At 59.3% G+C, this 230,686-nt stretch carries 181 protein-coding genes, 1 tRNA gene and 11 pseudogenes (2 of these 193 cut by a window edge); 89 read left to right on the top strand and 104 right to left on the bottom strand.

The window, feature by feature from the left end:
- The 13 genes and pseudogenes from ACGJAX_RS23015 to ACGJAX_RS22955 all read right to left on the bottom strand — a co-directional run.
- A protein-coding gene (locus tag ACGJAX_RS23015; protein ID WP_390956286.1) for a sulfatase-like hydrolase/transferase crosses the window boundary here: on the bottom strand, nucleotides 1–589 show its 5' end (the start). The gene continues 992 nt to the left of window position 1, outside the view; the window shows 589 of its 1,581 coding nt (coding positions 1–589); it begins with the start codon at nucleotides 587–589; its stop codon lies beyond the left edge, outside the window.
- 71 nt (nucleotides 590–660) lie between these two features.
- Nucleotides 661–1,689, bottom strand: a pseudogene (locus ACGJAX_RS23010) (HAD family hydrolase).
- On the bottom strand, nucleotides 1,686–3,128 hold the full coding sequence (locus ACGJAX_RS23005; RefSeq protein WP_390956285.1) for a hypothetical protein: 1,443 nt from the start codon (nucleotides 3,126–3,128) through the stop codon (nucleotides 1,686–1,688). Before ACGJAX_RS23005 ends, ACGJAX_RS23010 begins: the two are co-directional and overlap by 4 nt.
- On the bottom strand, nucleotides 3,125–4,705 hold the full coding sequence (locus tag ACGJAX_RS23000) for a VWA domain-containing protein (protein WP_390956284.1): 1,581 nt from the start codon (nucleotides 4,703–4,705) through the stop codon (nucleotides 3,125–3,127). The genes ACGJAX_RS23005 and ACGJAX_RS23000 overlap by 4 nt, the downstream gene beginning before the upstream one ends.
- A 1-nt stretch (nucleotide 4,706) precedes the next feature.
- Nucleotides 4,707–5,699 carry a VWA domain-containing protein gene (locus tag ACGJAX_RS22995; RefSeq protein ID WP_390956283.1) on the bottom strand — a complete coding sequence of 331 codons (993 nt, stop codon included), beginning with the start codon at nucleotides 5,697–5,699 and terminating at the stop codon, nucleotides 4,707–4,709.
- A complete protein-coding gene (locus ACGJAX_RS22990) occupies nucleotides 5,686–6,267 on the bottom strand; it encodes a DUF4381 family protein (protein WP_390956282.1) in 582 nt (193 codons plus the stop codon). The genes ACGJAX_RS22995 and ACGJAX_RS22990 overlap by 14 nt, the downstream gene beginning before the upstream one ends.
- Complete coding sequence (locus ACGJAX_RS22985; protein WP_390956281.1) at nucleotides 6,264–7,199, bottom strand: DUF58 domain-containing protein; 936 nt, start codon at nucleotides 7,197–7,199, stop codon at nucleotides 6,264–6,266. Before ACGJAX_RS22985 ends, ACGJAX_RS22990 begins: the two co-directional genes overlap by 4 nt.
- Nucleotides 7,196–8,176 carry an AAA family ATPase gene (locus tag ACGJAX_RS22980; RefSeq protein ID WP_390956280.1) on the bottom strand — a complete coding sequence of 327 codons (981 nt, stop codon included), beginning with the start codon at nucleotides 8,174–8,176 and terminating at the stop codon, nucleotides 7,196–7,198. The genes ACGJAX_RS22985 and ACGJAX_RS22980 overlap by 4 nt, the downstream gene beginning before the upstream one ends.
- Before the next feature lie 96 nt (nucleotides 8,177–8,272).
- Entirely contained in the window at nucleotides 8,273–9,220 is a 948-nt protein-coding gene (locus ACGJAX_RS22975; protein WP_090321018.1) for a transporter, read from the bottom strand.
- Between the two features lie 12 nt (nucleotides 9,221–9,232).
- Complete coding sequence (locus ACGJAX_RS22970) at nucleotides 9,233–10,636, bottom strand: DUF1254 domain-containing protein (RefSeq protein WP_390956279.1); 1,404 nt, start codon at nucleotides 10,634–10,636, stop codon at nucleotides 9,233–9,235.
- A gap of 27 nt (nucleotides 10,637–10,663) precedes the next feature.
- Nucleotides 10,664–12,115, bottom strand: coding sequence for a DUF1214 domain-containing protein (locus tag ACGJAX_RS22965; RefSeq protein WP_390956278.1), 1,452 nt, complete (start codon nucleotides 12,113–12,115; stop codon nucleotides 10,664–10,666).
- A gap of 19 nt (nucleotides 12,116–12,134) precedes the next feature.
- A complete protein-coding gene (locus ACGJAX_RS22960; RefSeq protein WP_390956277.1) occupies nucleotides 12,135–12,482 on the bottom strand; it encodes a hypothetical protein in 348 nt (115 codons plus the stop codon).
- Nucleotides 12,483–12,972: 490 nt separating this feature from the next.
- Nucleotides 12,973–13,395, bottom strand: a pseudogene (locus tag ACGJAX_RS22955) (YciI family protein).
- A gap of 326 nt (nucleotides 13,396–13,721) precedes the next feature.
- On the opposite strand from ACGJAX_RS22955, the gene tpx reads away from it, so the two are divergent.
- The 7 genes from tpx (at nucleotide 13,722) to ACGJAX_RS22920 (ending at nucleotide 26,585) form a co-directional block, all read left to right on the top strand.
- Entirely contained in the window at nucleotides 13,722–14,222 is a 501-nt protein-coding gene (gene tpx / locus ACGJAX_RS22950) for a thiol peroxidase (RefSeq protein ID WP_090321038.1), read from the top strand.
- A 179-nt stretch (nucleotides 14,223–14,401) separates the two neighbouring features.
- On the top strand, nucleotides 14,402–15,715 hold the full coding sequence (locus ACGJAX_RS22945) for an MdtA/MuxA family multidrug efflux RND transporter periplasmic adaptor subunit (RefSeq protein ID WP_090321041.1): 1,314 nt from the start codon (nucleotides 14,402–14,404) through the stop codon (nucleotides 15,713–15,715).
- On the top strand, nucleotides 15,712–18,816 hold the full coding sequence (locus tag ACGJAX_RS22940) for an MdtB/MuxB family multidrug efflux RND transporter permease subunit (protein ID WP_390956276.1): 3,105 nt from the start codon (nucleotides 15,712–15,714) through the stop codon (nucleotides 18,814–18,816). Before ACGJAX_RS22945 ends, ACGJAX_RS22940 begins: the two co-directional genes overlap by 4 nt.
- Entirely contained in the window at nucleotides 18,813–21,920 is a 3,108-nt protein-coding gene (locus ACGJAX_RS22935) for an efflux RND transporter permease subunit (RefSeq protein ID WP_247255796.1), read from the top strand. Before ACGJAX_RS22940 ends, ACGJAX_RS22935 begins: the two co-directional genes overlap by 4 nt.
- Nucleotides 21,917–23,398 (top strand): efflux transporter outer membrane subunit, encoded by a 1,482-nt coding sequence (locus tag ACGJAX_RS22930; RefSeq protein WP_390956275.1) that lies wholly within the window; start codon nucleotides 21,917–21,919, stop codon nucleotides 23,396–23,398. Before ACGJAX_RS22935 ends, ACGJAX_RS22930 begins: the two co-directional genes overlap by 4 nt.
- A 254-nt stretch (nucleotides 23,399–23,652) precedes the next feature.
- On the top strand, nucleotides 23,653–25,734 hold the full coding sequence (locus ACGJAX_RS22925) for an EAL domain-containing protein (protein ID WP_390956274.1): 2,082 nt from the start codon (nucleotides 23,653–23,655) through the stop codon (nucleotides 25,732–25,734).
- Between the two features lie 104 nt (nucleotides 25,735–25,838).
- Entirely contained in the window at nucleotides 25,839–26,585 is a 747-nt protein-coding gene (locus ACGJAX_RS22920) for an SDR family oxidoreductase (protein WP_390956273.1), read from the top strand.
- A 123-nt stretch (nucleotides 26,586–26,708) separates the two neighbouring features.
- Here ACGJAX_RS22920 and mapR read toward each other — a convergent pair whose 3' ends face one another.
- The 3 genes from mapR to ACGJAX_RS22905 all read right to left on the bottom strand — a co-directional run bounded on the left by mapR (nucleotide 26,709) and on the right by ACGJAX_RS22905 (nucleotide 30,055).
- On the bottom strand, nucleotides 26,709–28,118 hold the full coding sequence (mapR, locus tag ACGJAX_RS22915) for a GntR family transcriptional regulator MpaR (protein WP_247255799.1): 1,410 nt from the start codon (nucleotides 28,116–28,118) through the stop codon (nucleotides 26,709–26,711).
- Between the two features lie 77 nt (nucleotides 28,119–28,195).
- Nucleotides 28,196–29,626, bottom strand: a complete 1,431-nt coding sequence (gene ccoG / locus ACGJAX_RS22910; protein ID WP_390956272.1) for a cytochrome c oxidase accessory protein CcoG — start codon at nucleotides 29,624–29,626, stop codon at nucleotides 28,196–28,198.
- 195 nt (nucleotides 29,627–29,821) lie between these two features.
- The gene (locus ACGJAX_RS22905) at nucleotides 29,822–30,055 is read right to left on the bottom strand and encodes a DUF3203 family protein (RefSeq protein WP_247255801.1); all 234 of its coding nucleotides are present in this window, start codon (nucleotides 30,053–30,055) and stop codon (nucleotides 29,822–29,824) included.
- A 121-nt stretch (nucleotides 30,056–30,176) separates the two neighbouring features.
- Here ACGJAX_RS22905 and ACGJAX_RS22900 point away from each other — a divergent pair.
- A pseudogene (locus ACGJAX_RS22900) lies at nucleotides 30,177–30,302 on the top strand (MgtC/SapB family protein); the annotation flags it as partial.
- 52 nt (nucleotides 30,303–30,354) lie between these two features.
- On the opposite strand, the pseudogene ACGJAX_RS22895 reads toward ACGJAX_RS22900, so the two are convergent.
- Nucleotides 30,355–31,160, bottom strand: a pseudogene (locus ACGJAX_RS22895) (helix-turn-helix domain-containing protein).
- A 118-nt stretch (nucleotides 31,161–31,278) separates the two neighbouring features.
- Here ACGJAX_RS22895 and ACGJAX_RS22890 point away from each other — a divergent pair.
- Nucleotides 31,279–31,638: a DUF2834 domain-containing protein gene (locus ACGJAX_RS22890; protein WP_390956271.1), complete on the top strand. Its 360-nt coding sequence runs from the start codon at nucleotides 31,279–31,281 to the stop codon at nucleotides 31,636–31,638.
- 46 nt (nucleotides 31,639–31,684) lie between these two features.
- Here the strand turns inward: ACGJAX_RS22890 and tnpC are convergent.
- From tnpC to tnpA, 3 genes and pseudogenes are all read right to left on the bottom strand, one after another.
- A pseudogene (gene tnpC, locus ACGJAX_RS22885) lies at nucleotides 31,685–32,431 on the bottom strand (IS66 family transposase); the annotation flags it as partial.
- Nucleotides 32,432–32,487: 56 nt separating this feature from the next.
- Nucleotides 32,488–32,640, bottom strand: a complete 153-nt coding sequence (gene tnpB / locus ACGJAX_RS22880) for an IS66 family insertion sequence element accessory protein TnpB (protein ID WP_390956270.1) — start codon at nucleotides 32,638–32,640, stop codon at nucleotides 32,488–32,490.
- Between the two features lie 142 nt (nucleotides 32,641–32,782).
- A complete protein-coding gene (gene tnpA / locus ACGJAX_RS22875; protein WP_390956269.1) occupies nucleotides 32,783–33,100 on the bottom strand; it encodes an IS66-like element accessory protein TnpA in 318 nt (105 codons plus the stop codon).
- 102 nt (nucleotides 33,101–33,202) lie between these two features.
- Here tnpA and ACGJAX_RS22870 point away from each other — a divergent pair.
- A pseudogene (locus tag ACGJAX_RS22870) lies at nucleotides 33,203–33,580 on the top strand (MgtC/SapB family protein); the annotation flags it as partial.
- A gap of 510 nt (nucleotides 33,581–34,090) precedes the next feature.
- Here ACGJAX_RS22870 and ACGJAX_RS22865 read toward each other — a convergent pair.
- Nucleotides 34,091–34,258 carry a hypothetical protein gene (locus ACGJAX_RS22865; protein ID WP_390956268.1) on the bottom strand — a complete coding sequence of 56 codons (168 nt, stop codon included), beginning with the start codon at nucleotides 34,256–34,258 and terminating at the stop codon, nucleotides 34,091–34,093.
- A gap of 185 nt (nucleotides 34,259–34,443) precedes the next feature.
- On the opposite strand from ACGJAX_RS22865, the gene ACGJAX_RS22860 reads away from it, so the two are divergent.
- The 3 genes from ACGJAX_RS22860 (at nucleotide 34,444) to glgB (ending at nucleotide 42,092) form a co-directional block, all read left to right on the top strand.
- Nucleotides 34,444–36,441, top strand: coding sequence for a maltotransferase domain-containing protein (locus ACGJAX_RS22860; protein WP_390956267.1), 1,998 nt, complete (start codon nucleotides 34,444–34,446; stop codon nucleotides 36,439–36,441).
- 75 nt (nucleotides 36,442–36,516) lie between these two features.
- Nucleotides 36,517–39,858: a maltose alpha-D-glucosyltransferase gene (gene treS / locus ACGJAX_RS22855; protein WP_390956265.1), complete on the top strand. Its 3,342-nt coding sequence runs from the start codon at nucleotides 36,517–36,519 to the stop codon at nucleotides 39,856–39,858.
- A gap of 2 nt (nucleotides 39,859–39,860) precedes the next feature.
- Nucleotides 39,861–42,092: a 1,4-alpha-glucan branching protein GlgB gene (glgB, locus tag ACGJAX_RS22850; RefSeq protein WP_390956264.1), complete on the top strand. Its 2,232-nt coding sequence runs from the start codon at nucleotides 39,861–39,863 to the stop codon at nucleotides 42,090–42,092.
- Nucleotides 42,093–42,211: 119 nt separating this feature from the next.
- Here the strand turns inward: glgB and ACGJAX_RS22845 are convergent, their stop codons facing one another.
- The 14 genes from ACGJAX_RS22845 to ACGJAX_RS22780 all read right to left on the bottom strand — a co-directional run bounded on the left by ACGJAX_RS22845 (nucleotide 42,212) and on the right by ACGJAX_RS22780 (nucleotide 62,810).
- The gene (locus ACGJAX_RS22845; RefSeq protein WP_390956263.1) at nucleotides 42,212–43,279 is read right to left on the bottom strand and encodes an autotransporter domain-containing protein; all 1,068 of its coding nucleotides are present in this window, start codon (nucleotides 43,277–43,279) and stop codon (nucleotides 42,212–42,214) included.
- A 313-nt stretch (nucleotides 43,280–43,592) separates the two neighbouring features.
- Complete coding sequence (locus ACGJAX_RS22840; protein ID WP_390956262.1) at nucleotides 43,593–46,142, bottom strand: autotransporter outer membrane beta-barrel domain-containing protein; 2,550 nt, start codon at nucleotides 46,140–46,142, stop codon at nucleotides 43,593–43,595.
- 282 nt (nucleotides 46,143–46,424) lie between these two features.
- Nucleotides 46,425–47,225, bottom strand: a complete 801-nt coding sequence (locus tag ACGJAX_RS22835) for an endonuclease/exonuclease/phosphatase family protein (protein ID WP_390956261.1) — start codon at nucleotides 47,223–47,225, stop codon at nucleotides 46,425–46,427.
- A gap of 111 nt (nucleotides 47,226–47,336) precedes the next feature.
- Nucleotides 47,337–48,095 carry a PIG-L family deacetylase gene (locus ACGJAX_RS22830; protein ID WP_390956260.1) on the bottom strand — a complete coding sequence of 253 codons (759 nt, stop codon included), beginning with the start codon at nucleotides 48,093–48,095 and terminating at the stop codon, nucleotides 47,337–47,339.
- A gap of 197 nt (nucleotides 48,096–48,292) precedes the next feature.
- Complete coding sequence (glgX, locus tag ACGJAX_RS22825) at nucleotides 48,293–50,452, bottom strand: glycogen debranching protein GlgX (RefSeq protein WP_390956259.1); 2,160 nt, start codon at nucleotides 50,450–50,452, stop codon at nucleotides 48,293–48,295.
- A gap of 204 nt (nucleotides 50,453–50,656) precedes the next feature.
- Nucleotides 50,657–50,962 (bottom strand): DUF2934 domain-containing protein, encoded by a 306-nt coding sequence (locus ACGJAX_RS22820; protein WP_247255812.1) that lies wholly within the window; start codon nucleotides 50,960–50,962, stop codon nucleotides 50,657–50,659.
- 21 nt (nucleotides 50,963–50,983) lie between these two features.
- Nucleotides 50,984–53,758 carry a malto-oligosyltrehalose synthase gene (locus tag ACGJAX_RS22815; RefSeq protein WP_390956258.1) on the bottom strand — a complete coding sequence of 925 codons (2,775 nt, stop codon included), beginning with the start codon at nucleotides 53,756–53,758 and terminating at the stop codon, nucleotides 50,984–50,986.
- On the bottom strand, nucleotides 53,755–55,833 hold the full coding sequence (gene malQ, locus ACGJAX_RS22810) for a 4-alpha-glucanotransferase (RefSeq protein WP_390956257.1): 2,079 nt from the start codon (nucleotides 55,831–55,833) through the stop codon (nucleotides 53,755–53,757). Before malQ ends, ACGJAX_RS22815 begins: the two co-directional genes overlap by 4 nt.
- A complete protein-coding gene (gene treZ, locus ACGJAX_RS22805; RefSeq protein ID WP_390956256.1) occupies nucleotides 55,826–57,625 on the bottom strand; it encodes a malto-oligosyltrehalose trehalohydrolase in 1,800 nt (599 codons plus the stop codon). Before treZ ends, malQ begins: the two co-directional genes overlap by 8 nt.
- A 12-nt stretch (nucleotides 57,626–57,637) precedes the next feature.
- On the bottom strand, nucleotides 57,638–59,224 hold the full coding sequence (glgA, locus tag ACGJAX_RS22800; RefSeq protein ID WP_247255816.1) for a glycogen synthase GlgA: 1,587 nt from the start codon (nucleotides 59,222–59,224) through the stop codon (nucleotides 57,638–57,640).
- Nucleotides 59,225–59,854: 630 nt separating this feature from the next.
- A complete protein-coding gene (locus ACGJAX_RS22795) occupies nucleotides 59,855–60,808 on the bottom strand; it encodes an NAD(P)-dependent oxidoreductase (protein WP_390956254.1) in 954 nt (317 codons plus the stop codon).
- A 13-nt stretch (nucleotides 60,809–60,821) separates the two neighbouring features.
- A complete protein-coding gene (locus tag ACGJAX_RS22790; protein WP_390956253.1) occupies nucleotides 60,822–61,847 on the bottom strand; it encodes an alpha/beta fold hydrolase in 1,026 nt (341 codons plus the stop codon).
- Between the two features lie 82 nt (nucleotides 61,848–61,929).
- The gene (locus ACGJAX_RS22785; protein WP_247255819.1) at nucleotides 61,930–62,364 is read right to left on the bottom strand and encodes a YqaA family protein; all 435 of its coding nucleotides are present in this window, start codon (nucleotides 62,362–62,364) and stop codon (nucleotides 61,930–61,932) included.
- On the bottom strand, nucleotides 62,364–62,810 hold the full coding sequence (locus tag ACGJAX_RS22780; protein WP_390956252.1) for a DUF411 domain-containing protein: 447 nt from the start codon (nucleotides 62,808–62,810) through the stop codon (nucleotides 62,364–62,366). Before ACGJAX_RS22780 ends, ACGJAX_RS22785 begins: the two co-directional genes overlap by 1 nt.
- A 423-nt stretch (nucleotides 62,811–63,233) precedes the next feature.
- Between ACGJAX_RS22780 and ACGJAX_RS22775 the strand changes: the two genes are divergently transcribed.
- Both ACGJAX_RS22775 and ACGJAX_RS22770 read left to right on the top strand, forming a co-directional pair.
- Nucleotides 63,234–63,767, top strand: a complete 534-nt coding sequence (locus ACGJAX_RS22775) for a hypothetical protein (RefSeq protein WP_390956251.1) — start codon at nucleotides 63,234–63,236, stop codon at nucleotides 63,765–63,767.
- An 84-nt stretch (nucleotides 63,768–63,851) separates the two neighbouring features.
- The gene (locus ACGJAX_RS22770) at nucleotides 63,852–64,943 is read left to right on the top strand and encodes an IS630 family transposase (RefSeq protein WP_390956250.1); all 1,092 of its coding nucleotides are present in this window, start codon (nucleotides 63,852–63,854) and stop codon (nucleotides 64,941–64,943) included.
- A gap of 137 nt (nucleotides 64,944–65,080) precedes the next feature.
- Here ACGJAX_RS22770 and ACGJAX_RS22765 read toward each other — a convergent pair whose 3' ends face one another.
- Nucleotides 65,081–65,221 (bottom strand): hypothetical protein, encoded by a 141-nt coding sequence (locus tag ACGJAX_RS22765; protein WP_162842372.1) that lies wholly within the window; start codon nucleotides 65,219–65,221, stop codon nucleotides 65,081–65,083.
- Between the two features lie 169 nt (nucleotides 65,222–65,390).
- On the opposite strand from ACGJAX_RS22765, the gene ACGJAX_RS22760 reads away from it, so the two are divergent.
- Nucleotides 65,391–65,579 carry a hypothetical protein gene (locus tag ACGJAX_RS22760; protein ID WP_090321117.1) on the top strand — a complete coding sequence of 63 codons (189 nt, stop codon included), beginning with the start codon at nucleotides 65,391–65,393 and terminating at the stop codon, nucleotides 65,577–65,579.
- A gap of 20 nt (nucleotides 65,580–65,599) precedes the next feature.
- Here the strand turns inward: ACGJAX_RS22760 and ACGJAX_RS22755 are convergent, their stop codons facing one another.
- Together ACGJAX_RS22755 and ACGJAX_RS22750 are read right to left on the bottom strand one after the other, a co-directional pair.
- On the bottom strand, nucleotides 65,600–65,971 hold the full coding sequence (locus tag ACGJAX_RS22755; protein ID WP_390956249.1) for a fe2+ zn2+ uptake regulation protein: 372 nt from the start codon (nucleotides 65,969–65,971) through the stop codon (nucleotides 65,600–65,602).
- Between the two features lie 307 nt (nucleotides 65,972–66,278).
- Nucleotides 66,279–71,096 carry a dermonecrotic toxin domain-containing protein gene (locus ACGJAX_RS22750; protein WP_390956248.1) on the bottom strand — a complete coding sequence of 1,606 codons (4,818 nt, stop codon included), beginning with the start codon at nucleotides 71,094–71,096 and terminating at the stop codon, nucleotides 66,279–66,281.
- Between the two features lie 242 nt (nucleotides 71,097–71,338).
- Here ACGJAX_RS22750 and ACGJAX_RS22745 point away from each other — a divergent pair, with 242 nt between their 5' ends.
- Nucleotides 71,339–72,379 (top strand): Ldh family oxidoreductase, encoded by a 1,041-nt coding sequence (locus ACGJAX_RS22745; RefSeq protein ID WP_090321123.1) that lies wholly within the window; start codon nucleotides 71,339–71,341, stop codon nucleotides 72,377–72,379.
- Nucleotides 72,380–72,444: 65 nt separating this feature from the next.
- Here the strand turns inward: ACGJAX_RS22745 and ACGJAX_RS22740 are convergent, their stop codons facing one another.
- Nucleotides 72,445–72,762 (bottom strand): YqjD family protein, encoded by a 318-nt coding sequence (locus ACGJAX_RS22740; protein ID WP_090321126.1) that lies wholly within the window; start codon nucleotides 72,760–72,762, stop codon nucleotides 72,445–72,447.
- A 164-nt stretch (nucleotides 72,763–72,926) separates the two neighbouring features.
- Between ACGJAX_RS22740 and ACGJAX_RS22735 the strand changes: the two genes are divergently transcribed.
- Entirely contained in the window at nucleotides 72,927–73,181 is a 255-nt protein-coding gene (locus tag ACGJAX_RS22735) for a hypothetical protein (protein ID WP_047528516.1), read from the top strand.
- A gap of 3 nt (nucleotides 73,182–73,184) precedes the next feature.
- On the opposite strand, the gene ACGJAX_RS22730 is transcribed toward ACGJAX_RS22735, so the two are convergent.
- Nucleotides 73,185–74,093: a LysR substrate-binding domain-containing protein gene (locus ACGJAX_RS22730; RefSeq protein WP_390956247.1), complete on the bottom strand. Its 909-nt coding sequence runs from the start codon at nucleotides 74,091–74,093 to the stop codon at nucleotides 73,185–73,187.
- Between the two features lie 84 nt (nucleotides 74,094–74,177).
- Between ACGJAX_RS22730 and ACGJAX_RS22725 the strand changes: the two genes are divergently transcribed.
- Nucleotides 74,178–75,101 (top strand): nitrilase-related carbon-nitrogen hydrolase, encoded by a 924-nt coding sequence (locus ACGJAX_RS22725; RefSeq protein WP_390956246.1) that lies wholly within the window; start codon nucleotides 74,178–74,180, stop codon nucleotides 75,099–75,101.
- Between the two features lie 145 nt (nucleotides 75,102–75,246).
- Here the strand turns inward: ACGJAX_RS22725 and ACGJAX_RS22720 are convergent, their stop codons facing one another.
- The 4 genes from ACGJAX_RS22720 to ACGJAX_RS22705 all read right to left on the bottom strand — a co-directional run bounded on the left by ACGJAX_RS22720 (nucleotide 75,247) and on the right by ACGJAX_RS22705 (nucleotide 78,938).
- On the bottom strand, nucleotides 75,247–75,792 hold the full coding sequence (locus ACGJAX_RS22720) for a GNAT family N-acetyltransferase (RefSeq protein ID WP_390956245.1): 546 nt from the start codon (nucleotides 75,790–75,792) through the stop codon (nucleotides 75,247–75,249).
- 27 nt (nucleotides 75,793–75,819) lie between these two features.
- Nucleotides 75,820–76,293 carry an LEA type 2 family protein gene (locus ACGJAX_RS22715; RefSeq protein ID WP_247255829.1) on the bottom strand — a complete coding sequence of 158 codons (474 nt, stop codon included), beginning with the start codon at nucleotides 76,291–76,293 and terminating at the stop codon, nucleotides 75,820–75,822.
- Between the two features lie 59 nt (nucleotides 76,294–76,352).
- Entirely contained in the window at nucleotides 76,353–77,825 is a 1,473-nt protein-coding gene (locus ACGJAX_RS22710; RefSeq protein ID WP_390956244.1) for a solute carrier family 23 protein, read from the bottom strand.
- A 219-nt stretch (nucleotides 77,826–78,044) separates the two neighbouring features.
- Nucleotides 78,045–78,938, bottom strand: coding sequence for a LysR substrate-binding domain-containing protein (locus tag ACGJAX_RS22705; protein WP_390956243.1), 894 nt, complete (start codon nucleotides 78,936–78,938; stop codon nucleotides 78,045–78,047).
- A gap of 101 nt (nucleotides 78,939–79,039) precedes the next feature.
- Between ACGJAX_RS22705 and ACGJAX_RS22700 the strand changes: the two genes are divergently transcribed.
- The 5 genes from ACGJAX_RS22700 to ACGJAX_RS22680 all read left to right on the top strand — a co-directional run bounded on the left by ACGJAX_RS22700 (nucleotide 79,040) and on the right by ACGJAX_RS22680 (nucleotide 83,613).
- Nucleotides 79,040–80,131 (top strand): extracellular solute-binding protein, encoded by a 1,092-nt coding sequence (locus tag ACGJAX_RS22700; protein ID WP_390956242.1) that lies wholly within the window; start codon nucleotides 79,040–79,042, stop codon nucleotides 80,129–80,131.
- Nucleotides 80,132–80,144: 13 nt separating this feature from the next.
- Nucleotides 80,145–81,104, top strand: coding sequence for an agmatinase (speB, locus tag ACGJAX_RS22695; protein ID WP_390956241.1), 960 nt, complete (start codon nucleotides 80,145–80,147; stop codon nucleotides 81,102–81,104).
- A 198-nt stretch (nucleotides 81,105–81,302) separates the two neighbouring features.
- On the top strand, nucleotides 81,303–82,421 hold the full coding sequence (zapE, locus tag ACGJAX_RS22690) for a cell division protein ZapE (protein WP_390956240.1): 1,119 nt from the start codon (nucleotides 81,303–81,305) through the stop codon (nucleotides 82,419–82,421).
- An 18-nt stretch (nucleotides 82,422–82,439) separates the two neighbouring features.
- Nucleotides 82,440–83,021 (top strand): DinB family protein, encoded by a 582-nt coding sequence (locus ACGJAX_RS22685; RefSeq protein ID WP_090321154.1) that lies wholly within the window; start codon nucleotides 82,440–82,442, stop codon nucleotides 83,019–83,021.
- Nucleotides 83,022–83,121: 100 nt separating this feature from the next.
- Entirely contained in the window at nucleotides 83,122–83,613 is a 492-nt protein-coding gene (locus ACGJAX_RS22680; RefSeq protein WP_390956239.1) for a GNAT family N-acetyltransferase, read from the top strand.
- A gap of 122 nt (nucleotides 83,614–83,735) precedes the next feature.
- Here ACGJAX_RS22680 and ACGJAX_RS22675 read toward each other — a convergent pair whose 3' ends face one another.
- Nucleotides 83,736–83,951: a hypothetical protein gene (locus ACGJAX_RS22675; RefSeq protein ID WP_090321160.1), complete on the bottom strand. Its 216-nt coding sequence runs from the start codon at nucleotides 83,949–83,951 to the stop codon at nucleotides 83,736–83,738.
- Nucleotides 83,952–84,255: 304 nt separating this feature from the next.
- The gene (locus ACGJAX_RS22670) at nucleotides 84,256–84,432 is read right to left on the bottom strand and encodes a DUF6026 family protein (RefSeq protein WP_247255836.1); all 177 of its coding nucleotides are present in this window, start codon (nucleotides 84,430–84,432) and stop codon (nucleotides 84,256–84,258) included.
- Between the two features lie 270 nt (nucleotides 84,433–84,702).
- On the opposite strand from ACGJAX_RS22670, the gene gnd reads away from it, so the two are divergent.
- Genes gnd through ACGJAX_RS22655 form a run of 3 tightly spaced genes read left to right on the top strand, consistent with a single transcriptional unit; the run spans nucleotide 84,703 to nucleotide 88,021 of the window.
- A complete protein-coding gene (gene gnd / locus ACGJAX_RS22665) occupies nucleotides 84,703–85,683 on the top strand; it encodes a phosphogluconate dehydrogenase (NAD(+)-dependent, decarboxylating) (RefSeq protein ID WP_390956238.1) in 981 nt (326 codons plus the stop codon).
- Nucleotides 85,680–87,203, top strand: a complete 1,524-nt coding sequence (gene zwf / locus ACGJAX_RS22660) for a glucose-6-phosphate dehydrogenase (protein ID WP_247255838.1) — start codon at nucleotides 85,680–85,682, stop codon at nucleotides 87,201–87,203. Before gnd ends, zwf begins: the two co-directional genes overlap by 4 nt.
- The gene (locus ACGJAX_RS22655) at nucleotides 87,200–88,021 is read left to right on the top strand and encodes a Cof-type HAD-IIB family hydrolase (protein ID WP_390956237.1); all 822 of its coding nucleotides are present in this window, start codon (nucleotides 87,200–87,202) and stop codon (nucleotides 88,019–88,021) included. The genes zwf and ACGJAX_RS22655 overlap by 4 nt, the downstream gene beginning before the upstream one ends.
- Nucleotides 88,022–88,079: 58 nt before the next feature.
- Here the strand turns inward: ACGJAX_RS22655 and nhaB are convergent, their stop codons facing one another.
- The 3 genes from nhaB to ACGJAX_RS22640 all read right to left on the bottom strand — a co-directional run bounded on the left by nhaB (nucleotide 88,080) and on the right by ACGJAX_RS22640 (nucleotide 91,476).
- Nucleotides 88,080–89,582 carry a sodium/proton antiporter NhaB gene (gene nhaB, locus ACGJAX_RS22650; protein ID WP_390956236.1) on the bottom strand — a complete coding sequence of 501 codons (1,503 nt, stop codon included), beginning with the start codon at nucleotides 89,580–89,582 and terminating at the stop codon, nucleotides 88,080–88,082.
- A 78-nt stretch (nucleotides 89,583–89,660) separates the two neighbouring features.
- The gene (locus ACGJAX_RS22645; protein ID WP_390956235.1) at nucleotides 89,661–90,950 is read right to left on the bottom strand and encodes a hypothetical protein; all 1,290 of its coding nucleotides are present in this window, start codon (nucleotides 90,948–90,950) and stop codon (nucleotides 89,661–89,663) included.
- A 262-nt stretch (nucleotides 90,951–91,212) separates the two neighbouring features.
- The gene (locus tag ACGJAX_RS22640; protein WP_090321178.1) at nucleotides 91,213–91,476 is read right to left on the bottom strand and encodes a hypothetical protein; all 264 of its coding nucleotides are present in this window, start codon (nucleotides 91,474–91,476) and stop codon (nucleotides 91,213–91,215) included.
- Between the two features lie 342 nt (nucleotides 91,477–91,818).
- Here ACGJAX_RS22640 and ACGJAX_RS22635 point away from each other — a divergent pair, with 342 nt between their 5' ends.
- Nucleotides 91,819–93,144, top strand: a complete 1,326-nt coding sequence (locus ACGJAX_RS22635) for a sigma-54 dependent transcriptional regulator (RefSeq protein WP_090321181.1) — start codon at nucleotides 91,819–91,821, stop codon at nucleotides 93,142–93,144.
- 95 nt (nucleotides 93,145–93,239) lie between these two features.
- Here the strand turns inward: ACGJAX_RS22635 and ACGJAX_RS22630 are convergent, their stop codons facing one another.
- From ACGJAX_RS22630 to pnuC, 8 genes are all read right to left on the bottom strand, one after another.
- A complete protein-coding gene (locus ACGJAX_RS22630) occupies nucleotides 93,240–94,520 on the bottom strand; it encodes a hypothetical protein (RefSeq protein ID WP_390956234.1) in 1,281 nt (426 codons plus the stop codon).
- 45 nt (nucleotides 94,521–94,565) lie between these two features.
- Nucleotides 94,566–95,309: a hypothetical protein gene (locus tag ACGJAX_RS22625; protein ID WP_390956233.1), complete on the bottom strand. Its 744-nt coding sequence runs from the start codon at nucleotides 95,307–95,309 to the stop codon at nucleotides 94,566–94,568.
- Between the two features lie 33 nt (nucleotides 95,310–95,342).
- Nucleotides 95,343–96,023 (bottom strand): cysteine peptidase family C39 domain-containing protein, encoded by a 681-nt coding sequence (locus ACGJAX_RS22620; protein WP_390956232.1) that lies wholly within the window; start codon nucleotides 96,021–96,023, stop codon nucleotides 95,343–95,345.
- 62 nt (nucleotides 96,024–96,085) lie between these two features.
- Nucleotides 96,086–97,396 (bottom strand): heme utilization protein, encoded by a 1,311-nt coding sequence (locus tag ACGJAX_RS22615; RefSeq protein ID WP_390956230.1) that lies wholly within the window; start codon nucleotides 97,394–97,396, stop codon nucleotides 96,086–96,088.
- Between the two features lie 51 nt (nucleotides 97,397–97,447).
- Complete coding sequence (locus ACGJAX_RS22610) at nucleotides 97,448–98,020, bottom strand: adhesin (protein WP_090321195.1); 573 nt, start codon at nucleotides 98,018–98,020, stop codon at nucleotides 97,448–97,450.
- Between the two features lies 1 nt (nucleotide 98,021).
- The gene (locus ACGJAX_RS22605; RefSeq protein WP_390956229.1) at nucleotides 98,022–98,462 is read right to left on the bottom strand and encodes a hypothetical protein; all 441 of its coding nucleotides are present in this window, start codon (nucleotides 98,460–98,462) and stop codon (nucleotides 98,022–98,024) included.
- A gap of 333 nt (nucleotides 98,463–98,795) precedes the next feature.
- A complete protein-coding gene (locus ACGJAX_RS22600) occupies nucleotides 98,796–99,320 on the bottom strand; it encodes an AAA family ATPase (protein WP_390959973.1) in 525 nt (174 codons plus the stop codon).
- On the bottom strand, nucleotides 99,317–99,880 hold the full coding sequence (gene pnuC / locus ACGJAX_RS22595; protein ID WP_390956228.1) for a nicotinamide riboside transporter PnuC: 564 nt from the start codon (nucleotides 99,878–99,880) through the stop codon (nucleotides 99,317–99,319). Before pnuC ends, ACGJAX_RS22600 begins: the two co-directional genes overlap by 4 nt.
- Before the next feature lie 331 nt (nucleotides 99,881–100,211).
- Between pnuC and ACGJAX_RS22590 the strand changes: the two genes are divergently transcribed.
- Nucleotides 100,212–101,042, top strand: a complete 831-nt coding sequence (locus tag ACGJAX_RS22590; protein ID WP_090321205.1) for an undecaprenyl-diphosphate phosphatase — start codon at nucleotides 100,212–100,214, stop codon at nucleotides 101,040–101,042.
- Nucleotides 101,039–101,467, top strand: coding sequence for a DUF1294 domain-containing protein (locus ACGJAX_RS22585; RefSeq protein ID WP_247255848.1), 429 nt, complete (start codon nucleotides 101,039–101,041; stop codon nucleotides 101,465–101,467). The genes ACGJAX_RS22590 and ACGJAX_RS22585 overlap by 4 nt, the downstream gene beginning before the upstream one ends.
- On the opposite strand, the gene ACGJAX_RS22580 is transcribed toward ACGJAX_RS22585, so the two are convergent.
- Together ACGJAX_RS22580 and ACGJAX_RS22575 are read right to left on the bottom strand one after the other, a co-directional pair.
- The gene (locus ACGJAX_RS22580; RefSeq protein WP_247255849.1) at nucleotides 101,464–101,823 is read right to left on the bottom strand and encodes an MmcQ/YjbR family DNA-binding protein; all 360 of its coding nucleotides are present in this window, start codon (nucleotides 101,821–101,823) and stop codon (nucleotides 101,464–101,466) included. The genes ACGJAX_RS22585 and ACGJAX_RS22580 overlap by 4 nt on opposite strands.
- Nucleotides 101,820–101,966 (bottom strand): annotated as a pseudogene (locus ACGJAX_RS22575) (LysR family transcriptional regulator); the annotation flags it as partial. The pseudogene ACGJAX_RS22575 and the gene ACGJAX_RS22580, both read right to left, overlap by 4 nt.
- 2 nt (nucleotides 101,967–101,968) lie before the next feature.
- On the opposite strand from ACGJAX_RS22575, the pseudogene istA reads away from it, so the two are divergent.
- The 4 genes and pseudogenes from istA to ACGJAX_RS22555 form a co-directional block, all read left to right on the top strand.
- A pseudogene (istA, locus tag ACGJAX_RS22570) lies at nucleotides 101,969–102,655 on the top strand (IS21-like element ISPpu27 family transposase); the annotation flags it as partial.
- On the top strand, nucleotides 102,648–103,451 hold the full coding sequence (istB, locus tag ACGJAX_RS22565; RefSeq protein ID WP_010466203.1) for an IS21-like element helper ATPase IstB: 804 nt from the start codon (nucleotides 102,648–102,650) through the stop codon (nucleotides 103,449–103,451). The pseudogene istA and the gene istB, both read left to right, overlap by 8 nt.
- Before the next feature lie 96 nt (nucleotides 103,452–103,547).
- On the top strand, nucleotides 103,548–105,983 hold the full coding sequence (locus ACGJAX_RS22560; protein WP_390956227.1) for a hypothetical protein: 2,436 nt from the start codon (nucleotides 103,548–103,550) through the stop codon (nucleotides 105,981–105,983).
- Between the two features lie 183 nt (nucleotides 105,984–106,166).
- Nucleotides 106,167–107,120, top strand: a complete 954-nt coding sequence (locus ACGJAX_RS22555) for a LysR substrate-binding domain-containing protein (protein ID WP_390956226.1) — start codon at nucleotides 106,167–106,169, stop codon at nucleotides 107,118–107,120.
- Nucleotides 107,121–107,240: 120 nt separating this feature from the next.
- On the opposite strand, the gene ACGJAX_RS22550 is transcribed toward ACGJAX_RS22555, so the two are convergent.
- From ACGJAX_RS22550 to ACGJAX_RS22535, 4 genes are read right to left on the bottom strand one after another with little or no spacing between them, the layout of a single operon-like run.
- Nucleotides 107,241–108,638 carry a tyrosine-type recombinase/integrase gene (locus ACGJAX_RS22550; RefSeq protein ID WP_390956225.1) on the bottom strand — a complete coding sequence of 466 codons (1,398 nt, stop codon included), beginning with the start codon at nucleotides 108,636–108,638 and terminating at the stop codon, nucleotides 107,241–107,243.
- Complete coding sequence (locus ACGJAX_RS22545) at nucleotides 108,635–109,150, bottom strand: hypothetical protein (RefSeq protein ID WP_390956224.1); 516 nt, start codon at nucleotides 109,148–109,150, stop codon at nucleotides 108,635–108,637. Before ACGJAX_RS22545 ends, ACGJAX_RS22550 begins: the two co-directional genes overlap by 4 nt.
- A complete protein-coding gene (locus ACGJAX_RS22540; RefSeq protein ID WP_390956223.1) occupies nucleotides 109,147–111,456 on the bottom strand; it encodes a hypothetical protein in 2,310 nt (769 codons plus the stop codon). The genes ACGJAX_RS22545 and ACGJAX_RS22540 overlap by 4 nt, the downstream gene beginning before the upstream one ends.
- Before the next feature lie 21 nt (nucleotides 111,457–111,477).
- Nucleotides 111,478–113,721, bottom strand: a complete 2,244-nt coding sequence (locus ACGJAX_RS22535) for a hypothetical protein (protein WP_390956222.1) — start codon at nucleotides 113,719–113,721, stop codon at nucleotides 111,478–111,480.
- Between the two features lie 1,199 nt (nucleotides 113,722–114,920).
- Here ACGJAX_RS22535 and ACGJAX_RS22530 point away from each other — a divergent pair.
- The gene (locus ACGJAX_RS22530) at nucleotides 114,921–115,532 is read left to right on the top strand and encodes an FMN-dependent NADH-azoreductase (protein ID WP_090321219.1); all 612 of its coding nucleotides are present in this window, start codon (nucleotides 114,921–114,923) and stop codon (nucleotides 115,530–115,532) included.
- Between the two features lie 168 nt (nucleotides 115,533–115,700).
- The gene (locus tag ACGJAX_RS22525) at nucleotides 115,701–116,738 is read left to right on the top strand and encodes a dienelactone hydrolase (RefSeq protein ID WP_247255850.1); all 1,038 of its coding nucleotides are present in this window, start codon (nucleotides 115,701–115,703) and stop codon (nucleotides 116,736–116,738) included.
- 167 nt (nucleotides 116,739–116,905) lie between these two features.
- Here the strand turns inward: ACGJAX_RS22525 and ACGJAX_RS22520 are convergent, their stop codons facing one another.
- The 3 genes from ACGJAX_RS22520 to ACGJAX_RS22510 form a co-directional block, all read right to left on the bottom strand.
- Nucleotides 116,906–117,166: a tail fiber domain-containing protein gene (locus ACGJAX_RS22520; protein WP_390956221.1), complete on the bottom strand. Its 261-nt coding sequence runs from the start codon at nucleotides 117,164–117,166 to the stop codon at nucleotides 116,906–116,908.
- Between the two features lie 162 nt (nucleotides 117,167–117,328).
- Nucleotides 117,329–118,525 carry an MFS transporter gene (locus ACGJAX_RS22515; protein WP_390956219.1) on the bottom strand — a complete coding sequence of 399 codons (1,197 nt, stop codon included), beginning with the start codon at nucleotides 118,523–118,525 and terminating at the stop codon, nucleotides 117,329–117,331.
- A gap of 284 nt (nucleotides 118,526–118,809) precedes the next feature.
- The gene (locus tag ACGJAX_RS22510; protein ID WP_090321229.1) at nucleotides 118,810–120,396 is read right to left on the bottom strand and encodes an ABC-F family ATPase; all 1,587 of its coding nucleotides are present in this window, start codon (nucleotides 120,394–120,396) and stop codon (nucleotides 118,810–118,812) included.
- Between the two features lie 386 nt (nucleotides 120,397–120,782).
- Between ACGJAX_RS22510 and lpxO the strand changes: the two genes are divergently transcribed.
- Nucleotides 120,783–121,682 (top strand): lipid A hydroxylase LpxO, encoded by a 900-nt coding sequence (gene lpxO, locus ACGJAX_RS22505; protein WP_390956218.1) that lies wholly within the window; start codon nucleotides 120,783–120,785, stop codon nucleotides 121,680–121,682.
- A 66-nt stretch (nucleotides 121,683–121,748) separates the two neighbouring features.
- Here the strand turns inward: lpxO and ACGJAX_RS22500 are convergent, their stop codons facing one another.
- A complete protein-coding gene (locus ACGJAX_RS22500; RefSeq protein ID WP_090321383.1) occupies nucleotides 121,749–122,609 on the bottom strand; it encodes a Ku protein in 861 nt (286 codons plus the stop codon).
- Nucleotides 122,610–122,799: 190 nt separating this feature from the next.
- On the opposite strand from ACGJAX_RS22500, the gene ACGJAX_RS22495 reads away from it, so the two are divergent.
- Nucleotides 122,800–123,156 (top strand): hypothetical protein, encoded by a 357-nt coding sequence (locus ACGJAX_RS22495; protein WP_390956217.1) that lies wholly within the window; start codon nucleotides 122,800–122,802, stop codon nucleotides 123,154–123,156.
- 51 nt (nucleotides 123,157–123,207) lie between these two features.
- Nucleotides 123,208–124,359, top strand: a complete 1,152-nt coding sequence (locus tag ACGJAX_RS22490; protein ID WP_390956216.1) for a PQQ-dependent sugar dehydrogenase — start codon at nucleotides 123,208–123,210, stop codon at nucleotides 124,357–124,359.
- Nucleotides 124,360–124,411: 52 nt separating this feature from the next.
- On the opposite strand, the gene ACGJAX_RS22485 is transcribed toward ACGJAX_RS22490, so the two are convergent.
- Nucleotides 124,412–125,509, bottom strand: a complete 1,098-nt coding sequence (locus tag ACGJAX_RS22485) for a peptidase C39 family protein (RefSeq protein WP_390956215.1) — start codon at nucleotides 125,507–125,509, stop codon at nucleotides 124,412–124,414.
- Nucleotides 125,510–125,601: 92 nt separating this feature from the next.
- Between ACGJAX_RS22485 and ACGJAX_RS22480 the strand changes: the two genes are divergently transcribed.
- The 3 genes and pseudogenes from ACGJAX_RS22480 to ilvA form a co-directional block, all read left to right on the top strand.
- Complete coding sequence (locus tag ACGJAX_RS22480) at nucleotides 125,602–127,188, top strand: RimK-like ATPgrasp N-terminal domain-containing protein (RefSeq protein WP_390956214.1); 1,587 nt, start codon at nucleotides 125,602–125,604, stop codon at nucleotides 127,186–127,188.
- 7 nt (nucleotides 127,189–127,195) lie between these two features.
- Nucleotides 127,196–128,119, top strand: a complete 924-nt coding sequence (locus ACGJAX_RS22475) for a magnesium transporter CorA family protein (RefSeq protein ID WP_248914875.1) — start codon at nucleotides 127,196–127,198, stop codon at nucleotides 128,117–128,119.
- A 304-nt stretch (nucleotides 128,120–128,423) separates the two neighbouring features.
- Nucleotides 128,424–129,419 (top strand): annotated as a pseudogene (gene ilvA, locus ACGJAX_RS22470) (threonine ammonia-lyase, biosynthetic); the annotation flags it as partial.
- A gap of 62 nt (nucleotides 129,420–129,481) precedes the next feature.
- Here ilvA and eco read toward each other — a convergent pair.
- A complete protein-coding gene (gene eco, locus ACGJAX_RS22465; protein WP_390956213.1) occupies nucleotides 129,482–129,964 on the bottom strand; it encodes a serine protease inhibitor ecotin in 483 nt (160 codons plus the stop codon).
- Between the two features lie 303 nt (nucleotides 129,965–130,267).
- Here eco and ACGJAX_RS22460 point away from each other — a divergent pair, with 303 nt between their 5' ends.
- On the top strand, nucleotides 130,268–130,540 hold the full coding sequence (locus ACGJAX_RS22460; protein ID WP_090321402.1) for a DUF1652 domain-containing protein: 273 nt from the start codon (nucleotides 130,268–130,270) through the stop codon (nucleotides 130,538–130,540).
- On the opposite strand, the gene ACGJAX_RS22455 is transcribed toward ACGJAX_RS22460, so the two are convergent.
- The 13 genes and pseudogenes from ACGJAX_RS22455 to ACGJAX_RS22395 all read right to left on the bottom strand — a co-directional run bounded on the left by ACGJAX_RS22455 (nucleotide 130,537) and on the right by ACGJAX_RS22395 (nucleotide 143,435).
- Entirely contained in the window at nucleotides 130,537–130,932 is a 396-nt protein-coding gene (locus ACGJAX_RS22455) for a hypothetical protein (protein WP_390956211.1), read from the bottom strand. The two genes, ACGJAX_RS22460 and ACGJAX_RS22455, sit on opposite strands and share 4 nt — an antisense overlap.
- Before the next feature lie 91 nt (nucleotides 130,933–131,023).
- On the bottom strand, nucleotides 131,024–131,299 hold the full coding sequence (locus ACGJAX_RS22450) for a DUF2790 domain-containing protein (RefSeq protein ID WP_390956210.1): 276 nt from the start codon (nucleotides 131,297–131,299) through the stop codon (nucleotides 131,024–131,026).
- Between the two features lie 281 nt (nucleotides 131,300–131,580).
- Complete coding sequence (locus ACGJAX_RS22445) at nucleotides 131,581–132,525, bottom strand: PfkB family carbohydrate kinase (protein WP_390956209.1); 945 nt, start codon at nucleotides 132,523–132,525, stop codon at nucleotides 131,581–131,583.
- Between the two features lie 13 nt (nucleotides 132,526–132,538).
- Complete coding sequence (gene xylB / locus ACGJAX_RS22440; protein WP_390956208.1) at nucleotides 132,539–134,035, bottom strand: xylulokinase; 1,497 nt, start codon at nucleotides 134,033–134,035, stop codon at nucleotides 132,539–132,541.
- A 108-nt stretch (nucleotides 134,036–134,143) separates the two neighbouring features.
- Complete coding sequence (locus ACGJAX_RS22435) at nucleotides 134,144–135,616, bottom strand: mannitol dehydrogenase family protein (RefSeq protein ID WP_390956207.1); 1,473 nt, start codon at nucleotides 135,614–135,616, stop codon at nucleotides 134,144–134,146.
- Between the two features lie 16 nt (nucleotides 135,617–135,632).
- Entirely contained in the window at nucleotides 135,633–136,736 is a 1,104-nt protein-coding gene (locus ACGJAX_RS22430) for a sn-glycerol-3-phosphate ABC transporter ATP-binding protein UgpC (RefSeq protein ID WP_390956206.1), read from the bottom strand.
- A 145-nt stretch (nucleotides 136,737–136,881) separates the two neighbouring features.
- The gene (locus ACGJAX_RS22425) at nucleotides 136,882–137,712 is read right to left on the bottom strand and encodes a carbohydrate ABC transporter permease (protein WP_007936731.1); all 831 of its coding nucleotides are present in this window, start codon (nucleotides 137,710–137,712) and stop codon (nucleotides 136,882–136,884) included.
- Nucleotides 137,713–137,722: 10 nt separating this feature from the next.
- Nucleotides 137,723–138,622 (bottom strand): carbohydrate ABC transporter permease, encoded by a 900-nt coding sequence (locus ACGJAX_RS22420; protein ID WP_236693137.1) that lies wholly within the window; start codon nucleotides 138,620–138,622, stop codon nucleotides 137,723–137,725.
- A gap of 201 nt (nucleotides 138,623–138,823) precedes the next feature.
- A complete protein-coding gene (locus ACGJAX_RS22415; protein ID WP_390956205.1) occupies nucleotides 138,824–140,134 on the bottom strand; it encodes an extracellular solute-binding protein in 1,311 nt (436 codons plus the stop codon).
- Nucleotides 140,135–140,480: 346 nt separating this feature from the next.
- Nucleotides 140,481–141,386: an AraC family transcriptional regulator gene (locus ACGJAX_RS22410; RefSeq protein WP_090321422.1), complete on the bottom strand. Its 906-nt coding sequence runs from the start codon at nucleotides 141,384–141,386 to the stop codon at nucleotides 140,481–140,483.
- Between the two features lie 80 nt (nucleotides 141,387–141,466).
- A pseudogene (locus tag ACGJAX_RS22405) lies at nucleotides 141,467–141,628 on the bottom strand (phospholipase); the annotation flags it as partial.
- 64 nt (nucleotides 141,629–141,692) lie between these two features.
- Nucleotides 141,693–142,997, bottom strand: a complete 1,305-nt coding sequence (locus ACGJAX_RS22400) for a glycosyltransferase (RefSeq protein WP_390956204.1) — start codon at nucleotides 142,995–142,997, stop codon at nucleotides 141,693–141,695.
- Between the two features lie 78 nt (nucleotides 142,998–143,075).
- Nucleotides 143,076–143,435, bottom strand: coding sequence for a response regulator (locus tag ACGJAX_RS22395; protein WP_390956202.1), 360 nt, complete (start codon nucleotides 143,433–143,435; stop codon nucleotides 143,076–143,078).
- 259 nt (nucleotides 143,436–143,694) lie between these two features.
- Between ACGJAX_RS22395 and ACGJAX_RS22390 the strand changes: the two genes are divergently transcribed.
- The 5 genes from ACGJAX_RS22390 to ACGJAX_RS22370 all read left to right on the top strand — a co-directional run bounded on the left by ACGJAX_RS22390 (nucleotide 143,695) and on the right by ACGJAX_RS22370 (nucleotide 150,236).
- Complete coding sequence (locus ACGJAX_RS22390) at nucleotides 143,695–147,183, top strand: response regulator (RefSeq protein WP_390959971.1); 3,489 nt, start codon at nucleotides 143,695–143,697, stop codon at nucleotides 147,181–147,183.
- Nucleotides 147,183–148,016 (top strand): protein-glutamate O-methyltransferase CheR, encoded by an 834-nt coding sequence (locus ACGJAX_RS22385; protein ID WP_090321434.1) that lies wholly within the window; start codon nucleotides 147,183–147,185, stop codon nucleotides 148,014–148,016. Before ACGJAX_RS22390 ends, ACGJAX_RS22385 begins: the two co-directional genes overlap by 1 nt.
- Nucleotides 148,013–148,606: a chemotaxis protein CheB gene (locus tag ACGJAX_RS22380; RefSeq protein ID WP_090321437.1), complete on the top strand. Its 594-nt coding sequence runs from the start codon at nucleotides 148,013–148,015 to the stop codon at nucleotides 148,604–148,606. The genes ACGJAX_RS22385 and ACGJAX_RS22380 overlap by 4 nt, the downstream gene beginning before the upstream one ends.
- Nucleotides 148,600–149,781, top strand: coding sequence for an ATP-binding protein (locus tag ACGJAX_RS22375; RefSeq protein WP_390956200.1), 1,182 nt, complete (start codon nucleotides 148,600–148,602; stop codon nucleotides 149,779–149,781). Before ACGJAX_RS22380 ends, ACGJAX_RS22375 begins: the two co-directional genes overlap by 7 nt.
- Nucleotides 149,782–149,858: 77 nt before the next feature.
- Nucleotides 149,859–150,236 carry a response regulator gene (locus ACGJAX_RS22370; protein WP_090321444.1) on the top strand — a complete coding sequence of 126 codons (378 nt, stop codon included), beginning with the start codon at nucleotides 149,859–149,861 and terminating at the stop codon, nucleotides 150,234–150,236.
- Nucleotides 150,237–150,281: 45 nt separating this feature from the next.
- Here the strand turns inward: ACGJAX_RS22370 and ACGJAX_RS22365 are convergent, their stop codons facing one another.
- From ACGJAX_RS22365 to ACGJAX_RS22355, 3 genes are all read right to left on the bottom strand, one after another.
- Entirely contained in the window at nucleotides 150,282–151,952 is a 1,671-nt protein-coding gene (locus tag ACGJAX_RS22365) for a response regulator (protein WP_390956199.1), read from the bottom strand.
- On the bottom strand, nucleotides 151,949–153,451 hold the full coding sequence (locus tag ACGJAX_RS22360; RefSeq protein WP_090321451.1) for an ATPase domain-containing protein: 1,503 nt from the start codon (nucleotides 153,449–153,451) through the stop codon (nucleotides 151,949–151,951). The genes ACGJAX_RS22365 and ACGJAX_RS22360 overlap by 4 nt, the downstream gene beginning before the upstream one ends.
- A 116-nt stretch (nucleotides 153,452–153,567) precedes the next feature.
- Nucleotides 153,568–154,623 carry a tetratricopeptide repeat protein gene (locus tag ACGJAX_RS22355; protein ID WP_390956198.1) on the bottom strand — a complete coding sequence of 352 codons (1,056 nt, stop codon included), beginning with the start codon at nucleotides 154,621–154,623 and terminating at the stop codon, nucleotides 153,568–153,570.
- A 170-nt stretch (nucleotides 154,624–154,793) separates the two neighbouring features.
- Between ACGJAX_RS22355 and ACGJAX_RS22350 the strand changes: the two genes are divergently transcribed.
- The 3 genes from ACGJAX_RS22350 to ACGJAX_RS22340 are packed head-to-tail and all read left to right on the top strand — an operon-like array spanning nucleotide 154,794 to nucleotide 158,089.
- Entirely contained in the window at nucleotides 154,794–156,929 is a 2,136-nt protein-coding gene (locus ACGJAX_RS22350) for an FUSC family protein (RefSeq protein ID WP_390956196.1), read from the top strand.
- A complete protein-coding gene (locus tag ACGJAX_RS22345) occupies nucleotides 156,919–157,119 on the top strand; it encodes a DUF1656 domain-containing protein (protein ID WP_047528674.1) in 201 nt (66 codons plus the stop codon). Before ACGJAX_RS22350 ends, ACGJAX_RS22345 begins: the two co-directional genes overlap by 11 nt.
- 4 nt (nucleotides 157,120–157,123) lie before the next feature.
- Nucleotides 157,124–158,089 carry a biotin/lipoyl-binding protein gene (locus ACGJAX_RS22340; RefSeq protein WP_390956195.1) on the top strand — a complete coding sequence of 322 codons (966 nt, stop codon included), beginning with the start codon at nucleotides 157,124–157,126 and terminating at the stop codon, nucleotides 158,087–158,089.
- Between the two features lie 289 nt (nucleotides 158,090–158,378).
- On the opposite strand, the gene ACGJAX_RS22335 is transcribed toward ACGJAX_RS22340, so the two are convergent.
- The 7 genes from ACGJAX_RS22335 to ACGJAX_RS22305 form a co-directional block, all read right to left on the bottom strand.
- Nucleotides 158,379–159,800 carry an efflux transporter outer membrane subunit gene (locus ACGJAX_RS22335; protein WP_390956194.1) on the bottom strand — a complete coding sequence of 474 codons (1,422 nt, stop codon included), beginning with the start codon at nucleotides 159,798–159,800 and terminating at the stop codon, nucleotides 158,379–158,381.
- The gene (locus ACGJAX_RS22330) at nucleotides 159,800–162,988 is read right to left on the bottom strand and encodes an efflux RND transporter permease subunit (RefSeq protein ID WP_090321465.1); all 3,189 of its coding nucleotides are present in this window, start codon (nucleotides 162,986–162,988) and stop codon (nucleotides 159,800–159,802) included. Before ACGJAX_RS22330 ends, ACGJAX_RS22335 begins: the two co-directional genes overlap by 1 nt.
- 15 nt (nucleotides 162,989–163,003) lie before the next feature.
- Complete coding sequence (gene mexE, locus ACGJAX_RS22325) at nucleotides 163,004–164,257, bottom strand: multidrug efflux RND transporter periplasmic adaptor subunit MexE (protein ID WP_090321468.1); 1,254 nt, start codon at nucleotides 164,255–164,257, stop codon at nucleotides 163,004–163,006.
- A 590-nt stretch (nucleotides 164,258–164,847) separates the two neighbouring features.
- Nucleotides 164,848–165,804, bottom strand: a complete 957-nt coding sequence (locus ACGJAX_RS22320) for an NAD(P)-dependent oxidoreductase (protein WP_390956193.1) — start codon at nucleotides 165,802–165,804, stop codon at nucleotides 164,848–164,850.
- 33 nt (nucleotides 165,805–165,837) lie between these two features.
- Nucleotides 165,838–166,596 carry an SDR family NAD(P)-dependent oxidoreductase gene (locus ACGJAX_RS22315; protein WP_390956192.1) on the bottom strand — a complete coding sequence of 253 codons (759 nt, stop codon included), beginning with the start codon at nucleotides 166,594–166,596 and terminating at the stop codon, nucleotides 165,838–165,840.
- Between the two features lie 42 nt (nucleotides 166,597–166,638).
- Nucleotides 166,639–167,331: a fumarylacetoacetate hydrolase family protein gene (locus ACGJAX_RS22310; protein WP_090321477.1), complete on the bottom strand. Its 693-nt coding sequence runs from the start codon at nucleotides 167,329–167,331 to the stop codon at nucleotides 166,639–166,641.
- A 98-nt stretch (nucleotides 167,332–167,429) separates the two neighbouring features.
- The gene (locus tag ACGJAX_RS22305) at nucleotides 167,430–168,779 is read right to left on the bottom strand and encodes an MFS transporter (protein ID WP_390956191.1); all 1,350 of its coding nucleotides are present in this window, start codon (nucleotides 168,777–168,779) and stop codon (nucleotides 167,430–167,432) included.
- 586 nt (nucleotides 168,780–169,365) lie between these two features.
- Here ACGJAX_RS22305 and ACGJAX_RS22300 point away from each other — a divergent pair.
- The gene (locus tag ACGJAX_RS22300) at nucleotides 169,366–170,298 is read left to right on the top strand and encodes an AraC family transcriptional regulator (RefSeq protein ID WP_090321482.1); all 933 of its coding nucleotides are present in this window, start codon (nucleotides 169,366–169,368) and stop codon (nucleotides 170,296–170,298) included.
- A 74-nt stretch (nucleotides 170,299–170,372) separates the two neighbouring features.
- Here ACGJAX_RS22300 and ACGJAX_RS22295 read toward each other — a convergent pair.
- A pseudogene (locus ACGJAX_RS22295) lies at nucleotides 170,373–170,592 on the bottom strand (methylmalonyl-CoA epimerase); the annotation flags it as partial.
- 56 nt (nucleotides 170,593–170,648) lie between these two features.
- Complete coding sequence (locus ACGJAX_RS22290; RefSeq protein ID WP_090321484.1) at nucleotides 170,649–171,563, bottom strand: LysR family transcriptional regulator; 915 nt, start codon at nucleotides 171,561–171,563, stop codon at nucleotides 170,649–170,651.
- 269 nt (nucleotides 171,564–171,832) lie between these two features.
- Here ACGJAX_RS22290 and ACGJAX_RS22285 point away from each other — a divergent pair, with 269 nt between their 5' ends.
- From ACGJAX_RS22285 to pgm, 5 genes are all read left to right on the top strand, one after another.
- A complete protein-coding gene (locus ACGJAX_RS22285; RefSeq protein WP_090321486.1) occupies nucleotides 171,833–172,855 on the top strand; it encodes a zinc-dependent alcohol dehydrogenase family protein in 1,023 nt (340 codons plus the stop codon).
- Nucleotides 172,856–173,041: 186 nt separating this feature from the next.
- Entirely contained in the window at nucleotides 173,042–173,299 is a 258-nt protein-coding gene (locus ACGJAX_RS22280) for a hypothetical protein (RefSeq protein ID WP_139204780.1), read from the top strand.
- Between the two features lie 121 nt (nucleotides 173,300–173,420).
- Nucleotides 173,421–174,902, top strand: a complete 1,482-nt coding sequence (locus ACGJAX_RS22275) for a hypothetical protein (protein ID WP_390956190.1) — start codon at nucleotides 173,421–173,423, stop codon at nucleotides 174,900–174,902.
- 37 nt (nucleotides 174,903–174,939) lie between these two features.
- Nucleotides 174,940–176,340: a PLP-dependent aminotransferase family protein gene (locus tag ACGJAX_RS22270; protein ID WP_248914887.1), complete on the top strand. Its 1,401-nt coding sequence runs from the start codon at nucleotides 174,940–174,942 to the stop codon at nucleotides 176,338–176,340.
- A gap of 111 nt (nucleotides 176,341–176,451) precedes the next feature.
- Nucleotides 176,452–178,098 carry a phosphoglucomutase (alpha-D-glucose-1,6-bisphosphate-dependent) gene (gene pgm, locus ACGJAX_RS22265; RefSeq protein ID WP_390956189.1) on the top strand — a complete coding sequence of 549 codons (1,647 nt, stop codon included), beginning with the start codon at nucleotides 176,452–176,454 and terminating at the stop codon, nucleotides 178,096–178,098.
- Nucleotides 178,099–178,202: 104 nt separating this feature from the next.
- Here pgm and ACGJAX_RS22260 read toward each other — a convergent pair whose 3' ends face one another.
- Nucleotides 178,203–178,898 (bottom strand): pirin family protein, encoded by a 696-nt coding sequence (locus tag ACGJAX_RS22260; protein ID WP_390956188.1) that lies wholly within the window; start codon nucleotides 178,896–178,898, stop codon nucleotides 178,203–178,205.
- Between the two features lie 278 nt (nucleotides 178,899–179,176).
- On the opposite strand from ACGJAX_RS22260, the gene ACGJAX_RS22255 reads away from it, so the two are divergent.
- On the top strand, nucleotides 179,177–181,651 hold the full coding sequence (locus tag ACGJAX_RS22255) for a UvrD-helicase domain-containing protein (protein ID WP_390956187.1): 2,475 nt from the start codon (nucleotides 179,177–179,179) through the stop codon (nucleotides 181,649–181,651).
- Nucleotides 181,652–181,713: 62 nt separating this feature from the next.
- Here ACGJAX_RS22255 and ACGJAX_RS22250 read toward each other — a convergent pair whose 3' ends face one another.
- A complete protein-coding gene (locus tag ACGJAX_RS22250) occupies nucleotides 181,714–181,986 on the bottom strand; it encodes a DUF1652 domain-containing protein (RefSeq protein WP_034148820.1) in 273 nt (90 codons plus the stop codon).
- Nucleotides 181,987–182,248: 262 nt separating this feature from the next.
- On the opposite strand from ACGJAX_RS22250, the gene ACGJAX_RS22245 reads away from it, so the two are divergent.
- The 4 genes from ACGJAX_RS22245 (at nucleotide 182,249) to ACGJAX_RS22230 (ending at nucleotide 186,064) form a co-directional block, all read left to right on the top strand.
- Entirely contained in the window at nucleotides 182,249–183,064 is an 816-nt protein-coding gene (locus ACGJAX_RS22245; RefSeq protein ID WP_090321503.1) for an AraC family transcriptional regulator, read from the top strand.
- Between the two features lie 50 nt (nucleotides 183,065–183,114).
- Nucleotides 183,115–184,521, top strand: a complete 1,407-nt coding sequence (locus ACGJAX_RS22240; RefSeq protein ID WP_390956186.1) for an FAD-dependent oxidoreductase — start codon at nucleotides 183,115–183,117, stop codon at nucleotides 184,519–184,521.
- A gap of 43 nt (nucleotides 184,522–184,564) precedes the next feature.
- Nucleotides 184,565–184,909, top strand: a complete 345-nt coding sequence (locus ACGJAX_RS22235) for a cupin domain-containing protein (RefSeq protein ID WP_090321510.1) — start codon at nucleotides 184,565–184,567, stop codon at nucleotides 184,907–184,909.
- Nucleotides 184,910–184,978: 69 nt separating this feature from the next.
- Complete coding sequence (locus ACGJAX_RS22230) at nucleotides 184,979–186,064, top strand: extracellular solute-binding protein (protein ID WP_390956185.1); 1,086 nt, start codon at nucleotides 184,979–184,981, stop codon at nucleotides 186,062–186,064.
- A 39-nt stretch (nucleotides 186,065–186,103) separates the two neighbouring features.
- Here the strand turns inward: ACGJAX_RS22230 and ACGJAX_RS22225 are convergent, their stop codons facing one another.
- Together ACGJAX_RS22225 and ACGJAX_RS22220 are read right to left on the bottom strand one after the other, a co-directional pair.
- Nucleotides 186,104–186,763 carry an MliC family protein gene (locus ACGJAX_RS22225; protein WP_390956184.1) on the bottom strand — a complete coding sequence of 220 codons (660 nt, stop codon included), beginning with the start codon at nucleotides 186,761–186,763 and terminating at the stop codon, nucleotides 186,104–186,106.
- A gap of 138 nt (nucleotides 186,764–186,901) precedes the next feature.
- The gene (locus ACGJAX_RS22220; RefSeq protein ID WP_090321521.1) at nucleotides 186,902–187,126 is read right to left on the bottom strand and encodes a YgdI/YgdR family lipoprotein; all 225 of its coding nucleotides are present in this window, start codon (nucleotides 187,124–187,126) and stop codon (nucleotides 186,902–186,904) included.
- A gap of 195 nt (nucleotides 187,127–187,321) precedes the next feature.
- Between ACGJAX_RS22220 and ACGJAX_RS22215 the strand changes: the two genes are divergently transcribed.
- The 4 genes from ACGJAX_RS22215 (at nucleotide 187,322) to ACGJAX_RS22200 (ending at nucleotide 194,318) form a co-directional block, all read left to right on the top strand.
- Nucleotides 187,322–188,989 (top strand): VRR-NUC domain-containing protein, encoded by a 1,668-nt coding sequence (locus ACGJAX_RS22215; RefSeq protein ID WP_390956182.1) that lies wholly within the window; start codon nucleotides 187,322–187,324, stop codon nucleotides 188,987–188,989.
- On the top strand, nucleotides 188,986–191,265 hold the full coding sequence (locus ACGJAX_RS22210; protein ID WP_390956181.1) for a helicase C-terminal domain-containing protein: 2,280 nt from the start codon (nucleotides 188,986–188,988) through the stop codon (nucleotides 191,263–191,265). The genes ACGJAX_RS22215 and ACGJAX_RS22210 overlap by 4 nt, the downstream gene beginning before the upstream one ends.
- A gap of 125 nt (nucleotides 191,266–191,390) precedes the next feature.
- A complete protein-coding gene (locus ACGJAX_RS22205; protein ID WP_247257098.1) occupies nucleotides 191,391–192,293 on the top strand; it encodes a zeta toxin family protein in 903 nt (300 codons plus the stop codon).
- Nucleotides 192,294–192,395: 102 nt separating this feature from the next.
- Nucleotides 192,396–194,318 (top strand): PAS domain S-box protein, encoded by a 1,923-nt coding sequence (locus tag ACGJAX_RS22200; RefSeq protein WP_390956180.1) that lies wholly within the window; start codon nucleotides 192,396–192,398, stop codon nucleotides 194,316–194,318.
- Nucleotides 194,319–194,543: 225 nt separating this feature from the next.
- On the opposite strand, the gene ACGJAX_RS22195 is transcribed toward ACGJAX_RS22200, so the two are convergent.
- Nucleotides 194,544–195,698, bottom strand: a complete 1,155-nt coding sequence (locus ACGJAX_RS22195; RefSeq protein ID WP_390956179.1) for a PatB family C-S lyase — start codon at nucleotides 195,696–195,698, stop codon at nucleotides 194,544–194,546.
- A 345-nt stretch (nucleotides 195,699–196,043) separates the two neighbouring features.
- Here ACGJAX_RS22195 and fdnG point away from each other — a divergent pair, with 345 nt between their 5' ends.
- From fdnG to ACGJAX_RS22160, 7 genes are all read left to right on the top strand, one after another.
- Nucleotides 196,044–199,109: a formate dehydrogenase-N subunit alpha gene (fdnG, locus tag ACGJAX_RS22190; RefSeq protein ID WP_390956177.1), complete on the top strand. Its 3,066-nt coding sequence runs from the start codon at nucleotides 196,044–196,046 to the stop codon at nucleotides 199,107–199,109.
- Nucleotides 199,110–200,045 carry a formate dehydrogenase subunit beta gene (gene fdxH / locus ACGJAX_RS22185; protein ID WP_090321541.1) on the top strand — a complete coding sequence of 312 codons (936 nt, stop codon included), beginning with the start codon at nucleotides 199,110–199,112 and terminating at the stop codon, nucleotides 200,043–200,045.
- A complete protein-coding gene (locus ACGJAX_RS22180) occupies nucleotides 200,042–200,695 on the top strand; it encodes a formate dehydrogenase subunit gamma (protein WP_090321544.1) in 654 nt (217 codons plus the stop codon). The genes fdxH and ACGJAX_RS22180 overlap by 4 nt, the downstream gene beginning before the upstream one ends.
- A 4-nt stretch (nucleotides 200,696–200,699) precedes the next feature.
- Nucleotides 200,700–201,626 (top strand): formate dehydrogenase accessory protein FdhE, encoded by a 927-nt coding sequence (fdhE, locus tag ACGJAX_RS22175; protein WP_390956175.1) that lies wholly within the window; start codon nucleotides 200,700–200,702, stop codon nucleotides 201,624–201,626.
- Between the two features lie 45 nt (nucleotides 201,627–201,671).
- A complete protein-coding gene (selA, locus tag ACGJAX_RS22170; protein ID WP_390956174.1) occupies nucleotides 201,672–203,102 on the top strand; it encodes an L-seryl-tRNA(Sec) selenium transferase in 1,431 nt (476 codons plus the stop codon).
- Entirely contained in the window at nucleotides 203,099–205,000 is a 1,902-nt protein-coding gene (gene selB, locus ACGJAX_RS22165) for a selenocysteine-specific translation elongation factor (RefSeq protein WP_390956172.1), read from the top strand. Before selA ends, selB begins: the two co-directional genes overlap by 4 nt.
- A 12-nt stretch (nucleotides 205,001–205,012) precedes the next feature.
- Nucleotides 205,013–205,108: transfer RNA gene (locus tag ACGJAX_RS22160), tRNA-Sec, on the top strand.
- A gap of 8 nt (nucleotides 205,109–205,116) precedes the next feature.
- Here the strand turns inward: ACGJAX_RS22160 and ACGJAX_RS22155 are convergent.
- The 4 genes from ACGJAX_RS22155 to ACGJAX_RS22140 all read right to left on the bottom strand — a co-directional run bounded on the left by ACGJAX_RS22155 (nucleotide 205,117) and on the right by ACGJAX_RS22140 (nucleotide 210,928).
- Nucleotides 205,117–206,439: an OprD family outer membrane porin gene (locus ACGJAX_RS22155; RefSeq protein ID WP_390956171.1), complete on the bottom strand. Its 1,323-nt coding sequence runs from the start codon at nucleotides 206,437–206,439 to the stop codon at nucleotides 205,117–205,119.
- A gap of 62 nt (nucleotides 206,440–206,501) precedes the next feature.
- On the bottom strand, nucleotides 206,502–207,155 hold the full coding sequence (locus ACGJAX_RS22150; RefSeq protein ID WP_090321558.1) for a hydrolase: 654 nt from the start codon (nucleotides 207,153–207,155) through the stop codon (nucleotides 206,502–206,504).
- A gap of 212 nt (nucleotides 207,156–207,367) precedes the next feature.
- Complete coding sequence (locus ACGJAX_RS22145; RefSeq protein WP_247257088.1) at nucleotides 207,368–209,140, bottom strand: acyl-CoA dehydrogenase C-terminal domain-containing protein; 1,773 nt, start codon at nucleotides 209,138–209,140, stop codon at nucleotides 207,368–207,370.
- Between the two features lie 165 nt (nucleotides 209,141–209,305).
- On the bottom strand, nucleotides 209,306–210,928 hold the full coding sequence (locus tag ACGJAX_RS22140; RefSeq protein WP_247257087.1) for an acyl-CoA synthetase: 1,623 nt from the start codon (nucleotides 210,926–210,928) through the stop codon (nucleotides 209,306–209,308).
- Between the two features lie 230 nt (nucleotides 210,929–211,158).
- Between ACGJAX_RS22140 and ACGJAX_RS22135 the strand changes: the two genes are divergently transcribed.
- From ACGJAX_RS22135 to ACGJAX_RS22085, 11 genes are all read left to right on the top strand, one after another.
- Complete coding sequence (locus ACGJAX_RS22135; protein ID WP_390956170.1) at nucleotides 211,159–213,435, top strand: PAS domain S-box protein; 2,277 nt, start codon at nucleotides 211,159–211,161, stop codon at nucleotides 213,433–213,435.
- Between the two features lie 4 nt (nucleotides 213,436–213,439).
- On the top strand, nucleotides 213,440–214,066 hold the full coding sequence (locus ACGJAX_RS22130) for a response regulator transcription factor (protein WP_247257085.1): 627 nt from the start codon (nucleotides 213,440–213,442) through the stop codon (nucleotides 214,064–214,066).
- A 78-nt stretch (nucleotides 214,067–214,144) separates the two neighbouring features.
- Nucleotides 214,145–215,239 (top strand): AI-2E family transporter, encoded by a 1,095-nt coding sequence (locus ACGJAX_RS22125; RefSeq protein ID WP_390956169.1) that lies wholly within the window; start codon nucleotides 214,145–214,147, stop codon nucleotides 215,237–215,239.
- Nucleotides 215,240–215,263: 24 nt separating this feature from the next.
- Nucleotides 215,264–216,877, top strand: a complete 1,614-nt coding sequence (locus ACGJAX_RS22120; RefSeq protein ID WP_390956168.1) for a mechanosensitive ion channel family protein — start codon at nucleotides 215,264–215,266, stop codon at nucleotides 216,875–216,877.
- Nucleotides 216,878–217,077: 200 nt separating this feature from the next.
- Complete coding sequence (locus tag ACGJAX_RS22115) at nucleotides 217,078–218,058, top strand: quinone oxidoreductase (protein WP_247257082.1); 981 nt, start codon at nucleotides 217,078–217,080, stop codon at nucleotides 218,056–218,058.
- A gap of 14 nt (nucleotides 218,059–218,072) precedes the next feature.
- Nucleotides 218,073–218,921: a TauD/TfdA family dioxygenase gene (locus ACGJAX_RS22110; RefSeq protein WP_390956167.1), complete on the top strand. Its 849-nt coding sequence runs from the start codon at nucleotides 218,073–218,075 to the stop codon at nucleotides 218,919–218,921.
- 100 nt (nucleotides 218,922–219,021) lie between these two features.
- Entirely contained in the window at nucleotides 219,022–220,074 is a 1,053-nt protein-coding gene (locus tag ACGJAX_RS22105; RefSeq protein ID WP_390956166.1) for a 3-keto-5-aminohexanoate cleavage protein, read from the top strand.
- Nucleotides 220,075–220,165: 91 nt separating this feature from the next.
- The gene (locus ACGJAX_RS22100) at nucleotides 220,166–221,488 is read left to right on the top strand and encodes an MFS transporter (RefSeq protein WP_390956165.1); all 1,323 of its coding nucleotides are present in this window, start codon (nucleotides 220,166–220,168) and stop codon (nucleotides 221,486–221,488) included.
- Nucleotides 221,485–222,147 carry a DsbA family protein gene (locus tag ACGJAX_RS22095; protein ID WP_390956164.1) on the top strand — a complete coding sequence of 221 codons (663 nt, stop codon included), beginning with the start codon at nucleotides 221,485–221,487 and terminating at the stop codon, nucleotides 222,145–222,147. Before ACGJAX_RS22100 ends, ACGJAX_RS22095 begins: the two co-directional genes overlap by 4 nt.
- On the top strand, nucleotides 222,144–222,467 hold the full coding sequence (locus tag ACGJAX_RS22090) for a Rieske 2Fe-2S domain-containing protein (RefSeq protein ID WP_247257079.1): 324 nt from the start codon (nucleotides 222,144–222,146) through the stop codon (nucleotides 222,465–222,467). Before ACGJAX_RS22095 ends, ACGJAX_RS22090 begins: the two co-directional genes overlap by 4 nt.
- Nucleotides 222,464–223,474, top strand: coding sequence for a YeiH family protein (locus tag ACGJAX_RS22085; protein WP_247257078.1), 1,011 nt, complete (start codon nucleotides 222,464–222,466; stop codon nucleotides 223,472–223,474). The genes ACGJAX_RS22090 and ACGJAX_RS22085 overlap by 4 nt, the downstream gene beginning before the upstream one ends.
- 251 nt (nucleotides 223,475–223,725) lie before the next feature.
- Here ACGJAX_RS22085 and ACGJAX_RS22080 read toward each other — a convergent pair whose 3' ends face one another.
- On the bottom strand, nucleotides 223,726–224,781 hold the full coding sequence (locus tag ACGJAX_RS22080; RefSeq protein WP_390956163.1) for an AraC family transcriptional regulator ligand-binding domain-containing protein: 1,056 nt from the start codon (nucleotides 224,779–224,781) through the stop codon (nucleotides 223,726–223,728).
- A gap of 258 nt (nucleotides 224,782–225,039) precedes the next feature.
- Here ACGJAX_RS22080 and ACGJAX_RS22075 point away from each other — a divergent pair, with 258 nt between their 5' ends.
- The 5 genes from ACGJAX_RS22075 to ACGJAX_RS22055 form a co-directional block, all read left to right on the top strand.
- Nucleotides 225,040–225,606 carry an alpha/beta hydrolase gene (locus ACGJAX_RS22075; protein WP_247257076.1) on the top strand — a complete coding sequence of 189 codons (567 nt, stop codon included), beginning with the start codon at nucleotides 225,040–225,042 and terminating at the stop codon, nucleotides 225,604–225,606.
- A gap of 130 nt (nucleotides 225,607–225,736) precedes the next feature.
- Nucleotides 225,737–227,761: a DUF1302 family protein gene (locus tag ACGJAX_RS22070; RefSeq protein WP_390956162.1), complete on the top strand. Its 2,025-nt coding sequence runs from the start codon at nucleotides 225,737–225,739 to the stop codon at nucleotides 227,759–227,761.
- 40 nt (nucleotides 227,762–227,801) lie between these two features.
- A complete protein-coding gene (locus ACGJAX_RS22065; RefSeq protein WP_090321606.1) occupies nucleotides 227,802–229,160 on the top strand; it encodes a DUF1329 domain-containing protein in 1,359 nt (452 codons plus the stop codon).
- 152 nt (nucleotides 229,161–229,312) lie between these two features.
- Nucleotides 229,313–230,386 carry a YCF48-related protein gene (locus ACGJAX_RS22060; protein ID WP_390956161.1) on the top strand — a complete coding sequence of 358 codons (1,074 nt, stop codon included), beginning with the start codon at nucleotides 229,313–229,315 and terminating at the stop codon, nucleotides 230,384–230,386.
- Between the two features lie 31 nt (nucleotides 230,387–230,417).
- Nucleotides 230,418–230,686 carry the 5' end (the start) of an MMPL family transporter gene (locus ACGJAX_RS22055; protein WP_390956160.1) on the top strand. It continues 2,221 nt past the right edge of the window, so the window shows 269 of its 2,490 coding nt (coding positions 1–269); it begins with the start codon at nucleotides 230,418–230,420; the stop codon falls past the right edge of the window.

The following is a 230,686-nucleotide window of genomic DNA, read 5'->3' as shown; positions in this document are numbered from 1 at the left end:
CCTCGATCTTGCCGTCGGCGAAGCTGTGGATCACGCCGCGTGGAGAGTTGGCCTTGACGAACTCGGCGTCGTCCTTGGGCCAGTACGGGCGTTCAGGCTCTTCTTCGGCATTGAGGTGATAGAGGTTGCCGAAGAACTCGTCGAAACCGTGGTTGGTCGGCAGATACTCGTCCTTGTCGCCCAGGTGGTTCTTGCCGAACTGGCCAGTGGCGTAGCCAAGGCCCTTGAGCGCCTGGGCGATGGTGATGTCACGCTTTTGCAGGCCGACAGGGGCGCCCGGAATGCCGACTTTCGACAGACCCGTACGCAAAGGTGTCTGACCGGTAATGAACGACGAGCGCCCGGCGGTGCAGCTGTTCTCCGCGTAATAGTCGGTGAACATCATGCCTTCCTTGGCGATGCGGTCGATGTTGGGCGTCTTGTAACCGACCACACCCATGGAATAGGCGCTGATGTTGGTCTGGCCAATGTCGTCGCCAAAAATCACCAGAATGTTGGGTTTTTCCGCGGCCACGGCAGTGGCCGAAATCGCCATGACCGAAGTCGCCACCAGGGCAAGCTTGGGTAACCATTTGCGTATGCGAGTCATCTGACTTGCTCCTTTTGCTTACGTCGCTCGGTGCGACAAACGTTCATTGCGGTCCTGCGTTACGCTTTTTTTTATTGCACTTGCTCAGGTGTGGCGGCATCGAACGGGTAGATCCGACGCCATTCGGTCGCCATGTCGACGACGGTCCAGCCACGTTTGTTGGCTTCGTCCAGGGCTTTGTCCAGTCGGCCGATCTGCGACTCGCGGTCTTAGGCCCACTCGCGTTTGGCGTCGGTGTGATGCACCAGGCCCATGAAGCGCTTTCCCGGCCCGGCGGCGGTCCACTGCAGCATTTGCAGGTCGCCGTCGGAGTTGCCGAAAGCCAGGATCGGCCGCTTGCCGATGACGGCGTCGATGCTTTCCGGTTTGCCCGGGCCGTCGTCGTTGTGCGCCAGTTTTCGCGTGCGCAAGATCGACGCCTGGCCATCCTTGTACTGAAACGCCGTGACGAAAGTGGTGCCGATCACCCGCTCGGGCGGGATGCCGTAGACCTTCTCGGCGAAGGCGCGCATGAAACCGGTGTCGCCACCGGAGACGATGTAGGTCTTGAAGTCTTCACTGCGCAGGTAGTCGAGCATTTCCAGCATCGGCTGGAAGATCATCTCGGTGTAGGGCTTGCCGGTTTTCGGATGGCGCGCCTGGCTGAGCCAGGTCTTGGCGTAGTCGTCGAAAGCCTCGGTGGTCATGCCGGTGTGGGTCGCACCGAAGATCTTCATCATGCCGTCCAGGCCGGTGGCCGCCAGCGCCTTGTGATCGTTTTCCAGCACCGCCTGGAACGGCTGGGTGGTTTTCCACTCCGGGTGTTGGGGCGCGGTGCGCTTGACCTCTTGCAGGGCAAACAGCAGCTCGAAGTACATCGGTTGCTCGCTCCACAAGGTGCCGTCGTTATCGAACACGGCAATGCGATCCTCGGGTTTGACGAAATCCTTGCTGCCTTGATCGGTCACCGCCTGCACGAACTCGATGATGTGTTTTTTCGCCGGACCGTCGTTCCAGGAGGGCAGGGGTTCGGCGGCCTGAGCCATTAGGGGCAGGCTCAAAGCCAGGGCTAGCAGCAGCTTCAACCGGTGAAAGTGGCGGTGGCTGATCGGGTTCGTCATGGGCGTTCCTTCGAGTGAACCGGATTGAGTGGTCGCAATGCAGGAGCGACTGATTCTTTGTTGTACTCGGCCTGACTATGCAGCGTAGTCAAGGATTCCTTGAGTTGGTGCAGCGCCTGATCTTTGGTGGGCTCGCGGCCGTAGCAGGCGCGCAGAAAGGCTTGCAGGCGCGGGCCGAAACCCGTCAGCTTCAAGCCCGTTTGGCTGCGGCGTGTCCACAGGTACAGGGCGCTCAATTGTGGCGGTTTGCTATCAAGCTGCGCCGGGATTTGCCGCCAGGCATAGTCGGCAGAGCCCAGCCAGGCGCTGTGCCGGGCCTGACGCCGGGATCTGGCCCCGAGGTACGCGCGATGGACGAAGGGGCGGGCAAACCAGGCGAGTAGCGCCACGCTCGCCAGCAACGCCAACAGGCTGAAAGCAAAGCCTGAAAGGTGCAGGCGATGGGGCTGGCCGAGTTGCTTCAGGTCTTCGCTGATCGAAAACACCGGCCGATAGGCACTGTTGGCGGCGGCGTCGAAGTTCACGGCGGGCACTTGTGCGGTGCGGGTCTGTTGGCTGCTGGCGTCCCACCATTTCAGCTCGATGGCCGGCAAGGTGTGAGGGCCTTCGGTGTCGATGCGATAGGTCACGCTGTCGATGCGCTGGCCGCCGGTGAAGTGGCCGCGACCGTCGTCCAGGGTAGTGACCTGCGGGTTCTTTGCGTATCGACTGAGGCCGCTGACATCCCCCAGCGACGGCGTCGGCAATGACATGGCCAGGGCGCCGTCGGCTTGCAGTGTCAGTTGCCGGGTGAGGCTGTCGCCGACCTTCAGCGGAGTCGAGGAATTGACGACCTTCTGGGTGAAACGCAGTCCCTGCGCGACCAGCACCGGTTCGCCGGGCGCGAAACCCGCTGGTTGCGCCGCCGTGAAGTGCAGCGGTTGACTCTGGGCGCTCTGTTCGGCGCTGGCCTGACCCGGGGTGGCGCGCACGCTCAGGGCGGGAATGTCGAAGCCCTGCGCCACATTCGGTGTGATCAGGTAGCTGTAGCGCATGCCGTTGAATGACTTGCCGTCGAGCGTCTGGTTCAGGTGCTCGGCGTGGCCGTCCGGCGGTATCACCAGCGCACCGGGCAACGTGAACTCGGGCAGGGTAGGGGCGTTGGTGAACCAGGTGTCGGTGAGGACATCGAGGTGCAATTCGACCAGGCTGCCGACCATGGCGGTGTTGGCCGGTTGCAGGCTGGTCTGGACGCGCAGTTCGGGTTCGGCGGCGAGAGCGGTGGTGCTGATCAGGCACAGGAGCAAGGTGCCGAGTATTGTGTTGCCTGGGCAGGAGCCTTCGCGGGCAAGCCCGCTCCCAGAGGTTGCGCGCCGTTCATGACGTTTGGGGACGACAACGATCCCTGTGGGAGCAGGCTTGCCGGCGATGGGAGTGACTGGGTCTCGCAGACTGATCATGGCTTCACTCCCGCCTGATCCTGCAAACTGAATTTTTGCTTCAAGAATTTCGCTGGCGATGTCGTGAGGTTCTGCAACCACTGTTCATCCGAGGCTGCCCGATCGGTTTGCACTGTTCTGCTCTGGCCCTTGCCGGGAGCCTTGTCCATCTTGATGGCGTCCGGTTTGACTTTGGGGGCGTTTTTTTCGGCGCTTTCGGTGTCTTTCTGCAAGGCCATGGCCAAGGCCAGGTTGGCCGTGGCTTCAGGGAACTGCGGCTGCAATTTCAGCGCCTGGGTGTAGGCCTCGATGGCCTCGTCGAATTTGAAGCGGCGCACGTAAATGTTGCCCAGGTAGAAATACGCCTGGGGCGTTTCCAGGCGGGCGAAACTGGCCAGGGCCAGGTCGAAATCGGCGGCGTTGTAGGCCGCGATGCCTTTCCAGTACGGGTCAACGAAATGTGCTGCGGCTTGTGGGAAGTGCCCGTGCTCGAATGCCCATCGGCCTTGCTGGTCCGGGGTAAGAAACGCGTCGGTCAGGGCGTTGGCCTGTGCGGGTGACGGTTGCAAGCCAATACCCATGGCCAGTAAAAAACCGGCCATCCAGTTCAGGCTCCAACCCTTGCGCACGCTGAAGAACGCGATCAACAGCAACGGCCAGCACAGCCAGTATCCGGCGTCTTTCCAGTGCAGTTCGCGCTGTTCGTCGCTGGCACTCTGGAAATGTTGCTGGGCGTGCAGTTCGATCCAGTCCAGATCGTCGTTATTGAGGGTCAGGCTGCCCAGTGGCGCATCCAGCGTTGAGGCGAGCTGCTTGAGGGCGGCCTGATCGAAGCTACCCAGCGCCGGGCGACCGTTGCTGTCGGTGCGCGTCTGGCCATCGGCAGTGTGGATGATGCCGCCGTCCTCGCTGCCAACGGCCAGGATCAGCACTTGCAGCGCGCTGTCGTCCAGCTGTTTGTCCAGACCCGCCAGCGCCGAAGTGTCGGCTCCGTCGGTGATCAACAAGAGCGTCCCCGGCGCTTTTTCGGCACTCAGCAAACGCTTGGCCTGATCGATGACTGCTGCGACATTTTTCCCCGGTTTGCCGATCAGATCGGTGCCCAGTGCCTGGATAAAGGTATCGAGCAGGGCCGGGTCATCCGTGGGCGGCAACACCAGATGCGCACTGCCGGCATAGGCGATCAGCGCGTGGCGGGCGCCGGCGCGACGCTGGATCAGGTCATGCAACTTGTGTTTGGCCGCTTCCAGGCGTGTCGGTTGCACATCGTTGGCGTCCATGGACGGCGACAGGTCGAGGGCGATGATCAACGGCGCCCGGTTCTGCAGAAAGTCAGGGCGATCCTGCTCCCAGGTCGGTCCGGCGGCGGCCAGCGCGCCGAGCGCCAACAGCGCGCAAACCAGATGCACCGGGCGCAGCCACTGTTGATCCTGCGGGGTAATCAGGAGGTGTGGCAGCAAATGCTCGGCAATGTTGCTGCGCAAACGCCGCTGCAAGTCGCGGCTGCGGTGCCAGAGCCACGGCAGAACGGCGGCGAAGGGCAGCAGTAACAACCACAGTGGACGCAGGAAATGGAAGTCGCTGAGGTTGATGTCCATCTCAAACCTCCTGCCGCTGACGGGCAATGGACACGCGTGGCCACAGCAGGGCGCCCAGGTGATAGAGCGCGAGCAAGGCGATCGCCGCCCCGAGCGGCCACCAGAACAGATCACGTTTGGGTTGATGACTGAGGGTCTTCACTTGATGCGGCGTGAGGGTATCGAGGGTGCTGTAGACCTGATCCAGCGCATTGCGGTCTTCGGCGCGGAAGAACTTGCCACCGGTGGCGGCGGCGATCTGCTGCAAGCCCTGCAGGTTGACCTTGGCTTCACCGGAGGCGTCAGGATCGCCGATGCCTATGGTGTGAATCACCACACCCTTGGCCGCCGCCATGGCCGCCGCGTGATCCGGAGTGATGGCGCTGCTGGTGTCGTTGCCGTCGGTGAGCAGGATCAGCACTTTCTCTTGTTCGCGGGCCTGGTCGAGCAGTTTCAGGCTCAGGCCGATGGCGTCGCCAATCGCTGTATTGGGGCCGGCCATGCCGATGCCGGTGTCGTCCAGCAACAGCGACAGGCTGGCGTGATCGAGGGTCAAGGGGGCCTGCGGGTAAGCGCCGCTGCCGAACACGATCAGGCCGAGACGATCCTCTTTGCGCTTGTCGATGAAGCCATGCACTACCGCTTTGACGGCGTCCAGGCGATTGATTTTCTGGCCATTGGCGTCGGTGAAATCGGTGGTTTCCATGGACTGGGAAAGGTCGATGGCCAGCATCAGGTCGCGCACCGGTTGCTGACGCTCGATGGGTTTTTCCACGTACACCGGCCGGGCCGCCGCCAGCAGCAACAGTGCCCACACCAGCAGGTTCAACAGCAATTGCCAGCGGTTGCTGCGGGTGCCGGCCTGACTGGGAGCCTGGCCGACGGCACGGCTCATGGCGGTGAAAAACGGCACGCGCACGGCGCTGCGCGCCTCGCGGTAGTCAGGCAGGTAGCGATAACCGAACCATGGCAATGGCAGCAACAGCAACAGCCAGGGGTAATCAAGCTGCCACATGATGATGCTCCACCCAGGTTTTGCAGGTGTCGAACAGCTGCTGGCGTTGCTCATTGGGCAGTGCACGCAAAGCCGCATCGGGGGCATATGCAAGTAGCGACAGTTGTTGGCTGAAGTTGGCGGGCAACGGCTGCTTGCAGTGGCGCTGCAAAAACGCCTGCCAATCATCTTTTCCAAGTGCTGCCGGCGACTGTGGGAGCGAGCCTGCTCGTGATAGCGGACTGTCAACCACCTTCGTCGTTGAATGTTGAGCCGCCATCGCGAGCAGGCTCGCTCCCACAGGTTGTGCGGCTGGCATGGAGAGGGCGGTACGTTTTAGAAGTTCTGGAAGCTCACGCAACGCATTCAGGTCATCACTGCGCTTTTGCAACTGCGCCAGGCGCAGCAGCGCCTCACGCCGATAATGATCGCGCCGCCATTGCCAGTAACGCCGTGCGCTGACCAGCAACACCGTCACTATCAATAGCGCCAACAATGCCCCCCAACCCCACGTTTGCGGTGCGTAGCTGACCGCCGCTGGCAGGGCAATTTCCTGGAGTTGGTCAATGCTCGGAACGTTCGGATTCATCGCCGCGCTCCCGCCAGTTTGCCCAGCTCGGCGCGCAATTGTTGCTGTGCCTCGGTGGCGGTGCTGAACATCATCAAAGGCACCCGACTGCGCCGCAACAGCGTTGCAACGTCCTTCAGCCGGCCACTGAGAAAGTCTCCCAAAGGCTGGTTCACCTGACGGCGCTCCACCGCCAGCTCTACCTGCAACTCACCTTGGGTGATCAGCAAGCGGCCGTTTTTCGGCAGGTTCAGGGCCAGCGGATCGTAGACCTGCATGGCGATCACATCGTTGTGCGTGGCCAATTGGCGCATCAGCTGCAAGGTTCGTTCACCGGCCCCGGCAAAGTCACTGACGATGCAGATCAGGTGATCGTGCCCCGCCAGGGCCAGGCACTGCTGCAACACCTTGTCGAGCTGTTCTTCGCCTTCGGCATCCGGTTTGGCCGCATTCAGTGCCTGGTTTTGCTGGGCGATATGGCTGCACAACGCTTCGATCCGCTTGCGGCTGCGCAACGGCGCGATGCGGTCGATGCGTTGGTCGTTGAACACCAGCCCGCCAACCCGGTCCCCGGCGTTGAACACCATCCACGCCGCCAGGGCGCCGAGTTCAGCGGCGACGGCGGATTTGAAGCTGCGTTGCGAGCCGAAAAACATCGACATGCGCTGGTCCACGACAATCAACGCCGGACGGTCCCGCTCTTCGGTGAAGGTGCGAACCACCGGTTTGCCGGTGCGCAACGACGCACGCCAGTCGAGCTGACGCAAATCGTCCCCGGGCTGGTAACGGCGCAATTCATCGAAGTTCAGGCCACGCCCCCGCAGGCGCGACGCATGGTTGCCGGCCAGGATGCTGCCCCGGGGCTGACGCGCAAGAAAACTCAAGTCACGGGCCTTGAATTCCAGCGCCATCAACTGTGCCAGAGAGACATAGACCAGGCCGTCGGCGTTCATGCGGGAATTGCCACTTTATCGAGCAACCGATCGAGCACCTGATCAGCCGTTACGCCATCGGCCACCGCGTCGTAGCTCAGTTGCAGGCGATGGCGCAGTACCGGGTGCACCACGGCGCGCACGTTATCCGGTGAGACGAAGTCCTGGCCCTGCAACCAGGCGTCGGCGCGGGCGCAGCGGTCCAGGCCGATACCGCCGCGAGGACTGGCACCGATATTGATCCAGCGCCCGAGGTCGGCGTCGTAATCGGCCGGATGGCGGGTGGCATTGATGATGTCGATCAAGTAGCGGTCGATGGCCGGGGAGACGTGCACCGCGCCGACTTCCCGGCGCGCGGCGAAGATCACGTCCTGGGCCAGGGCGAAGCCCTGCACTGGAGCAGTCTTGGCGCCGAGTGCCTGTTCTTCCTCGCGCAACAGGCGCAGCACCTGGCTCTCGTTTGCCGCGCTGGGGTAATCCAGCAGGACTTTCATCAGAAAGCGGTCCATCTGCGCTTCGGGCAGCGGGTAGGTGCCTTCCTGTTCGATGGGGTTCTGTGTCGCGACAACGATGAACAGTTCCGGTAGCGCATGACTGTTGCCGGCCACGGTGATTTGCCGCTCTTCCATGGCTTCGAGCAACGCCGCCTGGACCTTGGCCGGGGCGCGGTTGATTTCGTCGGCCAGGATCAGGTTTCCGAACAGCGGGCCCGGCTGGAAGCGGATCTCGTTTTTGCCCTCGACCTGGTGCAGCACCTCGGCGCCGGTGATGTCCGACGGCAGCAAGTCCGGGGTGAACTGGATGCGGCTCATCTTCGCGTCCAGGTGTTTGGCCAGTGCCTTCACCGTGCGGGTCTTGGCCAGCCCCGGCAGGCTTTCCAGGAGCAAGTGTCCATTGGCCAGCAGGCCCAGGAGGATCTGCCGAATCACCTGGTCCTGGCCCAGTACGGCTTCGGCGATGCTGGCTTGCAGGGCGTTGAGGTCATTGAGTGCGGTCATGGGTTACTCCTCGCTCAAAACATAAAGGTCGGAATGACCGGGGTGGAAGACGGGCGGAATTTCCAGCGGGCGCTGATGATCATCCCTGGCGATCTCCTAGAAAAACGCGAGGGTCAGGTTGATGTTGAAACCATTGCCTTCCGGCCGGTTCTTGGTGTCGAACTCGGGCACCCAGCGGGCGCTGACGCTGGCCTGGGCATCGGCGAACTTGCCGCTCCAGCCCACGGAAGGGCCGGCCCCCACCGAACGTCCGCGAAAGCCAGTGGTAGAGCCACTGCCGGAGTCATCGGTGATCTGCTGGATGTAACCGGCGACCAGACCGGCGTTCCAGCCGTTGCCGAAACCATGGGTCCACAGGGCGTCGAGGGTGAAGATGTCGCCGTTTTTATAATCGGTGGCGTTGTTTTCGGTATAGAACTCCAGCCCGCCCGACAACGTGAACTCGCCGCCCTTGCCGTCCGCGTGGGTAAACGCCACGGTGGGCATGAAGGTGTAGGTGTTCTGTCCGGGGTTGGCCAGGCGATTGTCGTTGTAGGCACCGGTCGGGACGTAGATCGGCAGGGACAAGGAGAGGTGGTTGACCTCGTCGAAGTGGTAGCCGGCGGCAATCGGTGTCACCAGCATGTCGGCGAACTGGGTGCCGGTGTCTTCATTGCCCAGTGTGCGGCCACGGGGGCCGCTGATGCTCGCGGTGACGTCGGTGTATTGCACCGGCACGCCAATGGCCGAGGCATAGTTCCAGCTTCCCTTGCCGGTGTCCCAGATACGGGTGAAGTTGGCCATGGTGTAGGACACCTTCATGTCCACCCCGGTACTCAAGGCACCGACAATCGGCACTTGGGTGTTGCCCTTGAGATCGCCGTCGTACCAGATGCTGGTCAGGGACATCACCCAGCCCGGTGCCGGCGGAATAACCCCCGCATTGGAAAACACCTGCTGACCGGTGATCGGCCGGCCAACGCCGCCCTCGGCTGCCAGCACCAGCGGGCTACCCCCAACCATGCACAGCGCCAACAAAGGGCGCACTACTGAAGGCCTGATCATCACTGACTCCGCTTATTTTTTTTGGTCTACAGGGGTCAGCAACGGCATATTCCATTGGCCATTGGTGACTTCCGGTTTGGGCAGGTAGAGGCGCAGCACGCCGTAGAACGGACCGTTCGGTGCCGGCAGCCAGTTGCTTTGCAGGTCTTTGGCCGGCGCCTGGTGCTGTACATAGAGGGTCAGGCCACCGTCGGTATCGCGTTTGAGGTCAGGCAGCATGCGCGAGTTGATCAGGTAGCGATTGAGCGGGTTGGCCACCAGGAGTTTGTTCTGGCCGTCGTACATCGTCAGCGACCAGAACGCGTCAGCCGGGGGCAGGGCGTCTTTGTCGAAGTGCAGGGTGTAATCGTGTTTCGAGGCATCGACCGGTTGCCCGTCCTTGTCGACGAAATAGCCGATGTAATCCGCTTCTTCGGCGGAGTTGCCGAAAATCCCCATGTTGGCGCCGGCGTAGCGGTACAGGTAATTGCCCTTGAGGTGGTCGCGGGTGCCGAACACGTCACCGCTGGAGACTTCGTGGGTGTCGACTTTGGTTTTCTTGAATTCGGCGAACTCGGCCTTGGCGTCGCTGATGCCGTCCTCCAGGGCCTTGCGCTGGTCCGGGCTGAGGGTGTTGACGTTGAACGGCTTGCCGGCTTCGATGCCGATTTTCGCGAATCGCCCCAGCAGGTCCTTTTCCACGTCCTGGGAGGGTGCGAAGGACAGCATGAAGTTCAGGTAACGGAAGATGTCCGGGGTGTCGCTCATGGTCGGTGTGGGTTTCGGCCAGTCGATCTTCGGCGCAGCCGGTGGCGCCTTTTGCTTGTCGTAGTGGCTCAGGGTTTCGACCTTGTAACCCTTCTGGATCTGCTTGACCTTGGCCAGGTCCTTGTCATCGAACAACTGGGTGCGATACAGCGCGTAGGCGATGTTGCTTTCGCTACGCAGCAGGCGGTCGATGTTCAGCGGTTGCTGACCCTGCCAGTTGGGCCCGGCGATCATGTAGTGGCCGCCATTGTTGCCGGTGCTGCGGGTCCCCAGGTAGGCGAAGTTCTGCGTGTAGGCGTCGATCAATTGCACCGAGTAGTAACGGTGCTCTTCGATGGGCGGCAAGGTCAGCACCAGGGGCTCGGCGCGCAGATCCATCCAGACGAAGGAGTAGGGGGTGTCGGCATTTGGCGTGACGAACGCAGTGTCCCTGGCGGTAAACGCCTTGGCGGTGTTGCCGATCTGGTTGAACGGTGCCTTGAAGTTCGGGCTCTTCTTGTCCACGGCCTGGGTGTACAGCGTCTTGTACATCTCCACTACGGGGAAACCATATAGATAGGCTTCCTTGGCAATGCTCCGGGCTTCTTCCGGGGTGGCGGTGAAGTTGGCCGAGGCGCTGGTGCTCAGGGCCAGGGCCAGACCGCTCAACAGTAAATTGCGCTTATTCATGGTGGGTCCTTGTTGAAATCCTGCCCGTCATTTCACGGCTGTGATGTCGTCGAGTTTCCAGGTCTTGTTGAAATAGGCTTCAGTCGGGGCATACAGGCGGAAGTAGCTGAACCAGTGTTTGCCCGGCAGGGTTTGCACCCAGTTGTTCTCGAAGCCTTTTGGCGCGGTCGGGCCGAAGTACAGGTCCACCGAGCCATCGGTGTTCTTTTTCAGGTCCTGGCGTGACGACAGGTCGGCTTTGCGTTGTGGGTTATCAATCAGGCAACGGCTGTCGGTGTCGTACACGGTCAACGACCAGAACTGCTTGGCTGGCGGGTTGGCGCCGACGTGGAGACGATAGTGCTTGCCGCCGTCGAGCCAGTTGCCCTTGGCGTCGGTGTAAGCGCCGAGGTAGGTCTGGCCCAGGCCCGGGGTTTTGGAAACCATGCCTTTGGTGTTGGTGACCGCTTCGTAAAACCAGGCACTGCGTTCCCACAACTGGTCGTAATAGGCCACGCGCTGCGACGGCTCGGCGATGTTCAGCACGGTGTCCCATCGCCGGTCCGGCCAGTACTGTGCGCCGGGGAAACGTTTGGCGAACGTGTTGGCCTTGGCGATCAGTTCACCCACCAGGGCTCCTTGCTCCAGGGCCTTGTGTTGGGCTTCGGTCGGGTTGAACGGTTTGTCTTTCTCGATGCCAAGGCTGGCGAGCATGGCCATGTAGAAGCGGTCACGTTCGTTGACCGGTTCTTTCTGGATGATCTGGTGCAGGCGCTGCCAATACGCCAGGCCGCGTGGCTGGGTGCCGGACCAGGCTTTGCCACCGGGAGAGAGCAGTTTGGTCTTTGCCGGATCGGCGCGTTTGGCGTAGGGATACATCTTGAACTGTTCGACCAGTGCCGTGCCTTTGGCCGGGTCCGGATCGAGCACGCGAAAACCTACCAGCACGTTCATGGTTTCCGATTTGGCCAGGTAATACTTGCCGGCATCGGCCGGCGGTTCGACGCCTGGTGGCAGCACCAGGTATTTGCCGCCCTGGCCCTTGTCGGGGCCGGTCTGGCCCATGTCGATGATTGCGCGCTGCCAGAAATCACCGACGCCCCCTGCGGTCGGGCCGGGCGGCAATTCGATGACCAGCGGGCCGGTTTCATTGAGATCGACGAAACCGAGGATGTACGGTGTGGTGGCGTTGGCGGTGATCACACCGAGCTTGTCTTCGTAGCTGTTGAGCACCATCAGGTCGCCGCTGCGGGCACCCAGTTTGTCGCGGAACTCTGCCTGCCATTGGGCGTAAGACACCAACGGCAAGGCCCAGAGGTAACTTTGGGTGGCTTGCTGGAAATCCAGTTCGGCATACAGTTTGGCAATGGATTCGTGGGCTGGCAGCTCGCCCTCCATGGCAATTTTGCCGATTCGGGTGTCGAGGTCCTGAGCGCCGACACCACAACTGACGAACATCGTCATCAGGCTGAAACCGGCTACGCGAATGGCACCGTGCATAAAAGCTCCTTGCTGACCGTTATTCACGGTCCATGCGGTTCGAAGAAGGCATTAATGGTATTAGGCCGGGGTTTGCAGGTTTTGCCGCCCCCCAAACCGAGGGGGCGTGAGGGTGATTTTGAATGTCGAACACCCAGTTGGCGTTTGAGCGAAAGTCACTGCGATGTAGATCGAATCGGGCGTTGGCCGGGAAGTGGGCGGCTGTATGCAGCTTCAGGGCGCATTGGTCCAGCAGGTGGGGAGAGGGCGCAAGGTACTGCAGGTTGTTGATGGTGTCGGCAGTCTCGGTGTTGTCCACCTGGGCGTAAAAGCCAGGCACAGGCAAAGTCGCCAAAAGACAGACGTGCATCCCCTTTTTATTCGCCATGATTCCCCGATTCCTTGGTGGCTCATATAGACAACTCGGCACTTGGCGGCCGTTACGACGTAGTCTCTTTGCTATCCAGCCTGTAGGACACGTCTTGTTGACGCTAGCAGCTCACCACCGTTTAGCCAGTCGAAGGGATTAATTCTTTGGTTTTGTGTGCAAAATCTCACCTTTTTCGTGTACTAGAAAGTTAATGCGATTCAGTGGGTTGGCTGTGAGCACGGGTGTTTAACGACGAAACCCGCACTTTGTGAGAAGACAAAACGCGGGTTTATATGATCTGTGGTGAGGGGCTTGCCCCGTTGGGCTGCCAAGCGGCGCGCTACACGGTTCCTCGGCACCTGTGCTCCCAACAGGGCAATCCCCACGTCACGAAGGGCAGAAGTAGGGAGCGCGGGTCAAGATTAGCCCGTACCTGGTTGACTGCCAGCTTGCCCGGCATGATTGACTGCTGAGTATCCGCCAGTCCGCCACAGTATGGATTCGATGCTCAGCACTTCTTCTGCCCAAATGCCCGCTGTTCCTGCTCGCGCAGTTCCGGCGTGAACTCCTCGCCGAAGTCCTCCATCTCGAACACCTGGCGGATTTCGATCTCGGCCTCGGTACCCGGCATCGGGTTGGGGCAGCGCTTGACCCACTCGATGGCTTCCTCCCTGGACTTCACCTGCCACAGCCAGTAGCCGGCAATCAGTTCCTTGGTTTCGGCGAACGGGCCGTCGATCACCGTGCGCTTGTCGCCCGAGAAGCGCACGCGGGCGCCTTTGCTGCTGGGGTGCAGGCCTTCGCCCGCGACGAGGATGCCGGCCTTGGCCAGTTCTTCGTTGTAGTTGCCCATGGCGGTCAGCAGTTAGTTGCTGGGCATGACACCGGCTTCGGAGTCCTGGCTGGCTTTGATGATGATCATGAATCGCATGGTTTTGATCTCCGCTGGATTAGAGTGCTTCAATTTATAGTCGTACGGCGGAAGGCCAAATCGACACTATTGCAAAAAAATTCACCAACGAGGTCGATGCGGGGCTTTCGTGATGAGCGCCGGGAGGTGGCTGGGGACGGCGATTGCCTAATGGGTCGGACAAGCCCGGCTTCCACAGGGTCTTGTGGTGATTGTGCAAACACCGGGTTTCAGATTGCTCGACGACTGGTCACAATTTGTATCCAGAGTAGGTCGTCGGACAATTTCGTGGTTAACTTCGACCTCTTCAAAATTCTCTACCACAAACGTTCAGAAGGACTCCGTTCATGGCTCAAGTCACTCTTAAAGGCAACCCGGTTCAAGTCAACGGCCAACTGCCTCAAGCCGGTTCCAAGGCGCCAGCCTTTTCCCTGGTTGCCGGCAATCTGTCCGACGTCACCCTGAAAGACTTCGCCGGCAAGCGCAAAGTGCTGAACATCTTCCCAAGCGTCGACACCCCGACCTGCGCCACCTCCGTGCGCAAGTTCAACGCCCAGGCCAACGACGTGGCCAACACCGTGGTGCTGTGCATCTCCGCTGACCTGCCGTTCGCCCAGGCTCGTTTCTGCGGCGCGGAAGGTCTGGAAAACGTCCAGAACCTGTCGACCCTGCGCGGTGCCGAATTCATCCAGAACTACGGCGTGGCCATCGCTGACGGCCCGCTCAAAGGCCTGACCGCCCGCGCCGTGGTGGTACTGGACGAGAACGACAACGTGCTGCACAGCGAGCTGGTCAAGGAAATCGCTGAAGAACCGAACTACGAAGCGGCACTTGCTGTACTGAAATAAGCATACCTTTACAAAGTTTAACGGCCTGGCACTGTCCAGGCCGTTTTCATTTGTGCTTCAGTGCCTTAGATAAATCTCCTGATACGTAAGCCGAAAGTAAATTGCCGGTAAAGGCGCTTTGCTTAAGACCCGCCAGTGCTTATCGTTCAGCCTTATGTAAAAAGAAGCCCACGCGCCTAATGGTTGATCACTCAATGCAATCCTCCACCCCCCGTAGTCCCCGTCGCTGGCTGTTTGGCCTGCTCGTCCTGTTGGTCATCGCTGGTCTGTGCTGGAAGTTCTGGCCTGGCAGCGCGGTGCCGAAAGACGCTGCGGGGCAAAAAGCCGTTGCCGGACACACGGGCAGGTCGGGCGCGATGCGTCCCGGGTTCGGCGGTGCGACAGGGCCGGTTCCGGTGCGAGTGGCGCCGGCGGTCAAGGGTGACTTCCCGCTGTACTACAAGGCTTTGGGCACCGTCACGGCGCTGAATACCATCAACGTGCGCAGCCGCGTCGGCGGTGAGCTGGTCAAGATCTACTTCGAAGAAGGGCAGATGGTCAAAGCTGGCGATCTGCTGGCCGAGATTGATCCACGTCCGTACCAGAACGCCTTGCTTCAGGCCGAAGGCACCTTGCTGCAGAACCAGGCACAGCTGAAAAACGCCCAGGTGGACGTCGAGCGTTATCGCGGCCTGTACCGTGAAGACAGCATCGCCAAGCAAACCCTGGACACCGCCGAAGCACTGGTGGGACAGTTCCAGGGCACGGTCAAGACCAATCAGGCGGCGGTCAACGACGCCAAGCTCAATCTCGAATTCACCCGGATCCGTGCACCGATCGCCGGACGCATCGGTTTGCGGCAACTGGACATCGGCAACCTGGTCGCGGCCAACGATACGACGGCACTGGCAGTCATCACCCAGATCCAACCGATCAGCGTAGCCTTCACCCTGCCGGAAAGCAGCCTTGACGTCGTGCTGGCCCGCTATCGCAGTGGCGCGAGGCTGCCGGCCGAAGCCTGGGATCGTGGTGATACCAAGCTGCAGGCCACCGGCGTGTTGCAGAGTCTGGACAACCAGATCAACGTCACCACCGGGACCCTGAAATTCAAGGCGCGCTACGAAAACCGCGACCAGTCGCTGTTCCCCAACCAGTTCGTCAATGTGCGCCTGTTGGCCGACACCCTCAAAGACGTGGTGCTCGCGCCTTCTGCGGCCATCCAGTTCGGTACAAACGGCACGTTCGTCTATGCCCTGGACGGCGACAAGAAGGTCAAGATTCGTCAGTTGAAAATCGGCGCCAGCGACGGTGAAAACACCGTGGTCACCGAAGGCCTTTCCGCGGGTGATCGCGTGGTGCTGGAGGGCACCGACCGTCTCAAGGACGGCAGCGACGTGGAAGTGGTCAACACCCCCGAGGACGTGCCGGCCAGTCCGGCTGGCCACCTGCAAGGCAAATCGGCGGCCAGTACGACTGAACAGACCACCGACAAGGCGAAAAAGGGCGGCGCATGAATCTCTCGCGGCTGTTCATCCTTCGCCCGGTAGCGACCACCCTGAGCATGCTGGCCATCGTTCTGGCCGGGGTGATCGCTTATCGGCTGTTACCGGTCTCGGCGTTGCCTCAGGTCGATTACCCGACCATCCGCGTCATGACCCTTTACCCCGGCGCCAGCCCGGACGTCATGACCAGCGCCGTCACCGCTCCGCTCGAACGGCAGTTCGGGCAGATGCCCGGCCTGACACAAATGGCGTCCACCAGCTCCGGCGGCGCCTCGGTGCTGACCCTGCGTTTCAGCCTCGACATCAACATGGACGTCGCCGAGCAGCAGGTGCAAGCTGCGATCAACGCCGCGACCAACCTGTTGCCCAAGGACTTGCCGGCACCGCCGGTGTACAACAAGGTCAACCCGGCCGATACGCCGGTGCTGACCCTGGCCATCACGTCCAAGACCATGCTGCTGCCCAAGCTCAACGACCTGGTCGATACCCGCATGGCACAGAAAATCGCCCAGATCAGCGGCGTTGGCATGGTCAGCATCGCCGGTGGTCAGCGTCAGGCGGTGCGGATCAAGGTCAATCCCGAGGCCCTGGCGGCCAACGGCCTGAACCTGTCGGACGTGCGCACGCTGATCGGCGCCTCCAACGTCAACCAGCCCAAGGGCAACTTCGATGGCCCGACGCGGGTTTCGATGCTCGATGCAAACGATCAACTGACGTCGCCCAAGGACTACGCCAACCTGATCCTGGCGTACGCCAACGGCGCACCGTTGCGTCTCAAGGACGTGGCCGAAATCGTCGACGGCGCCGAGAACGAGCGTCTGGCGGCGTGGGCCAACGAAAACCAGGCGGTGTTGCTGAATATCCAGCGCCAGCCAGGGGCCAACGTCATCGAGGTGGTCGACCGGATCAAGGCCTTGTTGCCGAGCATCACCGACAACCTGCCGGCCGGCCTCGACGTGACGGTGCTGACTGACCGCACCCAGACCATCCGCGCCTCGGTCAAGGACGTGCAGCACGAGTTGCTGATCGCCATCGCGCTGGTGGTGATGGTGACGTTCCTGTTTCTGCGTCGGGCAAGCGCCACGATCATTCCGTCGGTGGCCGTGCCGCTGTCGCTGATCGGCACCTTTGGCGTGATGTACCTCGCGGGCTTCTCGGTCAACAACCTCACCTTGATGGCCCTGACCATCGCCACCGGTTTCGTGGTGGACGACGCGATCGTCATGCTGGAAAACATTGCCCGATTCATCGAAGAGGGCGACAGCCCTTTGAATGCGGCGCTCAAGGGTGCCAAGCAGATCGGCTTCACCCTGATTTCCCTGACCCTGTCGCTGATCGCGGTGTTGATCCCGCTGCTGTTCATGGCGGACGTGGTGGGGCGGTTGTTCCGCGAATTCGCCATCACCCTGTCGGTGGCGATCCTGATCTCCCTGGTGGTGTCCCTGACCCTGACGCCGATGATGTGTGCGCGGCTGCTCAAACGTGAACCCAAGGAAGAAGAACAGGGCCGTTTCTATCGGGCCAGTGGCGCGTTCATCGACTGGATGATCGCGGCGTACGGGCGCAAATTGCAGTGGGTGCTCAAGCACCAGCCGCTGACCCTGTTGGTGGCCATCGCCACCCTGGCGCTGACGGTATTGCTGTACATCGCCGTGCCCAAGGGCTTCTTCCCGGTACAGGACACCGGGGTGATCCAGGGCATTTCCGAGGCGCCGCAGTCGATTTCCTTCGCCGCGATGAGCGAACGTCAGCAGGAACTGGCCAAGGTGATCCTGGCCGATCCCGCGGTTGAAAGCCTGTCGTCCTACATCGGTGTCGATGGCGACAACTCCACGCTCAACAGCGGTCGGTTACTGATCAATCTCAAATCCCACAGCGAGCGCGACCTGAGTGCTACGGCGGTGATTGCCCGGTTGCAACCGGAGCTGGACAAACTGGTCGGCATTCGCCTGTTCATGCAGCCGGTGCAGGATTTGACCATTGAGGACCGTGTCAGCCGTACGCAATATCAGTTCAGCATGTCGTCGCCGGACTCCGAATTGCTCAGCCTGTGGAGCGGGCGGCTGGTCGAGGCCCTGGCGCAACGGCCGGAACTGACCGACGTCGCCAGCGACCTGCAGGACAAGGGGTTGCAGGTCTATCTGGTGATCGACCGGGATGCCGCGTCGCGGGTCGGGGTTTCGGTGTCGAACATCACCGATGCGCTGTACGATGCCTTCGGTCAGCGGCAGATTTCCACCATTTACACCCAGGCCAGCCAATACCGCGTGGTGCTGCAATCACAGTCCGGGGAGAAGATCGGCCCGCAGGCGCTGGAGCAGATCCACGTCAAGACCACCGAGGGCGGTCAGGTGCGTCTGTCCAGCCTGGCGCACATCGAAGAGCGCCAGGCGCAACTGGCGATCACCCATATCGGCCAGTTCCCGGCGGTGATGATGTCGTTCAACCTCGCGCCCGGCGTGGCGCTGGGGCATGCGGTGCAGATCATCGAACAGGTGCAAAAGGACATCGGCATGCCGATTGGCGTGCAAACCCAGTTCCAGGGCGCGGCCGAGGCTTTCCAGGCGTCGCTGTCGAGTACCCTGCTGCTGATCCTGGCGGCGGTGGTGACCATGTACATCGTGTTGGGCGTGCTGTACGAAAGCTACATTCACCCGATCACCATTCTCTCGACCCTGCCCTCGGCGGCGGTGGGCGCGTTGCTGGCGTTGATCCTCAGCGGCAATGACCTGGGCATGATCGCGATTATCGGCATCATCCTGTTGATCGGGATCGTGAAGAAGAACGCCATCATGATGATCGACTTCGCCCTCGACGCCGAGCGCAATCAGGGCATGGCCCCTGAAACGGCCATCTACCAGGCGGCCTTGCTGCGTTTCCGGCCTATCCTGATGACCACCCTGGCGGCCCTGTTTGGCGCGGTGCCCCTGATGTTGGCCACCGGTTCCGGGGCGGAATTGCGTCAACCGCTGGGTCTGGTGATGGTGGGCGGTTTGTTGGTCAGTCAGGTGCTGACGCTGTTCACTACGCCGGTTATCTATCTGTACTTCGATCGCCTCGGTCGGCGCTGGGGTCGCAAGCCTGAGCCGGTGGAAGCGGTAGAGCAGCCATGAACCTCTCCGGTCCTTTCATCAAGCGCCCTGTCGCGACCATGTTGCTGAGCCTGGCGATCATGCTGCTGGGCGGTGTCAGTTTCGGCCTGTTGCCGGTGTCGCCGCTGCCCCAAATGGACTTTCCGGTGATCGTGGTGCAGGCCAGCCTGCCTGGCGCAAGCCCGGAGGTCATGGCGTCCACCGTGGCCACGCCGCTGGAGCGTTCCTTCGGCGCCATCGCCGGGGTCAATACCATGAGCAGCCGCTCCAGCCAGGGCTCGACCCGGGTGATCCTGCAATTCGACCTCGACCGCGACATCAACGGCGCGGCGCGGGAAGTGCAGGCGGCGATCAACGCGTCGCGTAACCTGTTGCCCAGCGGCATGCGCAGCATGCCAACGTACAAGAAGGTCAACCCGTCCCAGGCACCGATCATGGTGCTGTCGTTGACTTCGGACGTGCTGGAAAAAGGCCAGCTCTACGACCTGGCATCGACCATCCTGTCCCAGAGCCTGTCCCAGGTGCAGGGTGTCGGTGAGGTCCAGATCGGTGGCAGTTCGCTGCCGGCGGTGCGCATCGAGCTCGAACCCCAGGCGCTCAATCAGTACGGCGTGGCGCTGGACGATGTGCGCAACACCATCGCCAATGCCAACGTGCGCCGGCCCAAGGGGTCGGTGGAGGACAGCCAGCGTTTGTGGCAAGTCCAGGCCAACGACCAACTGGAAAAAGCCAAGGACTATGAGTCGCTGATCATTCACTACGCCGACGGTGCGGCCCTGCGCCTTAAGGATGTGGCCAAGGTCAGCGACGGCGTCGAGGACCGTTACAACAGCGGATTCTTCAACAACGATTCGGCGGTATTGCTGGTCATCAACCGGCAGGCCGGCGCCAACATCATCGAGACGGTCAACGAGATCAAGGCGCAGTTGCCGGCGTTGCAGGCGGTGCTGCCGGCCAGCGTCAAACTGAACCTGGCCATGGACCGCTCGCCGGTGATCAAGGCCACGCTGCACGAAGCGGAGATGACCCTGCTGATCGCCGTGGCCCTGGTGATTCTGGTGGTGTTCCTGTTTCTCGGTAACTTCCGTGCGTCGCTGATTCCGACCCTGGCGGTGCCGGTGTCGCTGGTCGGCACCTTTGCGGTGATGTACCTCTATGGCTTCTCGCTGAACAACCTGTCGCTGATGGCGCTGATTCTGGCCACCGGGCTGGTGGTGGACGATGCCATCGTCGTGCTGGAGAACATTTCCCGGCACATCGACGAAGGTGTACGGCCGATGAAGGCGGCCTACCTCGGCGCCCGGGAAGTCGGCTTCACGCTGCTGTCAATGAACGTGTCGCTGGTGGCGGTGTTCCTGTCGATCCTGTTCATGGGCGGGATCATTGAAAGTCTGTTTCGTGAGTTCTCGATCACCCTGGCGGCGTCGATCGTGGTGTCGCTGGTGGTCTCGCTCACACTCACGCCGATGCTTTGCGCACGTTGGCTCAAGCCTCATGTGCCGGGCCAGGAAAACCGCTTGCAGCGCTGGAGCCGCCAGGCCAACGAATGGCTGGTCGGCAAATACGCGACGAGCCTCGACTGGGTGTTGCGCCATCGCCGGTTGACCTTGTTGAGCCTGCTGGTGACCGTTGGCGTCAACGTTGCCCTGTACGTGGTCGTGCCGAAAACCTTTATGCCGCAACAGGACACCGGCCAGTTGATCGGTTTTGTGCGCGGCGATGACGGCCTGTCGTTCAGTGTGATGCAACCTAAAATGGAGACCTTCCGCCGCGCGGTGCTCAAGGACGAAGCCGTGGAAAGCGTCGCCGGTTTCATCGGCGGCACCAACGGCACCAATAACGCCTTCATGCTGGTGCGTCTGAAACCGATCAAGGAACGCAATATCTCGGCGCAGAAGGTCATCGAACGTCTACGCAAGGAAATGCCCAAGGTCGCCGGGGCGCAATTGATGCTGATGGCCGACCAGGACCTGCAATTCGGCGGTGGCCGTGAACAGACCACGTCGCAGTATTCCTACATTTTGCAAAGCGCCGATCTTGGCGAGTTGCGCGAGTGGTACCCGAAAGTCGTCACCGCGCTGAGGGCTTTGCCGGAGCTGACCGCGATTGACGCCCGTGAAGGCCGTGGTGCCCAACAGGTGACCTTGATTGTCGACCGCGACCAGGCTAAACGCCTCGGGGTCGACATGGACATGGTCACGGCGGTGCTGAACAACGCCTACAGTCAGCGGCAGATTTCCACCATCTACGACAGCCTCAACCAGTACCAGGTGGTGATGGAGGTCAACCCGAAATACGCCCAGGACCCGATCACCCTCAAGCAGGTTCAGGTGATTACCGCTGCGGGTGCGCGGATTCCGCTGTCGACCATCGCTCACTATGAAAACAGCCTGGAAGACGACCGGGTCAGCCACGAAGGCCAGTTCGCTTCCGAAAGCATTTCCTTCGACATGGCCGAAGGGGTCACGGTGGAGCAGGGCACGGCGGCTATCGAGCGGGCGATTGCCAGGCTGGGCATGCCGGAAGACGTGATCGTGAAAATGGCCGGCACCGCCGATGCCTTTGCCGCCACCCAGAAGAGTCAGCCGTTCATGATCCTTGGTGCGCTGGTGGCGGTGTACCTGGTATTGGGTGTGCTGTATGAAAGCTACATCCACCCGCTGACCATTCTGTCGACCTTGCCCTCGGCCGGTGTCGGCGCCTTGCTGTCCATCTATGCCCTGGGCGGGGAGTTCAGCCTGATCTCGTTGCTGGGCCTGTTCCTGCTGATCGGCGTGGTCAAGAAAAACGCCATCCTGATGATCGACCTGGCCCTGCAACTCGAACGCCAGCAAGGCATGGCGCCGCTGGAGTCGATCCGCAACGCCTGTTTGCAACGTTTGCGGCCGATTCTGATGACCACCCTGGCGGCGATTCTCGGCGCCTTGCCATTGTTGCTCAGCCGCGCAGAAGGGGCGGAAATGCGCCAGCCACTGGGCCTGACCATTATCGGCGGGCTGATCTTCAGCCAAGTGTTGACCCTTTACACGACCCCGGTGGTTTACCTCTATCTCGACAAGCTGCGCCATCGTTTCAACCATTGGCGTGGGGTGCGTACCGATGCTGCTCTGGAAACTCCGCTATGACTGACCGTTCGCTTTACAACCTGGCTGCACCGATGATCGCGGCTCGAGGCTCGCGTTTGCTGAGCCTGTCGCTGTGCGTGGCGATGCTCAGTGCCTGTGCCGTCGGCCCCGATTACCAGCGCCCGCAAACCGCCACGCCGGCGCAGTACAAGGAAGCGGCCGGCTGGCGTCAGGCCAATCCGAGCGATTCCCTGGCCCGCGGCGCGTGGTGGGAGTTGTATGGTGATCAGCAACTCAATGGCCTGGTCGAGAAACTCAATGCGTCCAACCAGACCGTGGCGCAGTCCGAAGCCCAGTATCGCCAGGCCCAGGCCCTTGTGCGCAGCGCCCGAGGCGCGTTTTTCCCGACGGTGGACCTGACCGTCGGCAAGAACCGCTCCAGCCAGGGCACCGGCAGCAGCAATTCCAGCCTGACCAGTTCTTCCAGCGGCATTCGTGACACCTATACGGCCCAGGCCGGCGTGAGTTGGGAGGCCGATGTCTGGGGCAAACTGCGTCGCGGCCTGGAAGCCGACACCGCCAATGCCGAGGCCAGTTTTGCCGACCTGGCGGCGATGCGCCTGAGCCAGCAGTCGGAACTGGTGCAGAACTACCTGCAATTGCGCGTGATCGATGAGCAGAAACGCCTGCTTGAGGCGACCGTCGAGGCCTATCAGCGTTCGTTGAAAATGACCGAAAACCAATACCGCGCCGGGGTCTCCGGCAAGGACGCGGTGGCCCAGGCGCAGACCCAACTCAAGAGCACCGAGGCGGACATGGTCGATTTGATCTGGCAGCGCGCCCAGTTTGAAAACGCCATCGCCGTACTCATCGGTCTTCCGCCCGCCGAATTCAGCCTGGCGGAAATCAACAGCATCCCGGCATTGCCGCAAGTGCCACTGAGCCTGCCTTCGCAACTGTTGGAACGGCGCCCGGACATTGCCTCCGCCGAGCGTTCGGTCATGGCCGCCAACGCCAACATCGGTGTAGCCAAGGCTGCCTATTACCCGGACCTGACGCTGAGCCTGAATGGCGGTTACAGCAGCAGCACGTATGCCAACTGGATCAGCTTGCCTAACCGCTTCTGGTCGGTCGGGCCGCAACTGGCCATGACCTTGTTCGACGGTGGTCAACGTTCGGCGGAAGTGGACCGCAGCGAAGCGGCCTACGATCAAACCGTGGCCAAATACCGCCAGACCGTGCTCGATGGTTTCCGTGAAGTGGAAAATTACCTGGTTCAGCTCAAGGTGCTGCAAGACGAAGCGGTCGTACGCCAGCAGGCACTGGATGCGGCCCGTGAGTCTTTGCGCTTGACCCAGAACCAGTACAAGGCCGGTCTGATCGCCTACATCGATGTGGTAGTGACCCAGGCCGCTGCCCTGAACAATGAACGCAGCAACCTGAGCCTGCTGCAAAGTCGCTTGATTGCCAGCGTGCAGTTGATTGCGGCATTGGGTGGCGGGTGGGATGGCCAACTGCAGGTCAGCGGCAATTTGTAGGCGCTGGCTTTCCAGCGCCTGCAAAATTGGCGAACTTACGCTTGTTACGATGCCAGACGGCAGTTATTTCCGCCCCCACATTGATCGTTAAAAACCACGCGTCCAGTTAATGTGAAACCTTAAAACAAGCGTTTCATCGGACTGCTGGCCTTTTGCTAATTTTGTGAGTGCGTTCTCATTTGGAATCAGTACAATCGCCGGATTTGCCCCGCCAGGCATGACCGTCATCAAGGGGGGCACTCGCGAGAAGTCTCATGCTCATCGGTAGCTATTCCCCCACCCTGGTTATCATTTCGCTCTGTGTGGCGATTCTCGCTTCATACACGGCTCTCGACCTGACTGGACGCATTGCCACGGCCAAGGGGCGGGCCGTGCATTTATGGACGGCGGGTGGCGCTTTTGCCATGGGCATCGGCGTATGGTCGATGCATTTCATCGGCATGCTCGCCTTCAAATTGCCCATCGATCTGGGCTATGACATCGCCTTGACACTGCTGTCGCTGTTGATCGGCGTCCTGTCTTGCGGCTTTGCCCTGTGGCTGGTCAGCCAGCCGCAACTGCCGGCGTGGCAATTGGCTGTCGGCGCGCTGGCCATGGGCGCCGGGATCAGCGCCATGCATTACACCGGCATGGCGGCGATGCGCATGCAGCCGGGTATCGATTACGACCCGACGCTGTTCAGCGCGTCGCTGCTGATCGCGGTAGGCGCCTCCGGGGCGGCGCTATGGATTGCCTTCCGTTTGCGTCAGCACACGCCTTATGTGCGCCTGATCCGCGGCGGTGCGGCAGTCATCATGGGGATTGCCATTGTCGGCATGCATTACACCGGCATGGCGGCTGCGCGTTTTCCCGATGGCAGCTTTTGCGGCGCGGCGGTCAATGGCCTGAATGGCAAAGGCCTGGACAATCTCGTGCTGATCACCACCCTGGCGGTGTTGAGCATTGCCTTGTTGACGTCGATCCTCGATGCGCGCCTGGAGGCCCGCACCGCCAGCCTTGCCCAGTCGCTGACCGAAGCCAACCGCGAACTCACTCAACTGGCCCTGCACGACACCCTGACCGGTTTGCCGAATCGGGTGCTGCTGGCCGACCGCATCGACCAGGCGATGTCCAGGGTTGACGCCGAAGGTGGGTGTTTTGCGTTGATGTTCATCGATCTGGACGGCTTCAAGCCGGTCAATGACGCCTTCGGTCACCACATGGGTGACTTGCTGTTGCGCGAGGTCAGCCTGCGTTTGCGTGAAGACCTGCGCAGCCAGGACACCTTGGCGCGCATTGGCGGCGATGAGTTCGTGTTGCTGGTGCAGTTGAGTGAGCAGAACGATGCCATGGGCCTGGCGGCGCGCCAGGTCGGGTTGATCGCCCGTTCGTTTCGGGTCGCCGAACATGACTTGCAGATCTCTGCCAGCGTCGGTATTGCGCTGTATCCGGGCAATGGCCAGACCGCCCACGAATTGCTGATGAATGCCGATGCGGCGATGTATCACGCCAAGGGCGCCGGCAAAAACGGTTACAGCTTCTTCGATGCCTCGATGAACAGCAACGCGCGAAAACAGCTGCAACTGCTGCAGGACCTGCGCAACGCCCTGGACCACAACGAGTTCAGCCTTCACTACCAGCCCAAGTTCGACGCCGGTAACGGTCGGCCGGTCGGTGCCGAGGCGTTGTTGCGCTGGGAGCACCCGACGCAGGGCATGTTGCTGCCGGACAAGTTCATCGATCTCGCGGAAAAGACCGGGCTGATCATTCCGATTGGTGACTGGGTGCTCAACGAAGCCTGCCGCCAGATGCGCGAGTGGTACGTGCTCGGCTACACCGACTGGCGCATCGCGGTGAATCTTTCCGCCTTGCAGTTCTGCCATGTCGGCCTGGTGCAGAGTGTCGCCAAGGCGCTGGCCACGCATCATCTGCCGGCCAACAGCCTGACCCTGGAAATCACTGAAACCACCGCCATGAGTGATGCCGATGCGAGCATGACGGTACTTCAGGCGCTGTCGGACATGGGCGTTGACCTGTCCATCGATGATTTCGGTACCGGCTATTCCAGTTTGATGTATCTCAAGCGTCTGCCGGCCAACGAACTGAAAATCGACCGCGGGTTTGTGCGTGACCTGGAGCGCGACAGCGACGATGCCGCGATTGTTTCCGCCATCGTCGCCCTGGGCCAGGCACTGGGTTTGCGGATCGTCGCCGAAGGCGTGGAAACCGGGTCGCAACAGGACTTCCTGACCCAACTCGGGTGCGACTCGTTGCAGGGTTACCTGCTCGGGCATCCATTGCCCGCCGAGCGTTTCATGGTGGAGATTCATCGTTCGGAGCAATTGGCGGTGGTTTGACCGGCGTTTGTGAACCGGGAGCTGGCGACAGGTTCATGCAAAAACCGACGAGGACGGTTATTCTTGCCCCCGGAACGCTTACGCTTGAAACGGGGAAAGCCTGCATGGACAAAGTCATTATCATCACCGGCGGCAGTCGCGGCATCGGTGCCGCCACAGCCCTGTTGGCCGCCGAACAAGGTTACCGGATCTGCATCAACTATCAGGCCGACGAACAAGCGGCGCAGGGCGTGCTGGAGAAAGTCCGCGCGCTGGGTGCCCAGGCCATCGCCGTACGGGCCGATGTCAGCATCGAAGACGAAGTGATCGCGCTGTTTCACCGGGTTGATACCGAACTTGGCCGGGTCACCGCGCTGGTGAACAACGCCGGTACCGTGGGACACAAGTCCCGTGTCGACGAAATGTCCGAATTTCGTATCCTCAGAACCCTCAAGACCAATGTGCTGGCGCCCGTCCTGTGCGCCAAGCACGCGATTCTGCGCATGTCGCCCAAGCACGGCGGGCAGGGCGGCAGCATCGTCAATGTGTCCTCGGTCGCCACCCGTCTGGGTGCACCCAACGAATACGTCGACTACGCCGCCTCCAAGGGCGCACTCGATACTTTCACCATTGGCCTGTCCAAGGAAGTGGCCGGCGAAGGCATCCGCGTCAACGCCGTACGCCCCGGCTATATCTATACCGATTTCCACGCACTGAGCGGCGACCCTGATCGGGTCAGCAAACTGGAGTCGGCGATACCCATGGCCCGTGGCGGGCGTCCGGATGAAGTGGCCGAGGCGATAGTCTGGTTACTGTCGGACAAGGCTTCGTACGCGACCGGGACCTTCGTTGATTTGGGGGGTGGACGTTAGACCTCTGGATGGTCGCTGTCAGGTCTGGCCTCTTCGCGAGCAGGCTCGCTCCCACAATTGACCGTGTCGTCCTGTGGGAGCGAGCCTGCTCGCGATTGCGTTCTTTCAAGCGACATCTGAACGTCAGAACGATCGAATAATCCGCCCCAACGTCTCCATCGCCTTTTCCGCCGCCTCATCCCACGGGCTCCCGTAATTCAAGCGAATGCAATTCCTGAATCTTTGGGTCGGCGAGAATATCGGCCCCGGCGCAATACTGATGCCCTGGGCCAGGGCCATTTGAAACAACTTCAACGAATCCATCTGCTCCGGCAATTCCAGCCATAAAAAGTACCCGCCTGCTGGCTGACTGACGCGAGTCTGAGCCGGAAAGTAGCGAGCGATGGCCGCGAGCATCGCGCTTTGTTGTTCTTCCAGGGCATAGCGCAGTTTGCGCAGATGCCGATCGTAACCGCCGTGCTGCAGGTAATCGGCAATGGCGGCCTGAGCCGGCATCGAGGCGCACAGAGACGTCATGAGTTTGAGGCGTTCGATTTTTTGCGCGTAACGGCCTGCGGCCACCCAGCCAATGCGATAACCGGGCGCAAGACTTTTGGCGAAGGAGCCGCAATGCATGACCAGGCCTTCGGTATCAAACGCCTTGGCCGGTTTCGGTGCCTGTTGTCCGTAATACAACTCGGCGTAGACATCGTCTTCGATCAGCGGTACCTGGTGACGGCGCAGCAGCTCCACCAGTTCCTGTTTCTTCGCCTCGGGCATGGTGGCGCCCATGGGATTCTGGAAGCTGGTCATGCACCAGCAGGCCTTGATCGGGTGGCGTTCCAGGGTTTGCGCGAGGACGCCGAGGTCGATGCCGTCGCGCGGGTGCACCGGAATTTCCACGGCTTTGAGTTTCAGCCGCTCGAGGATTTGCAGGCAGGCATAGAACGCCGGGGCTTCGATGGCCACCAGATCGCCGGGTTGGGTCACGGCTTGCAGGCACAGATTCAGCGCTTCCAGTGCGCCGTTGGTGATCAGCAGTTCTTCCATGGGCAGCATCAGCCCGCCGACCATGTAGCGCAGGGCGATTTGCCGACGCAATTGCGGGTTGCCCGGCGACATATCGGTCACGACCATGCGCGGGTCCATCTCGCGGCTGGCACTGGCCAGTGATCGCGACAGCCGTTGCAGCGGAAACAGGGTCGGGCTGGGGAACGCCGAGCCGAAGGGCACAGTGTTCGGGTCCTTGATCGAGTCGAGGACCGAGAACACCAGTTCGCTGACGTCGACCTCAGTCGATTCGTTGACCTGGCTGCTGATTTCCGGCTCGGAAAACGGTCGCGGTGCATGGGCATTGACGAAATAGCCGGATCGCGGCCGGGCGCGGATCAAGCCGCGTCGCTCCAGCAGGTAATACGCCTGGAACACGGTGGAGGGGCTGACGCCGTAGGTCTGGCTGGCGTAGCGCACCGATGGCACGCGCTGTCCGGGGCCCAGGACACCGGAGCGGATCAGTTCTGCGATGTCGTCGGCGAATTTTTCGTAGCGTTTCATCGGTATCCCGCAATGGAATCGAATAACGGTGGCGAGGGTGCAATTTCCCTCGCCACAAAGCTGTGCATCTTAAAGGCTCAGCGGTTCATTGGCGCTACAAAGCGGCTCTTGGCCACGCTATAGATGCCGGGTTCGTCGCTGTCGACGATTTTGAAGGCGATGCTTTGCGAACTGCTGGCCGGACGGTCCGTGGTCATTGCCACCGACACCGGCACATCGACAATTTCGCCGGGTGCCAGGCTCAGTTCAGTCTTGCCCTGCAACTGGAAACCTTCGCCGTCGACCAATGCCAGGCGGTAGTCCTGACGCTGCTGGGTCTTGTTGATGATCTTCAGGCTGTAGATGTTTTCGATCTGCCCCTGGCTGTTTTCGCGGAACAGGCCGCGGTCCTTGCTGACGTCCAGCGACACCATTGGCCGTTCGACCAAGGCCAGTACCAAGGCGCCGATCATCACCAGCAGCACGGCGGTGTAGCCGATCAGTCGTGGACGCAACAGATGAGTCTTGCCGCCTTGCAGTTGGTGCTCCGAGGTGTAGCTGATCAGCCCGCGAGCGTAGCCCATTTTGTCCATGATCGAATCACAGGCGTCGATGCACGCGGCGCAGCCGATGCATTCCATCTGCAAGCCATCGCGGATGTCGATGCCGGTCGGGCAAACCTGCACGCACAGTTGGCAATCAATGCAATCACCCAACCCGACTTCGGCCGGTTTGACCTCGCGTTTGCGCGGGCCACGGCTTTCGCCCCGGGCGACGTCGTAGGAAATGGTCAGGGTGTCCTTGTCGAACATCACGCTCTGGAACCGCGCATAGGGGCACATGTGCATGCACACCGCTTCACGCAGCCAACCGGCATTGATGTAGGTGGCGCCGGTGAAGAACAGCACCCAGAACAGGCTGACACCACTCAACTGCAAGGTCAGCAGTTCTTCGGCCAGCGGCCGGATCGGCGTGAAGTAACCGACGAAGGTCAGGCCGGTCAGCAGGCTGATGGCCAGCCACAGCGTGTGCTTGGCCGAGCGGCGCATCAGCTTGTTCAAGCCCCAGGGCGCGGCTTGCAGTTTGATGCGCTGGTGACGTTCGCCCTCGGTGATTTTCTCGCACCACATGAAGATCCAGGTCCAGGAACTTTGCGGGCAGGTATAGCCACACCAGACCCGCCCGGCGAACACGGTGATCGCAAACAGGCCGAACGCGGCAATGATCAGCAGGGCCGAGAGCAGGATGAAATCCTGTGGCCAGAACGTCGCGCCGAAGATGTGGAACTTGCTTTCGGACAGGTCCCAGAGCACCGCTTGGCGCCCACCCCAGTTCAACCATACGGTGCCGAAGAACAGCAGAAACAGAAATCCCGCACCGCTCATGCGCAGGGTGCGGAATACACCGGTGAAGCTGCGGGTATGGATCAGGTTGTCGCTGGTCTTGACCTTCATCTTGGGGCGTGAAGGTTCATGGGTTCTTACGATTGGGGCACTTTCTACGGTTCGGACGGGGATTCTCTCGCTCATGGTCTTTCGCTCATCAGCCTCCATCAGGCATGAGCACTATGAGCGGCCATCTGTTTGCATAACAGACTCAGGTATCGCAATAAAAACCGGATCAGATGGCGGTCGCGTGCGATCCTGCGACAAGTTGAAGCACCTGCCTCGGCGGCACGCAGTTAGCTATATCAGGTGTTTTCAGCCAATGTTGATTCGGGTCAGTCAAATCACCGAATCACTGTCAGTCGCCTTCAGATGCCGGCGACCGTCCACCGCGCCTGCGACGGTCAATGCGTCGGCTTCTGCTTCGGTGATGTAAATGTGCTGGCCGTTGATGTCTACCGCAGACATGGCTTTTTCCCCGTCGGTGACAATGGTGACGTCGGGACACAGTCGAATTTCTTCGCCGTTTTCGGTGGTAAAGAAGCAGGTCTGGTTTTCAATGCGCACGGTCATGGGAGTGTCCTTCTTTTCAGCGGGATCTACAGTCTTAGGGCACACCCGGCGGTCATCGTTCTGTGAAACCGATTAATGGTCGTCGCTGTCCACCTTCCATGACCTTCTCAAGGACAGCGCCATGAACGCCTGGTGGCATGAAGTCTGGGTGACCCTGCAGGCCGAATTCGCTGACATCGGCGACGCTTTCCAACTGACGCGCATCACCGTGCGCCTGCTGATCGCCGCGACCCTGGGCGGCATTCTCGTAAGCGTCTGGCGAACACACCTATGAATGTGTTGAACCGAAGATAACGGCATCAGCATTTCAATTGTCCATAGGCTCGGGCCATGACTTCCCAGGTTCTCGCGTCGGCAGGAACCAGATGCTCAATACGCAGCGACTCCATCGTAATGTCGAGAGGCATGCCAAATGTTGTAAAAGTTGACATGAATTTCAGTTCCCCGTGCCTTGAGTCGAGCCGCGTCAGTACCAACGGAGGCAGTTCGTTTGTCAACGTGGAAGCCTCTTGAGGCGTGGGGAGGCTTTTCAGAAGCGTAGCGAGCCCCGGGTTGCTCAGGGCCTCTCTAGCTGCCCTTTGCCAAGCAATCAATCTGATTTCCTCGACGTTGTTCAGATGATCGCCCAACCCTCCAGGCTCCAGCAGCGTTACCAACAGATTTAGGCCTTCTGCCGCATCGGCACTCAGGCCGACCAGATCGAACAGCACTCCAGTGCTGGCGTTGGCTGCCAATATCTCCACTGACTCCCCAAGACAATCGCTGGTGCGGGGTTGTTGGCATGAAGCAGGTGAGTTATAGCGTCACGAACAGCCTCCATGCTTGGCGAGGTAAGAGGTGTTGCTTCGTAGCGCGGTGCATAACCACTGGCGAGAAAGACACTGTTGCAGTGCTCTAGAGGCGCATCGAGTGCCATGAGTAGGTTATGCAGAGTTCCTGGGCTTGGCTTGGCGCGCCCTGTCTCGATGCAGCTGAGGTGGCGCTGAGAAATACCTGACATCAAGGCTAGGTCGAGTTGGCTCAATTTTGCCTGACGTCGCAGTTGACGCAACTGCTCACTTGCAGTGATGGCGGGTGTCGTTCGAGGAAAAGGTCGGGTGCTCATTGTTCGACTCTGACGGCGCGAATTGGCTGAGTCCATGACCTGTGAGGTCATTGATCTCGTCGTGACAATATCACTACCTTGTCAGCGTTGATCATCGCTTCTTGCTCAAGGAGGACTAATGAAAAGACCCTACCTCTCACTTGCCACATTGGTGATTTTTTCCTTGTATACGGTGGGTACCATGTTCGTTGCCGATCAATCGCTCATCGACTTCGGCCTGGAGTTAATATCCAGCCCGGACACTGCCCAAGTAGTTATTGACCTTTACCTGCTCGGCGTCCTCGCTTGCATCTGGATGTATCGGGACGCTCGCTCCAAAGGCCGATCTGCGGTCTCTCTTGTGCCTTACTTTCTGATAACGGCAGTCTTCGTATCGATTGGCCCATTGCTTTACCTCGTTATCAACGGATTCGCCAAGAAGAAGCTGCCTACGGATACCACCGGTTACAGCATCAATAATTCGCGCAATCTCGATTAAAAGGAATGAAGAGGATGTCCGTTGGCGTTTGGCAATTCCTTTGTTTCTAGATGTCCGGCCAACACGCCTTGCGTGATTGAATGGGCGCCCATCGATGCGGCAGCAACTCCTTAATCTCACTCGCCCGCTGCGTCGGCAGGCGAGTCAGAACATCCTTCAAGTAAGCATACGGATCATGCCCGTTCATGCGCGCAGACTGGATCAAACTCATGATTGCTGCCGCCCGTTTGCCGCTGCGCAGTGACCCGGCGAACAACCAGTTGGAGCGCCCAAGTGCCCACGGTCTTATCTGATTTTCGACCGCGTTATTGTCTATGGGCACAGCGCCGTCCTCTAGATATCGAGTCAGTGCCATCCAGCGCTTGAGGCTGTAATCCAGAGCTTTGGCGATAGCCGACCCTTCGGGCACAAGGTCGCGCTGGGCCATCATCCAGGTATGGAGTGCGTCGATAAGGGGCCCCGCTTTTTCCTGACGTACTCGCCAGCGTTCTTCGTCGGTCATCTCTCGCGCCAGCCGTTCAATTTCGTACAACCCACCAATTGAGTGCAGCGCCTGCTCGGCCAGTTGGCTTTTGTTCGTCGCGTGCAGATCAAAAAACTTGCGGCGGGCGTGGGCCATGCCGCCGATTTCAGTGATGCCTTGCTGGAAGCTTGCTTTGTAACCACCAAAATCATCGCAAACCAGCTTGCCATTCCACGCGCCAAGGAAGTTGCGTGCATGCTCTCCCGCACGGCTTGGACTGAAGTCATAAACGACCGCCTTGAGCCCCGAATATGGCGTAGTGCAGTAGGCCGAGGCGCTAATTACAGCTTCTAGAGCAATGTGATTGCACCGCCAGCTCCAACGCGTTACCAAGGCAGTCCGAGCACCAAAGCCTGAAGTTGCTCGGCATCCAGCTCCATCTCGCAGCCTAGTCGAATGCCTGGCCAGTGAAACTTTCCTTGGTTCAATCGACGAGCAGCCAGCCAGACGCCAATCCCGCCATGCACCAGCACTTTCATACGAGTGGCGCGGCGGTTGGCAAACAGATAAGCACAGTGCGGCTTCGCGCACCGAACACTGCGATCACTCTGGCTAACGCGGTCTCGGTGCCGGCACGCATGTCCATGGGCTCGGTGGCAAGCCAGATGGCGTCGATGCGAATCATTGCGTGAGTCCACGGACAAAGCGGGCGCAGCCTTCAGGATCAGACATCGGCCATTTCACCGTGATCGATTGCTCGCCAAGCGGCAGCTCAATAATCGCCAAAGCTTCCGTCTGGCTCTTGGGTGCAGCTCTCAACGGAACGAAAGCCGGAAACGCTGCTGGCGGCTGGTCTCGGTAAAGCGGCAGCCACTTGCGGATCACGTTGGGGTTGATGCCGTGGCTGATGGCGACGCTGGATAGGGTTGCGCCCGGTTGCAGGCATTCCTGAACAACCTGGGCCTTGAAGGGTTTCGGATAAGAGCTTCGATGGCGCATGGAAATCCTGACGTTAAGGCCGATGGCGTCCGCTTAAAAATACGCGGACACCATCGCCCTTAATGCTGGAGTTCGGAAGGTGACTTCCCCAGACGCTTACGCATTCTCGGCTTCGAACGCGAGAGCAAGGGCAAGGCCGCAGGCGTACGTACCCATATGCTGGTGGCACTCGGCGCGGCGCTATTCGTATTGGTGCCACAGATGTCCTGTTCCCAGGCCGATGCCATGAGCCGGGTTGTGCAGGGCGTCATCGCCGGCATCGGCTTCCTCGGCGCCGGCACCATCCTGAAAAACCAGGAAGGCGACGAAGGCCACGTCAAAGGCCTGACCACCGCCGCCGGCTTATGGATGACCGCCGCCATCGGCGTCTCCGCCGGGTTGGGCAGGGAAGCGACGGCGGTGTTCAGTACAGTGTTGGCGCTGGTGATTTTCAGTGTGGTGCCGAGGATTGTTCGGCTGATTGAAAAACCTGATCCTTAAGCGCTGCCTACATCCTCACTCTGGGTGATATGCACATAGGGCGTCGGGCTTGAATCGTACTCGTCACTCTTGCTACCCAACAGCTCGTGTTGGCCAAAGTCGATACTTTGGTGAAGTGAGCACATCTCCAGCTCACTAATGATTGAGCTTCTATGGGTTTTTTCTCGAAGGTCGCACTTACTTTGAGGATAAAGAAGATCGTATTTGCATAATTTCAACATGTGGCCAGCCATCATTCATTCGTCCATGGTTGAACGCCTTTGCTCGGGCGCTCGCTCTGTTAATGAAGCGGTTGACGCTGAAAAATACGATGCTCATGGCTGATGACGCTCACGGCAGTAGGGGGATGGCTATCTAAACGGATGTATCGACTATTGGTAAGGGATAAGGCTGGCGCAAAGGTCGCTTTAGGAGCGGGACTACAGGCTTTTAGGAATAGTCATTCCTTTTTCCAGTTCAATCGACCCCACGCGAGGCTTGGGGTCGATTGATTCAAACGAACGGCTGTCATCACTCAGGATTCACAATCACCGGCGGCATGGTCGTCGGTGGCTCCTCCCGTGGAGGCGGGTTAGTGCCCGGCGGCTCCTGCTCGGGAACAGGTTGCGGATCGGTCGGTGGGATTACCGGATTGTCGATGTTCGGATCGGGTGTTTCTCCAGGGAATGGATTGGTCATGGTCTAGCCTCCAGTGGCACATGGCGTGAGTCGTGCTTAAGTTGATTGACCGCCACGCTACGGATTTGATTCCGGCCAATTATCGATGAACTTTTCCGGGCGCCCGGCGCTCGGAACCTAAGTGAGTTAATCGGGATGACAACCAGACACAAGAGCGTCCATGGGGCGTAATGGAGAGATGCTCGATGACGACTGAAAAACCGACAGAATTGAGCTACAACCCGCACATGCCGCTGTCGCAGGCTCTATTGCTGCCACGGATCGTGATTGAAAACACCATGCCGACCCTCGACGGCGGGCAATTCGCTGTCAAGGCGGTGGTGGGTCAGGACGTGGTGGTCACCAGTAAAGTGTATGCCGACGGCCATGACCGGCTCGCGGTACGGGTACGTTGGCGCACCGAGGGCGATGAGGTCTGGCACAGCGAAGTCATGACCGCCCTGGGCAACAATGGCTGGCAAGGCCGCTTCCGCGTCGAAGACCAGGGGCGTTATGTGTTCTGTATCGAGGCCTGGATCGATCAATTCGCCAGTTTCCTTCATGAGCTGGAAAAAAAGCACATGGCCTCCGTCCCCGTCAGCCTGGAGTTGCAGGAAGGTCGCCTTCACGTTCAGCAAGCGGCCGAGCGCACCGAGGGGCAACTGAGCGAGCAACTGGCGGCGCTGCACCATGAATTGTGCGGATTGCTCGAAACCGAGCAGGTCGCGTTGTTTCTGCACCACCGTAGCGCCGGGTTGATGGCCCAGGCCGATCACCGTGCTTACCTGAGTCTGAGCCCCGAGTTTCCGGTTGATGTCGAACGCGAACTGGCGCAGTTCGCCAGTTGGTATGAATTGTTCCCACGTTCGATCACCGATGATCCGGCTCGCCACGGCACCTTCAACGACGTGCATTCGCGTTTGCCGATGATTCAGGACATGGGCTTCGACGTGCTCTATTTCCCGCCGATTCACCCGATCGGTCGCAGCTATCGCAAAGGCCCGAACAATTCCCTGACCGCCGGGCCTAACGACCCGGGCAGCCCCTACGCCATCGGTAGCGAAGAGGGCGGCCATGAGGCGATTCATTCGCAACTGGGCACCCGTGAAGACTTCCGCCGACTGGTGGTGGCCGCGTCTGAATACGGTCTGGAAATCGCCCTCGACTTCGCCATTCAGTGCTCCCAGGACCATCCATGGCTACAGCAGCATCCCGGTTGGTTCAACTGGCGCCCTGACGGTACGATCAAATACGCCGAGAACCCGCCGAAAAAATACCAGGACATCGTCAACGTCGATTTCTACGCCGCCGAGGCGATTCCCAGCTTGTGGGTTGAATTGCGCGATATCGTGGTGGGCTGGGTCGAGGAGGGCGTGAAGCTCTTTCGCGTCGACAACCCGCACACCAAACCGTTGCCGTTCTGGCAGTGGCTGATCGCCGATGTGCGTGCGTTGTATCCCGAGGTGATTTTCCTCGCCGAGGCCTTTACCACGCCGGCCATGATGGCGCGTCTGGGCAAGGTCGGTTACTCCCAGAGCTACACCTATTTCACCTGGCGTAATACCAAACAGGAACTGGCGACCTATTTCACCGAGCTGAACGAGTCGCCATGGCGTGAATGCTTCCGGCCAAACTTCTTCGTCAACACGCCGGACATCAATCCGGCGTTCCTGCACGATTCCGGGCGACCCGGGTTTCTGATTCGCGCGGCACTGGCGACCATGGGCTCGGGGTTGTGGGGCATGTATTCCGGGTTTGAGTTGTGTGAGTCGACAGCGATTCCGGGCAAGGAGGAATACCTGGACTCCGAGAAGTACGAGATCCGCCCGCGGGACTTCACCGCGCCGGGCAACATCATTGCGGAGATTGCCCAGCTCAATCGCATCCGCCGGCAAAACCCTGCGCTGCACACGCATTTGGGCCTGAAGGTCTACAACGCCTGGAACGACAACATTCTGTATTTCGGCAAACGCAGCGTCGATGGCAGCAATTTCATCCTGGTGGCCGTCAACCTCGACCCGCATCACCCGCAGGAGGCGAATTTCGAATTGCCGCTGTGGGAAATGGGCTTGCCCGACGATGCCACTACCCACGGCGAAGACTTGATGAACGGTCATCGCTGGACCTGGTACGGCAAGTACCAGTTCATGCGGATCGACCCGGCGCATCAGCCGTTCGGGATCTGGCGGATCACCGCGTCCTGAGTCCACCACAGGTAATAACCAAAATTGAATGGGTGATCGGCTCAGAGGTTAGTTCGAATGCGAAAGGAGTTTCCAATGGCGAAGAAACCCAAGGCAGCCACCTTCATCAAGGACCCGCTCTGGTACAAGGATGCGGTGATCTATCAGGTTCACGTCAAATCGTTTTTCGACTCCAACAATGACGGGATTGGCGATTTTCCCGGCCTGATCGCCAAGCTCGATTACATTGCCGACCTCGGCGTCAACACCATCTGGCTCTTGCCGTTCTACCCCTCGCCACGGCGCGACGATGGCTATGACATCGCCGAATATCGCGGCGTCCACAGCGACTACGGCACCCTGGCCGACGCCAGGCGCTTTATCGCCGAGGCGCACAAACGCGGCTTGCGGGTGATCACCGAACTGGTCATCAACCATACCTCCGACCAGCACGCCTGGTTCCAGCGCGCACGCAAGGCCAAGAAAGGTTCAGCGGCGCGGGATTTCTACGTGTGGTCCGATGACGATCAAAAGTACGACGGTACGCGCATCATTTTTCTCGACACCGAAAAGTCCAACTGGACCTGGGACCCGGTCGCCGGCCAGTACTTCTGGCACCGCTTTTATTCGCACCAGCCGGACCTGAACTTCGATAACCCGCAAGTCATGAAAGCGGTCCTGTCAGTGATGCGTTACTGGCTCGACATGGGCATTGACGGTCTGCGCCTCGACGCGATCCCGTACTTGATCGAACGCGACGGCACCAACAACGAAAACCTGCCCGAGACACACGACGTCCTCAAGCAGATCCGCGCTGAAATCGACGCCAATTACCCGGACCGCATGTTGCTGGCCGAGGCCAATCAATGGCCCGAAGACACGCAATTGTATTTCGGCGACACCGACAAACAGGGCCTCAACGGCGATGAATGCCACATGGCCTTTCACTTTCCGCTGATGCCGCGCATGTACATGGCGCTGGCTCAGGAAGACCGCTTCCCGATCACCGACATCCTGCGCCAGACCCCGGAAATCCCGGCCAATTGCCAGTGGGCGATTTTCCTGCGCAATCACGATGAACTGACCCTGGAGATGGTCACCGACAAGGAGCGCGATTACCTGTGGAACTACTACGCGGCTGATCGTCGTGCGCGTATCAACCTGGGGATTCGCCGGCGCCTGGCACCCTTGATGGAGCGTGATCGACGGCGGGTGGAGTTGCTCAACAGCCTGCTGCTGTCGATGCCCGGCACACCGACGCTGTACTACGGCGATGAAATCGGCATGGGCGACAACATCTACCTCGGCGACCGCGATGGCGTACGCACGCCGATGCAATGGTCGATCGACCGTAACGGCGGCTTCTCCCGCGCCGATCCGGCGAGCCTGGTGCTGCCGCCGATCATGGACCCGCAATACGGCTATCTCTCGGTCAACGTCGAAACCCAGGCCGGCGACCCGCATTCGCTGTTGAACTGGACCCGGCGGATGCTCGCGGTGCGCAAGCAATCCAAGGCGTTCGGGCGCGGTACCTTGAAAATGCTCTCGCCGAGCAACCGCAGGATCCTGGCCTACACCCGCGAATTCACCGGGGCGGACGGCAAGCACGAAATCATTCTGTGTGTGGCCAACGTGTCGCGTAGTGCGCAGGCGGCGGAGCTGGATCTGTCGGCCTACGTCGGCATGGTGCCGGTGGAGATGCTTGGCGGTAACGCGTTTCCGCCGATCGGACAGCTGAATTTTCTCCTGACCCTGGCGCCTTATGGCTTCTATTGGTTCGTATTGGCCACGGAAAACCAGATGCCGAGCTGGCACGTGGAACCGGCCCAAAGCTTGCCGGACTTCACCACGCTGGTCCTGAAAAAACGCATGGAAGAGCTGCTCGAAGCCCCGGCACGCGACACGCTTGAACAGGACATTTTGCCCAACTGGTTGCAAAACCGCCGCTGGTTCGCCGGCAAGGACGCGGCCATCGACCAGGTCCACCTGGCCTATGGTGTGCGTTTTGGTGATGCCACGCACCCGGTGCTGTTGAGTGAAATCGAAGTCTCCAGCGGTGGGCAGACCAGCCGTTACCAACTGCCGTTCGGCTTCATTGCTGAAGACCAGGTCGGGACGGCACTGCCGCAGCAGCTGGCACTGTCACGGGTTCGTCGAGGGCCGCAGGTCGGCTTGATCACCGATGCCTTCAGTCTCGAGAATTTCATCCACACCGTGCTGCAGGGTATGCAGGACCATCTGGTGCTGCCGTCGGACGGTGGCGAGATCCGCTTCGAGCCAACCGCCGAACTGGCCAAGCTGGGGCTGACGGCTGAATCGGAAGTGCGTTACCTGTCTGCCGAGCAATCGAACAGTTCAGTGGTGATCGGCAACAGCCTGGTGTTGAAGCTGATCCGCAAAGTCGCCGCCGGTGTGCACCCGGAACTGGAGATGAGTGCCTATCTGACACGCGCCGGTTTCCGCAACATTTCGCCGTTGCTGGGCGCGGTGGTACGCCGGGATGCCAGGGGCGAGGACAACTTGCTGATGATTGCCCAAGGCTATTTGAGCAATCAGGGCGACGCCTGGGAGTGGACGCAGAACAACCTGGAGCGAGCGCTGCGCGATGAGTTGGCGGACGCCATGTCCGAGCAGGAACAACACTACAACGCGCTCGGTGAATTGAAAGATTTCGCTGCCATGCTGGGGCAGCGCCTGGGGGAAATGCACCAGGTGCTGGCGGCGCCGAGCGACAATCCGGATTTCGCTCCGCACGTCACTACGCAAAAAGAGGCACAGGCTTCGGCCAAGGATGTCGTGGCACAAATCGAGCATGCGTTGAAGTTGCTTAAAGACCATCAAACCGAACTGAACCCGGCGGACAAAGGCCTGGTCAGCCGTTTACTGGACAACAAAAAAGCCATCCTCAGTCATGTGCAGGCACTGGGCAAAAAATCCGTGGGAGGACTGAAGATTCGCGTGCACGGCGACTTGCATCTGGGGCAGGTACTGGTGATCAAGGGTGATGCGTATCTGATCGACTTCGAAGGCGAACCGGCGCGACCGTTGCATGAACGTCGTGGCAAACACAGTCCATTTAAAGATGTGAGCGGCGTTTTGCGATCTTTCGACTACGCTGCGGCCATGGCCATCAACGTGCATAACGTTGATAACACTGCCGAAGCCCGCGCGGCTCGCCAACGGGTTTCCGATCGCTACTTGAGCGAAGCGCGGCAAGCATTTGTCGACGCTTATCGGCTGGCGGCAGCTAGTCTTGGCCATGCATGGCAAGATCCTGAAGGCGAGGACGCCGCGCTGGCGTTGTTCGGTCTGGAGAAGGCAGCGTACGAAGTGGCCTACGAGGCAGAGAATCGCCCCACATGGCTGTCCGTGCCGTTGCACGGTTTGTACGGGTTATTGAATGGGCTTAAACCCTTTTCCGATCTTGGTGGAGAGTAGTCATGAGTTTCTCGAACAAGGAACAGGGTCAGTATGAAGAAGCACTGCTACCCAGGGCGCGGGACATTGATGCGCTGGTGCGCGCCGAGCATCACGACCCCTTTGCAATACTCGGTCCCCATGGCGATGGCGCCGGAGGACAGTTCATTCGGGCTTATCTGCCGGACGCCTTGAGCGTGCAGGTGGTGGCCAGGGAGTCGGGAGAAGAACTCGGTCACCTGGAGTTGACTCAGACACCGGGACTGTTTGTCGGGCATTTCGACCGGGCGCAACCTTATCTGCTGCGCACTCGCTGGGCTGGCGGCGAACAGATCGCCGAAGACCCGTACAGTTTCGGTCCGCTGCTCGGTGAAATGGATCTCTACCTGTTCGCCGAGGGCAATCACCGCGACCTGAGCAGTTGCCTGGGTGCGCAGCTGATGACGGTCGACGGTGTCGATGGCGCGCGTTTTGCCGTATGGGCGCCGAATGCCCGGCGGGTGTCGGTGGTCGGTGATTTCAACGTCTGGGATGGTCGCCGCCATCCGATGCGTCTGCGTCATCCCACGGGTGTCTGGGAGCTGTTCATTCCGCGCCTGCAAGCGGGGGAGGCGTACAAGTACGAGATTCTTGGCAAGGACGGGATTCTGCCGCTGAAGGCCGACCCCATGGCCCTCGCCACGTCGCTGCCGCCGGACACCGCCTCGAAAGTGGCGTCACCGCTGAAGATCGACTGGCAGGACCAGGAATGGATGCAGTCCCGTGGCGAGCGTCAGCGTCCGACAGCCCCCTTGTCCATATACGAACTGCACGCCGGCTCGTGGCAATGCGAGCTGGATGATCTGGGCGAAGTGGCTCGCCAGTACACCTGGCCGGAGCTGGCCGAGCGGCTGATTCCGTATGTGAAGGAGCTGGGTTTCACCCACATCGAGCTGATGCCGATCATGGAGCACCCGTTTGGCGGATCGTGGGGCTATCAACTGCTCTCGCAATTCGCCACCAGCGCCCGCTACGGCACCGGGGATGAGTTCGCGGCGTTCGTCAATGCCTGCCACCAGGCCGACATCGGGGTGATCCTCGACTGGGTGCCGGCGCATTTCCCCACTGACACCCATGGCCTGGCGCAATTCGACGGCACTGCATTGTACGAGTACGGCAATCCCCAGGAAGGCTTTCATCAGGATTGGGACACGCTGATTTATAACCTCGGCCGCACCGAAGTGCATGGCTACATGCTGGCGTCGGCGTTGCACTGGCTCAAGCATTTTCATGTCGACGGCCTGCGGGTCGACGCCGTGGCGTCGATGCTCTATCGCGATTACTCGCGCAAGGCTGGCGAATGGGTGCCGAATCGCCATGGTGGTCGAGAAAACCTCGAAGCCATCGACTTCCTGCGTCACCTCAACGACGTCGTGGCCCTGGAAGCGCCGGGTGCCCTGGTGATCGCCGAGGAGTCCACCGCATGGCCAGGCGTCAGCCAGAGTACGCAACAGGGTGGCCTGGGCTTCGCTTACAAATGGAACATGGGCTGGATGCACGATTCATTGCATTACATCCAGCAGGACCCGGTGTACCGCGCCCATCATCACAACGAGCTGAGTTTCGGCCTGGTCTACGCCTGGTCCGAGCGCTTTATCCTGCCGATCTCCCATGACGAAGTGGTGCACGGCAAGCATTCGCTCATCGACAAGATGCCCGGTGACCGCTGGCAGAAATTTGCCAACCTGCGGGCTTACCTGAGCTTCATGTGGGCGCATCCCGGCAAGAAACTGTTGTTCATGGGCTGTGAGTTCGGCCAATGGCGCGAGTGGAACCACGACCAGCAACTGGATTGGTACTTGCTGCAGTACTCCGAGCACAAAGGTGTTCAGAAACTGGTGAGCGACCTCAATCGGCTGTACCGCGAAGAGCCGGCGCTGTATGAGCAGGATGATGTTCCCCAAGGCTTCCAGTGGTTGATCGGCGACGATGCGATCAACAGCGTGTATGCGTGGTTGCGCTGGAGCAAGGACGGCAGGCCGGTGCTGGTGGTGGCGAACTTCACCCCTGTACCGCGTGAGGCTTATCGCATCGGTGTTCCGTTTGCCGGGCGCTGGACCGAGTTGATGAACAGTGATTCGGCGACCTATGCCGGCTCCAATTACGGCAACAGTGGCGGGGCATACACCGAGGAGGCGCCCAGTCATGGACAGGCGTTGTCATTGGTGCTGAATCTGCCGCCCCTGGCCGTGTTGATGTTGCGCCCCGAAGGCTGAACCGAAAACGCTTGCCTGCATCGCGAGTGAACTCGCTTCGACAGGGTCCATGTGACCCTTTTGGAGCGCGTTGCTCGCGATGGCGTCGCCCGCTCAGCAGTCTTTTCGAGGTCTGATCCTCACCACCGCATCCGCACACCCAGGCTGGCGATCAACCCGTTCAAATCATTCTGGTCGACGTCACTGCTGTAATCGGCGCTGACGTACAGGCTTACGGTCGGGGTCATTCTGGCCACCAGACCCAATCCCAGCTCTACCGTCGAAGAATTCCGGCTGCTGCTGATCTTGTCGACCTGATCCAGGGTCACGGTATTGCCGGTGTTCACTGTGTGCCACAAGTTGGTCCGCACATAGGGTTCCACAGGCAGGCCATTGAAGTCGTAACTCCCTTTCAGTTTGGCGCCGACCCGGCCGCTCCACGACGACAAGTCAGTGGAAGAGGCATTGCCCGAGCCTGCGTAAGGGGTGTCCAGGGTGATCCGTTGATTGATCAATTGCGCCTGGGGTTCAACCACCCAGTGTTCGCCAAGACCGATGGGGAAACCACCTTCCATCGACAGCGTCATCGCGCTGCCCTCGGCGGCTTGCCGCACACCCTGTTCGTTGCGGGTATAGCCATTGACCCGGCCGCCACTGGCCGTCAAGTCCACGTGCCAGCCTTGTGGCCCGATCAGGCTCCAGTAGGCGCCGAGGCTTTGGCCTTGCAGGCTGAAGGTGTCGCTGTTGGAGTCTGATTGGACGCGATTGGTGAACAAGCCAGTGCTGTTGCCCTGGATCATGCTGGTGCCGCCGATCAGGCCAACCCGCTGAGTACGGCCACTGCCGCTTTCCAGGGTCATGAGCGCCGGGCCTTTCACTTCACCGGCAGCGGAAGTGGAGATGCCTTCGGCTAGAACGTCGTTTTGTGCCTGGCGCGAGGCCTGTCCATACACCTGATCCCAGGCGGCAGGCGAGGCATCTTCGGTCGTCAGGTGCGAACTTCGCAGATCGGGCATGGCGCTGAAACGGCCGGGATACGTGGAGACTTGTGCGGGCATGGAGAGCATCGGGACGTCCTGGCGATACCAGGGCGAAATATCTTCCTCGACAGGCGAGGCCTGTACTTCCATGGAAGAGCACAGCAGGAGTGAGCTCGAGACTGTGCAAAAAGTGATTTTGATCTCTTGTTGGGTGAGTGAAGTTTTCATGGGGGTCTACCTTGCAATCGCATGCCATTCTCGCTTTGCCGTCTCTCCTACCCCGAGTGAGGGGCGACCGATGGATGGGGGCAAGCCGGGGCCCGCCCGTGTTCGCGGGTGACTTGGGGGCTTGCCCCTGATTGTGGTTCCGGGGGTAGTAACGTGAATTCAAGGAGACCCCTGGCACTGCGTCAAGAAAATGGCCGATAAGTGGTATGGGTATTTTAGGGCTTATAAGTGACTGATTTTTGTCGTCTCTCTAAGTTCTTGTTAAATGGAAAAAACAAGGAAAAAGCCCTGAAATAGAGCCATTGCTCGGTATTTACCAGCTCACCCGGATACCGGCATTACCGATCATTCCCCGCAGTTGCTGACTGTCGAGGTTGCTGGAGTAATCGGCACTGGCGTACACACTGACGTCGGGGGCGAGCGTCAGGATGGCGCCGACGCCGAGGTCGGCCCATGAGGATTTCTGTTGCGTGTCGATATCGGTGACTCCGGCAAATCTGACTGTATCGGTGCCCGAAAGGGTGTGCCACAGGTTAGCGCGCAGGTAAGGTTCGAGCGGCAGGCCACTGACCTGATAACGGCCCTTGAGTCGGGCGCCGAGCCGACCGGTCCAGGCCGGATCGGAATCGAACGTCACCCGGGAGATGCCGTCGTCCTGAGTGTCGAGGGCAAGGTTCTGATGGATTACCTGCGCCTGGGGTTCGATCACCCAACGGCTTGCCAGCGGGAACGGGTAACCGGCTTCTGCCGACAGCGACAGCACATGTCCTTTGCTATCGAGCTTGAGGCCGCGATCGGAATGACTGTCGCCGTCGAGCCAGGTGTACATCGCCACCGTGTCGACGTACCAGCCCCCGGCGTCGGTCAGGGTCCAGTAAGCGCCAAGACTGTCCCCTCGCAATTCAACCTTGCCCGCACGCTTGCCTTCGAACCCTTCGTTGAAACCGTCGACGTCGCCCTTCAAGCGGCTATGGCCGACGAAGAATCCGCTGCGTTGGGCATGCCCCCCGGACGTCAGCGAGCTGTACAGGTCGTTGCCCACCTGGAAGCCGTCCAGCGAGCCATCGAGCCGTGGCGTGACGGTGCCGGCCCAGGTCTGGTCTACATCCTTGCCATAGACCCGACCCCAGCCAGCGCCGAAGGCCCCGGTTTCGCTCAGCAGACGCTGATCACCCTGGCGATCGTGGAATGTACCAAGGGCGGTCAGGGCCAGTTGCGCAGCGGCCGGTGGCAATACGGACCAGACCGGGACTTCCGCGCGGTACAGGGGAATCGCGGCGGCACCGGGCTGGGCAACGGGCAGCGGCGGACTACCGGCAGCGGCGACCGGCGTGGCCACCAGAGGCACAAGAATCGGCGGCAGGGCCGGGTCGGGATTAGGCTCCGCGACCAGCGGCGCCGCGACGACAGAAGAGCGCAGGTACCAACTGTTTTCGCTGCCGGCTGTGATGCCGCCCTTGTACAGGACGTAATTGAAGGCGCCCGCCGACACTGGGGTTTTCAGGGTAAAGGCGCCGTTGTCGCTGATCGCCGTCCCCTGGGCCTGAACAACCTGAATGCCATTCTGCTGGGTCAACGCGCCAGCGCCACCGAGGTTACTGATGCTGATCGAGGTGCTGCCGGTCAAGGTGCCATCGATGACCACCAGTTTGTCACTGGGCGAATTGTCGTCGCCCAGAGCGCTTTGCAAAAACAGTTGCCCGTTGTTGCCCGAATAATTGCCCTGCACGGCAAGCACATCGTTGGTGCGCGTATTGCCGTTGCTCAGGTCAATTACCCCGGCGTTATTCAGGGTCGCGCGCTGCCCCGGGGTGAAGGGCACGATGCCGCCCTGGCTGGACGTCAGTACGCTGCTTCCATCGATGTTGAATGCACCCGTGCGGCTGCCGCTGTCGCCGAGCACGAAGTTGCCGGTGAGGTCGAACCGCGAACCGTTGTTCAGGTTAACGGTTTCCCAGTTGATGTAACGGGCGGCGCCGGCGGATGTGGTGTGATCAAAGGTCAACTGATCGGTGCCCGGGCCACCGTCGAGGGTTGGGGTCAGGGCGAGGGTGGTTTCAGTCAGGTTGCGCACAATGGCCTTGTCATTGTCATCGCCCATCAGGATTGCCGAACGGATAATGCCGCCGCCGTCCCATAGAAAGGTGTCATTACCCGTGCTGGCGCGGATTTCGCCGACGACCTCGCCGCCTGTCACGGTGATGCTGTCGTTGCCACCGCTGACGCTGATATTGCCGCCAATCCTGCCGCCGGAAACGATGATGGTGTCGGTGCCGAAACCGGTGACCAGGTTGCCCAGGATCTGTCCGCCCGAGAGATCGAACAGATTGTTATCGAGTTTCATGTCGACCCGGCCAATGGTGCCGCCGGTCATTTTGGCGGTGTCGCCATCCTCGAAGGCGCCGACGATGGTGCCGCCGGTCATGAGGAAAAAATCGCGACTGTCGCCTTGGGCAAGGGACTGGATGGTCCCGCCACTCATCGTGAAGTGATCGATGCCATTGCCCTGGTTGACTGCGCCTGTGATTTGGCCGGCAGTGATGTTCAGGGTATTGGCGCCGTCCCCCTGATTGAGCGAACCGAGAATGCGCCCCGAGTTGAGGTTGACGGTATCGTTGCCGGCGCCAAGCGTCACATTGCCATTGATGGTACCGGTGCCATTGGCGGGAAACGTCAGGGTGTTGTTGCCGGCCAGATCGGTCAGCGGTCCATTGCTGGCGCTGTCACACACGAAGTTATCGTTGCCGGCGGTGGGGATGAGAGTGCAGGCGGCGTGGGTGGGAGCCGACCCGCCTGCACACAGCCAGAGGAAAAATACACAGGCGCTGAAACGGTACTTGGGTAGATCTGACCATGGATTCATGCTCGTCTCCGCATAGGGATCGGCGACTGACCCGCCACGGCGTCAACATTGGCCAGGCGTCAGTCACCTTCGGCAGCGCGAGTTGCGAGACAGCATCGGAAGGCAATCTCCCGTCATCCAGAACCTTCGGCAACGACGGCTACGGTGGTTGCATGTCCGTAGGGCCAGCCCCAGGGACATGGGCAACGTAGCAGCAGCGCTTAGCGGTTTCTACTGTCAGAAATACCAGAAATGACGGGGAGTTTACTTTGACTCAACGGTTTTTCCGGGGGGAAGGAAGCTTCAGAGATGCACTTCCACGGCCAACGGCAGGTGATCCGACAGGTGCGTCCAGGGTTTGTTTCCGAGGATTTTCGGATCATGGCTACTGGCGTTGCGCAGGTAGATGCGGTCCAGGCGCAGCAGGGGATACCGCGCGGGATAGGTTTTTGCGGGGCGCCCGTGATGGCGTTCGAAGGCTTCATGCAGGTCCTCACGACGGGCGAGGGCGACATTGCCCTGCAACTGCCAATCGTTGAAGTCGCCGGCAATGATCACTGGCGCGTCGTCAGGCAGGGACTCAAGCAACTGACAGAGCAGCTGCAGCTGCAGTTGGCGATGGCTTTCCAGCAAGCTCAGATGAACGCAGATCGCATGCACTTCGGCGTGGCCCGGTACATCAAGGACGCAATGCAGCAGCCCGCGACGTTCCGGCCCGGTGATGGAAACGTCGAGGTTGCGGTGTTCGCGAATCGGGTATTTCGACAGCAGGGCGTTGCCGTGATGGCCATCGGGGTACACTGCATTGCGCCCGTAGGCAAAATCGCTCCACATGCTGTCGGCGAGGAACTCGTATTGCGAGGTTTGCGGCCATTGGTGGTAGCGCGAGGAGTGACGCTCGTGTTCGCCGACCACTTCTTGCAGAAACACCAGATCGGCCGATGTACTGCGTACCGCTTCACGCAGTTCCGGGAGGATGAAACGTCGGTTGAGGGCGGTAAACCCCTTGTGGGTATTGACCGTCAGCACGCGCAATCGATTGATGGCCGGAGGGTTGTTCAATGGCTTTGATTCAATCGTGTCGCGTTTGGAATTACGGGTCACTTTCACTCCTCTGAATCCGGGTGACTTATGTATGCGACTGATACGCAAGCGGGCAGTTCAGTTTGAGTGAAGTAAGGATAGCCTCCACGCACGCATTGGCTGTTTGTCGCGTCAGACAAACACGATTTCATAAGGCAGACGTATCCGCTCCAGCAGCACCCGAGGCAGCATCGGTGCAATGCCGATCGCCGGTTCGCCTTTGAGTTGGCTGGCATAGGCGTGGGTGGCGTGGCTTTTGCGTGCGACCGTCCAGCTGTCCAGGCGTATCTTGCGCGCGCGGTGCCAGGGGATCGCGGCGTAATCACGGGCTGGCCAATGCCAGGCCCAGACCGGTATTTCATGGAAGGTTGCACCGGCAAGGGTCGCGGCATTGGCGCTGGCGCGGCCGACGGCGTCATGGTCGCTGACCCCATCCGCGCGCCAGGTGCTGAACACCACATCGCCTGGGCGCAAGTAGCGTGCAATGAATTGCGTCAGTTCCAGTTCATGCTCGGCCAGGGCGTTGTCGGTAAAGCCGCCACGAATCCATTTCAGGCTATGCATGGGCAAGCCGAGGCGACGCAAGGCTTCGACACTCTCCTGGGAGCGAAACACGCTGAGGCGTTTTTCCGACCATTGCTGCGAACCCGGATGGCTGGCGCTGCCGTCAGTGACGGAGATCAGTTGCAGGGGATGGCCGTTGGCGCTGAGCAATTGCAGCAGGCCACCGCAGGTCACCACTTCATCGCCGGGATGCGGGGCGATCACCACGGCGCGTGCGCCGGCCGGGACCAACGACTGGGTGCCGATCACTGGGATATTGTCCAGTTGCGCGGCGCTGTTCCAGATTTGTCCCGCCAGGGTGCTTTCACTGATGGAGGCAGACTTCATGGGGTTACGTCCTTGTTCCGTTTCGCCTTCAGTCATGCGCAATGCTTGCGGGCGGCAAGCCAGGCTGACCCGTGAGGGCTGGTTGATGGCAATGCGCGGCGCTCCGAACCCTTGGGCGCCGCGCATCCAGTATTGCTCATCGAAGCGTGTTCGTCGGCATTTGAAACAATTTTTATCCGACGAGTCTTTGGTTCATTTCAATCCTCTTCCTCGTGCTGCAATTCGAACAGCAGCAATGAACGGCCGGTCACCGAATACTCGTGGCCGAACTCGAAGCGTTCCTGGCCGCGAATCGACGGTTGGTTGGTATCGACCATGCACGTCCAGAAGCCGCCATCGGGGACTTCCGGCAACGTGAAGTTGACGATGTCGTGATGGGCATTGACCACCAGCAGCAGGGTGGCGTCGGCCCCTTTGCGGCGAATGCCGGTTTCCTGCGCGCGTCCGTCAAGCAACATGCCCATGCAACGATTGTGCGCATCATGCCAGTGCTTGGTGGTCATCTCGCTGCCATCCGCGGCCAGCCAGGTGACATCCTTGACGCCGATATCCTCGTTGTAATTGCCGACCAGGAAGCGCCCGCGGCGCAGGATCGGATAGGCCAGGCGCAGCTTGATCAGGCGTTTGACGAATTTGAGCAGGGCTTTGCCGTCTTCACTCAAGTCCCAGTTGACCCAACCGATTTCGCTGTCCTGGCAATAGGCGTTGTTGTTGCCGTCCTGGGTGCGGGCGAATTCGTCACCGGCCACCAGCATGGGCGTGCCTTGGGACAGCAACAGGGTGGCGAAGAAATTACGCATCTGCCGCTGACGCAGACCGTTGATTTCCGGGTCGTCGGTGGGACCCTCGACGCCATGGTTCCAGGACAGGTTGTTGTTGCTGCCGTCCTGATTGTCTTCGTCGTTGGCTTCGTTGTGCTTGTCGTTGTAGGACACCAGGTCGTTGAGGGTAAAGCCGTCGTGGGCGGTGACGAAATTCACCGAAGCATAGGGCCGGCGACCGCGCTGGTTGAACATCTCGCCGGACGCGGTCATGCGACTGGCGAAGTCCGCCAGTTGCCCATCGTCGCCTTTCCAGAACGCACGCACGGTGTCGCGAAACTTGTCGTTCCACTCCACCCAGCCCGGCGGGAAGTTGCCGACCTGATAGCCGCCGGGGCCGCAATCCCAAGGCTCGGCAATCATCTTCACCTGACGCAGCACCGGGTCCTGGCGACAGGCCACGAGGAAGCTGTGACGTTCGTCAAAGCCGTCGTGGTAGCGCCCCAGAATGGTCGCCAGGTCGAAGCGGAAGCCGTCGACGTGCATCTCCGTCGCCCAGTAGCGCAGGGAGTCGGTGACCATTTGCAGGACGCACGGATGGCTCAGGTCCAGGGTGTTGCCGGTGCCGGAGTCATTGATGTAGAAGCGCTTGTCGTCCGGCATCAAGCGGTAATAGGACGCGTTGTCGATGCCACGCATCGACAGGGTCGGGCCTTGTTCGTTGCCCTCGGCGGTGTGGTTGTAGACCACGTCCAGGATCACTTCGAGGTTGGCTTCGTGCAGGTGCGCGACCATTTCCTTGAATTCGGCGATCTTGCCGCTGGCCAGGTAACGCGGGTCGGGGGCGAAAAACGCGATGCTGTTGTAGCCCCAGTAGTTGGTCATACCCTTGTGCAACAGATGCTGGTCGTTGACGAAGGCATGAATCGGCAGCAGCTCCACGGTCGATACGCCGAGCTTGCGGATGTGTTCCAGGACATCGTCGACCATCAACCCGGCGAAGGTGCCGCGCACGTTCTCGGGGACGGAAGGGTGACGCATGCTGATGCCGCGCACGTGGGTCTCGTAAATGATCGTTTTGTCCCACGGCACGCTGACCCGGTGGTCGTGGCCCCAGGTGTGCGCGGGGTCGATGACTTTGCATTTGGGGACGAAGGGCGCGCTGTCCCGTTCATCGAAACTGAGGTCGGCGTCGGGATGGCCGATGGTGTAGCCAAACAATGCCTCGGACCATTTCAATTTGCCGACCAATTGCTTGGCGTAGGGGTCGATCAACAGCTTGTTGTGGTTGAAACGGTGGCCGTTGGCGGGGTCATAGGGACCGTAGACCCGATAGCCATAGATCAACCCTGGATGGGCGTCGGGCAAGTAGCCGTGGTAGATCTCGTCGGTGTATTCCGGCAGTTCGATGCGTTCGAGCTCGACCTCGCCGGCATCATCGAAAATGCACAGTTCGACTTTGGTGGCGTGAGCGGAGAACAAGGCGAAATTGACCCCAAGACCGTCCCAGGTCGCACCCAGTGGAAAGGGCAGGCCTTCACGAATTCGCGAGGCCTCGACATGAGGGGCTGGCGCGGTTTTCTTCGGACTGGGCATAGTTGCTCCTGCAAAGTGAGGTACATAGACGCCGCAATCTGTGGGAGCGAGCCTGCTCGCGATTGCGGTGTGTCAGGTTATGCATGTGTCGAGGTAAACCGTCCTCGCGAGCAGGCTCGCTCACACAGGGGGTTGTTGAGGGTGAGCGTCCCTCGGTGGCGAGCGGACTCGCCACGCGTTCAATCAGGAAAAAGTGCGAGCCAATCAGTTCGCCGGCGGTTTACGCGCTGCGCGAGGCTTTTTCTCGGTGGCTTTTTCCCCGGGCGGGATCAAGGCGGAGGCCGACGCCGGTTTGGCTTTGGCTTTTGGCGCGGCCACCTTGCCTTCACCCGCCTTGCCATTGGCGGTTTTGCTCACAGGCGCTTTTGCCGGTTTTTTCGGCGCCAGAGCTTCAGCTTCGGCGAGTTTGCGTGCCATCTCCCAGTGGCGGCTCTCCTGGCCTTCGGGTTTCCCTTCGGACTCCCAGATCTGATAGGCAAATTCACGGATGCGTTTATCGTCGGTACTCATCGCATTGCTCCTGAACTGAACTCAAGTGTCGGTAGTTTGAATAAAGAGATTGACCGGGAAGTCCCCCAGTGCGGCGCTGATCATCAGCTCCCTGTTTTTTGTGACTGTGATGCTTGAAAAAAGTCCCTTTAGATTTTCGTCAGCGATCGCGAACGGTAAATCGATTCGCGTATCGCCCCACTGCAGCGCGTTCACCTGCGGCTCGGCACTGTTTTCCAGCAGCGCCGAGCAACGGATCGGCACGATGACGATGGCGCGTTTACCCTCCCATTCACGAACAAATCCCAGCACTCGATGGGCCTGGCTGCCGACGACTTCGAGGGCCTGGTAAGTCCCTCGCCGGAACAGCTCGGCGTGCTCGGTGCGCAAGTCCAAGGTCCGCGCAATCAAGGTTTGCTTGATGCGCCCGTCGCGCCAGTTCGCCAGCTGATCCGGCAGATTCACTGCTTGCTGCAAGGCCTGTTGGCGGCTGGCGTAGTCCACTGGCCGGCGATTGTCCGGATCGACCAGGCTGAAGTCCCAGAACTCGTTGCCCTGATAAAGATCCGGCACACCCGGCACGGTCATGCGCAGCAAGGTTTGCGCCAATCCGTTGAGTGCGCCAGGCACGGCAATCGCGTGCACAGCCTTGCCGAGCGCCGTGCGCAGAAAGTCGCCCTGCGGGCTCAACAGCAGGCGCCGGATGAAGCGTTCAACCGCTTGTTCGTAGGCATCGTTGGGCGCGCTCCAGCTGCTTTGCAACTTGGCTTCGCGCAGCGCTTTGCGTTGCCACTGCCAGAGGCGTTCGGCATAGGCCGCCAGCGCCGGTTGATCGTCAACCTGCAGGTGCAGTGGCCAGCTGCCGAGGATTGCTTGATACAGAATCAGCTCATCACCCGCCGATGGCTGCTGATCATCGTCGCGCAACGGGCGGGCGAGGGCGCGCCAGAGGCCGATCTGCTCGACGTACCACTGACTGCGTTCGCTCAACACCGCCAGGCGCGCACGGGTGTCTTCGCCGCGCTTGTGGTCGTGGGTCGCGGTGGCCAGCAGGTTGTCCGGAAAATCGGCGAGGCGTTGCGCGCACGCGGCATGAAAATCCTCGACCGGCGCACTGAGCTGCTCGGTACTGAAACCGACGTCATTGCGCGACAGCAGCACTGCCGAACGATAGAACGCGGTGTCTTCCACGGCCTTCGCCGCAGCCGGAGAGGTCAGTTGCTGAAACCGCACGCAGGCATGCCTGATCCGTTTGCGCACGCGTCCGGCCGGGGCCTTGCGCCACGGCTCGCCGCCCAGCCAGCGGGCCAGGCAATCGAGCACCGGCCAGTCGGCTTCGCCGAGGGTCTGCCGGGCGCCGTCCATGGCCTGCTGGAAAAAAACGTTGTCCTGGGACGACCGCCCGAGGGGGCTGATGTAGGTGCGGTACACCGGAAAATGGATGATCAGTTCCTGCAATGCCCGGCGGATCGCCCCCAGGGTCAGGTCGCGGGTCATCAGGTCTTCCCGGGCCACTTGCAGCAGCGCCTGAGCGACACTTTCGAAATCCCCGGCCAGGGAGCCGTTGAGGATCTGTTGCCGGGCCAGTTGCGCTTCCTGACGGAAATCGGCGGGACGTTCGCTGTGCCGCTGCCAGAGTCTGCCCAAGGCCTGTTCGCGTTGAGGATCGTGTTGCAACAACGACACCTGGTTCATGAATTCATAGCCGGTGGTGCCGTCCACCAACCAGTCGCGGTGCAGGGTTTCGCCTGCGCCGAGGATCTTTTCCACGTAGATCGGCAGATGCCGGCCAGGAACCAGGCTGTCGACCCGCCGCCGAAGTTTGCGGCAGTAACCCCGAGGGTCGGCGAGGCCGTCGATGTGGTCGACGCGCAGACCATCGACCAGTCCTTGCGCCACCAGCTGGAAAATCTTTGCATGGGTCGCTTCGAACACCGCCGGGCGTTCGACCCGCAGGCCGCCCAGTTCATTGACATCGAAGAAACGCCGCCAGTTGATGTCATCCGCGGCCGTACGCCAACTGGCGAGGCGATAGCTCTGGCGCTCCAACAGGTTATGCAGGCGCTCGAAACCTTCACGGGTGAGCGAATCGTAGGCTTTCAGGTTTTGCTCGATGGCCTGCAGCATGGCGGGATCTGTGGCCAGTTCGCGCAATTCGTCCTGCAAGGGAATGGCCAGGCGGTGAGCGTCGGTCTGGTAGCTCAAGGTGCTGAATCGGTCGGCCAGGGATTTCAGCTGATCGATGTCGGACGTGAGCAACTCGCCGCAGGTCATCGGGCAAATCGGAAAGTGGTGTTCGTAATGCTCGACAAAAAACGCGCCATGCTGCGCATCGAAACGCAAGGGCAGGGTGCCGTCCTGCAGGGCAACCCCATAGTCGCTGCCAAGGAACGGCAGCAGCAGTTTCCCCTCCATCAACGGGTCGGCGGAGTGCCACTGGATATCATAGAACTCGCTATAGGGGCTCAGGCGCCCCCACTCAAGCAAGTCCAGCCACCAGGGGTTGTCGCTCCCGCCGACCGCCATGTGATTGGAGACGATATCGAGGATCAGCCCCATGCTGTGCTCGCGCAACGCGCTGACCAGGCGGCGCAACGCCGCTTCGCCGCCCAGCTCCGGGTTGATGGTGGTCGGGTCCACCACGTCATAGCCATGCATCGACCCGGCGCGGGCGCTGAGCAGCGGCGAGGCGTAGACATGGCTGATGCCGAGCTCGGCGAAGTACGGCACCAGCGGTACCGCATCGTCCAGGGTAAAGCCCTTGTGAAACTGCAGCCGCAGGGTGGCCCGCAGCGGCTGTATTGGCAGAGCGCTCATTGGTCACGCTCGGCCGCCTGAAGTCGCGCGCAGGCGAGCAATTCCAGGCGTCGCGAGGCGTCCGGGTCATCGAGCAGGGTTTCGCTGTTACCGCGCAGGCGTCGGGACCAGTTGGGATGAGCATCGATGGTGCCAGGCAAGTTGGCCTGCTGTTCGACGCCCAGCGCATCTTCCAGTGGCAGCAACACCAGCGGCGCACGGGTATGGCCAAGGAAGCGCACACTGGCGTCGAGCACCTGATCGGTCTCGTGGGACTCTTCGCGAAAGTTCTGCGGGTCCTGGCTCAAGGCCCGGCGCAAGCCTTCGCGCTCGCGTTCGCGGTGTTGGCGCCACTCGATTTCACCGTTGGCGTCGATGAGGTTGAGCCGGGCGTTCCAGTCGATGTCGCGGCCGTGCCACCAGCCATTGAGGGTTGGCAAATCATGGGTGCTGGTGGTCGCCAGCGCGTTGTCCGGCCAGTCGAGGATCGGTTTGAAATGAGTGTTGTCCTGTTCGAACAGCAGCACCCGCATGCCCAGCATCGAACGGGCGATGAGCTTTTCCCGCAGACCTTCGGGCACGGTGCCGAGGTCTTCGCCAAGGACGATCGCCTGGTGGCGATGGGATTCCAGGGTCAGCAGTCGTAGCAGGTCGTCCACCGGGTAATACAGGTACGCACCGTCAGCGGGCGGCGCGCCGTTGGGGATGACCCACAAACGTTGCAGGCCCATGACGTGGTCGATCCGCAGGCCGCCGGCGTGGGCAAAATTGGCCCTGAGCATTTCGATGAACGCGCGAAAGCCATTGCGCACGAGGCCTTCGGGAGAAAATGCGGAGATCCCCCAGCCTTGGCCGGTTCGGTTGAGAATGTCCGGCGGCGCGCCGACGGTGAGTGAGGCGAGCAATTCGTCCTGGCGACTCCAGGCCTGACTGCCACCGCCATCGGCGCCCACTGCCAGATCGCTAATCAGGCCAATGCGCATGCCGGCGCTGCGGGCTGTCGCTTGGGCGCGTTCCAGGCAGCGGGTGATCAGCCACTGGCAGAAGGCGAAGAAACCGATGCGCCCGGCGTTTTCTTCGGCGAATTCGGCGAGGGCAGCACTGCGCGGGTTACGCCATTGTTCGGGCCACTCGCGCCAGTCAAGGCTTTCACCCTTGGCGGCGCGGATCTCTTGAATGGCTTCGAAGCGGCAGTGATTTTCCAGGGCTTCGCCACCGGCATGACGAAAACTGCTGAAATCGGCATGCAACGGGTGTTCGCCCTGAACGAAACCTTCGTACAGCGCCTGCAACAGTCGGTGTTTGGCTTCGGCCGCGGCGGGCCAGTCGATCAAGGCACGCTCCTGGAGATCCTTCAGCTCGGCGCCCAGCCCGGTGGTATCGATGGCGGCACGCATGGCTCGCTCGCCAAGGATCGCCCCTGGCGCGCAGTAAAGGCTGTTAAGGAATAACCGGCTGGAGGGCGAATAAGGGCTATAGCGCCGGGTGTCGTTGGCGAACATGGCATGCAGCGGGCTGATCGCCAGCGCGTCGGCGCCACGTTCGCCGGCGACCCGGGCCAGGTCTTCCAATGCCTGGGTATCACCGAATCCGCCATCGCCCTCACGCCGCAAGGCATAGAGCTGCACGCTCAAGCCCCAGGTGCGCGGTATCGGACTGTCCACGGCATCGCCCACGCTGAAGCAACGTTCGGGCGCCACGGCCAGGGTAAAGGACTGGCCATCGATGCTGACGTGCTGGTAACCCACCGGAATCAACCCAGGCAAAATGGCCTCGGCGTCCAGTTTGAGGGTGAGTCGCGAACCATCTTCGAGGTGGATCTCGCAGGGTGTGTGCGGTTCGAAGTGGTGGGCCAGATTGAGCCCGACGCCGAAGTCGGCGGTAATCAGCGGCGGTAGCTGTCGGGTTTGCTGCACCTGCTGCAATTGCTGCAGGCTGGCGTCGATTTCCTGAGCACTGCCGGCCGGGTGGCCGAGTCCGGTCAGAACGCTGCGCAAGACCGAGGGTGCAACTTTTTGCGGGCGACCATTGGCATCGATCCAGTCGACCGCGAGGCCGGCCCGGCTGGCCAGGATTTCCAGTTGCGCATCACTCATTGGCGCTCTCCATCGGGGGTTGCAAAGGGGCTGCGGCCGTGAGGCTGACAAGCGCGCAATACGGAGCCAGAGTGCCTCTTTCCAGGCGCTCGGCCGAATGTGGCGGATGTTCGAACAACAACGAACTGCCGACTGACGCAGTGTGGAGTACCGGTGCTGCGCTAAGGTTCAGGTCAATGCGCAACAGATTGCCATCGCCCAGTCGCCATGACGCACTCACCGCACCGACCGCCAGCACTTCGGCTCCCAACGCCTGGGTACCGGGCAGGCGCGGAATGATCTGTTGCTGGCGGAGCTGCAACAGGCGGTGATACAGCGCGTGCATCTGTGACGATCCATTGGCTGTCAGCACCGGGCGGGATGATTCGAAGGTCTGTGGCGCGTTCGGGTCGGGAATTTGCGCGCGTTTGTACGGATCAGTAAACGCGGCGAACGCTGCAAACTCGTTACGCCGTCCTTCACGGACCCGTTGCGCCAGTTCGCCGTGGTGGCTGGTGAAAAACAGAAAGGGCTGTTCGGCGGCAAACTCATCCCCCATGAACATCAGCGGGATCATCGGCGACAACAACAGCAGCACGGTGGCAGCCTGCAGCGCTTGCACAGGGGCGAGTTGATGCAATCGCTCGCCAAAGGCGCGATTGCCGATCTGGTCGTGATTTTGCAGGAACAGTACGAACGCGCTGGGTGGAAGGTGGCCGCTGGGCTCGCCCCGAGGCTTGCCGCGGCGGTCGACGTGCCCCTGGAAGACGAAACCCTGACTCAGGCAGCGCGCCAGTTTTTCAGTAGGGTTTTGCGCATAGTCGGCGTAGTAGGCGTCGGTTTCGCCGGTCAGCAGTACGTGCAGGGCGTTATGGCCGTCATCGTTCCACTGTGCGTCGTAGCCTTGCTCCAGCAGGCTGGCCCGGTTGTGCTCGTTTTCCACGATCAGCCAGACATGGCGAGCGTCATCGGTCTGCTCGCGTACACGTTGCGCCAGCTCCTGAAGAAAGTGCGGGTCTTCGATGGCGTGGACGGCGTCCAGGCGCAAGCCGTCGAAACGGTACTCGAGCAACCACATCAAGGCGTTTTCGATGAAAAAGTCCCGCACTTCGCGCCGGCGAAAATCGATGGCCGCGCCCCAGGGCGTGTGCACGTCTTCGCGGAAAAAGCCCTTGGCATAGCGATGCAGGTAATTGCCGTCCGGGCCGAAGTGGTTGTAGACCACGTCGAGAATCACTGCCAGACCGTGGCCATGGGCGGTGTCGATCAGGTGCTTGAGTTGATCGGGCGAACCATAAGAGGCCTGGGGTGCATAGGGCAGCACCCCGTCGTAACCCCAATTGCGCTCACCGGGGAACTGCGCCAGGGGCATCAGTTCGATGGCGGTCACGCCCAGTTCGACCAGCCGCTTCAGTTGTTGCTCGACTGCCGCAAACCCGCCGAGCACACCCACGTGCAGCTCGTAAATCACTGCCTCGTGCCAGGGTCGGCCACGCCAGGCGCTGTGATGCCACTGGTAGGCATGCGGATCGACCACCACGCTGTGCTGGTCGATGTCACCGGCCTGGGCGCGGGAGGCCGGGTCGGGCACCTCCAGCTCGCCATCGATGCAGTAGCGATATCGCGTGCCCGCCGGGCAGTGGATGTTGTTTACGAACCAGCCGTCGTCTTGCGGCAACAACGGCAAGGATTGTCCATTTTCCAGTTCGACACTGACGTAAAACGCATCTGGCGCCCACAACGCAAATCGCGTGTGTTCCGCGTCCAGCATCATTGCGCCGTGGGGCCAGGTCTCAGGGGTCCGTAACGGCATTTCAAAGCCTCTTTATTGTCTGTGTGATTTCCCCAGAGCCTTGGCCACCAGTTGTTCGTAGAGTTCGGCGTAGGGTTCGACGGCCTTGCACCAGTTGAACGGGGCCGCCATGGCCCGGCAACGCATGGCATGCAGCAGGTCGGGAAAAGCAAACACCTTGAAGGCGCGGCTCAGGGCTTCCTGATAGCTCTCCACGGTCGACTCATCGAACAGGAAGCCGGTCACGCCGTTTTCAATGGTGTCGGCCAGACCGCCGGTATTGCGCGCCACCGGCAACGAACCGAAACGCTGGGCGTACATCTGGCTCAAGCCGCAAGGCTCGTAACGCGAAGGCATCAGCAGGAAGTCGCTGCCGGCAAACATGCGCCGGGCGTCGGTTTCGTTGAAGCCGATGCGCACGCCGATTTGCCCGGGAAAGCGCAGGGCCAGTTCGCGCATGGCTTGCTCTTCTTCCGGTTCGCCACGGCCGATGATCGCAATCTGGCCACCGGACTTGACGATGTATTCGGAGACCGCTTCGGTCAGGTCCAGGCCTTTCTGGTAGACCAGTCGCGAGACCACGGCGAACAGCGGGCCTTCAGAGTCTTCCAGGCCAAACAGTTGGCGCACGTGGGCGGCGTTGACCGCCTTGCCTTCCCAGTCGCCAATGCTGAACGGGCGGAACAGGTGAGTGTCGGTCGCCGCGTCCCAGCTCTCATCGATGCCGTTGGGAATGCCGCTGAGCAGGCCTTGCTGGGTCTTGGCGGCAAGGAAACCGTCGAGACCGCAGCCGAAGGCCGGGGTGGTGATTTCCTGGGCGTAGGTCGCGCTGACAGTGGTGATGTGGCTCGAATAGGCCATGCCGGCCTTGAGGAACGACATCTTGCCGTAGAACTCCATGCCTTCCTGTTGCAGCGCATGGAGGGGAATACCCAGTTCCGGGCAGGAGCCGAGGCTGGTCACGCCCTGATACGCCAGGTTGTGGATGGTGAACAGGGTCGGTGTGCGTTGTCCGCGCCAGTGCATATAAGCGGGCGCCAGGCCGGCCGGCCAGTCGTGGGCGTGCACCAGGTCCGGGCACCAGTGGATTTGTGCCAGGTTGGCAGCGATATCGGCAGCCGCCAGGCCCAGGCGGGCGAAGCGAATGTGGTTGTCCGGCCAGTCGCGACCGTTGTTGGCGCCATAGGGCGAACCTTCACGCTCGTACAACTCAGGGCAGATCAACACGTAAATGACCAGGCCGTCGGGCATGTCCATGCGCCCGATCTTGCAAGGTGGCAGGGCGGCATGGCCCCCGAGCTCACCGATGATATGAATCGGATTCTCACTGTGCAGCACCTGCGGGTAACCGGGAATCAGCACCCGCACATCGTGCAGATGCGACATCGCCCGTGGCAGTGCCGCCGACACGTCGCCCAGGCCCCCGGTTTTCACCAGATCGGCGATCTCGGAGGTCACAAACAATACTTTTTTCTTGTTCGGGTTCTGACTGGCAACCGGTGTCAGCGTCTTGGTGACGGGAACACTGATCGATTGGGCACTGTGGGCGCTCACGGCGCTCGATTCGCCGACCTGTTGACGAGCACGCTCTCCCTGAATATCCAAAGCCGCACTGATCATATGCATCTCCCGTGTTGTTGATCTAATTCTTAGGTCTGGCAAACGGTATTTCGTGGCCAATTCCTGTGGCCGGGCGCAAACGCGCTCCACATCGTTGAGCAAGTGCTGCCCAAATGCGCAGAAGCAGAATGGGTGAATGGGCTGTTGCAAAGATTGCACCAGTCGTAACGCACCTACCTTTCAGTCGACCGATCACGGCAGGCAAAAGTTTCGACTTTTTTTCCACTTTGTGACCGACCGGTTTTCCCCCGCGAACGTGAGTCTAGGCCAGAACTTAGAGCGGTAAAGCTCAGATGGCAAAATTGTTCGACAATCGGTTTAACGAGGTACGGACGTGCCGGATTGGAGGGCAAACGCACCGACGAAGTGCAGTTTTTTTGATGAAAATGGCTGAAAACGAAGCACAAATGTCACATCAGTGTGCGTGGGCGAACAGTTGGCTTGCACCATTGCGGTGCAGAGTCGGACAGTGTGGAGTTTGATCTGGCTTCTTTGCGAGCAAGCTCGCTCCCGCAGAGATTTGCGATGTTCACAAAACCTCTGGAAGCGGGCTTGCCTTCAATAAGGACGCAGCACTCAGGATTGACGTGGCTATTGGAGCGCTATCGCAGGTAAGCCACGCTCACACATTCAGTTCATCAAGCGAATGGACGCACCAGCGGTCCAGGCCTGAATGTCTTCGATCATCTGCGAAAAGAACAGCTGGTAATTCTGTTGGCTGACATACCCGACATGGGGCGTGGCCAGTACATTGTCCAGAGTCCTGAAGGGATGAAGCGGTGGCAGCGGCTCGACGTCGAACACATCCAGTGCCGCGCCTGCCAGCTGACGTTTCTGCAGCGCCTTGATCAAGGCCGCCTCGTCGACGATGGGCCCGCGCGCGGTGTTGACGAGCAGCGCCGAGGGTTTCATCCAGCCCAGCGCCTCGGCGTTCACCAGGCCCCGGGAGCGATCGCTGAGTACCAGATGCACCGACAACACATCGGCCTGCTCGAACAGTTCCTGCTTGCTGACATAACTCACGCCAACTTGTGCTGCCCGTTCAGCGGTGAGGTTCTCGCTCCAGGCGATGACGCGCATGCCGAATACCTGGCCAAATTGCGCAACCCGTTGGCCGATGCTGCCCAAACCGAGGATCCCCAGGGTCTTGCCGTGCAGGTCGCCGCCCAGCCCTTGCTGCCATTGGCCGGCGCGCAAGGCATTGGCTTCGGCCACGAGATTGCGGGTGGCAGCCATGATCAGCGCCCAGGTCAGTTCCGGAGCGGCGTGTTTGTAGCTATCGGTGCCACACACCTGAATACCCAGCGCGGCGGCTGCTTTCAAATCGAGCGCGGCGTTGCGCATACCACCGGTGACCAGCAACTTGAGTTTCGGCAACTGGCGCAGCAGGGCCTCATCGAAGCGCGTGCGCTCACGCATCACGCAGATCACGTCAAACTCGGTCAGGCGGTCCGCCAGGGTGGCACTGTCGGCGGGGTATTCATGAATAAAGCTGACCTGGCCGATGCTTTCGAGCACCGACCAATCGACCACGTTGCGGGCCACGTCCTGCCAATCGTCAATTACCGCAATCTGCACCGCCATCAGCCTTACCTCATCAATGCACGGGGTTGGTTTTGCTCAGCCAGGCGAGCAATGCCTGGTGGAATTTTTCCGGTTCTTCCATCTGCGGCGCGTGGCCCAGGCCAGGGAACTCGATCAATGTCGAATGGGCAATCCGCTGTGCCACTTGTTTGCCGAGCACATCGTAATGGCCGATTTTCGCCTTGACCTCGGCTGGCGCGATGTCGCTGCCGATGGCGGTCGTGTCGGACGTGCCGATCAGCAGCAGGGTAGGCATCTTCAGGTTCTGGAATTCGTAATACACCGGTTGGCTGAAGATCATGTCGTAGATCAAGGCCGAATTCCACGCGACCTGCGTATGCCCCGGGCCTTTGTTCAGGCCGGCCAGCATGTCCACCCAGCGGTCGAACTCGGGCTTCCAGCGCCCGGCGTAATAGGTGTTGCGTTCATAGGTGCGGATACCGTCGGCGCTGAGCTTGAGCTCGCGCTCGTACCACTGGTCAACGGAGCGCCATGGAACGCCCAGGGCTTTCCAGTCTTCCAGGCCAATAGGGTTGACCAATGCCAGTTGCTCGACCTGTTCGGGGTATTGCAGCGCGTAGCGGGTAGCGAGCATGCCGCCGGTCGAGTGGCCGAGGAGGCTGGCCTTCTGGATGCCAAGGGCCTTGAGCAATTGCTGGGTGTTACTGGCCAGTTGCTGGAAACTGTACTGATAGTGCTCGGGCTTGCTGGAGGTACAGAAACCGATCTGGTCGGGGGCAATGACCCGATAACCAGCGTCGCTCAGGGCTTTGATCGAGGTGTCCCAGGTCGCACCGCAGAAATTCTTGCCGTGCATCAGCACGACGCTGCGGCCATTGGCCTTGCCATGGGCAGCGACGTCCATGTAGCCCATTTGCAGGGTTTGGCCCTGGGACTCGAAGGCGAAGTGTTTGACTGTGTAGGGGTACTCGAAACCTTGCAGCTCAGGGCCATAGGCCGGGCTCTCGGCATGAGCGATGACCGGCAGCGCAGCGGTCAGCAGCAAACCGGGCAACCAGCGGGAGAGGGTGGGGGACATGGGAAGCTCCACGGGAAATCCGTCGATGCTGGATCGGCTTGATTAGGGCGACATTAAACAGGCAATCGCCGCAGCGGTTGGTTCAACCCATCCAGCCCAGGGTGATCAGCGCCAGCACCCCATAACGGGCGCCCTTGGCCAGCGTCACGATCAGCAGGAAACGCCCCAGTGGCTCACGCATGACACCGGCCACCAGGGTCAGCGGGTCGCCGATCACCGGCAGCCAGCTCAGCAACAGTGACCAATGACCGTAACGTTGGTAACGATGACGGGCGCGTTCCAGGTGCCGGGGGCTGACCGGAAACCAGCGCCGGTCACGGAAGCGCTCGATGGCCCGTCCCAGCCACCAGTTCAGCAGGGAGCCGAGGACATTGCCCAGGGTCGCCACCGCCAGTAGCAACCACAGCCAATACCGATCGCTGAGCATCAGCCCCACCAGGACCGCTTCGGATTGCAGGGGTAACAGCGTTGCGGCACCGAAAGCTGCCAGGAACAGCCCGAGGTAAGCGCCGTACATCAATGGGCCGGGTAGTCCGCCACCACCACATCGGTGCCGTCCTTTTTCAGGCCGATCACTTGATACGCATCGCTCATGCCATCCATCTCCATGCCCGGCGAGCCCATGGGCATGCCGGGTGCGGCAACGCCCAGCAGATCGTCACGCTTGCTCAGGGCCAATACCTGGTCGGCCGGCACGTGGCCTTCGACGAATTTGCCGTTGATCAAGCCGGTATGGCATGACGCCAGACGCGGTGGCACGCCGTGCTGTTGCTTGAACTCGCTCATGTTGGCTTCGACATGGTCCTCGACCTTGAAGCCGTTGGCTTGCAGATGGCTGATCCATTTTTTGCAGCAACCGCAGTTGGCGTCGCGATGAACCTCGATCGGAATCAGCTCGGTGGCCTGGGCCAGGGAGGAAATCAACAGGGCGCTCAGAGCGGCCAGACGCAGATGGGTTTGCATGTGGGGAAGGTCTCGTGGTGCGGGCAAAGGAAGGCATTCTGACCAGAATTTCCTGCCCGACATTCAAGGATTGTTTCTAATTAATACAAAGTCGCTTGACCCCATCTTCGCAGATCCAGGCTGACAGCCCGATGAGACGCTCATTACAAAGCTGTCAGGTACGCCCCGGATTGCGGGTACGCCAATTCATAAAAAACAAACTAACCAAGACGTACAAAAATTTGAATGACTTATTTTGTTCATATGTAGGAAGTTTCTGTAAGGCAACAAAACAAGCTGTGTGGGGATTTGTATCTGAATTGTACTGGAATTGTAAAAAGCTCGAATCAGATGTTGATTGTGCCTGTGCCGCAGCCGATATTCGCGCCCACTTAACTGGTTTGAACAAGGAGTTTTTATGGTTGCCTCACGAGGACTTCCAACATGACCATCGGATATACAGGCGCCTGGACCCCCAAGGCGGGATTGTTGGTGCGAGATACCAACAGCCGATCAAAACCCGTCGCGCAAAGCGACAAGGTCCGTCAGATGTTGAATCTGGTGGGCACCAATCCGGTGGCGCTGGACACCGTGAAGATGGATCAAATGAAACTGCGTAAGCAACTAACGGGGTTCGACCCGGCGAATGTCTCCGTCAAGTCCCTCGGCAACCTCAGTTCTTTCTTGCGCGAGCGTGGCTTGATCAGCGACGTGACGGCACTGACACTGACGAATGCGGGGGACAAGATCGACCGGTTCGGTATTGCGACGGATCCGGAAGCCAAATTCAATGCACTTGAGTATTTTGCTCTTCAACTGGATAACATTCAGACCAATAACGTGAAGGGCAACAAGTACGCCAATTTCTTGATTCCCGAGTTTAAAAAAGCCATCTACGTGTTGCAGAACCTGAAAACTTACGGCGAGAGCGGTGGGCCGGCGATCCGTCCCGGCAAGAACGTCCAAGCGAAAGCCTGATACAACTAGTGTCGTGAGCGGTTAGTTCGCTTGTTAACGCATAAAGATATACTGTGTGCCCCTCGCTTCCAGACGGTTCCACGCATGCCTCGACCAGTTGCTCCTTTCGCACTGCAACCCGCCGACGTCATCACTCTTCAAGGTTGGTTGCGCATGGGTACTTTGGAGCAAAGCCTCGGTCAGCGGGCGCGGATACTCCTTTTGCTCGCTGAGGGTGTAACACCCCTGACCATCTGTGCTCAGTTACAGATCACCTCTCCGACGGTATTCAAATGGCGAAAACGCTATCTGGAGTCGGGGATTGAGGGCTTGAGCGACCTGCCGCGTAGCGGTCAGCCTTTGAAGCTGGGTGCTGAAAAGGTCAAAGAAATCCTGACGCTGACAACGCAGCGGGTTCCCAAGGAAGCAACGCATTGGAGCGTTCGGTTGATGGCCAAATACGCGCGCGTTACCACTTGGCAGGTTCGACAAATCTGGGCTGCCTCCGATCTCAAGCCGCACCGCCTGAAGACCTTCAAGATCAGCAATGACCCGCACTTCGCCGAAAAAGTCATTGATGTGGTCGGGCTCTATCTGAGCCCTCCAGATAACGCCATGGTGCTTTCGGTTGACGAGAAAACCCAGATCCAGGCACTGGATCGTACTCAGCCAATGCTGCAACTTCGGCCTGGGCAGATTGAGCGGAGAACCCATGATTATAAGCGCCATGGCACGGCGAGTTTGTACGCGGCGTTCGACATCCTGACGGGTGAAGTGATGGGCCGGATCACTCAGCGGCACCGGGCCAAGGAATTCCTGGATTTTCTCCGCCAGATTGATAGCAACACGCCTGCTGACCTGGATCTCCATGTGATTCTGGACAACAGTTCGACCCACAAAACCGCTGCGATCAAGGCCTGGCTGGAAAAGCATCCCCGCTTCAAGCTGCATTTCACACCGACCAGCGCGTCTTGGCTGAACGCCGTAGAAGGCTGGTTTTCGCAGTTAGAGAGACGGGCGCTGTATCGAGGCGTCTTCACCAGCGTCACTGATCTGAAAGCTGCGATCCGCCAATTCATCACTGCCCACAACGAGCATTCGGCAAAGCCGTTCAAATGGAACAAAACGGCAGAGGCCATCATCAGTTCAGTACATATGGCAAAGCTGAGCGCGATGAAAAATAAGCTAATGAATTAAGCCCTCGGGACACTAGTGCTGGCCCGTTCAGGCGATCGAACGGGCCAGGCCATTGTTTGTCCTGATCAAGACTCCACTAAGAATACGGTTTGTCAGTTCGCTGATTGAATGTTCGGCTGCCTGATGAATAACGGACGTTATCGATGCTGGTAGTAACCCGGTCCGCCATGGTCGTTGTAGTAATGGTCATGGTGCCAGCCACCGCGGGGGAACACGATGCAGCCACTCAGGGACAAGAGAGCCAGCAGGGGAATCAACAGGGTGATTCGACGCAACATTTGTAAATCCTCATGGTTATCGCCGCGATGAAGCTAAAACTCTTCATCGGCTGTAACATGAGACCCCGTTCGCCGCCTCTCATCCCCGAAAATCGGTAGGGACTTGGCATGCGATCGGATACAAAGCGGATACATTCTTCAGGTTCAGGCTTACATTCAGGAAATGGCAATGACCCAGTCGCAACGTTTGAAATACTCGATTCTGATCTCCCTGGTGGTACTGGGAATCATGTTTGGCCTTTCGTATCTGCAGAACGTTGGGGTCATCAGCGAAAAGCTGTTCCAGTACATCGCCATTGGCGTGGCGGTGATCGTGGTAGTCATCAATGGGGTGATGCGTCGCAAGGTCAAGCCCTGAGCGAACGGTTCAGGGTTTGTTCAAGCCTGGTGCAGGACAGCGGCGGCCTTCGGGTGCAGGCTGTAGCTTTTGTCCGGATTGAGGACTAGCACGCCTTCACTGCACAGGCGTTTGAGCACTTCGCGCACACTCAGGAAGGACAGTGGTATATCCAGCTCCAGCAATTGAGTGTGCACGCCACGCACGCCCAGGCTGCGGTCGTGTTTGGCGGCCGTCAGCAAGGCGTCGATGACTTTCAGGCGGATCAGACTGGTGCGCAGGCCGAAACTCTTGAGCAGCACCCGAATCCGCTCATTGCCATGGCGCTCGGCTGGCGGGTCGAAGGCATCGCTTCCGAGGGCGTTGCCGATTGGCGCATCGCTACCGTCCGATGGCAATTGCGAGTTGTACATGGCAAAACTCCTGTTGCGAGCCTCATCAGGAAAAAAGTTGTGCGCTCGTACCTGACTGGACGTATGAGCCACGCAAATCATGAGGCCTCTAATGTAGAAATTTCGTCGTCATTGCGTCAGCAACCTGTGAGCCCCACAGCATCTCCTGCCAGCGCACGCAATTTTGTCGTTTGCTTCGTCCCTGAATGGGTGCGCCGTGCGTGACCGGATTCAGACTATCCAACAGGGATTAAACGGCATTGAATCGGGCCATCATTACTGGGGAAAACCGATGCGCAGCCCCCGAAGCTGCGCATGTTCGTGTCGGTCAGGCTTGTGAGGCCGATGTGTCGGGCAACGGGTCCAGCTGTCGGCCCATCTCGCAAATCAGGAATGCGATCGAATCGGCATTGCGCAAGATGATGTCAATCCTCTTGTCCGGGTTGTGTGGGTCGAGAAAGGCTTCGCGCGCCGCTTCCATTGTCCGGGTGCCGGCGATTTTGAGGATGGCCTTGCCCACGTGATTCAAGCCGGGAATTTCATCCAGGTCGTCCCATGCCTGATCGTCGTTATTCCAGCGGGCGAACAGTTCTTCCCGGGGCGTCCCGAGCGATAGCGCTTCTCGCTGAAAAACCTCCTGAATCTGCTTGAGCGCACTCCCATATTGGGTGATGGGCGACACCAGGTCGCTGAACGGCCGTCTCGCCTCCAGCGTCGCAATATCCAGGGCGTTTGAAAACAAATGCGCGAACTCATGGATCAGCGTGGCGGCCTGACTGTGTTCGTCGACATTGAAGGGCTCGGTCAAACAGGACTTGTACCAGTCCAGTTGCTGATCGAAGAATCTTTCAGTGAAATGCACGTTTTTCCGCGCATCCTGCTCCACGACGAAAGCGATCAGGTTGGCGTGTTGGTACTTGTTCGAGCCTACGATAAAACGTTCGCTGTTCAGCAAATCTTCTTCGGGATCCACCAGCGCCGTGCAAATGGGGACGATGCTCTGTTTGATTTTGTCGAGCAGACCGTGATCGACGCTGCGAACATCAAAGAAATGTTTGAGGAACGTATCCAGTCGAGTGCCGGGGATCAAGCGCCTGAGGTGCGCCAGATTATGCAGGCTGTTGAAGGCGTAATAGCGTGCCATATCGATGGCCTGCACGATCATCCGGGCCTTTTCGGGATGGTGGGTACGTATGTCTTCCATGCCCCGCGCTTCGATGTTCAATACCCGCCTGACCTCATGGTTGGTCGCGTATCGATTGTGCATTTTCGACAGGGCTTTGCCGTAGTGCACGGTATGCAGGTCCGGGTCGACCACCAGTTGCCGTGTCGGCGATTGCCGCAGCGACGGGCCGCTCTGTTGATCGTTCAGTATCTGCCAGACTGCGGCCGGTTTGGCAACGCGGTACACCTTGCCGGCAATGGCCGCGTAGCTGTTTTTACTGATCGGATCGAAGTAGGTGCCATCGTCCTCACTCTTGGTGAAATGCTGCAAGGCCACGGTGGGGGCTTCGAAGGCCTGCAATGACGTACGCGACGTCGCCGTTGGCCGGGTGTCTGTCCATTGCGGGTCGGTCACCGGAGGGATCACCGGTGCCGTTTCGGTGGTCGCCTGTTCGGTAAGGGCTGAAGTTTCCAGTGATAGCCGCCCCAGGGAAACCATTTGTACGGTACCGGCAATGAAGGCCTGTAACGCTCTTTGCCAATGATGGTCCTGCAGTGCTTCGGCGGAGGCCTCGAAGTCTTTGAAGCTTTGCCACAGAAACGTCACGCAGGCGAGTTTGCCCGGCAACAGGCCAATGATCAGTTTGACGCCAGTGCTGAACAGGTTCTTTATCGCCTCCCAGTCCGATTGGCCGCTGATCTCGGACTGGCTGCCGAGCATCCGTGACAACAGGTTGATGTTGTCGCCGTACATCTGGCTGAGGAAGTTGCCGGTCAGGGGGGACGAGGCGAGGGTGATTTCGCTCCGTTGTCCGACGGTGGACTTGAACAGGTTGCTGAACACCGTGCGCTGAGTTTCCGGCAAACGGCGAATCAACAGATCCTGCAGGGGGCCCGGTTGATTGAACGCAGCGACAACGCCGGCTTCGTTCTCGAACTCGCTGAAAGCCGTCGTGGGGTGGTAAGGCGCATACAGGACATGTGGCCCCGGCTTTCCGGCGCCGGGACCGATCAGGTAAAGGCCCAGGGCTTTCACGGCGTCAGCCCCCGGCGTCTTGATCAGCTCCAGCGGCCGGACGATGGCGTGCGCCCCTTGCACGGCCGCCCGGGCGATTGCGTCTGGCATGTCCACGACTTGAGCGATCAAGTCGAAGGCACCGGCAGACAAGCGCTGCTGCAGTTTCAAGGCATGGGCGTGTTGCAACAGCTGCCACGGCAGCTGTTGGATAAAACGCAGCTTTCGGCTGTCTGCATCGGCGCCGGTCAATGTGTCGCTCACCAACCGGGCGTAGTCGCGCTGGAGGTCCAGTGACTGAAGAAGTTGCTGGATGGCGGCCTGGTCGAGACGGTCTGGCAGGGGCTGGCTGGTCGCTGAGGCAAGCTTGAATCCGGTGCCTTGAGCGATGTTGATGTGGTTCAGGGCAAACTCGGTCAGGGGGCGAGACGGCCCGGCCAGGGCCAGGTTGGGGGTGATTTTGATTTCGTCAGGGTCCAGCGGCGATTGGGGGAACCGGCTGGCGAGCAAGGCTTTCAGACGGGCATGCACGTAGGACGAGAGGGTCTGGATCCCGTGCAGGTAGTCTTTATCCTCAGTGACGCTGTTGCGATATTGCTCCAGCAGCTCCAGATGCAATTGCTGCTCTTCCAATGGTGCCTTGCCGAGCCAGGCCGGCAAGGTCTGCTGCAGGGAGAGATTCTTGGCGATCAGCGTGGCCCGCTGCAAATTGGTGTCGATGACGGTGCTCGCAAGGTTCTTCAGGGCTTTGCGTTTTTTGTCTTCGCTCAGGTCCTGCGTGCGTATGTGCTCGCAGGCCGACAGAAAGTGATCAATGGCCGTTTGCGAGAGGTGCTGCAGGACGCTGCCCTCGATCAATCGCAGGGAATTGAGCGAATAACGGCCATGGACTGAACGCTGGGCGACCGTGAGGTTTTCCAGCAGGGCCAGGCGCTTGCGGGGGTCGAGCAGGCGCAGGGTCAATGCCTGTTTTACGCTATCGACTGAAGCGAAGACTTCCAGCCCTGCCGCCGGCGTCCACAGAATGGCCCGGCCCGAGTGTTGGTTATCGAGCCCACCACGCTCGGTGAGCACGACGCAGTTGGGCAGCGGCAGCACGTCATGCTGGCCGGAGCACGCAAGGACCAATGAGTAAGCATCAGGCCGAAAACCATTGAGTGCGTGGCGACTCTTACGGTCCGGTTGATCCGGGTTGAGCACGGTATCGACTATCGCTTGTTCGACGCCTCGCAGGGTGGCTTGCAGTACGCGCAGGTTGGCTTCCCCGCGTATCCCGACGGAAAGGGCGTGGGCCAGTCGGGGCTTCATGTCCGCCAGATAGACCCGTTGCAGCGCCAACGAAGTAAGCGGTTGAGCGGCGAAGTCGGCGCGGATCAGCGCTTCAACATCATTGAAGGTTTTGATGTGCTGGGCGGCGGTGTCTGCCCGCACGATTGAGTGCTGTTGCTTGCCCGCCAACACTGGCCGGGTACTCCAGCGCCCATGGGCGTCGAGCGTCAGCAAGCGCTCACTGAGCATCGAGCGTATATCCAGTGCCTTGTCGAACAGCGCGTGGATATCCACGTTGCCATCACTGTGACGGTAGACCTGCAGGGCGTATTCCATGTTTTGCAGTTGTTTGCTGATGATCGCTTCGAACAGGGTGTTGAATATCGAACCGTTAATCACCTCCCCGGAGACCTGCGGTTTGTGGAAGCCGAGGAAGCGGTTGCGCTCCTCCAGCGTGAGCAGACCATAGAGTTCGTCCTCGTGACCGGTCGCGCTGAATTTGCTCAGCAACGTGGCCTTGAGGTCCAGGTAGTCCTTCAAGACCTGGAGCCCCTGAGTCGGGGTGTAGAGGTAGGCATTGGCATGGCTGATCATCAACGAGCCCGCCAGTTCGACATAATGCGCCGGGTGTTCCCACAGGCGCACGGTCACCAGTGTCGGGCGTCTGACCGTGGTTTCCGTTGGCTCAATCATGCCGTGCAAGGCCTGGAACTGTTCCGGGCTGATGATCCCGGCCTCGCGTTTGAGCAGTAACTCAGCGCGTGCCTGCTCACGGATCGCGCGACTGAAAAACCTGCGGCGCGATCCGCCATCTACCGCGGCAGCGCCCCAATACCACTCCAGAAGCCTGGCAAGCAGGTCATTTAGTTTGCTTGACGCTGCATTTACAGCGCTTTCCCAATGTTGCTGGTCAGTGCTGGCCGAAGTCCTGTCCGGATGGGCAAACTCATGAAATTCGCCGCTGGGCCAGCGTTGATGGCGGTAATAACGCAATACTGCGTCACTCAGAGAGAGCGAGCTGCGCCAGCGTCGAACCGGTTCCTGGCCAGGGTTTTCCGGCGCTGCCTCGGCGTAGAAATTGACCCGGGTCCGGCTTTGATCCAGGCCCGGAAACGCCGACTGCAGCAACTCATCAAGCACCGTATTGAGCAACGAGGCCAGGGTCGGCAACATGAGCAGTTCGTCGAGCATGGCCTGATCATTGAGTTGTTGTTGGTGCGCAATGGTGGTGCGCTGTTGCTCGAACACGTCGCCCTCGATGACCTGGAATGTCACCTGAAGCTTGTCACGGGCGCTCAGGGCTTTGCGATCTGCCAACGACAGCAGCGCCAGCAACCGACTGTCCTCGGCGGCACTGTTGAGGCGCTGTTCAAGTTGGCTTTTAAGCGTGTCGAGGCTGTCGAACTTCCTGATGCCATCGTACGGGTTGTACAGAATCAAACCGTTGTCATCCGGCGTCAGGCTCAAGACAAAACTGCCGATCAGGGGCGTGTACCCGGACCCCTCCGCGTGGATCAGGATGCTGTGCGCGAGCATGGGCGGCGTTTGTTGACTGCGCAGTGCCTGGCTGGCCAGTTCCACGTGGCCGAGCCATTCGAATTCCTTGCGTGAAAGCCGGTGGACTTTGCCCAGGTCGTTCCAGAGTCCAGGGGACTGCAGGGCCTCGGGGAAAAAAAGCGGAGTGGGGGAAGTTGGCATCGTCGAGTCTCATGCGCGGCGCCGATGAGTGCGCCTGTTGATAGAGTCTCAAGCCTAAAAAACGTTGAACGGACAAAGGTGGTAGATAGTTACTGCCTGCCGGACTTGAGTTTGTGACACCTCGATAACGCCCCTTTAATGCATCGGCCCCATCTAAAAGTTGACAGGTTGCTCGCCCCGAGTTGTTAATCGGCGGTCTACCTACGCTGTTGCCCCCTCCAATAATTAGTCTGGAGCTTCAGATGTCTGCGCCACACGATCAAGTGTCTACTGTTGTCTCGCAAAACCTGTCCTTCGACGAACTGACAGCCTTGCTTGAGAAGATATTCCAGCGTCATGGCACCTCGGCCGAAGTTGCCCGGGTGCTTGCTGCAAACTGCGCCGGCGCCGAACGCGACGGGGCGCACAGTCACGGGGTGTTCCGGATTCCGGGATACGTCTCGACGCTGCAAAGCGGTTGGGTCAACGGTCAGGCCGTTCCGGTGGTCGAGGATGTGGCTTCGGGGTTTGTCCGGGTCGACGCCGGCAACGGGTTTGCGCAACCGGCCCTCGCCGCCGCACGGGCCCTGCTGGTGGAAAAGGCCCGCAGTGCCGGCATCGCGGTCCTGGCGATCCGCAATTCCCATCATTTCGCGGCTCTGTGGCCGGACGTCGAGCCGTTTGCCTATGAAGGGCTGGTGGCGCTCAGCGTGGTCAACAGCATGACTTGCGTGGTGCCGCATGGTGCCGACCGGCCGCTGTTTGGCACCAATCCGATTGCCTTCGCCGCGCCGCGGGCCGACGGTGATCCGATTGTCTTTGACTTGGCGACCAGTGCCATTGCCCATGGCGACGTTCAGATTGCCGCGCGCAAGGGTGAGCGTTTGCCTCCCGGCATGGGCGTGGACAGTCTCGGTCAGCCGACCCAGGACCCGAAAGCGATCCTGGAAGGTGGGGCATTGTTACCGTTCGGCGGCCACAAGGGCTCGGCGCTGTCGATGATGGTGGAGTTGCTGGCGGCGGCGTTGACCGGAGGCAATTTCTCCTTCGAGTTCGACTGGAAAAACCATCCGGGCGCCAAGACCCCATGGACCGGACAATTGCTGATCGTGATCGATCCATCCAAGGCCGCGGGGCAGAGCTTCGCCGAGCGCAGCCAGGAGCTGGTACGGCAGATGCACGGTGTGGGTCTTAAGCGCTTGCCGGGTGATCGGCGTCATCATCAACGCGCGAAATCCGCAACGGCGGGCATTGCCCTGGATGACCAGACGTTGGCGAATTTGCGGGAGTTGGCTGGAATTTGATGAACGTGTGAACACCACCACACCTGTGGGAGCAAGCTCCCACAGGGCGTTGGATTTACGTGTGTTCAGCGGCGTGCCAGCAACAACCCGACCACTAGGCCAAACCCGGCAGAAACCGCAACGGTTTGCCATGGATGGCCGCCGATGTAGGTCTCGGTGGCGTCGACCGCAGGTTTCGCCCGATCACGCACGCTGGTCACTGAATCCCGGGCCTGCTGGAGTTTCTGGGCAATCTGCCCGCGTAGCGTCTCGGCTTCCTCACCGACCAGTGAGGCGCTGCTTTTGAGCAATTTTTCCGATTCTTCGATCAGGGCTGAAAGTTCGCTGAATGCTTGATCCTTGATTTGATCTTCGGCGGCTTGTGCGGCGGTTTTCCGGGCCATTGAAGGACTCCTTGCAGGTAAGTGGACAATGAACAATGGAGTGCGCCGCGATTGAAAAAGTTGCAGCGATTTTTCGCTCAGATTCAATCCGGAAGAAAATCCAGCGCAGGACGTTTCGTCCTACAGTGTAAGATGTTGCCTATTTTACGCAGCAGGAAATTCCCATGAGCTTCAATCTGGCCGACAAACCCCTTGCCGAGCGCGCTGCGCTTGAAGATGAGAAATCCCGTCTGTTCGAACTCTGGCAAACCAACCTGGGCAAAGCCAAGGGCGAGGCCGCACGGCTGTTTGGCGAACGTGCCAAGCGCAAAGGCAAATGGGCCGAGTGGGTCCGTGCCGAGCTGGACGGCATGTCGCCGCCGGAGTTTTCGAACATGGTGCGCAGCGAAGTCAATCGCCTGATGGCAGCCAACAAGTAACGCTTAGGCAAAACTGGCTACGATCGCTTCACGCACTTTCAACACCACCGGATCGAGCCGGGTGCTGGTACGCCAGCCCAGCTCGATCGGGTAACGGGGCAATATCAAAGGGCAGGGCAGCAGCGCCAACCCGGTTAGCGCCGCAATGCTCCGCGCGGCGTGGGCCGGAATGGTCGCCACCGCCTGACTGCCCTTGAGCAGGTGCGGCAACGCCGCAAAATGCGTGGTCGAAGCGCAGACCCGCCGGCTCAAGCCGACCGCCGCCAAGCCTTCGTCGGTGATCCCGATAAATCCACCCGATGACACCAGAATGTGTTCGCGGGCCACAAACGCCTCAAGACTGATGTGCTGCTGTCCCTCGGCCAGGCTGAGCGGATCAACCAGACACGCGTAATGTCCCTCGCCCAGCACTTGGCGACTGAGCAGACGTTCGGCAAAACCGCCGGCGGTAATCGCCAGGTCAATGCTGCGTTCCATCAAGGCTTGCGCGACGATCTGGCTGTGGGTCTGGCGAAAGATCAGGCGTAACTTTGGCGCGCGGCGAGCAATTTCTTCGATCAAGCGGCGACCGTAGGCAATCTCGAAATCGTCGGACATGCCCACCGTCACCGAGCGCCCGTCGTAATGGTTGGCGGTGGGGTCAAGCATCGCCAGGCTTTGTCGGCATTTGTTGAGCGCGTCGCTGACCACCGGCTTCAACTGATTGGCCGCCAGCGTAGGGGCAAGGCCGCGGCCGGTGCGCACGAACAACTGATCGCCATACACCTCGCGCAACCGCCGCAATGCGGCGCTGACTGCCGATTGCGTCACGCCCAGGCGTAGGGCGGCGCGGCTGGCGCTGGCCTCTTCATGCAAGGCTTCGAAGACTTTGAGCAAATTGAGGTCGATATCGGTGATATTCATTTGGTTCATATCATTCAGCAGTGAATGGGGCTTTATTCATGATTGCGTCAGGCTGGAGAATGAGCAACACCTGATGTGAATGGAGTGACCGCGATGCCCAAATCAATCGTTGCTGCCCTGCAGATCGGCGCCTTGCCCGGCGGCAAAGCCGAGACCCTGGAGCAGATCCTGTCGTATGAAAACGCAATCATCGAATCCACTGCCGCGCTGGTGGTGATGCCAGAAGCCTTGCTGGGCGGTTATCCGAAAGGTGAGGGCTTTGGCACGCAATTGGGCTACCGATTGCCTGAGGGCCGCGAAGCGTTCGCCCGCTATTTCGCCAACGCCATTGATGTACCCGGCGCGGAAACGGACGCGCTGGCCGGATTGTCGGCGCGTACCAACGCCAATCTGGTCATCGGCGTGGTCGAGCGTGCCGGCAGCACCTTGTATTGCACCGCGCTGTATTTCGACCCGCAGGCAGGGCTGGTCGCCAAGCACCGCAAACTGATGCCCACCGGCACCGAGCGCCTGATCTGGGGCAAGGGCGACGGTTCGACCCTGCCAGTGATCGACAGCCAGGTCGGGCGGATTGGGGCGGTGGTGTGCTGGGAAAACATGATGCCGCTGCTGCGCACCGCGATGTACGCCAAAGGCATCGAAGTGTGGTGCGCGCCGACCGTGGATGAGCGGGAGATGTGGCAGGTCAGCATGCGCCATATCGCCCATGAGGGCCGCTGTTTTGTGGTCAGCGCTTGTCAGGTCCAGGATTCGCCGCAAGCCCTGGGCGTGGAAGTGGCCAATTGGCCGGCGCAGCGGCCGCTGATTGCCGGCGGCAGTGTGATCGTCGGGCCCATGGGCGACGTTCTGGCCGGGCCGTTACGTGACGGACCAGGCTTGCTCACGGCTGAAATCGACACCGATGATTTGATCCGCGCCCGTTACGACTATGACGTAGTGGGCCACTATGCACGCCCGGATGTGTTCGAGTTGACGGTGGATGAACGGGCCAGGCCCGGCGTGAAGTTCAGCGCATGACGCCTGAAGGAGCGAGACTGCTCGCGATCACGGAGGCACATCCAGCACATTTGTTGGCTGTTCCAACGCTATCGCGAGCAAGCTCGCTCCTGCAGTTGATTTGTGGTTTCCAAGTGTCGGCGTTCTTCCCTTTTGAAATGATGAGTCAGCGCTGCTGGAACCACTCTTCGCGGGTGATTTCCCAGACTTCTTTCGGAAATCTTCCCCCCACAAAGTCGCCTTCCTCGGTGTGGATCAGGCGCATGCCGGTACGCTCGGAAAGTTTGCGTGAGCCAATGTTCGGCGCCGCTTTGGGCACGCGCAACACGTCACGATCCAGGGTTTCAAACCAATATCGGGTGACCGCCTCACTCGCTTCGGCCATTAAACCCTGACCTTGCCATTGCGGGCCAAGCCAGAATCCGCGGTTGTTGTCCTGTTCATTCATCAGGCTGATATTGCCGATCAATTGCCCGGGTGCCGACTTTAAGCGGATCGACCAATGCCATTCCTCGCCACGGGCGATCGCAGGCAGGGCATTGTCTCGCAAGTACGTGAGCGCTCCATCGCAGGGATAGGGCCATGGCACCAAGACGTTCAGGTAACGCACCACTTCCCAGTGCGGGAATTGTTGCTGGATGGCTTCGGCATCGGCCAGTTCCAGCGGGCGCAGGATCAGACGCTCGGTGTAAAGCGTGGGGGTGGGTTCCATGTTCTTTATCGCTCCTTGAAATCATACTTAGCGGCTGCCGGTCATCGGCCCTGGCAGGCTGAGTTTGCCACTGTCCACGAAGCGTGTGGTACCGAACAGGCCTCCGGCCAACTTGCCGCGCAGCACGTAGGGCAGATTGTTCAGGGATTGCATTTGGCTCAACCCAATGGTCTGGCGCAACACCGAGAAGGCCGACACGCTGACCGGCACGGTCAACACGGTTTCGGAATAACGTGAAATTGAACCGGACTGATCGCTGACACCGGAGGCAAAGGGCTGACCGTTGATTTCCAGGTCCAGTGCCACGCCGTTGTAGTTGATGTTGGTGTCATTGGGGTTCTGCACGCGAATTTTCACGGCGAACCGGACTTCCATGTCCTGGCTTTGCAGCGGCTCAATACCGACGATATTGACATTCAACGGATCGCTGTTGGGGAACGAGGTACAGGCGCTCAGGCAGAGCAGCAAGAGGGAAACGAGGACTGCGTGGACACTGCGCATTGAGGTGCTCTCGACGAGAAAAGGACTGAACCACCCATGGCTCAGCCCTTGAGCGCAATCTAGCGGTTCAACTGTGCGACACCCGCAGGCGTTACGGGTTCACCCTGGGCCGGCATTTCGGGGTTCTGCATCACTTGCAGGACCGAGGCCTCGGGGTCGAACTCGTCCTCTTCCAGCTCGATGAATTCTTCAGGCAGGAAGATATTCAAAACGATAGCGCACAGCGCACCGACGGTGATGGGCGATTCAAAAATGTTGTGCAGGGCCAAGGGCAGTTCACGCAGGACTTCTGGCACTGCCGCCACGCCCAGGCCCATGCCCAGGGAAATCGCCACGATCAGCATGTTGCGCCGATGCAGTCCCGCTTCGGCGAGGATCTTGATCCCGGCCACCGCGACGGTGCCGAACATCACCAGCTCAGCGCCGCCGAGCACCGGTTTGGGCATCAATTGCAGTACCGCGCCAATCATCGGGAACAACCCCAGCAGCACCAACAGGCCGGCAATGAAAAATGCCACGTAACGGCTGGCCACGCCCGTGAGCTGAATGACGCCGTTGTTCTGCGCGAAGGTCACCATCGGCATGCTGTTGAACACCGCGGCCATGGCCGAATTGAGGCCGTCGGCCAGCAACCCTGACTTGATTCGGCGGATGTACACCGGGCCTTTGACCGGCTGCCGGGAAATCATCGAGTTGGCCGTCAAGTCACCGGCCGCTTCCAGTGGCGACACCAGGAAAATCACGGCCACCGGCACGAACGCCACCCAATCGAAGGAAAACCCGTATTTGAACGGCACCGGCACGCTCATCAGCGGCACGGCGGGCAGGCTGGCGAAGTCGACATGGCCCATCAGCCAGGCAACCCCGTAACCCAGGGTCAGGCCGATGACAATGGCGCCCAGACGCAGGAACGGCACATCGACCCGGTTCAGCGCCACGATCGTCCCCAGCACCAGCCCGGCCAGGCCCAGGTGGCTGGCAGCACCCAGGTCGCTGGCGCCGAATCCGCCGGCGATGTCGGTCATGGCGACCTTGATCAGCGACAGCCCCATGAGCGTGATGATCGTGCCGGTGACCACCGGGGTGATCAGCATGCGCAATTTGCCGATGAACTGGCTCAACACCACCTCGATGAAGGCGGCGAAAAAGCACACGCCGAAAATCGTCGAGAGGATTTCATCGGTGCCGCCGCCCCGGGCCTTGACCATGAAACCGGCGCTGAGAATGACGCTGATGAACGAAAAACTGGTGCCTTGCAGGCACAGCAAGCCGGAACCCACCGGACCGAAACGCCGCGCCTGAACGAAGGTGCCCAGGCCCGAGACAAACAGGGCCATGCTGATCAGGTAAGGGATTTCGCTGTGCAGGCCCAGGGCGCTGCCCATGATCAGCGTCGGGGTGATGATGCCGACGAAACTGGCGAGCACATGTTGCAGGGCGGCGAAGACGGTGGCGGTCAGATGCGGGCGATCGTTGAGGCCATAGATCAGGTCGTTGTGACGCGGGGCAGGGGGTTTTTCAGAGACGGTCATGGGGCTTGTGCGGGCCAGAAGGCGACCCGGGTCAGAAAATGGAGGCGCAGGATGCCAGAAAGACCATTTTGTGGCGAGCAGAGCGCCCGAAACCTCGGCCAACCTGTAGGAGCGAGCCTTGCTCGCGATGGACGTCAACGAAAACGCGGGAAGTCAGGCACCCCGCGGTGTTCTGAAAACCATCGCGAGCAAGCTCGCTCCTACAGAGGGATTCGCTGTTCAGGCAAACGCCGCAAGCAAATCCTCTTCAAACGCCTTCTGCGCATCCCCCGGGATCTGGGCGCGATGGCGGGCCAAATGGAACGCTACATCGAAGCTCATGCCTTCACGGCGCACGACCCGCAGCAAGCCTTTGTCTTCCCAGCTTCGGGCGAAGTGGCTGGGCAGGTAGCCGACGTGCTTGCCGGACAGAATGAAGGCGAGGGTGCCTTCGACCTGCTCCGAGCGCGCCGAACACACTTTGCCCTGGAACGGCTCGTCGCTGCGCAGGAAGCGGTAGGGGTGATCGACCCGGTCGCAGGCCTGCAATGCCTGATCGTCCGGCGCGTCGTTGTCGAATAGCGGATGACCGGGGGCGCAATACAGGTGCTGGGTTTCGCTGAACAATTGGCGGTAATCGAAAGCGCTCTGTGCCTGGGAGAAATAGCCGATGGCCAGGTCCAGACGCTGTTGCAGCAACAAGCGCTCCATTTCGCCGGGCATCGCGCTGATCAACTCGATGCGCACCGATTCGTCTCGCTCACGGAAACGCCGGATCGCGCCGGCCACGTGTTGCAGTACCGATTGATCCAGGGCTTCGGACAGGCCCAGGTGCACCTCTCCGATCAATCTTCCGGCCACGCCGTTGGATTGATGGCGGAACGCTTCGATGGATTCGAACAAAGCCTTGGTGGCCGAGAGCAATTGTTCGCCCTTGGGGGTGATCCTGAATCCGCCCTTGCCACGACTGCACAGACGATAGCCGAGTCGAGTTTCCAGTTTGGCCATTTGCTGGCTGATGCTGGACTGACTCAAACCCAGTTCACCCTGGGCCGCACTGAAGCCACCACATTCCACCACGCTGACGAACAGGCGCAACAGGTGCAGGTCCAGATCGTGGAGTTGACCGAGCATCAAACATTACTCCTGGATAATGTCAGGTTAACAAACTTGATATTTCACCAATGTATCCGACGACGCATCCTGCCGTCACTTCCTCTTGTCAGGTGTTCGTCATGGCTCCCAAGTTCAAGCTGTGTTTACCCGCGTTGCTCCTGGCCGTGGCCGCCTCGGCCCAGGCTGAAGACAAAGTCGTCAATCTCTACAGCTGGGCCGATTACGTTGCCCCGGAAACCCTGCAACGTTTCGAGCAGGAAACCGGCATTCATGTGCGCTACGACACCTTCGATGCACCGGAAGTGCTCGAGACCAAGTTGCTCACCGGTGGCAGCGGCTATGACGTGGTCGTGCCGTCGTCCAGCGTACTCGCGCGTGGCCTGGCAGCGGGCGCACTGAAAGCGATTCCCCACGAAGGCCTCAAGGGCTACGCGAATCTTGATCCGGACCTGCTGGAGAAGCTCGCCGCGGTCGATCCCGGCAATCAATATGGCGTGCCCTACACCTGGGGCACCCTGGGGCTGGGGATGAATGTCGAAGCGGTGCGCAAGCGCCTGCCGAACGTGCCGCTCAACAGCCTGGATTTGCTCTTCAAACCGGAATACGCCAGCCAGCTCAAGGACTGTGGCGTTGCGATCATCGATTCGCCGCAGGAAGTGATCGGCCTGGCCTTGCACTATCTGGGCAAAGACCCTTACAGCACCGACAAGAACGATTTGGATGCGGCGCAGGCGTTGCTGCGTCAATTGCAGCCCTCGGTGCTTTATGTCGCCAGCGGGCGGCAGATCAACGATCTGGCCAACGGCAGCATTTGCCTGGCACTGGCTTACAACGGCGATGCGAGCATGGCCGCGGATCAGGCGCGCAAGGCCAACAAACCGTACGAAATCGCCTACCGGATTCCGAAGGAAGGCACCCTGGTCTGGCAAGACAATCTGGCGATCCCCAAGGATGCGCCACACCCCGAAGCCGCTCGCCAATTCATCGAGTTCATGCTTCGCCCAGAGTCCGTCGCCGCACTGACCAACACACTGTTCTTCGCCACGGCCAACCAGGCGGCCACGCCGCTGGTGGATGAGGCCGTGCCCACCGATCCGGACATCTATCCGCCCGCCGACATTCGTGACCGCCTGTACGCCGACCGCAGCATGAGCCTCAAGGACATGCGCCAGCGCACTCGCGTGTGGACCGCTTTCCGTAGCCGCCAATAACAAGGAACCTTCAATGGACGTCCCAGCGCAGAACGACCAAGCCATCACCCGTGGCAGCCTTTACGGCACTGCCGCCGAAAGTACCTACGCCGGTATCACCAGTTTCATGCGCCGTCGCTACAGTCGCGATTTACGCGGTGTCGACGTCGCCGTCAGCGGTGTGCCGTTCGACACGGCCACCAGTAACCGTCCCGGTGCACGCTTCGGACCACGGGGCATCCGCGCCGCATCCACCGGAATTGCCTGGGAACGCCACTGGCCGTGGACGTTTGACCCGTTCGATCATCTGGCGGTCGTTGACTTTGGCGATTGCGACTTCGATTACGGATCGCCGCAGTCGACGCCGGAATGCATCGAAGCCCACGCCGAACACATCCTCAATGCCGGCAGTGCGATGCTGACCTTCGGCGGCGATCATTTCATTACCTACCCGCTGCTCAAGGCCCATGCCCGCCAGTACGGTGCGCTGTCACTGATTCACTTCGATGCCCATAGCGACACCTGGCCGGACGAAGAGGGCAAGCGCATCGACCATGGCACCATGTTCTGGCATGCCGCCAAGGAGGGCCTGGTCGATCCTTCGCGTTCGGTGCAGATCGGTTTACGCACCACCAACGACGATCACCAGGGCTTTGAAGTGCTGGATGCACGACAAGTGCATCGGCGTGGCGTGGACGCGATGGTCGAAGCCATCCGCGCACGGGTCGGCGATCACCCGGTGTACCTGACGTTCGACATCGACTGCCTCGACCCGGCCTTCGCTCCGGGTACCGGGACGCCAGTGTGTGGCGGCTTGAGCACGGTGCAGGCGCTGGAGATTCTCGGTGGTTTGCGCGGGATCAACCTGGTGGGCATGGACGTGGTGGAAGTGGCACCGGCCTATGACAGCGCCGACATCACCTCACTGGCGGCAGCGACCCTGGCGATGGAAATGCTGTGCTTGTATGCGGCGAGGCATAAGGTCGACCGGTAAAAACAACCCGGTATTTGGTCGCCTGCCCGAGTGATGGTATGTCGGGTGGGCCACCTGAAATACGTAGGAGCGAGTTAACTCGCGATGAAGGTGTCTGCGACCAGGCTGTCAGCGGCCTGCGTGGTGCTTTTTCCTCGATTGAGCATTCTCTCGGACATTTCACTGAAGACAACGCTGACGAGTGGCATACTGCTGCGCATGAATGTCGACTCCCCCCTCAGCGCCTGGCAGCACGCCATCGAACAAAAGGGCTTTGTCCAGGACGAAGCTCAGGAACATGCCGTCTGGGCGTTGCAAAAGTGCCACGAAGCCTTGCATGAAGGCCGCAAGTCGATTTCCGGTGTGTACCTCTGGGGTCCGGTCGGGCGCGGTAAAACCTGGTTGATGGACCAGTTTTACCAACACCTGCGGGTACCGGCCCGGCGTCAGCACTTCCATCATTTCATGGGCTGGGTGCATCAGCGCTCGTTTCAACTGACCGGCACCGCCGACCCCTTGAAGGCACTGGCTCGGGAACTCGCCGAAGAGGTGCGGGTGCTGTGCTTCGACGAACTGTTCGTCAATGACATCGGAGACGCCATCATTCTCGGGCGCTTGTTCCAGGTCATGTTCGAGCAGGGCGTGGTGGTGGTCTGCACCTCCAACCTGCCACCCGACCAGTTGTACGCCGACGGCTTCAATCGCGACCGTTTTCTGCCCGCCATTGCGGCGATCAAGCAGCACATGCAGGTGATTGCCGTGGATGGCGGGGAAGACCATCGCCTGCATCCGGGCCAGGGCTTGCAGCGTTACTGGGTGACTCCCCCCGGACAATCGAGTGCCCTTGGCGATGTGTTCAAGGCGTTGACCGTCGGTCAGGCGGTTTCCAGTGCGCCGGTCCAGGTCGGCTATCGCTCGCTCGATGTCGTGCAGGCCAGTCAGGGCGTGCTCTGGTGTCGTTACGCCGACCTCTGTGAACAGCCTTTTGCCGCCATGGATTTCATGACCCTGTGTGACACCTACAGCGCTATCCTGTTGAGCGACGTACCCAACCTCAGTGCTCAAAAGCGCCAGGGGCGTATAGCCCGTGGCACCGAAGATGGAGTCGAGCGGGTGGTGGCCGGCGATCGCGAGTTGCCACAGTTGTCGGTGCATGATGACGGCGTACGGCGGTTCATTGCCCTGGTGGACGAGTGCTACGACCGCAAGGTGCCGCTGTACCTCGAAGCGCAGGTGCCCATGGACTCGCTCTACACCCAGGGCTATCTGGAATTCCCGTTCCGCCGCACCCTCAGTCGCCTGCAGGAGATGCAGCTGCAACGTTTCGCCGAGGCGTGAGAACCAGGAGGCGTGAAGATGAATCAACCGCTGTCACACCATTTGCTGACCATGGCCTACCAGAACGCCTGGGCCAATCATCGACTGGCCAAGGCCTGGAGTCAGTTGAATCAAGATGAGCTGGCGGCACCGCGCACCAGTTTCTTCCCCAGTCTCAGCGCGACTCTGAATCACATACTGACATGTGACTGGTTTTACCTGGATGCCCTCGAACGTGAGTTGCGCGGCGACGATCCGCACCCCGATTGCTACGTCTTTTTCAAGGACGACGAGCCTTACACCCAGGCCGTCGACCTCATGCGCGAGCAATCCCATGTGGATCGACGCTTGATTGCCTATTGCGAGCAAATGCGCGACGCCGATCTGGCCAGGGTCGTGACCATCGCCCGGGACACGCCGCAGCACGAGAGCCGCCTGCGCCTGTTGTCACACCTGTTCGAGCACCAGATCCACCATCGCGGCCAGGTTCACGCGATGCTCAGCGGCACCTCAGTCAAGCCGCCACAACTGGACGAGTTTTTCTGTGTCGGCGAATCGCATCTGCGGGCTGAGGATTTTGCCGAGTTGGGCTGGACCGAGGCTTTGATTTGGGGGCATTGAGCCAGCAAGCTTTTGATTTGCCGCGGTGCCCACGATATCGTCACCCGGCCCTCCAGGGCGAACAACGCGCTGGGGCTACTTCATGCAATCGAGGATGGAAATGGATTTCGCGGAAATACTAGTGTTGCAAGCCAGCTATACCAATCCGGTGCATGCCGAAGCCATCTGCCTGGTGTTGAACAGTTACGCTGAAGACCCGATGGGGGCAGGTCACTCCTTGCCTGCCAGTGTGCTGGAGCACTTGCCGGGTGAGCTGGCCAAGCGCCCTCATGCCTTCAGTGTGCTGGCCTTCGTCGGCGGCGAACCGGCCGGGCTGGTCAATTGCTTCGAAGGTTTCTCGACCTTCGCCTGTCGGCCGTTGGTCAATGTTCATGACGTGGCGGTCGTGCCGAAGTTTCGCGGATTGGGGCTGAGCCAGCGGATGTTGCGGAAGGTCGAAGAGATCGCCCGTCAACGCGGCTGCTGCAAAATCACCCTGGAGGTGCTGGAGGGTAATGCGGTGGCCCAGGCGTCCTACGGCAAGTTCGGCTTTGCCCCGGGTGAGTTCGACCCGGCGCACGGTCGAATGATGTTCTGGATCAAGGCGCTTTGATCAAGGCGCTTTGATCAAGGTGCTCTGATCAAGGCGCTGTGATCAAGACAAAAAAGGGGCGCCCATCAGGACGCCCAATGATCGACTCTGACCGCAGAGCAGGACAGTCAGAGGTGTAACAATCATTTCGGTCTGTAGGACTCGGTCATTTGCGCGGTTTGGTCGTCAGGGACCCGCAATGGCGTCGTCTGACTTTGCGTGGCGTTGCCCAACGCCAGTTGCTGGTTGTATCTCAGGGTTTCGTAGTAGTACCTCATGCGTTCGGCTCCACCTTCTGCAAATACGCAGGTGGAGCCGAGAGTCATCAGGACGGCGAGGGTCAACGTAATACGTTTCATGGTATGCCTCCTACTAACAGCGGTCGGATGCCATTCGTCCATGAATCAATGAATCGAAGTCGAATTTCGATTATCCGCCGATTCCATTAAAAGGGAATTAAAGGTGGTTGGAGATTCCAGCCCAGGATCAGCGTTGCCTGTCATCGGGTCATGCCAGTCAATTGCCGGGCAGGAATAGAGAAGTGCTGCCCAATCGACGGAGCATCAACAAGCCAATCTGAAAAATGCGGGAGTCGCCATGGCTGGCGAAGGGCTATTGCGCATCGGAAGCAGTGCGGGACTGCTTCCAGTTCAGGCGGGGGAATCAGGCGTGAGGGGCGCCCTGGGTAACGGACAAGGGCTGTTGGCCCTGGAGCAGCAAGCGCAGTTGCGCCAGTTCCTGTTTCAACTGATCGCGTTCGTCCTTCAACTGGCGCAATTCATCGCGACGGATAGTGACGTAAAGGGTTTGTGCTGGCAGTGCGGTCTGTACGGTGCCCATTGCTCACCTCGCAAATGGCGTGTCTCAACTGTAGATCCGCCTCAATAAGCGGCTGATCTACTATCGGCGCCGATTTTGATTTCTTTTGCCCTTGAAGGGAACTTTTTTATTTTTCATGGTCGTTGTGTCTTCGACACGATTCCCGACGTTATCAGTCTGGATCGGGCACAATGCCCGGAAACTTCATCCCGACGCTCTGGACTAAGCTTCATTAGTCGCGTTGGGCTATACCTTTGACACACTTTTATTTGTAGTAGGGAGCATCAGCACATGCAACTCGGGATTATTGGACTGGGCCGCATGGGCGGTAATATTGCGCGGCGCCTGATGCTCAACGGGCATACCACCGTTGTGTACGACCGCAATACCGCCTTCGTCGAGACCTTGAGCGCAGAGGGCGCCACCGGCGCTGCCGATTTGCCGGCCTTGGTCGCTGGCCTGGCCAAACCACGAGCGGTCTGGGTCATGTTGCCGGCCGGCGCACCGACCGAAGAAACCATCGACACCCTGAGCAACCTGCTCGAAGCCGGCGACACCATCATCGACGGCGGCAACACTTTCTATAAGGACGATATCCGCCGGGCGAAAACCCTCTCGGAAAAAGGCCTTCACTACATCGATGTCGGTACTTCCGGTGGCGTGTGGGGCCTGGAGCGCGGTTACTGCATGATGATCGGCGGCGATGCCGAGACCGTTAACCGTCTCGACCCGCTGTTCCAGAGCCTGGCACCGGGCATGGGTGATATTCCGCGCACCAAGGACCGCAAGTCCGATGACCCTCGCGCCGAGAACGGCTACATCCATGCCGGTCCGGCGGGTGCCGGGCATTTCGTGAAAATGATCCATAACGGTATCGAATACGGAATGATGCAGGCCTTTGCCGAAGGCTTCGACATTCTCAAGACCAAGGCCAGCACCAACCTGCCGGAAGACCAGCGCTTCGACTTGAACGTCGCGGACATCGCCGAGGTCTGGCGTCGTGGCAGTGTGGTCTCATCCTGGCTGCTCGACCTGACCGCCGACGCCCTGGCCAGTGACCCGAAACTCGATGGTTTTTCCGGATCCGTAGCCGACAGCGGTGAAGGTCGCTGGACCATTGAAGCCGCCATGGAGCAATCGGTGCCCGTCCCCGTGCTGTCGAACTCGCTGTTCTCGCGCTACCGTTCCCGTGGCCAGGGCACCTTTGGCGACAAGATCCTTTCGGCCCAGCGCTTCGGCTTCGGCGGCCATGTGGAGACTCCGAAAAAATGACCCAAGTGATCCGCAGAAAATCCAAGACGGAACCCGCGCCACCGACCACGCTGTTTTTGTTCGGCGCCCATGGCGATCTGGTCAAGCGCCTGCTGATGCCGGCGCTGTATAACCTCAAGCGCGACGGGTTACTCGGGGATGGACTGCGGATCATCGGCGTTGACCACAACGCCATCAGCGATGAAGGCTTCGCGAACAAACTCGAAGACTTCATTCGCAACGAGGCGGCCGCAAAAGTCGGCAAGGGCGATCAGGCCCTTGACCCGCAGGTGTGGGCCAGACTCGCCAAAGGCATCAGCTACGTCCAGGGCGATTTCCTGGACGACAGCACATATCAAGCGCTGGGGGCGAAGATTGCCGCCAGCGGCACTGGCAATGCGGTGTTCTACCTGGCCACCGCGCCACGTTTTTTCACTGAAGTGGTCCGCCGTCTCGGCGCGTCCGGGTTGCTGGAAGAGAGCCCGGAGTCCTTCAGAAGGGTGGTGATCGAAAAGCCTTTCGGTTCCGATCTGCAAACCGCCGAAGCCCTGAATGCGTCCCTGCTCAAGGTCATGACGGAAAAGCAGATCTATCGGATCGATCACTATCTGGGCAAGGAAACCGTGCAGAACATTCTGGTCAGCCGGTTTTCCAACAGCCTGTTCGAAGCGTTCTGGAACAACCATTACATCGACCATGTGCAAATCACCGCCGCTGAAACCGTCGGTGTGGAAACCCGTGGCAGTTTTTACGAACACACCGGCGCCCTGCGCGACATGGTGCCCAATCACCTGTTCCAGTTGCTGGCGATGGTGGCCATGGAGCCTCCGGCAGCCTTTGGCGCCGATGCGGTGCGTGGGGAAAAAGCCAAGGTGGTCGGCGCTATCCGCCCCTGGTCGATCGAAGAGGCCCGCGCCAATTCGGTGCGCGGTCAATACACCGCCGGGGAAGTCGACGGCAAACCAATGCCAGGGTATCGCCAGGAAGAGAAGGTGGCACCGGACAGCAACACTGAAACCTATGTGGCCCTGAAGGTCATGATCGACAATTGGCGTTGGGTCGGCGTGCCGTTCTATCTGCGTACCGGCAAGCGCATGAGCGTGCGCGACACCGAAATCGTCATTTGCTTCAAGCCCGCGCCCTACGCGCAGTTCCGTGATACCGAGGTCGATGAGCTTGAACCGACCTACCTGCGGATCCAGATTCAGCCCAACGAAGGCATGTGGTTCGATTTGCTGGCCAAACGGCCTGGCCAGGCCCTGAAAATGGACAACATCGAACTGGGTTTTGCCTACAAGGATTTCTTTGAAATGCAACCGTCCACCGGCTATGAAACCCTGATCTACGATTGCCTGACCGGCGATCAGACGTTGTTCCAGCGTGCCGACAACATTGAAAACGGCTGGCGTGCCGTACAGCCGTTCCTCGACGCCTGGCAGCAGGATTCAACGCTGCAAAACTACGCCGCAGGTGAAAACGGGCCGCAGGCCGCCGAAGAATTGCTGGCTCGCGATGGTCGCGTCTGGCACGGTCTCGGATGAGTGGGCAGGCGCAACATCCCATCCGGTTTTTGCTCAGTGACATGGATGGCACCTTGTTGCTGCCCGACCACAGTCTCAGTCAGCGCACCATCGATGCGGTACGCGCGTTGCGTGAGGCCGGGGTGCTATTCAGTCTCGCCACCGGCCGACCACCCAAAGCCATGTTGCACATGATCGAGGCCCTGGGCGTCGACTTGCCGACCGCTGCCTTCAACGGCGGTACCCTCGTCAACCCGGACGGCAGTCTGCTGGTGGCGCATTACTTGCCGGCCACCGCGGCACTGACCACGCTCGCGCTGTTGGCCGATCAGCCGGACATTGAGGTCTGGGTCTTCAGTGGCGGCGACTGGCTGGTGAAAGACCCGAGCGGCCCCATGGTGCCCCGAGAGCAGCATGGCCTGGGGTATCCGCCGGTAGCGGTTGAGAGCTTCGAACCGTTTCTTGAACGTATCGACAAAATCGTCGCCGCCAGCAGCAACGCCGAGTTGCTGATCGAGCTAGAAGCGCAGTTACTACCTCTGGTGGAGGGGCAGGCCCAGGTTTCCCGTTCGCAACCGGTTTATCTGGACATCACCGCGATGCAAGCCAACAAGGGCCAAGCGCTGGCGACCCTGGCCGCGTTTCTCGGTGTGCCGCTTGAGCAAACGGCGGCCATGGGCGATGGCGGCAATGATCCGGCCATGTTCCAACGCGCCGGGTTGTCGATTGCCATGGGGCAGGCCGAGGAGGAAGTGAAGCGCCAGGCTGATGTGGTGACGGGCGCCAATACCGAGGAGGGTGCGGCTCAGGCGATAGAGCGGTATATCCTCCCTCGATAGCCATTCAAATCCAATCGTGTGAGCGAGCAGGCTCGCCCACACATTTTTTGGGCAATCTTTAGAGCCAGTAGCTCACGGCGTACCAACCCAGACCACCCATCACCACGGTATAGGGCAGCGCCATCCATACCATCCGTCCGTAAGACAGACGAATCAGCGGCGCAATCGCCGAAGTCAGCAGGAACAGGAATGCGGCCTGACCGTTAGGCGTCGCCACACTCGGCAAGTTGGTACCGGTGTTGATCGCGATCGCCAGGGTTTCGAAATGCTCGCGGCTCATGTGGCCGGAGAGGAACGCCTGTTTCACTTCCGTGATGTAGATGGTCGCCACGAACACGTTATCGCTGATGGCCGAGAGCAAGCCATTGGCGATAAACAGCATGCCCGGTTGCTGATCGGCGGGCAGCGCCAGTACCCACTGGATCAATGGCGTGAACAACTGCTGATCGTGAATGACCGCCACCACGGCGAAGAACACCACCAGCAATGCGGTGAACGGCATGGCATCCTTGAATGCGCTGCCGAGACGATGTTCGTCGGTGATGCCGGTGAAGGCCGTGATCAGCACGATCACCATCAAACCGATCAAACCCACTTCCGCCACGTGAAACGCCAGACCGGCAATCAGAATCAATGCGGCCGCGCCCTGGACGATGAGGGCTGCACGCTGCTGCGAAGTGCGTTCGGCATTGTCTTCGGCGGCGTAATTGGCCAGCACGGCGCGGACGTTGTCCGGCAGTAAAGTGCCGTAGCCGAACCAGCGCAGTTTTTCCAGCAGGACGCAGGTCACCAGGCCCGCCACCAGCACCGGGAGCGAAACCGCAGCGACTTTCAGAAAGAACTCGGAAAAATGCCATCCCATTTCGTGGCCGATCAGCAGGTTCTGCGGTTCACCCACCAGCGTGCAAACGCCACCCAGCGCCGTACCGACGGCACCGTGCATCAACAGGCTACGCAGGAACGCACGAAACTGATGGAGGTCGCCGTGATGGAGAGTAGGCAGGTGCTGATCATCGCCGTACTCGCCGTCCTGGCGTGGATCGGTGCCCGAGGCCACCCGGTGGTACACCGAGTAGAACCCGACGGCAGCGCTGATGATCACTGCCGTCACAGTCAGAGCGTCTAGAAACGCCGAGAGGAACGCCGACAAAAAGCAGAACATCAACGCCAGCAGCGCCTTGGAGCGCACCCCAAGCAGCAGGCGCGAAAACAGGAACAACAACAGGTCTTTCATGAAGTAGATGCCGGCCACCATGAACATCAGCAGCAGGATCACCGGGAAATTGTGCACGAGCTCGTCATAGAGCGCCTGTGGCGTGGTCATTTTCAGCAGCAGTGCTTCGACTAACAACAAGCCACCCGGCATCAGCGGATAACACTTGAGTGCCATGGCCAAGGTGAAAATGAACTCCAGCACCAGTAACCAGCCAGCGGCCACCGGACCTGCCGTCCACAGCACCAGAGCATTGAGAATCAGGAAACCGACAATACAAACCTTGTACCAGCGGGGTGAATTGCCCAGAAAGTTACGCGCGAACGCCTGGGGCATCGAGCCGGACATTAGCTGCTCCTTGTATTAAGAAGCGCGCAACTTGCCGTAAGCGCAAGGGAAGATCAAGTACGGAAGAAATACTTTGGACTAAGCCAGATAACGGACAACCACCGCCTTATAGTTTCCATCCAGGGAATAACCGCCGACCACGATCTTTCCATCTTCCTGCACGGCGACGGACGTTGCCGTATCCAGGCTTCTGCCCAGACGGGTACGCACCCATCCATTGCCATCGCCAAAGGCGTGATCGAGCTGGCCGTCCTGCAGGTATCGGCCAAGAATGAAGTCGGCTTCGACACCACCGATGGTGGCACCGGCCACCAACACGCTGCCGTCCGGTTGCGCTTGAGCGGCGGTCCATTGGCAACCGCTGCGAGCGATGTTCAGCAAGTGCGCCTGGCCGCCGTTGCAGCGGTTGTCCGGGCGGCCATTGACCCGTACTTTCAAGGCCATGCAATGCATCGGGTCGCGGCTGCTGCCAAAGCACTGTACGTCGCCATTTTCCTGCTGAATGATTTGACTCACCTGAGCGCTGTGCCCACGAGCCCTGAAAGTCATGAATCCATCGACGGCGAAATGGGTGTCGAGACTGCCGTCCGGGTGATAGCGGGCCAACAACCCTTCCTCGGGGAAATTGATCGAGCCGCCGACGAGGATTCGACCGTCCCGCTGCACACTCAGGCTGCTGAGCCAGGTGTTCATCAGCAAATGCCTGACTATCACGAAACCGCGGCCATTGAAGGTACTGTCCAGCGAACCGTCGGGGGCGAGCCGGATGAGCAGGCCGGCATGATCAGCCAGTTCGAAGTGATGGTTGGCCACCAGCAGGATTCGACCGTCCTCCTGGACCGCCACCTCACAAGCTTCGGCACCCGGCACGCCTGCGGGCAGCCAGGCATCGCGCACACCATGAGACAGATGCCCCGGCAGGCGCACGACGCAACGACCGTTGTCGCCAAACTGCCGGGCCGGGCGGCCCTGTTGGTCAAACAAGGCCAATGCGGGGAGGGTACGGTGGGTGTTTTCATAGTGCAGGCCGACGATCAGAATGTGTCCATCGGGCAGCACCTGAACCTTGCCGGCCATGGCTTCGAAACCTTGTTCGAATTGTCCGATGACGCTGCCTTGGTGGCCGAAGGTCAGGTCCGCCGAGCCGTCCTTCAGCAGTCGGGCCAGGCCAAAACGGCTACCTCCCTGGGTTCCGACCTTTGCCGCCACCAGCATACGGCCCTGTGAATCTATCGAGACGTCGTTGGCCATGCTTGAAAGGCTGTCGGCGAAATACACCTGGGTCTTGCCATGGCTGGCGAAGGCAGGATCGAGTTTACCGGCATGACCGACTACGGGTTGTGAAGCCAAGACGGACTGGATTGACATGCACGCATCTCCTTGCGAGTCGTCCTGATCCAGAAGTTGGGAGGGAGACTATAAGGAGAACATTCAAAACCTGAATGCTTGAATGCACAATGGGGATAACTAACAAGCGGAGGGTCGTTGTGTGCCACAACAGTGTCTTTTCGAACCACTGGCAAGCCAGCAACGTATTCAGGCACGTACAAGTTCAAATAAACGAGTGTCGCAAGTACCAACTAACGAAGGGGAAAGGCGCGGATTACCCTTGGGATAATCCGCAAAACAATTAATGCGGCATCGACCAGGACTGGAGTTGGTAACCTTCCTGGCTCAACTCGGTACGGGCTTGTTCAAGCAGGCGCTCAAGCTGTGCTGGATCGGTATAGGCGCTGCTCGGGATCTGCTTGCGGCCGATGCTGGTGTTGGTACGGTCGATCACGGTCAGGCTGAGTTCGCCGGTGCAGTCTTGCGCCCAGGCCACGCACTGGAAAGGCTGAAATGCGCGGTCGGCAATCAAAAGAGCTTCGTTGATACGGAGCGGGGCGTTCATAGGATGTTCCCTCAATATGCCCAATCAAGTGATGTGCCGACGGTTGGGCTTGGCGTTCGGCAGGTTACTTGTACTGATGTCCGCAACAGGGGTTCGGGTCACATGCGATCAAAAGAAATTTCAACTTTCATTCATATACCCGATGCATCGAGCCATTTTGAAAGGTACATGAAAGGTTGAATTAATTAGGTGGCTAACAAAGCCCCTTCTTATAACTATTTACGCGACCTCTCTATAGTCAAACGGTACAAGGCCACGTCAAATTCTTGCTAATGTTACAGCCAGGTTTGCCAAATGACTGTTTTTAATAATTTTTCCTGAATTTGGCGCCAAGGAATAGTCATGAGCGATGCGCCTGCCTTACGACGTCTATTAGTCGTGGACCCCTGCGACGACTGCCATCGTCTGCTACCGGGGTTGCGCTCCGTGGGTTGGGACGTGGACAGCTGTTCGCTGGAAAACGCCGCCGACCGAACCTGTGACGTAGGATTGTTACGGTTGCAGCCCTGGCACCTCGAGCACCCGGATGCCGTCAAGGATGTCATCAGCCGCAGCGGTACCGAGTGGATCGCCGTGCTCAATCAGGAAGTCCTGCGGCTACAGAATGTCGGGGACTTTGTCTGCGAGTGGTTTTTCGATTTTCATACCTTGCCGTTCGATGTTTCCAGGGTCCAGGTCACCCTGGGACGGGCCTTTGGCATGGCGCGCCTGCGCGGGCAGGGAACGGTTCATATCGATCAGCCCGAACACGAACTGCTGGGGGACAGCAAACCCATACGCGAATTGCGTAAGTTGTTGAGCAAACTGGCGCCCACCGAGTCGCCGGTGTTGATTCGCGGGGAAAGCGGCACAGGCAAGGAACTGGTCGCCCGTACGCTGCATCGTCAATCCCTGCGCCACAATAAACCCTTTGTCGCGATCAATTGTGGCGCGATTCCCGAGCATCTGATCCAGTCCGAACTGTTCGGCCACGAAAAGGGTGCCTTTACGGGCGCCCATCAACGCAAGATCGGGCGGATCGAAGCGGCCAATGGTGGCACGCTGTTTCTCGACGAGATCGGCGATCTGCCCTTGGAGTTGCAGGCGAACCTGTTGCGTTTCCTTCAGGAAAGGCACATCGAGCGGGTGGGGGGCAGTCAGCCGATTCCAGTGGATGTTCGCGTGTTGGCTGCGACCCACGTCGATCTCGAGGCCGCGATCGAGAAGAAACGCTTTCGCGAAGACCTGTATTACCGGCTCAATGTGTTGCAGGTCGCAACCGCCCCCCTGCGTGAGCGCAATGGCGATCTGTCGATGCTGGCCAACCACTTTTCCCATTTCTACAGCCATGAAACCGGTCGCCGTCCACGCAGTTTCAGTGAGGACGCGATGATCGCCATGGGCAAGCACGACTGGCCTGGCAATGTTCGGGAACTGGCCAACCGGGTCCGTCGCGGGTTGGTACTGGCTGAAGGCCGGCAGATCGAAGCACGCGATTTGGGCTTGATCAGCCATCATTCCATCGCCGTGCCGATGGGCACGCTGGAAGACTACAAGCACCGGGCAGAGCGCCAGGCGTTGTGCGATGTGCTTAACCGCCACAGCGATAATCTGAGCATCGCTGCCAAGGTGCTGGGGATCTCCAGGCCCACCTTCTACCGTTTGCTGCACAAGCATCAAATACGGTGATCCGCTAAGGTGTATCGCTGCAAGCCAATGCTGCGAGAGCTTGAAGAGCCTACAAAAAAGCCCGCTGAAACAGCGGGCTTTTAGTTGGAGCAGGATTAGAAGTAGTAAGGGAATTTCAGGCTGAAGGAAAAGTCAGGCGCGTCGTCGGTCATCCCGATAGACAGTTGCGGGACGATCGTCAGGTTATCGCTGGCGGCGATGGTCATGCCGATGTTGAAGTTGCCCGAGTTGTAATCGCTGTTGGTGATGGATTGCCAATCCCCTCCGTCCGGTTTGATCTTGCTCTTGCGGGCGAACTGATCAGTGAACGAGAACGACATACTCATTTTCTCGTTCAAGGCGAATGCAATGCCGGCGCCGATCTGCCAGGAATCGCCCAGTTTCACGTCTCCGGGCACCTTGGAATTGACCTGGGGACTGATGTCGCTGAATGAGTCTTCCATGTTGTAGGTATAGGCCAGGCTGCCGAACAGCACCGCAGGGTCGAAGGTCTTGACCAGCGAGATGCCTGGGGTAATCGACCAGACACCGTTGCCGGTAGGCAAGCTTTCGGGTACCGCCAGGTTATTATTGTTCGGATCCACGATCAGCTTAATGCCGTAAGGGTCTTCACCCGTTGGTGCCTTGATCCGCAATGTGGCGACCGCGTCGGGATAGTTGGCCGACTCATCGAGAAACTTGTAGGCAACGCCAACGTTGACATCGCCGATGGTCGGGTCGCGGGTGACGGATGCATCCGACGTCACCGGACCTGCCCCACCTGCGCCTCCGGAGGAGTACGTCGATTCGCGATAGATCACGGGAACGTTGATGTCGAACTGCCAACGTTGTGCCACGTTGTAGCGGGCGGTCAGGTCCAGGGTCCAGTTATCCGCCTTGATGCGGTCGATGTTGATGTTGCCGAGAAAAATCGAATCCAGTGCCAGGAAGCCGTTGAGTGTTAATGCACGGGTATCGTAGTGCGTGTAGGTCAGGCCGGTTTCGACGCTGAACTTGCCGCCACCGAAGAAGCCGCTGGCTTCGTCATAGAGGTTGGAAACGCTTTGCGCAGGTTCCGAGTCATCCTTGAGCGACTGACCATATGACGCGCCTGTGGCTCCCGACCCGGAGGTGGCCACTGTCTGGCCACCCTTGGTCTTTTCCGCGGGGGATTTGGTCAGGCGCTTGGGTGCAGGTGTCGCTGGTGTTTCTTCGACCTGGCGAACGCGCTGTTCGAGTACCATCAGCGCGTTCTGTTGTGCTTCGTAACGTTGTTTCAGCTCCATGAGTTCTTGTTTTAATGCTTCAACCTGGGGATCCGGTGCTGCGTATAGCAATGATGCCGGGGCCAGGCTACTCAAACAAACGAAAGCCCTGAACGTTAAAGATCGATGCATGGGTTAGCCGTCCCTTCTGACACGTCTGGTGACACTGAGCGTAGATCAGAATCCGCTGGTGCGTAGCCCTTTGAGCTGGTCTAGATTGCCGCTCAACGAACCGGCCGTCGGAACGGTGTCACGCAGTACGACATTGAGCGACGTGATGTTGCGGACCTGGTTGCCGGCGCCGAGTAGCGTCGTGTTCTGCAGCAGCCCGCCCTGGGCCAGGCGTTGTACCGTACTGCCCTGGTTGTTATTGGCCAGGATGTTGAGTTGTATGCCACTGCCGGTCGAGGAAACGCTCACCGAACCCGCTCCGTTGGCGCCGGTTAACGTCGAGCCGGCGGCCAATGGCTGGCCCTGCTGCTGTTGTATGGCTGGGGCCTGGTTAGCCTTGCTCACGTTGATATCAACGTTGTTGTAGGCCGAGTTGTAGTCACCGGCAGCCCGCGTGACTTGTGTGACACCTTCGGTGCTGTTGAGGCCGTTGCCGCCCGTGACGGTGCCGGTGCCTTGGGATTGCGAGGTACCCGTGCCTTTTTCATCGATCTTCGACACATAGAACTGTGGCTGGATGGTCGATTGTTGAATCTGCATCGAGGACGTTGCCCCGATCACTTCACCGTTGGCATTTTGCCAGGTGCTGGTCATGGCAATGCCGAAGCTGATGATGCGTCCCGGCATGACAAAGCGGCCGCGCAGGCTCGCCAATTGCTGGTCATTCAGTTCGATGGGTTTAAAGGTCTCTGCATGGATTGGCAGGCTGGCGGCGAGGCAAGCCACTGCCAGCCAGATTGGAGTCTTCATTGGATACTCCCGGAGCTTCGTGCTCCCTTGTTATTAGAAGAAGTCGCTTTGGATGAATCCAAAATCCATCAACTCAGCGTCTGGCACCGGGTTGAAATTGTTGACACGATTCTTGGCGGTCAGAGGCAACGGCGGGTCGAGCAACGCATTGGTCTTGTCGTAGCCCTGACCGATGACGGCAAAGATGATGCCGTTCCAGCCTTTGACAAAGTCGTCGATTTTGTAGCGTTTATGACCGAGTACCGGATCTCCGATATACACCCAGCCGTCATGGACCCTCTGCATGACTACAAAATGCTTGTAGCCACGTATATCCATGAGTACCACCACAGGAATTTTGATTTCACCCAGGGTTTCCGTTGCTACCCGGTAGCCACGGGCGCGCATGCCGATACTTTCCACGTAGTGCTTCATGTCGAGCATGGAGAAGCCCTGAACGCGGACGAGATCCTGATCGGAGTGTGCCAGCATGCCTTCGATGATCTGGTCTTCAGTGACGTCCAGCCAATAGGCTTGGCGCAAAATGGTCGCCAGCGCCGCTGCACCGCAACTGAAGTCGGTTTTCTGTTGCACCAGGTCGGCAAATTTACGCTCGCGGATGCTCTGGATCGGCTTGAACACCACTGCGCCGCCCGGCAGGACGGACAGCGGCATTTGTGCTGCTTCGCTCACACTGGCCACACAAAGCAAAAATGCCAAGACGATAATGCGCATTGTGGGATGCCTTCTGGTTGTGGTGAAAAAAGGCCCCCGTAAGGGGGCCTCCAGAGACAGCATTAGAACGACTGGTTGGAGATGGCCAGCGAGTTGCTTTGTTGGTTGCCCACGCCAGCAGCCACGTTGACACCCAGGTTGCCACTGCCACCATTCACCGAACCACTCAGGGTTGCAGTGTTGGTTACAGGGTTTGCCCAGCCGGTTGGAGTCAGCACTTGATAGGAGTAGGTGTTGCTCAAATCAAATGAACTGCTTTCGCTGAAGCTCTTCGTTACGTCTTTCGAAGACGCAGACGATTTCTCGCCTGATTTGGCGTACGAGGAGTCATACGCTTTTGTGAACGAAGAGTCGTGCGATTTGGTGTAGGAAGAGTCGGACGAACTGCTGTTCGACGTATTGAGAGAACCACTGGCCGATGCATCAAGTGATGCGGTCAGCGAAGCATCAGCAGACCTGCTGCGGGTGTGATCGGCGCCGCCATTATTCCAGGTCGACGATCTGGAAGCGCTCGCCGATGCGTCCAGGCTGGCGTTCAGAGAAGCATCGAACGAAGCACTGCTGGAAGCACTGGAATCTGCGCTTCTGGATCCGCTAGCATCGTAGCTTTTTGATCCGCTTGCATTGAAGCTATTGTTACCGCTAGCAGACCAGCTGCTGTTGGCGCTCTTATCAACGCTCAAATTGGAGTTCTTGTTGAAGGAGGCACTGCCGCTGGCCGTTTTGGTAACGGTCAGAGTATCCACGCGATAAGTCCGGTCGGCGTCGTTATCCACTGTCAGACCAGGACTCTTCTGATCGGCAGAGGCGGTGGCCATTGCGCTACCGAGCGGCGAGTTGGAGTTGGCAATTGCCATGGTGTTTTTCTGTTGGTTAAGGTCGCCGCCAGCAACGTTGACACCCATATTGCCGCTGCCGCCATTGCCCGATCCGCTCATCACGCCAGAGGCGGTGCTTCCATAGTTGTAGACCTTGTTATTGTTGCTGTATTGCGTGACTTTAGAGCTGGCATCGGCGGTGCCGAACACGAAGCTGTTATCCAGACTGGAGGTGGAGCTGGCATTTGCGATGGCGGCCGCGTTGTCTTGTTGGTTGCCGTCGCCTGCAGCTACGTTGACACCGACGTTGCCGCTGGCGCCTGTAGCAGAGTTATTCATCTCTGCTGCGTTCTGAGTCCCAGCGTTGCTGATGCGGTTGTCGGTACTGGTCTGGCTATCCCACGCTTTGGCCGTCGCGTTGACGAGGATCTTGGTTGGAGGAGGAGTGTGGCCGTGGTGATGGTCACGCCGATCGTTTTGCCCAGCTTGTACAGCAACAGCCATGACCGCAGCAATTGCGAAAACCAGAGGCTTTAGTGCCATCGAAGGTTTCATGGTGATTCTCCGTACTTATTTTAGGTTAAGTGTTGTAACTACCTGTTTGGGTCAATCCGCGACCCGTACGCTGAAGGTGTTGGCCATTCGGTTTCCCACCCCTGCGCTCTGATTCAACTGAATTACCCCGCGGCTACCGGTGAAGGCCTGATCGCTGGTAGCGACCTGGCGGTAGCCCGGTGCAGAGTCAGTTGGATCGGAGTTGTTGAGCAGCGTCACGTTCTGTTGCATGAGGACGCTGTCGTCGATGCTTTGCGGCTGAGCACTGATGCTGATGCGCAGTGCGTTGGCTTGCTGGGTATTGGCGCCCGAACTCTGGTTCACGCCCAATACGCCGCTGCCATTACTGAAGGAGTTGCCCTGGATGCTCGAGTGCGCATCCATGGCAGGGTCGACCTGACCGCGCAGCCGTTGGCGAATCTGTACGGTCGCGCTGGCGCCATGGCCAATGGCGATGGCCCGGGCGTTGGCCTGTTGCTGGAGATCGCCAGCCGCCTGGTTGACGGAGAAGTTGCCCTGGTACTGCGCGCCCGAATCATCGATTTCGGCGTTATTGATGACGGGAGATTGGGCGAAGGCCGATGTACTGCAAAGCATGGCGATGATCAGTAGCGAGCGATTCATCTCAACGGTCCCCCGTTATGATTCTCAAAGCGCCCAGGCCTTGCTGGACGTTTGAATTGACCATGTTGGCTATGCCGTTGTTGCCCGAATTTCCCGAGCGTCCGGCGGGGATGTTGGAAAGCTGGGACTGGTTGGTGATGTTGCCGCCCAGGTTGTTGGTGCCTTGGGCGACCAGGCGTGAAATGCCTGCACCACTGGCGACGCTGGCAAAGTCACCGTCGCTCAATTCGCTGGTCTGATTGAGGATTTGTTTGGACGGGTTCGCATTGGCGGTCGTGGGGTTAGGATCGGGAGCTAACGTCGGAGTCACCGCGTCTCGCACCTGAACATCACGTTTGATAATGATGATGCCGTTGTCGGCCTGTACAGGCAGGCAAACACTTGAGCCCAGTGCACATCCGATCAGCAGGAGGCTAAAAATGCGGTTATCAAGTTTCCCCACGGCGGCAATTCCTTCTGTAAGTGGAACGCTGGCCCTTATCAGCGTTGCGAGGAAGAGAGCAGAAGGTGTGCCGGTTTTTGATTTTCCTTTTAAAACAACAAGTTGGACTTATTAATCAAGGTGGTTGAAAAAGATTTGTAACGCTCCTGAGACAAAGCCACGCAAAAACACCGTCCATGCGGTCGGCATTGCTCGCCAAGGGCGTTCCAGGCAAGTTGTATCAGCGGCGTAACATTTTCTTTCTGGAAGGCCCGGAACGCTTTAATTCGCGGGTTTGCGGGGAAGGGAGTGTTTCAGGAATGGACATTTACACCCTTGCAGGGGGCGCACGTTTCAGGCTTTTAGCAAGCATGCCACAGCCTCGAATGCCGCCAGCTTGCGCTGTGTCCAGTCGCCTTGCAGTACCTGCAAAGGCTGGCGGTGCAGGTTCAGCCATTGGTGGCTGGCCTGGAAAAACGCCTGGCGTTCTGCCAGTTGCGGTTGGCAACGTTGTCCATCGTCATGCCAGGCCACGGATTCAGGGCTGAGCAACAAATGCAGGTCGTAGTGCCGTGCCAGCAATGCGTGTTCTATCCAGGCCGGGCAAGCGCCAAACAAAGTACGGCTCCAAAGGATATTGCTCAGCAGGTGCGTATCGAGAATCAACAATTCAGGTTGTTTGCCGCGTGCCTCATCTTCCCAAGTAGGCTGGCCATTCGCTATGTCTGTAATGTCACCGTAGCAGGTTTCGCGGGCTTCGCTGTCGATAAAGTGCCGAACATACTCACCGACCAATATGCCGCCAAAATTGGCGTGAATCTCGTTCGAAAGCCAGCTTTTGCCGCTGGATTCCGGGCCTGTCAGCACCAACACCTTCATGGGCAAAGCAGCGGATCGCTGCGCCATGTGCGCCAGCCTTTTATGGCCAGCAGCGTGAACAGCCCATACAAGACAGCAGTCAGGTACATGCCTTTGTAGAGGAACAGGCCGACGAAAATACAGTCCAGAGCGATCCACAGCGGCCAGCACTGCACGCGCTTTTGCGCCATCCAGAATTGCGCCACCAGACTGTAGGCCGTGAGAGCGGCATCGAGCCAGGGTTGCGCGGCGTCGGTCCAGTGCGCCATGGCGGCGCCCAGCAACAGGCTGCCGATCGCGCCGAAGGCCAGCCCCGACGCTACTGCTTGGCCGCCCAACCGGCTGACCTCGCGCCCATGCTGCGTCTCGCCTGCGCGGGTCCACTGCCACCAGCCGTAAAGCTGCAAAGCGGCATAGATCAGCTGCAGCAGCATGTCCGAATACAGCTTCACTTCGAAAAAGATCCAGCTATATAAAAGCACCATGACCAGGCCGATCGGCCAGCACCAAGGGTTCTGTTTGACCGTCAGCCAGACGGCAATGACACCGAGGGCGGCGGCAAACAGTTCAAGCCCGGACATGCAGTTTCCTTGGGTAAAGTCGAAGAGGGGCGGATTGTACCCAGAGTGCAAGGTGTCGCGTCAGCTCTACATGACGCTGTGTTGCGTTTTCTTGCTCCTGTCATCAATCAGCGTCTGCCTCTCGCCAGTTCCCATAACACGGGCAGCACGGATCGGGCTTGTCTGATAGGATTTGCGCCCGCACGGTAAACCTGAAATCCAACTGTTTCACGGAGTTTTCAGGATCGAGTGTGTTTCTTGTGCTCGCGTAGTTTCGACTACGCTGATCGCGATAAGCGTTTTAAAAAATACTAATGGGGCATGCATCTGCGCATAGCCTTTTGGGGGATTGATGGATCTTTGGACTGCCTTTCAGGCTTTGATTCTTGGCGTTGTAGAAGGACTTACAGAGTTTTTGCCCATTTCCAGTACCGGTCACCAGATTATCGTGGCCGACTTGCTCGACTTCGGTGGCGAGCGTGCAATGGCGTTCAACATCATCATCCAGCTCGGGGCGATCCTGGCGGTGGTGTGGGAGTTCCGCCGCAAGATTTTCGACGTGGTCATCGGCTTGCCGACCCAGCCGAGTGCGCGGCGCTTCACCGCGAACCTGCTGATCGCCTTCCTGCCGGCTGTGGTACTGGGGGTAATTTTCGCTGACCTGATCCACCACTACCTGTTCAACCCGATCACCGTGGCGACGGCCTTGGTGGTGGGCGGCATCATTATGTTGTGGGCCGAACAGCGTCAGCATGAAGTGCATGCCGATACCGTCGATGAGATCACATGGAAAGACGCCCTGAAAGTCGGGTTTGCCCAGTGCCTGGCGATGATTCCGGGTACTTCGCGTTCCGGCTCGACGATCATCGGCGGCCTGTTGTTCGGTCTGTCGCGTAAAACCGCCACCGAGTTCTCGTTCTTCCTGGCCATGCCGACCATGGTGGGCGCGGCGGTGTACTCGGGCTACAAGTACCACAAGCTGTTTGTACCGGCCGACTTCCCGGTATTCGCCCTGGGGTTCGTCACGGCGTTTATCTTCGCCATGATTGCCGTGCGTGGTTTGCTCAAGTTCATCGCCAGCCACAGCTACGCGGCGTTCGCCTGGTATCGCATCGCGTTCGGCCTGCTGATTCTGGCTACCTGGCAGTTTGGCTGGGTTGACTGGACTGCCGCCAAGCCATGAGTGATTCCAGCGCGCGCAATCAACCCGGGCGGCAGTCCGGGGGAGATATCCAGCATCTGCGTCTGAAACTGTTGGTGTTCGCGATTTTGTGCGCGCTGCCGCTGATAGGTTCGATGTCGTTGTGGCTACGTGGGGTCTCGCCGATTCCCTTGGCGGCCTACGGCATCGTCAGCGTGCTGACGTTTTTCCTGTACTGGAATGACAAACGCAGGGCCCGGGTCGATCAACGGCGAACACCGGAAAACGTGCTGCATGCGTTGGAGTTCGCCGGTGGCTGGCCGGGTGCCTTGCTGGCCCAGCAAGTCTTTCGGCACAAGACGCGCAAGGTCTCTTATCAGTTGGTGTTCTGGATCATCGTGTTGCTGCACCAGGTGTTCTGGATCGACATGCTGTTTCTTGGTGCAAATCTGTTGGCACTGTTTTAAAGCAATAACCCTACCTGGGTACGCTTGGGTAATTTGCCGACCACCAGTTGATGGGAGCGCCGCAACAGACCTTGCAGCTCCTCGGTGCCAAGCGGGTAGGGCGTTGCCATGATGATCCACTGCGCCCGTGCCAGATAAGGTGCGGGATGAATGCCCGGACGGTCGCAATGACCGAGAAACAAATCCTTGTCGACTTTGAACGCCAGGGACGCGCCACGCAGATTCTGCAAGGCGAACATCTTGTTCCCGGCAATCGAAAATACCCGTACACCTCCCCATTTGTAGTCTTCCCGCGCGCCGGGCAACGCCAGGCAGAATGTCGCGACGTCCTCTTCGCTCATGCGTCCAGCCTTCATATCAATCGGTCCCCACAGGCATTGAATGATTCGATCAGATGGTCGATCCAGGCGCGAACGGCTGGCATCACCCCGCGTCGATGAGGGTAGACCGCCTGCAACCAGCCACCAGGCAGTGACCACTCGGGCAGTATCTGCACCAGCGCGCTGCCGTGCGCTCTGGGGCGAACTGCTGCACCCGCAGTACAACGGGCTGACCGTGGCGGACGTCCTGGAGCTGGAACGCGCTGAATTGATGCCGATGCCGACTGCCTTTGATGGCTACGTCGAGCGCACCGTACGGGTCTCCAGCACCTGCCTGATCAGCGTGGCGCGAAATCGCTACTCGGTGCCGTGTGAGCGGGTCGGCCAGTGGGTCAGCAGCCGTTTGTATCCTTCCCGGGTGGTGGTCATCGCCGATGAAACGACGATTGCCAGCCACGAGCGTCTGTTTGATCGAGATCAGGTCAGTTTTGACTGGCAGCATTACATCCCGCTTATCGAGCGCAAGCCTGGAGCGCTGCGCAATGGCGCTCCGTTTGCTGATCTGCCGAAGCCGTTGCAGCTGTTAAAACGCGGTCTGAGGCGTCACGCCAATGGTGATCGAGTCATGACGCAGGTACTGGCGGCAGTTCCCATCGCCGGGCTCGATGCCGTGTTGGTGGCTGTGGAGTTGGTACTTGAATCAGGCAGCTTGAGTGCTGAGCACATCCTGAATGTCCTGGCTCGACTGACATCGACAGCAGCCCCTCCGTCCGCCGAAACCAGCCTTCAACTCAAGATAGCGCCTGTCGCCAATACGGCACGCTACGACCGGCTCCGTACCACCGATGAGGAGACTCGCAATGCGTGATCTTATGGCGGAACTCAAAGAACTGCGTCTGCATGGCATGGCCAGCGCCTGGGAAGAACTAGCCTCGCAAGGAGAAGCTTCGACGGCATCCTCGAAATGGCTACTTGAGCATCTTCTCCAACAAGAACATGCGGATCGAGCGGTGCGCTCAGTGAACCACCAGATGAACATGGCCAAACTCCCCATGCATCGTGATTTGGCCGGCTTCGACTTCAGCGCTTCTAGCGCAGATGCCCGCCTGATCAGGGATCTGTCCAACCTGGAGTTCACCGATACCGCGCAGAATGTCGTATTCATCGGCGGGCCTGGAACAGGCAAAACACACCTCGCCACCGCCTTGGCTGTGTCCGGGATCACGACGCATCACAAACGCGTGCGCTTCTACTCCACGGTGGATCTGGTCAATCTGCTGGAGCGCGAAAAGTACGATGGCAAGACGGGCCGCATCGCTCAAGGGCTGTTACGAACAGACCTGGTGATACTCGATGAACTGGGGTATTTGCCCTTCAGCCAGAGCGGTGGTGCCCTGTTATTTCACTTGCTGTCCAAGCTGTACGAGCACACCAGCGTGGTCATCACCACCAACCTCAGCTTCTCGGAATGGTCGAGTGTGTTTGGTGACGCCAAGATGACAACGGCGTTGCTGGATCGGCTGACACACCACTGCCACATCGTCGAAACGGGCAACGAGTCCTACCGCCTGCAACACAGCAGCTTGGTCGCCCAGACCAAGATCAAATCACGTGAACGAAAGCGCAAAGACAATGATGGTGCCGAGGACGATGAGCTGTTTTGATCTGCACCAAAAATACCCTGCCGCATGCCCACATGCGGTGGGGCTTTAATGCCTCTTCCACCGGGACACGACTGCTAAGCTTATCCACAATTGCTGATGCCAAAATCAGCAATCCGCCCTGGGTCAATTTTCAATCGGCAGGGTGGGTCAGTTTTCAATCAGCGCCAACATACGAGTGCATCGGCGAGCGATCGACTTTGGGAATCGTGCGCGGCTGGCCTTCGCGATGTCGTGGGACCAGAAATCACACCCGAAGTCTTCATTCGAGAGCTTGAGCGTGAGGGCCTAGTCATCCTCACTGAAGGTCCTGACGACACGTGGACGGTGAGGCTTGGATATGAGCGATACGGTGATGTCCTTCGCACGACCGCGCTGATTGATAGTTGCACGGACGAGTCCGGCGAACTTGATGTGAAAAAATTAGGTGTCAGCGTGGTTTCACTACCGCCTGAGGATAGAGGCCTGCTGGAGGTGCTCGCGGCTGTTCTTCCCGAAAAAACGGGAATCGAAATCGTAAACCCCGATATCGGGCTGGAGACCGAACTCGCGAACCGCCTGTTCGTTCACGGATTGTCGTGGCGCTCTCGCAAAAGCTTTGAAAATAACAGCTTGGAAGATGAGATATTTGCAGCTCTGAGGGTGCCAGGGCTTTGGGAGGATTTGTACGAAGTCTTCGTGAAAGTCAGCCTTGTGCCTAACCACAACCTCAACGCAGAACAATGGTTGGATAATTTCCTGCTTCGCCAGCGCCTGGTGAACAGGGATGTCTACCTTTCGTATGCAGCATTCAAGTCCTATGACAATAACGGCGCGGTCAAGTCTCTATTGGATGCTTCCCTCAACGCCGACATCATGCGATGGCCGAGTGAAAGCCGACGGTTAGCGACTTTTGTACTGGGCTGGCTGACGTCTTGTGCGGACCGTCGAGTTCGCGATCGGGCATCGAAGGGGTTGGTGCGCCTGATAGTCGCTGATTCCGCGCTCGCAGCCGATCTGGCCAGAAATTTCTTGGCGTCTGACGATGATTACATTCTTGAAAGCGTGACTGAAGCAATATACAGCGCATGCTTGATTGCGCACGAGCAGCGTCCTGCGTTCATTCCAGCTCTCAGAGTATTGGTTTCAGAAGGCTATGATCGGCTCAACGTGATCATTCGAGATTCGATACGGATGCTCGCGGTATTGCTCAAAGATCACGGCATCGACGAGTCGCTGAAAGCGCGATTGGGACGCTTTCCGAGCAAAACCCCGGTCATCAAAAAATGGCCGATACTGGCAGATGCCAACCCACTTCTTGATTTGAAGAACCTTCCATCAGATATGAAACTGTGGGGGTTGAGCGTCGGCCCTGATTTTTGGCGCTATCAGGTCGAGCCAAGAATCAGGAGTTTCAATCTCAAAGGAGCATCGATAACCAAGGAGAACATTGCTTGCTGGATCATGATTGAGGCCTTGAACCTTGGGTATCCTGGTGACCAGGAAGGTGCGCTGAATTACGACCTAACTATTAATAGTGAGTTTGGTTCAGGGCGAGGACGACCAGACCATGCCGAGCACCTAGGAACAAAGTACTACTGGATATCACTTCACAGACTCCTGGGCATGCTGGGCGAGCACGTTCCTCCCAGCGAGTCGTTCCAGGGACACCTTCCTGGCCCTGAATATTATTGGTCCGTGGAGTTGCGTAAGCGCGATCTTACTGACATGAGAGATGTCGTTCCCGCGAGCACCTATTCGGACAGCCTTCTTCGTCGAAGCGATTATGCCTTTCCTTCCAGGGACAGTGATGTCAAGCGATGGGTGAGGGCTGATGACTATGCCTCGCATGAGTCGAGTCTTATCTGCACCGATCCGAGCGGGGTGGAATGGATTGCCTTGGATCGCAGTACAAACGCGAGTGATAGATCAGAAGAAGACGATTCTTGGGGGACCCCATATCTCAGCTTCGACTTTTCGTATTCATCAGCATTTTCAAAGGAGGAAGTGTTCGGCATCACGCCATACGAACTGCTGGACCGCGCCTTTGCTGATCGTACGAGTTGCTATCGAAGCTATTTAGCTGAATATCCGGATGGCGCTGCGTTCAGCCAGCTAGCGGAAGATGGCACGATCACAACGCACGAAATGGGTCTTGCTCGCACGATAATGACGCTATCTCGCGGGGATGAGTGGAAGTTCGAATATACCTCGACGGCTGAGCAGTCACATCTGGACGTGCCGTGTCAGGATCTTGTAAGAGAATTAGGACTCAGATGGGATCAGCAGCGAGGATGGCTAGATGGGGCAGGCGCAGTGATCGCGTTCTCGACTGGAGGCTATCATAATAATGCGCTTTTAATTCGAAAGCTGGAGCTGGACCAGTATCTAGACAAGACTGGTCAGAGCTTGCTTTATCGTCGCTTCGTGAGCCGTGGACTCTATGACTCAGCAGGCGATTCTGGTTCCCAGATTGATGTATTCACCTATCTGCGCTACCAACCCAGTGGCGGTTTTGTCGTAGCTTGGGAGCAGTCAGAACCATTTAACTGCTGAATTGAATAGCTTCCCAGGGCATGAACCTTTGCCAGTGACTGTTTTAGTCACTGGCAGGTATACCTATGCGGCACTAGATCTCGGATGAATGCACAAGATCCGATTGGGGGGGGGAAGCAGACACCCAATCGCCCCTCTGCGATGATAGAAGCCTACAAACGCGCACCTTGAGTAAATAACCCCGTGTACGACTTCAACGATTTGTATTTCTTTGTCCAGGTGGTCGACCACGAGGGATTTACCGCTGCCAGCCGAAAGCTTGGCATTCCAAAGTCAAAGCTCAGCAGACGCATAGGGCAGCTAGAAGAACGTTTAGGTGTGCGGCTGATCCAGCGATCCACACGCAAATTCACGGTGACGGATATCGGCCAAGACTATTACCGGCATTGTCTGGCAATGCTGGTCGAAGCCGATGCTGCGGAGCAGGTGGTCGCGCATTCCCGATCTGAGCCTCAAGGAATTGTCCGGATCAGTTGCCCACCTGCTTTGGGGGCCATGGGTGTCAGTGACACGATCGCAAAATTCATGGTGTTGCACCCTAAAGTGCAGGTCCAGATCGATAGCACCAATCGCAGGGTGGATGTCTTAGGGGAGGGTTATGACATAGCTCTTCGCGTTCGCTTTCCACCACTCGAAGATGCGAATTTGGTGATGCGGGTGTTTGGCGAGAGCCACCAAATATTGGTCGCGCGACCCTCTCTCATTGAGGGCATCACTCTGGAGCACCCTTCAGATCTGGTGGGGTTGCCCAGCATGGATTTAGGCCCGCCTAACCGTGAGCACCGCTGGGTGTTTATCGGGGCCGACAACACGGAATTTGAGATCACCCATACCCCTCGGTTCGTGACATCAGATCTCGACGCCTTACGACGCGCAGCGATCCAGGGAGTAGGGGTAGTCCAGATGCCTGAAATCATGGTGAGGCATGCGCTGAATGATGGGGAATTGGTGGAGGTCCTGCCGAGCTACCCACCCCCAAGTGGACTGATCCACGCAGTGTTCCCTTCTCGCAGGGGGCTGCTGCCTTCGGTGCGTGGTTTGATCGATCAGTTAGCTGAAGACTTTGGGCAGAATGCCGAGGCAGATCGACGCGAATGTGAGAAAGCAGGGAAAAAGCATCCCCTGAGCAGTAAGTAACGTACTTTTACGGAGCAGTCGCTTACGCTTTGCTCCATAAACGAATGCCTTCAATGGATCTTGGTTTAAAGCTTATATGTATCGGCATGATCCACCTATGATCGGAGCAGTGCATATGGATTATTCGCTACCGGTACTGAGTGGCTTTTGCTTCGCTTCGTTTTTCAGCAGTCGCATTGCAGCCACATACTGGCCCTGACTGATTACACCGCGATCCAGTTCATCCAGCAGGTTTTCCGTATATTTTACGACCTCGAGGGCGGCATTTATCAACAAAGCCTTAGCAGTGCTTGTGTCCTCTTGTGTAATCTCTTTACATGCTAGGTGAATGTAACGTTCTAATGATTCAATGCTAAGGTGACCGGTCCACTCCTGAATTTTATGTTTGAAACCGTTAATGTCCAAAAGCGCTCGGCGGAAAGAATCCTGATTATCAAAATCAAATTGCAAGATAAGCATTTTTAGCTTGTTGGTGATGAACCGATGACGAAAGAGGTGAGCATGTGCAGGCTCATCAATGTTTGCCGCTTCTTTAAGATCACTGATCTCATTTGAAAGAGTAAATGCGCTAAGCGGGGTTCCAGTCAAGTGATTGATGAACAGAAGTCCATGATCTTTGGAGTGGCCGTATTTTTTGACCATTATCAATTTTCTAGTTGTCTTAATGTAGTCGACCCATATCGCAATTACAGCTCTAGGGACAGGAACGAATCTAAAATTAGTGGTTTGTTGTTTCACAGTAAGGAGTCTTACTAAGGGGGTAGCATGGCCGGAATTGAAGGCTCTAAGAACATCAGAAACAAGCAACTCAGCGACTTCGGCTCGCCGTGCGCCTGTATGCTCAAAAATTGAAATCAATACCTTCGATCTGGCAGCGAATGGCCTAGAGTGTTGCTCGGCAGCATTATATAACCTCGTAATCAAATTATCGCCAATAGGATAGCGTCTATGTTCAGGCTTTGGGGTGGGTAATATCCGGTGATACCACGCGAGACCACTGGCTTTAAATTTCAGTTCTCTTGGTAAGTACTTGTCAACTTTTCTGCCTTTAATAATCCCTTTCTTAGAAACGAAATTTTCACGATTATGCAGTTCCCCAACATGATTCAAGAAGGACAGCGTAGAGGAGCCGATTGCTCTAATTGTATTTTCAGAGCGTGAATTCGCGCCATTAGGGGTTTTTTTTGCCGAGAGGCCTAAGATAAATAATTCAAACCGTTTATTTGTCATTTCAATGGGTTGAATGTCGTTGTCGTATAAATACCGTAGTATTGGAGATAGGTCAAAAGCATATTGTCCAAGCGTGCCTCCATTTCCTCTTAATGAAACTTTCTCGTTGCAAAAAAAAATCTCCATGATCCAAGAGTTTGCTTCGGAGCAATATCGTCCGTCAGGGTAGTAAAGCGTTGGTAGTCCGCCAGCTTTTTTAAAGTATAAGTCACGACCGCCAGTGTGAGCGCCTATAGCGAGCTGTGTGTTCTTTGGTAGCAATGTATGCATTTGAGTAGTGGAGGTCATTTGGTATCTCCTATAAGATGAAATATCAGGTTAATATCACTCATGCACCTATTAAAGTAGTTTGGTTTGTTTGGAATGGTGTCATCATGTGCGAGTTGATATGAAAGTTCGCGAAGATCTTGGATTACGATCTGCATTTGTGCAAAGCTTATCTCTAACCTTTGTAGTCGGATTTTTTGATCTTTGTTTTTTTTGGCTACAGCGCGGCGAGAGCCAGGTTTTTTTAACACCTTGGTGACACTAGCTTTCGCAAGGCTTTCCTTAGCTAATTTGCGTTGCCTATCGACCTCGGGAAAGCCACCGAGTATTGTATTGGTAGCATTACGTTTGAAGGTATTAGGTGCGCACTTTGCTATGTTGAGTGTAGGGTCATCGAATGCGCACATTGTGAAAATGGTCTGCACCATGACCATCCACTTTTCATCGGAAATGTAATCCTTTGGATTTTCTGCGATGTCGCAGAGTAAGAGGTAAACATTCTGGATCGAGGCTAGGTATTTTTCTCCTCTCATGCTAGGTTCTCACTCAATTTAATGAAAAGGTTGAAAGTCTTTACCTCTCCGTCAATAGGGTCCGAATAAGTAAAGAATTCAGGTTGCAAATCAATCAGCTTGCAGTCCAGCATTTTCACGACTTCTTGGAAAACCAAAGATTGTCGAGTAAAGTAATCGATTGTTTCGGAAGCATTATAAGCGCCCATTGATACCAGTTCTTCGTAATCACCTTTGAATTCTTCAGTGGTCTTAAGAAGGATGTCACTGCCTTGGAATTGGTCCATCAGGTAGGACCTAACTGCGTTAAGCCCCTCAATGCCATCAATGCCTGAAAGTAATTCTTCGGTAATTCGTTGCGCCTTTGCCTCTAACAGTACTGCGCCTGGCAATGAGTCTGAAATGTAATGGAAGACGTGTTCAGGGTCGGAATGACCAAGCAAGTGCTGAATCACTTCTATGCGACCATGTTTGTCAGTATGATAAAATGCTAGAGCGCAGAACCTCCTAAGGGGGTGTTGACGCACATAGTACCGATGCATCACGCCGTTCAGTTCAATAATAGGCGTTTCGAAATAATCACAAAGCGTGTCTAGTATTTGGTTATAGGTGGAAGCTGTTAGATTGCCAAAGGTAAGCTGTCGAGAGTGGGCTTGTTTAAGCAGTTGTCCTTTGCTAGGTACCAAATTCATTTCCGCTAGCTGCCTATGGAAAGCAACAAAGTCCCACATCATTTTCGCAATGTTATGTGTGATGCCGATAAGCGCTGTTTCTTTAACACCTCGTTCACCTGATTTGCGCGCAAGATACCGCATGCAGTAAGCGATTTCTTCATTGCCTGGGATATACGGGTCGACCATCGGCTCTAAGCAATTGCCTGCGTCTAAATCGAGTATCTCGCCTTGCCGTTTGCTTGTAAGGCTCCCGACGATGACCTGGAAGCAACCCAGCGTGAGGCGATAAAGTTCGAAAAGAGATTCATTGTTGCGTAGCGACGATAGATATACGGCCTGATCAAAATATTTATCCGATGCTATCCATGTGATCGGGTTTAGATTGTCTGTTACGTGATACGTAGTCTGGAATGAAACAGTAGTATCATAGGCTTCCTGTCGACCAATGCAGTCATATCTCCTTGAATCTTTACTTTTGAAAAATGATACTACGCGTGAAAGAATGGCCTGTGCATTGTCGGTATAGAATTGAAAGCAGTCGCCCATAAGCTTTATGACGAGGGGGTGAGGAAGGGTGGAGAACCTTCCATATTGTTTCTGCTTGGCTACATAACCGAACAATTCAGCTGGTTTTATTTTAGCTATTCCTGTCGGGTTTATACCGAGGTTTGAATAGTGAGCCGCAACAACGCATATTTTTTTTACTATGAGCAAGCCATGGTTTATTTCGTACAGAGATGTGCCATCTGTAGCAGGCTTAGAAATTGGAACCGCTGGGTATTCGCGTCTTGGCAAGTCCGTCATTCGCAGATCTTCAACAGCCCTAAACATCAGGTTACGTCCGTACAGAGTATTTTTGTAGGAGGTCTGCTGAAACAAGGATGGATTGAAGTACTCATTGCCACTTCTTAAGGTAAATAGCTTTCTGGCTTTGATCCAAACTCGAGCCTTGAGAAGTTGCATATCATCTAGATCGAGAATTCTATCTTGAAGAGGTGGGATGTTCCTGAGATGTGGCCAAAGCCTAAGGCCTTCTTGAAACTCAAGTTCACTCAAGTTGTCGATATTCTCTATGAGCCACTTAGACAGGCGTTCAGGAAATTTGTAAACCTTATCGCTCTTGGGAGTTCCAATCGTTGTAATCAAATAGCTCTTAATGTCTGATAGCTTTACCAGGCTAAGGCGGTTGGAAGCCAGATCAAATACATCATCATGGAGGATAATCCAGTCGACGAACTGCAATGCAGACACGAATTTTCTATGTTCATAGTGCGGCGACCTCCGAGTCTGATTGTTGTAGCGAGGGTGATTTTGCACGACAAGAAAAACTTTAATCCAGTACAATGTATCTTTATGTTGTTCATCCGTGAGGAGTGACCCGTCGGATAACTCAATGTCGAAGTAAATTGTGAAGCTGTAACGTGAGCCCCCAAAAAAATTCACATGCCAGATGTTCGAGTGAAAGTTAGATCCGTCCACAAGCCATTTAGGCAAGTTGATTAGAGTTTCGTGGGTGGCAATGCCGGACATTTCTCGTATTGCTTTTCTGCGGTAGTAAAATGGAAGTTTTTTTGCGCGCTCCATAGCAGCTACTAGCTCATTAATCTGAGGTTGTGCCATGAGGTTTTCATTCGCATTTTTCGCGCGGACCATTTGTTTTTTCCTTTGCTAGGCTTAGCGAGAGGCAATGAGTTGACTTAATTTTCGAGCCATGGATGGCACAACTTTTGCTGACGAGAAGATGTTGATAACTCCAGCGGAACACGTACGCAGTTGTTTTTCCTTGTGCAGAGCAACTGTCTTTTCGACGAATAAGACCGTTTGTTTCCAAGTTAACGCTTCTTTGCAAATCATAATATTTTGGTGGTCTAGATCACGAATAACCTTGCCCATTGTGACTAGAACGTCACATAACTCTGGAGTGATAGGAATTACTATCTGCGTATTCTGTACGACTTCATCCAATTCTTGCGGCAACCCATGAGTGCCCAGTTCGAGATAAGCGGGCAAAGGTTTAAGGCCGTGATTCTCAAAAAATGCGTCAATGTCTTTCATTGTCTTAGCCCCCATCACAACATCCATGCAAGGGCGACCGCGAACAGCTTGATAGGTAATGGCAGTTTGAAAAATCCTGACCCACCGATTAAGGAAAAAAATCATAATTTCTTTCGGCAGATAGTAAGAAAGCAGCTTTTGATTGAATCTAAGGTGGCCGAGTGCTTCTGACATGGCCCGTAGTCTGCCGGTATCGATATAGACTCTAACTGCTGCGGTGGAGCGTATTGATTTGGGATTGATGCGCTTCGCGATATCCAATCCCAATCTGTCGATAAGTATGTTCAGGAATTTATCATCATTTGCAGCATTGAACAGTTGTGGGATTTTTTCGAATTTAGATGGTCTACTGACACCAGTGGATCCAATTAACAGGAAGCGGTATTGATCATCACCAGCTACTCGCAAGAATTCTCTAGCCTGTGATGTTATTGCAAGAATATCTTCAAATAGCTTTTTGGATTTTGGAGTTAAATGGCATTCCTGTTGTGCGTGCGTAGTCCCTCTGCGGCGTTTGTAACTCAGCACAACCCTACCTTCATTCAAGAAGTTTGAAACTCTCCCGTGTTTGTCGTAAAGTTCAAATTCCAGTAGCCAGCTGGTTGTGATAAATGGGTGCTCTACGATGAGAAGATAGATAAAAGGCAGTAATGACCTGGTGGTAAGCAGCATCAACTCTTCATTCAGAGATTTATCAGTTCCAAACAACCGCCGTCGCATTTTGACGAAATGTGGGGCACAGCTATCCAAGTTGTACCCGTGTTTCTGCCAGGTTGCACAGCGATTTTCATAGAGGTGTCTTTGAGCAGAGGGATGATCAACATCTCCAGCCACGCCAATCTCAGAAGCCCTCATTCGTTCATTGAAGCCCGCTAAGATTCGAGCGCACTCTGTTTCACAACATTCCGTTAATGTTTCGATGTCGGATTTGATTTTGCTGAATACCAAATCAGCTGTCTTGCTGTCGGAAAGATGTTCCGGTAGTGGTGTTAGTAAGCTAATGAGTTTGGTGACTTTTGATCCTAGTTTGTTGCTGAGCACATCTTTTGAGTCGCCTACATATAAGTCGTAAAGAGGCTCGGCTACTAATTCACTACCAATAATTGCTGTTCGATATGCATATTCAATTTGATACCAACGACGACGAAATACAGAGGGAGACCAAGAGGGGTTTTTGTCCAGATATTCCACCGAATGAATCTCGTGCATTTCTTCGAATGATTCGTTGACTTCTAGTGGGTCACTAAGAGTTTCTAGGTACTCGGCGTTTGGGTACACCTGGTATAAGAGGTTCAGAATTGTATGCAGCTTGCCGCCGAGGGATACGAGTGTGTTTTTAGGGATAGTCCGCGCATGCTTCGAAAGCTGGCGGTGCCAGTGACTACAATGTTTCTTTCCGTACTGCTTTTGAAATTGAACGAGATTCAGGTAGAGAATATGGCCGTCTTGGCTTCTTAATGGCCATGCTTCATAGTAAGTGAGCAGCGACCTGTTTTTTTCTAATGCTCCGTAGAGCTGTTTTGCATATTTTCGATATTCGTCAGAGCTTTTCAGATGGTATTCGAGTTCGGGTTTGTTGAGGAAGCGCGGAAGTTGGCATGCGCTTCTAAAGTAAGTTTCTGCGGTTGGAAGGCTGAAGTTGAACTCAGTGAGCAAATAACCGTAGAACCCTTCGAGGGTTGGCTGCTCGAAATAGTGTTCTTCCGCACAGCTAATCATCTCCGTGTAAACGAAATAGATATGACAGGTGCGAATGTATTTATCGATTTCTTTTTTTGGGTAGAGGGCTGCCGAAATGAAATCTATTAAGTACAGGAAAAATCCGACAATTGGATATTTCTTAATCTGTCTTACGTTCAACATAGACTTCCCTCCAAAATCGTATTCATTTGGCGTGGATGTACGGTAGGAAATCAGGCGCAGCAGTGCTCAATCGAAGGTACATAGTATTCAATGGGCTTTTAACTGCGAGAGATTGACCTGTTGGAGAGTTAGGTAGTCATGGCTCTTGACCAGCTCAATTTGAAATGTTGATACAGGATAGAACTCGGTCTTTTTTCAAATCAAGTATTTTTTGGTTTTATGGGTGTTGGGTGTGTATATAATAATTAACTAATTGGGTTTTTATGTATGGTTAATTAATAGTTGTTTATTATGTGTCTGTCGTTCTTCCGTTTGATTTTTCTAAAGTTTATTCTTTGACTAAAATCATGACTTTTGCATTTTTGCCATTTTTCGGCTCAAGCGCCTTTCAAGAAAAATTTTAGGGGGAGGGGGCTTTTACACGGCTTGAACGTCCTATTTTGGCTATCGAGGATGCGATTTCCGGCAGACGTTGAGGCGATTGACTAGGGCAGGTCCATACGCGCAGACATGATTAGGTCGATGCGCGATGCGCGATGCGCGATGCACGATGCGCGATGTGGAGCGGGGGGGCGAGCGCGGTGACGGCCTTGCAGTTGTGTTGGCACCTTTAGCCAGCGCTCCGTATTGAGGTTACTCCGCATATGCGCACGCTTGGAGAATCTCTGTGGCGTGAACTCAGTGGGGCCTGCCAGCAGGGCGCGTGCGCTGCGTAGGGGGCATCTAGGGGCACCCAGGGAATCTGGGGTTACCGATCTGGTCGTTGAGTTTGAGGAGGGGCAGGAATGGAGACTCGTGACCTGAGATGACTGGGCAGGAGGATTTAGCGTTGAAGGCGCTCAGGGGAGGGTAATCGACCTATAGGTAGATTCAGGCTGCAACCTCAGACTCTGCTTCTCTCTGACATGTTGAGGGAAGGCAATGCACTGCTCAGTCCACTCCCCATGAGATTCCTTTTGGTGGATTTTGAGGGAAGAGCGTAACGTTGGAGAGGATAGGAGGGGTATCTGAAACTGATCATTTTCAGGGGTGGATTGGTGCTTCTAACAAAACATTGAGGTCTTGCATGGGTACTGGCTCGATTGTTCTATAAGTGGGACAAACTATCGCATTGTTGCAGTCTAATCAGCTATTGGTTTCGTCTGTAGGATCGTTTCCATCAGATCGCCCCGGTGGCGATCCTCACCTGGAGATCCCACATGAAACTGCTGCATATCGATTCGAGCATTCTTGGTGACAACTCGGCGTCCCGTCAGCTGAGCAGCGAAGTCGTCAAAGCCTGGCAAATCGCCGAGCCGTCGGCGGTGGTGACATACCGTGACCTGGCGGCTGACGCCATCAGCCATTTTTCCTCGAACACCCTGGTTGCCGCCGGCACGCCCGCTGAACTGCGCGACGCCGCACAACAGCACGAAGCACAACTCAGTGCTTCTACCCTGGCCGAGTTTCTCGCCGCCGATGCCGTGGTGATTGCAGCGCCGATGTACAACTTCACTGTCCCGACTCAATTGAAGGCGTGGATCGATCGCATCGCCGTTGCCGGCCAGACCTTCCGTTACACCGAAGCCGGTCCTGAAGGGCTGTGCGGCGGCAAGAAAGTCGTGATCGTGTCGACTTCCGGTGGCATGCATGCCGGCCAGGCAACCGGTGTTGCCCACGAAGAGTACTTGAAGGTGCTGTTCGGTTTCATCGGTATCACGGACATCGAATTCGTTCGCGCCCACGGCCTGGCTTATGGCGATGAAGTCCGCAACAAGGCCATGAGCGACGCTCACGCGCAAATCAGCGAGCAATTGTTCGCCGCCGCGTAAAACTTGCGTAAAGACGGTACGCCGTTCAGGCAGCCCTCAAAAAACTCTGTATTCTGGATACGCAAGTACCAGGTACGGAGTTTTTTGTTTCTGGTCGTTTCAGATTGTGGCCCAAGTTATGCAGTCAAGGGTACAGGTCTCGAGTCCGGTAACAGGGTGGGGCATCCCATGGTGCGTCTTTGTGCAACTTTACTGATTTGTCTGCTCTGCAGCCTGAATACAGTGCACGCCGCGCCTGCGCCGCGCCCACACTGGAGCGTCGGTTACCACGAGCTGAGTTTTCTCGACCCGCTGGACCTGCAACCGATGCGTGCGATTGCCTTCTACCCATCGAGCGAAAAGGAACACTCCAGCAGGCTCGAGGGTTACACCGTCGAGGCGGGTGAAGACACCAAAGTCGCCATCGGCCGGTTCCCCATGCTGATGCTCTCCCACGGCAACACCGGAACGCCACTGGCGCTGCACGACCTCGCCACCTCCCTGGCACGCAAGGGGTTTGTGGTGGTAGCCGTGATTCACCCCGGCGACAACTCCAAGGACCACAGTCGTCTCGGCACCTTGAGCAACCTGTACGGACGGCCGATCCAGATATCCGAAGCCATTACCGCGACCCTGGGCGACCGCATGCTGTCGCCGTTCGTCAATGCTGATCAGGTCGGCGTCATCGGTTATTCGGCCGGGGGCGAGACCGCATTGATTCTGTCTGGCGCGACCCCGGATCTGGGGCGCCTGCGCCGTTACTGCCAGGAGCGCCCGGACGACAGCGATGCCTGCAACACCCAGGGTGAACTTATCGTCGACCGCGATGACCTGCAACCGGTGGCGGATCCGCGCGTCCACGCGTTGATGCTGATGGCGCCGCTGAGCTTGAAGTTCGGCCGTCAAACCCTCGCCGACGTGCACGTGCCCGTCCTGCTTTATAGCGGCGACGGCGACAAACTGGTGCCCATCGACAAAAACGCAGTGGCTTTGGCGCGCAAGCTGCCCGTTGCTCCGGACTTCAAGTTGCTGGCCGGGGCAGGGCACTTCGTATTCATGGCGCCGTGCAACGACGAGCAGATTGTCATCACGCCAGCGCTGTGTACTGATGCCGATGGTGTCGATCGTGAAGACATTCACCGCAACCTGATTTCCGAAGCCGGGAGCTTCTTCTCCCGCACGCTGGGCAAGGCGACTCGGGCCGGAATGCAAACTGCCGATCAGTGAGGGGGATCGGCAGTTGTTTATCGTTGGTTACTTATCAGCTAAAGCAGTTCCAGTGTGACTACTCTTGCATTAAGTTCACGTACGGACTCGATAAGAGGTGCCACCCGTTTTTGGTAATCAACTTGCAAGTGGCCCCGATCAGTGCGTACTAATGGGGGGTAGACTTTCTACGCATCCTGGGCAATCAGGCCGACATGGGTAGGGTCGTTTTGCTTCCAGTTGAACGTGACACCATGGAGTTTCAGGAGGTTTTCCATAGGGTTTTCCTGACGTAGAAATGGGCAGCACTCATCCCCAATATCGTCGCCGACGTCCCAGCATTGACCGTTATGGCAGATTTGTTGCTGCGTCGAGCTTTGCGCATGGGCTGTGCCGTAGAAGGAAAACAGCAATGCAGGTGCGAGCAGGCTTAAAGGCAATATACGCATGTTTATTAATTTCCATTTGTCGATTGTTATGTAACAGCGGCGTCGAGCATCTGTGAAAGTTGACACTTCAAACAATGCTGGCTCTTTGTCTCAATCGATGCGGCATGTTGCGCTGGAATCCTTCGGTAATGTTTTAATCCATGATCTTGTCGGTGTCAGCGTTCAATGGGTTTGACGCGCACTTTGGCGTGACAGGAGCAGCGTCAGGCAAAGGCCGGTGACTGACAACAACGCAGCTGCGAAGAATATCCACGTATAACCCAGGTTCAACGCCACCGCCCCCATCAAGGGGCCGGCAATCGCCAACGCCAGGTCGAAAAACACCGCATAGGCACTCAAACCGGCACCGCGGCTGGAGCTGGGCACCTGCTTGATCGCCTCGACGCCCAGTGCCGGATACACCAACGACAGGCCGAAGCCGGTCAGGCCGGCACCGATCAAGGCATAGGCGGTCGAAGGCGCAAGCCACAGCAATAACAGGCCGACTGATTCAATGCTCATGCAGGCGATGGCCGAGGTGAATCCGCCGAAACGGCTGATGCTGGAAATGAACAGCAAACGCGCCAGAATGAAGCACACGCCGAAGACGGTCAGGCAGTAAGCCGCGCCGGTCCAGCCACGGTTGAGGTAATACAAAGTGATGAAAGTGGTCAGGGTACCGTAGCCGATGGAGGCCAGGCTCAGGCTCGCGCCAAAGGGCGCAATGCGCCCGAACACCGCCCAGAACGGCAAACGCTCACCCCGGATCACGGGCACCGATGGCTTGTTGCGAATCAGCAGCAGCGCAGCCAACGCCAGTACCGACAGCGCGATGCCCAGGCTGACGAATCCCAACTGATCGACCATCACCACGCCCAGCGGAGCGCCGATGGCAATCGCGCCATAGGAAGCGATGCCGTTCCACGAGATCGAGCGCGCGGTGTGCTCGGCACCCACTTGGCCCATGCACCAACTGATGGTGCCGACTCCGATCAGTCCCTGGGCGATCCCCAGCAATAAACGCCCCGCAATCAAAATCAACAGGCTCAGCAGCGGAGCGCTTTGCAACAGGGTCGACAGCAGCGTCAATGCCCCGCTCAACACAATGCCTGACAGACCGTAAATGATCGCCCGCTTGGTACCGACGCTGTCGGACATACGCCCGGCCATGGGGCGGCTGAGCAGCGTGGCAAGATACTGCGAGCCGATGGTCAACCCCGCGATGACGGCACTGAACCCCAGTTGTTCATGGACATAGCCCGGCAATACCGCAATCGGCAGGCCGATGCAGAGGAAGGCAATAAAGGTATAAAAAACGATGGAGACGATCTGCAGGGTGATCGCCATGGAGCTTTGCGGTAGCTGTTGCGGCGCAGACATGAGGGCTCTTTCGCGGGCGGCGGTGGGAGAACTGCATGATGGCGTGGCATTGACATAAAAGGAAGCAGGCTAACTACTTTTGCCATGAGATTGTCGCTGTTGTTCATGGCCCCATCGTGAGCAAGCTCACTCCCACATTGTGGAATGTATCCCTTGTGGGAGTGAGCCTGCTCGCGATGACTTATGCACCAACAGGAAACCTTGGTCTGAAATGCAAAAAGCCCTGTCACATGGACAGGGCTTTTCATTGGCAGCTTGTGCAGCTAAAGGCGTGCAGCTTGCCCTTAGAACACCACGCCCTGACTGCGCAGGTAGTCGTCATAGGTGCCGCTGAAGTCGGTCACGCCATTCGGGCTGAGTTCGATGATGCGGGTGGCCAGGGACGATACGAACTCACGGTCGTGGCTGACGAAGATCAGCGTGCCCGGATAGTTCTCCAGCGCCAGGTTCAGCGCTTCGATGGATTCCATGTCCAGGTGGTTGGTCGGTTCGTCCATCACCAGTACGTTCGGCTTTTGCAGGATCAGCTTGCCGAACAGCATACGACCTTGCTCACCACCGGAAATGACCTTGACCGACTTGAGGATCTCGTCGTTGGAGAACAGCATGCGGCCCAGGGTGCCGCGAATGATCTGCTCGCCTTGAGTCCACTGGCCCATCCAGTCGAACAGGCTGACGTCGTCTTCGAAATCGTGGGCATGGTCCTGGGCGTAGTAGCCCAATTCAGCGCTCTCGGTCCACTTCACGGAACCGGCGTCCGGGGTGAGTTCGCCCATCAAGGTGCGCAGCAGGGTGGTCTTGCCGATACCGTTCGGGCCGATGATCGCGACGCGCTCGCCGGCTTCAACGGTGAAGCTGAAGTTCTTGAACAGGGTCTTGCCGTCGAAGCCCTTGGACATCTGCTCGATGGTCACGGCCTGACGATGCAGCTTCTTGGTCTGTTCAAAACGAATGAACGGGCTCACGCGGCTCGATGGCTTGACCTCGGCCAGCTGGATCTTGTCGATCTGCTTGGCGCGGGAAGTCGCTTGCTTGGCTTTCGAGGCGTTGGCCGAGAAGCGGCTGACGAAGGTTTGCAGCTCGGCGATCTGGGCTTTCTTTTTGGCGTTGTCCGACAGCAATTGCTCGCGCGATTGAGTCGCGGCGGTCATGTACTCGTCGTAGTTACCCGGGAACAGGCGCAGCTCACCGTAGTCCAGGTCGGCCATGTGGGTGCAGACGCTGTTGAGGAAGTGACGGTCGTGGGAAATGATAATCATGGTGCTGTTACGCGCCGTGAGAATGGTTTCCAGCCAGCGAATGGTGTTGATGTCCAGGTGGTTGGTCGGTTCGTCGAGCAACAGCACTTCCGGGTCGGAGAACAGGGCCTGGGCAAGCAATACACGCAGCTTCCAGCCTGGAGCGACTTCGGTCATCGGGCCGAAATGCTGTTCCAGGGGAATACCCAGACCCAGCAACAGCTCACCGGCGCGGGATTCGGCGGTGTAGCCGTCCATTTCAGCGAATTCGGTTTCAAGCTCGGCGACGGCCATGCCGTCTTCTTCGCTCATTTCCGGCAGCGAGTAGATACGATCGCGCTCGGCCTTGACCTTCCACAACTCTTCGTGACCCATGATGACGGTGTCGATCACGGTGAATTCTTCGTAGGCGAACTGATCCTGGCGCAATTTACCCAGGCGTACGTTCGGCTCCAGCATGACCTGGCCGCCAGACGGCTCGAGGTCACCGCCGAGAATCTTCATGAAGGTCGACTTGCCGCAACCGTTGGCGCCGATCAAGCCATAACGGTTGCCGCCGTTAAATTTGACCGAAACGTTTTCGAACAACGGCTTGGCGCCGAACTGCATGGTGATGTTAGCTGTAGAGATCAAAGGTTTTTCCTGCGAAGCATTCAGAGTAGCGGGTGGCGGCAGTACCGAATCAGTACCTGCGCTGAGGCCGGGATCATTCCCGTCATCAACCAAGGGGGGGCGCATAAAGTTTGGCGGCGATTGTACTGGTCTGGCTCTTTAAACGATAGGGCAATCCGGCCCCTCAGACGCTTTGCTGGCATCAGCGGACAGATTTTCAACATTTCAGGTTAACTATTGGTTACAAAGTGTGGCTAAAATGCCACCTATCATTAGTCGCCGATATTCAGCGCCGGCTCAACGGCGTGCCATAGGGCTGCTAATCATATTCAGACGCTGCAAAAGCCCCGCAGGCCAGAGACTGGCAGGGCGCGCAGTTTGTTCACCCATGACGTGTGACGAATTCCGTGAAACTCATCATTGCCGCTATCTACGTTGTCTCCATCGCGTATGTCCATCTGCGTGGGCGGGTGCGCCATAAACTGGGCCGCCAATTGAGCGACCACTCGACGTTTCTGGCGCCGATCAACTGCTTCCTTTATCTGTTCTCGAAGCTTCCCAACAAGCCGTATCTCAATCCGGCCGACTTTCCCGACCTGAGCCCGTTGCAGGCCCACTGGGAAGAAATCCGCGCCGAAGGCCAGAACCTCTTGCAGGCCGGGGAAATCAAGCGCTCCAGCCAGTATGACGATGTGGGTTTCAACTCGTTCTTCAAATCCGGCTGGAAACGCTTCTATCTCAAGTGGTACGGCGACAGCCATCCGTCGGCGATGAAGCTATGCCCGCGCACCACCGAACTGGTGCAGAGCATCGGTTCGATCAAGGCTGCGATGTTCGCGGAATTGCCACCGGGTTCGAAACTGGTGCGTCACCGCGACCCGTACGCCGGCTCATACCGATATCACCTGGGCCTGGCGACGCCCAACGACAGCGGTTGCTACATCAACGTCGATGGCGAGAACTACCATTGGCGCGATGGTGAAGCGGTGATGTTTGACGAGACGTACATTCATTACGCCGAAAACGCCACCGAGCAGAACCGGATCATTCTGTTTTGCGACGTTGAACGGCCGATGAAGTATCGCTGGGCGGCCGCGTTCAACGCCTGGTTCAGTCGCAATGTGATGTCGGCGGCTGGAGCGCCGAACGAGGAGGGTGACCGGACCGGCGCCATTAATCGACTGTTCGGCAGGATCTACAAGATTCGTCTGCGCGGCAAAGAACTGAAAAAGCGCAACCGTAAGCGCTATTACCTGGAAAAGTGGGCGATCTTCGGCGGGTTGCTGGCGATCTTCATCCTGGTCTGATTCATTCGCCGGGTCGACCGAGGGCATCGCGGGCTTGCCTTCGGTGAGCCAGGCCGGCCGCGCGCCTTACTTGCTGACTTTTTTCCTTGCCGCCGGTTTGGCAGCCGGTTTGGGTTTTGCGGTCGCCTTGCCTGGCGCCTTGCCGCCCAGACTGCGTTTGAGCAACTCAGTCAGGTCAATGACATCCGCTGTTTTGCGCTCCTCTTCGCCGGTGGCCGTTTCCACATCCTCAATCTTGCCTTCGTGGGCTTTCTTGTCCACCAGGGCCATGATCTTGTCCTCAAACTCGTCCCGGTAGTCATCCGGCGACCACTCGGCGCTCATGTCCTCCACCAGTCGCTTGGCCATATCCAGTTCGCCCTTGGCCAGCTCGGCCTTGGTGACGTCAGGGCCGAGCGCTAGCTCCTCCAGGCTGCGCACTTCCGCCGGCCAGCGCAGTTTCACCAGCACCATGGCCGATTCCAGTGGCATCAGCGCCGCCAGATACTGGCGGGTGTGCAGCACTACGCGTGCCAGGGCGACTTTCTTGGTTCGGGTGAGCGTTTCGCGCAACAGCGCATACACCTTGCCCCCGCGTTTATCCGGTGCCAGGTAATAGGGCGTGTCGATGTTCTGCAACGGGATCTGTTCGCTGTCGACAAAGGCAAAAATGTCGATGGTCTGGGTCGACAGGGGATGCGCCGAGCGAATTTCCTCTTCGCTGAGCACCACGTATCGACCCTTTTCGTACTGGACACCCTTGACGATGTGTTCCTTGGTCACTTCCTTGCCGGTGATCTTGTTGACGCGCTTGTAGCCCACCGGGTCCATGCTGCGGCTGTCGAGCCAGTCGAAATCCACCCCATGGGAAGACGTCGCCGAAACCAGCGCCACGGGGATGTGCACCAGGCCGAAGCTGATTGCGCCCTTCCAGATTGCCCGCGCCATGGTCGTCTACTCGTGAGTGATGATCAGCTGACACGTGGCCTCTGGAAAAAGTTTCAGCGACCTTCAGCCCCACCGGGATGGGGCGCCAACTTCGTGTTACATCTTCTCGGAGTTTTTTGTTAACAAATACGAACCCCGAGCGTAGCGTGCTATCGAAGACTCTATTCTGGCTCACGTCGAGAGGCTCCCCATGAACCGATGCATGCTTGGCCTCATCACGCTGGCCCTCAGCGGTTTCATCATTCCGGCGGTTCAGGCTCATGTGGCAGGGTCAGGTGCGCCGATGCAGATCGCCCAGAACTTGCCGGGCAGCAATAACAATCCCTACAACAGCCCGATTCGCCGCGCCAATCCAAACAGCATGCAGGGTACACAGCCCAGCGCACCTGCCGTCCGGGGGCCGAACACCGTGCCGGTTCCGCGGCCACCGACCCTCGATAATGGTGGCGTCGGCAATCGTTATCCCCAGGATCGGCCGGTCCCCACCAGCCCACCCAAGTTCATCCCCAATCCGCCTCAGCGAGACCCGGACGCCCGCAACCCGTGATGGCCGGGCAGCCAGGCTGTCGGTCATTTCTCATGACAAAAGGAATCGTGCATGTTGCGTAAAACCCTTCTGGCCATTGTCTGCGCCAGCGCCTTGATGACCACCACATTGTCCGCCATGGCAGCGGCTGCTCAGGAGATGCCGAGCGAGCAGGGCACGCTTGAAGTCACACCGATCGTCACGGGGCTGGAACATCCCTGGGCCCTGGCGTTTCTGCCTGACCGCCAGGGCATGCTCGTGACCGAACGGGCCGGCAACCTGAGGCGGGTGACGGCTGACGGCAAACTCTCGGCACCGATCAGTGGCGTGCCAGAGGTCTGGGCCAAGGGGCAGGGTGGCTTGCTGGATGTGGCGCTGTCACCCGACTTCAAGCAAGACCGCACGGTCTACCTGTCTTATGCCGAAGGTGGAGGTCAGGGGGACAAGGCCGGGACTGCCGTCGGCCGTGGGCGCTTGTCCGAAGACCTGACCTCACTCAAGGATTTTCAGGTGATTTTCCGTCAGGAACCGAAGCTGTCGGTCGGCAACCACTTCGGCTCGCGGCTGGTGTTCGATCGGGAGGGCTATCTGTTCATTACCCTGGGAGAAAACAACGACCGCCCGACCGCCCAGGACCTCGACAAGCTGCAAGGCAAGGTGGTGCGGATTTACCCCGACGGCAAGGTGCCGGACGACAACCCCTTTGTCGGTCAGGCCGGCGTGCGCCCGGAAATCTGGTCGTACGGTCATCGCAATCCCCAAGGCGCGGCGCTTAACCCCTGGACCGGCGTCCTCTGGGAGAACGAGCACGGCCCCCAGGGCGGTGACGAGGTCAATATCATCGAACGCGGCAAGAATTACGGCTGGCCGCTGGCCACCCATGGCATCGACTATTCCGGCCAGCCGATCCCCGAAGCCAAAGGCACCACCGCCGAAGGCACCGTCGCTCCGCACCATGTCTGGGAGAAATCCCCCGGCCTCAGTGGGCTGGCGTTCTACGACGGCGACCGATTCAAGGCCTGGCAGCACAATGCGTTTATCGGTGCTTTGGTGACTCAGGAATTGATTCGCTTGCAGTTCGACGGTGATCGGGTGGTCCACGAAGAGCGCTTGTTGGGTGAGCTCAATCAACGCATTCGCGATGTGCGGCAGGGACCGGATGGCTATTTGTACGTGCTGACCGATGAAGCGAACGGTGGGCTGTACAAGCTGGGACTGAAATAACGCGCAGCCCTGTGGAGAGGGGCAGGCCCCCTTGCCATAGAAATCGGGGCGTTCACTCGCGACGATACAGGATCACCGCCGCCCGCAGCTTGTCCCGGCCGAATCGGCACATTTTTTCGAACTCCCCGTGGCTGACCGGCAGATGCTGGCAGTCCATGGGTTGGCGATGCTGGCTATGGTCCACATCGGGGTCATGCAGGTAGACGAATTCGTCGTCGCAATCGGTGACGATCACCCAATGTGGCGATTTCGAACGGGTCAATCGATAGCTGCTGATCAGCACCAACGGCTGTCCTCCCTGTTCCAGCAAGCGCGGCAGGTTCAGCGCCCCGCCCATCGCACACTCGACATCAGTGGCTTGCAACTGCGTCGTGAACTCATCGTGCACCAGGCGCATGACGTCTTTTTTATGCTCGTCGCGCACGCCGTCGAGGAATAAAGGGCCGGGCATGCTCAATTGCAGATTCACCCGAAAGCCCCGCCGCCAGGCCGCCAGTGCCAAGCCCTGTGGACTGCAACCTCCGTGACCGGAAGTCATGAACACGGTAGTCGCCTCGCGCCAGATCTGCAGTTCTTCGCGGCGCTCCAGCGCTCGGCCCTGTTGCAACGCGCCCATAGCCATCAGCAGACAGGCCGGACCGCAGGTGAAATCGGTGGTTTGTGGGTAATAGGGCACCTGGATGTTTCGTGAGTCGCGGTGCTGAAGGATGCGCTTTTCCAGGCGCAAAGCGTCGGCGTGGTCCTGGTAGTAGTCGTGAATCAACGCGAAACGCCGATAGCCATTGCGCTCATACAGGGCAATCGCTGCCGGGTTATCGATGCGCACCTCCAGCCGCAAATAGGCGCAATCGTGCGCCAGTGCACAGGCCTCGATGCGCTCGAGCAATTGTTTGCCCAAACCGCTGCCCCGCGCCTGGACCGCGATTGCAATCGAATACAGGCGTGCCAGCGACGTACCGCGATGGAACAACACAACGGCATATCCCACCAGGTCCTCGCCACGCTGGGCCACCAGCAGTTGTCCGTGTGCCCGAGTGATCATCCATTGGAAGCTGCGACTGTTGAGCCGATCCGTGGTGAAACACTGTTCTTCAAGTTGCAGTAGTGCAGGTAGATCCTCAGTGACCGCCAACCGAAATACCAGACTCATATGACCACCGTAAAAGTTGCGTAATGAAACGGGACTTTCGAAAAAGTTCGTGCTTAATAGGAAAGGTCTTGTTCTCCAACGGATCAATCACTATGTCAGCGGTACAAGGTCATTGGCGCGCAGTATCCGAGCAAACTTTGCCGGCAGCAATCACTTCCGCAACTTATTTAAATGATGCGAATAGAACTTCCAGCCAATTGATTATCATCGTCGAGCGCAAGGAAGATTGGGCCTCTTACTTCCCCAGTGAAGACATCGTTACGGCCCAGGAGTATCTCGAGCAAACCCGCGACAATGACCAGGGCAAACGCGTTCAGGTGATCAACCTGTGTCGCAGTTACAAGTACCTCGGGCATGGCTACTATTGCTCGCTACTGGCCGAAGCGCGCGGCCACAAGGTCATCCCGTCGGTGCGGACCATCAGTGAGCTGACGCGTAAATCCCTGTATGGCCTGGCGCTGGATGATCTGGACAAAACCCTTGAGAAAGCCCTCAGCCATCATCTCTACAGTGATACCGAAGGCTTTACCCTGACCTTGTATTTTGGCAAAACCAACATCGAGCCTTTACAGGATCTGGCGCGCCAACTATTTGAAGTGTTTGCCTGTCCGATTCTGTTAGTTGAGTTTCGCCGAACTAACGGTTGGCACATCGAGGGCATCAAGTATGGTGCGCTGCACAAGTTGCGCGAAGACCAGGAAGATCAGTTTGCGAACTCGCTGGACAGTTTCAGTCGCAAGATCTGGCGAATGCCGCGATCAAGGCGTCTGGCTCGTTATGACCTGGCGATATTGCACGATCCCCAGGAAGCCTTGCCGCCGTCCAACGCCAAGGCGCTGGACAACTTTGTCAGGGTCGGCAAGACCCTGGGGATCGACGTCGACTTGATTGAGCGCAAGGATTACGCACGAATCGCCGAGTACGACGCACTGTTGATCCGCGAGACCACCAGCGTCGACAACCACACCTATCGTTTCGCCAAGAAAGCCGAGAGCGAAGGGCTGGTGGTGATGGACGATCCAGCGTCCATCCTGCGCTGCACCAACAAGGTGTACCTGACAGACCTGCTCAAAAGCCACCAACTGGGCATGCCTGCCACCGAAATCCTCTACAAGGAGCGACCGGAAGATTTCGAACGGGTCGGCGAGCGCCTCGGTTTTCCGTTGGTGTTGAAAATTCCCGACGGCTGTTTTTCCCGAGGCGTGATCAAGGTTGAAAGCCAGCAGGCATTGCTCGAAGCCACGGCCGAGCTGTTCGAGCATTCCGTGCTGTTGCTGGCCCAGGAATTCTTCTACACCGAGTACGACTGGCGCATCGGCGTACTTAACCGCAAACCGATCTTTGCCTGCCAATACTTCATGTCCAAGGGACACTGGCAGATCTACAACCACAAGGCCAAGGGCCAGGACATCAACGGCGAATGCCGGACCCTGGCCGTTCACGAAGCGCCCCGCGCGGTGGTGGAGCTGGCTGTGAAGACCGCCAACCTGATCGGCGATGGCTTGTACGGCGTAGACCTCAAGCAGTCCGGTGACAAAGTGGTGGTGATCGAAGTCAACGACAACCCGAACATGGACGCCGGCATCGAAGACGCTTATTTGCAGGACGATCTGTATTCACTGGTCCTGGAGGAATTCGTCCGCCGCCTTGAACTCAAACGCCGCGGCCAGGCCTGGTGAGCGGCCAATGATCAAAAGTTATCAATTGAGCCACGGTACGCTGCACGCCGTTGAAAGACTGGATGCCGAGGTGATGCTGTTCAGCAATCCCGACGCCGCCGAACGGGACCTGCTGCACAGTCAATTCAAACTGGATGATCACGCCCTGGCCTCGGCGCTCGACCCTGACGAGGTGTCGCGCATCGAGTTTCACCCGGACAACCTGTTCCTGATCTGGAAGCGACCGGACAATTACTCTGGCGCCGACAGCCTGGCTTTCCAAGTGTCGTCCTGCGGCCTGTTGTTTTGCCCTGGCCGCTTGCTGGTGATCACCACTGACGATGCGCCCCTTGGCGGACTCGGCAAGCGCCAGCCGCTGAACACGCCACTGGATGTGCTGCTCGAATTGCTGTTCAACAACATCCATCACTATTTGGGGCACCTCAAAGTGATCAAGATGGTTGCCCGGGAGTTGCAGCAGAAATTCAATGCGTCGATGCAGAACCAGCACTTGATCCAGATGTTCAACCTCAGCGAAAGCCTGATCTATTACATCAACGCCATTCACAGTAACGGTGCGGTACTGACCCGGTTGCGCAATCATGCGGAAAAGGAGCACTTCGGCGCCCATGCCATTGGCCTGATCGACGACCTGATCATCGAAAACAACCAGTGTTACAAGCAGGCGGAAATCTACTCGACGGTGTTCTCCGGGCTCATCGACGCCCGGGGCAACCTGATGAACAACAGCATGAACAACCTGCTGCGCAAACTGACATTGATCAACGTGGTGTTTTTGCCGCTGAACCTGATCGCGAGTATCGGCGGCATGTCCGAGTTCAGCATGATGACGGCGGGGACCCCGTGGTGGGTTTCTTATCCATTGTTTTTGCTGGCAATGATGTTCGGGGCAGGGGGGATGTTGCTGTGGCTGAAGCGATTGGCGAAGTGAATGAGGCCCCCTTCACCGTAATTGAAGTGCTCACTAAACCCTGTGGGAGCGGGCTTGCCCGCGAAAGCAATCTCGACGACGCTACAGATTCAGGATCAACAAGCCAAAGAAAATTGGCCATTGACTTGCCATCAGCACCCGGCTAATTTCCGGACATGACTTCCACCGTATTGCGCTGCCAGCCAAGCATTATTACCGCCATTCCTCATTTGGCGGGCTAGCTCACGACTGCAGCACCCAACCCGCCCTAGAGGCGGGTTTTCATTTTCTGTCTCGGGGCTCTGATCAACGTCAGGAGACGATCATGACCCGCGTGCACACCCAACAATCCCTGCTTGAGCATTACGTCAAAAAGATCCTTGCGGCGCCGGTCTACGAGCTGGCGGTGCGCACGCCGTTGCAACTGGCGCCAGCGCTGTCTGCGGCATTGGGCAATCAAATCCTGCTCAAACGCGAAGACTTGCAACCCACCTTCTCCTTCAAGATCCGTGGCGCCTACAACAAACTGGTCCAACTGAGCCCTGAGCAAAAGGCGCGGGGCGTGGTGACGGCGTCGGCGGGAAATCACGCCCAGGGCGTGGCGTTGGCTGCACGTGAGCTGGGGATCGACGCCACAATCGTGATGCCCGCCACCACACCGGAACTGAAGGTGCTCGGGGTGCGCAGCCGTGGCGCGGATGCTTTGTTGCATGGCGAGAGCTTTCCGTTTGCCCTGGCCTTTGCGCTGGACCTGGCGCAAACGACCGGGAAGACTTTCGTTTCGCCCTTCGATGACCCGGATGTGATCGCGGGGCAGGGCACCGTGGCCATGGAGATCCTGCGTCAGCACCAGGGGCCGCTGGACGCTATTTTCGTACCGGTGGGCGGTGGTGGCTTGATCGCCGGCATTGCGGCGTACGTCAAATACCTTCGGCCTGAAGTACGCATCATCGGTGTCGAATCGGAGCACTCCGCTTGCTTGCAGGCAGCATTGCAGGCAGATCAGCGCGTCGTCCTGCCAAGCGTCGGCACCTTCGCCGATGGCGTGGCCGTCGCACAGATCGGCGCCCATGGCTTTGAAGTGTGCCGGTTCTGCGTCGACGAAGTGCTGACCGTCAGCAACGACGAACTCTGCGCCGCGATCAAGAATATCTATGACGATACCCGCTCGATCACCGAACCTTCCGGTGCATTGGCGGTGGCTGGAATCAAGAAGTACGTCGCCAGAAGCGCAGCCCGTGGCCAGACCTTCGTGGCCATCGATTCGGGGGCCAATATCAATTTCGACAGTTTGCGGCATGTGGCCGAGCGCGCCGCGTTATGCGACGCCCCGGCGTGAATCAAGTCAGCCGGCAAGCGGACGGCAAACGGTGCGTTTCACGGTTACTCAGCGATTGCGTTATCGACTTTGCCGGAGGCTGACCAGATCCGGTAGCGAACCTCGACGTCCTTGGGCACGTAGAGCACGATGGGCAGTTTGCTGTTGTAGCGCAGCATGAACCCGTCACCGACCACCGGCACGAAGTCCTGGTGACTCTTGCCATCCGGGCATGCCATGAGGGTGCTCATTGGGCCGATGACTTTTTCCAGGCGGTAGAACGGATAGCCCCAACCCTCAAGGTTTTTCTCTTCGAGAATGCCGCCCAGGCGTTGGCGATTGCAGTCGACGTTCAAGGTTTTGCCGGCGAGGATCTCGACCTGGTAGTCGTCTTCACGGGCTTGCGGGGTGAGGTGGATAACCTGGCGGGTAAAGCCACTTTCAGGTTTCGGAAAGGGGGCGACCTCTTCAAGTTTCGCTGCGTGCGCAGCGCTCGACAGTACGGCAACTATCAGCCCAACGGTGGTGTTAGCGGTCCAACAACCCATGTTGCCTCCTTGCGTATGTGTGGGGTCAGCGGATACTGGATCAGCGTGTTTCTATTCTTGACGGCATCGGCGGCTAATGCAAACCGGACATCGGAGTGTGCAAATTGCAGGGCCTCTGAATGTGTTTTTTGCAAATTGCACGGTCAATATTTGAGAACGCCGGAATAACTTCTTGATTTACCGATGAACTGCACAGCGAAATTCAAGGCATGTTTTATGCTGGAGTAGTTCTCAAGCTGGCCGGGATTTCACATGAGTCAGCACCGACAGTTGATTGGCAGTCTCACAAAGGAGAGGGTCGCCATGTTTTTATCTGCCTTGGAACTACGCAACATCATTGAAAGCAGTTTTCTACCGAAGCGCTGCCAATGCACGCTGACGCCGGAGTTGTCGATGACGGTAAAAGTGTATTCGGACGGTGAGACCGATCAGCTGGATCTATTGAAAACGGGCATAAACGCTCAACAACTCAATGGCTGCCGGGAAATCAATGATTTGATCGCCGAACTGCGTTCAGACCTTGAACTTCACCATACGGAAAGCGTTCACCGCCACGTGGTGGGCAAGGCCGGTTAGCCCACTGTCTCGAGCTCCACCGATACGCGTCGGGTCTGGAAAAACGCCAGGCCCAGCGCCAGTTCGAATCCGACCGCAAGCAATATGCCCGGACCGACATGGCCATTGAGCCATTCGCCGAAACCCAGCGCCGCCAGTCCCCAGCATCCAACCGTGAAGCCATAGCTCAATGCTTGACGGATGGGTGACGGTGCTTCATTGCGAATCCGATAAAAAATCACGCACAACGCCGCAAACAATACGGCGATCCGTCGTGCCATCAGTCCAGCCGCCAGCGAATATTCGATATCCCAGGTCGCCAGTAACCACTGGGGCGTCAACCCCCAGACCAGCGCCAGTAGCAGACACAATGTGGCAGTGAATGTCGACAGCGTACGAAACGATAACTGCATGGCGAATCCTTGCGGCAGTGGGGGAAGGCGCTAGAGCATAGCGCCAGAACCCGCTCACGAATACCGCAAGGTGTTATTTCAGACTTTTCAGTCAGTTCTGATAACTGCAGGCGTCAGACAGTTTCCGGTAGGCGATTTCCGCAGGCTTGCCCGACTGGTCATCGATGTACTTCATTTGCGCCGTGACGACCTTGCAATCCAGGGTGTCGGGTTCGGTCAGCGCGATGACTTTACCCACGTGCAGCGACATGCCGTAGTGATAGGAAGGTACGGATTGAGTGGTGGTAGTGGTGTCGTTGGCCTGTGCAACCCCTGTCAATGAGGCACAGACCAGGGCGGCGGAAACGAGCAGGTTGCGCGAGTTCATGAGGCGATCTCCAGTGCAGGCGTAAGTCAGCTCGACGTGTTGTCGAACCTGCCGCACTGGGCGTCAGAGGGCTCTGCGGGAGTGCGGTCCAGTAGAGTGTTGGACTGCGCGATTAAGCATTGGTTAAGTCACCTGTACGCCGCCTGTCGCCTGGCCGCTACCGTTTGGCGGCAACGTTCCGGCTAAAGTCGTCGAATCTCCCACGGCGCCCGTTGTGAATGACCGGGAACTGTAGGAACGGGCTTGCTCCGGGCCGCGCTCCTGCGACAGGGCCTTCGAATTCAACGACGACCCAATTGATGCCGATACGGCAAGTCCGGTCCGGTCTTGCTGCACGTCAGCGCCGCAGCCTGAACCGCAAACCTGACCATCGCGTCGATCTGTTCACGACTCAATTGGCCCACGCCTTCAGCCGAATCCAGCTGCTGCTCGGTCAACCAGGTAATCAAAGCCGCTTGAAAGGTATCGCCGGCACCGACAGTGTCGGCGATTTTCACCGCACAGGCGGGAATCGACCACGAACCGTGGGCGCGACTGAACACGGTGGCGCCTTCGCCACCTCGGGTCAAAAACGCCAACTGACAACGGTGCTGCAACCAGCCATCAATCACCCGTGCCGGGTCTTGCCCGGGATACAGCAGGTTCAAGTCTTCATCGCTGACCTTGATCAGGTCGGCGTGCTCCACCAACGTGGCAATCCGTGAGCGCCACAGCTCGATGTTGGGTTCAGGGTTAAGCCGCACGTTGGGGTCGAGGCTGATCAGGCGCCGACCACTTTCGCGACGCACCAACTCCAGCAGCGTGTCGGCCACGGGTTGCACGACCAGCGAATATGAACCGATGTGCAACCCGCGCACTTGCGTCCCCAGTTCCGGCAGATGTTCCGGTTTCAGTTGCCGGTCCGCGCAGCCCTCGCCACGGAAGCTGTAGTGCGGTGAGCCATTGGCCCCGACCGCGACCATGGCCAGGGTGGTGGGCGCCGGGAAATCCACCAGGTAGTCAGTGTCTACGCCTTCGTCCTGCAACACTTGCAACAAGCGCCGACCGAGGTAGTCGGTCGACAATCCGGCAAACAGCGCTGCGTCGACGCCCAGGCGGCACAAACCCACCGCGACGTTGAACGGCGAGCCGCCGGCAATCGCCTTGAAATTCACTTTTGAAGCCAATTCGCTGGCGTCGTTTTCACTGAAGAAATCGAACAGCGCTTCGCCACACACCAGATACATAGTTATTCGCTCTTTAAAGGGTTGCGACATGCTGTCGATAGCGTTCGTAGGCCTGTTGGGAGGCCATCACGTTTTCTGCAATCGGCAAGGTTTCACTGGCCAGGTCGAGTTTCACGCAACGCTCGCACAGGTCCGAGAGGCTGTCTTCGTGGCCGTTGGCCCAGGATGTACTCCACGCCGCCTGAATCGCCGCGCCCAGGGCGGCGGCTTCGCTTTGTTCGGTACAGATCACTGGCGTGTTCATGGTGTCGGCGACTATTTGCCGCCACACCTGACTTTTCGAACCGCCGCCGATCAGGCAGATGCTGCGGCTTTGTAAGCCATTGTCGCGCAGCAGGTCCAGTCCATATCGCAAGCCGAAGGTAGTGCCTTCGACCACGGCACGGCACAGATTGGCTTGGGTCAGGTTGGTCATGTTCAGACCCAGGACGCTGCCGGTGGCATGGGGCAGGGCGGGCACGCGTTCGCCGTTGAGGAACGGCAGCATACATACGCCTTCGGCGCCGATGGGGGCCTGGGTGACGAGCGCGTTGAAACACTCGATATCCAGATCGAACAACTCGCGGATCACCCCGGTGGCGTTGGTCAGGTTCATGGTGCAGATCAACGGCAGCCAGCCGCCGCTGGAGGAGCAAAAGGTCGCCACCGCAGCGTCCGGGCTGACCTTCGGCTGATCGGCATAGGCGTAGATCGTCCCGGACGAACCGAGGCTCATGGTGATCGCGCCCGGTTTGATGTTGCCCGTGCCGATCGCGCCCATCATGTTGTCACCGCCGCCGCTGGAGACCCGCGCGCGCGGGTTGATGCCCAAGTGCCCGGCGATGCTCGGCAGCACGGTGCCGACGGGGGCGTGAGCATCGATCAGTTCCGGCAACGCCGCTTGCAAGCGGCCGCTGGGGTCGATGTCACGCAGCAACTGCAAATCCCATTGGCGGGTGCGCACATTGAAGTAGCCGGTGCCGGAGGCGTCGCCGTACTCGCTGCAGCTGCGCCCGGTGAGCCAGTAGTTGAGGTAATCGTGGGGCAGCAGCACGTGAGCGATGCGGGAGAAAATCTCGGGATGCTGTTCCTGGGTCCATAACAGTTTGGACACGGTGTAGCCTGGGGCGATGACCACACCCAGACGTTCCAGCGAGCCTTTTTCGCCGCCCAGATGCCTGAGCAGTCGATCGTTTTCTTCGGCGGTTTCGGTGTCGCACCAGAGCTTGGCCGGGCGCAGCACCTTGCCCTGATGGTCGAGCAGCACCAGGCCGTGTTGTTGGCCGGATACGCCGATGCCCAGAATGGCCTGGCCGTCGACATTGGCTGCCAGCAAGGCGCGCCGGGTGGCGAGGGTCAACGCGTCGAGCCACTGCGCCGGGTCCTGTTCACGGCGGCCATTGGCGCCACTGATCAGCTTGTGCGCAGCAGCGCCCTGGCCCAGCACTTGACCACTGACGGCGTCCAGGATAATGGCTTTGGTGCCCTGGGTGCCGCAGTCGATGCCGAGGAAGAGTTGTTGGTTTGTCATGGCAGGTCCTGTGTGTCAGGTCGATCTTGGTGACCATTGAGCATCTGCGTTGTCTGTCAGGTCGTCATCGCGGGCAAGCCCGCGACGGCAGCAGCTTCAACGCAGGACTTATGCCAGAACCCTCTCCAGCGTCCGCGTCACCCCGACATCGCGCAAGCTGTTGCAGCACCACTCAAACGCCGCGACAAACTCCGCCGAGCGTGGTATCGCCGTGCCAAAGATCTCCTCGACCCCCAGTATCCGTTGGGTGATCAACGCATCATCGGCCACCAGCGCCTGGCAGAACGCCGCCCGTGGGTCCGGGATGGCGTAGGTGTCGCCGTTCTCGTCCACACCCTTCAAGTACAAGGCCCAGGCGGCCACGACCAGCGCCGCCCGTTTGGTGTCCTGACCGTCGGCGATCAGGCGGTTGATGGTCGGTACGGTGAATTTCGGAAACTTCGACGAACCGTCCGAGCAAACGCGCTCCAGTTGGTCGGCAATCGCCTGGTTGGAAAAACGTGCCACCAGCGTGTTTTTGTACTCGGTCAGGTCAATTCCCGGTACCGCTGACAACTGCGGGGTCACATCCAGGTCCATGTAGGCGCGCATGTAGCGCACGAACAGGGGATCGTTCATGGTCTCGTGGACAAAGCGGTAACCCTTCAGAAAACCCAGATAAGTCAGGGCCAGGTGACTGCCATTGAGCAGTTTGATCTTCATTTCTTCATAGGGCGCGACGTCGTCGGTGAACTGCACGCCGACCTTTTCCCAGGCCGGGCGACCATTGACGAATTTGTCTTCCAGCACCCACTGCACAAAGGGTTCGCAGACCACCGGCCAGGCGTCGTCCAGCCCATGCTTGTCGGCCAGTTGCAGGCGATGTTCGGTGCTGGTCATCGGCGTGATGCGGTCGACCATGGCATTGGGGAAACTCACGTTGCGCTCGATCCAGTCGCGCAGACCGGCGTCGCGCAATGCCGCGAAGGCCAGCAACGCCTTGCGGGTGACGGCCCCGTTGTGCGGCAGGTTATCGCAGGACATCAAGGTGAACGCCGGTGTGCCAGTCGCCCGGCGTTTGGCCAGTGCGGCACAGAGGAAGCCGAACACGGTTTTCGGTGCGTCAGGGTTCGCCAGGTCATGCTGGATCTGCGGCAGCCCGGCCATGAACTCGCCATTGCTGTCATCGATGCAGTAGCCGCCTTCGGTGATGGTGAGCGAGACGATGCGGATTTCGGGGCTGGCCAGTTTTTCGATCAGCGCCCGGGCACCGTCTTCGGCCAGCAGCATGTCGCGAATGGCCCCGATGACCCGCACTTCGGTGTCGTCGCTATCGCCCAGTTCGAACAGGGTGAACAGGTAGTCCTGTTCTTTCAGATCGTCCCGGGCACGGCGGTCTTCGGCGCGCAGGCCGACACCGCAGATCGCCCATTCCAGGCCTTCGCCGGTATTCATCAGGGCGTCGGTGTAATACGCCTGATGGGCGCGGTGGAAGCCGCCGACGCCAATGTGGGCGATGCCTTGGCGAGTGTCACTCAGGGCGTAGGCGGGCAGGGCCACTTCGGGGGCGAGGCGGTTGAGGTTCTGTCTATTGAGTTTCATCACAGGTTCTCTGAAATCAGGCGGCAACGCGCAGTGGGCGGGTCAGCGCCACGCCGTTGGCATCGAATAAATGGCAGTGCCCGGCGTCCAGATGCAGGCTCAAGGACTCACCGTAGCGGCTGGCCAGATCACCGCGCACACGCATGGTCAAGGCCTCGCCGGAAGTGGTCACGACGTGACAGAAGGTGTCGCTGCCCAGGCGTTCGCTGACGTCGGCAGTGACTTGCAGTGTGCAGTCGCCAGGCTTGGCCAGCTCCAGGTGTTCCGGACGAATGCCCAGGGTCACCGCGCCACCCACGGTCAGGTCGGCAGCGCTGAGCGGCAAAGTGATGCGGGTGCCGGCGTCCAGTTGCACTTCGCAACCCTGGCTGTCGACACGGCTGACGTTGCCCTTGAGAAAACCCATTTTCGGCGTGCCGAGAAAACCGGCGACAAACAGGTTGGCCGGTTGGTGATAGAGGTCCAGGGGCGAGCCGACTTGCTCGATCTTGCCGCCGTTGAGCACCACCACCTTGTCGGCCATGGTCATGGCTTCGACCTGGTCATGGGTCACGTAGATCATCGTCGCTTGCAGGTCTTTGTGCAGGCGCAACAGTTCCAGACGCATCTGTACCCGCAGTGCCGCGTCGAGGTTCGACAGTGGTTCGTCGAACAGGAAAATCTTCGGGTTGCGCACGATGGCCCGCCCGATCGCTACGCGCTGACGCTGACCACCGGACAATTGCTTGGGTTTGCGCTCCAGCATCGGCCCCAGCTCGAGAATGCGCGCGGCTTCGCTGACTTTCTTCTCCACTTCAGCCTTGGGCACGCCCGCCAGATCGAGGGCGAACGACATGTTCTTGCGCACGCTCATGTGCGGATACAGGGCATACGTCTGGAACACCATCGCCAGATCGCGCTTGGCCGGGCTGACCTCAGTGATGTCGCGGCCATCGAGTTCGATGGTGCCGCCGCTGACTTCTTCCAGGCCGGCGATCAGGCGCAACAGAGTGGATTTGCCGCAGCCCGACGGGCCGACGAACACCACGAATTCCTTGTCGTACACTTCCAGGTCGATGCCTTTGATGATGGAAAAGCCTTCGAAGCCTTTCTGCAGATTCTTGATTTTCAGGTTGGCCATGGTGGTGGGCCTCCACTGTTGGTTATTTGGTTGAACCTGTAGGAGCGAGCTTGCTCGCGATGAACTCACAGGCGTCACGTTTGTTGAGGCAGCCCGCGTTATCGTTTACGTCCATCGCGGGTAAGCCCGTTCCCACAATGGGTATTCATTTCACGGCGCCGAACGACAGGCCGCGCACCAGTTGTTTCTGGCTGATCCAGCCGAAGATCAGGATTGGTGCGCAGGCCAGGGTCGACACCGCCGACAACTTGGCCCAGAACAATCCTTCGGGGCTGGAGTACGAGGCGATCAATGCGGTCAGTGGCGCGGCTTTCGATGAGGTGAGGTTCAGCGACCAGAACGCTTCGTTCCAGCACAGGATCAGCGACAACAGGACGGTAGAGGCCAGCCCGCCCTTGGCGATCGGCAGCAACACGCGGACCATTTCCTGCCACAGGGTCGCGCCATCCAGCCGAGCGGCTTCGAGGATGTCTTTGGGGATGTCCTTGAAGTAGGTGTAAATCATCCAGACCACGATCGGCAGGTTGATCAGGGTGTAGATCACGATCAGCGCGATGCGCGTATCCAGCAGACCGAAGCTCTTGGCCAGCAGGTAGATCGGCATCAAGACGCCCACCGGTGGCAGCATCTTGGTCGAGAGCATCCACAGCAGCGTGCCTTTGGTGCGTTGGGTTTCATAGAACGCCATCGAGTAGGCCGCCGGCACCGCAATCAGTAGGCACAGCGCGGTGGCGCTGAACGAGATCACCACCGAGTTCCAGGCGAAACTGAAGTAATCACTGCGCTCGTTGATGTGCAGGTAGTTCTCCAGGGTCGGGGTGAAGATGAACTGCGGCGGCGTGGCGAACGCGTCGATTTCGGTCTTGAAACTGGTCAGCACCATCCAGAAGATCGGGAAAAAGATCAGGATCGCGATGGCCCAGGCCAGGGTGCCGAGCAGCAGGCTTTGCAGGCGACGGGATTGTTGAAGGGTCATGGCGCGGGCCTCAGGCTTTATCTGTCAGGTTTTTGCCGATCATTCGCACCAGCACGATGGCCGCGATATTGGCGATCACCACCGCAATCAAGCCGCCGGCGGAGGCCATGCCGACGTCGAACTGCACCAGCGCCTGGTTGTAGATCAGGTAGGCGAGGTTGGTCGAGGCGTAGCCGGGGCCGCCGTTGGTGGTGGTGAAGATTTCGGCGAACACCGAGAGCAGGAAGATGGTTTCGATCATCACCACCACGGCAATGGGCCGGGCCAGGTGCGGCAACGTCAGGTGCCAGAAAATCGCAACGGGCCCGGCACCGTCCAGGCGCGCGGCTTCCTTCTGTTCCTGATCGAGGGACTGCATGGCAGTCATCAGGATCAGGATCGCGAAGGGCAGCCATTGCCACGAGACAATGATGATGATCGACAGCAGCGGGTAATGCGCCAGCCAGTCCACCGGTTGCGCGCCGAACAGTTTCCAGACGTAGGCGAGCATGCCCGACACCGGATGGAAGATCAGGTTTTTCCAGATCAGCGCTCCGACCGTGGGCATGATGAAGAACGGCGAGATCAACATCACCCGCACGATGCCTCGGCCGAGAAATTCACTGGCCTCCAGCAAGGCACTGATCAACACGCCGAACACCACGCTGATCAGCAGCACGCTGCCCACCAGCAACAGGGTGTTGGTGGCCCCGGGCAGGAACCCCGAGTCCGTCAGGAAGTAGGTGAAGTTCTCCAGCCCGACGAATTCGTTTTCACCCGGATTGAGCAGGTTGTAGCGAATCATCGAGAAGTACAGCGTCATGCCCAACGGCACGATCATCCACAGCAGCAGCAACGCCACCGAAGGGCTGACCAGAAACCAGCCTGGGTTGCTCAACCGGCTTTTACGCAGCGGTTGAGGGATTTCCATGTGAGCTTTGGCAGTTGAGGTATTCATGGTGATCACGACCGTTTGGGTGCAGAAACATGTTCAGGAAAGAACAACATTCCTGACATAGACGCGAACCCTGTGGGAGCGGGCTTGCCCGCGATGGCGATTGAGCCGTCGACATCAATGTTGAATGTGCCGGCCTCATCGCTGGCAAGCCAGCTCCCACAGGTTAAGTGGCGGTTACTTGGGATAACCGGCGCGCTTCATCTCTCGCTCTGTGGTTTGCTGCGCCGCCGTCAGGGCCTGGTCGACCGTCATTTGACCGATCAGCGCCGCGGAAAACGACTTGCCGACCTGGGTGCCAATGCCCTGAAACTCGGGAATGGTCACCAACTGAATGCCGATGTAGGGCACCGGTTTCAGCGTCGGCTTGCTCGGGTCTGCGGCTTTCAGTGACTCCAGCGTCACCTTGGCAAACGGCGCGGCACTCATGTACGCCTCGCTGTAGGTCGAGGCCCGGGTGCCTGGCGGCACGTTGGCGATGCCGTCTTTTTCTGCAACCAGCGCACTGTATTCCCTGGAGGTCGCCCAGGCGCTGAAGGTTTTCGCCGCATCCTTGGCCTTGGAACTGGTCGGGATCGCCAGTGCCCAGGAGTACAGCCATGCCGAGCCTTTGTCGGTGACCTGATGCGGGGCGTAGGTGAAGCCGACGTGATCGGCCACTTTGCTTTGGGTCTTGTCGGTGACGAACGAGCCGGCGACGCTGGCATCGACCCAGATCGCGCATTTGCCGCTGTTGAACAGCGCCAGGTTTTCGTTGAAACCGTTGCTCGATGCGCCCGGCGGGCCGGATTTCTTCATGGTGTCGACGTAGAAGTTCAGCGCGTTTTTCCACTCGGCGCCGGTGAATTCCGGCTGCCATTGCTCATCGAACCAGCGCGCGCCATAGGCGTTGGCGAGGGTGGTGATCAACGCCATGTTCTCGCCCCAACCGGCCTTGCCGCGCAGGCAGATGCCGTACTGCTCTTTATCCTTGTTGGTGAGTTTGCCGGCGAACTCGCCGATCTGTTCCCAGGTCGGGCGCTCGGGCATGGTCAGCCCGGCGTTCTTGAACAGGTCGGTGCGATAGTAGGTGATGGAGCTTTCGGCGTAGAACGGCAGTGCGTACAACGAACCCTTTACCGACAAACCTTCACGCACCGAGGGGAACACATCGTCGAGGGCATAGCTCGCCGGCAGGTCCTTCATCGGTTCCAGCCAACCCTTGGCGCCCCACAGTGCCGCTTCGTACATGCCGATGGTCAATACGTCGAACTGCCCGCCCTGGGTGGCGATGTCGGTGGTCAGGCGCTGACGCAGGACGTTTTCTTCAAGCACCACCCAATTGAGCTTGATCTCCGGATGTTCGGCCTCGAAGGTTTTCGAGAGCCTTTGCATGCGGATCATGTCGCTGTTGTTGACGGTGGCGATGGTCAGGGTCTGGGCGCCGAGGCTGACGCTGCTGAGGGTCATGCAGGTGAGGGCAAGCAGAGCTTTTACAGAAGGTTGCATCGTGCACTCCTTTTCTGCTCCCGAGGGGGAACAGAAGGACGGTTATTGTTTTTGTGTCTTCCGCTTGTAGGAAGAATCTGCGCTGATTACAGCCTTCAATTCACGGCGAAACAAATCATCCGTCGCACTTGAATCGATACTTTTTTGCACTGGGGTTTAGAGCGGTAGACGCAGGGAAGGGCTTTTCAGCGGTGAAGTGATATCGAATCCGTACAGGTTTTCGACACCAGGCAGGTCAAAACCTGTGGGAGCTGGCTTGCCAGCGATGGCGGTGGATCAGTCGATAGAGATGTTGGTTGCGCAGGCCTCATCGCTGGCAAGCCAGCTCCCCCGGGGACGGGTGATGTCAGCCGTGGTTTTGCTCGGTCAGACGCTGTACCACCAACCGCCGGTAATGGGACGGCGTCATGCCCTTGAGCTGTTGAAAACGCCGGTTGAAGTTGGAAATATTGTTGAAGCCCGATTCGAAACAGACGTCGGTCACCGGTTTGTCGCCGTCGGCCAGCAACTCGCAGGATTTACTGATGCGCAGGCGATTGACGAACTCGATGAAATTGCGCCCGGTGGCCTGTTTGAACACCCGGCTGAAATAGGTCGGTTTCATGCCCAGGTGCTCGGCGACTTCTTCAAGCGGCAACTCCCGCGCGTAGTGGGCAAAGATGTAATCCACCGCGCGGTTGGTGCGGTCGATGTTGTGCTCGTCAGCCAGTTGCGGCGTCGTGGCGCCGGACAACAACTGATAGTCGTCAGTGGCTGCGAGCAATCCCAGCAGAATGAAAAAGTGCCCCAGCCGCGTCACGCCCTGCGTATCAGCGATGCGTTGCATCAGGTCCATCGCCTGGCGGATGGTGTGCTTGCAACGAAATTCGATGCCGTACTGCGCCCGCTCCAGCAGCGGGGCGAGGGTCTTGAGTTCGGCGAACACCTGATAGCCGCTGTCGAACAACTCATCGGTGAAGTTCACCAGCATGTCGCGCTTGGGCACCACTTCGTCTTCGGCCACCTGGCTGATCCAGTTGTGCGGCAGATTCGGGCCGGTCAGGAACAGGCTTTCGGGGTAGAAATTGCCGATGTAGTCGCCGATGAACACCTTGCCGGAGCTGGCGACAATCAGGTGCAACTCGTATTCCTTGTGGAAATGCCAGCGTACCAACGGGCAGGGAAACCCGTGCTGGCGGTAGATGATGGACAACCCGTTGTGGTCATCCATCAGCTCATAGGAAGGGTCGGTTACTCTGGCATTACGAGTCATGTCGGCACGCTTTTCTTGTTAACGCACCGTGATCATGCCCTTTGCGCAGTGGCAAATGCCAGTTTGCCGCAATATGACGTCTAGCGAGACCTTGTGGACTCATGGAGCGCGTGGCCGTAAACGGCTTTCATGCTGCTGGGGCTCCAGCAATAGCGGACGATGTCGGATTCTTCGAAAAAATCGGTGCTGATGATGCAGCAGCGCGTGCCCCGGCTTCGTGTGGTGCTGAACCAGTCGTAGATAAAAACCATCGTAGGGGGCATCTGCCAGCGTTATTACGTCCTGTCTATGTTGGAGCGCCGTAGGTCATATAACTTTTTCTGGAACGCGATTCTTTGCCTCAATCCATTGCGCCATGTACTGGGTGCTCTTGTGTTGATGGTGGCGCAACATGCTGCCGGTAAAGTTATCCCGGCGGATCTGCGCCAGATGCCGTTGGCAATACTGCAGCTTTTCAATCAGGGCCGGGCCATGGGTGGACTGCTGGTAGCGGCTGGCGAGCAGTGCCTGGGCCTGGCGCTGGGCTTGCTGCCAATCAGCCTTGTCGGTGTGCAAGCGCACCGCGTTATCGGCGAACTCGCGGGCGGTTCGGCACACGGCTCCGGGCCAGGCTTGCGAGCCATGCATGGCTTCAGCGCCTGTTGGCGTGGTGACAGTCGGCGTACCGCAGAGCATTGCATCAACGATTTTGCCTTTGATTCCCGCGCCAAAACGCAGTGGTGCCAGGCTCACCCGAGCCGCCGACATGACCTGCAACGCATCTTCCGCCCAGTTCATCACGTGAAAGCCCTGGCCGGCATTGTGCAGCGCGGTTGCCTTGGGCGGCGTGTAAGCGCCATAGATATGCAACTGCGCGCCAGGCAACTGCTCGCGGATCATTGGCCAGATGACAGTTTTCAACCAAAGCACCGCATCCCAGTTGGGCGCATGCCGAAAGTTGCCAATGTGCAGGAAGTGCGCGCGGCCTTCGAACGGTACCGGCAGCTGGTTCGGCAGATCAACCATCAGCGGGCACCAATGCAGCAGGCTTCGCGGAAGGTTGAACTGCTCGACCAGCAACTCGATTTCCACCTCGGAGATCATCAGGTTCAAGTCACAACGATAAATCGCGGCGATCTCCCGTTTGGCCAGATCGGTATCGGCCATGAACTCGAACTCCTCGCGCAACGCCGGTGCAAACAAGTCCGTGAAGTCATTGGCGTCATCACTGGCCTTCAATCGCGCCTTGAGTCTTTGATGCCGGGCATCGCGCAGACTTTGCAGGTCGGACGTTTCCAGCACACGCAGGGCCTGGGGACAATGTTTCTCAACGCGCCAGCCAAACTGTTCTTCCATCATGAAGCGATCGAACAGCACCAAATCCGGGGCCAGTTCGCGCACGAACGTGTCGAAGCTGCTGTTATTCAACTCGATCGGCACCTCACGAATACCCAGCGCCGTCAGGTCAGCCCGGTGTTCGCCGCTGCCGGCCGGGCTGCTGAAGGTGATGTCCCAACCCTGCTGCAGGAATGTCTCAAGGATCTGCATCATGTGGCCGCCGGCTGCGGAGGAGCGGGGCTCGGGCCAGACGTAACCAATGACCAGGACTCTGGTTGCGCGAGGTTCACTCATGTACGGGGTTTCCTTGGAGCGTGCAGGGGGCAGACAAATTTACGAGGGGGCGGTATTAGACCATGGCCGGTAGCAGGTTCACTCGAGAATGCTCTTGACCTTGTCCCGCAACTGATCGATGGAGAAGGGTTTGCCAATCACATGCATCCCTTCGGGCACTTCGATGCTTTCGGCATAACCGCTGGCAAACAAGACCGGTAGATCGTGGCGCAGCATGCGCGCCTGAGCGGCCAGTTCTCGGCCATCCATCACTGGCAGGCCGACATCGGTCATCATCAAGTCAATGTGCTGGTCCTCGTCATTGAGAAAATCCAGCGCCTGCTCACAGCCATCGGCTTCAAGAACTTTGAACTCCAGCTCCTCCAGCACATCGACAATCAGCATGCGCACGATGGCATCGTCTTCGACGACCAGGATGATGGAGGAGTTGGCAGGCATGGCGGACATCTCGAAAAGTGGGGAGGGTGGCCAGTCGATCGAAATCGCCGGCCTCTTGCATGAGTAAATGGCGACTGCCGACAAGTTCCCGACAGGCTATAAAAAGAGTAGTGAAACAGTAGCGGTAAGGATAACCGCTCCTGTAGGGCCAAAGCAGCTGAGAGGTAGGATTTTGCGCGAAAATGCATCAGAAAATTGGATCAATGCGCCGGTTATGGGGCAAACTCCTTGGTTTTCACCAGTTGGACAAGGCTTGACTATGACCTCTGAGTCTTCAGTTGATGAGCAACGGTTCCGCAAACTCCTGAGCCGCAACATCAGCCTGCCGCTGGGTGTTGGTGTTATCAGTGCTGTGTTCTTCGTTTCGTTGATCATGTACCTGCTGTCGACGATCCAGTGGGTCGAACACACGGATCGGGTGATCAATAACGCCAATGAAGCGCTCAAGCTGACGGTCGACCTGGAAACCGGCATGCGCGGTTTCCTGCTCAGCGGTGACGAGAAATTTCTCGAGCCCTACGAAACGGCAAAGCCGAGAATCGAGGTCGTACTCACGACCTTGCTCGATTTGACGGGCGACAACCCGGCCCAGACCGACCGTCTGCACCGGCTGCAGGCCTTGCAACAGGAATGGGCCAACTATGCGCAAAGCATGATCGATTTACAGCGATCCAGCGGCGATTACCGCGGCGCGGTTCGGGCTGGAAAAGGCAAGCGCTTGACCGATGAGATCCGCAAGCAATTCGAAGACGTGATCGACATGGAGCAGCAACTGCGCACCACCCGCAACGATGAGGTGAGGCGCACGACGGTCTGGAGCATCGGACTTTACCTGTTGTTCATCGCCGCCATCAGTGGCTTGCTGGCGTATATCGGCCGGCGCGACCTGCTCAATCTGTCCACCAGTTACAGCGCCAACCTTGCCGCGCAGCAGGCCAGCGCCCGTCGCCTGGAACAGCAGGCCTGGCTGCGCAATGGCCAGACCGAACTCGCTGAGCAGGTACTGGGGCAACTGAGCCTGAATTTGCTCGGGCGCAACATCCTGCAGTTCTGCGCGCAGTACCTGGGCAGCGCCGTGGCGGCGCTGTATGTCCGTGAAGAACACGGTGGCCTCAGGCGCGTGGCGTCCTACGGCTTTTCGCGTGAGCAGGAAGCCATCGATCAGCAGATCTACAGTGACGAAGGCATTGTCGGCCAGGTGGCACAACAGGCGCGCCTGATCCGCCTCGACAACGTCCCGAGCGACTACTTCAAGGTTACTTCCGGCCTCGGCCAGGGCTTGCCACACAGCGTGCTGGTGGTGCCGACCAGCGACGACGACCGGGTCAATGGCGTCATCGAACTGGGTTTCCTGCGCCCACTGAACGACCGCGACATCGAATTGCTTGAGTTGATAGCGGCCAACATCGGCACCTCCATTGAGGCCGCGCGTTATCGCCAGCGCCTGCAGGAAGTGCTGGCCGAAACCCAGCAACTCAACGAAGAGCTGCAGGTGCAGCAAGAAGAGCTCAAGACCGCCAACGAAGAACTCGAAGAACAGTCGCGGATCCTCAAGGAGTCCCAGGCGCACCTGGAAACCCAGCAGGTGGAGCTGGAGCAGACCAACGAGCAACTCGCCGAACAGGCAACGATTCTGGCCGAGCAACGCGACGCCATGGACATGAAGAACACCGAGCTCAATCAGGCCCAGCATCAACTTGAAGAGCGCGCTGAAGAGCTGCAGCGCTCCAGCAAGTACAAGTCGGAATTTCTCGCCAACATGTCCCACGAACTGCGCACGCCGCTCAACAGTTCGTTGATCCTGGCCAAGTTGCTGGCGGAAAACCCCCAGGAGAACCTCAGCTCCGAACAGGTCAAGTTTGCCGAATCGATCTATAGCGCCGGTAATGACTTGCTCAACCTGATCAACGACATTCTCGATATTTCCAAGGTCGAGGCCGGCAAACTGGAGATCCGCCCGGAAAGCACCAGCGTCGCACGTCTGGTGGACGGCTTGCGCGGGATGTTCCAGGCATTGGCCACGGACAAGCAGCTGGAGTTTCACGTCACGGTGGAAGACAGCGCTCCCGCGTTGATCTTCACCGACCGCCAGCGCCTGGAGCAGGTGATCAAGAACCTGCTGTCCAACGCGGTGAAGTTCACCGAAAAGGGCAGTGTCAGTCTGAGTGTTGCCTCGGCGCCCAACCACGGCATTGCCTTTAGTGTCCGCGACACCGGGATCGGCATTGCCGATGATCAGCAGGAAAGCATTTTCGAAGCCTTTCGCCAGGCCGATGGCACCACCAACCGCCGCTACGGTGGCACCGGGCTGGGCCTGTCGATTTCCCGCGACCTGGCCGCCTTGCTGGGCGGCTCCATCAGCGTCAGCAGCATGCCGGGGCAGGGCAGTGTATTCACCCTGGTCTTGCCGCAACAATACGTCGAACCGGGTGAGGACCCCGTCGAACCGATGCGTTCGGTAGCGCTAGCGCCAGCTCCGCCTGCGGCGCCGGCCGCGTTGGCGCCGCGGGTAATCGAAGACATCCCGCGCTTCGACGATGACCGCAACAGGGCACCGTTCGCTACCCGCTGCATTCTGGTGGTCGAGGACGAACCGAACTTTGCGCAAATTCTTTACGATCTTGCCCATGAGCTGGGTTATCAGTGCCTGGTGGCCCATGCTGCCGATGAAGGCTACGACCTGGCCCGCGAGTTCACTCCCGACGCGATCCTGCTGGACATGCGCCTGCCCGATCATTCCGGCTTGACCGTCCTGCAACGCCTCAAGGAGCACGCGCAAACCCGGCATATCCCGGTGCACGTGATTTCCGTCGAAGACCGGGTCGAGGCGGCGATGCACATGGGCGCCATCGGTTATGCGCTCAAGCCGACCACTCGCGAAGAACTCAAGGACGTCTTTGCGCGCCTGGAAGCCAAGCTGACCCAGAAAGTCAAACGCGTGCTGCTGGTGGAGGACGATGATCTGCAGCGCGATAGCATTTCCCGCCTGATCGGCGACGATGACATCGAAATCACCGCCGTCGGCCTGGCTCAGGACGCACTGGATCTGCTGCGCACCACGATCTTCGATTGCATGATCATCGACCTCAAACTGCCGGACATGCTCGGCAATGACCTGCTCAAACGCATGTCCACCGAAGACATCTGCTCGTTTCCGCCAGTGATCGTCTATACCGGGCGCAACTTGACCCGGGACGAAGAAACCGAGCTGCGCAAGTATTCGCGCTCGATCATTATCAAGGGCGCGCGTTCGCCGGAGCGCTTGCTGGATGAGGTCACACTTTTTCTGCACAAAGTCGAATCCCGGCTGTCCCATGAACGACAGACAATGCTCAAGACCGCCCGCAGCCGCGACAAGGTGTTCGAAGGGCGCAAAGTGCTGCTGGTGGACGACGACGTACGCAACATCTTCGCCCTCACCAGCGCACTGGAGCAAAAGGGTGCAGTCGTGATCATTGGCCGGAACGGCCTTGAGGCGATTGATCGATTGAATGAAGTCGAGGACATCGATCTGGTGTTGATGGACGTAATGATGCCGGAGATGGATGGCTTCGAAGCCACCATCGAGATCCGCAAGGACCCGCGCTGGCGCAAGCTGCCGATCATTGCGGTGACGGCCAAGGCCATGAAGGACGATCAGGAGCGCTGCCTGCAGGCAGGCGCCAACGATTACCTGGCCAAGCCCATTGACCTGGATCGTCTGTTTTCGCTGATCCGTGTGTGGTTACCGAAAATGGAACGTATCTAGTGGAGCGCCATTATCCAGGGGAGCGAAACAGCGAAATCGAATTGCGCTTGTTGATCGAGGCGATCTACCTGAAGTACAGCTATGATTTTCGCGATTATTCCGGCGCTTCGATCAAGCGCCGGGTCACTCATGCGCTGAGCCAGTTCGAGTGCAATACCATTTCGGCCCTGCAGGAAAAGGTCTTGCACGATCCGAAGGCGTTCATGCAGTTGCTGCAGCTGCTGACGATTCCGGTCAGTGAAATGTTCCGTGATCCCTCGCACTTTCTGGCCATACGCAAGGAAGTGGTGCCGCTGCTCAGGACTTACCCGTCGATCAAGGTCTGGATCGCCGGTTGCAGCACGGGTGAAGAGGTCTATTCGATGGCGATTTTGCTGCGCGAAGAAGGCCTGCTGGACCGCACCATCATCTATGCCACCGACATCAATCCGCGTTCGCTGGAAAAAGCCAAGCAAGGCATTTTCTCGATGGAGAATGTCCGGGCCTACACTTCCAACTATCAGCACGCGGGCGGTCAGCGCTCCTTCGCCGATTACTACACGGCAGCCTATGGCTACGCGATATTCGACAAGTCGCTGTGCGAGAACGTGACGTTCGCCGATCACAGCCTGGCGACCGACAGTGTGTTCTCGGAAACTCAGTTAATTTCGTGTCGTAACGTATTGATTTATTTCAATAAAAAACTTCAGGATCGCGCATTCGGTTTGTTTCACGAGTCACTGTGCCACCGTGGATTTCTGGTGCTGGGGAGCAAGGAAACCCCGGATTTTTCGGCCTATGGCAATCAATTCGAGCCCTTGGTCAAACTGGAACGGATCTACCGTAAATCATGAACAACGCCATGGGCTTGCCTTCCATAGAAGCAATCGTGATCGGCGCCTCGGCAGGCGGGGTAGAAGCGTTGCTCAATATCCTCACCCCGCTGCGTAAAGGCTTTGGGTTGCCGATCATTGTGGTGCTGCACTTGCCGGATGATCGTCGCAGCCAGTTGGCGGAAGTCTTTGCCCGACGGGTAGCCTTGCCGGTGCTGGAGGCCGGCGACAAAACCCAGGTCGAAGCCGGAACCCTGTATTTCGCCGCGCCCGGTTATCACTTGTCAGTGGAGCAGGACCGCAGCTTTTCCTTGAGTCTTGAAGAGCGCGTGCATTATTCGCGGCCCGCCATCGACTACCTGTTCGAATCGGCCGCCGATGCCTATGGGCCGAAACTGCTCGCCGTGTTGTTGACCGGCGCCAATCGCGACGGGGCCCACGGTCTGGCACAGGTCAAGCGACGTGGCGGGCTGACGGTCGTGCAAGACCCGGACGAGGCGCAGGTCGCGACCATGCCCCTGGCGGCGCTGGACATTCACCAGCCTGACCACATTCTCACTATTCACGGCATCGGCCGTCTGCTTGTCGAGCTGGAACACATCGCATGCTAAGTAATATTCAGGCAAAACTGCTGATCGTCGACGATTTGCCGGAAAATCTGTTGGCACTTGAAGCGCTGATCAAGCGTGAAGACCGCATCGTCTACAAGGCGCTTTCCGCCGACGAAGCCTTGTCGCTGTTGTTGCAGCACGAATTTGCCATGGCCATTCTCGACGTGCAGATGCCTGGCATGAACGGGTTCGAACTGGCCGAGTTGATGCGTGGCACGGAAAAGACCAAGCACATTCCCATCGTGTTCGTCAGCGCCGCCGGTCGCGAGCTGAACTACGCGTTCAAGGGCTATGAAAGCGGTGCCGTGGACTTCCTGCACAAACCGCTGGACATTCATGCGGTCAAGAGCAAGGTCAATGTGTTCGTCGAGCTGTTTCGTCAGAGCAAGGCGATGAAGCAGCAGGTCGAGCAGCTGGAGCAGAGCCGGCGCGAACAGGAAGCGTTGCTCAACCGCTTGCAGAGTACCCAACTGGAATTGGAGCAGGCCGTGAGGATGCGCGATGACTTCATGTCCATCGTCGCCCACGAAGTGCGCACGCCGCTCAATGGCCTGATCCTCGAAACCCAGTTGCGCAAGATGCATCTGGCCCGGGATAACGCGGCCGCTTTTACCCTCGACAAGATGCACGCGATGGTCGACCGCGACGAACGGCAAATCAAAAGCCTGATCCGCCTGATCGAAGACATGCTCGATGTGTCGCGCATTCGCACCGGCAAGCTGTCGATCCGACCGACACGCTTCGATCTGTCGGAACGGGTTCGCCATGTATTGCAGAACTTCGCCGCGCAGATCGAGGCCGCCGAGTCCTCGGTGACCCTGGTGGCCGAGCAACCGGTGATCGGCAACTGGGATGAGTTTCGTATCGAGCAGGTCATTTCCAACCTGCTGACCAACGCCTTGCGTTACGGGGCCAAGAGCCCGATCACCGTGAAGGTGTACAGTGAGAACGGTGAAGCACGGGTAGAAGTGCGTGATTTCGGGATCGGCATCAGTGAAGAGAACCAGCACAGGATTTTCCAGCAGTTCGAGCGCGTCACGGCCAAACACGCCGTCGCCGGGCTCGGGCTGGGATTGTTTATTTCCGAACAGATTGTCACCGCCCATGGCGGTAGCATTACCGTCGAAAGCCGGATTGGCGAAGGCGCCCTGTTTCGCGTTTGTCTGCCGCTGTAGGAAAACGGCGCGATAAACGCAACCTCTGATCGACCTCACGGTCGTATCAGCAGCTATTGACCGAACAAAGGCTTCCCATGAGTGAAGATGCACAAGACGTCGTATTGATCGTCGAAGATGACCCCTCGATTCTGATGATACTCACCGCCTACCTGTCGGGGGAGGGCTATCGGGTACTGCAGGCCGAAAACGGTGAGCAGGCCTTCGAGATCCTCGCCAGCAAGCCACACCTGGACATGATGATCACCGACTTCCGCCTGCCGGGCGGAATCTCCGGCGTGCAGATCGCCGAACCCGCGGTCAAGCTGCGACCGGAACTCAAGGTGATATTCATCAGTGGCTACCCGCAGGAAATCCGTGAAACCGACAGCCCGATCACGCGCACCGCGCCTATTCTCGCCAAGCCGTTCGATCTGGATGTGCTGCAGGAAATGATGCAGGACATGCTGTCCTGATGGCGTCAGGCGCTGCCTTTTGGCAACGCCTGCCAGGTGAGTTCTTCACACGCTGATCATCTCCCGCACCTTCGCCGTCAACAGGTCGAAAGTGAACGGTTTGGTGATCATCTGCATACCGGGGTCAAGAAAACCGCCGCGCACTGCCGCGTGCTCGGCATAGCCGGTGATGAACAGGACCTTGAGCCCGGGCCGGTGCTGTCGGCCGATCTCCGCCAATTGTCGACCGTTCATGCCGGGCAAGCCGACATCGCTGATCATCAGGTCGATACGCTGCGGCGAGTCAAGAATCGGCAACGCGCTGTCCGCATCGCTGGCCTCGACGAAGGCATAGCCCAGCTCACTCAACACGGTACTCACCAACACGCGAACTGCCGGGTCATCTTCGACGATCAGCACGGTTTCGCCATTCTGCGCGAAAAGCGGATGCTGGCGATCGACCGGACTGACCTGTGGCAGGTCGCCCCCGAAGCGAGGCAGGAACAGGCTCACCGTGGTGCCTTCGCCTACTTCGCTTTGAATGGCGACGTGGCCCCGGGATTGTTTGCTGAAGCCATAGATCATCGACAAACCCAGGCCGGTGCCCTGGCCGATGGGCTTGGTGGTGAAAAACGGATCGAAGGCACGGCTGATGGTGCTTTGCGGCATGCCACAACCATTGTCCGTGACACTGAGCATCACGTAGTCACCCGGCTTGAGGTTGCTGTGGGCTTCGGTGAAGCCGGCATCCAGCTGCTGGTTCGCAGTCCGCACCACCAGCTTGCCGCCATCGGGCATGGCATCGCGGGCATTGATGACCAGGTTGAGCAGGGCGCTCTCCAGTTGATTGGGGTCGGCCTCGGCCACCCATAGACGCTCGCTCAGCTGCATTTCCAGGCGAATGCTTTCGTTGATGCTGCGTTGCAGCAATTCGCCCATGGAGATCACCAGGTTGTTCATCTCCACCGGCTTGGAGTCCAGCGACTGGCGGCGGGAGAACGCCAACAGCCGATGAGTCAGGCCCGCCGCGCGATTGGCTGACGTCACGCCAAGGTCGATCAGGCTGTCCAGATCTTCGGTGCGGCCACGGGCCAGGCGCCGGCGCAGCAACTCCAGGCTGCCGATGATGCCGGTCAGCATGTTGTTGAAGTCATGGGCGATACCGCCCGTGAGCTGGCCGACCGCCTCCATTTTCTGCGACTGGCGCAACACTTCTTCATTGTGACGCAACTGCGCGGTGCGCTCTTCGACTTGCTGCTCAAGGGTTTCGAGGGTGTTCTGCAGGCGCAGCTCGCTCTGGCTCAAGTCGACCAGCCGGTCCCTGGCTTCATATTGTCGTCGCCGTCCGCGCAGGGCCGTGGTCACCAGGCTGATCAATGTCTCCGGATGAAAGGGTCGCTCAAGGAAGGTGACGTTGCCCAATTGCGGGCCAAAACGTGAGGCAGGGTTTTGTTCCGGGCCACCGTGATGGGTCAACAATACGATTGGCAGGTCCGACCAGGCTGGCTGCTGCTCGATCAGGCCCAGCAAGGGTTCCAGATCGATGCCCAGCAAGGCCTCGGCGGAAATCAGCAGCAACCCCGCACCCTGTTCCAGTTCGCGGCATAGCTCGACCAGACCCGCACTGATAACGCCGTCGAAACCCGCTTCACGGAGCAACATCAAGGCGATCTGGCCGTCACGTCCCAGCGGCGCGAGGATGATCGCGCGCTCGGAGGTGGCTTCGACCGCCGTCATGGGCTTTCTTCCCCGAGCAGCGGGTTGCTGGCGCCCATATAAGTGGGAACGCCGCGCAAAACGCCCTGGAATGATTCCAGCGGCTCGCCGATGGTCATGCCGTGGCTGCTGATGCGGTATTCACGGATGGTCGATTCATGGCTGCCGGTGCGTTTCTTGATCACCGAAATCGCCCGGCGCACCTTGCCCACGGCTTCGAAGTAACGCAGCAGAATCACGGTGTCCGCCAGATAGGTGATGTCCACCGGGGCCTGCATATCGCCTACCAGCCCATGCTGGGCGACGGTCATGAAGGTCGCGGCGCCCTGACGATTGAGGTACAGCAGCAGCTCGTGCATGTGCAGGACCAGGGCGTTCTCTTCGGGCATGGCCGCCTGGTAACCGTTGATGCTGTCGATGACCACGGTCTTGATGTTGCGCTCGTCCACACAGCGACGAACCCGGTGGGAGAACTCGCCTGGGGACAGTTCAGCGGCATCGACTTGTTCGATCAGCAAGTTGCCGCTGCGCTGCAGCCCCTGCAAATCGATACCGATGTTTTTCATGCGCTCAAACAGCAGACCCAGTTCCTCGTCGAAAATGAACAGGGCGGCTTTTTCACCCCGGGCCACGGCAGCGGCCGCGAAGATCATGGAGATGAGGGACTTGCCGGTACCGGCCGGACCGAGAATCAACGTGCTGGAGCCGGTTTCGATACCGCCGCCGAGCAGGGCGTCCATTTCCGCGATGCCGCTGGTCAATTGCTGGCGCAGGTAGCGCCCGCGGTGTTCAGCGGCCACCAGGCGCGGAAACACATGCACGCCATCACCCATGATGGTGAAGTCATGAAAGCCGCCACGGTATTTCTGGCCTCTGTACTTCACCACCCGGATACGTCGCCGTTCGGCGCCGTAGTTGGGGGTCAGTTCCTCCAGGCGAATCACGCCGTGGGCCACGCTGTGCACGGTTTTGTCGAGGGACTCGGTGGTCAGGTCGTCGAGCAGCAACACGGTGGCGTCGTAGCGCACGAAGTAGTGCTTTATCGCAAGGATCTGCCGGCGGTAGCGCAATGAGCTTTGCGCCAGCAGGCGGATTTCGGACAGGCTGTCGAGCACCACGCGGGTTGGCTTGAAGCGTTCGACCACTTCGAAGATCTGCTTGGTGGCTTCGCCCAACTCCAGGTCAGAGGAGTACAGCAGCGACTGCTGGTGCTGGGCATTAAGCAGGCTTTCCGGCGGCGTCAGTTCGAAAATATGCACGTTTTCACCCAGTTCCCAACCGTGGGAGCGGGCGCCCTGGCGCAGTTCGCGTTCGGTTTCGGACAGGGTGATGTACAACGAGCGTTCGCCGGCCTGGGCGCCGGCCAACAGAAAGTGCAGGGCAACGGTGGTTTTGCCGGTGCCCGGTTCACCCTCCAGTAAAAACACGTGGCCGCGAGAGAGTCCGCCATCGAGGATGTCATCCAGCCCTTCGATACCGGTGGCGGCTTTTACACTGATCAACTCGTGGGATATAGACAAAAAATGCCCTCTCTTGACTAGGGGAACGAGGCAGTGGGCGCTGAGTGCCACTATGGTCTGCCTATTCACTTGACCTTTGGTCGAGACGAGCGTTCAACAAAATTTACGGCGGGATATCAGAGACCCTGCTGCAGGGCCGGATCGTCCGGATTCATTTGTTCGAGTTGTGCCAGCAGGATCTGCACATTCTGCAGTTGTCCGCTTTCCTTCCAGTAGTTGATCAGCAGCACTCGCGCCCTGCGATCGTTCGGGTGGCGCTGGACGATCTCCTGCAATTGCTTCTGCGCCGCTTCGAGCTCCTGTTCACCGTGCAGGGTAGTGGCCAGGTCATAGCGATAGTCCTTGTTGTCCGGCTCGAGCTCCACGGCTTTGGACAGCCCCAGCAGGGCGAATTCACTCTGGCCATGATTGAGCAGCCAAAGCCCGAGGGCATGCTGCAAATAGGCCGAATCGGGCTGCGCCTTCAATTGCCTGGCCAACAGTTGCTGGGCGGCATCGCTTTGTCCCAGTTTATCGAGCACGTCAATCTGCATGACCAGCGCCGGCAGGTTGTCGGGGGCCAGGCGCAGGGTGTTATCAAGCGCCTGCTGGGCTTCCTTGAATTCGGCATTGTGCAAATGCAGGCGAGCCAGTTGGTAGTCATTCTCGGCACTTTCCGGCGCGTTTTTGAGTACTTGCTCCCAGGCATCGATGGCTTGTTCCAGCGGCCCGAAATACAAGCCGAGGTCATCCGGTGACAAGCCCAGCAAGGCGTTGACGACGGCAAACCGCACATTCTGGTCGCTGTCCTCCAGCAACGGCCCGAGCAACAAACTGCGCTGGCCGTTGGGCACCAGTCCGCTGATGCTCTTGATCGCCGCGATGCGCACATCGGGCGACTCATGTTTCAAGTCGGCGTCCGCGAGTTTCAGGGCCACCGAACTCGGATAGTTGGGCAGTTCGGCATGCAACCAGATGCGCCGCTTGGGCGACAAATCGGGGCGGCCCAATTGTTGGTACAGCACGCGAGCGGCGCCGGGCTGGCCGGCACGGGCCTGGGTCAGCGCTTCGCTGTAACCGCGCTTGATCGCTTCAGGCACCACAGGGGTCGTGCTGCGCTGGTACAGCCATGCGAGGCCGACGACAAACAAGGCGCAGAGACTGATAAGCAGATAACGGCGGGAGTGGGGCATGCAGAATCCGGGAGCTGGCAAGCTTTTGCAAAGCCAGCAGCTTCGGTCAGGCGAGGCTCCGAGTCAAACCCTGACTGACCTGGAAAACGGCAAATCGCGTTGGTTCGGAAAGCTGTCGAGCCCGCGCAGCTGTGACTAAGCTTGCTGGACAACGGTCAGCGGGCGTGGCAATGCAAGCGCTTCTCCAATACTTCAAGGCGATACTCAACCCCGGCCCCGGGGTGCTGCTGTTTGCCTTGAGAACCATCGCCGCGGGGCTGCTGACGCTGTACCTGGCCTTTCTGTTCGACCTTGATCAGCCCAAGTGGTCGGTCATGGCCGTGGTCATCATCAGCCAGCCATTGGGCGGTATGGTGCTGGCCCGTAGTTTTGGCCAGGTCATCGGTACGACCATGGGCGCGGTGGTGGCGGTGGCCACCATGGCGATCTTTCCCCAGGCGCCCCTGCCTTTCATTGGCACCCTGGCCTTGTGGCTCGCGTTCTGTACCGCCGGCGGCACTTTGTTGCGCTACACCAGCTCCCAGGCGTTCGTCCTCAGTGGCTACACCGCCGTGGTCATTGCGCTGCTGGCGATACCGGATCAGGACGGCACGTTTCTGCTGGCGGTCACCCGAGTCACCGAAACCTTGTTGGCTGTTGCCTGTGTGTGCGTGGTCAGCCTGCTCACCGCGCGCCCTGAAGCCGTGGCCCGGGATTACTTCGCCAAAATCGATCAAATCACCAAACTGCTGGCGACCCATGCCAGTGCGGTCATCCGCACCGAGGAAAGCGAGGCGGATTTTCAACGCCGGCAAATGCAACTGTTGGGTCAGATCAGCGCCCTGGAGGGCGTGCGCCGGCACCTGTACTTCGATGCGCCTCGATTGCGCAGCGCCAACGGTCTGGTGCAACTGCTGGGCAATCAGTTGGTGTTGCTGACCGCGAGGCTGACCGCCTTGCGTCACCAGCGGCAATTGCTGACAGAACGTTGGGAAGGGGAGTTACCCGAGGAAATCCAGCGGCTACGCGAGGAGGAACTGGCCTTTCTCGATGAATTGGCACAACAGGGACGCTCGCTGTCCAGCGAAAAACGCCACCCTTTCACTACGTTGCGCCAACGCTTCGACGAGCTGGCCTACAGGGCCGAACAAATGACCGAGAGCATGCCGGCCACCTTGCGCTCGCTGGCCTGGTCACTGCGCTGGGAACAGGCGCGGATGCTGCAGCAACTGGAACAGATACTGGAGCTCAGCGATGCCATTCAGAGCGGGCGGCCCGCCAGCAGCGTCTTTCGCGGGCAAGAGAATCCGCTGCATCTGGACTTTACCCTGGCGACCATGAATGCCATCCGCGCATTCACCGCGCTGTTGGTGGCTGGCCTGATCTGGATCGAAACCGGCTGGGACGGGGCGCGGGCGGGCATGGTGCTGCTGGGTATTCTCTGTTCGCTGATGTCGACGTTTCCACGGCCGCTGCTGGTCGTTCAAAGCTATGCCCGAGGGTTTGGCCTCGCGTTGCTGGCGTCGGCGCTGCTGCAGTTCCTGTTCGTGCCGATGATCAGTAACTTCGAGATGCTCGCGTTGCTGCTGACGCCCTTGCTTTACGCGGTCGCCGTGGGGCTGTCCAGTCCGCCGACCACCGGTACCGGTATCGGTTTGGGGCTGACGACATTTCTGCTGCTGGGCCCGTTGAACGTGGGGCTTGGACAAAACACCGCCACCCAGTGGTTCGAGTTCGCCGGTGCCTATACCTGCGCAACGGTACTGGGATTGAGCGTCTACGCGCTGATCTTTCCGTTCAGGCCGGTACTGCGGATGCGCCGGTTGTTCAAGGAGAACTGCGAGCAGGTGTACGCCTTGCTGAAAGTCCCGGCCACCGATGAAAACCAGTTTGCCTTCGAGAGTCGCATGGTGGATCGCCTGACCATGATGCTGGGATTGTTGCCGGCGGCCCAGGACCAGGCATCGCGGGACCTGTTTGATGTCAGCCTCGGTTGCATGGCTTTGGGTATCGCCTTGAACCAGCTGCGTCAACAGGGGCAGGGCAACGCGTTGCTGACGCCGGCGCTGCAAAGCCAGCTGTTCGCCACGGTGCGTGAAACCGGGAGGCTGGTCGCCGGCCGCCCCGGCATTCGAGCGGATCGCGTGATCGCCAGCCTGCACACCTTGGGCGATGAACTCGACACCCTGCACTCCAGCGTCCATGAACACCTGTGGTCGGTGTTTCGCATGCGCGTGGCGCTGCTGATCGTGGTGTCATTCCTGGAGCGCCATAGCCGTCACTTTGAACCGGTCACCCCACAAGGAGTACCTGCACTTGCCCATTGATCTGGAAATAGGCGGTGTCTACCTGCCGCCCATCGCCCAGGCGCTGCTGCTGGGCCTGCCGATTTTCCTCGCGCTGGACTGGGTGCTGCGGCGCCTGGGGGTGCTGCGCTTTGTCTGGCATGAAGCGTTGTTCGAGGGTGCGTTGTACGCCTGCGTGTGTGCGACGCTGATTTTGCTGATGGGAGCCTGACGCCTTGAAGAAGATCCTTTCACACTTGACGACCGTGGCCGTGGTCGTGTTGGCGTTCGTTCTCGGCTGGTTTGCCTGGGAGCATTACACCCGCGCCCCCTGGACCCGGGACGCCAGGGTGCGTGCCGACGTGGTGACCCTGTCCGCCGATGTCTCGGGGCGCATCGTCAGTCTCGGCGTGCAGGACAACCAGCATGTGGACAAGGGCCAGTTGTTGCTGGAAATCGATCCGGCGCGCTATTCCCTGGCAGTTGAACACGCCAGACGCTCGGTGGAGGTGGCGAAAGCATCGCTGGGCCAGTCTGAAGCGACCATCGTCTCCAGCGAGGCGTTGCTACACCAGCGCCAGAGCGAAGAGCGGCGGCGGCGAACCCTCAAGGAGCGCTCGGCGATTTCCGGTGAGGAGTGGGAGAAGTCCAACACCGAAGTCTCGGTGGCGCAGGCTGACTTGCTGCGTAACCAGGCCAACCTGGGGCTGGCGCAGGCCAACGTGCAACTGGCGATTGCGGCCTTGACCCAGGCCGAACTGGACTTGAAGCGCACGCGGGTCGAATCGCCAGTCAGTGGCTACGTCACCAACCTGCTGACCCGCGAGGGTGACTATGCAGCGGTGGGCGGTCCGTTGTTGGCACTGGTGGACAGCGACAGCTTCTATGTCAGCGGCTACTTCGAGGAAACCAAGTTGCCGCGCATCGCCGAGGGCGACCGGGTCGACATTGAATTGATGAGCGGTGAAAAGTTCGGCGGCACTGTGCAGAGCATTGCCTTCGCGATCGCCGACCGGGAAAACCTGCCCGGTGGGCGGCTACTGGCCAACATCAACCCCAGCTACACCTGGGTCAAGCTGGCGCAAAGGGTACCCGTGCGGATCAGGATCGATGAGGGCTACGCCGGCAAAGACAAGCTGCGCGCCGGGACCACCGCCACCGTTACCATCGAGGAAAATCAAAAATCTCAAGGGGACCGCTAACTTCGCGGACACATTCGGACCCGGTGGGAGCGAGCCTGCTCGCGATAGCAATCAGTCAGTCACCCTTGATGCTGGATTTGCTGACGTCATCGCTGCGATGCGGCGACCCGACAAGCCCGCGCCCATACAGGTTCCGCGGCAGGTAATAAACGCCAGGCGCTTACCGGGATTCTTCCATCCGAGTTCCCCGGGATTAACTGAAGAACCAAAAAAAAGCCCCGCGACTGAATGAGGCGCAGGGCAAAGGAATTGGTTGGTTGCGGCCAACCAAAGGAGCGCTTGAAAAAGGTTACTTGCTGGCGACCGTTTCCGGCTGCCAGCCACCGCCGAGTGCCTTGTAGATCGCGACGATGCCGCGGTACAGGTCGACTTCGGCCTGGGCCTGGGTGTCTTCGGCCGCCAGACGCTCACGCTGGGCATCGAGCAACACCAGGAAGTCGGCGGTGCCTTCGCGGTAGCGGATCTCGGCGAGGTCGGCAGCGGAACGGCTCGATTCGCTCTGGCGAATCAGCGAAATCAACCGTTGTTGGCGTTTGCCGTAATCGCTGAAGGCGTTCTCCGATTCTTCCAGGGCCAGCAAGACTTGTTGCTCGTAGCTCGCCAGGGCGCCTTCGGCGTCGGCGTCAGCACCGCGCAAGCGGGCCTTGACGCTGCCCAGATCGAACGCCGCCCAAGTGATGCTCGGGCCAAGCGCCCAGGCGTTGGCCGCCGAGGAACCGATCTGCGAACCCCGCCCGGCGGTGAAACCAAGGAAGCCGCTGAGGCTGACCCGCGGGAACAGATCAGCCTTGGCCACGCCGATGCGCGCCGTGGCCGAGGCCAGTTTGCGTTCGGCGCTGAGAATGTCCGGGCGACGTTGCAGCAGTTCGCCCGGATCACCAATGGGCAATGCCTTGGCAATGGCCGGCAATTCCTTGGGGCTCAGGTCGACGCTCAACTTGTCCGGGCGTTGACCCAGCAGGGTAGCGATGCGGTTTTTCTGCCGAACCTGTTCGGCCTGCAATTGCGGCACGCTGGCTTCGACCGACGCCAGCCGTGCGTCGGCGCGTTCCACGTCGAGCTGATCGCCCACGCCGGCATCACGCAGGCTGATGGTGATCTTGCGCGACTCCTGCTGGTTCTCCAGGTTGGCCAAGGCGATTTTTTCCCGCAGCTGCGCGCCGCGCAGCTGGCCGTAAGAATCCACCAGTTCGGCAATCATGGTGACTTGCAGTTGATACAGATCGGCCTCGACCGCTTGTTGCTCGGCGTTGGCCGATTCCAGGTTGCGCTGGATGCGGCCAAACAGGTCGATCTCCCACGCCATGTCCAGGCCCAGGTCATAGCGTTCGCTGTTGACCCGATTGGTGGTCTGGCCGGGAATCTGCCCCTTGGCCAGGTCACTGCTGACCCGGCTGGTGATGGTCGGCATGGCGTCATTGCTGACGTCGTCGCGTATCGCCCGCGCCGCTTTCCAGCGGGCGAAGGCGACGCGCAAGTCGCGGTTGCCCTTCAGGGACTCGGTCACCAACTGGTTGAGGGTCGGGTCCTCGAACTGCTGCCACCAGATGCCTTCGAAACGGGAACGGTCGAAGTTCTTCTGACCGGCCGCGCCATCGGTGGCGGTGGTGATATGGGCCGCCTCGGTGGCCGGGGTCTTGTAGTCCGGGCCCACGGCACAGGCGCTCAGCGCCAGTACCAGGAGACTCGGCAGGAAGGCTTTCAGGCTCATTAATGCGACTCCAGTTGCGACTCAAGTTTGAGGGCCTTGGCCGCTTTGCGCGCTTCACCGCGCTCGACAAAGTTGCGAATCAGTACGTAGAACACCGGTGTCAGCAACAGACCGAAGAAAGTCACCCCGAGCATCCCGGAGAACACTGCCACACCCATGGCATGACGCATTTCGGCACCGGCACCGCTGGAGAACACCAGTGGCACCACACCCATGATGAACGCGAAGGAGGTCATCAGGATCGGCCGCAGACGCAGGCGGCAGGCTTCCAGTACCGCGGCCAGCGGGTTGAGACCTTCCAGCTGTTTATCCTTGGCAAACTCGACGATCAGGATCGCGTTCTTGCACGCCAGGCCCACCAGTACGATCAAACCGATCTGGGTAAAGATGTTGTTGTCGCCACCGGACACAATCACCCCGGTGATGGCCGACAGCAGGGTCATCGGTACGATCAGGATCACCGCCAGTGGCAGGCTCCAGCTTTCGTATTGCGCCGCGAGCACCAGGAACGCCAGCAGTACGCAGAGCGGGAACACGAACAGCGCGGTGTTGCCGGACAGAATCTGCTGGTAGGTCAGGTCGGTCCATTCGTAGGTCATGCCGTTCGGAAGTTCATCCTTGAGCAGTTTCTCGATGGCTTTCTGGGCCTGGCCAGAGCTGTAGCCGGGGGCTGCCGCACCGTTGATTTCAGCGGTGATGAAGCCGTTGTAGTGCATCACGCGGTCCGGGCCCGAGGTGTCGCTGACCTTGATGAAGGTCGCCAGCGGGATCATTTCGCCCTTGTTGTTGCGTACTTTCAGCTGGCCGATCTGATCCGGTTCAAGACGGAACTGCTGCTCGGCCTGAACGTTGACCTGATAGGTACGACCAAAGCGGTTGAAGTCGTTGGCATACAGCGAACCCAGGTAGATCTGCAGGGTGTCGAAGATGTCGCTGACGGCCACGCCGTGGGTCTTGGCTTTTTCCCGGTCGATGGCGGCATCGACCTGTGGCACGTTCACGGTGTAGCTGGTGAACAGGTTGGCCAGTTCCGGAACGCTGTGGCTCTTGGCAATGATGTTCATGGTTTGCTTGTACAGCTCGTCGTAGCCCAGGTTGCCCCGGTCTTCGATTTGCAGGCGGAAACCACCGATCGTGCCCAGGCCCTGTACCGGCGGCGGCGGGAAGATCGCAATGTAGGCACCCTGGATGTCGGCGAACTTGGCGTTCAGCGCGGCCGCAATGGCACCGGCCGATTCGCTTGGGTCCTTGCGCTCGTCAAACGGCTTGAGCGGGGTGAACACGATGCCGGCGTTGGGGCTGTTGGTGAAACCGTTGATCGACAGGCCCGGGAAGGCCACCGAGTTGGCGACGCCGGGTTGCTTGAGGGCAATCTCGGACATCTGCTGGATCACTGCATCGGTGCGATCCAGGCTGGCGGCGTCCGGCAACTGGGCAAATGCCACCAGGTATTGCTTGTCCTGCGCCGGGACGAAACCGGTCGGGGTGCTGGAGAAACCGAAGAACGTCAGGACCATCAGGCCGGCGTACAGCAGCAGGGCGATGCCGCTGCTGCGGATCACACGGCCAACGGTGCCGACATAGCCATGGCTGGCCTTTTCAAAGAAGCGGTTGAAGGGGCGGAACAGCCAGCCACCGAACACCTTGTCCAGGAGTCTGGAGAAGCGGTCTTTCGGCGCATCGTGACCTTTGAGCAATACGGCGGCCAATGCCGGCGACAGGGTCAGCGAGTTGAAGGCCGAGATCACCGTGGAAATCGCAATGGTCAGGGCGAACTGCTTGTAGAACTGGCCGGTCAACCCGGAAATGAAGGCCGCCGGGATAAACACTGCACACAGTACCAGCGCCGTGGCGATGATCGGCCCGGTCACTTCACGCATGGCGCGCTTGGTCGCTTCGACCGGGTTGAGGCCCAGTTCGATGTTCCGTTCGACGTTCTCCACCACCACGATCGCATCGTCCACCACGATACCGATCGCCAGTACCAGGCCGAACAATGACAAGGCGTTCAACGAGAAGCCGAACAGGTGCATCACGGCGAACGTACCGATCAGCGACACCGGCACCGCCACCAGAGGAATGATCGAGGCGCGCCAGGTTTGCAGGAACAGGATCACCACCAGCACCACGAGGATCAGCGCTTCGAACAGGGTGTGAACCACTGCTTCGATGGAGCCGCGCACGAAGATCGTCGGGTCATAGACGATGCTGAAGTCCATGCCTTCCGGGAAGCTTTTCTTCAGCTCCGCCATCTTGTCGCGCACTTCGTTGGAGATCTCGATGGCGTTGGAGCCCGGACGCTGGAAGATCGGGATCGCCACCGCCGGCTGGTTGTTGAGTTGCGAACGCAAGGCGTACTGGCTGGAGCCCAGCTCGACGCGCGCAATGTCTTTCAGGCGCGTGATTTCACCGTTCTCGCCGGAGCGAATGATGATGTTCTCGAACTCTTCTTCGGACACCAGGCGACCCTGGGTGTTGACCGACAGCTGGAACGCGGTGGCGTTCGGTGCAGGCGGCGCACCCAGTGCACCGGCGGCGACCTGACGGTTCTGTTCGCGGATCGCGGTAACCACATCGGTAGCGGTCAGGTTGCGCGAAGCGGTCTTGTTCGGATCGAGCCAGACCCGCAGCGAGTAGTCGCCCATGCCGAACAATTGCACATCACCGACACCGCCCAGACGCGCCAGCTCATCCTTGATGTTGAGCAAGGCGTAGTTGGACAGGTAAAGCATGTCGTAGCGTTTGTCCGGGGAGGTCAAGTGCACGACCATGGTCAAATCGGGCGATGCCTTGTCCACGGTGATACCGATGCGCGTCACTTCTTCGGGCAGTTTCGGTTCGGTCCGGGTCACGCGGTTCTGCACCTGCACCTGCGCATTGTCCAGATCGGTACCCAGGGCGAAGGTGATGGTCAGGGTGATCTTGCCGTCGGCGGTCGACTGCGAGGACATGTACAACATGTTCTCGACGCCGGTGATCGCTTGCTCCAGCGGAGCGGCCACGGTTTCACCAATGACCTTGGGGTTGGCACCGGGGAAGTTGGCGCGGACCACAACAGTCGGCGGCACCACTTCCGGGTATTCGCTGATCGGCAACTGGAACAGCGAAATGGCACCGGCGATCAGGATCAGCAGCGACAGCACTGCGGCGAAGATCGGCCGTGAAATGAAGAATTGGGAAAAATTCATCGGAGTCGTTATCCCTTAACCGCGTGGAGTCGCAGCAGCCAGCTTCACAGCCGTACCCGGCGCGACCTTGGCAGGCGCGACTTGAGGCAGGTTGCTGGCTTCCAGCGCTTGACGTTGTTGTGCCAGGGCCGCGAGGGTTTGCTCGCTGGCCATCGGGATCACTTCAGGGGTGACTGGTGAACCAGGTCGTACCCGCTGCAGGCCCTTGACGATGATGGTGTCGTCCTTGTTCAGGCCGTTGCGCACGATGCGCAAGCCTTCGATCTTCGGACCCAGCTCGACTGCGCGGTAGGCCGTTTTGTTGTCGGCGTCCATCACCAGCACGAACTTCTTGCCCAGGTCGGTGCCGACCGCTTCATCGTTGATCAGCATGGCGTTGTAGGTGCCGCTGCCAACCAGTTTCAGGCGCGCATAGAGGCCCGGGGTGTAGCTGCCGTCGCTGTTGTCGAAGACGGCGCGACCACGGATGGTGCCGGTTTTCGGGTTGACCTGGTTGTCGACGAAGTTCATCTGGCCCAGGTGCGGGTTGCCGTCTTCGTTGGACAGGCCCATGTAGACCGGAGTGGTGGCGCCGCGTTTGCCCTGGCGGGCAAGCTGGGTGTACTTGAGGAACACGCGCTCGTCAGCGTCGAAGTAGGCGTAGACCTTGTCGGTGGAAACGACGCTGGTCAGTGGCGTGGTATCGGCGGTCACCAGGTTGCCGGCGGTGATTTCCGCACGGCTGACACGACCGCTGATGGGCGCGGTGACGCGGGTGAAACTCAGGTTCAATTTGGCCAGGTCCAGTTGCGCTTGAAGCGCACCGACGGCGGCGCGGGCTTCTTGAGCGGCACTGGTGCGCGAATCGGCCAGTTCGGCGGAAATCGCGTTGCTGGTGCGCAGGCGTTCACCGCGCTGGGCTTCGTTTTCGCTGCGGGTGGCATTGGCGCGGGCCTGGGCGACCAGCGCTTCGAGGCGGCGGACCTCGGCCTGGAATGGACGAGGGTCGATCTGGAACAGCAGGTCGCCTTTCTTCACCAGAGCGCCTTCGGTAAAGGCCACTTCATCGATCTGACCGGAAACCCGTGGACGAATCTCGACGGTTTCCGGCGCTTCCAGGCGACCGGTGAATTCGTCCCACTCGTTGACCGGTTGCTCCAGCACCTTGGCCACGCTGACCTTGGCAGCGGGCGGGGCGGCGGCAGTTTGCGGAGCCTTGCCGCAGGCGCTCATCACCACGACGGCCAACAGGGCCAATGGGAAGCGCAAATGTTTGAGTGACTGTTCCATGGATGCATCCGCCAATGTATTGAGATTGGCGAATGATGCGCGGCAGGCCTGGAGGGGACGAATCGAACGGGGCGAAGATAACTATCATTCGGAATGATAGGAGAGCCTCGGTCAGCTCTCTAGCCTGCGCTTCAAGTCAGGTACCGATCAATTCGGTTGATGGCAATTCTGTGTTGCCACAAACGCAACAGTCTGGCCTGGCACCGGGTCGCGCCGATCGCTGGCAAGCCAGCGCCTGCAGAATTGGCGTCGTTCACATGATTTTTTATCGGCAGGGTTAACGTAGGAACTGGCTTGCCAGCGAAGGCGTCAGATGCCTTCACAAAGCATTCAAGCCAGACTATCCGGATCGCCAAAGAACATTTTGACAGGGCTCCAGGACGGTGTTTTGAGGTCGGAAAAATCTGTCGATGCCGCCGCATGCCCCGCCTGTGCGAGCGATTGCGAATGGCGATTTCTGACAGAGACCAAGAGGGTTGCGGATGGTTTTCAGTGTGCCGCCCAACCTGAATCGGCAGCAGTCGGGCGTCGATCTGTTTATCTGACACCGAGCCACCGAGGGAGCGCAACGTCCCCTCGGTGGCCAGGCTTCAGTCAGTCACGGAACCCTGCGGTATTCTCCCGGCGAAACTGTCCACCAGGCTCGCCACCACCATCTCTCCCATTCGCGTGCGGGTCTGCAGCGTCGCACTCGCGCGATGGGGCTGCAGTACCACTTTCTCGTTGCCGAACAATGTCTCGGGGACGTTCGGTTCATCGACAAACACATCCAGCGCCGCACCGGCGATCTCACCAGCGGCCAGCGCCGCCACCAGATCGACCTCGTTGACCAGCTTGCCGCGCGCCACGTTGATCAGATACCCGTCCTTGCCCAGCGCCTGCAACACCTCGGCATTGATGATGGCTTCAGCCTTGTCGGCAGCGGCCGCGAGAATCAGCGCATCACTGTTGCTGGCCAGTTGCTTCAGATCGGCAATGAAAGTGTGGTTCACATCGTTCATCGGCTGCAGATCGGTGTAACTGATCGGGCAGCCGAACGCCGCGGCCCGGGTCGCCACTGCACGGCCGACCCGGCCCATGCCGACGATCCCTATGCGCATGCCCGACACTTGACGCGCCAACGGCAACGGGGCCAACGGTGTCGGGCTATGGGGCCATTGCCCCGAACGCACATAACGATCACTGGTGCACAGACCCCGGCATACGGCAATCAACAATCCGATGGCCAGGTCGGCGACGTCTTCGGTCAGTGCGCCAATGGTCGCGGTTACGCGGATCCCGCGATCCCTGGCGTAAGCCAGATCTACCGCATCGGTGCCGACGCCATTGACCGCCACCACTTCCAGTTTGGGTAATTGCGCCATCAGTGCCTGGCTGATGCCAGTATGGCCGCCGGTGATCACGCCGCGAATGTTCGCCCCGTGTTCCTGCAAGTAAGCCTGCTTGTCGGTCTGTTGGAAGTAGCGTCTGACGGTAAACAGCTCATCGAGCCGCGCGTTGATTTCAGGGATCAGGATCGGGCTGAGCTGCAAGACTTCTGGCTTCATGTAAACCTCGCGTAGCGGAATAAAAAGGCCGGTTTAACCACGACCGGCAAACGGCATGGCGCTGGCCATGACGGTCATGTTCAGGACGTTCGCCTCCAGCGGCAGACCGGCGATGTAGCGCACGGCATCGGCCACATGCTTGACGTCCACCATCGGCTCCACGGCGATGGTGCCGTTGGCCTGGCGCACGCCTTTGGTCATGCGCACCGACATGTCGGTCAGGGCGTTGCCGATGTCGATCTGGCTGCAGGCGATGTTGAATTCCCGGCCGTCCAGGGCCAGGGATTTGGTCAGCCCCAGCACCGCGTGTTTGCTGGCGGTGTAGGCGCTGCTGAAGGGGCGTGGGGTATGTGCCGAGATCGAGCCGTTATTGATGATGCGTCCGCCCTGTGGCTGTTGCCGGCGCATCAGCCCGAAGGCACCGCGGGCGCAGAGGAATACGCCATTGAGGTTGGTGTCGATCACGTTCCGCCACTGTTCGAGCGTCAGCTCATCCAACGGCACCGCAGGAGCGTTGACCCCGGCGTTGTTGAACACCACATCGAGGCGTCCGTATACCTCGGTGATGGTGGCAAACAGTGCATCGACACTGGCCGGGTCGCGCACGTCAGTGGGCACCGCCAACGCGTCGTGTCCCTCGCTCTGTGCCCGTTCGACCAATGCCTGCAATGGCTCTGGCCGGCGTCCGGCCAATACCAGGGTGAATCCGTCTGCCATCAGCGCCAGGGCCACGGCGCGGCCGATTCCGCTACCGGCGCCGGTGACCAGAGCCACTTTCAAAGGACTGTTCATGTTGTTATCTCCATTCTCGATTCGCGAGGGCGTGTGCCGGGTTCAAGGTCGCTGACCGACATGCATTTCAAGTTGGCCGATGCCGTCGATCCCGGCATTGATGACGTCTCCTGGTTGCAGCACATCGACGCCTGCCGGGCTGCCGGTCATGATCAAGTCACCGGCCCGGAGCGCTACCGATTGCGAGATGCGGCTGATGATTTCACTGACCGACCAGATCTGGCTGTCGAGGCTGTCGCGCTGGCGCTCTTGGCCGTTGACGTTCAGCCACAAATCGCCGTCCGGGTGTCCGGCGCGAGTCACTGGCACGATGGCGGTCATCGGCGCGGCGCCGTCGAACACCTTGGCACCCTCCCACGGCAAACCATTGCTTTTGGCCGCGCGCTGGACGTCACGACGGGTTAGATCAAGACCGACGGCATAGCCCCAGACATAGGCCAACGCCTGACTCTCCGGGATATTGGCGCCGCCTTCACCGATGGCCACGACCAATTCGATTTCGTGGACGAACTCTTCGGTCAATGGCGGGAAAGTCACTTCACCCGCCGCATCCACCACGTTGCTCGCCGGTTTCATGAAGAACACTGGCGGCTGGCGGGACTGGCCCTGGGTGTCTGGCCAAGGGTAGTTGCGGCCGACGCAAAATACCCGGCCAATGGGAAAGCGCTGCTGGCTGCCGGCAACCGGCAAGGTCACGGGCAGATCCGGGGTAAACACATACTCGGTCATCATCATTTTTGTAGTCGTCCTGTTTGAAGCGTCAGCGTACGGCGGCAATCTTTTGCAAAGTTGGACGAAAGCCGCCTCGTGTTGGAGAAAAACGGTTTCCTGGCTCAGCGCGCCTTGAGTTCGATGCGATACAGGCGACCGAGCAGCAATGAATAAGACAAGGTGCCCATCAACGCCACGCCACCAATGAACCAGAAGGCGTAGGCAAACGAACCTGTCGCGTGGACGATGCCGCCAATCACGATCGGGGTGACGATCCCGCCGATATTGGCGGCCAGGCTGGTGACCCCGCCGGTCAGGCCGATCAGTTCCTTGGGCGCAACTTCCGATACGGCCGCCCACGACGACGAAGCGATTCCCTGAGCGAAGAAGGCTATGGTCAGCACGGCAATGCAGATCACGTTCGAGTCGGTGAAATTCACCAGCACAATCGACATACCCAGCATCGATCCGACCACCAATGGCAACTTGCGAGCGAAGGACATTGAGTAACCACGGCGAATCAGCAAGTCGGAGACGATGCCGGCCAGCAGAATGCCGACCGTTGCACCCACGAACGGCAGCACCGCGAAGATCCCGGCCTTGATCATGGTCAGCTTGCGTTCTTCGATCAGGTACGTCGGGAACCAGGTCAGGAAGAAGTACAACGCTGAGGTGCTGGCGAACTTGCCGATGCAAATCGCCCAGATTTGCCGATAGCTGAACAGCTCGGCGATCTGCCTCCAGTTGAACCGGGTGCGCTCCTGACTGCTCTTGACCAGTCCACCCCCGGCTTCGATGTACTTCAGTTCTTCCTGGCTGACGTTCTTGCAGCTCAGCGGATCGCGGTACACGTAGAGCCAGATCACGCCGAACACAATGCCGAGTATCCCGGTGCTGTAGAACACATGGCGCCAGTCATAGGTCGTGGCCAGCCATAACAGTGCGCCGGTAAACAGAGCCGTGCCCAGATATTGGCCGCACACGTAAATGCTGCTGGCCAGGCCCCGTTCGCGGGCCGGGAACCATACCGTCACCGCACGGCTGTTGGCCGGAAACGCTGGAGCTTCCATGGCACCGACGGCCAGGCGCAGCCCGAACAGCGAAGCGAATCCTGTGGTAAAGCCTTGGCACACGGTGACCGTCGACCAACTGATCAGCGACACCCCGTAAGTGAACCGGGAACCGAAGCGATCGGCAATGAACCCGGCAGGCACCAAGGCGAGTGCGTAGGTCCAGGCAAACGCGGAAAAGATCAGGCCCATTTCGATCTTGTCCAGGCCCAGGTCCTTGGCCATGAACGGCGCGGCAATCGAGATGTTTACGCGGTCGATGTAGTTGATGATGGTCGCAATCAGCAGCAATGACAGCATGAACCAGCGCCGACGCGTTGGCAGTCGCTGAGGCAACAGGGCGTCACGGGCGCCAGCGCTCACCGACGGCGCGGTGGACGGGGATGTTTGCGAGTTCGACATGAGTAGACCTTTTTATTGTTAGAAGAATCGAGATGTTCGCGCGCAGCCGAAGCCGATGCCTCCAGTGTCGGGGCAGAGCAATCGCTACTTGAATGAGAGGCGCGGACAGCTGCTGTCAGGCGCTCAGATGCGCCTTCGGACAGACTCGGTCGGGGGAGGGTTGGCGAGGGAAAAAAACAGGCTCATCACGTGCGCACCTTTTGATTGTTTTTGGAAGGGTCGGGCTGCATTGCCTGTCAGAGTGGTCGTACAACCTCTCTAAATCAATGAAGGCGTTAGATCGTTTTTTCTCCTGAAAACAGCGATTAATGCAGGTGTCCAAGAAAAATCAAATCAGCTCATTTCCACAGTTCTGCCTCATATGCTTCATAAAGTATTGTTTTTTAAATAATTAATATTTTGTGTGTGCTCACGGCTTTTTGGACGGACGACACATCACTCACAGATACAATTAATTCCCTGTATTCTGTTGTCATCCTATGACGTGTTGAAGCCAGCGGTGTCTGCCTTCACAATCACCGCAGTCGCCGCCTGCATCGCGACGCGACGACAACCTGTCCACTTACCTGTCGAGGATCCTCAGGAAATGTCGTCACCGAGTCGAGTACCCACCTACGTCATGCAGCAACGCAGCGAATTGACGGATTTCTACATCCGCGACAAAAAGGGACGGCGTGCCGAAACCAGTCCACATCGCCACGAGTACTTCCAGATCCAGGTCAACCTCGGTGGAGATACCGTGCAGCACATCGGCAACGTCGAACGTCCGTTTCCACGCAATACACTGGCCTTCATCCTGCCTCATCGCGTGCACGTGATTCCGCATCCGGCCGACAGCAATTTCATGGTGATCAATTTCTCCCAGACCTTCCTGCTGCCGCATTTGCAGTGCGACCCGATGGATCTGGAGGAAGTCTCGATTCTGCTGGCCCCGGAGTTGTCACCGTTCCGTTTTCAGGAACATCTGGATTTCATTCTGGCCGATGAGGACTTCAACAAAGTCTGTGCCCTGATCGAACAGATGCGAGTCCTGGATGAGAACCGTCAGTTTGGCACTCGTGAGATGCTCAAGGGGTTGTTGCTGCAACTGGTGGGGAGTGTTTGTGCCTTGTATGCCGAGCCGCTCAAACGGTTGGCCGAAGAGAATGCCGCCGAAGTCAGCCGACGCAATGCGCTGAGCAGGATGTCGGAATACTTGCGCAAGAACATCGCCGACCCCGATCTCAACCTGATCAAGGTGGCTGCTGCGACTTACCTGTCTCCGACCTATCTGACGCACTGGTTGCGCAAGGAAATCGGAAAGACCTTCACTGAGCTGGTGCTCGAGCGCAGGATGCACGCGGCGCGCAATTATCTGCTCAATGGAACACGACCGGTGGGGGAGGTGGCGAGGTTGTGCGGCTTCGCTGACGAGGCTTATTTCTCCCGACGCTTTCGCCAGATACATGGTCAGCCACCTGGACAATTCAGACGCCAGCAACTCAATCCCGATACTCCACAATCACCGTCCAACACATGATCGACAGCTGTGGGTGATGTGGCGGTAGATACCGAGGTCGATCCGGGCGCACCGGATTGTCCGAAATCAGACGTTCACCGCAGCATCTCCCAGGCAAATGCAGTCTCGACAAATGCCTCCAGACACCTTGTCTACCAGGATCTCGATAGAGAAGTGCCCGAAGCGCTTGGGCAGCCAGATGGCACGTGCCCCGGAGGGTGATTGCGGGTTCGCGCGTGCCAATGGCTCTGCGTTTTTATCTTCTGGCTGAACGCCGGCGACCATCGGTTCGTCATAGGCCTTCTTGAGGTCCGGTATATGCCGTTAACCTTCTGTCATTAAGCAGTTTTTTTGAGACGGGTGGACTTCCGTTACAGACTATCCGGATCGCCAAAGAACATCTGAATCCGCGAGCGCAACCAGCGCTCACCCGGATCATTGTCCTGCGACCCGCGCCAGGCCATGTGCAACTCAAAGCTGCGCACCGGCAGCGGCGGGTCTTCCGCCCGCACGCCGCCGGCAGCAGTCAGTGCGTCGGCCGTATAGTCCGGCACGGTGGCGACAATATCGGTGCCGGCGAGGAGGGTGCTCAAGCCGTTGAATTGCGGGACGGCGAGCACCACGTGACGTTTGCGCCCGAGCTTTTCCAGCTCCTCATCGATAAAACCGCTAAGGTCGCCGGCGAACGAGACCAGCGCATGGGGACGCGCACAATAATCATCCAGGCTCAGCGGCCCCGGCACGGTGTCGGCACGCAGCAGTTTGGGCTGACTGCGGCGCAACACTTTGCGCTTGGCGTTCGCGGGCAGGTCGGTGGTGTAGCTGACACCGATGGAAATTTCGCCGGATGCCAGCAACCCCGGCATCAGGATGTAGTTGACCCGGCGCACCACCAGGACGATCCCCGGCGATTCGGCACGCAGGCGTTTGAGCAGCATCGGCAGCAGGGCGAACTCGACATCGTCCGACAGTCCGATGCGAAACACTGCGGTGCTGGTGGCCGGATCGAAATCGGCCGCGCGGCTGACCGCTGTGGAAATTGAATCCAGCGCCGGCGAGAGCAGGGCGAAGATTTCCACGGCCCGGGCGGAGGGCTCCATGCTGCGGCCGGTGCGCACAAACAACGGATCATCAAACAGCCCGCGAAGACGCGAGAGCGCGGCGCTGATGGCCGGCTGGCCAAGGAACAGCTTCTCCGCAGCGCGAGTCACACTGCGCTCGTGCATCAATGTTTCGAATACGATTAACAGGTTCAGGTCGACACGACGCAGGTCATTACGATTCATCTGGAGTCCTGGCAGAGTCAGCAAACTTGACGTGAGCGGCCATATGAGAACAATGGCCAGCGAGAATATTACGGGGAAAGGCTGGTACTCTGCACCGAGTAATTCAGTTTTCCTACAAATGCGGCTTCGGTTTCTCACGACATTTGACAATGTTGCCGCTGCTGCGGAATCAATGACAGGCATGTCGACTATTAATAGCCACTGATAGTCTTGGGTTAAAAGCCCAGCTAGAGTTCAAGGCATTAGAGGTTTATTTGGCGAGGTTTGCGATGTCCCGCACGATCCGTTTTCACAAGTTTGGTCCAGCCGAGGTGCTCAAATGCGAAGAGCATGCGACGGCTCTGCCTGCACCGGGCGAAGTGCAGGTGCGCGTCGAAGCCATTGGCATCAGCTGGTATGACACGCTGTGGCGTCAGAACCTGGCCTCGTCCCACGCTCGCCTGCCTTCCGGTATTGGCCAGGAAATGGCCGGTATCGTGACCGCCGTCGGCGAAGGTGTCGATGACCTGGCCGTGGGTGACAAGGTCGCCAGCTTCCCCGCCCAGAGCCCGAACGACTATCCGGTTTACGGTGATTTGATTGTGCTGCCGCGCACATCGCTGACCCGCTACCCCGACGTGCTCAGCCCGATTGAAGCCAGCGTGCATTACACGCCGCTGCTGATCGCCTATTTCGCTTACGTCGATCTGGCACGGGTCAAACCCGGGCAATTTGCCCTGGTGACCGACGCCAGTCACTGCGCCGGCCCTTCTTTTGTGCAGTTGGGCAAAGCCTTGGGCGTGCGAGTGATCGCTGCCACCAAGAGCGCGGAAGAACGTGAAAACCTGCTGTCGCTGGGTGCCGAGAAAGTCATCGTCACCGAAGAAGAAGACCTGCTGATTCGGGTCAACAAGATCACTGACAATCGTGGTGTCGATGTCGTGTTCGATGGTCTCGGTGGTCCGCAGATGTCGCTGCTTGGCGATGTCCTGGCGCCTCGGGGCAGCCTGGTGCTGTACGGTCTGCAAGGTGGCAACCAGACACCGTTCCCGGCTTGCGCGGCGTTTCAGAAGAACATTCAGTTCTTTGTACACTGCATCGGCAACTTTACCGGCAAGCCGGAGCTGGGCATCATCCAGGACCAGGTCGCACTGCAACGTGCCTTGCGTGACATCAACCAATTGACCGCGGACCGTGTTCTGCTGCCGCTCAAGACTCGGGTCTTCCCGTTTACCGAGGTGGTCGAGGCACATCGCTACATGGACGAATGCCCATGCCGCGAACGAGTCGCCCTGCAGGTCGAACCGGCCTGACGCTCCCGCAAAAGTCCGTGCTTTCACGGACTTTTTGCCTTCAGCACTTTCCGACATGACACACCCCATTGGCCTGCCAATGGGCCGGTTCAGCAACTGAACTGGTTTTTGCTGTCTATCTGTAGCTTCTAATCAGCATCTAAGCCTTGATAATTGAATGATTACTTTCATCTCAAGGAATGAGTCATGGCCAAGTATCCGATCGATACTTTTCGATGCACAGCATTGCCACTAATTCAAAAAACACTGCACGGTTACAGGGTTGCCGAACATTCGGGGGCAACTTCTTTCTTTATTTCTTGTAATAAACGTCTGTGGGACGCTGTCGGACATTTCCTAGGATGTCGAGCGCCAACGGATGAAGCCTTGCCAGCAGGGCTTTTCGTCAATGCAGAGGGCGTTCGCCGCGTTGGCAACGACCCAACCTTCTGCATATTGGCTTGAAAACTTAAGTGTTAGCATTTGGCTATCATTCCCGATAATTCACTCATCTCCAGGCAACCCCTTGCGCTGTGCGCGCAGTTATTTGCGCGGCTTCGGACTTATAAGCATCAGGTAAATAAAGATGACCAACATCCATGAACAAGCCATGAACAATGTCTATCAACAAGTATTGCAACGCTTACTGAGTTTCTTTTCCCGTGCCGAACGCACCGCATTGCAATTATTGATCCAGCGCCTGGCGGTGGCTGCCGGAGGCATGGAGCAAATGGGCAGCTACAAGGTACTGGCTATCCAGTCCGGTTCCCGCGACTGTTGCTACACCCTGGCGTTACTGCGTGCGGCACAGCTGACCATCGCCACGCGGGCGCCGGCGACATTCCAGTTGCGGGTGGCGACGTTGCGCTTGAACAGCACCAGTTCAGCGGCCCTGGATAACATCGACCGCACTTACAGCGCGTTGTTCGTCCATGACGACCCGAGGGTTGAACTGTTGATGGTCGAGAACCGCGAAGTCCTGCCCTTCGACCCTGCCGCGCCCATATCGAAGGCCGGTCGCGAGTCCAACCGGATGAACCTGTTGATGATCGGCCATCGCCGCACCTCGGACGAGCCGCTCGAACTCTGGGATGACGGTTATCTGGCCACAGGCGAGTTCTATGGACAAATCGCCCGCTGGAACCACGGTGTCGACGCCTTCATCAGCGGCGACTCACCACGCCAGCAGAAGCAGTTCATCGAGGGATTGAACCGCGCGGCGACCAAGGCCGGCATCGGATTGACGAGCCACCCCGATTCCGAGTTCGGCTGCCTGTTCGCACGACTCGACGAGCTGGGAAGTGACTGCTACCAGGCGTTTTATGGCGAACACGGCCAGGTGCCCTGGCGTCCGGCCGAGCAGTTTGAAGCTTGCCGGCGCAGCACGTTCATCAGTATTCACGACATATTGGTCGGTAATCTGGAAGAACGTTGGCCGTTGTTGTCGGAGTTTCTTGGTTTCAAGGCGGACACGTTGACGAGGCAACTCAACGACTACGAGTACGCCAGCCCGGGCATTGCCGCGCATATTGAAGGCTTGCAAGCCTGCTTCGTGCAGGGTCAGACCTACGAGGCAGGCGTCGCCCGATACCTGCAACGCACCTTGGTGATGATGCATCGCCGACAACTGCCGGAACGCCTGTGCGAGCAAGCGGTGGAGGCGTTCGGCAACCCGGCGGCGCTGGACGAATTACGCGCGCAAGCGGCGGCCGAGGCTCAACTCAGTCTTGGTTTGAGCGAGGCGCAACTGGTGTGCCTGTTGTTTGCGCCCTTCACCGAGAATGGCGCCAGGCTTGAGCGCTTCCTGCGCCAGTGCCATCCAGGCATGCTCGTGGCCTTGCCTGACCTGCACCGTGCCATGCAGGGCCAGCCGGTCGCCGAGCAGATCATGCAATGGATGATCGACGTCAGCGGCTTGCCTGTCAGCCTGATCGGCCAGCTTTACCGCATGGCGCCGGTGTCCAGTCAAGGGGGTGGGGCAGCAGAGTGGGCGGGCACCGATGCGCAGGCCATTGAAGGACCTCACGACGACGCCACACTCTCGGGTGAATGGTCGGCAGGTCGCTGAAGGTGAGCTTCAAACGCTTTGAAACAGGCTTTTGCCCATGAAAGGTCCGCGCGAAACCGACTTTGCATATCAGGCGGTGTACCGCTATCTGACCAGCCTGATCAGCGAGCATGCCACTGATGCACGCGTGCGCCTGCCATCGTTACGCCAATTGGCGCAGCGTCTGAACGTATCGATCTCGACCATTCAATACGCTTACTCGCTGCTGGAGAAGGAAGGGCGCGTCTATTCATTGGCCAAGTCCGGCTATTACGCTACGCCGGTGCCTTCCATCAGTACCCTCTACAGTGGCAGCGACCTGTTGGAAATGGTCTACAGCCACGCGCGGCGCCCCGGCACGCTGAACCTGAGCGCCGATGAGCCCGCTTTGCTGCAGCCACTCGACAGCCCCCTGTTGCTACTGGAAAGGGAGTTGCTGCGGCAGTATCCGCGCCAGCCGCAAGCGTCTTCACAACCGTGTGGCGAACTGGAACTGCGTACCGCACTGGCTGCGCGTTATACCTCTTCGCCGGTGCGCTGCTGGCATGCCGATGAGGTCTACATTGGTGCCGATCTGCGTGGTGTATTGGAAATACTGATCACCGTGTTGTCACTCAGGGGCGCCACGGTGGTGGTCGAGTCGCCGTGTGACTGCGCATTGCTGCGCCTGTTGCAGGATGCCGACGTGCGAGTCATCGAATGGCCGCTGCTGGCCAACGGAGCGCTGAATCTCGAACACCTCGAAGCGCTGCTTGAAACCGAGCCGGTAAGACTGGTCATGGTGTCCTCCGGGGTGAACATGCCCCGGGGCAGCCGGGCGCCCGACCATAATCGCCAGGCCGTTGCGCAGTTGTTGGCGCGCCATGACTGCCAGGTGCTGGAAAACGATTGTTACGGCGAGCTGGGGTTCGAGCCTGAAGGTCTGCATTTTCGCGATCTGCTGCCGGCCGAACGACTGATCGTGTTTTCCTCCTTCGAAAAAATCATCGGCCCGGAGGCGCCCTTCGGTTATCTGCTCTCACGTCACCTGGGAGCCGAATTGCAGCGGCACTTTCTGTTGCGCGCCTTCCGCCTTTCACCGATTCGCCAGAAAGCCATTGCGCGCCTGTACAGCAACGGTCGAATCGACCATCACTTGCAGGTGCTGCGGCGCCGGCTCAAGGACAGCAAGGCGCTGATGACCCAGTTGCTGCAAGAACGACTGGGCGATGCACTGCACTTCGTCGAGCCTCAGGGTGGCTCGACCATCTGGGTGAGTTCGCTGCGCCGCGTCGATGTGCGTCGGGTGTTTCAGCGCCTGCTCAAACATCAAGTGGTGATTGCGCCAGGCGAGTTGTTCAGCCTCCAGGGATTGCATGCTCAACATCTGCGGCTGAGTCATACCTTTGCCAGCGAGCATGACCTCGCCGGAGCACTGGGCCTGCTGGGGGATGCCCTGCGTCTGGAAGCCATTGACTGAGCGAGGTTGGAAAACATCGGCCACACTCATGGATCGATCCCATCGCACTATGGTCAAACTGCCAGTAAACTGCGCTCCTATCCCTGAACCACTCTATTCCAGAGGTTTTGCATGACACTCAGTCCTTTTGCGGGTAAACCGGCACCGGCAGAACTGTTGGTCGATATCCCGCGACTGGTAACGGCTTATTACACGGGCCAGCCTGATGCTTCGATCTCCACCCAGCGCGTCGCCTTTGGCACGTCCGGGCACCGGGGCAGCTCGTTCGACCTGAGTTTCAATGAATGGCACGTCCTGGCGATCAGCCAGGCGATCTGCCTGTACCGCGAAGCCCAGGGCATCGACGGCCCGCTCTTTGTCGGCATCGACACCCACGCGCTCTCCACCCCGGCCGGCGCCAGCGCCCTTGAAGTGCTCGCCGCCAACGGTGTTACGGTGATGATCGCCGCAGGCGATGAATACACCCCGACCCCGGCGGTTTCCCACGCGATTCTCTGCTACAACCGTGGCCGCACTTCGGGGCTGGCCGACGGTATCGTGATCACGCCGTCCCACAACCCGCCGCAAAGCGGTGGCTACAAATACAACCCGACCAATGGCGGCCCGGCCGATACCCACATCACCAAGTGGATCGAAGCCAAGGCCAACGAGCTGCTGGCCAACAAGCTGGCCGGCGTCAAGCGCATCAGCTACGAACAGGCCCTGAAGGCCGGCACCACCCATCGTCATGACTACCTCAATACCTATGTCGCCGATCTGATCAACGTGATCGACTTCGATGCCATCCGCGACGCCAAGCTGCGCCTGGGTGTCGATCCGCTGGGTGGAGCAGGGGTGCGCTACTGGTCGGCGATTGCCGAGCACTACCGCCTGGACCTGGAGGTGGTGAACAAACAGGTGGATTCGACCTTCCGTTTCATGACCGTCGACTGGGATGGCCAGATTCGCATGGACCCATCGTCCAGCTACGCGATGCAGGGCCTGATCGGCCTGAAAGAGCGTTTCGACGTGGCATTCGCCTGCGATCCCGACCACGACCGCCATGGCATCGTCACGCCGTCCGGCGGCCTGTTGGCGCCGAACAACTACCTCGCGGTATCGATCGACTATCTGTTCCAGAACCGCCCGCAATGGCGTGCGGATGCGGCCGTGGGCAAAACCGTGGTCAGCAGTGGCTTGATCGATCGCGTGGCCAAGCGCCTGGGCCGTCGCCTGTACGAAGTGCCGGTCGGCTTCAAATGGTTTGCCGATGGCCTGTTCGACGGGTCCCTGGGCTTTGGTGGCGAAGAAAGCGCCGGTGCCTCGTTCCTGCGCAAGGACGGTAGCGTCTGGTGCACCGACAAGGACGGCCTGATCCCGGCCCTGCTGGCGGCAGAAATGACCGCTCGCACCGGTCGCGATCCAAGCCAGGCCTACCGTGCCTTGACCGATGAATTGGGTGAGCCGTTCTCGGTACGGGTCGATGCCAAGGCCAACCCGGAACAGAAAGCCCTGTTGAGCAAGCTGTCGCCGGCGCAAGTCACCTCGACCGAACTGGCGGGCGAGCCGATCCAGAGCATCCTCAGCCACGCCCCGGGTAATGACCAGGCCATCGGCGGCCTGAAAGTCATGACCGAAAACGGCTGGTTCGCGGCGCGTCCGTCGGGCACGGAAGACATCTACAAGATCTACGCGGAAAGCTTTATCGGCGACGAACACCTCAAGCAACTGGTGGCCGAAGCTCAAACCCTCGTGGATGGCGCCATCTCCGCCAAGTGACTGAGGGACCTGTGGTGAGGGGGCAAGCCTCCTCGCTACACTGATTCGGACAAAAAAAGGGGCAACCATCACGGTTGCCCCTTTTTTGTCTGGCGTTTACTGGATCAGGCCAGGTCCACCAACACGATTTCACTGTCCTCGATGGCCGTCACACGCAATAGGGATTCTTGCGCCACCGCGACACCGTCTCGAGCTTGTGCACGCAAGCCATTGACCTCAATGACTCCCGTCGCCGGCACCAGGTAGGCACGGCGACCGTTGTCCAGGTGATACTCGGCGGTTTCGCCGGCCTTGAGGTTCGCTGCTACCAGCCGGGCATCGGCACGGATGCGCAGGCTCTGATCGTCGCCCGCCTTGCCGCTGGCCAGGGTCACGAAACCTTCACGCTGGCCTTTGGGGAACGGCTTGGCGCCCCAGGACGGCGCCAGGCCGGATTCGTTGGGAATGATCCAGATCTGGAAGATCTTGGTCGGCTTCGCTTCCAGGTTGTACTCACTGTGGGCAATCCCGGTGCCCGCGCTCATGACCTGCACATCACCGGCTTCGGTACGGCCCTTGTTGCCAAGGTTGTCCTGGTGGGTAATGGCCCCTTCACGGACATAGGTGATGATTTCCATGTCGCGATGGGGGTGTTGCGGGAAGCCGGTGCCAGGGGCGATCACGTCGTCGTTCCAGACCCGCAGGTTGCCCCAGTTCATGCGTTTGGGGTCATGGTACTCGGCGAACGAAAAGTGGTGATGCGCATCCAACCAGCCATGGTGAGCGCCACCGAGCGAGTTGAAAGGTCTGAGTTCAAGCATGATCATCTCCTGAAAGGTTCGTCATGGGGCGGCAGGCCGGGGCCATGAAGCGAGACCGGTGGTTGATGACAGGCATCATCCAGCAGGCAAGGATCGAAAAAAAGCGTAAAAAGTGCTGCATAACAATCGATTTACTTGATGGGAAATCGCCTCGAAACATTATCATCCTGCTTTCAGTTCTTCGCATAAGCCAATGAGTCATAAGCATTTCACTAGAACTCAACGGCAAATGAAGACACCATAGCCCTCAACAGCCTCAGACCCTGGAGTCCGTCCGCGTGCCGCAACACACCCCCGATCTTCCGCCTGAACTTCGTCCTCTGGCCGAGATGCCGCTGCTCAAGCGCCTGGCCGCCCGGTTCTTCGGCCATGGCCTGACGCGCCTGCGCGCCCAGCACCGTGCGTCCTGGTTGCATGGCCAGGCCGACGGCTTTCGCAGCGGCCATATGGCGGGGGTGGAATACGGCTATAAAGAGGGCAAGCTCGAAGGGTTGGAAGAAGGTCGGCAGGTCCTGTTGATTCGCGACTCGCGTTCGACCGAGCATCGTCCGCCCGGCATCGACGAACACCTGTTCGACGACTGGCGCCTGCCATTGAGCGCGGAATTGAAGAAACGCATGAAGGCCGACGTCGCGCGTTTGCTCCCGGCACACGCCCAGCCCAGCGCTGCCCAGTGGAAGATGATCTTCAGTGACACGCCTACGACTTCAGTGATCGCGGGGGCCGGTGCCGGCAAGTCGACGACCCTGGTGCTGCGGATCGTGCTGCTGGCGCATTACCTGGGCTTTGAGCTGAGCTCGATGACGGTGGTGACCTTCACCCGGGAATCACGCAAGGACTTCATCAATAAGTTGATCGAACTGTTCGCGCTCTGGGGGCATACGCTCAACCTCAAGGACGCTCGCGACCTGGTGCGCACTTTCCACTCGCGGATCCTGCCGATGGTCCGCAGCTTGCCCGGCTTCGAACGCTTGCAAGCTTTTGAAAACCTCAGTTTCCGTGGGCAAAACGGCGAGGAGGACGCCGATAGCAATCCATTCGACCTGCGCATCAATGATGCCCAACGCCAGCACCTGAACGCCTGTTATCACGCCTTGCACACAGGCGATGAGCGTTTCCGTGAACTGATCAAACCCTTGTCACGCCACGCCTTGCAGCTCAGGGAGCTGGAGCGCGATCATCCGGACGTGCAAAAACGCATGGCCGTGACCGAACTGGCCGCCAAACGTGATGAGGAGCTGTGCGACTTCGTCGAGGATTTGTGGTTTCGCGCGGGCGCCTGGCCGATCAAAGGCATCGAGCCCAATCGCCAGACCTTCGATATCAACGGCTCGACCTTTCATTGCCACGGCTACATTCCGTCCCTGGACGCCTGGGTCGTACTGGGTTTCGATCCTCGGGAAAACCCGCAGGTCAGCCGTCCGAACGCCAAGCTGACGGTCCGTGCGGAATGGGCTGTAAAGCGCACCCTGTTTCAAGCTTTCTGTCGTAAGCCGTTGATTTGGCTGGATAGTTACGAGTCATCAAAGCGTGTACTGGCCTCGTTGGCCGGCGATGCCAGTGCCGGGCCGGGCTTTGATTACAAGGTCAAGGGCGAGCTCGCGTCCGCGCCATTGCTCGATTGTTTCGTCGCGGCCGCCGGGTTTATCGAGAACCTGGGCCTGGATGTACCGAACGCCGTCAGCCAGATGAGTTTTGCCAAGGACGATCCGGACCGGTTTTTCTTCGAGGCATTGAGTCTGTTCTGGCGAGCGCTGGAAGATCATCTGCTCGAGCAGAAACCGCCAATCATGACCTACAACCGGATGTTCGCCTTGTTCAGCGAACATTCCCCGGAAAACCTCAAGCTCCTCAGCGACGAGCTGCTGCGGCCGCTTTCACACCTGATGATCGACGAGTTTCAGGACGTCTCGCCGCAGATCGTCTCGTGGATTCGCGCCAGCCTGGCCGAAATCCGCAGTCGTGGCCCGGCCATGCACGTCGGGCGTGGTGCGCAGCGCTCGTCTTTGCTCTGCGTGGGGGACGACTGGCAGTCGATCTACGGTTGGCGCGGCAGTTCGCCGAGTTATTTCATGGAGTTCAACAAGGAGTTTTCGTCGCCAAGCACCACCCGGGTCATGCTCAGCGACAACTATCGCAGCCACCAGCACATCATCGACGCCGCCGAACACATCGTCCGCGCCGCGCCAGCGATTGCGGGCAAGAAGGCCAGGGCCAGCGGCGCGCCCAAGGAATTGTGGCCGGTCAACGTGCTGGATCGTGACGATCAGGGCATGGCCAAGCGCTTGATGGAGCACTACCGCAAGGGTGATTCAATCTTGATGCTCTATCGAAAAAGTAGCGATAAGTTATTGATAGAGCAGCATATTCAACCTGTAGTTAATGTAGATTCTAGCTTGCCGTACGAAGCCCGGCGCCTGAAACAACTGACCTATCACAGCGCCAAGGGCTTGCAGGCCGATGCCGTGTTCCTGCTCGGCGACTGCCAGCACTTGACCAGTTCACCGTACAAGAATCAGGTCTACCGCATGGCGGGTCTGGGCAAGGCTGGCGACAGCGAGCCGTATGACACCGCGCAGAAGGACGAGATCCTGCGGCTGGCTTACGTCGGCATTACCCGGGCCGTCAGCCATTGCTACTGGTACGTCGATGCCCAGGATACCCAGGCGGTGAATATGCCCAAGGCTTCCGACCGCATCGGCGAGGGCAAGGCGTTTTTTGTCGATCACCGGGACTGCAAGAGCTCGGCCTGAGGCTGTAAATCCCGGCCAACAAAAAGCCCACAAAATGTGGGCTTTTTCGTGAGGTTCGGCCTTCAGGCATAGCTCCGGAGGGCCACCGGGGGAATGAACGCTTCGAGCTCATCCTCGACGGCTTCGATTATTCGCTCTACATCGGCTGCATTCATGACGGTTGCACAAGGTATACCGGCAATGGCGATCATGGTCTCGCCAGTGGCTCGATCGAACAGGCGGGCAATCATGCTGCCCGGGGCATCCATGCTCGCCTCGAAACCCATGGGATGAAAATGCCAGCGCATCAGCTGGCAGGCGTTTGGAAAGGTGACCTTACTGAAGCCTTTATTCATATGTTGCCCGCCTTCTTCATCGAGCGCTTCCATTAGCTCATGGTAGGTGGGAAGAACCTTCGTTGGTTCAACCGGTGACAGACTTTAAAAGTAGCACCCGGATGTGAAAATCATGTGTTTTTTTCAGTCCGTTTGGCGATTGCCGGTTGTTTTCTTGATCCAGAGCACGTCCTGGCTGATCTTCGATGACGGGGTGCCTGCCGTTGCTCATTGAAGCGGCGGCAGAAGTTCGGCAAGCTCGTTGCTTTTCGTCGAGATGCCTATGCACGCCGAGGATGATGGCCCGCAGCAAACCCAGGCCACGGGCGAAACGGTCATGCGTTATCACCTGCGCTGGAAACACCGGGACCTTGATGGCGTCATGGCGCTGTACCACCCCGATGTTCAATACAGCGACTTTTTCCAGAACCGGGTCATGGGCCTGGACGAACTGCGCGAATACGTACGCAACAGCATGCCAAGGGACCCGGATGAGGCGCTGGAACACTCCGATCGCATTCGCCTGGACGGCAACACCGCGTTCATCCAGTACCGCATCACCCTGCGCGGCGGTGAAGGCCTGGTGTCGTTCCGCGCCAGTGAAGCGATCACCGTGCGCGACGGACTGATCTGGCGGGTCAACGAATACGCCTCCCTGGTGCACGAGCAGCCCGCCAGTAAAACCACCGGTCCACAACGGCCCGCGGTCAGTCGACTCGGCCTGTCGCCGCGTCAGCTGAGTTTCATGGCGGACGACTTGCAGCAGTACTTCCAGCACCAGCAACCCTATCTCGACCCTGAACTCGACTTGCAGCGGGTGGCGAAGGAGTGCGGCTACAGCCGTAATCAAATCTCCTATCTGCTCAATCAGGTGCTGGGCCAGAGCTTCTATCGCTACGTCAACCAGGCACGCCTGCAACACCTGCTCGCGGCACTGGACAGCGCCACACCGCCGGTGCGCATCGACGAACTGGCCTTTGCCGCCGGGTTCAATTCGCTGTCGGCGTTCTACAGCTGTTTCCGCCAGCACACCGGCCAGTCGCCCAAGGCCTACGTCAAACAAATTTCTTTGCGTGCACGCGCGCAAGACAGCCTCTGAGCCCACGCACTAGGATCACCGCCATCGAAGTTTGAGTGGCGGAGTCTTGCATGCCGGCGTGGCGCACTATCAGTTTGTGGATGGACCAACTCGACGAGCCGTTACTGGCTCGTCCGGCACTGGATCAGGATCTGGATCTCGACGTAGCGATCATCGGCGCCGGATACACCGGCCTGTGGACCGCGTACTACCTCAAGCGCCAGGCACCGGAGCTGAACATTGCCATCATCGAGGCGCAGACCGCCGGTTTTGGCGCCTCGGGGCGCAATGGCGGCTGGCTGATGGGCAATCTGCTGGGCGAAGACCGGTTGCTGGCCCCTTTGTCACCGCAACAGCGCAGGGCGTCCTATGACTTGCTGCACCGCATTCCTGACGAAGTGCAGATCGTCCTCGAACGTGAAGGTATCGACTGCGATTACCGCAAGGGCGGGGTGCTTTACTGTGCCGCCCGCTACCCGGAGCAAGAGTCGAGCCTGCGCCAGTATCTGGACTCGCTCCACCGCCAGGGCCTCAATGAAAACGATTATCGCTGGCTCAGTGCCCGGCAGTTGGCGCAACAAATACGCATCGCCAAGCCCTATGGCGGAATCTACGCACCGCACGTCGCCACCCTGCACCCGGCCAGACTGGTACGCGGCCTGGCGCGCACCGTCGAGCGCATGGGCGTCAGGATTTACGAAAACAGCCCGGTCACCCACTGGCAGGCGGGTAGCCTGCGCACCGCGCAAGCCTCGGTTCGCAGCCGCTGGGTGGTGCCGGCGGTGGAAGGCTATTCGGTCACGCTGCCGCCGCTCGGGCGTTACCAATTGCCGGTACAAAGCCTGATCGTCGCCACCGAGCCTTTATCTGCGGCCACCTGGGATGAAATTGGCCTGAGCAACGGCCAGGCGTTCAGTGAAAGCAGCCGTCAGGTCACCTACGGCCAGCGCACGGCTGACAACCGTTTGATCTTCGGCGCGCGCGGCGGCTACCAGTTTGCCGGCAAGTTGCGCCATGACTTCAACCTGACCAGCAGCGAAATCGAGCTGCGACGCTACCTGTTCAGCGAGTTGTTCCCGCAGCTCAAGAACGTGCAGATCACCCATGGCTGGGGCGGCAACCTGGGCATGTCGCGGCGCTTCAAGCCGCACATGCTCTGCGACCAGGCCAGTGGCATCGCCTTGTCCGGCGGCTATGGCGGGGAGGGCGTGGGCGCCAGCAACCTGGGCGGGCGAACCCTTGCCGACCTGATCCTGCAGCGCGACACCGAGCTGGTTCACCAGCCGTGGGTCATCCCCCGGCGCGGGCTCGATGCGCTCAGGGCCTGGGAGCCCGAACCCTGCCGCTGGCTGGGCTACAACGCGATCATCCGCAGCTTCGTCCATGAAGACCAGACCCTGGCCAACCCGGCCACCGCGCCCTGGCGGCGCAAGCTTGCCAGCGGGGTCGCGGGGTTCATGGAAGGTTTCATGCACTGACCGACGCGATCTTCATCTACAGGCTTCATCGAAAGGTACTCCCATGAGCATCACGCAATTCAAGAACACCGCAACCCTCACTCTGCAAGCGTCCAGCCCGGTCGCCGTGCCGCTGGGCTTGCCCGTGGCCGTCGCATCGACCACCAGCGTCGAACGCGACGACGGCGTCGAAACCGGGGTTTGGGAATGCACGCCCGGTCGCTGGCGGCGGCAGATCGTCGCCCAGGAGTTCTGTCACTTCATCCAGGGCCGCTGCACCTTCACCCCGGATGACGGCGGCGACACCCTGCACATAGAAGCCGGCGATGCACTGATGTTGCCAGCCAACACCCTCGGCATCTGGGACATCCAGGAAACCGTGCGCAAGACCTACGTGTTGATTTTTTGAAAATAGACAGTTGAAAGCTGATCCCTTGATTGCCTGCCAAACAAAAACAACCTCTACAGGAATCGACTCATGATCCGAAAGACACTGACCCTTGCGCCGCTGATGCTCGTCGCTTCAATCAGTCAGGCCGCCGACACCGTCAAGATCTACAACTGGTCGGACTACATCGCACCGGACACCACGAAAAGTTTCCAGAAAGACACTGGCATCGCCTTCACCTACGACGTCTATGACAGCAATGAAACCCTCGATGGCAAGTTGATGACCGGCAAATCCGGTTACGACGTGGTGTTTCCGTCCAACCACTTCATGGCGCGGCAAATTGAAGGCAAGGCGCTGAAGAAGCTCGACAAGAGCCAGTTGCCGAACTGGAAAAACCTCAATCCGGTGTTGCTCAAGGCCTTGCAGACCAACGATCCGGGTAACGAGCATGGTTTTCCGTATCTCTGGGGCAGTACCGGGATCGGCTACAACATTGCCAAAGTCAAGGCAGTACTGGGCGACAACGCCCCGGTGGATTCCTGGGACCTGATCTTCAAGCCCGAGAACATGGAAAAACTGCAGAAGTGTGGCGTGGCCATTCTCGACAACGGCCCGGAACTGCTGCCCGCCGCCCTGAACTACCTGGGCCTGCCGCATCACAGTAAAAACCCGGAAGACTACAAGAAGGCTGAAGCACTGCTGTTGAAAGTACGGCCGTATGTCAGCTATTTCCACTCGTCCAAATACACCAGTGATCTGGCCAACGGCGACATCTGCGTGGCCGTCGGCTTCTCCGGCGACATCCTGCAAGCGGAAAACCGCGCCAGGGAAGCCAGGAACGGTATCGACATCGGTTATTCGATTCCCAAGGAAGGCGCGGCGATCTGGTTCGACATGGTGGCCATGCCCGTCGATGCCCCGGATGAAAAGGCCGGGTATGCCTTCATGAACTACCTGCTGCGCCCGGACGTCATGGCCGATATCAGTAACTACGTGCACTACGCCAATGGCAACGAACAGGCCGACAGCCTGATCGAACCGGCGATCAAGAACGACACGAAGGTCTATCCGAGCCCGGACATGATGGGCAAATTGTTCGCCCTCGAAGCCATGCCGCTGAACATCGACCGGGTTCGCACCCGTGTATGGAACAAGATTCGCACCGGTAGCTAAGGGGTTCAGGCCATCGGGACAGGAGGTCCCGGTGTTCAATCAGCCAACCGGCTCGGCCTTGCAACTCATCTCCGCCGAGCCCGGCATCAGCAACAAGGCGTCATCGCCCTCGTACCAGAAGCTGTAGCTCCCTCTGAAATCCTTGCCGCTGTATCGGGTGCCAATAGTGCTCGGCTGCTGGTTCAAGGTGACGGAGGTGTTCGCCCACTTCAGGTACACGACCCCGGGGCTGACAGTGAAGAAGGTGGCCGCGATCAGCGCATTCAATCCCGCGCAACGAAAGGCCACAGGGCCTTCAGTCAGGCGGCTGGGATCCTTGGTCCTGGCAATGGCTGAGCCCTGACGCAGTTGAAAGGCGCGCTCGGCATAACTGCGGATCGTGCACGCCTTGGGCTCGCGATCCGAGGCGCACTGATTACGGGCGTCGAGCCAGAACTGCTGATCGATTTCGACCTTGTTTCGTGGCGGTACGGCGTGGTCGTCTGTCAGCACCAACAGATACAGGCGCTGCAGTTCGATGTCCATTTGCGCCAGTTGCGGGTCGCGACAGATGAGTTTTTCGATGGATGCCCTGGACGTGGCGCAATCGAAACTGGTCTTGAATACCCGCGAAGAAGTGGCGGCACTGGCGCACAGGCTGGTTGCCGCGCACGCGCTGGCGGCGAGGAGAGCGGCCAAAAGGGGCGTGGGCATTTTCATTTCGGCTTCACCTGGATCATGACGTGATGCCTGCGCAAACATTCGCTCGCACGGGGTGTATCGCAGTGTAAGGCAGGTATGGAAACCTGCCACACCAAGGGGGATAAGCAGGGGACGTGATCAACTATAACGCGCTACTCAGTCTTCCCGGCGGATCGTGGACACGTCATTGGCGTTGACTCTGACTTTGGCTCCGGAAATATCCTCGAACTCGAAGAAGCCGTCCTTGGTCTTGGTTTTCGGCATGTCCTTGGTCAGGTACTGAGTGCCGTTCTGCAGCGTCACTACCGTGGGTGTCGAGCAACCGGCCAGGGCCAGAAAGGCCGCGATTGCCAGGGGCAAGCCCAGCGTCTTGATGTTCATAACCACCTCTCATACTTCAAATGAAACAGTGCGACTGTCGCGAACGACTGCGCTTCTTAGGCGGTTGGTGCCATGGAACGGCAGAAAGTTCGACGCCCGTTGAAAATTACCTGGCGGCGCCGCCTTTTATCCCTTTTCGTTTGCATCGGACAGGGCGTAACTGGTATCTGTACGCATAACCAGTATTCGCTCGCCATGGCCCTTTTTCCCGTGACTGCAAACCCTCTCGACGATCCGTTCTATTACCTCAACAACTTCATGCAGGTGCTTGATTGGCTTGAACATCGCTATGCCGATGTACTGAGCATCGAGGAGCAGCGCTTCATTCGCGAGTTCAATGGCCTTACGCGTGAGTCCCGGGGGCTGCTGGTCAGAATGGTCATGCGCAAGGGCATTCACTTCAGGGCCGGCAAGCTGCATTACCCCGAGATCGGCGACATCGCCAGCGCCGCCGAACCGTTACTGGCGCTGGGCTGGGTTGATGAGCAAGCACCGTTGACCCTCGAAGCGCTGTTCGAGGTCCTGCTCAAGGCCGAAATCCTGCAATGCCTGGGCAGTGCCATCGATCAGCCCAAGGGCAAAAAAGCCGACTGGCTGCCGGTGCTGAGCGAGCAGTTCGCGCAACCCCAATGCTTCCGCGACTGGTGCCCGACACTGGACGATCGCCTGTTCAGCCTGACCATCATGGGCCTGTGCGATCGCTTGCGCTTGATGTTTTTCGGCAATCTTTATCAGGACTGGTCGGAATTCGTCCTGGCCGACCTTGGCATCTTCACCTACGAAAAAGTCGAGTTCTGCGCCGATTCCCGTGGCTTGCGCAGCCGCGAGGACGTGGACGCCTGCCTGTTCCTGCACGAGCAACAGCAGCAGTTCGAGGCCGGCGAGGCACTGGCAGAGGTTGTCGAGCGGATCAACGGCCTGACGCTGAGCAATCCCTGGCTGCAAAGACGTCGAGACAAGCTGCTGTTCCAGATCGGCCAGCACTGTGAACGCATCGCCGATTTCTCTACCGCGTTGAGCCTGTACCGTCAGTGCGCCTATCCCGGCGCGCGCCTGCGGCTGATTCGGGTACTGGAGCGCTGCGAGGAGTATGAGCTGGCCCTGGACCTGGCGACCCAGGCCGGGCAATCGCCGCAAAGCGCCGCCGAACAGCAACAATTGCTTCGTCTGCTGCCCAGGCTGCGGCGCAAACTCGGCGGGCCGGCAATCAAACGGGCGTCGCCTCGGGAAATGTTGCGCCTGGACCTGCAATTGCCCAGGGTCGATCCGGCCTTGTCGGTGGAGTACCACGTCCAGGCGCACTTGTCCGAAGAGACGGCGCCGGTCCATTACGTTGAAAACAGTCTGATCAACTCGCTGTTCGGCCTGTTGTGCTGGCCGGCGATCTTCGCGCCGTTGCCAGGGGCGTTTTTCCACCCGTTCCAGCGCGGCCCGGTGGACCTGCTGAGTGAGGATTTCCACAGTCGACGTGCCGATCTGTTCCAGGCTTGCCTGGCGGAACTCGATGACGGGCGTTACCGGCAGACCATTCGTGAACGCTACACGCAAAAGTGGGGCGTGCAGTCACCCTTCGTATTCTGGGGCGTGCTCAGCGAGGAGCTGCTGGAGCAGGCCCTCGACTGCCTGCCGGCCGAGCACCTCAAGCACTGGTTCAACCGCTTGCTGCTGGACATCAAGGCCAATCGCGCCGGCATGCCGGACCTGATCCAGTTCTGGCCGCAGCAAAAGACCTACCGCATGATCGAAGTCAAAGGCCCTGGCGATCGTCTGCAGGATAACCAGCTGCGCTGGCTGGAGTTCTGCCATGAGCATCAGATGCCGATTGCCGTGTGCTATGTGCAATGGGCGGAGCAAGACGTTTGAGCTATAGCATCGCGGTGCGGGCGCTGTGTGAGTTCACCGCCAAGGTCGGTGACCTCGACTTGCGCTTCACACCGTCGCCGACCGCGCTGGAAGGCATCGTCGGCCATCGCACCGTGGCGTCCCGGCGCAGCGAGGGCTACCAGAGTGAAGTCGCCCTCGAAGGCCACTATCAGAACCTGACCGTCAAGGGCAGGGCGGATGGCTACGATCCAGCGCAAAACTGCCTCGAAGAAGTCAAGACCTACCGTGGCGACTTGAGCAAGCAACCCGCCAACCACCGCCAATTGCACTGGGCCCAGGCGAAAGTCTACGGCTGGTTGATGTGCCGCAAGCTCGACCTGGAACGGATCAACCTGGCGCTGGTGTACTTCGACATCGTCAGCGAAAGGGAAACCTGTCTGCTCGAAGTGTTCAGCGCGGCCGAGTTGAAGTCGTTCTTCGAGGAACATTGCGCACGGTTCCTGCACTGGGCCGAGCAGGAAATGGCCCATCGCGAGGCGCGCAATCGGGCGGCTCAGCAGCTCGCGTTTCCCCATGCCGGTTTCCGACCGGGCCAGCGGCATCTGGCCGAGTCGGTGTTCAAGGCCGTCAGCACGGGCCGCTGCCTTATGGCCCAGGCACCGACGGGGATTGGCAAGACCGTCGGCACGCTGTTTCCGATGCTCAAGGCCATGGCGCCCCGGCAACTGGACAAGGTGTTCTTCCTGACGGCGAAGACCCCGGGGCGAAAGCTGGCACTGGACGCCGCCCAGGTGATTATTGAAAGCGCCGATGCACCGCCTTTGCGGGTCCTGGAAATGATCGCCCGGGACAAGGCCTGCGAACACCCGGACAAGGCCTGCCACGGTGAATCCTGCCCGTTGGCCCAGGGCTTCTATGATCGCTTGCCGGCTGCGCGCCAGGCGGCCAGTGAGCTCAAACTGTTGAATCAGGGCGCCTTGCGCCAGGTCGCGCTGGACCATGCGGTCTGCCCGTATTACCTGAGCCAGGAAATGGCCCGCTGGGCGGACGTGGTGGTCGCCGACTACAACTATTATTTCGATTTCAGCGCCTTGCTGTTCGGCCTGGCCCAAGCCAACAACTGGACTGTCGCGGTGCTGGTGGACGAGGCGCACAATCTGGTGGAGCGTGGCCGTCAGATGTACAGCGCCAGCCTTGATCAGGCGACCCTCAACGGCGTACGAAAAACCGCTCCCGAAGCACTGAAAAAGCCCCTGCAACGGGTCAGCCGCGAATGGAATGCCCTGCACAACCTCCAATCGGGCGCCTACCAGGCCTATGACAAAGCCCCGGAAAAACTGCTCCAGGCATTGTCATCGTGCAGTGCCGGCATCGGCGACTATCTGAACGATCACCCACAAGGGCTGGACAGCGCACTACAGAGTTTCTACTTCGAGATGCTGCAGTTCTGTCGTGTGGCCGAGCTCTTCGATGGGCAGTTCCTGTTCGACATCAGCAAGCGCGACCTCGACCGCAAACGATGCCTTTCGCAACTGTGCCTGCGCAACGTGGTGCCTGCCGGTTTCATCGGGCCACGCCTGACCGCCGCACGCAGCACCGTGCTGTTTTCCGCGACCCTCAGCCCTCGTCACTATTACGCCGATCTGCTGGGCACACCGCTCGACACGGTGTGCATCGACGTCGAATCGCCGTTTCATGCCGACCAGTTGCAAGTGCACATCGTCGACCGGATCTCCACGCGGTTCGTCCATCGGGAAGCCTCCCTGGCGCCGATCGTCGAGCTGATCGCCAACCAGTTCATCCAGCGTCCCGGCAACTACCTGGCATTTTTCAGCAGTTTCGACTATCTGCAGCAAGTGGCGCAGTTGCTGGCCGAGCGGCACCCGCAGATCAACCTGTGGACGCAGTCTCGCGGGATGGCGGAAGAACAGCGTCAGCAGTTTCTCGATCAGTTCACCGAAGGCGGCGAGGGCATTGGTTTTGCGGTGCTGGGCGGAGCGTTTGGCGAAGGCATCGACTTGCCCGGTGCACGGCTGATCGGCGCGTTCATCGCCACCCTGGGCCTGGCCCAGCTCAACCCGGTCAACGAACAGTTGAAGCGGCGCATGGCGGCGATTTTCGGTGCCGGCTACGACTACACCTACCTGTTTCCCGGCGTGCAGAAAGTGGTACAGGCCGCCGGACGGGTGATTCGCACCCAACAGGACCAGGGTGTGGTGATGTTGATCGATGACCGTTTTGCCGAGAGCAAGGTCAGGCAACTGCTGCCGCGTTGGTGGTCGATTGCCCCAACGAATGTGCATTCTGCGCTGTAGGAGCTTTCACTCTTAATAACAAATACATACCTTGATTAAAACAACGGTTTGAACAATTGGGGCCAGCACGTTTTATTGGGAGGGCTGGATATCACAGCCCAATTCTTTGATAAGGAAATCAAGGTATGTCAGATGAACCGAAATACAGTTACTCCTCAGACGACGTAATCAAGGCGTTCGACGAGATCTTCCCTACGCTCTTTGCCGACAAAACTGCTGAAACCATCCCGAAGTTGCTGATCACCGCCGGAGTGGAGGGCTCGGGCAAGACTTACCTGCTGGAAAAGAGCTTGCTGCCATCCGGAAATTACGGGAACTACATTCGACTGTACCTGCCCGAATATCGAAAAAAACACCCGCGTTACGACGACATGATCGAGTTCGGCGTATTGCACGCCTACGAACATTCAGAAGCGTTTGCCAGGGAACTTGGTTCGAAAATCTTCGCCAACGCGCTTACTCATAGATACAACATCATCATGGAGTGCGCGTTCGATGACATCGGTTTTGCCGGATTGGCAAAGTTTGTTCCTGGTTATCAACTCGAAGTCCATGTCGTGGGCTGCAATCATGCGTTCGCCCATATTTCCAGCATCAAAAGAGCATTCTCCAGCCTGCAAAAGCAGGAGATGGAGCGATTTGTCAGCTATTCGAGACTCGAGTCGAGCATCAGTAACGCCCCGGCGGTTCTCGTTGCGTTCGAGTTCATCGCAAAGACGGTGAGCGGCTCGCAGATCTTCTTGTACGAGCGTGGTCTGGGCACGCTGAGCGAGCGGGTACTGCGTGCTCACAGCAGCTATACCCTGGACGCAAACGGGAATCTGAACGAAGTTTCAACGTTGCAGCCATATGCGTACAGCGCCTATGACACAATCCTCAGGAGGTCGGTGTATTCGATGGAGGAGCGTGACGAGATGGTCAAGGAATGTCATTTACAGCTGCTTAAAACCAGCCAATATGACAAGCAGGTTCCTGATTTCGTCTACAACGACCTTTATTCCTATATCACCAAATACGTCTATCGCTAAGCCGGCCGGGATTGCAGGCTATGAAACAAACCGCCGGAATCATGGCTTTCCAAATGCAGTTTGTCTCATACTCCAGCAAAGCAATCATGATGCGAGAACTCAATGACCGAGGATCGAAGCAGGCCAAATGCCGTTGAGGACAAGCGTTTTCGCTTGTTGATCGATGCGGTGATTGACTACGCGATCTACATGGTTGACCCCGACGGCATCATCACCAGCTGGAACGCCGGCGCCAAGCGTTTCAAGGGGTACGAGGAGGCGGAAATCCTCGGCCAGCATTTCTCGCGCTTCTACACCGATGAGGACCGCCGTGCCGGTTTGCCCCAACGGGCGCTGGACACGGCGATTCACGAAGGGCGATTCGAAGGCGAAGGCTGGCGCGTACGCAAGGACGGCACGCACTTCTGGTCCCACGTGGTGATTGATCCGATTGTCGATCCTTCGGGAAAATTGCTGGGATTTGCCAAGATCACCCGTGATTTGACCGACCGCAAAATGGCTGAAGAAGTCCTCAAGCAGAGCGAGCAGCAGTTCCGCTTGCTAGTACAAAGCGTCACGGACTATGCCATTTACATGCTCGCCCCGGATGGACGCGTGACCAACTGGAATCTCGGTGCGCAGCGCATCAAGGGCTACTTGCCCCGGGAAGTGATCGGCGAGCATTTCTCGATGTTCTATACCCCGCAAGACCGCGAGGCGGGTGAGCCGCAGCGAACCCTGGACACCGCGACCCGTGAAGGGCGATTCGAAAGCAAGGGCTGGCGTGTACGCAAGGACGGCACGCGGTTTCTGGCGCATGTCGTGGTCGATCCGATCCGGGGCGAGACCGGTACCTTGCTCGGTTTCGCCAAGATCACCCGTGACATCACCGAATCGACACTCGCCCAGCAGACGCTGGAGCAAACCCGCGAAGCGCTGTTCCAGGCGCAGAAAATGCAGGCCATCGGCCAACTCAGCGGCGGCATCGCCCACGACTTCAACAATTTGTTGACCGTCATCCTTGGCAATCTGGAAATCGTGCGCAAGCGTCTGGCGGATGACCCGAAAGTCGTGCGATTGCTGGACAACGCGACCCAGGGTGCCTTGCGCGGTGTTTCCCTGACCCAGCGCATGCTGGCTTTTGCACGGCGTCAGGAACTGAAATCGGAACCTGTCGAGATACCGGCCCTGGTGCAGGGAATCTCCGGTCTGCTGCGCAGTTCGTTGGGGCCGTCAGTGGAATTGGAAACGCGTTTCCTTCCGGATGTCGAGCCAGTGATGGCCGACGTCAACCAACTTGAACTGGCCGTGTTGAATCTGGCCACCAACGCCCGTGATGCCATGCCCCATGGTGGCAAGATCGTCATCAGCACGCGAACCGAAGAGATCCAAAAGGGCAGCCGCCCGGCACTGGTTGCCGGCCGTTATGTGTGCCTGAGTATCACCGATACCGGGGAAGGCATGGATGAGGCGACGCTGGCGTCGGCGATGGACCCGTTCTTCACCACCAAAGGACTGGGCAAGGGCACCGGGCTGGGGTTGTCGATGGTCCACGGCTTTATCGCGCAACTGGGCGGACGGTTGGTGCTCAAGAGCCAGAAAAATCAGGGCACCACGGCGGAACTGTGGTTGCCCGTCGCTACCGAGAGCGTGGCGGCCAACCTGGTTGCCGATAAACCCGCAGCGCCGGATGTGCCACGCCTGAGCGTCCTGGTGGTGGATGACGACAGCCTGGTGCTGACCAGCACCTGCCTGTTGCTCGAAGACCTCGGGCATCGGGTCATCAGCGCCACCTCCGGTGTCCAGGCACTGGAAGTGTTTACGGGGCAACAGGGCATTGACCTGGTGATCACCGACATGGCCATGCCGCAGATGAGTGGTGCGCAACTGGCGGATGCGATCCGCACACTGGACCCCAACGTACCGATTATCCTGGCCACCGGTTATGCCGAGCGACTGGAAGGATTCGCCACCAAACTGCCCAGGCTGTCGAAACCCTTTACTCAACTCAGCCTGGTGGAAGTGATTGCTTCGGCGATGAAGTGAGCAAACGGGTGACAGGGTCAGTCACCCGACGCCACCGGCATCCAGCGCAGGGAGCACGAGGCGAGTGCCAATGCCCGCAGCACGGCACCCCGGTGCGGCGATCCAGGCAATAAAGCTCACGCGCGCCGCGTTCAGTCTGGTTACACGCGTTATCGATGACGTCCATTGCGAGCAAGCTCGCTCCTGCAATGGGGCGTGCCCGGGTACGCAATTCCTGGGCCGGTGTCAGGCGCGGAGGTTGCGCAAGCTGCGCTCCATCCGCGCGATGCCTTCTTCCAGCAATGAGCGCGGGCAGCCGAAGTTCAGGCGCACGAACTGTTGGCAGTCATCGCCGAAGTCCAGGCCGGCGCTCAAACCGACTTTGGCCTGTTCGAGGAAAAACTGCTGCGGGTTGTCCAGCCCCAGCGCCGAGCAATCGAGCCAGGCCAGGTAGGTGCTTTGCGGCACGTTCATGCTGATACCCGGCAGGCGGCTGCGCACGGCTTCGACCAGATAATCGCGATTGCCTTGCAGGTAGGCCTTGAGTTCGTTCAGCCAGGGCGCGGCTTCGCTGTAGGCGACGCGGGTGGCTTCCAGGCCCAGGGGGTTGACGCTGTCGACCATGCCGCAACGGGCCTGGTTGACGCGCTCACGCAGGTTACGGTCCTGAATGATCATGAACGAGGTTTTCAGCCCGGCGATGTTGTAGGCCTTGCTGGCCGACATCAGGGTGATGGTGCGCTTGGCGATTTGCGGGCTCAGGGTTGCCATCGGAATGTGCTGGCGACCGTCGTAACACAGCTCGGCGTGAATTTCGTCGGAGATGATCCAGGCGTCGTGCTCCAGGCAGATATCGGCAATGGCCTGCAACTCGGCGCGCGGGAATGCTTTGCCCAGCGGGTTGTGCGGGTTGCTCAACAGCAGCGCGCCGCCACCTTGCAGCGACTGGCTCAAGGTCGCCAGCGGCGTGGCGTAGGTACCGTCGGGCTGCGCCTCGAAGCCCAGCTCGACCTTGTTCAATCCCCAATGGCCCGGGGCATGACGCAGCGGCGGGTAGTTCGGCACCTGCACCACGACATTCTGTTGCGGTTGCACCAGGGCCTTGAGCGCCATGTTGAAGCCCGACTCGACGCCCGGCAGGAAGATCAGTTCCTGGGGCTCCACGCACCAGGCGTATTTGTTCCACAGGTCGGCCACGATGGCCTCGCGCAAGTCGTCCGGGGCCACGCTATAGCCGACCATCGGGTGTTCCAGGCGTTTTTGCAGGGCCTGGATGATCACCGGCGGTGCGGCGAAATCCATGTCGGCGACCCACATTGGCAGCACGTCGGCCGGGTAGCGGCTCCATTTGGTGCTGCCGGTGTTGTGGCGGTCGAAGACCTGATCAAAATCGAAAGTCATGCGCAGTCTCGTCAAGGCTGGGTTGGATATGGCGCCATGATAAGCGCCAAGCCCCTGTAGGAGCGAGCCTGCTCGATGGCCCGAACAAGAACCCCCTGTGGGAGCGGGCTTGCCCGCGATAGCGACGGCACAGTCAACATTAACAGTGGCTGACCCTCCGCCATCGCGGGCAAGCCCGCTCCCACAGGGTTTGCGTCGACTCGATAAACGGCCGACGGTCGGTTTTCACACAGGACCCCCTCGCGTTGTCTAGAGTTTCAGTGTCGGCAGCCCGTCTGCCGCAACCATGTTTGTCGAGAAAAATCCGGGAAAAGTACCGGATTTCCACCTGATCAGGAGTGCACGATGGACCTCAGCCGTCGTCAGTTCTTCAAGGTCGCCGGTATCGGCCTTGCAGGCTCTAGCCTGGGTGCGTTGGGCATGGCCCCGACGCCAGCCTTTGCCGAACAGGTGCGCCACTTCAAGCTCGCCCACACCCATGAAACCCGCAACACCTGCCCGTATTGCTCGGTCGGCTGTGGGGTGATCATGTACAGCCAGGGCGATGCGGCGAAGAATGTCGCGCAAAGCATCATCCACATCGAAGGTGACGCCGACCACCCGGTCAACCGCGGCACCCTGTGCCCCAAAGGCGCAGGCCTGCTGGACTTCATTCACAGCCCCGGTCGCCTGCAATACCCGCAGGTACGCAAGCCCGGCAGCAGCGAATGGACGCGGGTGTCCTGGGATGACGCGCTCAATCGTATCGCCGACCTGATGAAGGCCGACCGCGACGCCAACTTCGTCGAGAAAAACGCCCAGGGGCAAACGGTGAACCGCTGGCTGACCACCGGTTTCCTCGCGGCCTCGGCAGCGTCCAACGAAGCGGGCTACATCACCCACAAGGTCATTCGCAGTCTCGGCATGCTGGGGTTTGATAACCAGGCGCGTGTCTGACACGGCCCGACGGTGGCAAGTCTTGCCCCGACGTACGGCCGTGGTGCCATGACCAATACCTGGACCGATATCGCCAACGCGAACCTGGTTCTGGTGATGGGCGGCAACTCAGCAGAAGCGCACCCTTGCGGTTTCAAATGGGTGACCGAAGCCAAGGCGCACAACAAGGCGCGGCTGATCGTGGTCGACCCGCGATTCACCCGCACGGCCTCGGTGGCCGACTATTACGCACCGATCCGCACCGGCACCGACATCGCTTTCATGGGCGGGTTGATCAACTACCTGCTGACCGAGGACAAGATCCAGCACGAATACGTGCGCAATTACACCGACGTGTCGTTCATCGTCAAAGCCGGCTATGGCTTCGAAGACGGGATTTTCAGCGGCTACGACGTCGCCAAGCGCGCCTATACCGACAAGTCCGGCTGGGGTTACGAGCTCGGTGAGGACGGATTTGCCAAGGTCGACCCGACCCTGCAAGACCCGCGTTGTGTCTACCAACTGATGAAGCAGCACTACAGCCGCTACAACATCGACCTGGCGAGTCAGATTTGCGGCATGCCGGTCGATGCCATGAAAAAGATCTGGGAAGAAATCGCCACCTGCTCGCAACCGGGCAAGACCATGACGATTCTCTACGCCCTGGGCTGGACCCAGCACTCCATCGGTTCGCAGATCATCCGCAGCGCCGCCATGGTGCAATTGCTGCTGGGCAACGTCGGCATGCCGGGCGGGGGCGTGAATGCCTTGCGCGGGCACTCCAACATCCAGGGGCTGACCGACCTCGGTCTTTTGTCCAACTCGTTGCCCGGTTACCTGACGCTGCCGGGTGACGCCGAGCAGGATTACAACGCCTACATCGTCAAACGCACGCAAAAACCGCTGCGGCCGGGGCAGTTGTCCTATTGGCAGAACTACGGCAAGTTCCACGTCAGCCTGATGAAAGCCTGGTACGGCGCCAACGCCACGGCCGAGAACAACTGGTGCTACGAGTACCTGCCGAAGCTGGACATTCCCAACTACGACATCCTCAAGGTGTTCGACCTGATGGGCCAGGGCAAGGTCAACGGCTACATGTGCCAGGGCTTCAATCCGATCGCCGCGTTGCCCGACAAGAACCGGGTGATGGCGGCGCTGGCCAGACTCAAATGGCTGGTGGTGATGGACCCGCTGGCCACCGAGACCTCGGAGTTCTGGCGCAACGCCGGGCCGTTCAACGATGTGAAGAGCGCCGACATCCAGACCGAAGTGATTCGTCTGCCCACCACCTGCTTCGCCGAAGAAGACGGTTCGCTGGTCAACAGCAGCCGCTGGCTGCAATGGCACTGGAAAGGCGCCGATGGCCCTGGTGAAGCGCAAACCGACATTCGCATCATGAGCGAGCTGTTCCTGCGCTTGCGGCAGCGCTATCAGAGCGAAGGCGGGAAATACCCCGACCCGATCCTCAAACTGTCCTGGCCCTACAAGATCGCCGACGAACCTTCGCCGGAGGAACTGGCGAAGGAAATCAACGGTTCCGCCACCGCCGACTTCACCGACGCCACTGGCGCGGCTATCAAGGCCAATACCCAACTCGCCGGCTTCGCTCAGCTCAAGGACGATGGCAGCACGGCGTCCGGCTGCTGGATTTTCTGCGGCAGCTGGACCGAGGCGGGCAACCAGATGGCCCGGCGCGATAACAGCGACCCATACGGCATGCATCAACATCTGGGCTGGGCCTGGGCCTGGCCGGCCAACCGGCGGATTCTCTACAACCGTGCCTCCGCTGACGTGCAAGGCAAACCCTGGGATCCGAAAAAACGCCTGGTGTGGTGGAACGGCAAAGCCTGGGGCGGCACCGACGTGCCTGACTACAAGGCCGATGTGCCGCCGGAAGCCGGGATGAATCCGTTCATCATGAACCCCGAAGGCGTGGCGCGGTTCTTTGCCGTCGACAAGATGAACGAAGGGCCGTTCCCCGAGCACTATGAGCCGTTCGAAACGCCCATCGGCATCAACCCGATGCACCCGGACAACAAGAAAGCCACCAGCAACCCGGCGGCGCGGATCTTCGACTCGGTGTGGGATTCCCTCGGCGTGGCCAAGGATTACCCGTACGCCGCCACCAGCTACCGCCTGACCGAGCATTTCCACTTCTGGAGCAAGCACTGCAAGCTCAATGCGATTGCCCAACCCGAGCAGTTCGTCGAGATCGGCGAAGTGCTGGCCAAGGAGAAAGGCATCGTCGCCGGCGACCGTGTGCGCGTCAGCTGCAAGCGCGGGCATATTGAAGCCGTAGCGGTGGTGACCAAGCGGATTCGGCCGTTGCAGGTCAACAATCAAGTGGTGCACCAGATCGGTATCCCGCTGCACTGGGGTTTCACCGGCCTGACGCGCCACGGTTACCTGACCAACACCCTGGTGCCGTTCCTCGGCGATGGCAACACCCAGACCCCGGAATCCAAGTCATTCCTGGTCAACGTGGAGAAAATCTAAATGGCCAGCCAAGACATCATTGCCCGCTCGGCCACCACCACCGTACCGTCCTCGGTGCGCAATCAGGAGGAAGTCGCCAAGCTGATCGACACCACCAAGTGCATCGGTTGCAAGGCCTGCCAGGTCGCCTGCTCGGAATGGAACGAGCTGCGCGACGAGGTCGGCCACAACCACGGCACCTATGACAACCCGCAGGACCTCAGCGCCGAAACCTGGACCCTGATGCGCTTCACCGAGCACGAAAACGACGCCGGCAACCTGGAATGGTTGATTCGCAAGGACGGCTGCATGCACTGCGCCGAGCCCGGTTGCCTGGCGGCATGCCCCAGCCCCGGTGCGATCATCAAGCACGCCAACGGCATCGTCGATTTCAACCAGGACCACTGCATTGGTTGCGGCTACTGCATCACGGGTTGCCCGTTCAACATTCCGCGCATCTCGCAAAAGGATCACAAGGCCTACAAATGCACCTTGTGTTCGGACCGGGTGGCCGTGGGGCTGGAGCCGGCCTGCGTGAAAACCTGTCCGACCGGGGCCATCGTCTTCGGCTCCAAGGAAGACATGAAGGAGCACGCCGCCGAGCGCATCGTCGACCTCAAGAGTCGCGGTTTCGACCAGGCCGGTCTGTACGACCCCGCCGGCGTCGGCGGCACCCATGTGATGTACGTGCTGCACCATGCCGACACGCCGAAGCTCTATGCCGGCTTGCCCGCCGACCCGGCGATCAGCCCGTTGGTGGGCCTGTGGAAAGGCGTGAGCAAACCCCTGGCGCTGCTGGCGATGGGCGCGGCGGTGCTGGCCGGGTTCTTCCATTACGTGCGCGTTGGCCCGCAGATCGTCGAAGAGGACGAACTGCCGCCAGGCAATGACCCGGCGGTGCATGAGGTCGATCCGTCGGTGCACACCTATGATCCGAAGCGGGAGAACAGGTCATGATCCGCAAAGAGATCCTTCGCTATACCGCCAACCAGCGCACCAACCACTGGCTGGTGGCGATCCTGTTTTTCATGGCCGGGCTGTCCGGGCTGGCGTTGTTCCACCCGGCGCTGTTCTGGCTGAGCAACCTGTTTGGCGGCGGTCCCTGGACACGCATCCTGCACCCGTTCATGGGCGTGTTGATGTTTCTGTTGTTCCTCGGGCTGGTGGTGCGCTTCTGGCGCGCCAATTACTTCATTGCCAATGACCGCTTGTGGCTCAAGCGTATTGACCGGGTGATGAAAAACGAAGAGGAGGGCGTGCCCCCCATCGGCAAGTACAACCCCGGGCAGAAGCTGCTGTTCTGGACTTTACTGCTGTGCATGTTCGGGCTGCTGTTCACCGGTCTGGTGATCTGGCGCGCGTATTTCAGCGACTACTTCGGCATCACCATGATCCGTTGGGCGATGTTGCTGCATGCCTTGGCCGGTTTCGTGCTGATCCTGAGCATCATCGTGCACATCTACGCCGGGATCTGGATCAAGGGCTCGGTCAGCGCCATGCTGCATGGCTGGGTCAGCCGCGCCTGGGCGAAGAAACACCATGAACTGTGGTATCGCGAGGTGACGCGTGACGAGCGTCCCGACCCGCCCTTGAGCAAAAAAGGATAACGATTTGGCCACCATTCTGGAGCCTGGAGAGATCGAAGCGGCGGCCACGGCACCGCCGTTTCTGCACCTGCCACCACCCAACCTGTTCACCTTGCGCGCGCTGCGCCTGGAGCGTCTGGCCGAAGGGCATCCATTGGCCGAGTACCTGCGCCTGATTGCCGGGTTGTGTCACGAGCAGCAGCGGCTGATGGATGATCCACCCGACGCGGCCGTGCCCGACCCGCAACGTATCCGGCGCTGCCTGGAGCACGGTCTACCGCCGTTCGCCGCCGACAGCCTGGTGCGCGAAGACGCCTGGTTGCCGTTCCTGCACGGTTTGTTGCAGCGCTATCAACCCGCCGCGCAACCGGCGGTGGAACAGGCTGTAGCGACGTTGCGCAACGCCAGCGCCGGGCAGCTCAAGACCTGGGCGCTGGCCTTGGTCAGCGGGCAGTTCAGCTTGTTGCCGGCGGCCCTGGTGCCGTTTCTCGGCGCGGCATTGCAAGTCGCGTGGAGTCATTGGCTGCTGACGACGCCAGACCTCGCCCTGAAACCCGGCTCCAGCCTCAACCAATGCCCGGCCTGTGGTTCACCGGCCATGGCCGGGGTGATTCGCCATCGCGGCAAATACAACGGTCTGCGCTATCTGGTGTGCTCGCTGTGCGCCTGCGAATGGCATGTGGTGCGGGTCAAATGCGTGTATTGCGAGCAAAGCAAGGGCCTGCAATACGTCAGCTTCGACAGCGACCGCCACGCTGCCGACAAAGCCCCGTTGCGCGCCGAAACCTGTCCCGGCTGCCAGAGCTACCTCAAGCAGATCTACCTGGAGTGCGACGCCGAAGGCGAAGCGCTGTCCGCCGACCTGAGCAGCCTGATGCTCGACATGCGCCTGGAGCAGGAAGGCTTTCAGCGTCCGGCGCCCAATCTGCTGCTGGCGCCCGGAGGCGACTGACGCGAACGTCTACACTCAGGCGGTCCACCTTTGCCGGAGCGCCTGATGTCTGCCCGATCCGCCAGCCCAGCCTTGCGCCTGCCCTCCATCGACAGCTTGCTGCGCGACCCGGCATGTCAGCCTTTGGCCGAACGTTATGGGCGCGATGCCTTGCTCGCCAGCCTGCGACAGTTGCTCGACGACTTGCGCGAACCGGTACTGGCCGGACAACTCGACGCCGTTGAACTCGCCCCACAAGTGCTGGCGGGCAGGGCGGGTGAGCGGCTGGTCAACCAGCATCGCAGCCATGTGCGCCGGGTGTTCAACCTCACCGGCACAGTGCTGCACACCAACCTGGGGCGTGCCTTGCTGCCGGAAGAAGCCATAGACGCAGTGCAAATGGCCGCGCGTTATCCGCTGAATCTGGAGTTCGACCTGCACAGCGGCAAGCGTGGCGACCGCGACGATTTGATCGAAGGCCTGATTCGCGAGCTGACTGGCGCGGAGGCGGTGACCGTGGTCAACAACAACGCCGCCGCCGTGCTGCTTACCCTCAACAGCCTGGGCGCGCGCAAGGAAGGCATCATTTCCCGGGGCGAGCTGATCGAAATCGGCGGCGCCTTTCGCATCCCGGACATCATGGCCCGCGCCGGGGTGAAGCTGCATGAAGTCGGCACCACCAACCGTACCCATGCCCGTGACTACGAAGCCGCCATCGGCCCGCGCAGTGGTCTGGTGATGCGCGTGCATGCGAGCAACTACAACATTCAGGGCTTCACCACCCGCGTGCCCACCGCAGAGCTGGCGCAACTGGCGCATAAACATGGCTTGCCGCTGCTGGAGGACCTCGGCAGTGGCAGTTTGCTGGACCTCACGCGCTGGGGCCTGCCGGCCGAGCCGACGGTGCGACAGGCGCTGCTCGATGGCGCAGACATCGTCACCTTCAGCGGCGACAAACTGCTCGGCGGCCCCCAGGCCGGCTTGATCGTAGGCCGCAAAGAGCTGATTGCGCGGATCAAGAAAAACCCGCTGAAACGTGCACTTCGCGTCGACAAACTGACCCTCGCCGCCCTCGAAGCGGTGCTCGGCCTGTACCGCAACCCGGATCGCCTGTCCGAGCGGCTGCCAAGCCTGCGGCTGCTGACCCGGCCTCAGGCGGAGATCTTCGCCCAGGCTCAACGGCTGTTGCCGTCCCTGGCGCACGTGTTAGGCGCTGCCTGGAGCGTCAGTGCAGAACCGGCGCTGGGCATGATCGGCAGTGGCAGCCAGCCGGTGGCGCGCTTGCCGGGTGCGGCGCTATGCCTGCGGCCGAACTGCTCCAAACGTCTGCGTGGTCGTTGGTTGCACGGTCTGGAAGAGAGCCTGCGCAGCCTGCCGATTCCGGTGCTCGGACGCATCGACGACGACGCCTTGTGGCTGGACTTGCGCCAACTGGACGACGAGCCGGCGTGGCTGGCGCAACTCGGTCAGTTGCAAGCAGGGGATCCGGCAAAGTGATCGTCGGCACCGCGGGGCACATCGACCACGGCAAGACCGCATTGCTCCAGGCACTGACCGGACAATCCGGTGACCGACGCCGGGAAGAGCGTGAGCGAGGCATGACCATCGACCTTGGTTACCTCTACGCCGCGCTGGAACCGGGCGCCGGCCTCAGCGGTTTTATCGACGTACCCGGTCATGAGCGCTTCACCCACAACATGCTGGCCGGGGCGCAGGGCATCGATCTGGTGCTGCTGGTGGTGGCTGCCGACGACGGGGTGATGCCGCAAACCCGCGAGCACCTGGCCATCGTCGAACTGCTGGGCATCCCCCGGGCACTGGTGGCGATCAGCAAATGCGACCGGGTCGATGAGGCTCGTGTGCAGATCGTCTGTGAGCAGGTCAAAGCCTTGCTGGCGCCGGGCCCTTATGCCGATGCGCCGCAGATCGTGCTGTCGAGCGTGACCGGGCAGGGCATCTACACCCTGCGTCAGGCCTTGATCGAAGCGCAACGCGAGGTCGTTCAACGCAGTCACAAAGGTGGTTTTCGCCTGTGGATCGATCGGGCATTCAGCGTGGCGGGCGCGGGTATCGTGGTCACCGGCACGTCGCTGTCCGGGCAGGTTACGGTCGGCGATACATTGATGCTCGGCCCGCTCGGCAAATCGGTGCGGGTGCGCGGCCTGCATGCACAGAATCGAGTGGCCGAGGTCGCCCTGGCCGGTCAGCGTGTGGCCTTGAACATCAGTGCCGAACGCCTGGCGCTGGAGCAGATACACCGAGGTCAGTGGCTGTGCGCTGAATGGCTGCATGCACCGACCCAGCGAATCGATATCGACCTGCGTTTGTTACCCGGCGAACCGCGCGCTTTCGAACACTTTCAACCGGTGCACATTCATCTCGGCACGCAGGACGTGACCGGACACGTGGCGTTGCTGGAGGGCACCAGCCTGGCGCCGGGCGCACGGATGTTCGCGCAACTGCTGCTGAATGCGCCGGTGCAGGCGGTCAAGGGCGATCCACTGATTCTGCGTGACCAGAGCGCACAACGTACCCTCGGCGGTGGCCGGGTGCTCGACCCGTTCGCGCCCGACCGGCAGCGACGCAGCCCCGAGCGTCTGGCGCAGTTACACGCGCTGGCCGCGCACAACGAATTGGAACACTGCCTGCCTGAATTACTGGCCCACGGCGAAACCGGACTCGACTCCGTGCGTCTGGAGCGTCAATTCAATCGCCCCCGCGACACCTGGGTTTTGCCCGCGGACGTGCGCCTGATCGACACCCGCCAAGGATCGTTGCTGTTCAGCGCGGCGCGTTGGGAAGGGCTGAAAACACGCTTGCTGGAACAACTGGCGCGCTTTCACGAATTGGAGCCGGACCAAATGGGGCCGGACCGCGATCGCCTGCGTCGATTCAGTGCCACGGTCCTCGATCGTCCGACCTTCATCTGTCTGCTCGACGAATTGCTGGTCAGTGGCGACATCGCCAGCAGCGGGCCGTGGCTGCATCTGCCTGGCCATCAAGTGCGCTTGAGCGACGCGGACGAAGCCCTTTGGCATCAATTACAGCCATCGTTCGAAACGGCCGGATTCGATCCCCCCTGGGTGCGCGACTTGCCGCATGACGAAGCCACGGTGCGTTTGCTGCTGCGCAAAATGGCCCGGTTGGGGTTGCTGCACCAGGTGGTCCGCGACCTCTTTTACACCGATGCGATGATCCGCCGATTGGCGGCTATGCTGTTGCAATTGGCCGACGTCGACCCGGTGATCCAGGTGTCGGCGTTTCGCGATGCGGTGGGCCTGGGGCGCAAGCGCAGTATCCAGATTCTCGAATACTTCGATCGCCTGGGCCTGACCCGACGAGTTGGCGATCGCCGCCAGATTCGTCCCGACAACGTATTGGCCCGGCGCCCATAGCCAGGTTTTCAAGGAAGGTAATCGCGCCCGGTGGCGCGGCCGGGCTTCAAACCCGGTTGGGGACGGCATCCGTTCCCGGGCAGGTTCGACTCCGGCTACCTTCCGCCATTTTCCGCTCAGAAGGGCCCGAAACTCAGCGGGTACTGGATGACCACGTAAAGCCTGTCGATGTCATCGCCGCCCTGGGCAGCGTTGGCGCGGTGCGACACATGAGACACCTGCAGGCTCAACCCCTTGGCGGCACCGGACTGCACGATATAGCGCAGGTCGATGTCGCGCTCCCAATGGCGTCCGCCATCCCCTTGTTGCGGTACGTACTCACCCAGCGACGGGTCGAACGGGTTATACGCTCCGCCCTGGGGCGCGTGGGTGCCGTCGATGCCGGTGCCTTTGACGTAGCGGGTCATGAAGTTCAGGCCGGGCACGCCGAAGGTGCTCAAGTCGAGGTCGTAACGTGCCTGCCACGAGCGTTCGCCCGCGCCGTTGAAATCGGCGTACTTGATCGAGTTGGCGAGGTAGATCGAATCGCCACCGACGAAATCGAACGGTGTATTGCCCTCGACTTTTTGATACGCCAGGGTGAAACCATGGGCACCGACCGTGTATTTGCCCGACAGGCTATAGGCCGTGTTGTCGATGGCGCCGGCCAGCGCCTGACCGGTTTGCCGGGTGTGGTAGATGTTCCCGTCGAGGAATATGCCCGGCTGTTTCAGGTGCAGGTTGCCGTAGTACTGATGCCAGGTGTCCGTCAGCTCTGAGGCGTACAGTGCGCCGCCGACAGGGCTTTGCGTGAACAGGTCGGCGCCGGCGAACGAAATTCCGCCCGCTTCGGTATTGGCCCCGTAACCGTAGAAATTGCCCTTGCTTGAGGAACTGTCCTGGTTCTTGAAGGCCGTGAAGTGGCCGGCAGCAAGCTTCATGCCGTCGATTTCGCGGCTGTTGAGCAGAAAGCCGGTAGCGTATTCCGGTTGCAGACGCTTGTCCGAGGTGTCGAACACCGGGGTTTCCACCGTCATTTCACCGAAGGACAAGGTGGTTTTCGAGCTATTGAGTTTGATTGCACCGCCACCGCTGGAATAGTCACTGGCGCTGCGTCCATCGCTGTCGACCGGCAACAGACCGGTCCCGGAACGGCCCTTGCCGCTGTCCAGCTTCAAACCCAGGAAAGCATGGGCGTCGAGGCCAAAACCCACAGTCCCCGGTGTGAATCCGGATTCAAAGGAACTGATAAAGCCTTGAGCCCATTCGGCTTTATAGCTTTTGCCCGTCGGCGAGGGGGAACGGTAATCGCTGTTGAGGTAGAAGTTGCGACTGAGCACTTCAAGCGACGCACCACTGAGAAACCCTGACGCCGATTCGTCTGCCAGGGCAGTCCCGGCGGTCAGTAGCGATAAGCATAAGGTCAGGCTGATCCGCAGGTCGGGGGAGGCACACTTCATCGATCTGTCACCACAGGCCCGCGACTGCGAAAGGTCCGCAGCCGCAGGCAGTTGAAAAGCGATTAATGGCCTTCCGAAGCGCCAAACATGGTTTTGGCGTAGATCAGTCCCAGACCATAGGCGCCACCATTGGCAATCGAGGTTTTCACGGTTTCGTCGTAGGTCTCGGTGCGCGCCCAGTCACGCTGCAGCTCCAGCAGGTATTGCAGCGATGTCATCGGCCGGGCACCGAGCTGGATCATGCGCTGCATGGCCATTTCGTGGGCTTCGGTGCTGACGTCGCCGCAGGCGTCGGCGATCACATAGACCTCGAAGCCCTGGTCGATTGCCGACAGTGCCGGGCCGACGATGCACACCGACGTCCACAAGCCGGCCAGGACGATTTTCTGTTTGCCGAAGGCATTGACCTCGACAGCGATCCGCTCATCTTCCCAGGTGTTCATGCTGGTGCGGTCGATCACCTTGTGTTCCGGGAACACCGCCTTGATTTCGTCGAAGATCGGACCGGAAAAGCTCTTTTCGGCGACCGTGGTCAGAATCGTCGAGACCTTGAATCCACGCGCGGCCTTGGCGACCAGGGAAGCGTTATTGCGTAGCGTGACGGCGTCGATGGATTTGGTCGCAAAGGACATCTGCGACTGGTGATCGATCATGATCAGGGTGTGGTCGGTCGGGTTCAGCAGGGTTTTACCGGGAACAGCTTTCGCAATGGCCATGACAACGATCCTTACGGGGGAGTGAGGCGTTCATGGTGGCGCAGCCTCAGGCGCAAAGATTGAATCGGTGTGCTGTGTTGGAGGTGTTTTTCCGCAAGCGTGCCGATGGGATCGCGCCCACGCACAGGGGGGGCAGGCGTGCCTGCCAGAGCTTATGGATAAAAAAACGCGGCGCCCAATTGAGAGGAGCTGACGCCGCGTGGGTTCAAGCGTCAGAACTGTTCGGCGCTCAGGCCATACAACGGGGCGCTGCCGGCGCGAATGGATTGCTCCAGGCTCAAGATGCGCGGCAGCAGGCGATGGATGTAGAAGTCGGCGGTGGCGATTTTCGCGCCGTAGAACGTTTCGTCCTCGCCCCGTTTGTGCAGGGCCACTTGCGCCATCCGCGCCCAAAGCCAGGCGTAGGCGACGTAACCGAACAGGTGCAGATATTCCACTGAAGCGGCGCCGACTTCGTTACGGTGGGTCGCCGCTCGATCCTGCAGCCAGTCGCTCAGGTCCTCCAGGCGCTGCACCGCGTCCAGCAACTGAGAGGCATAGGGCGCATCGGGTTGGGCGGCAAAGCGACGAATCTCCCCGGTGAATTGGCGCAGCGCCAGCCCCTTGTCGGCCAGCACCTTGCGCCCGAGCAGGTCCAGCGCCTGGATGCCGTTGGTGCCTTCATAAATCTGCGCGATGCGCACGTCGCGCACCAGTTGCTCCTGGCCCCATTCGCGGATGTAGCCATGGCCACCAAACACTTGCTGGCCGTTGATGCAGCTTTCCAGGCCGGTGTCGGTAAAAAATGCCTTGGCCACCGGCGTCAGCAGCGCGACCAGGTCCTGGGCGCTCTCACGCTCCCGGGCATCGTCGGAAAATTTCGCCAGGTCCAGTTGCTGCCCGACATAACTGGCGAACGCGCGACCGCCTTCTGTCAGGGCTTTCATGCTCAGCAGCATGCGTCGCACGTCGGGGTGCACGATGATCGGGTCGGCCGCTTTGTCCGGAGCCATGGCGCCAGTCGGCGAGCGGCTCTGGATGCGTTCGCGAGCGTAGGCCACGGCGCTCTGATAGGACGCCTCGGCACAGCCGATGCCCTGGATGCCGATGGAAAGGCGTTCGTAGTTCATCATGGTGAACATCGCCGCCAGGCCCTTGTTCGCCTCACCGATCAGCCAACCGCTGGCGCCGTCGAAGTTCATCACGCAGGTGGCCGACGCCTTGATCCCCATCTTGTGTTCGATCGAACCGCAACTCACGGCGTTGCCTGCGCCGAGGGAGCCGTCGGCGTTGACCAGCACTTTCGGCACCAGAAACAGCGAAATGCCTTTAGGGCCGGCCGGCGCATCGGGCAGCTTGGCGAGCACCAGGTGGACGATGTTTTCAGTCAGGTCCTGATCGCCGCCGGTGATGAAAATCTTGCTGCCGGTGATGGCGTAGCTGCCGTCGGCCTGAGGTTCGGCGCGGGTGCGGATGAGCCCCAGGTCGGTGCCGGCGTGGGCTTCGGTCAGGCACATGGAACCGGCCCAGCGGCCTTCGTACATTGGTGGCAGATAGAGGTTTTTCAGGGCTTCGCTGGCATGGGCATCCAGCGCCAGGCAGGCACCGGAGCTCAGGGCCGAATACAACGCAAAGCTTGAGTTGGCGCCGTAGAGCATCTCTTCGAACTGCACCGCGAGCATCTTCGGCATGCCCATGCCGCCAAACTCGACATTCCCGGACAAACCCACCCAGCCGCCTTCGATGTAGGTGGTGTAAGCCTGCTTGAAGCCGACGGGCGTGGTGACTTGGCCCGCCTGCCACTGCGCGCCTTCTTCATCGCCGCTGCGATTGAGCGGTGCGATCAGGTGCGAGGTGACTTTCGCCGCTTCCTCGAGAATGGCGTCGGCCGTGTCGGCATCGACGCTCTCGGCCAGCGCCGGCAGGCGTGCCCACAGGGCCGGGGCGTCGAACACTTCATGCAGCACAAAGCGCATGTCGCGCAGCGGGGCTTTGAATTCGGGCATAACGTGAACCTCGTTGTGACGGTTGTGCGAGGGGCAGGGCGCCGCATCGGCGGGCCGTACCTTTTTGGTCTATGACTGGAAACGCTGGCGCAAAAGCTGACGTGCACGAGCCCTTGGGCGCCAGGTCAATCACCTGTCGCTCAAGGGGTACGGCGTTGTGTCAGGCTAGAGCGCCGCAGCCCGGTCGCGCAGCACGTACTTCTGGATCTTGCCGGTGGATGTCTTGGGCAACAGGGTGAAGATCACGGTGCGCGGCACTTTGAAGCCGGCCAGGTGTTCGCGGCAGAAACTGATGATGTCCGCCTCGCGAACGTCCTGGTGATCGGCCTTGAGCGTAATAAAGGCACAGGGCGTTTCGCCCCACTTTTCATCGGGACGGGCAACCACGGCCGCTTCCATCACACCCGGATGGCGGTAGAGCACGCCTTCGAGTTCGATGGTGGAAATGTTCTCGCCACCGGAAATGATGATGTCCTTGAGACGATCCTTGATTTCCACGTAACCGTCGGGATGACACACCGCCAGGTCGCCGGTGTGGAACCAGCCACCCTCGAACGCTTCGGCCGTGGCGGATGGATTCTTCAAGTAACCCTTCATCACGGTATTGCCACGCATGAAGATCTCACCGATGGTCTGGCCATCGCGCGGGGTCGGCTCCAGGGTCTTCGAATCGCCGACCATCACGCCTTCCAGGGTTGGGTAACGTACGCCTTGCCGGGACTTGATTTGCGCCCGTTCTTCCAGAGGCAACTCATCCCATTCGGCATGCCAGGCACAAATCGTCACCGGGCCGTAGGTTTCCGTCAGGCCATAGACGTGCGTGACCTTGATGCCCATGGCTTCCACGGCACCGATCACTTTGGCCGGCGGAGCGGCACCGGCCACCATGGCGCTGACCGGATGATCGATGGCTGCTTTCGCCGATTCCGGCATGTTCACCAGGGCATTGAGCACGATCGGCGCACCGCACAGGTGAGTAATCTGATGCTCGCGAATCAGCGTCAGGATTTTCTGCGGATCGACCCGGCGCAAAAACACATGCACACCGGCCATGGCGGTGATGGTCCAGGGGTAGCACCAGCCGTTGCAATGGAACATCGGCAGCGTCCAGAGGTACACCGGATGGTTGCCCATGGCCCAGGTCATCTGGTTGCCCAAGGCGTTCAGGTACGCGCCGCGATGGTGGTACACCACGCCTTTGGGATTGCCGGTGGTGCCGGAGGTGTAGTTCAGGGAGATGGCTTGCCATTCGTCCACTGGCCATTTCCAGTCGAACGCCGGATCGCCTTCGGCCAACAACGCTTCGTAGTCCAGATCGCTGACGGCCTGGCCTTCGCCATATTCCGGGTCGTTGACGTCAATCACCAGCGGCGGGTGATCGAGCATGCCGATCGCCGCGTGGATCACCCCATGGAATTCACGGTCGGTAATCAGCACCTTGGCTTCACCGTGCTGCAGCATGAAGGCGATGGCTTCGGCATCCAGGCGCACGTTGAGCGGGTTGAGCACCGCACCGATCATCGGCACGCCGAAATGCACTTCAAGCATCTCGGGAATGTTGGGCAGCATCACCGCCACCGTGTCGTCCTTGCCGATACCGCGCCCGGCCAGTGCCGAGGCCAGGCGCCGGCAGCGGGTGTAGGTCTGGGCCCAGGTGCGGCGGATCGAACCGTGGATGACGGCGGGGTAGTCGGGATAAACGTTGGCAGTGCGTTCGATGAAGCTCAGAGGCGACAAGGCAATGTGATTGACAGCCGAAGGGTCTAGCCCTTGCTCATAGATCGACATGTTCGGGTACTCGGTGGCTGATTGTTAGCTCTATGGGTGACCTGGCGAGGCAGTCGCTGAGGGCACCTTTTATGTCCGGAGTACGTTATATAACAACCCTTCATTGATATGGAAGTACAACCTATGGCGTATGGTATATATACTATATGAATTTCGTTCGACTCTAATCGAATGCCGCCAGACGTCTAAACCCGGTATATCCTTGGTTTTCCTCACAAAGTGGACCCGCGATGAGCCTGACTCCCGTTCGATTGCACAGCTGGTTGCGCCTGCAACGCGAAGGCGTGGCATTGGCTGCCCGCGCCGATGCGTTGTGCCGCGCCCTTCAGGATTGCCCGCAAGTGCAGCGCGCGGTTTATCTCAGTTGGCAGCCCGATGCGCGGATCTACAGCCACGAAGGCTCGGCCCAGCACTTTCCGCCGGGGCTGGGCGACCCGGCGCTGGCCAGCGATCAGTTGCTGTTCGAACGCCTGGTCGAAGCAGGGCACCTGGATCTGGCTCAAGTCCGTCAACTTGACTGCTGGTTGTCGGGCCGATTGCGTCGCGCCGCCATCAGCCATGGCCAGGTGTTCGATCTGGCCTTGCAACCGGGCCAGGCGGGGTTGTTGCTGGTGGAAGTGTGCGAGGGGGGCAGTCTCGACTGGCTCGGCTGGGTGCGGGATGTGTTGACGACCCTGCTCAGCAGCGTCAACGGGATGCTGCGCGGCTCACCTTTGCTGGGCCACGATCCGCAACCGAGCCTGTTGCTCGATGCCCAGGGTCGACCATTGGAATTCAACGCGGCGCTGTTGGCCTTGCTCGGCGAAAAGCCGTTGACTGATGTGCTGGGCTTTTTACCGGTCAATCATCGGGTGTTGGTGCGCGCGTGCCTGGATCAGCAGCGGGCCATAGAAGGTGTCGAGGCCCGGTTCGAAGCGCAAATACTGATCTGGACGTTCATCCCCGATCCGCAGGACAACCGGGTGCTCGCCCGTTGCCGCGATGCCACGACTGAAGTGCTGGCAGAACGGGAAGCGACCACCGCACGCCGGCTGTACAGGCTGATCATCGAAAACACCACCGACCTGATTTCCCGGCACACACCGGACGGGCGTTTTCTCGATGCCTCGCCCGCGTCCTGGACGTTGCTCGGCTACTGGCCCGAGCAATTGCGCGGGCAAATGGCCCAGGGGCTGTTCCATGGCCAGGACCTGGCCAATCTGATTCAGCGGGCGCGGGATGCGCTGGAACAGGACGGATATCACACGATGACCTATCGCATTCGCCATCGCGACGGGCATTACCTGTGGTTCGAAACCGCCAGCCGGGCTATCCGCGAGACTTACACCGGTGCAGTGGTCGAAGTGGTCAGCGTCTCCAGGGACGTCACGGCGCGGGTGCAGGCCGAGGAAAACAAGCGCCGCCTGGCTGAAGTGGTCGAGGCCAACATCGACCCGGTGCTGTTCATCGATCCCGAGGGGCAAGTCACCTACCTCAACCCGGCGGCGCGGCGCATTCTCGGCATCGATGAGCAACAAGCGATGCCGGCCCTTGCCGGATTGTTCGCCAGTGCCGACCTGGTGCGCCTGCAACATGACGGCTGGAGCAGCGCTGAACGCGATGGCGTCTGGAGCACCGATTCGCGCTTGCAGCCACCCGGCGGCGGCACCTCGGTGCCGGTTTCGCTGGTGTTGCTGGCGCACCGTAGCGCCGGCGGCGAGCGCTATTACTCGCTGGTGGCACGGGACATGACCGAACGTGAATTGCGCGAAGCGCAGCAACGTCGTCATCAGGATGAGCTGGCACACACCGCGCGGTTGGTGACGCTGGGTGAGCTGGCCTCGGGGATCGCCCACGAAATCAACCAGCCACTGGCTGCCGTGGTGAATTACGCCAATGCGAGCCAACGCTATTTGCAGACACTGGGCAGCAATCCCCAGGCAACTAGCAGAGTGGCGCAAGGGCTGGAACGCATTACCCACCATGCCACTCATGCGTCTGAAGTGATCCGGCGTCTGCGTGGGTTTCTGCGCAAGGGGCAGCGTCGCATGCAGGCGCTGAACCTGACCGACGTCGCCCGCGAATCGGTGCGTTTGTGTGCCTGGGAGGCGAGCAATTGCCAAGTGACAATCGAGGATCGACTGCCGGATAATCTGCCGCCCGTTTACGCCGACCGCGTGTTGCTTGAGCAGGTGTTGCTCAATCTGCTGCGCAACGCGATCGACGCCAACCGCGAGCAACATCCCGGTCAGCCTTCGTTGATCGTGATGGCGGTGGAGCAGGGCAGTGGCGTCAGCGTGGAAATCAGTGTGCGAGACCAGGGGCCGGGTGTCAGCGAGCCCGAACTGGAGCAGATCTTTACCCCGTTCTACACCAGCAAGGCCGAGGGCCTGGGGCTCGGCTTGTCCATGAGCCGCAGCATCATCGAGGGTTTCGGTGGCGATCTGCAGGCCCGGCGCCAGCCTGTCGGGCTGCTGATGTGTTGCCGCCTGCCGCTTGCCGGTCCAACAAAACAACAACAGGAATAACGCAATGTCAGGTGTGACGGAGCACGTGGTGTATGTGGTCGACGATGACCAGGGCATGCTCGATTCAACGGTGTGGCTGCTGGAGTCGGTCGGCCTCAAGGCCTTGCCGTTTACCAGCGGTGTGGCCTTTCTCGATGCCTGCGATGCCAGTCTCGATGCCTGTGTGATTCTCGACGTGCGCATGCCCGGCATGGGTGGGTTGAACGTGCAGGAAGAAATGCGCGTGCGTGAACTGAACCTGCCAATCATTTTCGTCAGCGGCCACGCCGATGTGCCAATCGTGGTCCGGGCCTTCAAGGCGGGCGCCCATGATTTCATCGAGAAGCCCTACAACGAGCAGTTGCTGCTGGACAGCGTGCAGCAGGCACTGAGCAGTTGCGCCACGCGGCGGTCCGGCAATCAGGCCTTGCAGGCACGCTTGCTCACCCTGACGCCACGGGAGCGCGACGTCATGTTGCCTCTGGTGCAGGGTTACACCACCCGCGAAATCGCCGAGCAATTGGGCGTCAGTGCAAAGACCGTCGACCTGTATCGCTCGCGGGTGATGAAACGCATGCAGGCCAACACGTTGCCGGACCTGGTGGGCATGGCCATTGCGGCGAACATGGTCGATCCACTGAAGCTGCGTTGATCCTTCGCACCGTGCAATGTGCGTCTATGCTGGGCTAACAGATTCGCCCACTTCACGGCGAACCGCGAGGAGACAGCAATGGTGCCCACACCGCTTACAGTGAAAACCTTGTCCGGCGGCCTGCTTGATGTGTTGATCCGCGCCGGGCTGATTGTCGTGATGGTGCTGTTTTGCTTCGAGATTTTCCGACCGTTTCGCGACTTGATGCTGTGGTCGCTGATCCTGGCGATCACGCTTTACCCGTTGCAAACGCGGCTCAGGGGGTCGCTTGGACAAAAGGATGGATTGATTGCGACCCTGATCGTGCTGGCTGCCATCGTGATCCTGATGGTGCCGGTCTATTTGTTGGGTTCCTCGGTGGTCGATTCGATCCAGCACACCATCTACATGGTCAAGACCCAGGGCTTTCAAATTCCCCCGCCGACAGAATCCGTCGCCACCTGGCCTCTGGTGGGTAAGCCCATAGCGGTCCTCTGGTTGCAGGCAGCCAACGACTTGCCAAGCCTGACCGTGAAGTACATTCCGCAAATCAAAGGCGTCAGCCTCGGGCTGCTGAGCAAACTGGCCGGAATCGGCATGGGTTTTCTCATTTTCATCTTCGCCCTGATCATCGCCGGCATCTTCATGGCCTACGGCGAAGCCGGCCGCCGCAGCGCGATCCAGATCGCCTCGCGTTTCAGCGGGCCGGACAGAGGCCCGAGTATCGCGGCGCTGTGCACCGCAACGATCCGGGCCGTGGCGCTCGGTGTGGTCGGCATCGCCTTCATCCAGATGTTGCTGGTGGGCCTGGGATTCGTCTTCAAGGGCGTGCCCGCCGCCGGGCTGCTGGCAATGGGGGTGTTGTTGCTGGGGATCATGCAATTGCCGGCGACGCTCATCACCATCCCGGTCATCGTTTATGTGTTCGCCACTGAAGGTCCGAGTACCGCGACTATCGTGTTCGCCATCTATGTGTTCGTTGCGGGCCTGGTGGACAACGTACTCAAACCCTTGATGTTGGGGCGCGGAGTCGCCGTGCCAATGCCGGTGATACTGATCGGGGCCCTGGGCGGTATGGTCACCAGCGGCATCCTCGGCTTGTTCATCGGCCCGGTGGCGCTTGCGGTCGGCTATCAATTGTTCTGGCAGTGGGTGGAGGATCGGCCCCAGGACGAAAATCAGCCATTACCCTGAAACCTGTGCGGAAAGGAACCCAGCATGCGCAACAGGTTAGTCACAGCCGTCATCGCCGTTTTCTGTTTGTTGAGCACGGTGCCTCTGCGGGCCGAGGATCCGCCCAAGGCCCCGGATGCACCCGCGGAGCTCAAAGTGGCCAACCGCAGTGTCATTGTGTTCCGTGCGACGGTTCTCGGAGAGCCACCCCAATCGCGGGTCAAGGGCGCCAGCGCGGTGATCCGCGAGGCGCTGGATGAAGCCGACGATCTGACCGTCAGCATTGATCCGATCCAGAACAGTTACCTGGTGTTGTTAGGGGTCAGGCGCGCTTTCATAGTGGCACCCAAAGACGTTGACACCCAGGGTGCCGCTTCAACCCTGGAGACTGCCGAGCAAGCGGCGCAAAACCTGCGCCTGGTGGTCGCTGAGACCCAGGAAGCGCGCAGCCTCAGATTGATTCTCAGGGCGTTGATCGCCGTGACGCTGGCCACCACCCTTTACCTCGCGCTGCTGTGGGTCATGGTTTACCTGCGGCGAAAAATGCTGAATAAGCTCCCGGAGTTGATGGATCGGCACACCAAGGCGTTGAGCGTGGGGCGCGTCCAGCTCATCGATGCCAATTTCCTCTACCTGTTGGTCAGCCGTGTGCTGTGGTTTCTGCGCTGGCTGGTGGTGTTGCTGTTGACCTACGAGTGGCTGGGATTTGTCCTGTCGCGTTTTCCCTACACCCGGCCATGGGGAGAAAGCCTCAATAACTACCTGCTGGAGATCGTGACCTACCTGTTCCAAAGCATCATCAGCGCCATTCCCGGACTGGGCGTGGCCCTGATGATTTTCTTCATCGCCCGAGGCGTCAGCGCCTTCAGCAAGCGAGTATTGCGACGCCTGGCCAGCCCCGGCATCTTCAACTGGCTGAACCAGGAAACCCTGCAGCCGACCACCCGGCTCATGTCCCTGGCGATCTGGTTGTTTGCATTGGCCATGGCGTATCCGTATTTGCCGGGGGCGGGCACCGATGCATTCAAGGGCTTGTCGGTGTTGATCGGCCTGATGATTTCTCTGGGCGCCACCAGTGTGATCGGTCAGGCGGCGTCGGGGCTGATTCTGACCTACACACGCACCCTGCGACCGGGGGAGTTCGTGCGTATCGGTGAATACGAAGGCACGGTGACGGAGTTGGGCATGTTCACCACGCGCATCCGTACCGGCCTGGGCGAGTTGCTGACCTTGCCCAACTCGATGATCACCAACTCGGTCACCAAGAACTATTCGCGAACCGTGCAGGGCGACGGTTACGTGGTCGATACAGTGGTGACCATCGGCTACGACACGCCTTGGCGACAGGTTGAAGCCATGCTGCTGGAAGCCGCCAGACGCACCACCGGGGTCCTTGCAGTGCCGACGCCCCAGGTGTTTCAGACCGCATTGTCGGACTTCTACCCGGAGTACCGCCTCGTGGCCCAGGCCATCCCCAGCCAACCGCGTACCCGTGCCGAGTTGCTCAGCATGCTGCACGCCAATATCCAGGATGTGTTCAACGAGTACGGCGTGCAAATCATGTCGCCGCACTATTTTGGCGATCCGGGGGAAGCGAAGTGGGTGCCGAGGGAGAAATGGTATTCGGCCCCTGCGCAGGAGCCGAAACAGTCAAAATGACGGACTGAGCGAAGCAGACGGCAGGGACGCTCGCATCGCCGTAATGGCTGGAGCAATTCTTCAAGGTGGCCGCCGACACCTGTCATGAAATGAAAAGCCGTTGTCGTCTGATGAGAAGCGATGACGGCGCCGGAGACCTACATTCCAATCAGCGCAATTCGACGCACTCGCCAAAATCGCAGATTGGAGAATAAGAAAAAATGGCCAAAGCCGTTCGCTTTTACGAAACCGGTGGTCCCGACGTTCTTCGTTACGAAGAGGTCGAAGTCGGCGACCCGGGCCCAGGCCAGGTTCGTCTTCGTCACGTGGCGGTCGGCCTGAACTATGCCGACACCTACTTTCGCAATGGCACTTACCCGATCCCGCTGCCCAATGGCATGGGTGTCGAAGCGTCCGGCGTGGTCCAGGCCGTCGGCGAAGGGGTGACCAACGTGCAAGTGGGTGATCGCGTCACCTACACCGGGTTCCTCAACACCTTGGGGGCGTACAGCACCGAGCGCCTGATCCCGGCAGCGCCGCTGATCAAACTCCCGGAAACCATCAGTTTCGAAACTGCCGCAGCGATGACCATGCGCGGCCTGACGTCGTCGTACCTGATGCGTCGCATTTACGATTTCAAGGTCGGTGACAGCATTTTGCTGCACGCTGCAGCGGGCGGGGTCGGCCTGATCGTATCGCAGTGGGCCAAGCTGCTGGGCCTGACCGTGATTGGTACCGTGTCCACCGAGGTCAAGGGTGAAATAGCCCGGGCCCACGGCTGCGACCATGTCATCAACTACAGTCATGAAGACGTCGCCCAGCGCGTTCGCGAACTGACGGACGGCGTCGGCGTCAACGTGGTGTTCGACAGCGTCGGCAAGAATACTTTCATGGGTTCGCTGGATTCGCTCAAGCGTCGCGGCCTGATGGTCTGCGTCGGCACGGCGTCCGGCCCGATCCCGGCGTTCGACCCGGTCATGCTGGCGATGAAAGGCTCGCTGTACCTGACCCGCCCGGCCCTGGCCGACTACATCGCCGACCCTGCGGAAAAAGCGGCCCTGGCCGGTGAATTGTTCGACCACGTCGGCAATGGCCGGATCAAAATCGAGATCAACCAGCACTACGCCTTGCAGGATGCCGTTCAGGCCCACCGGGACCTGGAATCGCGCAAGACCACGGGCTCGTCGATTTTCGTTATTTAAGGGAGTTCGCTGCCATGAAAGTCGAACAATTGACCTGCAACATCGGTGCGGAACTGATCGGCGTCAACCTCGCCGACGCGATCCATGACGATGGTCTTTTCGCCGAGATTCGGGCCCAGTTGCTCACCCATCGTGTGGTGTTCCTGCGCGACCAGAACATCAGTCGCGCCGAGCACGTGGCGTTCGCCCGTCGCTTCGGCGAACTGGAGGATCATCCAGTGGCTGGCAGTGATCCGGATCACCCCGGTCTGGTGCAGATCTACAAGAAGCCTGACCAGCCGATGGACCGCTACGAGAACGCCTGGCATACCGACGCCACCTGGCGCGAAGCACCGCCCATGGGTTGCGTGCTGCGCTGCGTGGAGTGCCCGCCGGTCGGCGGCGACACCATGTGGGCGAACATGGTCGAGGCCTACGCCAACCTGCCCGATGACGTGAAGGTGAAGATTGCCGACCTGCGTGCCCGCCACAGCATCGAAGCGAGCTTCGGCGCGGCCATGCCGATCGAAAAACGCCTGGCGCTGAAAGCCATGTATCCGGACGCCGAGCACCCGGTGGTGCGTACCCACCCGGAAACCGGTGAGAAGGTGCTGTTCGTCAACGCCTTCACCACCCACTTCAGCAACTTCCACACCCCCGAGCGGGTGCGTTTCGGCCAGGACGCCAACCCTGGCGCCAGCGAGCTGCTGCGTTACCTGATCAGCCAGGCGTACATCCCCGAGTATCAAGTGCGCTGGCGCTGGAAGCCCAACAGCGTTGCCATCTGGGACAACCGCAGTACCCAGCATTACGCCGTCATGGATTACCCGCCGTGCCATCGCAAGATGGAACGCGCCGGGATCATGGGCGACAAGACTTACTGATCGACCCCTTCTGCATACGCACTCGTAAACACGTCTGCCCGGAACGAATCCGGGTGGGCGGGACAATCATAAGAACTGGCATAAGAACTGGAGAGCAACCATGCAATTCTTCGACGATTCCCTACACCCCGAAAACATGGAAAAGGTCGTCATTACCGTGGCCCCGTACGGCCCGGAATGGATGCCGGAAGACTTCCCCGAAGACATCCCGCTGACCATGGATGAGCAAGTGCAAAAAGCGGTCGAGTGCTACGAAGCCGGTGCCACCGTTCTGCACCTGCACGTACGCGAACTGGATGGCAAGGGTTCCAAGCGCCTGTCCAAGTTCAACGAGCTGATCGCCGGTGTGCGCGAAGCCGTGCCGGACATGATCATCCAGGTCGGCGGCTCGATTTCCTTCGCCCCTGAAAGCGATGGCGAAGCGGCCAAGTGGTTGTCCGACGATACGCGCCACATGCTGGCCGAGCTGACGCCAAAACCGGATCAGGTGACGGTGGCGATCAACACCACCCAAATGAACATCATGGAGCTGCTGTACCCGGACTACCTGGAAGGCACCTCCCTGGCCAATCCGTTGTTCCAGGCGGCCTACAGCGAAATGACGGTGCCAGCCGGTCCAGCCTGGGTGGCCGAGCACCTCAAGCGCCTCACGGAGAACGGCATCCAGCCGCACTTCCAACTGACCGGGATTCATGCCTATGAAACCCTCGAGCGTCTGGTACGCAAGGGCATCTACAAAGGCCCGCTGAACCTGACCTGGATCGGCATCGGTGGCGGTTTCGACGGCCCGAACCCGTTCAACTTCTTCAACTTCATCCACCGTGTTCCGGACGGTTGCACCCTGACCTCCGAGTCGCTGCTCAAGAACGTACTGCCGTTCAACACCATGGCGATGTCCATGGGCATGCACCCGCGTGTGGGCAACGAAGACACTATCATTGATCACAAGGGCGAACGCTTCGGCTCGGTGGCGCAGATCAAGCAAACCGTGCGCATCGCCCATGAACTGGGGCGCGAAATCGCCACCGGTAAAGAGGCCCGCGAGATCTATCGCATCGGTGTGCAATACCAAAGCATCGAAGAAACCCTGTTGGCCAACGGCATGGCCCCCAACCGCAAGGCTGGGCAGAAAGGTGTGCCGCAGCGCGGCTGACCGGCAGTGGCGGCGAGAGGCCGATGGTCTCTCGCTCACTGCATGCAACACGCTTGATAACAACAATAAAACGAAGCTTTGAGGAGGCTGCATGGCCTTTCATCCAATCGCCGCGGACGATGACGACTGCAGTGGTGTCGGCGTTGCGCGCAAATATGCCTGGATCGTCTTTGCACTGACGTTTGGCCTGTTGATTTCCGACTATATGTCGCGTCAGGTACTGAACGCGGTGTTCCCGATGCTCAAGGGCGAGTGGTCCTTGAGCGATGGTCAACTGGGCCTGCTCAGTGGCGTTGTCGCTCTGATGGTCGGCCTGCTGACGTTTCCCCTGTCGTTGATGGCGGATCGTTTCGGCCGGGTCAAAAGCCTCGCGCTGATGGCGCTGTTGTGGAGTGTGGCCACGCTGGGCTGTGCCTTGGCCCAGGATTACCCGCAGATGTTCATTGCGCGGTTCATGGTCGGAGTCGGTGAAGCGGCGTACGGCAGTGTCGGCATCGCCGTAGTGATTTCCGTGTTTCCCAAACACATGCGAGCCACCCTGGCCAGCGCCTTCATGGCCGGCGGCATGTTCGGTTCCGTGTTGGGCATGGCGTTGGGCGGAGCCATCGCTGCCAAGCTGGGCTGGCGCTGGTCATTTGCCGGCATGGCGCTGTTTGGCCTGCTGCTGGCGGTGCTGTATCCGATCATCGTCAAGGAAGCACGCATTGCTCCGCAGCGCGTTGCGACCCTGGCGGCCGCGAAGGTCAAGCAACCGTTGCGCACGTTGTTTTCCAGCCGCTCGGTGATCGCAACCTATGTCGGCAGTGGCTTGCAGCTGTTCGTCGGCGGCACCGTGATCGTGTGGATGCCCAGTTACCTGAATCGCTACTACGAAATGGGCACGGACAAGGCAGGGGGCATGGCGGCGATCATCGTGCTGTGCAGCGGCGCCGGGATGATTCTGTGCGGCATGCTCAGTGATCGCCTGTGCCGGCAATCACCGGAACGCAAGGTGGCCCTGGCCATTGCCTATTGCCTGGGCAGTTGCCTGCTGTTGTCGGCGGCGTTCGCCCTGCCGGCGGGGCCTGTGCAACTGGCGTTGATCTGCCTCGGTATGTTGATTGCCGCCGGCACCACCGGTCCTGCCGGGGCGATGGTCGCCAACCTGACCCACTATTCGGTGCATGGCACGGCGTTCGCCACCTTGACCCTGGCCAACAACATGCTCGGCCTGGCGCCGGGGCCGTTCATCACCGGCAGGGTGTCCGACCTGATCGGCCTGCAGGCGGCCTTTCAATTGGTGCCTCTGGTCAGCCTCGGGGCCGCAGCGGTGTTCTTTTATGCCAAGTGTCATTACCACAGAGATATTGCCCGCCTTCAGGGTCAGCGCGTGCCTGATCCTGTCAATGCTGGCGGGTTAGAGGTGAAGTTGTGAGTCGTCGCTTATCCATTGATGTGTTTTTTGATTTTATCTGCCCCTGGTGCCTGATCGGCAAACGCCAATTGGAGCATGCGCAAGTGCAGTTTCGCAGTCGCAACCCGGATGTGCAGATCACCACGGTCTGGCACGGGGTGCAGTTGCTGCCGCATTTGCCCGTGGAAGGTGAGCCCTTCGCCGATTTCTATCGCAAGCGCTTGGGCAATGCCGATGCCGTGACCATGCGCCAGGCTCAGGTTCGGCAGGCTGCCTCGGCGGTCGGGCTGACCATCGACTTCAGCCGTATCGAGACCATGCCCAACACCGCTGACGCCCATCGTTTGTTCGAGCGTGCCAGCGCACTGGGCAATGTCGCCCAGCGTGAAATGTTGCTCGAACGACTGTTCGCCGGGTATTTCCGCAAAGGCGAAAACCTGGGTTGCCGTGACACGTTGCTCGCCATTGCCCGCTCCTGCGGCGTCGATCCGGACAGCCTGCTCGATTGCCTGAAAGGCGATGCGACGCCCTTCGCCGGATCCCCCGATGCGACCAGTGGCGTACCGAGCTTTCAGTTCGACCGCCGTTTGACGGTGATCGGTGCACAACCTGCGCAGGCGTTGCTCGGGGCCATGAGTGAAGCGCTCAGGGAAAGTGATCGCGAGCGGCAACCGGCATGACCAGGCGTATCCCCGTACCTGCCGGCAAACACCCACAGGCCGGTGGCCGTGCACTGTTCGAGTTCGACGACAAAAGCCTGGCGCTGTTCAACGTTGACGGGCAGTTGTTCGCCATCGACGACAGCTGCCCGCACCAGGGCGCGTCGCTTTGTGGCGGGCGCCTGGAGGGCAGAGTGATCCAGTGCTGCGCCCACGGCCTGCGCTTCGACCTGCTCAGCGGCTACTTGCTCAATTCCACCCAGGTCAAGGTCACCCACTACCCGGTCGAGATCATCGACGGCCAGGCGTTCATCATCATTTCCGAGGAGTCCGTGCCATGAGCGCCATTGCTCTTACCCGTATCCATAGCCGCACCCGCGAATTGGCACCGGGGTTCATTGTCAGTCTGATCGTGGCAGCGGCCGCGTCGTTTTTATCCGAGCACTACGGTGCGCCGGTGATGCTGTTCGCCTTGTTGCTGGGCATGGCGCTGAACTTCCTGTCGGGCGACGGTGCCTGCAAGGCCGGCATTGAATTCACGGCGCGTAGCGTATTGCGCATTGGCGTGGCACTGCTGGGTATGCGCATCACCCTGGAACAGATGGCCGCGCTGGGCTGGAAACCGGTGGCCCTGGTGGTGATTCTGGTGGTCGTGACCATTAGCGTCTCGGTGGTCGCGGCCAAGGCCATGGGGTTCCAGCGCCTGTTCGGCATGCTCACCGGCGGGGCCACGGCGATCTGTGGCGCATCGGCGGCGCTGGCCCTGGCGGCGGCGTTGCCCAACCATCCGCAGAAAGAACGCGCCACCTTGTTCACCGTGATCGGGGTGTCGGCGCTGTCGACCCTGGCGATGATCGTCTATCCGATGATTGCCAAGTGGCTGGCCTTGTCGCCACAGTTGGCCGGCGTGTTCCTGGGGGCCACCATCCATGACGTGGCCCAGGTCGTCGGCGCCGGCTACAGCATGTCGACCGAGACCGGCGATACGGCCACAGTGGTCAAGCTGATGCGCGTCGCCATGCTGCTGCCGGTGATCGTCAGCGCCGCCATGATTACCCGCATGCAAGGCGCCGATCCCACCGGCAAACGGCCGCCGCTGCTGCCGTGGTTCGCCGTTGGCTTCCTGATACTGGCCTGCATCAACAGCACCGGCTGGGTGGTCCCGGCGGTGCAGGGCGCAGTCAATGAGCTGTCTCGCTGGTGCCTGGTGGTTTCCATCAGCGCCCTGGGCATGAAAACCCAACTCAAGGAACTGGCCGCCGTCGGCATCAAGCCGATTCTCCTGATGGTGGGAGAGACCGTGTTCCTGGTGGTTCTTGTGCTGCTGTTGCTGCACTGGGGAGCGTAACCCCGGCGCACGCAACAGCTTTCAGCAAGTGGCGTCGCACTGTGTTCACTCCAACGCCGTGCAGCGCTCGACCGGCGTCAAAAGCACCGGTTTTTTTGCGGCGACTGTACCAGCAGTCGCCGTTTTTTTATTTGGAGGCTGCTGCGAAATCCTAGGCACCGGCTTGCTGGCGAAAGGGCCTTTGAGGGCTGCGTTGAGTTCCGGGCTGCTTTCGCTGGCAAGCCGGCGCCTGCAGTTTGATCTTCAGAGATTCAGGTTTTTTTCGGGGCGAGGAGGGGTGTCGTCTCCGTCGGCGCTTTTGCGCTGCCGGGCTTGTGAGTTGCACGCCAGGCCGCTGGCGGCATGTCGAACTGGGTGATGAACCAGCGCGTGAACGAGCTCGCCATGGAGTAGCCCAGCATGTCGGCAATTCGGCTCAGCGAGTAATTGGGGTTTTCCAGGTAGCGCAGCACCAGGTCGCGACGCACGTCGTTGATCAGGTCGTTGAACGCACAGCCATCATCCTTGAGTCGACGTTGCAGGGTCCGTACGTTCATGCCCTGGGTCTGGGCAATTTGCTCGATCGTGGCGCGCCCCATCGGCAGCAGCAGGTAAATGGCCTTGCGCACTTCAAACAGCATCGACGGTCCTTCGTGGCTCTGTAGCGAATCCAGGTAGCTTTGGGCGTAACGCGCCATGGCCGGGTCGGCATGGGGGTTGGCCATGTCGAGGCTGGCGTCGGGGCAGACAATGCCGTTGAATTCGCTGCCGAACTCCAGGTTGCAACCGAACAGGCGGCGATGCAGATGCAGGTTATCCGGAGCCTGGTGGGTGAAGTTGACGCTGTACGGATGCCAATGCGTCCCCAGCAGGGCCGCGCACAGACGGAACATCACGCCAATGGCCAGCTCATTGGCTTGCCGGCAGGACATCGGTGACTCGGTGACCACCTCTTCACGAATGATCACCATCTTGCCGGCCTCCTCGACGAAGATGGCCAGCGAATCGTTCATCAGGTGACGGTAATGCACCAGCACCTGCAGCGCATCACGCAGCGTGCGCTGATGCGTGAGCAGCAGGCTGACCACGCCAAAGTCCGAGAGTTGACGCGACTCGGCCATGCTCAGGCCGAAGGTCTGGCAACCAGTGGCGGCCGCTGAAAGCTCCAGCAGGCGCACCGCTGAATCGATCGGAATGCGTTGCTCGGGGGCCAGCAGACGGGCCTTGCTCAGGCCGACCAGCGCCAGCACATCGTGTGGATTGAACCCCAGGTAATGGGCCACATCCAGGTAGTTGGTCAAGACAGCGGCACGAACGAGCTTGGTCATGAAGAGGTCATCCCTGGAGCGTCTCGATGGAATTGAGCGGGTCGGACTATATCCAGCACATCATGAAATGAAAAGATTTTGAAGCCGCGTTTTTTGGCTTGTGCACGACCATCAGCCAGGCACCAATGCGGTGTCATCAAAAGAAAAGTCGGTGTCGTCAAATGAAAAGCATAGCGGGTGGGGGCTCTTTAATGTCGGTACTACAAAAAGATGCTGGCGATACAGCCAGGCGAGCTACCGAGAAGGTGAGGTGTTCAAGTGAACAAACTGCAAACCGCCGCTACCGTTCTGATTGTACCGGGTCTGCGCGACCACGTTGCCGAGCATTGGCAAACGCTGCTTGAAGCCCGGTTGAACAACGTACGCAGCGTTCCGCCACTTGAAACCGACAAACTGGATTGCGCCGCCCGCGTCCGGGCGATCCAGCACCAACTGGAGCAAATCGACGGACCGGTGATTCTCGTCGCCCACAGCGCGGGCGTGCTGATGGTCGCCCACTGGGCCGCCCGACACAGCGGCTCGATCAAGGGCGCGCTGCTGGCCGCGCCGCCGGACCTCAATGCCACCTGGCCAACAAACTACCCATCCCCTGAAACCCTCAAAGCCAACGGCTGGGACCCTCTGCCTGCCGGTGCGCTGCCGTTTCGCAGCATCGTGGCGGGCAGCACCAACGATCACCTGGCCAGTCTGGATGCCGTCACCCGCATGGCCCGCAACTGGGGCAGCGAACTGGTCAACCTCGGCGAAGTCGGCCATCTCAATCCCGCTTCGGGCTTTGGCCACTGGCCGCAAGCCGAAGCCCTCATCCTGGAACTGGATCGCTAGTCAGGCACCTGGCCGGACGTGTTGTGTCCGGCACCTGCTCTAACCTGTGAGAAAAACGCAGACCCTTCACCAGGGCCTGTGCAAGGAAAGCTGCGCTTAAAAACAAGTACAACATGGCGGAGACAATGTAATGCATAACAATAAGAGTCACAGCCACACACTCCCTTCACGTCGCAGTCTGTTGGCCCTGGCCATTCTGGCTGCTTCGATGCCGGTGGCCCAGGCGGTCGAAATCGATACCGGCAACCCTGACTGGTCGGTGCGCTTTGACAACACCGTGAAGTACAACTACGGCGTGCGGACCGAAAACGCCGACAAGCGCATGCTGGGGACGCCGAACAACAACGACGGCGACTACAACTTTCGCAAGGGCGGCACCAACATCACCAACCGCCTTGACGTGCTGAGCGAGCTGGATGTGGTCAACCAGGGCAAGCAGGGGTTTCGTGTCAGTGCCGCGAGTTGGTACGACCAGGCCTATGATGACATTGGCTCCAGTTCCAATCCCTTCGTCAATGGCAATGGCTCGACCTCCGGGCTGGTTAACAATGACACGCGCCCTGTGATCGGTAGTCGCGTCAACCCCGGCGTCGGCAACGGCAGTCCGCACCTGAGCAACTATGCCCAGCGCTACTACAGTGGTCCGTCCGGGGAAATCCTCGACGCCTTTGTGTTCTGGAACCATGAAGTAGGCGATGAGTCGCAGATCAGCCTCAAGGCCGGTCAGCACAACGTGTTCTGGGGTGAGACCATCCTGAACCCGGTGCATTCGATCAGCTACGGTCAGTCGGGCCTGGACCTTGCCAAGCTGGCGGCTTCGCCGGGTACCGAGGCCAAGGAACTGTTCGTTCCGCGTAATCAACTCTCGATGACCTTCACCGTCAATCCCGAGCTGACCTTGGGCGCTCAGTACTTCATGCATTGGGATGCCGCCCGCCTGCCCGAGGCGGGTACCTACTATGGCGGCTCCGATCTGGTGGGTACCGGTGCGCAGTCCTTTCTGCTGGGCAACACCAATGCCCCCTCGGGTACCCCTTTGCTGGGATGTGGACTGGCGCCTTGCAATGGTCTGACCAACGTGCGTCGCGGTCACGACCTGACGCCGGATAACAGCGGGGACTGGGGCGTCATGGCCAAATGGTCGCCGGCGTGGCTGGACGGGACACTGGGCGTCTACTACCGCCAGACCTCGGATATTTTGCCGCAGGCGTGGATCAACGCCACCGGTATCAGTTCGGCTAACCCCAATGGGACTGTGCCCAATTTCAAGACCGCAGCGGGGCAGGTGCAGGGCGTCGCCAATACGCTTAACTCGCTGAGCACCGCCACCTATCAAATGGCCTATGCCGATAATATTCATATTTTCGGTTTGAGCCTGTCGAAGGACGTGGGCGGCGTGAGTGTTGGCTCGGACCTGAACATCCGCGAAAACATGCCACTGGCCAGCATCCCGGCAATCGTCGTCAATAGCAACGCGTACGGTCTGGGTCAGGGGCTAGGCCTGTTGCCCGCGCGTACGGCGGACACCGGTGTTGTCAATGAAATTCCCAGCAATGGCAACTTGAGCGCCACCGGTGAGACGTTGCACTGGACACTCAACGGCCTGATGACCCTTCCCAAAACGCCAGTGTTCGATCAGGCAACCCTGCTCACCGAACTCTATTACAGCAACCTGCTTCACCTCGATAGCCAGAATGCCGCGCTCTACAAGGGTAATGGCAGCTACCAGGGCATCGACAAGCCGACTCGCGACAACTGGGGTATTGCGGTCAACTTCACGCCGACCTGGTACCAGGTATTCCCTGGTGTCGATCTGAACATGCCGATATCGGTCAATGCGGGGCTTGCTGGCGTGTCACCGGTCAGCGGCGGCGGTGCGAAAGACACTGGCAACTATGCCGTCGGCGTCGGCGCGATTGTTTACAACAAATACTTTGTCGATCTGAAGTATGTGGACTCCTTCGGCCAGACGGACAAGTGCAACGTCAGCGGCGTGAGCACAGGTTCAAAAGGTGGCGACGGCTCCACGCCGAACGCCTTCAGCGGTAACGAAAACTACGCGTGTTATGGCGGTGGCTACTCGTCGTTCTCGGGTGCCGGCGCAACCACTGCGGATCGCGGCGCTGTTTACCTGACATTGAAAACCACTTTCTGATTCACGAATGGCTTACCCCGGTAAGCAGGAGAATAACAAGATGAAATTCGTGCACACGTTGCTGGCCGCATCCCTGGCCATGGCTTTCGCCGCTCATGCGCAGGCCGCCGTATCGGCTCAGGAGGCCGCCAGACTCGGCACCAGCCTGACCCAGGTCGGGGCCGAAAAGGCCGCTAATGCCGACGGTTCCATTCCGGCGTATACCGGTGGCTTGACCACCCCTCCGGCTAACTTCAAACCCGGCGACAGCATGCGTCCGGACCCTTTTGCCAGTGAAAAACCGCTGCAGGTGATCGATGGCAAGAACGTCGATCAATACAAGGGGTTGCTGACGGCCACCACCGCTGAGCTGGCCAAGCGTTTTCCGACCTATCACATCAATGTGTACCCGACCCACCGCACTGCAGCACTGCCTCAGGCGGTGTTGGATAATGGCCTGAAAAACGCCAGCGGTGCCAAGTCCCTCGAGGGCGGGTTGGCCATCGATAACGTCCTGCCCGGCGTGCCTTTCCCGATCCCGCAATCGGGTGCCGAGGCGATGTGGAACTTCCTGCTGCGCTATCAGGGCGTCAGCATCAACTCCAAGTATGACTCCTGGAACGTCGATTCGGCGGGCGTACCGAGCCTGGCGATCACTGGCGAAGCGTTTATCGCTTATCCGATTTACGAAAACCTGACGAAGCCCATCAGCAGCAGCGACATCTACTATCAGATGAAGCTGTATTACACCGGTCCTGCGCGCCGGGCGGGCGAGTCGGTCATGCTCAAGGACGCCGCCAACCCGCTGCAACAGCCGCGTCGCGCCTGGCAGTACCTGCCAGGTCAACGTCGGGTAAAACTGGCACCGGACCTGGCTTACGACACGCCTAACCCGGGTACTGCCGGCGCCGGTACCTATGACGATGTCTTCGTGTTCAACGGTGCGCTGGATCGCTACGACTGGAAGCTGGTGGGCAAGCAAGAAATGATCGTGCCGTACAACACCTACAAGCTGACCTATGCCCAGGATCCGAAGTCGCTGACCACCCCCAACCACCTGGCACCCGACTTCGTGCGCTGGGAAAAACACCGCGTCTGGGTCGTGGAGGGCAACCTCAAGGCTGGCGCACGGCACGTCTACCAGAAGCGCCGTTTCTACCTGGATGAAGACACCTGGACCGCTCTGGCCTCCGACGAATACGACGCGCGTGGTCAGCTGTACCGTGGCTCCTTCGCTTTCCTCAGCCAGAGCTATGACAAGCAAGTCCCGGACGCTACACCCTTCATGATTTACGATCTGGTCGGCGGCTCCTACAACATCAATGGCGTGGTAGGCCCGTACGGTGGCATCAAGTACGTTGACCCGCTCTCCAAGGTGCAGTGGTCGCCGGAGTCCCTGGCGGGCGCCGGTATTCGCTAAGCACAAAGTGACACAGAGCCTGTTCGGTCCACTGCCTCCCCGGCAGTGTGACCGGACAACTCTCGGCGCCGAGTCGAGAGTCCAGGGGTGCCTGATTTCAACGCTGGGTTGCACGTTCGTGCCCCAGCGCAGTTCCCTCATGAGGACGCCGTATGTATTCGTACAAAAAGTGCGTGTCGTTGGTGCTGGGCGCCACGCTGGCACTGTTGCAGGGACTTGCCCAAGCGGCCGGCTATGTTGACGTGCTGGACCTGCCAGCCAAGGCCAGTGCCCTGGCGGTGCGCAGCCCTCTGCTGGACGTGGCCCGCGCGGGAGAGCGACTGGTTGCTGTCGGCCAGCGTGGCCACATTCTTTATTCCGATGATGCTGGCAAGCATTGGCAGCAGGCTGCTGTACCGGTCAGTTCCGACCTGACAGCCGTGAGTTTTCCTACAGCAACACAAGGCTGGGCGGTCGGCAACGATGGTGTGGTCCTGCACAGCGGCGATGCCGGCGCGACGTGGAGCAAGCAGCTCGATGGTCGTCAAATCGGTGCCTTGCTGGTCAAACACTACGGTGACTTGGCCAGTGCCGATTCAGGCAACGAACAATGGGCGCAGCTCGTCAGCGAAGGCCAGCGTCTGGTCGAGGAGGGCGCCGACAAACCACTGCTGGGCGTCTGGTTTGCCAACGCCAGACTCGGCTACGTAGTCGGTGTGTTCAACCTGATCTTGCGTACAGAAGACGGCGGTCAGCACTGGACGCCCTTCGAAGACCGCACAGAAAACCCGCAAGGCTTGCACCTCGAAGCCATTGCCTCCACCGGTGACGCGCTCTACATCGCAGGAGAACAGGGCCTGCTGCTCAAGTGGGATGAGCCCAGCCAGCATTTCATGGCCGTGCAAACGCCTTATCAGGGCAGCTTTTTCGGCGTTATCGGTAAGCCAGGTGAAGTGCTGGCTTACGGCCTGCGCGGACATGTGTTTCGCAGCGTCGATGCCGGCAAGAGCTGGAGTGAGTTGAACGCCGGGCTGCCAGTCAATATCACCGCCGCCACGCTGGACGCGAAAGGCAATTACCGGTTGTTCACTCAGGCCGGTCACATGTTGGTGGAACAGGAAGGCAGTACGCAGTTGCAACTGGTACCGCAGCAAGGTCAATCCCCCGTGGCAGGTGCCACGCTGGCCGCCGATGGCTCGCTGGTGTTGGTGGGTAGTCGTGGTGTGCGTGCACTTCGCGTCGAATAAGAACTGGATCAATTAGAGCGAGTACCCTGACATGGGCAACATCAAGCAAGACACCATGCCGGTGATCCGCGATTTGCGTGACTTCGATCAGCGCTCCGGCAACCGGCTGGAACGCTGGGTGTTCAATCACCGTCCGCTGTTCATGCTGTTCATGGTGATCGTCACCCTTCTGCTGGGTTACATGGCGCTGACTCGTCTGGAGCTGCGCCCCAGCTTCGAAAAAATGATTCCGCAGAGCCAGCCCTACATTCAGAACTTCCTCGAGAACCGCAAATCGTTGCGCGGCCTGGGCAGCTCGGT

The sequence above is a fragment of the Pseudomonas moorei genome (assembly GCF_042846945.1).
GTDB lineage: Bacteria > Pseudomonadota > Gammaproteobacteria > Pseudomonadales > Pseudomonadaceae > Aquipseudomonas > Aquipseudomonas moorei.
This window is presented reverse-complemented; position numbering and strand designations above follow the sequence as displayed.

What these genes read in the sequence shown, in the direction of transcription:
- ACGJAX_RS22410 (WP_090321422.1), bottom strand. Translation starts at nt 141,386, where the DNA reads ATGACTCGTAATGCCAGAGTAACCGACCCTTCCTATGAGCTGATGGAT.
- ACGJAX_RS22060 (WP_390956161.1), top strand. Translation starts at nt 229,313, where the DNA reads ATGTATTCGTACAAAAAGTGCGTGTCGTTGGTGCTGGGCGCCACGCTG.
- zapE (WP_390956240.1), top strand. Translation starts at nt 81,303, where the DNA reads ATGAATGTCGACTCCCCCCTCAGCGCCTGGCAGCACGCCATCGAACAA.
- ACGJAX_RS22450 (WP_390956210.1), bottom strand. Translation starts at nt 131,299, where the DNA reads ATGAACTCGCGCAACCTGCTCGTTTCCGCCGCCCTGGTCTGTGCCTCA.
- ACGJAX_RS22545 (WP_390956224.1), bottom strand. Translation starts at nt 109,150, where the DNA reads ATGAGAGGAGAAAAATACCTAGCCTCGATCCAGAATGTTTACCTCTTA.
- ACGJAX_RS22380 (WP_090321437.1), top strand. Translation starts at nt 148,013, where the DNA reads ATGAACAACGCCATGGGCTTGCCTTCCATAGAAGCAATCGTGATCGGC.
- ACGJAX_RS22580 (WP_247255849.1), bottom strand. Translation starts at nt 101,823, where the DNA reads ATGAAGGCTGGACGCATGAGCGAAGAGGACGTCGCGACATTCTGCCTG.
- ACGJAX_RS22065 (WP_090321606.1), top strand. Translation starts at nt 227,802, where the DNA reads ATGAAATTCGTGCACACGTTGCTGGCCGCATCCCTGGCCATGGCTTTC.
- ACGJAX_RS22220 (WP_090321521.1), bottom strand. Translation starts at nt 187,126, where the DNA reads ATGAACATCAAGACGCTGGGCTTGCCCCTGGCAATCGCGGCCTTTCTG.
- ACGJAX_RS22415 (WP_390956205.1), bottom strand. Translation starts at nt 140,134, where the DNA reads ATGCAACCTTCTGTAAAAGCTCTGCTTGCCCTCACCTGCATGACCCTC.
- ACGJAX_RS22960 (WP_390956277.1), bottom strand. Translation starts at nt 12,482, where the DNA reads ATGGCGAATAAAAAGGGGATGCACGTCTGTCTTTTGGCGACTTTGCCT.
- ACGJAX_RS22445 (WP_390956209.1), bottom strand. Translation starts at nt 132,525, where the DNA reads ATGTATCTGGTGTGTGGCGAAGCGCTGTTCGATTTCTTCAGTGAAAAC.
- ACGJAX_RS22920 (WP_390956273.1), top strand. Translation starts at nt 25,839, where the DNA reads ATGGACAAAGTCATTATCATCACCGGCGGCAGTCGCGGCATCGGTGCC.
- ACGJAX_RS22320 (WP_390956193.1), bottom strand. Translation starts at nt 165,804, where the DNA reads ATGAAGCCAGAAGTCTTGCAGCTCAGCCCGATCCTGATCCCTGAAATC.
- ACGJAX_RS22525 (WP_247255850.1), top strand. Translation starts at nt 115,701, where the DNA reads ATGGTGCGTCTTTGTGCAACTTTACTGATTTGTCTGCTCTGCAGCCTG.
- ACGJAX_RS22790 (WP_390956253.1), bottom strand. Translation starts at nt 61,847, where the DNA reads ATGTCCCCCACCCTCTCCCGCTGGTTGCCCGGTTTGCTGCTGACCGCT.
- ACGJAX_RS22965 (WP_390956278.1), bottom strand. Translation starts at nt 12,115, where the DNA reads ATGCACGGTGCCATTCGCGTAGCCGGTTTCAGCCTGATGACGATGTTC.
- ACGJAX_RS22935 (WP_247255796.1), top strand. Translation starts at nt 18,813, where the DNA reads ATGAACCTCTCCGGTCCTTTCATCAAGCGCCCTGTCGCGACCATGTTG.
- ACGJAX_RS22420 (WP_236693137.1), bottom strand. Translation starts at nt 138,622, where the DNA reads ATGGAAATCCCTCAACCGCTGCGTAAAAGCCGGTTGAGCAACCCAGGC.
- ACGJAX_RS22230 (WP_390956185.1), top strand. Translation starts at nt 184,979, where the DNA reads ATGATCCGAAAGACACTGACCCTTGCGCCGCTGATGCTCGTCGCTTCA.
- ACGJAX_RS22820 (WP_247255812.1), bottom strand. Translation starts at nt 50,962, where the DNA reads ATGAGTACCGACGATAAACGCATCCGTGAATTTGCCTATCAGATCTGG.
- ACGJAX_RS22305 (WP_390956191.1), bottom strand. Translation starts at nt 168,779, where the DNA reads ATGTCGAACTCGCAAACATCCCCGTCCACCGCGCCGTCGGTGAGCGCT.
- ACGJAX_RS22070 (WP_390956162.1), top strand. Translation starts at nt 225,737, where the DNA reads ATGCATAACAATAAGAGTCACAGCCACACACTCCCTTCACGTCGCAGT.
- treS (WP_390956265.1), top strand. Translation starts at nt 36,517, where the DNA reads ATGGCGAAGAAACCCAAGGCAGCCACCTTCATCAAGGACCCGCTCTGG.
- ACGJAX_RS22200 (WP_390956180.1), top strand. Translation starts at nt 192,396, where the DNA reads ATGACCGAGGATCGAAGCAGGCCAAATGCCGTTGAGGACAAGCGTTTT.
- ACGJAX_RS22675 (WP_090321160.1), bottom strand. Translation starts at nt 83,951, where the DNA reads ATGAAACGTATTACGTTGACCCTCGCCGTCCTGATGACTCTCGGCTCC.
- ACGJAX_RS22990 (WP_390956282.1), bottom strand. Translation starts at nt 6,267, where the DNA reads ATGAATCCGAACGTTCCGAGCATTGACCAACTCCAGGAAATTGCCCTG.
- ACGJAX_RS22750 (WP_390956248.1), bottom strand. Translation starts at nt 71,096, where the DNA reads ATGCCAACTTCCCCCACTCCGCTTTTTTTCCCCGAGGCCCTGCAGTCC.
- ACGJAX_RS22115 (WP_247257082.1), top strand. Translation starts at nt 217,078, where the DNA reads ATGGCCAAAGCCGTTCGCTTTTACGAAACCGGTGGTCCCGACGTTCTT.
- ACGJAX_RS22270 (WP_248914887.1), top strand. Translation starts at nt 174,940, where the DNA reads ATGAAAGGTCCGCGCGAAACCGACTTTGCATATCAGGCGGTGTACCGC.
- mexE (WP_090321468.1), bottom strand. Translation starts at nt 164,257, where the DNA reads ATGGAACAGTCACTCAAACATTTGCGCTTCCCATTGGCCCTGTTGGCC.
- ACGJAX_RS22335 (WP_390956194.1), bottom strand. Translation starts at nt 159,800, where the DNA reads ATGAGCCTGAAAGCCTTCCTGCCGAGTCTCCTGGTACTGGCGCTGAGC.
- tnpA (WP_390956269.1), bottom strand. Translation starts at nt 33,100, where the DNA reads ATGCGCCATCGAAGCTCTTATCCGAAACCCTTCAAGGCCCAGGTTGTT.
- ACGJAX_RS22860 (WP_390956267.1), top strand. Translation starts at nt 34,444, where the DNA reads ATGACGACTGAAAAACCGACAGAATTGAGCTACAACCCGCACATGCCG.
- speB (WP_390956241.1), top strand. Translation starts at nt 80,145, where the DNA reads ATGGACGTCCCAGCGCAGAACGACCAAGCCATCACCCGTGGCAGCCTT.
- ACGJAX_RS22700 (WP_390956242.1), top strand. Translation starts at nt 79,040, where the DNA reads ATGGCTCCCAAGTTCAAGCTGTGTTTACCCGCGTTGCTCCTGGCCGTG.
- ACGJAX_RS22395 (WP_390956202.1), bottom strand. Translation starts at nt 143,435, where the DNA reads ATGCCTGCCAACTCCTCCATCATCCTGGTCGTCGAAGACGATGCCATC.
- ACGJAX_RS22530 (WP_090321219.1), top strand. Translation starts at nt 114,921, where the DNA reads ATGAAACTGCTGCATATCGATTCGAGCATTCTTGGTGACAACTCGGCG.
- ACGJAX_RS22740 (WP_090321126.1), bottom strand. Translation starts at nt 72,762, where the DNA reads ATGGCCCGGAAAACCGCCGCACAAGCCGCCGAAGATCAAATCAAGGAT.
- ACGJAX_RS22680 (WP_390956239.1), top strand. Translation starts at nt 83,122, where the DNA reads ATGGATTTCGCGGAAATACTAGTGTTGCAAGCCAGCTATACCAATCCG.
- ACGJAX_RS22730 (WP_390956247.1), bottom strand. Translation starts at nt 74,093, where the DNA reads ATGAACCAAATGAATATCACCGATATCGACCTCAATTTGCTCAAAGTC.
- ACGJAX_RS22845 (WP_390956263.1), bottom strand. Translation starts at nt 43,279, where the DNA reads ATGAAAACTTCACTCACCCAACAAGAGATCAAAATCACTTTTTGCACA.
- ACGJAX_RS22830 (WP_390956260.1), bottom strand. Translation starts at nt 48,095, where the DNA reads ATGAAGTCTGCCTCCATCAGTGAAAGCACCCTGGCGGGACAAATCTGG.
- ACGJAX_RS22645 (WP_390956235.1), bottom strand. Translation starts at nt 90,950, where the DNA reads ATGTCAATCCAGTCCGTCTTGGCTTCACAACCCGTAGTCGGTCATGCC.
- ACGJAX_RS22550 (WP_390956225.1), bottom strand. Translation starts at nt 108,638, where the DNA reads ATGACCTCCACTACTCAAATGCATACATTGCTACCAAAGAACACACAG.
- ACGJAX_RS22635 (WP_090321181.1), top strand. Translation starts at nt 91,819, where the DNA reads ATGAGCGATGCGCCTGCCTTACGACGTCTATTAGTCGTGGACCCCTGC.
- ACGJAX_RS22500 (WP_090321383.1), bottom strand. Translation starts at nt 122,609, where the DNA reads ATGGCGCGGGCAATCTGGAAGGGCGCAATCAGCTTCGGCCTGGTGCAC.
- ACGJAX_RS22770 (WP_390956250.1), top strand. Translation starts at nt 63,852, where the DNA reads ATGCCTCGACCAGTTGCTCCTTTCGCACTGCAACCCGCCGACGTCATC.
- ACGJAX_RS22560 (WP_390956227.1), top strand. Translation starts at nt 103,548, where the DNA reads ATGCCAAAATCAGCAATCCGCCCTGGGTCAATTTTCAATCGGCAGGGT.
- glgX (WP_390956259.1), bottom strand. Translation starts at nt 50,452, where the DNA reads ATGCCCAGTCCGAAGAAAACCGCGCCAGCCCCTCATGTCGAGGCCTCG.
- ACGJAX_RS22120 (WP_390956168.1), top strand. Translation starts at nt 215,264, where the DNA reads ATGCGCAACAGGTTAGTCACAGCCGTCATCGCCGTTTTCTGTTTGTTG.
- ACGJAX_RS22590 (WP_090321205.1), top strand. Translation starts at nt 100,212, where the DNA reads ATGGATCTTTGGACTGCCTTTCAGGCTTTGATTCTTGGCGTTGTAGAA.
- ACGJAX_RS22905 (WP_247255801.1), bottom strand. Translation starts at nt 30,055, where the DNA reads ATGACCGTGCGCATTGAAAACCAGACCTGCTTCTTTACCACCGAAAAC.
- xylB (WP_390956208.1), bottom strand. Translation starts at nt 134,035, where the DNA reads ATGACAAACCAACAACTCTTCCTCGGCATCGACTGCGGCACCCAGGGC.
- malQ (WP_390956257.1), bottom strand. Translation starts at nt 55,833, where the DNA reads ATGAGTGATGCGCAACTGGAAATCCTGGCCAGCCGGGCCGGCCTCGCG.
- pnuC (WP_390956228.1), bottom strand. Translation starts at nt 99,880, where the DNA reads ATGTCCGGGCTTGAACTGTTTGCCGCCGCCCTCGGTGTCATTGCCGTC.
- ACGJAX_RS22755 (WP_390956249.1), bottom strand. Translation starts at nt 65,971, where the DNA reads ATGTACAACTCGCAATTGCCATCGGACGGTAGCGATGCGCCAATCGGC.
- ACGJAX_RS23000 (WP_390956284.1), bottom strand. Translation starts at nt 4,705, where the DNA reads ATGGACATCAACCTCAGCGACTTCCATTTCCTGCGTCCACTGTGGTTG.
- mapR (WP_247255799.1), bottom strand. Translation starts at nt 28,118, where the DNA reads ATGAAACGCTACGAAAAATTCGCCGACGACATCGCAGAACTGATCCGC.
- ACGJAX_RS22540 (WP_390956223.1), bottom strand. Translation starts at nt 111,456, where the DNA reads ATGGTCCGCGCGAAAAATGCGAATGAAAACCTCATGGCACAACCTCAG.
- ACGJAX_RS22425 (WP_007936731.1), bottom strand. Translation starts at nt 137,712, where the DNA reads ATGACCCTTCAACAATCCCGTCGCCTGCAAAGCCTGCTGCTCGGCACC.
- ACGJAX_RS22925 (WP_390956274.1), top strand. Translation starts at nt 23,653, where the DNA reads ATGCTCATCGGTAGCTATTCCCCCACCCTGGTTATCATTTCGCTCTGT.
- ACGJAX_RS22205 (WP_247257098.1), top strand. Translation starts at nt 191,391, where the DNA reads ATGTCAGATGAACCGAAATACAGTTACTCCTCAGACGACGTAATCAAG.
- ACGJAX_RS22090 (WP_247257079.1), top strand. Translation starts at nt 222,144, where the DNA reads ATGACCAGGCGTATCCCCGTACCTGCCGGCAAACACCCACAGGCCGGT.
- ACGJAX_RS22670 (WP_247255836.1), bottom strand. Translation starts at nt 84,432, where the DNA reads ATGGGCACCGTACAGACCGCACTGCCAGCACAAACCCTTTACGTCACT.
- ACGJAX_RS22600 (WP_390959973.1), bottom strand. Translation starts at nt 99,320, where the DNA reads ATGAAGGTGTTGGTGCTGACAGGCCCGGAATCCAGCGGCAAAAGCTGG.
- ACGJAX_RS22275 (WP_390956190.1), top strand. Translation starts at nt 173,421, where the DNA reads ATGACCAACATCCATGAACAAGCCATGAACAATGTCTATCAACAAGTA.
- ACGJAX_RS22495 (WP_390956217.1), top strand. Translation starts at nt 122,800, where the DNA reads ATGAACCGATGCATGCTTGGCCTCATCACGCTGGCCCTCAGCGGTTTC.
- ACGJAX_RS22515 (WP_390956219.1), bottom strand. Translation starts at nt 118,525, where the DNA reads ATGTCTGCGCCGCAACAGCTACCGCAAAGCTCCATGGCGATCACCCTG.
- ACGJAX_RS22370 (WP_090321444.1), top strand. Translation starts at nt 149,859, where the DNA reads ATGAGTGAAGATGCACAAGACGTCGTATTGATCGTCGAAGATGACCCC.
- ACGJAX_RS22245 (WP_090321503.1), top strand. Translation starts at nt 182,249, where the DNA reads ATGCACGCCGAGGATGATGGCCCGCAGCAAACCCAGGCCACGGGCGAA.
- ACGJAX_RS22840 (WP_390956262.1), bottom strand. Translation starts at nt 46,142, where the DNA reads ATGAATCCATGGTCAGATCTACCCAAGTACCGTTTCAGCGCCTGTGTA.
- ACGJAX_RS22460 (WP_090321402.1), top strand. Translation starts at nt 130,268, where the DNA reads ATGTTTTTATCTGCCTTGGAACTACGCAACATCATTGAAAGCAGTTTT.
- istB (WP_010466203.1), top strand. Translation starts at nt 102,648, where the DNA reads ATGCGTGATCTTATGGCGGAACTCAAAGAACTGCGTCTGCATGGCATG.
- ACGJAX_RS22780 (WP_390956252.1), bottom strand. Translation starts at nt 62,810, where the DNA reads ATGCAAACCCATCTGCGTCTGGCCGCTCTGAGCGCCCTGTTGATTTCC.
- treZ (WP_390956256.1), bottom strand. Translation starts at nt 57,625, where the DNA reads ATGCCGTTACGGACCCCTGAGACCTGGCCCCACGGCGCAATGATGCTG.
- ACGJAX_RS22620 (WP_390956232.1), bottom strand. Translation starts at nt 96,023, where the DNA reads ATGCGCATTATCGTCTTGGCATTTTTGCTTTGTGTGGCCAGTGTGAGC.
- ACGJAX_RS22720 (WP_390956245.1), bottom strand. Translation starts at nt 75,792, where the DNA reads ATGGAACCCACCCCCACGCTTTACACCGAGCGTCTGATCCTGCGCCCG.
- ACGJAX_RS22535 (WP_390956222.1), bottom strand. Translation starts at nt 113,721, where the DNA reads ATGTTGAACGTAAGACAGATTAAGAAATATCCAATTGTCGGATTTTTC.
- ACGJAX_RS22745 (WP_090321123.1), top strand. Translation starts at nt 71,339, where the DNA reads ATGTCTGCGCCACACGATCAAGTGTCTACTGTTGTCTCGCAAAACCTG.
- ACGJAX_RS22685 (WP_090321154.1), top strand. Translation starts at nt 82,440, where the DNA reads ATGAATCAACCGCTGTCACACCATTTGCTGACCATGGCCTACCAGAAC.
- ACGJAX_RS22615 (WP_390956230.1), bottom strand. Translation starts at nt 97,396, where the DNA reads ATGAAACCTTCGATGGCACTAAAGCCTCTGGTTTTCGCAATTGCTGCG.
- ACGJAX_RS22215 (WP_390956182.1), top strand. Translation starts at nt 187,322, where the DNA reads ATGGCCCTTTTTCCCGTGACTGCAAACCCTCTCGACGATCCGTTCTAT.
- ACGJAX_RS22765 (WP_162842372.1), bottom strand. Translation starts at nt 65,221, where the DNA reads ATGTTGCGTCGAATCACCCTGTTGATTCCCCTGCTGGCTCTCTTGTCC.
- ACGJAX_RS22365 (WP_390956199.1), bottom strand. Translation starts at nt 151,952, where the DNA reads ATGACGGCGGTCGAAGCCACCTCCGAGCGCGCGATCATCCTCGCGCCG.
- ACGJAX_RS22985 (WP_390956281.1), bottom strand. Translation starts at nt 7,199, where the DNA reads ATGAACGCCGACGGCCTGGTCTATGTCTCTCTGGCACAGTTGATGGCG.
- gnd (WP_390956238.1), top strand. Translation starts at nt 84,703, where the DNA reads ATGCAACTCGGGATTATTGGACTGGGCCGCATGGGCGGTAATATTGCG.
- fdxH (WP_090321541.1), top strand. Translation starts at nt 199,110, where the DNA reads ATGGCCAGCCAAGACATCATTGCCCGCTCGGCCACCACCACCGTACCG.
- ACGJAX_RS22735 (WP_047528516.1), top strand. Translation starts at nt 72,927, where the DNA reads ATGAGCTTCAATCTGGCCGACAAACCCCTTGCCGAGCGCGCTGCGCTT.
- ACGJAX_RS22480 (WP_390956214.1), top strand. Translation starts at nt 125,602, where the DNA reads ATGTCAGCGGTACAAGGTCATTGGCGCGCAGTATCCGAGCAAACTTTG.
- ACGJAX_RS22930 (WP_390956275.1), top strand. Translation starts at nt 21,917, where the DNA reads ATGACTGACCGTTCGCTTTACAACCTGGCTGCACCGATGATCGCGGCT.
- ACGJAX_RS22625 (WP_390956233.1), bottom strand. Translation starts at nt 95,309, where the DNA reads ATGAAGACTCCAATCTGGCTGGCAGTGGCTTGCCTCGCCGCCAGCCTG.
- ACGJAX_RS22655 (WP_390956237.1), top strand. Translation starts at nt 87,200, where the DNA reads ATGAGTGGGCAGGCGCAACATCCCATCCGGTTTTTGCTCAGTGACATG.
- ACGJAX_RS22795 (WP_390956254.1), bottom strand. Translation starts at nt 60,808, where the DNA reads ATGGCGGTGCAGATTGCGGTAATTGACGATTGGCAGGACGTGGCCCGC.
- ACGJAX_RS22260 (WP_390956188.1), bottom strand. Translation starts at nt 178,898, where the DNA reads ATGCTTGAACTCAGACCTTTCAACTCGCTCGGTGGCGCTCACCATGGC.
- ACGJAX_RS22430 (WP_390956206.1), bottom strand. Translation starts at nt 136,736, where the DNA reads ATGGCCAACCTGAAAATCAAGAATCTGCAGAAAGGCTTCGAAGGCTTT.
- ACGJAX_RS22375 (WP_390956200.1), top strand. Translation starts at nt 148,600, where the DNA reads ATGCTAAGTAATATTCAGGCAAAACTGCTGATCGTCGACGATTTGCCG.
- ACGJAX_RS22995 (WP_390956283.1), bottom strand. Translation starts at nt 5,699, where the DNA reads ATGTGGCAGCTTGATTACCCCTGGCTGTTGCTGTTGCTGCCATTGCCA.
- ACGJAX_RS22280 (WP_139204780.1), top strand. Translation starts at nt 173,042, where the DNA reads ATGGCCAAGTATCCGATCGATACTTTTCGATGCACAGCATTGCCACTA.
- tnpB (WP_390956270.1), bottom strand. Translation starts at nt 32,640, where the DNA reads ATGAAAGTGCTGGTGCATGGCGGGATTGGCGTCTGGCTGGCTGCTCGT.
- ACGJAX_RS22775 (WP_390956251.1), top strand. Translation starts at nt 63,234, where the DNA reads ATGACCATCGGATATACAGGCGCCTGGACCCCCAAGGCGGGATTGTTG.
- ACGJAX_RS22300 (WP_090321482.1), top strand. Translation starts at nt 169,366, where the DNA reads ATGTCGTCACCGAGTCGAGTACCCACCTACGTCATGCAGCAACGCAGC.
- ACGJAX_RS22240 (WP_390956186.1), top strand. Translation starts at nt 183,115, where the DNA reads ATGCCGGCGTGGCGCACTATCAGTTTGTGGATGGACCAACTCGACGAG.
- ACGJAX_RS22315 (WP_390956192.1), bottom strand. Translation starts at nt 166,596, where the DNA reads ATGAACAGTCCTTTGAAAGTGGCTCTGGTCACCGGCGCCGGTAGCGGA.
- zwf (WP_247255838.1), top strand. Translation starts at nt 85,680, where the DNA reads ATGACCCAAGTGATCCGCAGAAAATCCAAGACGGAACCCGCGCCACCG.
- selA (WP_390956174.1), top strand. Translation starts at nt 201,672, where the DNA reads ATGTCTGCCCGATCCGCCAGCCCAGCCTTGCGCCTGCCCTCCATCGAC.
- ACGJAX_RS22350 (WP_390956196.1), top strand. Translation starts at nt 154,794, where the DNA reads ATGCAAGCGCTTCTCCAATACTTCAAGGCGATACTCAACCCCGGCCCC.
- ACGJAX_RS22725 (WP_390956246.1), top strand. Translation starts at nt 74,178, where the DNA reads ATGCCCAAATCAATCGTTGCTGCCCTGCAGATCGGCGCCTTGCCCGGC.
- ACGJAX_RS22630 (WP_390956234.1), bottom strand. Translation starts at nt 94,520, where the DNA reads ATGCATCGATCTTTAACGTTCAGGGCTTTCGTTTGTTTGAGTAGCCTG.
- ACGJAX_RS22125 (WP_390956169.1), top strand. Translation starts at nt 214,145, where the DNA reads ATGGTGCCCACACCGCTTACAGTGAAAACCTTGTCCGGCGGCCTGCTT.
- ACGJAX_RS22490 (WP_390956216.1), top strand. Translation starts at nt 123,208, where the DNA reads ATGTTGCGTAAAACCCTTCTGGCCATTGTCTGCGCCAGCGCCTTGATG.
- ACGJAX_RS22980 (WP_390956280.1), bottom strand. Translation starts at nt 8,176, where the DNA reads ATGACCGCACTCAATGACCTCAACGCCCTGCAAGCCAGCATCGCCGAA.
- ACGJAX_RS22145 (WP_247257088.1), bottom strand. Translation starts at nt 209,140, where the DNA reads ATGCCCGAATTCAAAGCCCCGCTGCGCGACATGCGCTTTGTGCTGCAT.
- ACGJAX_RS22485 (WP_390956215.1), bottom strand. Translation starts at nt 125,509, where the DNA reads ATGAGTCTGGTATTTCGGTTGGCGGTCACTGAGGATCTACCTGCACTA.
- ACGJAX_RS22705 (WP_390956243.1), bottom strand. Translation starts at nt 78,938, where the DNA reads ATGCTCGGTCAACTCCACGATCTGGACCTGCACCTGTTGCGCCTGTTC.
- ACGJAX_RS22100 (WP_390956165.1), top strand. Translation starts at nt 220,166, where the DNA reads ATGGCCTTTCATCCAATCGCCGCGGACGATGACGACTGCAGTGGTGTC.
- ACGJAX_RS22235 (WP_090321510.1), top strand. Translation starts at nt 184,565, where the DNA reads ATGAGCATCACGCAATTCAAGAACACCGCAACCCTCACTCTGCAAGCG.
- ACGJAX_RS22225 (WP_390956184.1), bottom strand. Translation starts at nt 186,763, where the DNA reads ATGAAAATGCCCACGCCCCTTTTGGCCGCTCTCCTCGCCGCCAGCGCG.
- ACGJAX_RS22475 (WP_248914875.1), top strand. Translation starts at nt 127,196, where the DNA reads ATGATCAAAAGTTATCAATTGAGCCACGGTACGCTGCACGCCGTTGAA.
- ACGJAX_RS22435 (WP_390956207.1), bottom strand. Translation starts at nt 135,616, where the DNA reads ATGAAACTCAATAGACAGAACCTCAACCGCCTCGCCCCCGAAGTGGCC.
- glgB (WP_390956264.1), top strand. Translation starts at nt 39,861, where the DNA reads ATGAGTTTCTCGAACAAGGAACAGGGTCAGTATGAAGAAGCACTGCTA.
- ccoG (WP_390956272.1), bottom strand. Translation starts at nt 29,626, where the DNA reads ATGAGCGAGAGAATCCCCGTCCGAACCGTAGAAAGTGCCCCAATCGTA.
- ACGJAX_RS22710 (WP_390956244.1), bottom strand. Translation starts at nt 77,825, where the DNA reads ATGACCGTCTCTGAAAAACCCCCTGCCCCGCGTCACAACGACCTGATC.
- ACGJAX_RS22135 (WP_390956170.1), top strand. Translation starts at nt 211,159, where the DNA reads ATGAGCCTGACTCCCGTTCGATTGCACAGCTGGTTGCGCCTGCAACGC.
- ACGJAX_RS22400 (WP_390956204.1), bottom strand. Translation starts at nt 142,997, where the DNA reads ATGAGTGAACCTCGCGCAACCAGAGTCCTGGTCATTGGTTACGTCTGG.
- tpx (WP_090321038.1), top strand. Translation starts at nt 13,722, where the DNA reads ATGGCTCAAGTCACTCTTAAAGGCAACCCGGTTCAAGTCAACGGCCAA.
- pgm (WP_390956189.1), top strand. Translation starts at nt 176,452, where the DNA reads ATGACACTCAGTCCTTTTGCGGGTAAACCGGCACCGGCAGAACTGTTG.
- ACGJAX_RS22585 (WP_247255848.1), top strand. Translation starts at nt 101,039, where the DNA reads ATGAGTGATTCCAGCGCGCGCAATCAACCCGGGCGGCAGTCCGGGGGA.
- ACGJAX_RS22785 (WP_247255819.1), bottom strand. Translation starts at nt 62,364, where the DNA reads ATGTACGGCGCTTACCTCGGGCTGTTCCTGGCAGCTTTCGGTGCCGCA.
- ACGJAX_RS22140 (WP_247257087.1), bottom strand. Translation starts at nt 210,928, where the DNA reads ATGTCGATCTATGAGCAAGGGCTAGACCCTTCGGCTGTCAATCACATT.
- ACGJAX_RS22110 (WP_390956167.1), top strand. Translation starts at nt 218,073, where the DNA reads ATGAAAGTCGAACAATTGACCTGCAACATCGGTGCGGAACTGATCGGC.
- ACGJAX_RS22760 (WP_090321117.1), top strand. Translation starts at nt 65,391, where the DNA reads ATGACCCAGTCGCAACGTTTGAAATACTCGATTCTGATCTCCCTGGTG.
- ACGJAX_RS22105 (WP_390956166.1), top strand. Translation starts at nt 219,022, where the DNA reads ATGCAATTCTTCGACGATTCCCTACACCCCGAAAACATGGAAAAGGTC.
- ACGJAX_RS22815 (WP_390956258.1), bottom strand. Translation starts at nt 53,758, where the DNA reads ATGAGCGCTCTGCCAATACAGCCGCTGCGGGCCACCCTGCGGCTGCAG.
- ACGJAX_RS22610 (WP_090321195.1), bottom strand. Translation starts at nt 98,020, where the DNA reads ATGAATCGCTCGCTACTGATCATCGCCATGCTTTGCAGTACATCGGCC.
- ACGJAX_RS22390 (WP_390959971.1), top strand. Translation starts at nt 143,695, where the DNA reads ATGACCTCTGAGTCTTCAGTTGATGAGCAACGGTTCCGCAAACTCCTG.
- ACGJAX_RS22640 (WP_090321178.1), bottom strand. Translation starts at nt 91,476, where the DNA reads ATGAACGCCCCGCTCCGTATCAACGAAGCTCTTTTGATTGCCGACCGC.
- ACGJAX_RS22080 (WP_390956163.1), bottom strand. Translation starts at nt 224,781, where the DNA reads ATGACCAAGCTCGTTCGTGCCGCTGTCTTGACCAACTACCTGGATGTG.
- ACGJAX_RS22715 (WP_247255829.1), bottom strand. Translation starts at nt 76,293, where the DNA reads ATGCGCAGTGTCCACGCAGTCCTCGTTTCCCTCTTGCTGCTCTGCCTG.
- ACGJAX_RS22975 (WP_090321018.1), bottom strand. Translation starts at nt 9,220, where the DNA reads ATGATCAGGCCTTCAGTAGTGCGCCCTTTGTTGGCGCTGTGCATGGTT.
- ACGJAX_RS22155 (WP_390956171.1), bottom strand. Translation starts at nt 206,439, where the DNA reads ATGAAGTGTGCCTCCCCCGACCTGCGGATCAGCCTGACCTTATGCTTA.
- ACGJAX_RS22195 (WP_390956179.1), bottom strand. Translation starts at nt 195,698, where the DNA reads ATGACTTTCGATTTTGATCAGGTCTTCGACCGCCACAACACCGGCAGC.
- ACGJAX_RS22455 (WP_390956211.1), bottom strand. Translation starts at nt 130,932, where the DNA reads ATGCAGTTATCGTTTCGTACGCTGTCGACATTCACTGCCACATTGTGT.
- ACGJAX_RS22180 (WP_090321544.1), top strand. Translation starts at nt 200,042, where the DNA reads ATGATCCGCAAAGAGATCCTTCGCTATACCGCCAACCAGCGCACCAAC.
- eco (WP_390956213.1), bottom strand. Translation starts at nt 129,964, where the DNA reads ATGGGTTGTTGGACCGCTAACACCACCGTTGGGCTGATAGTTGCCGTA.
- ACGJAX_RS22130 (WP_247257085.1), top strand. Translation starts at nt 213,440, where the DNA reads ATGTCAGGTGTGACGGAGCACGTGGTGTATGTGGTCGACGATGACCAG.
- ACGJAX_RS22520 (WP_390956221.1), bottom strand. Translation starts at nt 117,166, where the DNA reads ATGCGTATATTGCCTTTAAGCCTGCTCGCACCTGCATTGCTGTTTTCC.
- ACGJAX_RS22285 (WP_090321486.1), top strand. Translation starts at nt 171,833, where the DNA reads ATGTCCCGCACGATCCGTTTTCACAAGTTTGGTCCAGCCGAGGTGCTC.
- ACGJAX_RS22290 (WP_090321484.1), bottom strand. Translation starts at nt 171,563, where the DNA reads ATGAATCGTAATGACCTGCGTCGTGTCGACCTGAACCTGTTAATCGTA.
- ACGJAX_RS22150 (WP_090321558.1), bottom strand. Translation starts at nt 207,155, where the DNA reads ATGGCCATTGCGAAAGCTGTTCCCGGTAAAACCCTGCTGAACCCGACC.
- ACGJAX_RS22970 (WP_390956279.1), bottom strand. Translation starts at nt 10,636, where the DNA reads ATGAATAAGCGCAATTTACTGTTGAGCGGTCTGGCCCTGGCCCTGAGC.
- glgA (WP_247255816.1), bottom strand. Translation starts at nt 59,224, where the DNA reads ATGATCAGTGCGGCTTTGGATATTCAGGGAGAGCGTGCTCGTCAACAG.
- ACGJAX_RS22890 (WP_390956271.1), top strand. Translation starts at nt 31,279, where the DNA reads ATGAAAAGACCCTACCTCTCACTTGCCACATTGGTGATTTTTTCCTTG.
- ACGJAX_RS22940 (WP_390956276.1), top strand. Translation starts at nt 15,712, where the DNA reads ATGAATCTCTCGCGGCTGTTCATCCTTCGCCCGGTAGCGACCACCCTG.
- nhaB (WP_390956236.1), bottom strand. Translation starts at nt 89,582, where the DNA reads ATGTCCGGCTCGATGCCCCAGGCGTTCGCGCGTAACTTTCTGGGCAAT.
- ACGJAX_RS22330 (WP_090321465.1), bottom strand. Translation starts at nt 162,988, where the DNA reads ATGAATTTTTCCCAATTCTTCATTTCACGGCCGATCTTCGCCGCAGTG.
- ACGJAX_RS22310 (WP_090321477.1), bottom strand. Translation starts at nt 167,331, where the DNA reads ATGATGATGACCGAGTATGTGTTTACCCCGGATCTGCCCGTGACCTTG.
- ACGJAX_RS22865 (WP_390956268.1), bottom strand. Translation starts at nt 34,258, where the DNA reads ATGACCAATCCATTCCCTGGAGAAACACCCGATCCGAACATCGACAAT.
- ACGJAX_RS22355 (WP_390956198.1), bottom strand. Translation starts at nt 154,623, where the DNA reads ATGCCCCACTCCCGCCGTTATCTGCTTATCAGTCTCTGCGCCTTGTTT.
- ACGJAX_RS22945 (WP_090321041.1), top strand. Translation starts at nt 14,402, where the DNA reads ATGGTTGATCACTCAATGCAATCCTCCACCCCCCGTAGTCCCCGTCGC.
- ACGJAX_RS23005 (WP_390956285.1), bottom strand. Translation starts at nt 3,128, where the DNA reads ATGATCAGTCTGCGAGACCCAGTCACTCCCATCGCCGGCAAGCCTGCT.
- ACGJAX_RS22085 (WP_247257078.1), top strand. Translation starts at nt 222,464, where the DNA reads ATGAGCGCCATTGCTCTTACCCGTATCCATAGCCGCACCCGCGAATTG.
- ACGJAX_RS22250 (WP_034148820.1), bottom strand. Translation starts at nt 181,986, where the DNA reads ATGAATAAAGGCTTCAGTAAGGTCACCTTTCCAAACGCCTGCCAGCTG.